Source organism: Robbsia andropogonis (assembly GCF_034047095.1).
Taxonomy (GTDB): domain Bacteria; phylum Pseudomonadota; class Gammaproteobacteria; order Burkholderiales; family Burkholderiaceae; genus Robbsia; species Robbsia andropogonis.
Window position 1 is genome coordinate 634,386 of record NZ_CP139170.1, and the last position, 230,686, is coordinate 865,071.

196 protein-coding genes, 3 pseudogenes and 2 riboswitches (2 of these 201 only partly in view) are annotated in these 230,686 nt (G+C 57.6%); of the genes and pseudogenes, 101 read left to right on the forward strand and 98 right to left on the reverse strand.

Going from position 1 to position 230,686, the window contains the following annotated elements:
- Positions 1-506: the 3' portion of a VOC family protein gene (locus SJQ66_RS16375; protein WP_024904775.1), read on the forward strand. It extends 442 nt beyond the left edge of the window; only the last 506 of its 948 coding nucleotides appear in the window; its start codon lies off the left edge, out of view; the stop codon is at positions 504-506.
- Positions 496-1,968: an alginate export family protein gene (locus tag SJQ66_RS16380; RefSeq protein ID WP_052738326.1), complete on the forward strand. Its 1,473-nt coding sequence runs from the start codon at positions 496-498 to the stop codon at positions 1,966-1,968. The genes SJQ66_RS16375 and SJQ66_RS16380 overlap by 11 nt, the downstream gene beginning before the upstream one ends.
- A gap of 69 nt (positions 1,969-2,037) precedes the next feature.
- Here SJQ66_RS16380 and SJQ66_RS16385 read toward each other — a convergent pair whose 3' ends face one another.
- From SJQ66_RS16385 to SJQ66_RS16415, 7 genes are all read right to left on the reverse strand, one after another.
- Positions 2,038-2,988 (reverse strand): helix-turn-helix domain-containing protein, encoded by a 951-nt coding sequence (locus SJQ66_RS16385; protein WP_320535041.1) that lies wholly within the window; start codon positions 2,986-2,988, stop codon positions 2,038-2,040.
- A gap of 451 nt (positions 2,989-3,439) precedes the next feature.
- A complete protein-coding gene (locus tag SJQ66_RS16390) occupies positions 3,440-4,060 on the reverse strand; it encodes a plasmid pRiA4b ORF-3 family protein (protein ID WP_320535042.1) in 621 nt (206 codons plus the stop codon).
- Positions 4,061-4,153: 93 nt separating this feature from the next.
- Positions 4,154-5,155, reverse strand: a complete 1,002-nt coding sequence (locus tag SJQ66_RS16395; protein WP_320535043.1) for a transketolase family protein — start codon at positions 5,153-5,155, stop codon at positions 4,154-4,156.
- Entirely contained in the window at positions 5,152-6,003 is an 852-nt protein-coding gene (locus SJQ66_RS16400; protein ID WP_024904771.1) for a transketolase, read from the reverse strand. The genes SJQ66_RS16395 and SJQ66_RS16400 overlap by 4 nt, the downstream gene beginning before the upstream one ends.
- Before the next feature lie 26 nt (positions 6,004-6,029).
- Positions 6,030-7,358: an MFS transporter gene (locus tag SJQ66_RS16405; protein ID WP_024904770.1), complete on the reverse strand. Its 1,329-nt coding sequence runs from the start codon at positions 7,356-7,358 to the stop codon at positions 6,030-6,032.
- Positions 7,359-7,498: 140 nt separating this feature from the next.
- Positions 7,499-8,248, reverse strand: coding sequence for an SDR family NAD(P)-dependent oxidoreductase (locus SJQ66_RS16410; RefSeq protein WP_320535044.1), 750 nt, complete (start codon positions 8,246-8,248; stop codon positions 7,499-7,501).
- 109 nt (positions 8,249-8,357) lie between these two features.
- A complete protein-coding gene (locus tag SJQ66_RS16415) occupies positions 8,358-9,260 on the reverse strand; it encodes a LysR substrate-binding domain-containing protein (RefSeq protein ID WP_024904768.1) in 903 nt (300 codons plus the stop codon).
- 401 nt (positions 9,261-9,661) lie between these two features.
- Between SJQ66_RS16415 and SJQ66_RS16420 the strand changes: the two genes are divergently transcribed.
- The 4 genes from SJQ66_RS16420 to SJQ66_RS16435 all read left to right on the forward strand — a co-directional run bounded on the left by SJQ66_RS16420 (position 9,662) and on the right by SJQ66_RS16435 (position 14,259).
- A complete protein-coding gene (locus SJQ66_RS16420; protein WP_024904767.1) occupies positions 9,662-11,194 on the forward strand; it encodes a sugar ABC transporter ATP-binding protein in 1,533 nt (510 codons plus the stop codon).
- 45 nt (positions 11,195-11,239) lie between these two features.
- Positions 11,240-12,235 (forward strand): ABC transporter permease, encoded by a 996-nt coding sequence (locus SJQ66_RS16425; RefSeq protein WP_024904766.1) that lies wholly within the window; start codon positions 11,240-11,242, stop codon positions 12,233-12,235.
- A 30-nt stretch (positions 12,236-12,265) separates the two neighbouring features.
- A complete protein-coding gene (locus tag SJQ66_RS16430; RefSeq protein WP_320535045.1) occupies positions 12,266-13,285 on the forward strand; it encodes a substrate-binding domain-containing protein in 1,020 nt (339 codons plus the stop codon).
- 77 nt (positions 13,286-13,362) lie between these two features.
- Positions 13,363-14,259, forward strand: coding sequence for an amidohydrolase family protein (locus tag SJQ66_RS16435; protein WP_253465475.1), 897 nt, complete (start codon positions 13,363-13,365; stop codon positions 14,257-14,259).
- 368 nt (positions 14,260-14,627) lie between these two features.
- Here the strand turns inward: SJQ66_RS16435 and SJQ66_RS16440 are convergent, their stop codons facing one another.
- Entirely contained in the window at positions 14,628-16,574 is a 1,947-nt protein-coding gene (locus SJQ66_RS16440) for an ATP-binding cassette domain-containing protein (RefSeq protein ID WP_320535046.1), read from the reverse strand.
- A gap of 143 nt (positions 16,575-16,717) precedes the next feature.
- Entirely contained in the window at positions 16,718-17,833 is a 1,116-nt protein-coding gene (locus SJQ66_RS16445; RefSeq protein WP_320535047.1) for a glycosyltransferase, read from the reverse strand.
- A gap of 379 nt (positions 17,834-18,212) precedes the next feature.
- Here SJQ66_RS16445 and SJQ66_RS16450 point away from each other — a divergent pair, with 379 nt between their 5' ends.
- Complete coding sequence (locus tag SJQ66_RS16450; protein WP_320535048.1) at positions 18,213-19,487, forward strand: glycosyltransferase family 4 protein; 1,275 nt, start codon at positions 18,213-18,215, stop codon at positions 19,485-19,487.
- Here SJQ66_RS16450 and SJQ66_RS16455 read toward each other — a convergent pair.
- The 7 genes from SJQ66_RS16455 to SJQ66_RS16480 form a co-directional block, all read right to left on the reverse strand.
- Positions 19,446-20,336: a TlyA family RNA methyltransferase gene (locus SJQ66_RS16455; RefSeq protein WP_320535049.1), complete on the reverse strand. Its 891-nt coding sequence runs from the start codon at positions 20,334-20,336 to the stop codon at positions 19,446-19,448. The genes SJQ66_RS16450 and SJQ66_RS16455 overlap by 42 nt on opposite strands.
- A complete protein-coding gene (locus SJQ66_RS16460; RefSeq protein WP_320535050.1) occupies positions 20,317-21,708 on the reverse strand; it encodes a tetratricopeptide repeat protein in 1,392 nt (463 codons plus the stop codon). Before SJQ66_RS16460 ends, SJQ66_RS16455 begins: the two co-directional genes overlap by 20 nt.
- Positions 21,705-22,730 (reverse strand): phytanoyl-CoA dioxygenase family protein, encoded by a 1,026-nt coding sequence (locus tag SJQ66_RS16465; protein WP_320535051.1) that lies wholly within the window; start codon positions 22,728-22,730, stop codon positions 21,705-21,707. The genes SJQ66_RS16460 and SJQ66_RS16465 overlap by 4 nt, the downstream gene beginning before the upstream one ends.
- The gene (locus tag SJQ66_RS16470) at positions 22,727-23,776 is read right to left on the reverse strand and encodes an NAD-dependent epimerase/dehydratase family protein (RefSeq protein WP_320535052.1); all 1,050 of its coding nucleotides are present in this window, start codon (positions 23,774-23,776) and stop codon (positions 22,727-22,729) included. The genes SJQ66_RS16465 and SJQ66_RS16470 overlap by 4 nt, the downstream gene beginning before the upstream one ends.
- A 515-nt stretch (positions 23,777-24,291) precedes the next feature.
- On the reverse strand, positions 24,292-25,401 hold the full coding sequence (locus tag SJQ66_RS29735; protein WP_407691540.1) for a glycosyltransferase: 1,110 nt from the start codon (positions 25,399-25,401) through the stop codon (positions 24,292-24,294).
- On the reverse strand, positions 25,398-26,729 hold the full coding sequence (locus tag SJQ66_RS16475; RefSeq protein ID WP_046153174.1) for a glycosyltransferase: 1,332 nt from the start codon (positions 26,727-26,729) through the stop codon (positions 25,398-25,400). Before SJQ66_RS16475 ends, SJQ66_RS29735 begins: the two co-directional genes overlap by 4 nt.
- Complete coding sequence (locus SJQ66_RS16480; protein ID WP_320535053.1) at positions 26,726-27,637, reverse strand: radical SAM protein; 912 nt, start codon at positions 27,635-27,637, stop codon at positions 26,726-26,728. Before SJQ66_RS16480 ends, SJQ66_RS16475 begins: the two co-directional genes overlap by 4 nt.
- A gap of 524 nt (positions 27,638-28,161) precedes the next feature.
- Here SJQ66_RS16480 and SJQ66_RS16485 point away from each other — a divergent pair.
- Positions 28,162-28,434: an amidohydrolase family protein gene (locus SJQ66_RS16485; protein WP_051504621.1), complete on the forward strand. Its 273-nt coding sequence runs from the start codon at positions 28,162-28,164 to the stop codon at positions 28,432-28,434.
- A gap of 119 nt (positions 28,435-28,553) precedes the next feature.
- Here SJQ66_RS16485 and SJQ66_RS16490 read toward each other — a convergent pair whose 3' ends face one another.
- From SJQ66_RS16490 to SJQ66_RS16500, 3 genes are all read right to left on the reverse strand, one after another.
- A complete protein-coding gene (locus tag SJQ66_RS16490) occupies positions 28,554-29,873 on the reverse strand; it encodes a DHA2 family efflux MFS transporter permease subunit (protein WP_320535338.1) in 1,320 nt (439 codons plus the stop codon).
- A 98-nt stretch (positions 29,874-29,971) separates the two neighbouring features.
- The gene (locus SJQ66_RS16495) at positions 29,972-30,535 is read right to left on the reverse strand and encodes an isochorismatase family protein (protein WP_320535054.1); all 564 of its coding nucleotides are present in this window, start codon (positions 30,533-30,535) and stop codon (positions 29,972-29,974) included.
- Positions 30,536-30,553: 18 nt separating this feature from the next.
- Positions 30,554-30,985 (reverse strand): MarR family winged helix-turn-helix transcriptional regulator, encoded by a 432-nt coding sequence (locus SJQ66_RS16500; protein ID WP_320535055.1) that lies wholly within the window; start codon positions 30,983-30,985, stop codon positions 30,554-30,556.
- A 292-nt stretch (positions 30,986-31,277) separates the two neighbouring features.
- Here SJQ66_RS16500 and SJQ66_RS16505 point away from each other — a divergent pair, with 292 nt between their 5' ends.
- The 3 genes from SJQ66_RS16505 to SJQ66_RS16515 are packed head-to-tail and all read left to right on the forward strand — an operon-like array spanning position 31,278 to position 32,479.
- A complete protein-coding gene (locus SJQ66_RS16505; RefSeq protein WP_320535056.1) occupies positions 31,278-31,859 on the forward strand; it encodes an RNA polymerase sigma factor in 582 nt (193 codons plus the stop codon).
- 12 nt (positions 31,860-31,871) lie between these two features.
- Complete coding sequence (locus tag SJQ66_RS16510) at positions 31,872-32,186, forward strand: hypothetical protein (protein WP_024904748.1); 315 nt, start codon at positions 31,872-31,874, stop codon at positions 32,184-32,186.
- Positions 32,183-32,479 carry a 4Fe-4S dicluster domain-containing protein gene (locus tag SJQ66_RS16515; RefSeq protein WP_320535057.1) on the forward strand — a complete coding sequence of 99 codons (297 nt, stop codon included), beginning with the start codon at positions 32,183-32,185 and terminating at the stop codon, positions 32,477-32,479. Before SJQ66_RS16510 ends, SJQ66_RS16515 begins: the two co-directional genes overlap by 4 nt.
- A gap of 33 nt (positions 32,480-32,512) precedes the next feature.
- Here the strand turns inward: SJQ66_RS16515 and SJQ66_RS16520 are convergent, their stop codons facing one another.
- Both SJQ66_RS16520 and SJQ66_RS16530 read right to left on the reverse strand, forming a co-directional pair.
- Entirely contained in the window at positions 32,513-32,794 is a 282-nt protein-coding gene (locus SJQ66_RS16520; RefSeq protein WP_320535408.1) for a hypothetical protein, read from the reverse strand.
- A 256-nt stretch (positions 32,795-33,050) separates the two neighbouring features.
- A pseudogene (locus SJQ66_RS16530) lies at positions 33,051-33,516 on the reverse strand (LysR family transcriptional regulator); the annotation flags it as partial.
- Positions 33,517-33,995: 479 nt separating this feature from the next.
- Between SJQ66_RS16530 and mqo the strand changes: the two are divergent.
- Positions 33,996-35,711 carry a malate dehydrogenase (quinone) gene (mqo, locus tag SJQ66_RS16535; protein ID WP_052738330.1) on the forward strand — a complete coding sequence of 572 codons (1,716 nt, stop codon included), beginning with the start codon at positions 33,996-33,998 and terminating at the stop codon, positions 35,709-35,711.
- Between the two features lie 165 nt (positions 35,712-35,876).
- Here mqo and uca read toward each other — a convergent pair whose 3' ends face one another.
- From uca to SJQ66_RS16565, 6 genes are all read right to left on the reverse strand, one after another.
- Entirely contained in the window at positions 35,877-39,491 is a 3,615-nt protein-coding gene (gene uca / locus SJQ66_RS16540) for an urea carboxylase (protein ID WP_046153176.1), read from the reverse strand.
- Between the two features lie 174 nt (positions 39,492-39,665).
- On the reverse strand, positions 39,666-40,313 hold the full coding sequence (locus tag SJQ66_RS16545; protein WP_320535339.1) for an urea amidolyase associated protein UAAP2: 648 nt from the start codon (positions 40,311-40,313) through the stop codon (positions 39,666-39,668).
- Between the two features lie 8 nt (positions 40,314-40,321).
- Positions 40,322-41,026: an urea amidolyase associated protein UAAP1 gene (locus SJQ66_RS16550; RefSeq protein WP_320535058.1), complete on the reverse strand. Its 705-nt coding sequence runs from the start codon at positions 41,024-41,026 to the stop codon at positions 40,322-40,324.
- Positions 41,027-41,035: 9 nt separating this feature from the next.
- On the reverse strand, positions 41,036-41,827 hold the full coding sequence (locus SJQ66_RS16555; protein WP_320535059.1) for an ABC transporter ATP-binding protein: 792 nt from the start codon (positions 41,825-41,827) through the stop codon (positions 41,036-41,038).
- Positions 41,824-42,639 carry an ABC transporter permease gene (locus SJQ66_RS16560; RefSeq protein ID WP_320535060.1) on the reverse strand — a complete coding sequence of 272 codons (816 nt, stop codon included), beginning with the start codon at positions 42,637-42,639 and terminating at the stop codon, positions 41,824-41,826. Before SJQ66_RS16560 ends, SJQ66_RS16555 begins: the two co-directional genes overlap by 4 nt.
- A gap of 26 nt (positions 42,640-42,665) precedes the next feature.
- Positions 42,666-43,742: a putative urea ABC transporter substrate-binding protein gene (locus SJQ66_RS16565; RefSeq protein ID WP_024904737.1), complete on the reverse strand. Its 1,077-nt coding sequence runs from the start codon at positions 43,740-43,742 to the stop codon at positions 42,666-42,668.
- Positions 43,743-43,806: 64 nt separating this feature from the next.
- A riboswitch (guanidine-I (ykkC/yxkD leader) is annotated at positions 43,807-43,930 on the reverse strand.
- A gap of 767 nt (positions 43,931-44,697) precedes the next feature.
- On the opposite strand from SJQ66_RS16565, the gene SJQ66_RS16570 reads away from it, so the two are divergent.
- Positions 44,698-45,570, forward strand: a complete 873-nt coding sequence (locus tag SJQ66_RS16570) for an AraC family transcriptional regulator (protein ID WP_320535061.1) — start codon at positions 44,698-44,700, stop codon at positions 45,568-45,570.
- A gap of 125 nt (positions 45,571-45,695) precedes the next feature.
- Here SJQ66_RS16570 and SJQ66_RS16575 read toward each other — a convergent pair whose 3' ends face one another.
- The gene (locus SJQ66_RS16575) at positions 45,696-46,595 is read right to left on the reverse strand and encodes a LysR family transcriptional regulator (RefSeq protein ID WP_024904734.1); all 900 of its coding nucleotides are present in this window, start codon (positions 46,593-46,595) and stop codon (positions 45,696-45,698) included.
- Positions 46,596-46,695: 100 nt separating this feature from the next.
- On the opposite strand from SJQ66_RS16575, the gene SJQ66_RS16580 reads away from it, so the two are divergent.
- The 11 genes from SJQ66_RS16580 to SJQ66_RS16630 all read left to right on the forward strand — a co-directional run bounded on the left by SJQ66_RS16580 (position 46,696) and on the right by SJQ66_RS16630 (position 59,212).
- Positions 46,696-48,000, forward strand: coding sequence for a CitMHS family transporter (locus tag SJQ66_RS16580; protein ID WP_046153178.1), 1,305 nt, complete (start codon positions 46,696-46,698; stop codon positions 47,998-48,000).
- Between the two features lie 27 nt (positions 48,001-48,027).
- A complete protein-coding gene (locus SJQ66_RS16585; RefSeq protein ID WP_046153179.1) occupies positions 48,028-49,413 on the forward strand; it encodes an acyclic terpene utilization AtuA family protein in 1,386 nt (461 codons plus the stop codon).
- Positions 49,388-49,690 (forward strand): AtuA-related protein, encoded by a 303-nt coding sequence (locus tag SJQ66_RS16590; RefSeq protein WP_024904731.1) that lies wholly within the window; start codon positions 49,388-49,390, stop codon positions 49,688-49,690. Before SJQ66_RS16585 ends, SJQ66_RS16590 begins: the two co-directional genes overlap by 26 nt.
- 290 nt (positions 49,691-49,980) lie before the next feature.
- Positions 49,981-51,870, forward strand: a complete 1,890-nt coding sequence (atzF, locus tag SJQ66_RS16595) for an allophanate hydrolase (protein ID WP_081765076.1) — start codon at positions 49,981-49,983, stop codon at positions 51,868-51,870.
- Positions 51,871-51,922: 52 nt separating this feature from the next.
- A complete protein-coding gene (locus SJQ66_RS16600) occupies positions 51,923-53,032 on the forward strand; it encodes a BMP family ABC transporter substrate-binding protein (RefSeq protein WP_024904729.1) in 1,110 nt (369 codons plus the stop codon).
- A gap of 123 nt (positions 53,033-53,155) precedes the next feature.
- On the forward strand, positions 53,156-54,241 hold the full coding sequence (locus SJQ66_RS16605; RefSeq protein ID WP_081765075.1) for an ABC transporter permease: 1,086 nt from the start codon (positions 53,156-53,158) through the stop codon (positions 54,239-54,241).
- Positions 54,234-55,160 carry an ABC transporter permease gene (locus SJQ66_RS16610; protein ID WP_320535062.1) on the forward strand — a complete coding sequence of 309 codons (927 nt, stop codon included), beginning with the start codon at positions 54,234-54,236 and terminating at the stop codon, positions 55,158-55,160. The genes SJQ66_RS16605 and SJQ66_RS16610 overlap by 8 nt, the downstream gene beginning before the upstream one ends.
- A 29-nt stretch (positions 55,161-55,189) precedes the next feature.
- Positions 55,190-55,885, forward strand: coding sequence for a biuret amidohydrolase (gene biuH, locus SJQ66_RS16615; protein WP_024904726.1), 696 nt, complete (start codon positions 55,190-55,192; stop codon positions 55,883-55,885).
- A complete protein-coding gene (locus SJQ66_RS16620) occupies positions 55,882-57,591 on the forward strand; it encodes an ABC transporter ATP-binding protein (protein ID WP_407691541.1) in 1,710 nt (569 codons plus the stop codon). Before biuH ends, SJQ66_RS16620 begins: the two co-directional genes overlap by 4 nt.
- 166 nt (positions 57,592-57,757) lie before the next feature.
- Positions 57,758-58,423 (forward strand): cysteine hydrolase family protein, encoded by a 666-nt coding sequence (locus SJQ66_RS16625; RefSeq protein ID WP_024904724.1) that lies wholly within the window; start codon positions 57,758-57,760, stop codon positions 58,421-58,423.
- Positions 58,424-58,471: 48 nt separating this feature from the next.
- The gene (locus SJQ66_RS16630) at positions 58,472-59,212 is read left to right on the forward strand and encodes a GntR family transcriptional regulator (protein WP_253465443.1); all 741 of its coding nucleotides are present in this window, start codon (positions 58,472-58,474) and stop codon (positions 59,210-59,212) included.
- A 315-nt stretch (positions 59,213-59,527) separates the two neighbouring features.
- Here the strand turns inward: SJQ66_RS16630 and yfcF are convergent, their stop codons facing one another.
- The 9 genes from yfcF to SJQ66_RS16675 all read right to left on the reverse strand — a co-directional run bounded on the left by yfcF (position 59,528) and on the right by SJQ66_RS16675 (position 69,096).
- Positions 59,528-60,160, reverse strand: coding sequence for a glutathione transferase (gene yfcF / locus SJQ66_RS16635; protein ID WP_024904721.1), 633 nt, complete (start codon positions 60,158-60,160; stop codon positions 59,528-59,530).
- A gap of 473 nt (positions 60,161-60,633) precedes the next feature.
- A complete protein-coding gene (locus SJQ66_RS16640) occupies positions 60,634-62,166 on the reverse strand; it encodes a sodium:solute symporter family protein (protein ID WP_024904720.1) in 1,533 nt (510 codons plus the stop codon).
- Positions 62,163-62,420: a hypothetical protein gene (locus SJQ66_RS16645; protein ID WP_024904719.1), complete on the reverse strand. Its 258-nt coding sequence runs from the start codon at positions 62,418-62,420 to the stop codon at positions 62,163-62,165. The genes SJQ66_RS16640 and SJQ66_RS16645 overlap by 4 nt, the downstream gene beginning before the upstream one ends.
- Positions 62,421-62,637: 217 nt before the next feature.
- The gene (locus SJQ66_RS16650) at positions 62,638-63,654 is read right to left on the reverse strand and encodes a choline kinase family protein (protein ID WP_236693521.1); all 1,017 of its coding nucleotides are present in this window, start codon (positions 63,652-63,654) and stop codon (positions 62,638-62,640) included.
- Positions 63,570-64,526 (reverse strand): phosphotransferase family protein, encoded by a 957-nt coding sequence (locus SJQ66_RS16655; RefSeq protein ID WP_024904717.1) that lies wholly within the window; start codon positions 64,524-64,526, stop codon positions 63,570-63,572. The genes SJQ66_RS16650 and SJQ66_RS16655 overlap by 85 nt, the downstream gene beginning before the upstream one ends.
- Positions 64,527-64,535: 9 nt before the next feature.
- On the reverse strand, positions 64,536-65,816 hold the full coding sequence (locus tag SJQ66_RS16660; RefSeq protein ID WP_024904716.1) for a Zn-dependent hydrolase: 1,281 nt from the start codon (positions 65,814-65,816) through the stop codon (positions 64,536-64,538).
- Entirely contained in the window at positions 65,794-66,552 is a 759-nt protein-coding gene (locus SJQ66_RS16665; RefSeq protein ID WP_024904715.1) for a DeoR/GlpR family DNA-binding transcription regulator, read from the reverse strand. The genes SJQ66_RS16660 and SJQ66_RS16665 overlap by 23 nt, the downstream gene beginning before the upstream one ends.
- 66 nt (positions 66,553-66,618) lie before the next feature.
- Complete coding sequence (locus SJQ66_RS16670) at positions 66,619-68,049, reverse strand: amidase (protein ID WP_320535063.1); 1,431 nt, start codon at positions 68,047-68,049, stop codon at positions 66,619-66,621.
- 420 nt (positions 68,050-68,469) lie between these two features.
- Entirely contained in the window at positions 68,470-69,096 is a 627-nt protein-coding gene (locus SJQ66_RS16675; protein WP_024904712.1) for a glutathione S-transferase family protein, read from the reverse strand.
- An 84-nt stretch (positions 69,097-69,180) separates the two neighbouring features.
- On the opposite strand from SJQ66_RS16675, the gene SJQ66_RS16680 reads away from it, so the two are divergent.
- On the forward strand, positions 69,181-69,345 hold the full coding sequence (locus SJQ66_RS16680; RefSeq protein WP_320535064.1) for a hypothetical protein: 165 nt from the start codon (positions 69,181-69,183) through the stop codon (positions 69,343-69,345).
- Positions 69,346-69,519: 174 nt separating this feature from the next.
- On the opposite strand, the gene SJQ66_RS16685 is transcribed toward SJQ66_RS16680, so the two are convergent.
- Positions 69,520-70,650: a DSD1 family PLP-dependent enzyme gene (locus SJQ66_RS16685; protein ID WP_320535065.1), complete on the reverse strand. Its 1,131-nt coding sequence runs from the start codon at positions 70,648-70,650 to the stop codon at positions 69,520-69,522.
- A gap of 197 nt (positions 70,651-70,847) precedes the next feature.
- Positions 70,848-71,768, reverse strand: a complete 921-nt coding sequence (locus SJQ66_RS16690; RefSeq protein ID WP_046153188.1) for a LysR family transcriptional regulator — start codon at positions 71,766-71,768, stop codon at positions 70,848-70,850.
- A gap of 244 nt (positions 71,769-72,012) precedes the next feature.
- Here SJQ66_RS16690 and SJQ66_RS16695 point away from each other — a divergent pair, with 244 nt between their 5' ends.
- The 7 genes and pseudogenes from SJQ66_RS16695 to SJQ66_RS16725 all read left to right on the forward strand — a co-directional run bounded on the left by SJQ66_RS16695 (position 72,013) and on the right by SJQ66_RS16725 (position 79,990).
- A complete protein-coding gene (locus SJQ66_RS16695) occupies positions 72,013-72,894 on the forward strand; it encodes a GNAT family N-acetyltransferase (protein ID WP_320535066.1) in 882 nt (293 codons plus the stop codon).
- Between the two features lie 261 nt (positions 72,895-73,155).
- Positions 73,156-73,977: pseudogene (locus SJQ66_RS16700) on the forward strand (NAD(P)/FAD-dependent oxidoreductase); the annotation flags it as partial.
- Positions 73,978-74,259: 282 nt separating this feature from the next.
- Complete coding sequence (locus SJQ66_RS16705; protein WP_320533730.1) at positions 74,260-74,460, forward strand: hypothetical protein; 201 nt, start codon at positions 74,260-74,262, stop codon at positions 74,458-74,460.
- Positions 74,450-76,528 carry a recombinase family protein gene (locus SJQ66_RS16710; RefSeq protein ID WP_320533729.1) on the forward strand — a complete coding sequence of 693 codons (2,079 nt, stop codon included), beginning with the start codon at positions 74,450-74,452 and terminating at the stop codon, positions 76,526-76,528. The genes SJQ66_RS16705 and SJQ66_RS16710 overlap by 11 nt, the downstream gene beginning before the upstream one ends.
- A gap of 42 nt (positions 76,529-76,570) precedes the next feature.
- The gene (locus SJQ66_RS16715) at positions 76,571-77,077 is read left to right on the forward strand and encodes an NAD(P)/FAD-dependent oxidoreductase (RefSeq protein WP_407691543.1); all 507 of its coding nucleotides are present in this window, start codon (positions 76,571-76,573) and stop codon (positions 77,075-77,077) included.
- Positions 77,078-77,243: 166 nt separating this feature from the next.
- Complete coding sequence (locus SJQ66_RS16720; RefSeq protein ID WP_024904707.1) at positions 77,244-78,521, forward strand: NAD(P)/FAD-dependent oxidoreductase; 1,278 nt, start codon at positions 77,244-77,246, stop codon at positions 78,519-78,521.
- Positions 78,518-79,990 carry an aldehyde dehydrogenase family protein gene (locus SJQ66_RS16725; RefSeq protein WP_024904706.1) on the forward strand — a complete coding sequence of 491 codons (1,473 nt, stop codon included), beginning with the start codon at positions 78,518-78,520 and terminating at the stop codon, positions 79,988-79,990. The genes SJQ66_RS16720 and SJQ66_RS16725 overlap by 4 nt, the downstream gene beginning before the upstream one ends.
- 33 nt (positions 79,991-80,023) lie before the next feature.
- Here the strand turns inward: SJQ66_RS16725 and gloA2 are convergent, their stop codons facing one another.
- A complete protein-coding gene (gene gloA2 / locus SJQ66_RS16730; protein WP_201779138.1) occupies positions 80,024-80,410 on the reverse strand; it encodes an SMU1112c/YaeR family gloxylase I-like metalloprotein in 387 nt (128 codons plus the stop codon).
- A 140-nt stretch (positions 80,411-80,550) separates the two neighbouring features.
- Positions 80,551-80,724, forward strand: a riboswitch (yybP-ykoY riboswitch).
- 7 nt (positions 80,725-80,731) lie between these two features.
- Between gloA2 and mntP the strand changes: the two genes are divergently transcribed.
- From mntP to SJQ66_RS16750, 4 genes are all read left to right on the forward strand, one after another.
- Complete coding sequence (mntP, locus tag SJQ66_RS16735) at positions 80,732-81,295, forward strand: manganese efflux pump MntP (RefSeq protein ID WP_024904704.1); 564 nt, start codon at positions 80,732-80,734, stop codon at positions 81,293-81,295.
- A gap of 430 nt (positions 81,296-81,725) precedes the next feature.
- A complete protein-coding gene (locus SJQ66_RS16740; RefSeq protein ID WP_320535067.1) occupies positions 81,726-82,904 on the forward strand; it encodes a porin in 1,179 nt (392 codons plus the stop codon).
- A gap of 184 nt (positions 82,905-83,088) precedes the next feature.
- Positions 83,089-85,668 carry a type VI secretion system Vgr family protein gene (locus SJQ66_RS16745; RefSeq protein WP_320535068.1) on the forward strand — a complete coding sequence of 860 codons (2,580 nt, stop codon included), beginning with the start codon at positions 83,089-83,091 and terminating at the stop codon, positions 85,666-85,668.
- A gap of 37 nt (positions 85,669-85,705) precedes the next feature.
- Complete coding sequence (locus tag SJQ66_RS16750) at positions 85,706-88,024, forward strand: M23 family metallopeptidase (protein ID WP_320535069.1); 2,319 nt, start codon at positions 85,706-85,708, stop codon at positions 88,022-88,024.
- Between the two features lie 653 nt (positions 88,025-88,677).
- Here the strand turns inward: SJQ66_RS16750 and SJQ66_RS16755 are convergent.
- From SJQ66_RS16755 to SJQ66_RS16765, 3 genes are all read right to left on the reverse strand, one after another.
- Complete coding sequence (locus SJQ66_RS16755) at positions 88,678-90,084, reverse strand: NAD-dependent succinate-semialdehyde dehydrogenase (protein ID WP_024904699.1); 1,407 nt, start codon at positions 90,082-90,084, stop codon at positions 88,678-88,680.
- A gap of 98 nt (positions 90,085-90,182) precedes the next feature.
- Positions 90,183-90,992 carry a helix-turn-helix transcriptional regulator gene (locus SJQ66_RS16760; RefSeq protein WP_024904698.1) on the reverse strand — a complete coding sequence of 270 codons (810 nt, stop codon included), beginning with the start codon at positions 90,990-90,992 and terminating at the stop codon, positions 90,183-90,185.
- A 31-nt stretch (positions 90,993-91,023) separates the two neighbouring features.
- Positions 91,024-91,872 carry a LysR family transcriptional regulator gene (locus tag SJQ66_RS16765; protein ID WP_253463291.1) on the reverse strand — a complete coding sequence of 283 codons (849 nt, stop codon included), beginning with the start codon at positions 91,870-91,872 and terminating at the stop codon, positions 91,024-91,026.
- A 195-nt stretch (positions 91,873-92,067) separates the two neighbouring features.
- Here SJQ66_RS16765 and mdcA point away from each other — a divergent pair, with 195 nt between their 5' ends.
- The 7 genes from mdcA to SJQ66_RS16800 are packed head-to-tail and all read left to right on the forward strand — an operon-like array spanning position 92,068 to position 98,145.
- Positions 92,068-93,714: a malonate decarboxylase subunit alpha gene (gene mdcA / locus SJQ66_RS16770; protein ID WP_046153193.1), complete on the forward strand. Its 1,647-nt coding sequence runs from the start codon at positions 92,068-92,070 to the stop codon at positions 93,712-93,714.
- A gap of 13 nt (positions 93,715-93,727) precedes the next feature.
- Entirely contained in the window at positions 93,728-94,045 is a 318-nt protein-coding gene (gene mdcC, locus SJQ66_RS16775; protein ID WP_024904695.1) for a malonate decarboxylase acyl carrier protein, read from the forward strand.
- Positions 94,042-94,971, forward strand: a complete 930-nt coding sequence (locus SJQ66_RS16780; RefSeq protein ID WP_320535070.1) for a biotin-independent malonate decarboxylase subunit beta — start codon at positions 94,042-94,044, stop codon at positions 94,969-94,971. The genes mdcC and SJQ66_RS16780 overlap by 4 nt, the downstream gene beginning before the upstream one ends.
- Entirely contained in the window at positions 94,958-95,674 is a 717-nt protein-coding gene (gene mdcE / locus SJQ66_RS16785) for a biotin-independent malonate decarboxylase subunit gamma (protein ID WP_024904693.1), read from the forward strand. The genes SJQ66_RS16780 and mdcE overlap by 14 nt, the downstream gene beginning before the upstream one ends.
- Complete coding sequence (mdcG, locus tag SJQ66_RS16790; protein WP_024904692.1) at positions 95,661-96,344, forward strand: malonate decarboxylase holo-[acyl-carrier-protein] synthase; 684 nt, start codon at positions 95,661-95,663, stop codon at positions 96,342-96,344. The genes mdcE and mdcG overlap by 14 nt, the downstream gene beginning before the upstream one ends.
- On the forward strand, positions 96,341-97,216 hold the full coding sequence (gene mdcB / locus SJQ66_RS16795; protein WP_320535071.1) for a triphosphoribosyl-dephospho-CoA synthase MdcB: 876 nt from the start codon (positions 96,341-96,343) through the stop codon (positions 97,214-97,216). Before mdcG ends, mdcB begins: the two co-directional genes overlap by 4 nt.
- Positions 97,213-98,145, forward strand: a complete 933-nt coding sequence (locus SJQ66_RS16800) for an acyltransferase domain-containing protein (protein WP_253463287.1) — start codon at positions 97,213-97,215, stop codon at positions 98,143-98,145. Before mdcB ends, SJQ66_RS16800 begins: the two co-directional genes overlap by 4 nt.
- Before the next feature lie 40 nt (positions 98,146-98,185).
- Here the strand turns inward: SJQ66_RS16800 and SJQ66_RS16805 are convergent, their stop codons facing one another.
- Positions 98,186-98,641 (reverse strand): type III secretion system chaperone, encoded by a 456-nt coding sequence (locus SJQ66_RS16805; protein WP_253463284.1) that lies wholly within the window; start codon positions 98,639-98,641, stop codon positions 98,186-98,188.
- A 212-nt stretch (positions 98,642-98,853) separates the two neighbouring features.
- Positions 98,854-99,576: an IclR family transcriptional regulator gene (locus SJQ66_RS16810; protein ID WP_024904688.1), complete on the reverse strand. Its 723-nt coding sequence runs from the start codon at positions 99,574-99,576 to the stop codon at positions 98,854-98,856.
- A 151-nt stretch (positions 99,577-99,727) separates the two neighbouring features.
- On the opposite strand from SJQ66_RS16810, the gene SJQ66_RS16815 reads away from it, so the two are divergent.
- The 7 genes from SJQ66_RS16815 to SJQ66_RS16845 all read left to right on the forward strand — a co-directional run bounded on the left by SJQ66_RS16815 (position 99,728) and on the right by SJQ66_RS16845 (position 106,489).
- On the forward strand, positions 99,728-100,930 hold the full coding sequence (locus SJQ66_RS16815; RefSeq protein ID WP_024904687.1) for an aminotransferase class I/II-fold pyridoxal phosphate-dependent enzyme: 1,203 nt from the start codon (positions 99,728-99,730) through the stop codon (positions 100,928-100,930).
- Positions 100,931-101,044: 114 nt separating this feature from the next.
- Positions 101,045-101,875 (forward strand): ABC transporter substrate-binding protein, encoded by an 831-nt coding sequence (locus SJQ66_RS16820; protein WP_024904686.1) that lies wholly within the window; start codon positions 101,045-101,047, stop codon positions 101,873-101,875.
- 36 nt (positions 101,876-101,911) lie between these two features.
- Positions 101,912-102,607, forward strand: coding sequence for an amino acid ABC transporter permease (locus SJQ66_RS16825; protein WP_024904685.1), 696 nt, complete (start codon positions 101,912-101,914; stop codon positions 102,605-102,607).
- A 5-nt stretch (positions 102,608-102,612) separates the two neighbouring features.
- Positions 102,613-103,317 (forward strand): amino acid ABC transporter permease, encoded by a 705-nt coding sequence (locus SJQ66_RS16830; RefSeq protein ID WP_046153229.1) that lies wholly within the window; start codon positions 102,613-102,615, stop codon positions 103,315-103,317.
- A gap of 3 nt (positions 103,318-103,320) precedes the next feature.
- Positions 103,321-104,019 carry an RraA family protein gene (locus SJQ66_RS16835; RefSeq protein ID WP_046153202.1) on the forward strand — a complete coding sequence of 233 codons (699 nt, stop codon included), beginning with the start codon at positions 103,321-103,323 and terminating at the stop codon, positions 104,017-104,019.
- Between the two features lie 37 nt (positions 104,020-104,056).
- Positions 104,057-105,142, forward strand: a complete 1,086-nt coding sequence (locus tag SJQ66_RS16840; protein ID WP_253463283.1) for an amidohydrolase family protein — start codon at positions 104,057-104,059, stop codon at positions 105,140-105,142.
- Positions 105,143-105,463: 321 nt separating this feature from the next.
- Positions 105,464-106,489, forward strand: a complete 1,026-nt coding sequence (locus SJQ66_RS16845; protein WP_253463281.1) for a 2-hydroxyacid dehydrogenase — start codon at positions 105,464-105,466, stop codon at positions 106,487-106,489.
- 23 nt (positions 106,490-106,512) lie between these two features.
- Here SJQ66_RS16845 and ppnP read toward each other — a convergent pair whose 3' ends face one another.
- From ppnP to SJQ66_RS16860, 3 genes are all read right to left on the reverse strand, one after another.
- Positions 106,513-106,833 (reverse strand): pyrimidine/purine nucleoside phosphorylase, encoded by a 321-nt coding sequence (ppnP, locus tag SJQ66_RS16850; protein WP_024904681.1) that lies wholly within the window; start codon positions 106,831-106,833, stop codon positions 106,513-106,515.
- Between the two features lie 310 nt (positions 106,834-107,143).
- On the reverse strand, positions 107,144-107,410 hold the full coding sequence (locus tag SJQ66_RS16855; RefSeq protein WP_253463279.1) for a hypothetical protein: 267 nt from the start codon (positions 107,408-107,410) through the stop codon (positions 107,144-107,146).
- Positions 107,411-107,630: 220 nt separating this feature from the next.
- A complete protein-coding gene (locus SJQ66_RS16860) occupies positions 107,631-108,413 on the reverse strand; it encodes an SDR family NAD(P)-dependent oxidoreductase (protein ID WP_024904678.1) in 783 nt (260 codons plus the stop codon).
- A gap of 182 nt (positions 108,414-108,595) precedes the next feature.
- Here SJQ66_RS16860 and SJQ66_RS16865 point away from each other — a divergent pair, with 182 nt between their 5' ends.
- Positions 108,596-109,504: a cation diffusion facilitator family transporter gene (locus SJQ66_RS16865; RefSeq protein ID WP_024904677.1), complete on the forward strand. Its 909-nt coding sequence runs from the start codon at positions 108,596-108,598 to the stop codon at positions 109,502-109,504.
- Positions 109,505-109,588: 84 nt separating this feature from the next.
- On the opposite strand, the gene SJQ66_RS16870 is transcribed toward SJQ66_RS16865, so the two are convergent.
- The 3 genes from SJQ66_RS16870 to SJQ66_RS16880 form a co-directional block, all read right to left on the reverse strand.
- A complete protein-coding gene (locus SJQ66_RS16870; RefSeq protein WP_253463277.1) occupies positions 109,589-110,728 on the reverse strand; it encodes an acyltransferase family protein in 1,140 nt (379 codons plus the stop codon).
- A gap of 216 nt (positions 110,729-110,944) precedes the next feature.
- Positions 110,945-111,916, reverse strand: a complete 972-nt coding sequence (locus SJQ66_RS16875) for a DUF6492 family protein (RefSeq protein WP_253463275.1) — start codon at positions 111,914-111,916, stop codon at positions 110,945-110,947.
- Between the two features lie 25 nt (positions 111,917-111,941).
- Positions 111,942-114,095, reverse strand: coding sequence for a GumC family protein (locus SJQ66_RS16880; protein ID WP_253463273.1), 2,154 nt, complete (start codon positions 114,093-114,095; stop codon positions 111,942-111,944).
- A 134-nt stretch (positions 114,096-114,229) separates the two neighbouring features.
- On the opposite strand from SJQ66_RS16880, the gene SJQ66_RS16885 reads away from it, so the two are divergent.
- The 4 genes from SJQ66_RS16885 (at position 114,230) to SJQ66_RS16900 (ending at position 119,526) form a co-directional block, all read left to right on the forward strand.
- Positions 114,230-115,012: a polysaccharide biosynthesis/export family protein gene (locus SJQ66_RS16885; protein WP_024904673.1), complete on the forward strand. Its 783-nt coding sequence runs from the start codon at positions 114,230-114,232 to the stop codon at positions 115,010-115,012.
- 133 nt (positions 115,013-115,145) lie between these two features.
- Positions 115,146-116,465 carry a hypothetical protein gene (locus SJQ66_RS16890; protein ID WP_320535072.1) on the forward strand — a complete coding sequence of 440 codons (1,320 nt, stop codon included), beginning with the start codon at positions 115,146-115,148 and terminating at the stop codon, positions 116,463-116,465.
- Complete coding sequence (locus SJQ66_RS16895; RefSeq protein ID WP_046153232.1) at positions 116,443-118,119, forward strand: glycoside hydrolase family 44 protein; 1,677 nt, start codon at positions 116,443-116,445, stop codon at positions 118,117-118,119. Before SJQ66_RS16890 ends, SJQ66_RS16895 begins: the two co-directional genes overlap by 23 nt.
- 21 nt (positions 118,120-118,140) lie before the next feature.
- Positions 118,141-119,526 (forward strand): lipopolysaccharide biosynthesis protein, encoded by a 1,386-nt coding sequence (locus SJQ66_RS16900; protein ID WP_253463271.1) that lies wholly within the window; start codon positions 118,141-118,143, stop codon positions 119,524-119,526.
- Between the two features lie 74 nt (positions 119,527-119,600).
- Here SJQ66_RS16900 and SJQ66_RS16905 read toward each other — a convergent pair whose 3' ends face one another.
- Both SJQ66_RS16905 and SJQ66_RS16910 read right to left on the reverse strand, forming a co-directional pair.
- A complete protein-coding gene (locus SJQ66_RS16905; RefSeq protein WP_320535073.1) occupies positions 119,601-120,551 on the reverse strand; it encodes an NAD-dependent epimerase/dehydratase family protein in 951 nt (316 codons plus the stop codon).
- Entirely contained in the window at positions 120,548-122,272 is a 1,725-nt protein-coding gene (locus SJQ66_RS16910) for an FAD-dependent oxidoreductase (RefSeq protein WP_046151949.1), read from the reverse strand. Before SJQ66_RS16910 ends, SJQ66_RS16905 begins: the two co-directional genes overlap by 4 nt.
- Before the next feature lie 338 nt (positions 122,273-122,610).
- On the opposite strand from SJQ66_RS16910, the gene SJQ66_RS16915 reads away from it, so the two are divergent.
- Positions 122,611-123,426 (forward strand): WecB/TagA/CpsF family glycosyltransferase, encoded by an 816-nt coding sequence (locus SJQ66_RS16915; RefSeq protein ID WP_024904667.1) that lies wholly within the window; start codon positions 122,611-122,613, stop codon positions 123,424-123,426.
- Positions 123,427-123,606: 180 nt separating this feature from the next.
- Here the strand turns inward: SJQ66_RS16915 and SJQ66_RS16920 are convergent, their stop codons facing one another.
- Positions 123,607-125,019, reverse strand: coding sequence for an undecaprenyl-phosphate glucose phosphotransferase (locus SJQ66_RS16920; RefSeq protein ID WP_236693339.1), 1,413 nt, complete (start codon positions 125,017-125,019; stop codon positions 123,607-123,609).
- 1,473 nt (positions 125,020-126,492) lie between these two features.
- On the opposite strand from SJQ66_RS16920, the gene SJQ66_RS16925 reads away from it, so the two are divergent.
- Positions 126,493-127,470 carry a porin gene (locus tag SJQ66_RS16925; protein ID WP_046152042.1) on the forward strand — a complete coding sequence of 326 codons (978 nt, stop codon included), beginning with the start codon at positions 126,493-126,495 and terminating at the stop codon, positions 127,468-127,470.
- Between the two features lie 81 nt (positions 127,471-127,551).
- On the opposite strand, the gene SJQ66_RS16930 is transcribed toward SJQ66_RS16925, so the two are convergent.
- Positions 127,552-129,069 (reverse strand): NAD(P)/FAD-dependent oxidoreductase, encoded by a 1,518-nt coding sequence (locus tag SJQ66_RS16930; protein ID WP_024904663.1) that lies wholly within the window; start codon positions 129,067-129,069, stop codon positions 127,552-127,554.
- Positions 129,056-131,116, reverse strand: coding sequence for a hypothetical protein (locus tag SJQ66_RS16935; RefSeq protein WP_320535074.1), 2,061 nt, complete (start codon positions 131,114-131,116; stop codon positions 129,056-129,058). The genes SJQ66_RS16930 and SJQ66_RS16935 overlap by 14 nt, the downstream gene beginning before the upstream one ends.
- 453 nt (positions 131,117-131,569) lie before the next feature.
- Between SJQ66_RS16935 and SJQ66_RS16940 the strand changes: the two genes are divergently transcribed.
- The 3 genes from SJQ66_RS16940 to SJQ66_RS16950 all read left to right on the forward strand — a co-directional run bounded on the left by SJQ66_RS16940 (position 131,570) and on the right by SJQ66_RS16950 (position 136,591).
- Positions 131,570-133,891: a TonB-dependent receptor gene (locus SJQ66_RS16940; protein ID WP_082102376.1), complete on the forward strand. Its 2,322-nt coding sequence runs from the start codon at positions 131,570-131,572 to the stop codon at positions 133,889-133,891.
- A gap of 288 nt (positions 133,892-134,179) precedes the next feature.
- The gene (locus SJQ66_RS16945; protein ID WP_222102744.1) at positions 134,180-135,358 is read left to right on the forward strand and encodes a GGDEF domain-containing protein; all 1,179 of its coding nucleotides are present in this window, start codon (positions 134,180-134,182) and stop codon (positions 135,356-135,358) included.
- Between the two features lie 57 nt (positions 135,359-135,415).
- Complete coding sequence (locus tag SJQ66_RS16950) at positions 135,416-136,591, forward strand: oxidoreductase (protein ID WP_046151947.1); 1,176 nt, start codon at positions 135,416-135,418, stop codon at positions 136,589-136,591.
- An 11-nt stretch (positions 136,592-136,602) separates the two neighbouring features.
- Here SJQ66_RS16950 and SJQ66_RS16955 read toward each other — a convergent pair whose 3' ends face one another.
- On the reverse strand, positions 136,603-137,247 hold the full coding sequence (locus SJQ66_RS16955) for a hypothetical protein (protein WP_024904658.1): 645 nt from the start codon (positions 137,245-137,247) through the stop codon (positions 136,603-136,605).
- A gap of 89 nt (positions 137,248-137,336) precedes the next feature.
- On the reverse strand, positions 137,337-138,596 hold the full coding sequence (locus tag SJQ66_RS16960) for an EAL and HDOD domain-containing protein (protein WP_024904657.1): 1,260 nt from the start codon (positions 138,594-138,596) through the stop codon (positions 137,337-137,339).
- 702 nt (positions 138,597-139,298) lie between these two features.
- On the opposite strand from SJQ66_RS16960, the gene SJQ66_RS16965 reads away from it, so the two are divergent.
- Positions 139,299-139,472 (forward strand): hypothetical protein, encoded by a 174-nt coding sequence (locus SJQ66_RS16965; RefSeq protein WP_390174020.1) that lies wholly within the window; start codon positions 139,299-139,301, stop codon positions 139,470-139,472.
- A gap of 310 nt (positions 139,473-139,782) precedes the next feature.
- Here the strand turns inward: SJQ66_RS16965 and SJQ66_RS16970 are convergent, their stop codons facing one another.
- Positions 139,783-140,685, reverse strand: coding sequence for a LysR family transcriptional regulator (locus SJQ66_RS16970; RefSeq protein WP_024904654.1), 903 nt, complete (start codon positions 140,683-140,685; stop codon positions 139,783-139,785).
- Between the two features lie 179 nt (positions 140,686-140,864).
- Here SJQ66_RS16970 and SJQ66_RS16975 point away from each other — a divergent pair, with 179 nt between their 5' ends.
- Together SJQ66_RS16975 and SJQ66_RS16980 are read left to right on the forward strand one after the other, a co-directional pair.
- Positions 140,865-142,286, forward strand: coding sequence for a serine hydrolase (locus SJQ66_RS16975; RefSeq protein WP_320535075.1), 1,422 nt, complete (start codon positions 140,865-140,867; stop codon positions 142,284-142,286).
- Between the two features lie 65 nt (positions 142,287-142,351).
- Entirely contained in the window at positions 142,352-142,684 is a 333-nt protein-coding gene (locus SJQ66_RS16980) for a YnfA family protein (RefSeq protein ID WP_024904652.1), read from the forward strand.
- 138 nt (positions 142,685-142,822) lie between these two features.
- Here SJQ66_RS16980 and SJQ66_RS16985 read toward each other — a convergent pair whose 3' ends face one another.
- Positions 142,823-144,076 carry an AGE family epimerase/isomerase gene (locus tag SJQ66_RS16985; protein WP_024904651.1) on the reverse strand — a complete coding sequence of 418 codons (1,254 nt, stop codon included), beginning with the start codon at positions 144,074-144,076 and terminating at the stop codon, positions 142,823-142,825.
- A gap of 392 nt (positions 144,077-144,468) precedes the next feature.
- On the opposite strand from SJQ66_RS16985, the gene SJQ66_RS16990 reads away from it, so the two are divergent.
- A complete protein-coding gene (locus tag SJQ66_RS16990; protein ID WP_320535076.1) occupies positions 144,469-145,539 on the forward strand; it encodes an OmpA family protein in 1,071 nt (356 codons plus the stop codon).
- A 31-nt stretch (positions 145,540-145,570) separates the two neighbouring features.
- Here the strand turns inward: SJQ66_RS16990 and SJQ66_RS16995 are convergent, their stop codons facing one another.
- The 3 genes from SJQ66_RS16995 to SJQ66_RS17005 all read right to left on the reverse strand — a co-directional run bounded on the left by SJQ66_RS16995 (position 145,571) and on the right by SJQ66_RS17005 (position 148,496).
- Complete coding sequence (locus SJQ66_RS16995; RefSeq protein WP_046151944.1) at positions 145,571-146,809, reverse strand: MFS transporter; 1,239 nt, start codon at positions 146,807-146,809, stop codon at positions 145,571-145,573.
- A gap of 131 nt (positions 146,810-146,940) precedes the next feature.
- Positions 146,941-147,405, reverse strand: a complete 465-nt coding sequence (locus SJQ66_RS17000; protein ID WP_024904648.1) for a hypothetical protein — start codon at positions 147,403-147,405, stop codon at positions 146,941-146,943.
- A 398-nt stretch (positions 147,406-147,803) separates the two neighbouring features.
- The gene (locus SJQ66_RS17005) at positions 147,804-148,496 is read right to left on the reverse strand and encodes an aspartate/glutamate racemase family protein (RefSeq protein ID WP_320535077.1); all 693 of its coding nucleotides are present in this window, start codon (positions 148,494-148,496) and stop codon (positions 147,804-147,806) included.
- A 187-nt stretch (positions 148,497-148,683) separates the two neighbouring features.
- On the opposite strand from SJQ66_RS17005, the gene zwf reads away from it, so the two are divergent.
- Complete coding sequence (gene zwf / locus SJQ66_RS17010; RefSeq protein ID WP_320535078.1) at positions 148,684-150,243, forward strand: glucose-6-phosphate dehydrogenase; 1,560 nt, start codon at positions 148,684-148,686, stop codon at positions 150,241-150,243.
- An 80-nt stretch (positions 150,244-150,323) separates the two neighbouring features.
- On the opposite strand, the gene treF is transcribed toward zwf, so the two are convergent.
- Positions 150,324-152,042, reverse strand: a complete 1,719-nt coding sequence (gene treF, locus SJQ66_RS17015) for an alpha,alpha-trehalase TreF (protein ID WP_320535079.1) — start codon at positions 152,040-152,042, stop codon at positions 150,324-150,326.
- 440 nt (positions 152,043-152,482) lie between these two features.
- Between treF and SJQ66_RS17020 the strand changes: the two genes are divergently transcribed.
- Positions 152,483-152,998 (forward strand): GNAT family N-acetyltransferase, encoded by a 516-nt coding sequence (locus SJQ66_RS17020; RefSeq protein ID WP_024905569.1) that lies wholly within the window; start codon positions 152,483-152,485, stop codon positions 152,996-152,998.
- A gap of 139 nt (positions 152,999-153,137) precedes the next feature.
- Here the strand turns inward: SJQ66_RS17020 and acpA are convergent, their stop codons facing one another.
- From acpA to tssJ, 8 genes and pseudogenes are all read right to left on the reverse strand, one after another.
- Complete coding sequence (acpA, locus tag SJQ66_RS17025) at positions 153,138-154,937, reverse strand: acid phosphatase (RefSeq protein WP_024905568.1); 1,800 nt, start codon at positions 154,935-154,937, stop codon at positions 153,138-153,140.
- Positions 154,938-155,165: 228 nt separating this feature from the next.
- Positions 155,166-156,377, reverse strand: coding sequence for a LacI family DNA-binding transcriptional regulator (locus SJQ66_RS17030; RefSeq protein ID WP_036012840.1), 1,212 nt, complete (start codon positions 156,375-156,377; stop codon positions 155,166-155,168).
- A gap of 22 nt (positions 156,378-156,399) precedes the next feature.
- Positions 156,400-157,299 carry a dihydrodipicolinate synthase family protein gene (locus SJQ66_RS17035; RefSeq protein WP_046152034.1) on the reverse strand — a complete coding sequence of 300 codons (900 nt, stop codon included), beginning with the start codon at positions 157,297-157,299 and terminating at the stop codon, positions 156,400-156,402.
- Positions 157,300-157,422: 123 nt separating this feature from the next.
- Positions 157,423-158,694: pseudogene (locus SJQ66_RS17040) on the reverse strand (MFS transporter).
- Positions 158,695-158,980: 286 nt separating this feature from the next.
- Complete coding sequence (gene rbsK / locus SJQ66_RS17045) at positions 158,981-159,898, reverse strand: ribokinase (protein ID WP_320535341.1); 918 nt, start codon at positions 159,896-159,898, stop codon at positions 158,981-158,983.
- A gap of 351 nt (positions 159,899-160,249) precedes the next feature.
- The gene (locus SJQ66_RS17050) at positions 160,250-161,032 is read right to left on the reverse strand and encodes a DotU family type IV/VI secretion system protein (RefSeq protein ID WP_024905565.1); all 783 of its coding nucleotides are present in this window, start codon (positions 161,030-161,032) and stop codon (positions 160,250-160,252) included.
- The gene (gene tssK, locus SJQ66_RS17055; RefSeq protein ID WP_320535080.1) at positions 161,029-162,375 is read right to left on the reverse strand and encodes a type VI secretion system baseplate subunit TssK; all 1,347 of its coding nucleotides are present in this window, start codon (positions 162,373-162,375) and stop codon (positions 161,029-161,031) included. The genes SJQ66_RS17050 and tssK overlap by 4 nt, the downstream gene beginning before the upstream one ends.
- 173 nt (positions 162,376-162,548) lie before the next feature.
- Complete coding sequence (gene tssJ / locus SJQ66_RS17060; protein WP_024905563.1) at positions 162,549-163,175, reverse strand: type VI secretion system lipoprotein TssJ; 627 nt, start codon at positions 163,173-163,175, stop codon at positions 162,549-162,551.
- Between the two features lie 589 nt (positions 163,176-163,764).
- Here tssJ and SJQ66_RS17065 point away from each other — a divergent pair.
- The 9 genes from SJQ66_RS17065 to tssA all read left to right on the forward strand — a co-directional run bounded on the left by SJQ66_RS17065 (position 163,765) and on the right by tssA (position 174,816).
- Positions 163,765-164,400, forward strand: coding sequence for a tetratricopeptide repeat protein (locus tag SJQ66_RS17065; protein WP_024905562.1), 636 nt, complete (start codon positions 163,765-163,767; stop codon positions 164,398-164,400).
- A 105-nt stretch (positions 164,401-164,505) separates the two neighbouring features.
- The gene (gene tssB / locus SJQ66_RS17070) at positions 164,506-165,042 is read left to right on the forward strand and encodes a type VI secretion system contractile sheath small subunit (RefSeq protein WP_024905561.1); all 537 of its coding nucleotides are present in this window, start codon (positions 164,506-164,508) and stop codon (positions 165,040-165,042) included.
- 94 nt (positions 165,043-165,136) lie between these two features.
- Positions 165,137-166,633, forward strand: a complete 1,497-nt coding sequence (gene tssC / locus SJQ66_RS17075) for a type VI secretion system contractile sheath large subunit (RefSeq protein ID WP_024905560.1) — start codon at positions 165,137-165,139, stop codon at positions 166,631-166,633.
- Between the two features lie 46 nt (positions 166,634-166,679).
- Complete coding sequence (locus tag SJQ66_RS17080) at positions 166,680-167,225, forward strand: Hcp family type VI secretion system effector (protein ID WP_024905559.1); 546 nt, start codon at positions 166,680-166,682, stop codon at positions 167,223-167,225.
- Positions 167,226-167,240: 15 nt separating this feature from the next.
- Positions 167,241-167,735: a type VI secretion system baseplate subunit TssE gene (gene tssE / locus SJQ66_RS17085; protein WP_024905558.1), complete on the forward strand. Its 495-nt coding sequence runs from the start codon at positions 167,241-167,243 to the stop codon at positions 167,733-167,735.
- A 63-nt stretch (positions 167,736-167,798) separates the two neighbouring features.
- On the forward strand, positions 167,799-169,640 hold the full coding sequence (gene tssF / locus SJQ66_RS17090; protein WP_320535081.1) for a type VI secretion system baseplate subunit TssF: 1,842 nt from the start codon (positions 167,799-167,801) through the stop codon (positions 169,638-169,640).
- Positions 169,604-170,875, forward strand: coding sequence for a type VI secretion system baseplate subunit TssG (gene tssG / locus SJQ66_RS17095; protein ID WP_320535082.1), 1,272 nt, complete (start codon positions 169,604-169,606; stop codon positions 170,873-170,875). Before tssF ends, tssG begins: the two co-directional genes overlap by 37 nt.
- A gap of 40 nt (positions 170,876-170,915) precedes the next feature.
- A complete protein-coding gene (gene tssH / locus SJQ66_RS17100; protein ID WP_024905555.1) occupies positions 170,916-173,576 on the forward strand; it encodes a type VI secretion system ATPase TssH in 2,661 nt (886 codons plus the stop codon).
- Between the two features lie 43 nt (positions 173,577-173,619).
- Entirely contained in the window at positions 173,620-174,816 is a 1,197-nt protein-coding gene (gene tssA / locus SJQ66_RS17105) for a type VI secretion system protein TssA (RefSeq protein ID WP_024905554.1), read from the forward strand.
- Between the two features lie 117 nt (positions 174,817-174,933).
- Here the strand turns inward: tssA and SJQ66_RS17110 are convergent, their stop codons facing one another.
- The 6 genes from SJQ66_RS17110 to SJQ66_RS17135 form a co-directional block, all read right to left on the reverse strand.
- A complete protein-coding gene (locus SJQ66_RS17110) occupies positions 174,934-175,530 on the reverse strand; it encodes a thiamine phosphate synthase (protein ID WP_320535083.1) in 597 nt (198 codons plus the stop codon).
- 82 nt (positions 175,531-175,612) lie between these two features.
- On the reverse strand, positions 175,613-176,560 hold the full coding sequence (locus SJQ66_RS17115) for an OmpA family protein (protein ID WP_046152031.1): 948 nt from the start codon (positions 176,558-176,560) through the stop codon (positions 175,613-175,615).
- A 63-nt stretch (positions 176,561-176,623) separates the two neighbouring features.
- On the reverse strand, positions 176,624-177,619 hold the full coding sequence (gene tagF / locus SJQ66_RS17120; protein WP_253463247.1) for a type VI secretion system-associated protein TagF: 996 nt from the start codon (positions 177,617-177,619) through the stop codon (positions 176,624-176,626).
- Complete coding sequence (tssM, locus tag SJQ66_RS17125; protein WP_320535084.1) at positions 177,616-181,515, reverse strand: type VI secretion system membrane subunit TssM; 3,900 nt, start codon at positions 181,513-181,515, stop codon at positions 177,616-177,618. Before tssM ends, tagF begins: the two co-directional genes overlap by 4 nt.
- Positions 181,516-181,608: 93 nt before the next feature.
- Positions 181,609-183,321, reverse strand: coding sequence for a hypothetical protein (locus tag SJQ66_RS17130; protein WP_320535085.1), 1,713 nt, complete (start codon positions 183,319-183,321; stop codon positions 181,609-181,611).
- A gap of 253 nt (positions 183,322-183,574) precedes the next feature.
- Positions 183,575-184,441 carry a M15 family metallopeptidase gene (locus SJQ66_RS17135; RefSeq protein ID WP_320535086.1) on the reverse strand — a complete coding sequence of 289 codons (867 nt, stop codon included), beginning with the start codon at positions 184,439-184,441 and terminating at the stop codon, positions 183,575-183,577.
- Positions 184,442-184,843: 402 nt separating this feature from the next.
- On the opposite strand from SJQ66_RS17135, the gene SJQ66_RS17140 reads away from it, so the two are divergent.
- Together SJQ66_RS17140 and SJQ66_RS17145 are read left to right on the forward strand one after the other, a co-directional pair.
- Positions 184,844-185,839 carry a hypothetical protein gene (locus SJQ66_RS17140; RefSeq protein WP_024905547.1) on the forward strand — a complete coding sequence of 332 codons (996 nt, stop codon included), beginning with the start codon at positions 184,844-184,846 and terminating at the stop codon, positions 185,837-185,839.
- Between the two features lie 302 nt (positions 185,840-186,141).
- Positions 186,142-186,918 (forward strand): EAL domain-containing protein, encoded by a 777-nt coding sequence (locus SJQ66_RS17145; RefSeq protein WP_320535342.1) that lies wholly within the window; start codon positions 186,142-186,144, stop codon positions 186,916-186,918.
- A 154-nt stretch (positions 186,919-187,072) separates the two neighbouring features.
- Here the strand turns inward: SJQ66_RS17145 and SJQ66_RS17150 are convergent, their stop codons facing one another.
- Positions 187,073-187,621 carry a TetR/AcrR family transcriptional regulator gene (locus SJQ66_RS17150; RefSeq protein ID WP_201779107.1) on the reverse strand — a complete coding sequence of 183 codons (549 nt, stop codon included), beginning with the start codon at positions 187,619-187,621 and terminating at the stop codon, positions 187,073-187,075.
- A gap of 534 nt (positions 187,622-188,155) precedes the next feature.
- Between SJQ66_RS17150 and SJQ66_RS17155 the strand changes: the two genes are divergently transcribed.
- Entirely contained in the window at positions 188,156-189,145 is a 990-nt protein-coding gene (locus SJQ66_RS17155) for an inositol monophosphatase family protein (protein WP_046151935.1), read from the forward strand.
- Here the strand turns inward: SJQ66_RS17155 and SJQ66_RS17160 are convergent.
- The gene (locus SJQ66_RS17160) at positions 189,093-190,424 is read right to left on the reverse strand and encodes a mechanosensitive ion channel family protein (RefSeq protein ID WP_024905543.1); all 1,332 of its coding nucleotides are present in this window, start codon (positions 190,422-190,424) and stop codon (positions 189,093-189,095) included. The two genes, SJQ66_RS17155 and SJQ66_RS17160, sit on opposite strands and share 53 nt — an antisense overlap.
- A 208-nt stretch (positions 190,425-190,632) precedes the next feature.
- Between SJQ66_RS17160 and SJQ66_RS17165 the strand changes: the two genes are divergently transcribed.
- The 3 genes from SJQ66_RS17165 (at position 190,633) to SJQ66_RS17175 (ending at position 194,030) form a co-directional block, all read left to right on the forward strand.
- Positions 190,633-191,334 (forward strand): FadR/GntR family transcriptional regulator, encoded by a 702-nt coding sequence (locus SJQ66_RS17165; protein WP_036012851.1) that lies wholly within the window; start codon positions 190,633-190,635, stop codon positions 191,332-191,334.
- 130 nt (positions 191,335-191,464) lie between these two features.
- Positions 191,465-192,400, forward strand: a complete 936-nt coding sequence (locus SJQ66_RS17170) for a dihydrodipicolinate synthase family protein (RefSeq protein WP_024905541.1) — start codon at positions 191,465-191,467, stop codon at positions 192,398-192,400.
- A gap of 487 nt (positions 192,401-192,887) precedes the next feature.
- Entirely contained in the window at positions 192,888-194,030 is a 1,143-nt protein-coding gene (locus SJQ66_RS17175) for an alpha/beta hydrolase (protein ID WP_320535343.1), read from the forward strand.
- Here the strand turns inward: SJQ66_RS17175 and SJQ66_RS17180 are convergent.
- The 6 genes from SJQ66_RS17180 to SJQ66_RS17205 all read right to left on the reverse strand — a co-directional run bounded on the left by SJQ66_RS17180 (position 194,027) and on the right by SJQ66_RS17205 (position 199,316).
- The gene (locus SJQ66_RS17180; RefSeq protein ID WP_024905538.1) at positions 194,027-194,389 is read right to left on the reverse strand and encodes a DUF4286 family protein; all 363 of its coding nucleotides are present in this window, start codon (positions 194,387-194,389) and stop codon (positions 194,027-194,029) included. The two genes, SJQ66_RS17175 and SJQ66_RS17180, sit on opposite strands and share 4 nt — an antisense overlap.
- Complete coding sequence (locus tag SJQ66_RS17185; RefSeq protein ID WP_320535087.1) at positions 194,386-194,835, reverse strand: MaoC/PaaZ C-terminal domain-containing protein; 450 nt, start codon at positions 194,833-194,835, stop codon at positions 194,386-194,388. The genes SJQ66_RS17180 and SJQ66_RS17185 overlap by 4 nt, the downstream gene beginning before the upstream one ends.
- Positions 194,836-194,848: 13 nt before the next feature.
- Positions 194,849-195,226 carry a MaoC family dehydratase gene (locus tag SJQ66_RS17190; RefSeq protein WP_320535088.1) on the reverse strand — a complete coding sequence of 126 codons (378 nt, stop codon included), beginning with the start codon at positions 195,224-195,226 and terminating at the stop codon, positions 194,849-194,851.
- A 128-nt stretch (positions 195,227-195,354) separates the two neighbouring features.
- On the reverse strand, positions 195,355-196,518 hold the full coding sequence (locus SJQ66_RS17195; protein WP_036012837.1) for an acyl-CoA dehydrogenase family protein: 1,164 nt from the start codon (positions 196,516-196,518) through the stop codon (positions 195,355-195,357).
- A gap of 23 nt (positions 196,519-196,541) precedes the next feature.
- Positions 196,542-197,741 (reverse strand): CaiB/BaiF CoA transferase family protein, encoded by a 1,200-nt coding sequence (locus SJQ66_RS17200; RefSeq protein WP_320535089.1) that lies wholly within the window; start codon positions 197,739-197,741, stop codon positions 196,542-196,544.
- Between the two features lie 342 nt (positions 197,742-198,083).
- Positions 198,084-199,316, reverse strand: a complete 1,233-nt coding sequence (locus tag SJQ66_RS17205) for a LysR family transcriptional regulator (protein WP_157685197.1) — start codon at positions 199,314-199,316, stop codon at positions 198,084-198,086.
- Positions 199,317-199,592: 276 nt separating this feature from the next.
- Here SJQ66_RS17205 and SJQ66_RS17210 point away from each other — a divergent pair, with 276 nt between their 5' ends.
- The 11 genes from SJQ66_RS17210 to arsH all read left to right on the forward strand — a co-directional run bounded on the left by SJQ66_RS17210 (position 199,593) and on the right by arsH (position 209,312).
- Entirely contained in the window at positions 199,593-200,384 is a 792-nt protein-coding gene (locus tag SJQ66_RS17210) for a transporter substrate-binding domain-containing protein (protein WP_046152027.1), read from the forward strand.
- Entirely contained in the window at positions 200,381-200,563 is a 183-nt protein-coding gene (locus tag SJQ66_RS17215; protein ID WP_046151931.1) for a hypothetical protein, read from the forward strand. Before SJQ66_RS17210 ends, SJQ66_RS17215 begins: the two co-directional genes overlap by 4 nt.
- 9 nt (positions 200,564-200,572) lie before the next feature.
- A complete protein-coding gene (locus SJQ66_RS17220; RefSeq protein WP_320535090.1) occupies positions 200,573-201,568 on the forward strand; it encodes a dihydrodipicolinate synthase family protein in 996 nt (331 codons plus the stop codon).
- A gap of 315 nt (positions 201,569-201,883) precedes the next feature.
- Entirely contained in the window at positions 201,884-203,584 is a 1,701-nt protein-coding gene (locus SJQ66_RS17225) for an electron transfer flavoprotein-ubiquinone oxidoreductase (protein ID WP_046151930.1), read from the forward strand.
- Between the two features lie 351 nt (positions 203,585-203,935).
- Positions 203,936-204,349: a PAAR domain-containing protein gene (locus SJQ66_RS29740; protein ID WP_407691558.1), complete on the forward strand. Its 414-nt coding sequence runs from the start codon at positions 203,936-203,938 to the stop codon at positions 204,347-204,349.
- Between the two features lie 146 nt (positions 204,350-204,495).
- Positions 204,496-205,074 carry a hypothetical protein gene (locus SJQ66_RS17230; RefSeq protein ID WP_253463235.1) on the forward strand — a complete coding sequence of 193 codons (579 nt, stop codon included), beginning with the start codon at positions 204,496-204,498 and terminating at the stop codon, positions 205,072-205,074.
- Positions 205,075-205,706: 632 nt separating this feature from the next.
- Positions 205,707-206,510, forward strand: a complete 804-nt coding sequence (locus SJQ66_RS17235; protein ID WP_320535091.1) for a hypothetical protein — start codon at positions 205,707-205,709, stop codon at positions 206,508-206,510.
- 131 nt (positions 206,511-206,641) lie between these two features.
- Entirely contained in the window at positions 206,642-206,965 is a 324-nt protein-coding gene (locus SJQ66_RS17240; protein ID WP_024905525.1) for an ArsR/SmtB family transcription factor, read from the forward strand.
- Positions 206,966-207,072: 107 nt separating this feature from the next.
- On the forward strand, positions 207,073-208,143 hold the full coding sequence (gene arsB / locus SJQ66_RS17245; protein ID WP_024905524.1) for an ACR3 family arsenite efflux transporter: 1,071 nt from the start codon (positions 207,073-207,075) through the stop codon (positions 208,141-208,143).
- A gap of 19 nt (positions 208,144-208,162) precedes the next feature.
- Positions 208,163-208,597 carry an arsenate reductase (glutaredoxin) gene (gene arsC / locus SJQ66_RS17250; RefSeq protein ID WP_024905523.1) on the forward strand — a complete coding sequence of 145 codons (435 nt, stop codon included), beginning with the start codon at positions 208,163-208,165 and terminating at the stop codon, positions 208,595-208,597.
- 31 nt (positions 208,598-208,628) lie between these two features.
- Positions 208,629-209,312, forward strand: coding sequence for an arsenical resistance protein ArsH (gene arsH, locus SJQ66_RS17255; RefSeq protein ID WP_320535344.1), 684 nt, complete (start codon positions 208,629-208,631; stop codon positions 209,310-209,312).
- Between the two features lie 89 nt (positions 209,313-209,401).
- On the opposite strand, the gene SJQ66_RS17260 is transcribed toward arsH, so the two are convergent.
- Complete coding sequence (locus SJQ66_RS17260) at positions 209,402-210,526, reverse strand: VIT1/CCC1 transporter family protein (RefSeq protein ID WP_320535092.1); 1,125 nt, start codon at positions 210,524-210,526, stop codon at positions 209,402-209,404.
- A 150-nt stretch (positions 210,527-210,676) separates the two neighbouring features.
- Entirely contained in the window at positions 210,677-211,210 is a 534-nt protein-coding gene (locus SJQ66_RS17265) for a cytochrome b (protein ID WP_320535093.1), read from the reverse strand.
- A gap of 140 nt (positions 211,211-211,350) precedes the next feature.
- Between SJQ66_RS17265 and SJQ66_RS17270 the strand changes: the two genes are divergently transcribed.
- Both SJQ66_RS17270 and SJQ66_RS17275 read left to right on the forward strand, forming a co-directional pair.
- Positions 211,351-212,010, forward strand: a complete 660-nt coding sequence (locus SJQ66_RS17270) for a response regulator (protein ID WP_024905519.1) — start codon at positions 211,351-211,353, stop codon at positions 212,008-212,010.
- Positions 212,007-213,392, forward strand: a complete 1,386-nt coding sequence (locus SJQ66_RS17275) for an ATP-binding protein (RefSeq protein ID WP_036012833.1) — start codon at positions 212,007-212,009, stop codon at positions 213,390-213,392. The genes SJQ66_RS17270 and SJQ66_RS17275 overlap by 4 nt, the downstream gene beginning before the upstream one ends.
- A gap of 458 nt (positions 213,393-213,850) precedes the next feature.
- Here SJQ66_RS17275 and SJQ66_RS17280 read toward each other — a convergent pair whose 3' ends face one another.
- Positions 213,851-214,267, reverse strand: coding sequence for a helix-turn-helix transcriptional regulator (locus SJQ66_RS17280; protein ID WP_052738117.1), 417 nt, complete (start codon positions 214,265-214,267; stop codon positions 213,851-213,853).
- On the opposite strand from SJQ66_RS17280, the gene SJQ66_RS17285 reads away from it, so the two are divergent.
- A complete protein-coding gene (locus SJQ66_RS17285) occupies positions 214,248-214,922 on the forward strand; it encodes an aldo/keto reductase (protein ID WP_253463231.1) in 675 nt (224 codons plus the stop codon). The genes SJQ66_RS17280 and SJQ66_RS17285 overlap by 20 nt on opposite strands.
- A gap of 427 nt (positions 214,923-215,349) precedes the next feature.
- Here the strand turns inward: SJQ66_RS17285 and SJQ66_RS17290 are convergent, their stop codons facing one another.
- A complete protein-coding gene (locus tag SJQ66_RS17290) occupies positions 215,350-215,802 on the reverse strand; it encodes an Lrp/AsnC family transcriptional regulator (protein ID WP_024905804.1) in 453 nt (150 codons plus the stop codon).
- A gap of 114 nt (positions 215,803-215,916) precedes the next feature.
- On the opposite strand from SJQ66_RS17290, the gene SJQ66_RS17295 reads away from it, so the two are divergent.
- Complete coding sequence (locus SJQ66_RS17295; RefSeq protein WP_320535094.1) at positions 215,917-216,558, forward strand: LysE family translocator; 642 nt, start codon at positions 215,917-215,919, stop codon at positions 216,556-216,558.
- Positions 216,559-217,080: 522 nt separating this feature from the next.
- Positions 217,081-217,515 carry a nuclear transport factor 2 family protein gene (locus SJQ66_RS17300; protein ID WP_024905806.1) on the forward strand — a complete coding sequence of 145 codons (435 nt, stop codon included), beginning with the start codon at positions 217,081-217,083 and terminating at the stop codon, positions 217,513-217,515.
- A 53-nt stretch (positions 217,516-217,568) separates the two neighbouring features.
- Here the strand turns inward: SJQ66_RS17300 and SJQ66_RS17305 are convergent, their stop codons facing one another.
- On the reverse strand, positions 217,569-219,251 hold the full coding sequence (locus SJQ66_RS17305) for an ABC transporter substrate-binding protein (protein ID WP_236693335.1): 1,683 nt from the start codon (positions 219,249-219,251) through the stop codon (positions 217,569-217,571).
- Positions 219,252-219,684: 433 nt separating this feature from the next.
- On the opposite strand from SJQ66_RS17305, the gene hemB reads away from it, so the two are divergent.
- Positions 219,685-220,668, forward strand: a complete 984-nt coding sequence (hemB, locus tag SJQ66_RS17310) for a porphobilinogen synthase (protein ID WP_024905808.1) — start codon at positions 219,685-219,687, stop codon at positions 220,666-220,668.
- Here hemB and SJQ66_RS17315 read toward each other — a convergent pair.
- From SJQ66_RS17315 to SJQ66_RS17325, 3 genes are all read right to left on the reverse strand, one after another.
- Entirely contained in the window at positions 220,601-221,152 is a 552-nt protein-coding gene (locus SJQ66_RS17315; RefSeq protein ID WP_157685663.1) for a hypothetical protein, read from the reverse strand. The genes hemB and SJQ66_RS17315 overlap by 68 nt on opposite strands.
- 136 nt (positions 221,153-221,288) lie before the next feature.
- A complete protein-coding gene (locus SJQ66_RS17320; protein ID WP_320535095.1) occupies positions 221,289-222,473 on the reverse strand; it encodes a YeeE/YedE family protein in 1,185 nt (394 codons plus the stop codon).
- 105 nt (positions 222,474-222,578) lie between these two features.
- Entirely contained in the window at positions 222,579-224,999 is a 2,421-nt protein-coding gene (locus tag SJQ66_RS17325) for a xanthine dehydrogenase family protein molybdopterin-binding subunit (RefSeq protein ID WP_320535096.1), read from the reverse strand.
- A 352-nt stretch (positions 225,000-225,351) separates the two neighbouring features.
- Between SJQ66_RS17325 and nadC the strand changes: the two genes are divergently transcribed.
- Positions 225,352-226,101 carry a carboxylating nicotinate-nucleotide diphosphorylase gene (gene nadC, locus SJQ66_RS17330; RefSeq protein ID WP_244141666.1) on the forward strand — a complete coding sequence of 250 codons (750 nt, stop codon included), beginning with the start codon at positions 225,352-225,354 and terminating at the stop codon, positions 226,099-226,101.
- Positions 226,102-226,116: 15 nt separating this feature from the next.
- A complete protein-coding gene (locus tag SJQ66_RS17335; protein WP_024905812.1) occupies positions 226,117-226,887 on the forward strand; it encodes an L-threonylcarbamoyladenylate synthase type 1 TsaC in 771 nt (256 codons plus the stop codon).
- Positions 226,888-226,963: 76 nt separating this feature from the next.
- Here the strand turns inward: SJQ66_RS17335 and SJQ66_RS17340 are convergent, their stop codons facing one another.
- The 4 genes from SJQ66_RS17340 to SJQ66_RS17355 all read right to left on the reverse strand — a co-directional run bounded on the left by SJQ66_RS17340 (position 226,964) and on the right by SJQ66_RS17355 (position 229,741).
- Positions 226,964-227,128 carry a hypothetical protein gene (locus tag SJQ66_RS17340; protein WP_320535097.1) on the reverse strand — a complete coding sequence of 55 codons (165 nt, stop codon included), beginning with the start codon at positions 227,126-227,128 and terminating at the stop codon, positions 226,964-226,966.
- Between the two features lie 240 nt (positions 227,129-227,368).
- Complete coding sequence (locus SJQ66_RS17345) at positions 227,369-228,661, reverse strand: IS110 family RNA-guided transposase (RefSeq protein ID WP_046154612.1); 1,293 nt, start codon at positions 228,659-228,661, stop codon at positions 227,369-227,371.
- 30 nt (positions 228,662-228,691) lie between these two features.
- Positions 228,692-229,348: a TetR/AcrR family transcriptional regulator gene (locus SJQ66_RS17350; protein ID WP_320535098.1), complete on the reverse strand. Its 657-nt coding sequence runs from the start codon at positions 229,346-229,348 to the stop codon at positions 228,692-228,694.
- A 168-nt stretch (positions 229,349-229,516) separates the two neighbouring features.
- Positions 229,517-229,741: a hypothetical protein gene (locus SJQ66_RS17355; protein WP_157685230.1), complete on the reverse strand. Its 225-nt coding sequence runs from the start codon at positions 229,739-229,741 to the stop codon at positions 229,517-229,519.
- On the opposite strand from SJQ66_RS17355, the gene SJQ66_RS17360 reads away from it, so the two are divergent.
- Positions 229,719-230,686: the 5' portion of a DMT family transporter gene (locus tag SJQ66_RS17360; RefSeq protein WP_024905814.1), read on the forward strand. It continues 73 nt past the right edge of the window; the window shows 968 of its 1,041 coding nt (coding positions 1-968); its start codon is at positions 229,719-229,721; its stop codon lies off the right edge, out of view. The genes SJQ66_RS17355 and SJQ66_RS17360 overlap by 23 nt on opposite strands.

A 230,686-nucleotide genomic window follows, 5' to 3' on the forward strand; every position in this document is an offset into this window, starting at 1 on the left:
ACATCGTCGTTGATTCGTTCGATGATCCTATTGGAAAGGATGCGGTGATTCAATGGCCGGGTGGCCTGACGATGCAGCTTTACTGGCATACGAAAGCGCCGAATTATGCGCCCTTGCAGAACGTTCCAGACAACCGTGTATATGTTTCGCGTTATGAAGCGGAGAACTTTCTGCAACGCTGGTTGCGTTTCTCGCACGGTAAAGTCATATCCGACAATGCCCATGTGGACGCAGGCGTGATCGGACGTCCTGGAGAAACCGTTCGCGAGATCAAAGTCAGCTCAGGATTTGGCAATATGGTCGTGTTTGTGACTGACGGCAAACTCCCGTTTCCATTTGGTCGCGAAACATCCGGTTACCGCGTTGCCAATGTAAAACAGACTATCGAGAAAGCACAAGCCGCTGGCGTCAAAGTGTTATATCCGCCATATAGCAACGGCCCGAGTACGACGGCAATGCTTGAATTTCCTGGGGGATATATTGCTGAAGTGCACGATGGCGAATGATCGCGTCGTGCCTTCCTGCCGTAGGCGTTGCCGCGACGCGTCCTGGACGCTACGCGCCTTGGTCCTCGGCGCCGGACTGGGCGCGTCATCGGTCTCGTCGTTCGCCGATAACAGCGCTAAGGTTTCAGTCAGCGAGGCAACAAGCACTTGCTCTCGCCCAGCGATCGCATTCAATCGATGGCAGGAGAACTGGTCGGTGTTGCAAAATGGATGTGTCCCCAAAAAGCCATTCGACTCCTTAAAGTATATTCCGCTCTTTGGTAATCGAGATGCCTATATTTCACTGGGAACGGTGTTGCGGGAACGCTTGGAAGTCAACGATGCGCCGTTGTATGGGCTGGGTTCGGGGCATAGCGATACTTACTTAATACAACGAGTGGAGGTGCATGCCGATGTGCATTTGGGCGAACGAATCCAGCTATTTACGCAAATAGAAAGCGCACTGCCTTACGGCAAGGATCGCGTCTCGGTCGTCGACAGAAATCCGTTGGATCTGCGGCAGGCATTTGTCACATTCACGCAAAACACAAGGTTTGGTGTCGTCAAAGCGCGCGTTGGTCGACAAGAGATGGCATTTGACCTGCAACGGTTTGTCGCAGTGCGCGATGGTCCCAACGTGCGGCAGGCGTTCGATGGTGTCTGGGCAGATTTCGAGACGGGACGCTGGCGTTGGATAGCGTATGCGACACAGCCGGTCCAATATCGCGACGCATCAGATTTTGATGACGTATCGAATCGTGATCTGACGTTCAGCGGTGTGCGTGTGGAACGCCAATCTGTCGGGCCCGGCGATGTATCGGCTTATTATTCCCGTTATAACCGGCGCCGCGCGAATTTTATCGATGGCAGCGGCGACGAGCATCGTGATGTGTTCGATGTGCGATATACGGGGAAAACTGGCAATATCGATTGGGACGCCGAGGCAATGTATCAAAGCGGGCACGTCGGCAGCAACACCATCGGTGCATGGGCGGTAGGCTCGCTTGCCGGGTATACCTTTAACAACGTAACGTGGGCGCCTCGCCTGGGCCTGCAAATCGATGCGGCTTCGGGCGATCGGCATCCGCACGATGGAAGGATCGGAACTTTTAATCCGCTGTTCCCGAATGGCTATTACTTTGCGCTTGCAGGTTATACCGGGTATTCGAATCTCATCCATATCAAGCCTTCGCTGACGTTGAAGCCTTCTAGTAAATGGACCTTGCTTCTTGCCACTGGTTTGCAATGGCGCGAAACCACGTCCGATGCTGTCTATCAACAAGGTTCTGCGTCGGTGCCTGGTACGGCCGGATTCGGTTCTTTATGGACCGGCTTTTACACGCAGTTTCGCGCAGACTATGCCGTCAACGCGAACATTACTGCCGCCCTAGAGGCCGTGCATTTTCAAATTGGAAAGTCATTGCGCGAAGTCGGTGCGAAAAATGCTGACTATATAGGTGCCGAGTTGAAATTTGCCTGGTAGATCCAGACTGATCGTTGTCAAGCCGCTGACAAGAGGTAGGGATCAACGCGCTCGGTGAGCGCAGCTTCATCACTTTGTACTCGTGACGTAGCGTCGCCAAGCGCCCGGGGCCATCCTCGTCGCTTTCGAGAAAACGCGTGTGAAATGCGTTTGATCGGAAAAGCCGCATTGATCGGCAATTTCTACCAACGACGTCGTAGTGTTCTTGAGGAGGTGACGAGCACGCTCGACACGTTGCTGCAATTGCCATTGATAAGGCGTTTGTCCAGTAGAACCATGGAACGCACGTATGAAATAGCTTTCAGACAGGCGACATTCCGCTGCGATATTGGCAATCGATACACTTGCATTCGATGGTGCCATCAGCATCTCTTTTGCAAAGGATGCTTGCCAAGCAGATAGTGTTGCCCGCTTTCGGGTGTGCATTGGCACCACGCTACGGCCAAGGCCGGCGTACTGTGAAATGAGATGAAGACCGATTGAAATGCTGAGTTGTTCGAGGAATAGCGACTGCGCAGCGTTGGGATAGGAAATTGCCGGCAGCATGGCACGCGCAAGATGGCTCAATGTGTCGTCGCGTTCCGCGATCTTGGTACTTAGACCGACGCTACCGAGCCTTGGAATATCAGTACCCAGTCGTTCGAGCCAAAAAGGATTCGCTTCGAAAAGAAGGAAATCAAATGCTCCCGATAATTCGGCATGGTACTTATCTGAAAAATCGCGGATATAAATCGCATTTTCAGTGAAAGCATAAGCTTTGCGACTTGGTCCACGCAATAACCGCCGTTGGTGACCGGGGAGTAACGATACACCAACCAGGAACCCACGATCATCTGCGTCCGTCTCGACGTTCGATATGACGTTCCTTGGCGCCTGCTTTCGGTGTACGCGCAGCGCGCCAATATCGAGTTGCGTACTTACGTCGAGCCGGTCGAGTTTGCAGCCAAGGCCATCGGTGACAGCAGCCGTATTGATGACAGGGTGCGGTGTCGGGTGGAAGGAGCGCATATCGCCTGGCATGAATTCCCCCTATGACGTGCTCGACAACTGGCGAGCGGATTGCGCGATTGTAACTTAATTATTCTTACCGATGATCGGTGTGGGTTTGAGTCTGTGCGGTCGGAAAATCGGTGCGCAGGTCCGCAATTCTGACATGGTCGATTTTCTTGGAATGCTTTTATTTAAGATGATTTTTATTTAACAATAATTCATACGATCTTAGTGGTCGTATGCATTAGGAACGAAGAGGGTATGAATCAATCGGGTAATCGTTATTCAAAGCGAAAGATGACAAAGGACTTGGCTATTTTTGACGCGTGGCAGGACGCCGTGAAAATGCTCGACTGTCAAGATAGTGCTGAGTGTGACACTTCTGCTACCGTTGCTGGCGCGGCCTGGCCAACGCGGGCGGAGAAGGGGGGATATGACGGACTACTGGAAGTGTAAGCATCATTACAGACGGTCTTGACGATTAGAGCACAACTTCGCAGAGCCGCTGATTGACCAGGACAAGGTCGAATGCCTTGGGATCGAAGCTGCCACCATACCAGTCCTTTAAATGCTGGTGTTCTTCATGCGAGGAATCGCTGATCGCGTCTACGAAGTCAGCATACCCAGGAGCCCCGCCCACGTCTTCCGGCGGACACGCGTTTTCGCCATCGATATAGAGTGGGTGTCGTAGCTTCGGGTCTGGGGTCAATGCCTTCTCAACCTTGATGCGGTGCTGCCAGTTGTCACCATAGTCATAGACGTACGTAAATGTGCGAAGCCCTCCCAGGGCTTTGGCTAAGGTCACGCGTGCCTCATTTGATATCGGTGGGTCATCCGCGAATCCCGCGTCCTCAGGTATGCCATAGTGGGTGTCGCCAAAGATGAATTCATGTATATGCCCTCCGTCCCAGCCCATGGCGAGCAACAACACGAGATGTAGTTTTCCCAGCCGGATCGTGCCGGGCATCACGATTCTGCGCCAAATTGCCGGTTTGATATCGCGCAACTCTACGCGTAGCACATTGGGTAGATTCAACCGGTCGTCGCAACACCTTAAGCCACGAAGCGTTTCATAGGCTGTCCACGGAAATAGATACGACATTTTACATCGCCAGCAGCGATGCACCTTCTGGTGCGCCGTCGCTGCGGCAAAATGTCGAGCGTGAATTTCAGGAGCCCGCCACACCGCTTAAGCTTACGCCAGCCATCGCTTAATATTGGCCGCCATGACATTTGTCGAAATACCATATCGATCGTGGAGTGTGGGCAGTGCACCTGCGTCGAGAAACGCGTCTGGCAGGGCGACCTGTTTGAACGTACACGAAACGCCGGCGCTCAAGAGCGTGGTTGCGACAGACTCCCCCAAACCGCCGATAATCGTATGGTTCTCGGCAACGACGACCATACGCCCCGTTCGCTTTGCCTCGCGGATGATGGTCTCCGTGTCGAGCGGCTTGATGGTTGGAACGTGCAGCACTGCGACGTCTACTTTGTCCGACTCTAGTGCCTTTGCGGTTTCCAGCGCCCGCATTGTCATAATGCCGGACGAGATGATCAGCACGTCGCTCCCGTCACGCAGCATTTTTGCTTTGCCGAGTTCGAACTGGTAATTGTATTCATCAAGAACAGCGGGTACGCTACCGCGCAGGAGACGCGCATACACAGGGCCTTTATGCGCTGAAATGGCCGGTACCAGCTGTTCAATTTCAAGCGCATCGCATGGGTCAATCACTGTCATGTTTGGCATTGCCCGCATGAGCGCCAGGTCTTCGGCGGCCTGGTGGCTCGGCCCATACCCGGTCGTCAGGCCGGGCAGCGCGCAGACAATTTTGACATCGAGGTTGTCCTCGGCAATGGTCTGATGAATAAAGTCATATGCGCGGCGCGTTGCGAACACCGCGTAAGTCGTGACGAAAGGCTGCGCACCTTCGTGGGCGAAGCCGGCGGCAGCGCCCATCAGAAGTTGTTCCGCCATGCCCATCTGGTAATACCGGTCCGGGAACGCTTTCGCGAAGATATGGAGGTCGGTGTACTTTCCCAGGTCAGCCGTCATGCCGATGACGTTTGGCTTCGAAGAAGCGAGCGCGACCAGCGCGTGACCGAACGGAGCAGACCGAGTGACCTGGTCGTCGCCGGCGATGGATGCAATCATCGCCGACGTCTTCAAACGAGGTTTTTTATCGATAACCGAGTTCATGCCTTGCTCCCTGCAAAAGTGTTGTCGAGTGCATCCAGCGCCAGCTTCCATTCATGAGCATCCACGCGGATGAAGTGGTTCTTCTCCCGTTGCTCGAGGAAAGGCACGCCGCAGCCCATCTTCGTGTCGCACACGATGATCCGCGGTTTCGCCTCTTTCAGGTTTCGCGCGTTGTCGAAGGCCGCCTTCACGGCATTGATATCGTTTCCGTTCACGCGTTGCACGTACCAGCCAAACGCTTCCAGCTTCGGAACTAGCGGCTCGAAAGCCATGATGTGCGTCGAGGGACCATCCGCCTGTTGATTGTTGACGTCGACCATCGCTATCAAGTTATCCAGCTTCCAATGCGCCGCCGAGAGAAGACCTTCCCAGATGGCGCCTTCGTCCAGCTCGCCGTCGGAGAAGAGCGTGTACACAAGGGATTTCGAACCTTTGTTCTTGAGTCCGAGACACCGGCCCACTGCAATCGTAAGTCCTTGACCGAGTGACCCGCCGGACATTTCCATGCCGGGTGTGTAGCTCGCCATGCCGGACATCGGCAGCCGGCTGTCATCGCTACCATACGTCTCCAGCTCTTCCTCGGGAAGGATGCCGGCTTCGAACAGTGCGGCGTAGAGCGCGATGGCGTAGTGACCGTTCGACAACAGGAAGCGGTCCCGGTGCTCCCAGTCTGGCTCCGCTGCGCGGTAACGCATTGCGCCGAAATAGGAAACAGCCAGAACATCGGCGATGTCGAGAGCCTGGCCGATATAGCCCTGGCCCTGTACTTCGCCCATCAGCAGGGCGTTGCGGCGGATGCGGTATGCGCGCTCTGCAAGCGATACATCCTCGATGACGGTTGTACTCATTTACTCGTCTCCTTGAAACAGCTTGTTCAGCGATTGACGGTCTTCGCGGGCACGAAGAACACCAGGATCGCGCCCAGCACGACGGCTGTGGAAATGAAGATGAGGCCTGCGGTCGCCTTGCCGGTGAAGTCATTGAGCCATCCGACAATGGCAGGCGAAAAAAAGCCGGCCAGATTGGCGAAACAGTTGACCGCTGCAATTCCAGCGGCGGCGGACACCCCGCTGAGAACCGCGGTGGGAAGCGCCCAAAACAACGACGATGAGGCGAGAATGCCCGCAGCAGCGACGCTCATGCAAATAATCGATGGGCCCACGCTTCCCAGCATCGGTAGTACGGCGAACGCGGCAGCTGAAACCAGCATCGGAATCGCCAGATGCAAACGTCGTTCGCGACGCCTATCGGCACTATTTCCGAGTAGTGGCAATGTAATGATGGCGCACATGTACGGAATCGCGGTCAGGACACCAACCCACAGCGGGTCGGCGACACCTGTGCGACGAATGATTGTCGGTAGCCAGAAGGTCAGACCGTATTGACCAAGAACGACACAGAAGTAGATGCCAGCCATTAGCCAGAGACGACGGTCGCGGACGAACGCGCGGATGGACACGTGCTCGGTAGCCGCCTGGCGATCGCTTTCCACATTGCGTTTGAGGAGCGCCTTTTCGTCCTCGGACAACCATTTCGCGCTGGCGATTCCGTTGTCGAGATACAGAAAAATCGCAACCCCAAGAAGCAGCGAAGGCAATGCTTCCAGCATGAACAGCCATTTCCATCCCGCGAGGCCTTGCACGCCCTGGAATGTATGCATGATCCAGCCGGAGAGGGGGCCCCCGAGGATGCCGGCCATTGGTATCGCCATGAAAAACATCGAAAGCGCTTTTGCGCGCCGTGCGGCGGGAAACCAGTAGGTCAGATACAAAATGACGCCCGGAGCAAATCCGGCTTCGGCGACGCCCAGCAGAAAGCGCAGGGCATAAAACGTGGTTGGCGTTTTCACAAACACAAAGCTTGCGGAAATCACCGCCCAGGTCAGCATGATGCGCGCGAGCCAGTTGCGTGCACCGACTTTGTGGAGAATAAGGTTGCTAGGAATCTCGAAAAGGAAGTAGCCCAAGAAGAAGATGCCCGCGCCGATGCCGTAGATGGTTTCAGAGAAGCGGAGGTCATTGAGCATCTGCAACTTTGCAAAGCCAACGTTTACCCGGTCGAGGTATGCGCCGAGATAGCAAAGCATGAGAAACGGAATCAGATGACGCGCAACCTTTGCATAGGTCCTTACTTCGAAGTTCGAGGCATTGCTGGAAGCGGATAAGTCTGCTCCGATTCCCGGGCTGGCCAGTCTGGATTTCATCGGTGGTCTCCTGTCCTCTCGGCCCGTCGCCGCGACGGGACCGGTGCCATGCTTTAGTGCCGCTTGAGCGGCTTGACGCCTTGGTCAATACACGTGCGTCGTACGCGCCTCCTGCTGTCAAGGAGCGAATGAAGGCAACGTCAGTGAATGAGCATGCCGCCGTTGACGTCGAGCGTGACGCCGGTCAGATAGGTAGAAAGGTCGCTTGCTAGAAAGAGGCAGGCATTGGCGACGTCGTTTGCCTCTCCGAGACGCCCAAGCGGAATGCCCTTGATGATGTCCGCGCGCATCTCAGGGGTCAGCTTGTCGCCCGTGATATCCGTCTGAATAAGGCCCGGCGTAATGGCATTGACGCGGATATGGTCGCTACCGAATTCCCGGGCCATCGCCTTGGCAAGCCCGAGGACACCGGCCTTCGCCGCGCTGTAGTGAGGGCCGCCGAAAATGCCGCCGCCGCGTTGCGCGGAGACGGAAGACATGCAGACGATGCTGCCACGCTGCCGCTGCTTCATGTGCGGGATGACGGCTTGCGACATGTACAGCGTTCCTAGCAGGCTCACGCCGACAACGGCATCGAAGTTGTTCTTGGAGATATCGAGTGTCTTGATGGGCTGCGTAATGCCCGCGTTGTTTATCAATGCGTCGATGCGACCATATTGTGAGACAACCGCATCTGCTGCGGCAACGCAGGCTTTCTTATCGGTGACGTCGCACGCCAGACCGAGATGGCCATCCCCGAGGTCGCGCGCGGCGCTTTCCGCGTCCGCCATGTTCAGGTCCAGAATCGCGATGCGCGCGCCTTGCGCAGCCATCGCTTTTGCCGTCGCTTTACCGATGCCGCGTGCCGATGCGGCGCCCGTGATGATAACGACTTGATTCTCGAGCAACATGTGGGTGTCTCCGTTGATGAGCTAGGGGTAGGCGAAGTTTGTCCGCCAGCGAACCTCGCATCAACACAGTTCCCTTCAACCATAGCTGAGAAATTTTCAGCCTCCAGGGTTATCCCTGTGCATCTGCCTTGCAGCGTTCGAATTCCGTTTCAATCCAGGTCAAAAATTTTGCGACTCGCGGCAACTCGGCATTTTGACTGGGGTAAACGAGATGATGTGCACCTACCTCTACGGAATGGCTATCGTCGAAGACCTGCACGAGAGCGCCGTCCTTTATTTTTTGGGAAGCCATCATGACGCTTTCCAGAGCAATGCCGAGCCCGAGTGACGCCGTTTCAATCGACATGTAGGAACGGTCGAACGAAAAGTCGAACGTTTTGTTTGCGCCAGCAACGCCGGCTCGGCCAAACCATTGCCGCCACTGAACGAGCGGCGTCTCGGAATAGACGAGGCGCTCGGCCAGCAGGTCATCTGGCGTCTTCACCGGATGCCGCTCAAGGTAGGCCGGTGATGCGAGTGGGGCGATGAATTCGCCCCGGACCGTACGCACTTCGAGGTTGCTCCATTCTCCATAGCCATGACGAATGTCTATGTCGTAATATCCGTTCGAAAACGATATGTTCTCGTATGAACAGGCGACGTTCAGTTGTACGTCGCCATTTGCTTCCTGAAACGAGGATAGCCGCGGCAATAGCCACATCAAGCCAAAACTCGGGCTCGAATGCACACGCAGGATGTCGACTTCCTTCGTGCTCGAGGCACGCTCGGTCGCCCGGCTGAGGTCTGCTAGCGACCCCGTTACGTCCGCGAGATAGCGCTCCCCGGTGGGTGTCAGGACAAGACCACGTCCTGTTCGTTGAAACAGGGATTGCCCGATCATTGACTCCAGATTGCTAAGCTGATGACTGACGGCCGACGCCGTAAGGTCAAGCTCTTCTGCTGCTCGATTCACGCTCTTCGTACGTGCAATGCTCTCGAACGCGATGATGGCCTTCAACGGCGGAATTCGCATGATAAAATTTTTTTCAGTCACGATTGAACAAAACTGCATTGCCTTCTGACGGTAGTCGCTGCCATCCTCGACATCAAACGATACGGACACGAAAACACGTGAAATGTTACCCCGTGTCAGGCCGCCAGTGGCCTAAAGTCGTGCCTCATATAAATATGGCGCGGTGCAGCAGCCGCACAGGAGACATAGATGAATACCCTGAATTCTTTTTCAGGCAAGTACGTTGCCCGTGGTGACATGATCACCATCGCCCACGGCTAAGCAAAGCCCCGGCACGGAGTCCGGCTTGCTGCATTCCCAGCTACTCAGTCAAGCCTTCAGAATCTGTCACGCATTGCAGGCCGCTCTCGCGACTTGCGATCGGAGACGCTCGCTCGCGGTTTTCGCGACGGAGACGTGCAATGGTCGAACAACCCACGTTGTTGCTCGCAAAATCAATCATCAAAAGCTTTGGGCCTACCAGTGTCCTTAAGGGCTTCGACTTGTCTGTTCGTCCGGGAGAGGTTCACGCGTTCCTTGGTGGAAACGGCGCGGGGAAGTCGACTTTCATCAAAATCATTTCCGGCCAGCATCAACGGGACGGGGGCACGCTTCAGTTTTCGGGGCGCGACATTGGCGACGCCTCAACCTCTCCAGCGAGTACCGGGGAGATTGCCGTCGTCAATCAGGAGCTGGCATTGCTTCCACATCTGTCGGTCGCGGAAAATATCGCCATGCCCCGAATGCATCGGGCGTTCGGAACATACAGTGAGCGAACCTCACGCGCGCTTGCGACTGAAGCCCTTTCGCTAATTGACCCGCAGTTCGCAAGGGAATCGGTTCATCGCTTGGTGGGCGAGCTATCGCTTCACGAGCGGCAACTGGTGGAAATAGCCCGTGCGCTGCGCTCCGGTGCGAAGCTGCTATTGCTCGACGAGCCGACAGCAAATCTGACCGCTGCCGAGACCGGGCGTCTCTTTGCCGTCATTCGAAGGCTGATAGTCGAAACGAATCTTGCCGTTCTCTTTGTTTCTCATCGCATGCGGGAGATACGTCAGATTGCCGATGTCTGCACCATCATTCGTGATGGCAAGACCGCCGTCGACCGTGCGCCGCTCGACACGATCACGGACCGTGAAATCATCGACCACATGGGGCAATCGGTCGAGCCGGACCCGCAAATCGAGGTCAACCTGGAAGCTGCATCGGAATTGCGAGACGGATACGACGAAAGCTATGACGGCCATAGCACCGCTGAAGCCCCCGTCATCGTTTGCCAGGATGATATCGAATTCGAAATACGTCCGGGAGCCATCATCGGACTGGCAGGCGCGCCAACCGGCCCTCTGGAATTGATCGAGGCACTAACGGGAATCGCGCCTAAACCTCGCTGGCGTATCGAGCGAGCGGGTGTATCGGTCAATCATCGCGGACCATCTGATGCGGCCCGCGCTGGCGTAGGCTACATATCCGGCGACCGAGCAAACAAAGGCATGCTTGCAACGTTGCCCATCATCGACAACCTGATGGTGGCGCAGCGCGTCGTCCAACGAAAAAAAATCGTTCGTCACGAGGAGCTTCAAGAAGGGCAGAACCTTCTCGATGCACTCAAGATACGCGCCGGCTCCCTATGGCACGCTCCCGCCACCTTGAGCGGCGGTACGCAGCAAAAAGTGCTGGTTGCGCGCTGGCTGAATCTGAAGCCGCAACTGCTGGTGCTGGAAGAACCTACGCGCGGCGTTGACATTCGGACAAAGCGCGAAATCTACGCGCTCATTCGCAAACTCGCCAAGCAGGGTACGGCAGTTGTCTGGTGGTCAACGGAATACGTGGAACTGGTCGAGTTGTGTGACACGGTGCTCGCGTTTGACCTTTCAGGTAGGCCGACCGGGATGCTCCGCCATCCTGGCCTTAATGAAACAAGCCTTGCTAGCGCTACAGGAATGGCAGCCTGAAACGTAAAAGGTTTCGACGACAGAATATAAGACAGGAGACACAGCATGAAAGCAGTAACGCAAGCAATGCGCAGCAGCGCGAAAGAGCCAGGCGGAGGCATCCGGCACATATTGTCGACGTATCGGACCGAGATTGCCATCGCGATTGCCATTGTCGTCATCGAATTTGCTGTTGGTATGGTCGTTCCGGCCGCGTTGTCGATGGGAAATCTAGCGAACGTTACCCAAGCCGCGGCGCCGCTCGTCATCATGGCGTTCGGTGTACTTCTCGTGATCATCACGGGTGGTATCGATCTATCGGTAGGCTCTGTTTTCTCCCTTACAGGCATGGTCACCGGTCTGGCGATGTCGCATGGTCATGGCGCCATCGTCAGCAGCATCGCCGGCTTGGCCGTGGGTTTCATCATCGGTTTGATGAATGGTGCGCTTGTGACTTTCGTAGGTCTCGCGCCATTCGTCGTCACGCTTAGTACGTATGCCATCGCCGGAAGTCTGTCGTTCATCGTAACCGACGGTCACTCGCTTCCTATCAATGACCCGAATTACTGGCTGCTCAATTCTGGTGCGATGATTCCCGGGGTCATCAATTACGTGCTGTGGTGCGCGCTGCTGCTGGTTGTTATCGAGTTCTGTCTGCGCAAGGTTGTAGCGGGGAGGTGGCTGTATGCCGTAGGTAGCAGCAGCGCTTCCGCTCGCGTCATTGGTATCCCTGTGAATCGCGTTCGTTTGTGCGCTTATGTAATTTCCGGATTGCTTGCCTCATTTTCAGGCATTGTAAGCGTCTCGTATATCAGTAATGCGGAAGCGACAGCGGGATCCAGCTTGATGCTTCAGGCAATCGCTGCGGTGGTTATTGGCGGCGCAAGCCTCTTCGGAGGCACCGGGTCCGCTATTGGTGCGCTGCTCGGCGCGTTGATGATAACGATCATCCAGAACGGTGCGAATCTTATTGGCGTGAACAGTTTCTGGCAAGGCACGGTGACAGGTATCGTGATACTCATCGCGGTATTGGTCGATCGCATCACCAAAGCACGGCGATAAGCCGGCGGCATAATACCAAGCAAGGAGACCATGATGAACGTTTTTCGACTCACCCCATTTCGCCAACTTGAAAAGCCTTTGACCGCGATGGTTGTCTGTAGCGCGCTGGCTTGCCTCGCGATGGCATCACAGTCGGCGCTGGCACAGGCCAAGCAAACGGTTGCCTATATCGCGCCATCGTTGGATATTTCGTACTGGCAGTGGGTTGCGTACGGCGTCAAGGAACGCGCGAAGGAACTGGGCATGAACTACGTGGAATTTACCTCCGAGAACTCTCCCGCGAAGCAGATGGACAACGTGAAGACGGCGCTGACACGAGGCGTATCCGCCATCGTGATGGGTCCCGTCAGTTCAACCAGCACGCCTCCCGTATTGAGGCTGCTGAAAGAGAAGTCCGTCCCTATCGCGTTTGCGGGCATCGGTCCCCAAGCGGGACAGACAGACTACACATCAGCAGTCACTGCCAATAATTTTGACACCGGCAAGGCACAAGGCGCCTATGTCTGCAAACTGGCGAAGGAGCGCGGTGGCAACAAGATAGCGATGCTCTCGCTGCCGCAAGACCGCGAGAACGCGCAAAAATATATGAAGGGCGCAAAGGAGTCGTTTGCCGCGGACGGCTGCGATCTGGTTCAGGTTCTTGAAACCCATGGCTTGACTGTCAACGAGGCTGTTTCGCAGGCGAACGACATCCTGACCGCCCATCCCGACGTCAAGGCCATTTACGGAATGTACGATGAAGCGGCGACCGGCGCCGCCAAAGCGCTACAGACGCGGGGGCTCACAGGCAAGGTTGCTGTTGTAACTGCAGATGGCAGTCCGACCACCATCAAGCTATTGCGTGATGGCGCCATCCAGGGCATTTTCCTGCAGGAAGCAGTGGGCCAAGGTATCGACGCCACCACGCAGGTGAACAACGTCTTGAACAAGAATCCAACGACTCAGGAACTGGCGCTCAAAGAGCCGCTTGTTACGAAGGAAACAATCGACCAGCCTGCCGCGCAGGCTACCGTGAAGCGGGTCTATCCGCCGTCGGCCGGTAGCTACTGAGCGCACGTGCTTGCGCGACGCCGCTGGTGGAAAAGCGGGCAGCCGCCTTACTTGATTCGAACGTATTCGGAGGCATTGTGGACAATTTCCCCATCATTGACCCGCATCATCATCTTTACGACCTGAAGAACGGCAATTATCCGTGGCTTCAGGGGCCCATGCTTGAGCGCGTTTTCGGTGATTATTCGGCGATTCGTGAAGACTATCTGATTGAAAACTTTTTGGCAGACATCAGGAATCAGAATGTCGTCAAGACGGTGCACCTTCAGGTCGAATATGATCATAACGACCCGGTAGCGGAAACGCGGTGGCTCCAGGGCGTGGCGGACAAGCACGGTTATCCGCACGGAATCGTCGCCTTCGCAGACCTGTCATCACCGAAAGTCCAGGAGGTAATCGAGTCACATCTCGAATATCCGAACGTGCGCGGAATTCGCCAGTGCCTTAACTTCCATCGTGACCCGGTCAAGACGTTCATTGATAATCCGCACCTCATGAGTGAACCGCAATGGCGGGCTGGCTATTCACTCTTGCAACGCTACAACCTGTCATTCGATTTGCAGCTGTACTGCACGCAAATGGAAGAGGCGATGGCATTGGCCTACGCTTACCCGGATATTCCGGTCGTTCTCAACCATACTGGCATGCCCGTGGACCGTAAGCCTGCCGAAATCGAAAACTGGAAAAAAGGAATGAAGCTGCTGGCTTCAGCGCCAAACGTGTCGTGCAAGATTTCCGGACTCGGGATGGCCGATTGGAAGTGGACAGTCGACAGCATTCGGCCATTCGTTCTCGATGCCATCGATGCATTTGGCGTCGAGCGATGCATGTTTGCGAGTAATTTTCCGGTAGACAAGCTTTTCAGCAGCTATGATGCCGTCTTTGATGCCTTCAAGAAGATCACGAAGGACTTTGCTGAGTCCGAGCGTCGCGCGCTGTTCCACGACAATGCGGAGCGCATATATAGACTTTGAAGGGCAGGATTGCGAGGCGTGATGTAGCGTGTATCCAGCGTTTGCCTAGACCGCCGCGCTTACTACCTTGTTCTCGTCCGCTCGATCGAGCATCGTCGAAGCGCAACGTCACGTTTTGCTTGAGTGGGGCAACGCCAGCGTGGTCATTGCCATGATCGCGTGGAGCATCGCGAGTGCGTCAACACTTCGCAAAGGCTTTTATACTCATGGTCTACGCACGAAGGCTGACAGAGCGTGGTCAGGCTTGGCCGTCGTGGGGGCGACGTCCGCGAGACGGTCGTTGGGCGCCGATTAACGCCCAACGTGAATGCGGAGCATCGATGCAATACGCCTGATCCGATGCGAAGGACCCGACAGCGAAATGCTGATTAGGGTGTCCACGTCGCGTAATCGCGCTTCCCTTCTTTCCACAACGATTGATAGTCTTGGCTACTCTCTAACAGCGCGATATGTGTGCCGTCCGCGACGATGCGTCCGTCCACGACAACCAGGATGCGGGGCATCGCTGACGCTCGTTCAATGCGATGCGAAACGAACAACACCGTCGTATCGCTTCGAACGGTGGTCCTATTCATCTCGATGTCACTTGGTAAATCATTTGATCCTGGGGCGCCAACTTTTGCCGCTAACCATTGCGCACACACGGCGGATTCCGTAACGGGATCGAGATTTGCCGTAGCCTCATCTAGGACCATTACCGCTGCGTCGCGTGCAAAGGCTCTAGCCAGTAAAAGACGCTGAACTTCCCCACCTGACAATGTGGTGCCATTGGGCCCGATCAGGGTGTCGTCGCCTCCGGGCAAAGCTGAGACAAATGAACGCGCCTGCGCGCGCGCCAGTGCAGAGTGATAGACAGCGTTCGGGGCATAAGAAATGTCCTTATCCTTGCCGGTATCGGCAGCTAAGAACGAAGGTTGTGCCCCGCATAGGGATTGTGTTGCATTAGACGTTTGTCGCAGCGTGGGTACGGCGTATAAGACGTTTTCAATAATGGACCGATTGAATAAGCACGCCTGCTGTGGGACAGCCGCGAGATAGTTACGCCAGCATGGCGGTGAGACGGTCCGCAAATCGCGGCCAGCCACTAAAATACGTCCTTCGGTCGGTTCTATGACGCCGAGGACCAGCCTTAGCAAAGTACTTTTTCCTGCACCAGAAGGCCCGACGATGGCAATACGATCGCCAAGTCGAATTGTTAGATCAATGCGGTTCAGAATACGCCGATCTCCTAAGTCATAACAGACCGCTTCGAATACGATGTCCAGTGCTTTGCCGTTCGGCCAGTCCTCGCTTAAAAGGGGGAACGCGGACTTCCCAGGGTTCAGGGCAGATGCAATAGGCATCTGAGCGGCATGGATAGATCTTTCTGGTGCATCGTACGTCGCGGCGACTGTCGACACCGTTGGTGCACCCGCCGCGACTTGTGAGCACTCAGTGGCAGTCGCAGTGTGCGTGTCTGCGTCAATTGGGCCTGAAGGCAGTAAATGTGTGACGCCGTCCACGATCTTGCCCCAATAGCCGAAGTAATCGATCAATCGTTGGCTGAGGTTATGGGTGTAATTGACGACGTGAAGCACGATTCCGACGGACATTGTGAAAAGGGCGAGATCAATGTCGCCCTTGATGAAAAGCCAACTAGCGACGCAGGAAATACTGACGCAGAAGATGGCCATGAAAGCAAATTGCCCCCATCGCAAACGCTCAAAGAATCGATTCGACCGATTGATCGCTTTGCGTTCTATTAACTGGTAACGCGAGAGGTGACGGCGCTCGGTGTGAAGGCCGTTGTTTAAGATCACGCTCATCTGATTCGTCAGACTATCTGTGATCTGAGCATTCGTCTGCGCCTCGCACGCCGCGGCATCGACAATCAGCGATTCCGCCTTTCGGGCAATACGATACGAGACAATGCCATAAACGCAGACCCAAGCAATCATAAAGCAGCCCAAGTACGGCGAGGCCAGGCATAAAGTAAACGCGGCAAGCGTTAGCGCGATCGCCGTGGGCCAGAAATCGAAAAAGACGCTGCCAAGCAGTTGGTTGATCGCGACAGCGGTTTCCGTTACACGCTGAGAGATCAGTCCAGGGTGATAGCATGTATGAAAGTCCTGCTTGCGTGAAAGGGCCGTCATATGCAGGCGCATAGCGATAGAATGACGCTGAGGTGCCAGCGAGTGGATGAACAAGGCACCGGACCCGCGTGAGCAGGTCATGTCGACGGTAAGCGTGGAAATGAAGAACAGCAGTGGCCAGCCGATGGTGAATAGGGTTTTTGGATGGGTTGATATCGCATCATTGTTGACGATTTCCGTCATCCGTTGCACAAGCATGCCCAATGCGAGCGGTGCAAGCATGCCTGCAGTCGCCTGTATCGCCTCGAATCCGCCAATCGCTGCATATCTGATGCCGAAGGGGCGAAGCGAGGAATGAATGAAGCACCTCATCCTGGAATGCATGATTAGGTATCCAAAGTAGATGTATCACGTAGTACATCGAGATGCCATCGCATCGATCGATGATCCGCGATCACCGCGAGCGCATCCAATGTGTCAATATGCGTCATGTTGGTAGCTTGCAGAAACACCTGATGCAATGCAGAAATGTGGGTCGCGAGGCTATATCGCGAGAGATAGGTCGAACGCGTCGCAGCTCGGTGCAGGTAATGCAAGTGATGGATGTCGCCGCAGGTCGACGTCGCATGCGACGCCATGCGGTTCTTGCCAGCCGACGCGACGGCATCCTGGGAAAAATCGCTATTGTTCAAGATGTTCTGATTCGACAGCGTGGCGATCTGCGCACTTAAGGCATTCATGTCGCCGCGTGGGTATAGAAAGCCATTTTGGCCGTGAACGATGGTGTCGCCGATTCCGGCAATGTCAGGCATAAGCGGTACCACCCCAGCCGACATTGCTTCAAGCATCGCGAGCGGTGTGCCTTCTGTATCAGAAACCAAAATGAGTGCGTCGATTTGCGCATAGACGCCAGCCATATCCATTCTGTGACGCGGGCCGGTCCAGGTCAGCGATATCGCTGTTTTTCGCAGCGCTGTATAAAGCGCGTCGTGTTCTTCGCCGTCGCCGCAGACGAGCAAGGACACGGGTAGCTTTGCGCGTACGATATTCTCCGCTAGCAGTAAGAGTCGGGATACCTTCTTCTGACGCTCGCATAATCGTCCGACATAGCCGATCGTAAAAAGAGGGGAGCATTTGATGCGTTGGTCGCTCGGTGCGGCGAAGTCAGGCACGCCGTATGGCACATGTATTGCCCTTATGCCATAGCCCGCCAAGCGATGTTGGCTTTGCGTGCAAACGGCGATCACCGCAGACAATATTCGTGCGTATTTACGCTGCAGATGGAGATAATACGACTCGTCGGTGTGGCAAACGCCGATGACGCGTAATCGAGGGTGAGACGATAATAAATAAGCACCTAGCTTAAATCCATACTCATATTGGTTCGGGACAAGAATATCGATGCGCTGGCCGATCAGGCGGGCATGGACTGGAAGCCAGTCAATGCCGTCTACATCGCACTGCAAAGACCAGTGATCCTCGCTGCCGTGGGGAAAGGGCAATACGATAACCTCATCGAAAGCGCGGAATGCCTCGTTTAAAGGTGTTACGTCTTTTTCATATGCGCCATTGCTTGCGGTTGCTACGTTGCATGGGCTGTGTGCCTTTTCTTCAGCAGTGAGGCAGTTGCCAACGCTTTCACTCGTATCGGGCGCCGGGCTAATGTCTGGTTCGAATTGCGCATGCTGGCTTTCCAACAGAACGGCGACGACGTCGAAGCTTCTAGAGCGATATAGTGCGAGGTCTTGACACCATGATGCGACTCCACCGATTTCGGCGGGACTTTGTAATACCAATCCAACGCGCATGCGCCGTGGTCGTATATGAGGGGAGCTTGACTGTTCGGCACCAGCGGCACATGCGACAACGGGAGGGGAAGCAATGAAGCGTTTAGTTTTCATACCAAGCCTGGGATATGGCGGATGCGAAGAATTTGCTGCACAACTATTAGCGTTGCTGGATGCGGCGAGTGAGCCCGCTATGTCGTGTATGCCAGCGATGCCAGAAACAGCGGAATTTCGCCAGCGCATTGCCCGGATTGGAAAGTATCCGTCGGAGCCGTTTGATTGGCACTGCGGCTGTTCCGCCGCGCCGAATTGGCCAAGCAATGCCGACCAATATAGCGAGGCGATGTCGCTATTGGGGCGCCTTTCCCCTAAGCAAGCCATCGTCGTCTTACCGGATCCGACTGCAGCGTTCGGATTTTTGGCGGCGTGCATTGATCGCGGCATTCCTAGCGTCGTAATTTTCCAATTGTGCGACGCGCCTTTTCGCGCGCCAGCTGCATTACGGCGTCGTGCCGCGGCGTTAAAGCTGGTTAGTGTCTCGGCGGCCGCTCGTAAATGGATTGCCAGCGCGTTCGGTGTAGCGTCGGAATGCGTCAAGATTCTGCCAAACGTTTCCAGACGCGGTGCGGTATATGGCACTCGCCAATTGCCCCGCGCTGGAGTGCCCCTCCTTGATGTAGATGCCGGGTCGGGAGCGGTTGTACCACCACCGAAAGATCCTCCGATGCCTGTTGCTGAAAAGCAGGCCGACGCCAGATCCGCGAGCCATTGCGTGCTCACCGTCGCGCGTATCACTCGGCAAAACGGTTGGGCCTTATATCCCAGAATCGTGATGTGGGTCAAAGAACGCACACCTGACGTCCAGTTTGTCTGGGTTGGCGATGGGGAGGACAAGAATGCATGGCGGGCAGCATTGGTCCGTAGTGGACTGGCCGCGTGTGTAACGTTAGCTGGCCAGCAATCCCACGTTGGGGATTGGTACCGTTGCGCCGATCTATTGCTACTGCCTTCGATTTGGGAAGGGACACCACTAAGTCTATCTGAAGCGATGCAATGCGGATGCCCGATCGTAACTACCCGAGTGGGAGGCATCCCGGAGATGCTCGACGACACGCAAGCTTGGTTAGTGTCGACAGACTGTACGGGCGACTTGCGCTCGGATAGCGTCAGGGGGAGCGTTGAGCGACTTGGAGCGGCAATTGTGGACGCTTTGAACGATCCAGCGGAGAGGGCACTGCGCGCAAATGCTGCACGCGCGCGATGGAGCACGGCCCACGAAAACGGCCTGGCTTCGTTCGCGTCTTTACTTGACATCCCAATCTCCACGCTATGCGTTGCGGACGAACTGCTCAACAGGCAAGACAGGTAACGCAATAGCGTCTGCGATGGCTGCATCGGTTAGCACGGAAGCAGACATTTTTGGCGATGGTGCTGCGTCCCGCGTCGGTTGGCTACACGCATACGCGAGAAACTCCATCGCACCTCGACCGCCTAGAATCGGCGATGCGCAGCTATTCTCAATCACGAAGCCTTCTTCCGAAAGACTCTCGAATAGCTTGCATAACACAGGACGCATCGCCTCTGTATTCGACTTATCGTGTTCATTGAGTCCTTCATATAGCGGTTTTATAAGAAAGACGATACGGTAAGCATCTGTTGAAAATAAACTGCGGATTTGCGGTAAAGCGGAAGACATGCTGAGATACGACAAATCAGCGCAGGCAAAGTCGATGGCCGGTTGAAAACTCGCGCTTGTCACCGAACCAATATTGGTTCGTTCCATTGATCGTACGCGTTGATCCAATGCAAGGCTGCCGCGTAGCTGTCCATATCCCACATCAACGGCATAAACAAAGGCGGCGCCTGCTTGCAAGAGACAGTCGGTAAACCCACCGGTGGATGCGCCAGCGTCCAAGCATTGCAAGCCGGAGACGTCAAGCTCGAATTTCTGTAGCGCGCGCTCGAGTTTATAGCCGCCTTTACTCGCATATTTCAGGCGCATACCGCGTAAGGAGATAGCGGCATTGACCTTGACACGATAGCCTGTTTGCGTAATGGTTTTCCCGTCCACCACGACACGTCCCGCCATTATCCACCCACGAGCTGTCTGTAATGAGTCGAAGTAGCCTTCATCAAAGAGCTTTTCATCAAGACGTTTATTTTCCATTAAATTTGTATAACTAAGTAAAAAATATAAATCAAATAAACAGGCCGTCAATAGACAGTGAATCGAGTAAGTACTCGCATAAATTTTCCAAGTAGACTGTATGGATCGCTTGGGCAGTATCGAAATGGAATGTATCTTGGTTTATCCATGCGTTTTTAGGCACTGTTTTTTTTACCCATACGAAACGTGCATTAGGGTAGAGGCGCGATCTGAATGCCGCGGATCGCCACATTGGCGCAGGATTATCGACCAGTAAAATCGTCATGCTCTTTCCCATCGCGCCGGCAAGATGCGCGACCGCAGTGTCTACCGTGATGACGTGACGGACCGAAGCAATCTGCCGGGCGGTGTCTAAGAAATCCTGCAATTTCGGTCGGTAGACGGGTAAGCATGCGCTGTCCAAATCGCCTATTTCCGACAGCATGACATCTTTCTGTAACGCAACCAAGTCGATGTGTTTCGCGAGCGGGAGGACATCTGTTAAGGCTAGGCTTCGTTCTTCGGCATACCCGCTGGCACGCCAGTACAGGCCGACGCGAGGACGCGCATCGGTGCGGTGGCCCTCGTCATGTTTTGAGATAACGGACCGACAGACCTGCTCCCGAATCGGAATCTTCCGACTACTATCGTCAAATCGGATGTTAATATAAGGAGCGCTTGGGATGTCGCTATGCGGTGTCCCGCTATACCCAGGCAGCGCTAGCAATGAAATATAGCAGTCGTAAATCCTGGGTAAAGGTTCTGTGAATCGGACGCATGGCAGCGATGGAAAGGTAGCGCTGAACAGTGGATAAAGCAGTTCTGGACAGTCTAGGGTGATGTCCTGTTGTAAATCCAATTCACGCAAGAATCGGAGATTTAATAGACTATCCCCATAGCCGTCTGCACAATGAACAAGTAAGGCGCGGCCGCGTAGCGGCGTACCATCCCAACGCGGGGTTAAGTAGCCCCTGGGGTAATACTGTAACGCGGACGAGGTATTCCAAAAATGGTGATCGGTGAGGCGGGCCGCATCGCGGTGACGACCTATTGCGCGCAGCAGGTATTCGAGATTCGTATATTCATACCGTGCGCTTGGGTGGCGACGAGCCCTGGTATGCCAAGCGTACGCCGTTGCGGATTGATCTTTTAATAAACAGGCGTCGGCATAAGCGAGACAGGCGGCGTCATTTGTGTCTCTGACATTGACTGCTTTGAAAAAAGCCTCCCGGGCTGCTTCGGATCGGCCTTCCAGGGCTAGGGAATAGCCCAAATAAGTCCAAAGCGTAGCGTTGTGTGGTGCGAGGTCCAGTTTCGCTCTTGCGTAGTCATGGAGCGCCTTGAATCTGCTGGTTGCTAAATGCGCGGCACACAGGGCGGTGTCTATTGCGGTTGATGGCAAGTCTCGCTGCGTCGTTGGCTCGCATTTGGCGTGGTTTTTCATAAAAACCGCTCGTCACATTCGCGCAGTCGGTAAATGCGATCATGGTTGATACGCCATCTCCGCTGCATGGTCTCCGTAGTGGGTGTGTCATTCCATAATGACCCTTTCTCGAACGGAAAGTCCCAATACGGTGTCACCGCGCGATCGTAAGAGACGCCCGCCATATCGTCCGCAAGCTTTAGTGCCGGACATCTATTGCGGATGAGTGCAGCATAAGCTAAGTAGCCGAGACGCGCGTACGCCCATTCCACCGACCATGGGCTGTCCGACAATACGGCAGCCAACGAACGAAATTCAAAGTATAGGGTGCGGCGCGCATAGGGTGAGGCGTTGCTTGGCGAGCGATGAACCACCTTGACATTGTGAATTACGATATCGCCGGCATGGGCAAGGATTGGATGAAACGAGTCGACACGCTCACGACACAGCTTGTCCAATGACGGCTTGTCGAGTGGCCCTAGACGGTGTGTTCCTGGTATGCATTCGAAAGGGGAGGAAAATGAATCATCCAAATAGATTCCAGCGCTAAATACGCGATGCTGATTACTTTGGTATTTCAGATCTTGATGCGCCGGGACTGGAATGCCGCAATACGGTACTTTTATGATCATGTCCTCCCACGTCAAAAGAAAGGGCGACTGCAATACATGAGCCGCGAAGTTTAGTAGCGTAGGGTGCCCTAGTAGTCGTCTGAATTCTGGACCTTTATCGAGCATGTATTCGATCCGGCATAATGTGTTTCCGTCGACATATTCGTTGTCGACAACAGCGCAGTATTTGACATCCTCACGCAGAAATTTGCTAGCTTCGTTTGAGTTTGCGCTATTCTCTGGTAGCGAACCATGTTGTCCTGCCGGTGGGTGATCGCTTAGTATCCTTGAGCGTGTGATTACCGCGTCAGTTGCATGCCGTAATGCATCCAGTTCGACCGTACTTATAACACCCGGCAGGTGCACGAACCCATCGCGATCAAGAGTGGCAACCGCATCGGTGAATGGTTGGTGGTGTGGGATCGCGTTCATGCCTTTGCGTCCACTGCGTGAGGCTTTGCCGGTGGAATCAGGCTCGGGTCTGCTTTATCGACATGTCGAAAGCCCTTGACAGGATGTCCGTATGAAGTGTTTGGATCGGATGCGTTTGTTAGCGTTCGGCGCCATTCCGCGATCATTCGGCTAAGTCCTTTTTCGAGTGAGTGCTCTGCTCTCCAGCGTAATAGTGACGCCGCATAGCGCGGGTCGCCGACAAAATGCGCAACGTCAAACGTGCGTGGCGGTGCCGACAGCAATGTCGAGTCCGACGCAGTCAACGAAATCGTTAGAGTCGCGAGTTCGCCGAGTGTGGTTGGTCGACCCGTCACAAAATGGATAGGAGTCGGTGCGTATTCCTGGGAATCCATATGATCGGCCAAGCGTGTGATTCCCTCGGCTACATCGTCGATATAGGTAAAGTCGAAGGTATGATTCGCCCCTTCTATGTGAAGCGGTGCGTTGACGAGGGCTTGTGCGACGAACGCCGGAACCACGCGGGTTGCATGATCCTGCACCGCGCCATATACGTTTGAGAAACGCATGATTGCTGCATGGAGCCCCTTTTGACATGCGGCCTGAACCAACCCCTCGGCAATCCATTTTGATTTAGCATAGGTGTTCATCGGTTTAGCATCTGCATTTTCTGAAACGGGCATGGCTGATTGCTGCCCGTATATTTCTCGACTGCTCGCATACAGAAACCATGGTCGCCGAGGCGCTGCCGTGACACTTTCCAGCAGGCGTCGGGTGCCTTCGACGTTGACCTCGGCGCAATGCAAAGGATCGCGTTCGGCGTCGATCACGCGCGATACAGCTGCGAGGTGAATGATTCCAGCTATGTCCCTGAGATAATCCGCCGCTGGATCCAAGTCTAGGATGTCTGTCGTTACCGTGGCGAGCCCTTTGCGCACGTCGACGCCGATGACGCTGCGCCCTTGCCGGATAAGGCGTGCTATTACCGCGGTGCCAATCAGACCAGCACTCCCGGTGATGAGGATAGGACGTCTCGCGACAGCCGTTACGGTGCGGTGGGGGCACATGATGATATTCCTAGTAGGCGGAGGGGGAAGCCGTGCACTGCTTTTCCAGTGGTACGCGCACGGGTGAAAAGGACGTCAAGCAAGTCCGCGACGACAGGTAGATCCGTGTCAATATTCGACGCAAGAACAACACGATCTAGATAAAGAACGTCAGGATTTAACGCGCGAACTCGCGCGACGGCTAGAAGACGTGTGCGATACAAGACGAGGCAACAGATATCATCGCCTCCCAAATTGTCGAATAACACGGCGAGCAGAAACCGGTGGTGGCTGTGCTTTACTGAATCGACAATGACGTATTTCGGAGCGATAGGCCCATTCAATGTCGCATCGGCGGAGACCGAGATCGGCGCTGTGACGGAACGTGGGGGATGTATGTCGGTGGACGGTGCGAAGCGTAGCGACGTAGTGCGTCCGTTCCGGCGACGTGATAAAGATTGAATTCTGTCGAGAAGCGACTCGACAGGACGTGTTTGATGAAGCCATTGCCGTGCCATGGCATATCCGGTGGCCGCCTACCGTTCTCGTCTGTCGACGTCGTGGAGTAAGTCACCGACCAGCGTTGCGAAAGCGCTATCCGAGTCAGCAATGATTACGCCACCGGGTATGGCGAGGGCATCGGCTCCTGCCTTTGTGCTGACCACACATCGGCGATGCATCATTCCTTCAAGCAGTTTTACGTTAATGCCAGAAGCGGCAGGCACAAGGTTAAGAACGATGGTCGCTTGACAATAATGGGGGGGCAGATCGCTTACGATGCCGTGGAGGAAAATGGCAGGATGTACACGCGTATTGGATACACTGTGTCGTGCAAAGGCGTCGCACACGCTTCCGATGACATCAAGCCTCAGCTGCGGGTAACGTGCGACTAGAACCGGCAAAACATGACGGCAAAAACCCAAGATCCCATTGGTGTTTGCAGGATTGTCTGCGCCGACGAAAAGTAATCGCGTACCGACAGAAGGGGATTGCGGTGCGTCGCGAAGCAACGGCGGAATCGTTAAGACAACCGCACCGGGTGTAGCGCGTCGTACCACGCCGGCGTCTGCCGGTTGAACCGTTAATATCACCTGGGCACGCTGCCAACATCGTAGCTCGTCGCGTCGCGTTATACGAATCCAATCTTCTTCGAGCCCGCACGCATGAAACGCTGCAGTACGTTGATGCAGAATATTGTCGACGTCTAGCACTCTTAGCGTGTCACTCGGCATGCCTGGCAATGTAAGGCAGCGAGATAGATAACTAAACTGGGCTATGAGCGCATGCGGTTTGATGCGCGCGAGGTCTCGCGCGCACAAGGACAAATACGCGTCAGGGCAATGATCGTCTGCGGGTGCGTTCGGGTCTACCCGTTCATGAGATAGCGGCGTATAGACCGACAAACCGTCACAGCGCATGCGCAGCGCGTCGTAATCGGCGATACGTGGCTGCGTCGCATCATGAAGGATTGCCAGGTGCACCTGGATCCCGTGCGCGCGCATAGCGTCTATCAACGACATGACCCTCACCGCATCGCCTTGTACAGGTGGCCAACATCCGCCATGCGTGCAATAGAGAACGCGTGTCGTCGTTGCCGTGTTTACATCGGATTGATGTTTCATCGCCGCTTCCCTGTCTTGACTCATTCGCGCTGTCCTGCAGATGACTGGTAGACCCGGACGAGTGCCTTTGCCTCGTCTTCACTGGTCAATGGATATCGGCAGTTGCCGGCACGGTCTTTTATCCGGTCACGGTGTTCGATGCAATGTGCCATTGCCTTAGCCCACGCTATCGGATCACCTGGGGCAACGAGCCAGCCATTGATTGTGTCGCGAACCCACTCGGGAATACCGCCTATGCGTGAAGCCATTACAGGCACACCGTAGCGTAGTGCGAGCAGCATCACGAGCGGCGCATTCTCGGACCATAGCGAAGGAAGGAGAACGATATCGACGTCGGCTAGAATTTGCGCAATATTATCGGGGTCGTAGGCACCACATAACGCGATGTTGGGATGTTGCGCCGCTGATCGGTGGAGACTGTGATGATAGGGACTATCTGCCCATTCTCCATAGATCTTTAACGTCCAGTTGCGGGTGTCCGGGCTCATTCGCGCCGCGGCATCGACAAGTAAGTGCACTCCCTTGTGTGGATGTATATGGCCAATGTAAGCAAATACGAGGCGTTGATCTGGAGGGTTACTGTTTAGCGGGTATGCGCCGATTGCCACTTCTGCCGTAAGACGCTGGGGCACGCCAAGACGATGAACGTGGATTTTCAAGGTTTTCTCGTGCTTGTTAGTGGTGCGGAGGTAGCGCGCTGCAAGATCTTGGCTAGGCGACAAAAGGACGTTAGCAAGCCCGAGGCTCTTGCGGGTGGCTTCCCGCATCGTTGCCAATTCGTGGAGTGAAACCCCTGAGGCATCATGGTCTTCCATCCAGTCTTCAAACCAATCCTGAGTAAGTGTTGATCTATGGGTTATGCATGTTGCACATTGCGACGCGTCGACGATCCCAGTGCATCGATTCCCGCTCGACTCAATCAGATTCACGGTCGGGCAAATGAAGTAGTAGTCATGCAACGTTAAAATTATAGGAATGCTTGATTTATAGGCGGCGAAAAGCGGAGCAGGCGTTATCCTGAATCCGCCTTGTACGTGAACCGCTACAGGGTGATGGTTTTTCAATATGCTGGTGACAGCATCAAAAACAGCTTCATTAAAGAAATGCGTTCGTGGCTGTGCCATATACAGCGCGTCAATTTGGAGCCAGTAATAGGTAACGCCTTTCTGCAAAGTCGAAGTCAGTTTCTGTCTTTTAGGTATAGGATTCGTGAAGTCGATGATGGAGAGAACGATAAGGTCCTTTGAAAGCGCCCCCAATGCTTCTATTAGCCACTGAGAGTACACCTCTACGCCACCGCGAAAACGTGGCGGCAGGTGTGGGCAAACCAGTAGCAACGGCCCCGTAATCATGCAAATCCAGACGGTTGATGCACCCATAAGCAGGAGCAGCAGTGGCAGACGCTGTCGCACGCCTGGCCCTTCTGTGGTGCAAGTAGATTGAGGTCGTAACCGGTGTAGAGATTGCCGATCTCCACTTCCTCTCGGCAGACTGCGGTGATCGATCCGTCTAGACGCACGTTCAATGCAAGAAATGGCTGACGCACATCCCAACGGTCTTCGAAGAATGCGGGCGCTGCCCATCCCTCCGATGAGGCTGCGGCGATGTCGTTTCTATAAGCCTTAAAAAAGCGTGAGTCGAATTGAAATAACCGACGCATCGCCGTCCGATGACCGGCATTTCGATATTGTTTGGCAAGCGCAAGCATCGCCGTGATGTTGTTCGGTGAGCACATCAGTTGAAATAGAACAGGAATACGATGCGCATTCGCGATTGTTGTCGTTTCGATAATGTTGCGCCGTCGTTCTGAGGTCGCGTGGCTTTCGTCGTGCACCGATATAGCAAGCCAGTCGTTTTTCGAAAATGAGGGTGCTAACGTTTTCATCGAACGTGGCAGGCTAGCATTGGTTTGTATCGCTTTCGGGACGTCAGGAAATCGAAGAAAAAGCTGTTGTAGTAAGTCGCGCTCGATAAGCGGCTCGCCGCCTGTAAAGATTAGAGCGTAACCGGTTTCTACTTGGAGGCTGGACAGGGCGGTGACGAAGTTCGTCGCGTGCGCAGCACGAGCTGATTGGCAGTTACGTCCGTCAAGGCAGTAGTCACAGGTGAAATTACAACGGCCGTTTAAGTAAACCCAGATAATGCCTTTATGGCTGGACGACGCGGATCGTTGTTCGTCTGTTAAAGAGATTACCTTTCTTAGTAAAGCGTTTTCCTGCCGCGAGGTAATGGAGCAGGCCGTGATCATAGATGAAGACATCGTGTGCCTTTGGGTGCGGCGCACGTGTGACGACAGGCAGTTGATGTGTGCGCGATCGACCTCATTGTGTCGCTCAACAGAGAAAACACAACTGAGGGTATGCCTCGATATGCGTTGCCGTTTGGATTTGCGCTTCATCCGAAGAGAGGCGTTAATGCAATGACGGACGGTGCGAAAGCGTCTTTCCTACTGGGCACGTCGGCAAACCGACGAGGCAAATTCGACAAGCAATCTTGCAGTGTGTGGCACTTCGTATGCAAAAACGTAAGCGATCACAGACTTCTCGTTTCCCAGAATATGACTTGATTTATGTCACTAAATGACTAACTAAAATTCATTGTCATGAGCGACCCGCAATGGCGGGCGGGCTATTCACTCTTACCACGCTGAAACCTGTCATTCGATTTGCAACTATGCTGTACGCAAATGGAAGAGCCGACGACGTTGGCTCACGCTTATCCGGATACTCCACTCGTTCTCAACCATACTGGCATGCCCGTGGACATCGCAACCTGTAAAAAAAGATGAAACTGCTGGCCTCCTCGCCAAACGTTTCGTGCAAGATTTCGGGACTCGGGATGGCGAATTGGAAGTGGGCAGTGGACAGCATTCGGCCATTCGTTCTCGATGCCATCGATGCATTCGGCGTCGAGCGATGCATGTTTGTAAGTAACTTTCCGGTTGACAAGCGTTTCAGCAGCTATGATGCCGTTTTTGGTGCCTTCAAGGAGATTACGAAGGACTTTGCTAAATCCGAGAGCGTCGCGCGCTGTTCCACGACAATGCGGAGCGCATAGATAAACTTTGAAGGGCAAGCTGGTGAGGGATGATGTAGCGAGTATCCAGCGTTTGGGTAGACTGTTGCTCTTACAGAATTGTTTCCGTCGGAACGACCGAGCATCGTTGAAGCGCAACATCACGTTCTGCTTGAGTGGGGCAGCGCCAGCGTGGTCATTGCCATGATCGCGTGGAGCGCCGCGAGTGCGCCTAACGTTTCGCTCCATGCATTCAAGCCAAGCCAGCCAGCGTGCCCTTGCAATTCCCAGGACAACAGCAAGGCGCAAAGGGTAGTCAATATCGGTCCGCCAATCCGTTGCACGATGTTGAGCGTCGTGGTGGCCATCGGCAGGTCTTCGTTCCCAATGGAAGCGTAAGCCAGCGAGACCACCGGGAGGCCGATTGCACCCAATCCCACGCCGCGAAAGAACAACGCCGCCGCCAACACTGGCCTGTCAAGACCGTGTGTGGCCAGCCAGGCAAGCAGGAGCGTCGAGGCGCAGGCGGAGAAAGCGCCGGCAATAGCTGTACGCCTCTCGCCGAGACGGCTCGTCACGAATCCAAGTAAAGGCACGATGAGCATCATGCCCAACCCGAGCGGCGCCAGCATCCAGCCCATCATCGCTGGCGATTCCCCGCACTGCTGAATCAGAAACAGCGGGACAAGCATTTGACCGGCAAACATGACACCGTTCCATAGAAACTGGACCAATGCAGCAACCGAGAACGCCCGGCTGCGAAACAGCGTCAGGTCGATGAGTGCGGCATCACCCTTGCCGCGCTGCACCACCAGAAACGCGACAAACATCAGGACGCCTACGACGGTCGCGATGATCCCCGCTGGTTGGGAGAGGCGGTCGATCCCGAATAGCACGAATACCAGGCTCGGTGAAAGCAGCGCCAGGCCGATCCAATCCAGGGGAGCCACTGTCCGCTCGTCGACGTCCTTTGGAAGGAACGCCTTGGCAAGCGCAATCGCCAACACGCCGACAGGAAGGTTGACGAGGAACAGCCAGCGCCAAGACGCGGCGTGCAGGATCGCACCTGCGATCACCGGTCCAAGTGCAGGCCCGAGCAGGACCGGGATCGCCGCGTAGCCTGCAATGCGCGTGAATTGGTGACCCGCTGCGCGCTTCATCAACAATTGCGCCATGGGTGCCATCAAACCGCCGCTGGCCCCTTGCAGAAGCCGAAATCCAATGAGAGAGCTTGCAGACCATGCAAGCCCGCAGAGCATCGAACTGATCGTAAAGATCGAAAAGCACCACAGATAAAGCGACTTCGCGCCGATGCGCTGGATGAGCCAGCCGTTGATCGGCAGTGCGAACGCGAGCGCCAGCAAGTAGCCACTGGTGACCCATTGGATGGTTTTCAGCGACGCTTGAAGTTCCGAGGCAAGGGGCGCAAGCGAGACGTTGACCACGGTCGCATCCAACTGGGCCAGCAATGATCCAAGCATTGCCACTGCGACGATCTTCCACACCGAGGCATCGACGGCCTGATCGACCACCGTAGCCTCGCCATGTGGCAGGGCGTCCCTGTGTTTTGGCTGCCGGCTCACGAACACCGGTCGTCCAGTAGCGCAACGATGCTGGCGACCTCCGCCGTTTCACCGAGGTTGGGAAAGATCCGCGTCACGCTATTCGAGTGCGTATCCGCGTTGAGGTCGGTCATGGCGTCGACAGCGAGGGCGACATTGAAACCCATCGAGAATGCCTCGCGGGCAGTCGATTCTACTCCCATGCTGGTGACAATGCCGGCGAGGACGACTTGCGTGATGCCTGCTGATTTCAGTGAATGCCCAAGCGTCGTTTCTGAGAACGCGCCCCAGCTTGGTTTCGTGACGATGATATCCGAGGACTGGGCGCGCAGTTCCGGAATCGGTTCCACCCAGTGATCCGGAAAGGTGAAATCCGGGCGCGGGGCCTCGGTGCGACCGTGAGGCATACTCGAGCAGTTCACAAGCACCACCGTCTGACCGGCTCTGCGGAAGGCATCGATCAATTTCTGCGTGCGCGCAACAACCTCCTTAATGGGATGTGCGAAGGGGAAATCCATCAGACCTTTCTGCAGGTCAATTACGATCAACGCGGCTTTGGAATCGACAGTCGTTACAGGCATGGTGAGGGAGTGTTGTTGTCAATCCTGCAATAGGCGGCTTAGAACAGTCGTTGCCGCGAGCAGGTGTGCCCGGTCTTCATGCGATAGGCGCTCGATCTTATCCACGAGCCAATCCTGATGCGCCGCGCGCCCCTTGGAAAGCCGATCAAGGCACAGCGGTGTCATGGAAATCAATGTCTGCCGTTTGTCGTCTGGATCGGGAGCACCGCTTACCAAACCTTCACTTTCCAGGCCGCCGACGATCGTGCCCATGGATTGCGCGCGCATGCCACATGCGCGCGCCAGCTGCGACACGGTGGCCGGCCCATGGCGGTCCAATTGACGGAGTACATCCACTTGCGAGGGCGTCAGATCGCCCACACTTCCGCGCTCGCGCAAGCGTCGTTTGAGCGCGCTAAGCGTGGCGCGCAGTTCCGACGCTAGCACAGGGATGTCGATGTTTGATTTCATGGGTGCTACTCTAGCATGTGAACAGAAAACTGCAAAGTTAACTGTATATGTGGAGCGCAACGCCTTCCTCCGGTGGGTATATCCAAGCCAAGGCGTCATCTCGCTGCCGAAGCGGAATCGATGTACGCGTGGTGCCTCCTCCGCAATGCAAGCCACCGGTTCATGGCCGCGGCGCTATAGTGGCAATGCCGTTCCCCCTGCTTTGTCGCATCCGGTTGCGCTGGACGAGAAGCAGTCCCACGATTTTCAAAGCCCGCCCCAATATTTGGGGTTCTGAAACGTCTTCAGGCGTATGGAACCACCGTTCACCGCGCACACGATGACCGACCGAAATAACGACATCACCGCAACAGTTGTGCGTGAGCGCGCGAGGCTTGCCAATTTTATTCGGCGTCGAATAAGCAATCCAGATGATGCCGAGGACATCCTGCAAGATGTATTGCATGAATTCGTGCAGGCATATCGTCTTCCGGCGCCGATAGAGCAAGCGAGCGCGTGGTTGTTCCGTGCCGCACGCAATCGGATCATCGATCGCTTTCGCAAGAAAAAAGAGGAGCCGTTGCCAGGGTCGTCCAACGAGGAGGATGACGCAGGCAGTGAGTATCGCTTGGACCTGGTTCTACCTGCCCGGGACGGCGGTCCGGAAGCCGCCTATGCCCGCGTGCTGTTGCTCGAGGCGTTGCAGGATGCGCTTGACGAGCTGCCACCGAATCAACGTGAGGTATTCATCGCGCATGAGCTGGAGGGGCGGTCCTTCAAGGATATGGTGATGGAAACCGGTGTCACGCTCAACACGCTGCTTGGGCGCAAACGCTACGCGGTCTTGCATTTGCGTACCCGATTGCAAGCCATTTATGACGAACTGGGAATGTAAAGGAGTCGACGGATGAGATTTGGAGTCAGATGTCTGGGCAAGGTGTTACTGGTACTGCTGGCCATCGCGGTGCTCGGATGGGTGGTCATGACCTTATGGAATTGGGTAATTCCTTCGGTATTCATCGGAGCCCGTGTGATCGACTTTCCCCATGCATTGGGCTTACTGGTGCTAAGTCGAATCCTAATTGGTGGATTCCGCGGACACGGCGGCTGGCGCGGACGACGACACTGGCGCAAGTGGGAAGCGATGACGCCTGAAGAGCGAGCGCATTTCCAGGCAGCTTTGCGATCGGGCAGACGTCGGGACGCGGGAGATGGCATATGAGCGATAAATCAACAGCCAACTGCAAACAGAAGCCGGGCGTGATCGTGCCGGTCGTCGATCTAAAACGCTGTGAAGGTAAGGGCGATTGTCTTGAGGTCTGTCCCGAGAATGTATTCGAGATTCGCCGCATTGACGAGGTCGACTACAATAGCCTCGGCTTGATGCACCGCCTTAAGCTACGCGTACATGGGATGAAGGTCGCGTACACGCCTAACGCGGACGCCTGCAGGTCATGTGGGCTGTGCGTGACGGCATGTCCCGAACACGCGATCAAACTCGCCAGAAATGTGTAAGGTTACATATGTATTTACAAACGAGATGGATTGTCATTTCGTCGTCGTGGGGGCGAAAAAGTAGGGTGGTCTAATTTGATTGGATGCCTCGATAGGAGGACAATCCACCAATTCTTCAATCCAATCGATCACATCGAATCTCGCCTGCGCCCGCGTTTCATACCGACACCGCAGCGTCCGTTCGACTTTCAAGGTGTTGGAGAAGCACGCCGTCGGCGCGTTATCCCACGTATTTGCCCACCGACGCATCGACGTGACCATGCCGTATTGTGCCCGCCAAGTCCATGACGCCAATGTACTGCTTTCGCTGCTCATGGCATCTGCTGTCGCGTACGGATTCACAGTGCTGCTGATGCGACGCTCGATCCTGACCGAGAAAATCGCACGCCAACATCAATCTATTCAACTTAGGCGAAGTCTATTTCTTTGGCTGGACGCACGAATGCATTGCACTTTCCCGCGCTAAGCGATGTTCCCTGCCAGACGGGTGCAGACTTCGGCTTACGCTTTGCCTTACCGCACTACCTCGTCGATCTCTACAAGAATCTGAAGAACGACTCGCCAATACCCATATCGCCAAACCGGCGCGAATGCCCTCGGCAGCGCTCACACTCACGCGTCCCGATACGAGCACTGCTGTTTCCTCGCCATTCTGGCTGAACGACCAGGACTCGCCCCCGCGATGAAGGGAATGGACGATTGCCTGGTGTTGGCTTAATATGCAATCGCGCGAAGGTCACCGAGGCGCTTACACGCAACGTTCCCGATAAACTCGACTAGGCAGCCCGGACCACATGCTCGGCAAGCGCCACCTCTTCTATGGCCCGCTTTGCATGCTCATAGAATCGCAAACCTGCATCCGTGACCGTGAGGCCGCGGGTGGATCGCAACAGCAAACGCACGCCGAGACGCTCCTCCATCTGCGCAATCGATTTCGATCCGGCCGGTTGCCCTGACTTGAGTCGTTTGGCCGCTGCCGAAAACGATCCCGCTTCCACGACACTGACATACGTTTCCATTGCGGCCATACGGTCCATGCGAGGGTGTCTTTCAAGGGGCGCTGCGGTTAAGCCTGCGGCGGAAAGTCTAAATCAGGATGACCACTTGCGTCCGCGCGGACATCTTAAAACCCTCCTGCGTTGCGGGATCGCCTGGCGTGCGTGCAAGACGCCGAAAAGCGATTTTTTCACGCAATCCCTGTAGCGCGAAGGCTTCCGGTAGCCAGCAACGAGAAGATACGGTCGCTGACCAGGTGCCTCACAGGCAGCGGCCGATTATTTCGCCAAATGCAAAAATTGCTCCTATATCAGGGTTTTTACCCATTCCTTATCCAGCGTCGCTTACAATTCGCCTTCCAGATCCTCCGGCGGGAACCTTGGATTTCGAACAAAAAATTGCAAAAGCAATGATGTTCGCCCCACAGAACCGTCGCCGTTGATCCCACTTTAAACGTGCGGGTGCCTGATTTGTCCGGGACCGCAACGTAATAAGAAATTATTGAAGGTAATTGATTTTCATGGCTAAAACGGAAAACGCGACGCCGCCTGAGGGTGGCCGCACGCAATTCTCCAGACGTAAATTCATCGCTGCCGCCGTTGGGTCAGCGGCCGTATTGGGCGGATATTCCTACTTTTTCGGCAGCCAATATCGCGCCGCGAAGGCGGATCGCAAAGTAGATGTGCTTCTCATCGGTGGCGGCATCATGAGCGCAACGCTGGGCGTCTATCTTTCCGAATTAGAGCCGAATTGGACATATGAGGTTTTTGAGCGCTTGGACAAAGTCGCGGAAGAGAGCTCGAACGGCTGGAACAATGCCGGTACCGGGCACTCGGCACTTTGTGAGCTGAATTACACGCCGATGGATGATAAGGGCACGGTCCATATCAACCAGGCCATCAACATCAACGAAAATTTTCAAATCTCCAGGCAATTCTGGGCCCATCAGGTGCGAAGAGGCGTTCTGGGCAACCCGCGCGAGTTCATCAATTCGACACCGCACATGAACCTTGTCTTCGGACAGGAAAATCGGGATTTCATCCGCAAGCGTGTCGAGGCGTTGAAGGCATCACCGCTATTCGCCGGGATGGATATGACGACGGACCCGTCGAAGATTGCCGAGTGGATTCCCATCATGATGGAAGGCCGTAAGCCGGAGGAGGTCGTCACCGCGACGCGCTCGCCGCTTGGTACGGACGTGAATCTGGGCGAAATCACGCGGCAGTTCTACAAGCATCTGACGGACAAATCGGGTGTCAAGGTCTCGACCGGGTATGAGGTTCGTTCGATTACGCGAAACGAAGACGGCACCTGGCGCGTATCCGCGTTCGACTTGAACGATCCTTCAAAAGTCCAGACGGTGGATGCGCGCAATGTGTTTATTGGCGCGGGTGGCGCTGCATTGCCGCTGCTTCAACTGTCGGGCATTCCTGAGGCGAAGCAATACGGTGGTTTCCCAGTGGGGGGCGAGTTCCTCGTCACGGACAAGCTTGAGATTACCTCGCGCCATTTGGCGAAGGTCTATGGCCTTGCGGATACCGGATCGCCTCCCATGTCCGTTCCTCACCTCGACACTCGCGTACTCGATGGAAAGAAGGTGCTCCTGTTTGGACCGTTTGCCACGTGGTCCAGCAAGTTTCTCAAGAACGGCTCGTATTTCGATCTTGCCAAAGCGTCGACACCGTCCAACATCATTCCGCAGTTGCAAGTAGGCATGCACGAATTTGCGCTCGTGAAATATCTTGCGCAGCAATTGGCACTGTCTCGTGAGGAAAAGATGGCGGCATTGCGTCGCTACATGCCCGAAGCCAAGGATGAGGACTGGCGTTTGTGGGAGGCTGGGCAGCGGGTACAGATCATCAAGAACGACCCGGAAAAGGGGGGGGTACTAAAGTTGGGTACCGAAGTCGTGGTTTCCGGCGACCGATCGGTGTCTGCGCTGTTAGGGGCCTCCCCGGGCGGCTCGACGTCGCCGGCTATCATGCTTTCGTTGCTGGAGCGCGTTTTCCCGGATCAAATGAAAACGCCGGCCTGGCAGCAGAAAATCCGTGAAATGGTGCCCAGTTACGGTACGAAGCTCAACGATAATCCGAAGCTCCTGGCAACGGAATGGGCAACCACGGCTGATACGCTGCAACTGGCCATTGCCTCGCCCAGCCTGGAGGGGTTCGTTCCCGCCACAGCCCCGACGGCGAACCCGGGCGCGGTGAAGCCGGTGCATGACATGGCATTGTAGGGACGACGTGACGTGACGTGCCGTGACGTGCCGGCCTGGCCTTCAGTGCGTCACGAACAACATCCGTTATGAATGGATGCGGATGCGGCCGCATCCATTCAATGACGACGTCGCGGAATAAAAACCTGAGCGGATGTCCGGCGTCAGGTGATCACGACGATTTTTCTAGATGCCGGTAATGACGGCAAGTCGTTGTCCTGCTCGTACCGATGAGCCCGGCACAACGTGCACTTCACGGACTGTCCCTGGGCAAGGCGCGCAAACCGGTATTTCCATCTTCATCGATTCGATGATCATGAGCACATCACCTTCCGCTACTTTATCGCCCGTCACCATTTTGACTTGCCACACATTGCCAGCGATTTCGCTTTCCACGCCGATTTCTCCGTCGGCCAGTAAAACCTCCTCGACTGCTTCAGGCATGGTCGATTCGATCCGCTCCTCGGCCGTACCTGAAACGCGCCAACGTTCACGTTCCGCTTCAAAGGCCGTCTGTTGACGCGCGCGGAATGCGTCAATGCCGGAACTCTCGCGTGACAGGAAATCTTGGTAATCCGCCAGGGACAGCTCGGTTTCTTCAATTTTAAGGGGATAGCGACCAAGAGGAAAATCGGCTCGAATCCTCGGCAATGCGTTCGCGTCCACTTCGTAAAAGCGGATCTGATCGAAGAAACGCAGCAAATAGGGCCGGTCCGCAAATTCAGCGGTTTTCCGATAGCGATTCCACATCTGCAAGGTGCGGCCAACGAATTGGTAGCCCCCTGGCCCTTCCATCCCATACACACATAGATAAGCACCGCCTATACCGACTGAATTCTCTGCTGTCCAAGTACGGGCGGGGTTGTATTTTGTAGTGACAAGGCGATGGCGGGGATCCAGTGGCGTCGCGACGGGGGCGCCCAGGTAGACGTCACCCAGCCCCATCACCAGATAGCTCGCGTCGAACACGATCTGTTTGACGGCATCGATCGACTCCAGGCCGTTGATACGGCGAATGAATTCGAGATTGCTCGGACACCAGGGTGCATCGGGGCGAACAGTCGTCATGTATTTGTCGATCGCAAGCTGGCAGGCGGGATCATCCCACGACAACGGTAAATGGACTACCCGCGACGGCACACGAAGGTCTTTCTGCATGAGCACCTGCTGCCAGGTACGTTCGATAATGGCGAGCAAGCTCGCCAATGCCAGTCGCCGCGGCTGATAATGTACCTGTAACGATCGTATCCCAGGGGTCAGATCAATCACGCCAGGAATGGCTAATGCCTCCAGAGACTGCATCAGTGCGTGCCCCCGGAATCGCAAGACAAGATCCAGCTCGGCCGCACCGATCTCCAGCAACAAATGTGTATCGCCGGACAACCTGGCCACTAATCTTTCCTGGGCCTCACCCAAGGTAAGAACGATGGGCGTGGCTAGCGGCGAAAAGGTTGTCTTTAACCCGCTCGGTCGGCTTACCGAAGGTTGGGGGGTAAGCGTTTCTATCTCCCGCTCGCGTTGGGCCTGCGCCTCACGCGCCTCGTCAATGCTGACAGGCTTGAACGTGACCTTGTCGCCAGCCTTCAACTGTCCAATGTGCCACAAATCAGCTTCGATAATCGTGACCGGGCAAACGAAGCCGCCGAGACTGGGTCCATCAGGACCTAGGATCACCGGCATGTCACCCGTAAAGTCGACTGCGCCCACGGCATAGGGATTATCGTGGATATTTGAAGGGTGAAGACCGGCTTCGCCGCCATCTTCGCGAGCCCATTCAGGATGCGGGCCGATCAGACGGACGCCGGTTCGACTCGAATTGAAGTGGATTTCCCATTCGGTCGCGAAGAATTGCTGGATATAGTCTTCGCTGAAATATTCTGGAGCGCCATGCGGCCCGTAAATAACACGCAAGGTCCGCACCGTGTCCAGCGTCGGCACAACACCAAGCGTCATGCCGGCGCTTACGTCAACCAACGGCTGGATGTGCAGCACATCTCCGGCTCGCAAGGCGCGGCCGCCGTGGCCACCGAACTGACCCAGGGTAAAGGTGCTCCTGCTGCCGAGATACACTGCTACATCAAAACCGCCGCGCAGGCATAGATACGCACGCGCTCCTGCTCCTCTTATCGCGCCTAGCGATAGAACGGCACCCGCCTTCACCATCAGAGCGGTATTCATCGGCTGGTCAATGCCGTCAATGGAAACAGGCAGGATAGCTCCTGTCACGGTGATGACCGCGTCGGCATTGAAGCGCAACGTCGGCCCACTCATCGTGATTTCAAGCGCTGCCGCGTTCGCGGGATTGCCTAGCAACCGGTTTCCGAGTCGCAGTGCGCGGTCGTCCATCGGACCTGATGGCGGAATGCCGACGGCCCAATAGCCAAGTCGACCAGGGTGGTCTTGCACCGTCGTCTGCGTGCCGCCGCTCAAGATCTCTACCGTGTTGGCCCGATAGTGCAGACCCTCCAGGCACCGCGTCCACGGCTCGCCTGACGCAAACGGCGCATCAACGATGATCTGGTGCAGGTAATCACGATTTGTTTCGACACCGTAAAGGCGTATCTCTTTCAATGCGGCGGCGAGCGATTCGCGTGCCTGGTCCCGCGTAGGCGACCAGGCAATCACTTTGGCAAGCATGGGATCGAAGTAGGGCGGCACTTCGCACCCCGCTTCAATCCACGTGTCGATTCGAAGACGATGGCCATCTGCATGAGGGAAGGTGACCTCGGTAATCAGCCCTGGACTAGGTTTGAAGTCGCGGCCAGGATCTTCGGCGTATAAACGTGCTTGAATGGCGTGGCCACGCGGCGCCAACTGAGCCGCAAGCTGATCGAGTGGGGCCAGGTTTCCCGCCGCAAGCTCGATCATCCAGCGCACGAGATCTACACCCCAGACTTGCTCGGTAACCCCATGCTCGACCTGAAGGCGGGTGTTTACTTCAAGAAAATAAAATTGCCGTGCAGCGCTGTCGAAAACAAATTCCACGGTGCCAGCGGAACGGTAGTTAACGGCTTTTGCGAGCTTGATCGCTGCTTGGCATAATGCGGTCGATGTGCCTTCCGGTAAACAGGGCGCGGGAGTTTCTTCCAAAACTTTTTGATTACGTCGCTGCACGGAACAGTCACGCACCCCCAATGCGATCACCGCACCGTTGCCGTCCCCAAATATCTGCACCTCCAAGTGACGCGCACGCTCGATATACTTTTCAAGGAAGACGCCGGCATCGCTGAAGTTATTCTGACCAAGGCGTTTGACTGCATCAAAATGGGTACGTAGTTCATCGGTGTTCCAACACACGCGCATGCCGATTCCGCCGCCCCCGGCGGTACTCTTCAGCATGACGGGATAGCCAATGCGTCCGGCGGATTCCAAAGCGACGCTTACGCTCTCCAGCAGGCCCGTGCCCTCGAGCATTGGTACGCCTTGCTCTGCCGCGATCGCGCGGGCAGTGTGCTTGAGTCCGAAGGCTCTCAATTGCGCAGGGGTCGGGCCAATGAACGCAATACCCGCCGCTTCGCAAGCTTCGCCGAACGCGGCATTTTCCGACAGGAATCCATAGCCGGGATGGATCGCACGTACGCCGGCGCTTTTTGCAATCGCAAGGATTTTTGCAACATCGAGATAGGTTGTTGCGGCGGAGCCATCGCCCAAACAGTGCGCAACACTCGCTTCACTGACATGACGGCTTGCGCGATCGGCTTCCGCGAAAACGGCCACGCCTTCGACGCCTATTTCGTGCAAGGTGCGAAGGATGCGGCATGCAATCGCACCGCGATTTGCAATCAGAACTTTTTCAAACATGGGATGCTCTACAAGCGTGGATGGGTCGTCCCGTCCCGTGGAAATCCGCATACCGAGGTCGTCCTCGGCTGAAACGGTGGCTTCAGTTTCTTGAAGCCGACGCTTTGCTTCTCAATTCGTGGGCACGCCCTGCGCGGACAAGGAGTATCGAATAGATCCAGCGTCGGAGGCCGGTCAGTCCCATACAAGTACCTCCGCCGGGGTCGGGTTATACGCATTGCACGGGTTATTGAGCTGGGGGCAGTTGGAGATCAGCACGATCACATCCATCTCAGCACGTAGTTCCACATACTTCCCCGGTGCCGAAATACCGTCTTCGAAGGTCAATCCACCATCCGGGGTCACTGGCACATTCATGAAGAAGTTTACATTTGCGCCGATGTCTTTCTTGGTCAGACGTGTGTCATGCGCACATGCTCGAAGATAATTATCGCGACAGCTATGCATATAACGCTTATCCAAAGCATAGCGCACCGTGTTACTTTCCTGAGCGCACGCGCCCCCGAGCGTATCGTGTCGTCCGCAGGTATCCGCCACGATGGTGAGCAACGGATTGCCCAGGTTCGAATAAAGTACCGTGCCGGTAGTAAGGTACAAGTTATTCTGGCGCCGAAGGGTACGTTGCGGGTCGAAACGTTCGCGAGGATCGGCCAGATTGTAAAACAGCGTATCGATGGCTTGATTGCCTTCGAGATCCAGGATGCGCAGCGTCTGCCCGGACTTCACCTCGCCTAACCAAGGTTCGCCCGCGAAAATTGTTTCGCGTAGGACGGCATCACTCACCCTTTTATTGCTTTCGATCAGCGTAGCGCTTAAGTTCATGTCGATGCTCACAAAAAGAAACGATCTGTGTTAATGAAGCCGCGCACATTTTCATCGCAAGACGTGCGGCACAAATCGGCAACGTCAGGTTCGGCATTGCGCAACGTCAACTGAGCGGGTCGCGGCGCGTACTTCGTATCCGGATCTAGCGGATGTTGGATCGCCGTGAGCACAACCAACGTGTTCATCGGTGCATACAATTCCACGTATTGACCGGCTGTTCCGTTTCCCGGTATGAAATGCAGCCTTCCCTCGCGGCTTACTTCTACACGACTGAACAGATTGAGCGTCATTAACAGATCCGATATGCCGAGCCCCCACTTTCCCAATTCGACAAGCAGATTGTCCGTACCATTTCGGTAAAAGGCATTTCGCAAGTCCTGATAGCGCCCTACGCCATATTTTTCTTGCGCTTCCTCCGCATTTGACACTCCGCCAATCGCGTCGTGCCACCCACATGTGTCGGCGACTATGGCTGCCAAAACCCGTCCCATATCAGAATAAAGGCAATGCCCTGCGGTGAATTTTGCAGTGTGCTGACATTTCAAGGAGTCGGGCAGATTCAGGCGTTCGCTTTTCTCGTCTGCGTTAAACATCAACAGGCTTACGTTGGCATTGCCAAGCAGGTCCGTGATCCGTAACAATTTGTCGCGCTTCACGACTAACGATGTATGACCGCCGCCGGGGACGGTTTCATTTAGCAGGAATGCCATCTCCGTTCCTTAATTCAGTGTTGTTTCGACGCGTGAGGCACGGTCCGCCATGGCGCGTGCCGCATGAAGAGAGGGCGCGATATCGCGGCTATGATCAAGCGGGATGTTGTAGGTAATGCGGGCGCCATAGGCGCCAGGCGCATGGGGATCAACCCGGACCTTGTCAAAGACAAGCACACGATTTCCGAGGGTGAAACCTTCTTTTAAATCATGTGTGACCATGAATATGGTCAACCCGCTTTCACGCCACAGTGTTAAAAGCAAGGCGTGCATATCACGTCGAATGCCCGGATCAAGCGCGCCGAATGGTTCATCTAGAAGCAAGATTCGCGGCTTCATCACAAGTGCCTGGGCAATTGCCAATCGTTGCTGCATGCCCCCTGACAGTTGATGGGGAAATTTGTCGAGCGACGGACCAAGCCCCACGCGCTCCAGCATGGACACCGCCTCGGCAATCGCTTCCTTGCGTTTTTTGCCGAAAAGACGACCGGTAAGTCGTGCATGTGTCAATTCAAGACCGATCAGCACGTTGCGCATGACACTGAGATGCTCGAATACCGAATAACGCTGGAATACGACGCCACGGCGTGCATCGGGCTCACCAGGAAGCGGTATGCCATCGAGCAGGATCTGTCCGCGTGTCGTCTGCTCCTGTCCAAGCAGCAAACGCAGGAAGGTCGACTTGCCGCAACCCGAGGCGCCAACCATCGAACAGAACTCACCCTCTTGGATAAAGAGATTGAGATTTTCAAGTACGACTTGACTACCGTAAGATTTCCATAGGTTCCTGATCTCGATCATTGCGCACCTCGGCCATGCCAGGGAAACGCCCATGTGGTCAGACGGCGCAGCCCTTCATCCATCAACCAGGCAAGCAGGGTGATCCACATTACGTAAGGCAGGATGACATCCATCGCCAAATATCGGCGCACAAGAAAGATGCGATATCCAAGACCGTCGGTGGCGGCAATCGCTTCCGCCGCAATCAGGAAAAGCCAGGCGGATCCTAAAGAGAGGCGTAATGCGACAAGTAACCTTGGTACGAGTTGGGGAACGACCAGGCGTAAAATAAGCGTCCAGCTTGTCGCTCCCAAGGTCTGTGCCTTCACCCATAGCTCATTTGGAATTTCACGGGTACGCTGGTGCAGATCCCGAATCATCATTGGCGTAATGCCGATCACGATCAGTACGACCTTGGAAAGTTCGTCGAGCCCAAATACGATGAATAGTATTGGTAGTACCGCGAATGGCGGAATCATCGACAACACTTTGATAAAAGGTGATAACGTCGCCGTTACCAGTGGGATGCTGCCCGTGATGATGCCTGCCGTCAGTGCAATCACGGCACTTATCGCCAGTCCTGTCGCGAGTCGCCGCAGGCTTGATGCGGTATCCTCCCAAAGCAGATATTCACCGGTACGCTTGTCCTGCGTGAAGGCGAACTCCTTTACGGCATCACGCATTTGGGTTGCGCTTGGAAGCAGCTTGTCGTCGGGGTTGGCTGCAAGACGTACTGACGAACTTGTGAAATATACCGCGATGAGAACGATGAAAGGCATCAAGAGCAGCATGAGCGCGCCGCTCCGGCTTGGATATCGATTTATGAGTCGCATGAAGCGGCTTCCTAAAAGTAAGCGCTTTAAAGCTTGCCGTCGGCAGCCATTCGGACATAGGTCGGATCAAACCGCAATTTGACGTTGTTCTTGTTGCCCACAACGAGATTGTGATCAAAGCTCATACCCACGGCGTCGGCATTTTGCGCAGTCGGGCCGAGCAAGCCATGATCAAATGAGAACTTTGCAACGCGAGCCATGGTTTGCGGAAGTGCGGGACTGGTGACGAAATCGAGAGCCGCTTTGGGCGTTGCGAAGAGTGCGGTGGTAGACAATTGGCTTTTGAATCCCGCCAGATTGGTACCGGATGCTTTCGCCATTGACGTCAGGGCTGCATTGCTTTTGGCATTGTTCGCGTTCATGAGCGCAACCATTTCGAACCATGCGCCGGTCAACGCACGGCCCAATGCCGGATTTTCCTGGAGCGTCTTGGTGTTCACCACCATCATGTCGAGGATTTCGCCGGGAATCCGGCTGGAGTCGAACACCTCCGTGACATTGGGCTGCGCTTTTAAGTCCGCAAGCATGGGATTCCAGGTGACCACCTCCTTCACCGAGGGCGTAGCGAAGGCCGCGGATATGTCCGCGTCTGACGTATTCACTACTTTCAGGTCGCGTTCCGATAGCTTGGCCGTCTCCAGTGCACGCGCGAGCAGATAGTGCGAAACGGAAAATTGAACCAGGTTAATCGGCTGGCCTTTTAAATCAGCGAGTGTCTTTCCCTGACCTTTAACAAGGATGCCGTCGTTGCCATTTGAGTAATCGCTGACAATGATCGCGGATGTATCAACCCCGCCACTTGCGGGAATGGTCAGTGCGTCCATATTCGTCATGGCACAGCCGTCAAACTTGCCAGCGGTGTACTGGTTTATGGACTCGACATAGTCGTTGAGCTGCACGACATCGATATTGATGCCATATTTCCTGGCCCATTTCGAGATAATTCCTTGGGTCTTTGCTTCGCCCCACGGCATCCATCCCGCGTAAATGGTCCAGCAGACCTTGAAATCGGTTTTCCCGGCAGCACATGCCGTGGTTGAAGACAACGCGACGACAGCAAGGGATATGGCAGCGATACTAAGCAGGCGGGGAAGCTTGATCATTGAGACCTCTATTGGCGTGGTGTACGGGCAAGCAATAGGAGCGGCGCGACATCTCGATCGCGTTCTCTCCCGGGCTTTTATCCCGCCGTGTAACCTCGCCAGAGGTCGACAACTCTTGGACCAGCATTTCGCGTGACGTGTAAGCCATGGCGGCCATCACGGAAATCGGAACCCTAGTCGTCCATTGCAAATTGTGACTACCAAACCGGATATGGCACCGGCTCCTGTGCCATCCCGAGCGAGAAGTATGCCAAGCGCAAACGACGTAAAATAGGACCTTCGTTGAGATTTTGCACCCCATTGAAGCGGATGCGCCCCAAAATGAGGAATGCAATCCCAAATTGAAGACCGATTTTGGCGCATGCTGTGATCGACTTGAATGACAACGCTTCAACGGCTTGGGATCGCTCGATCTGCAGACGATAACCATGTCCGCGAGCAGTTTCCGCCGCTGCCTACATTCTCCATAGCACAATGTTCGAACGTCTAGTCTCACGAGCGACATCGCGCTCGGCGACGAGCTTTTCGTTCGGGGACTCGGGACCACCTTTGATGGTGTATGGCACCATAACAGCCTCCGTGCGAGTCATAATGGTGGTGCCGTCCCCCTCGCGCGGCCTAGCTGCGCATTGATATCCATCAGGTCGCTGATGCCGATCTGATGCGTTTTTTATCCTGCAAAATAACGCTACATCCCACGTGTTGCATGCGATACAGCCAATGTGTCATAAGCCACGCTATTGGTAGCATTTATCAGGTAAAGGAATAAATGTATTTCAATTACGTCGCTGAAATAATGAGTGAAATAAAGCGCCTCTCGTTCCTATTGGACAACACGCCGCCTCGCAGCAGGGGTTTGCATGGGGGCCGTCTGCATATTAGCAAGTGCGGCTAGGTGCAATGATGCGACGGCCGACGATAATAGCGCCAGACTTAGGAGATACCTATCCAGACCATGTCAGACCGTTTCGACAGCATGGGCGCTTACAAAAAGCGTTTCGATGCCGTACTCGCATACATAGAAACACATCTCGAAGGCGACCTGTCAGTGGAAGCCTTGAGCGGCGTTACCAACTTCTCGAGATTTCATTTTCATCGGCAATTTGCTGCCTATGTGGGTGTACCTGTCGCACGCTACGTTCAGTCGCTGAGGCTGCGTCGCGCCGCGCGTCGCTTGGCGTCGCGTGAGTTTTGTTCCGTGCTCGATGCCGCGCTAGACGCGGGTTTCGACAGCCTTGAAGCGTTCAGTCGCGCATTCAAGCGCGCGTTTGGCGCGACGCCGAGCGCATTTCGACAACGTCCGAGCTGGCGAACATGGAGTGTGACTTCTGTTGTCCCCTATCTTTCGAGGAGTTTCACCATGCAGGTACGAATTGTCGATTTTTCTGAAGTTCGCGTTGCCGCGCTTGAACATTGTGGTCCGACTGAGCTTGTCAACGAAAGCGTGCGCAAGTTCGTCGAATGGCGTAAGCAAAGTGGGCAATCTCCGGTGGCAGCCAGCAGAACGTTTGGCATCCCACGAAATAATCCGGACATGACTCCGGACGTGGCATTTCGCTTCGACATCTGCGGAGAAATCGCGGAACCCGTGGCGTCAAATCTTTACGGTATCCACGAACTTGTCATCCCGGGAGGCCGATGTGCCGTGGTACGGCATGGCGGTTCCCCCGATCATATTAGCGAGACAATCTATCCGATCTATCGCGACTGGCTTCCGACAAGCGGCGAGGAACTCCGGGATCATCCATTGTTCTTCCACTATCTGAGCGTTTTTCCAGAAACTCCCCACGACCAATGGGAGACGGATATCTATATTCCGCTCTTGTGACGGAAAATATCGGATTTCGTAACGTTTGCTCCTGCTGGAGGAGCGTCGTCGAATGTTCGCTGACAAGTGGTGCGCTAGCTGACGATTCAAAAGAGGGCGGTACGTGGTCGCCTGAGCAGCATCCGTCAGGATGTGCGCCGTTCAAGTGACTTTTTCATCAGGTCGACAAATGCTTGTGTGATAGCCGGCAACGTCCGCCCTTTCTGTTTAACGATGGCGATGGGCCGAACAAATGCCGGATGATCGATCGGTTTAACCACCAGTCCCGGTTCTGCGTGTACTTCCCTCGCCGATGAGGGGAGAATGGTCACGCCAAGGCCGCCGCGTACCATTGCCACCGCGGTCATCATATAGGTCGGCTCGCACGCGACTTCCACAGGTCGTGAGGACTTGATAAGCGCAGCGTCCACCACCGCACGAACGCTGGTGTTGGGCGCTGTTAGCACAAGCGGCGAGCTGGCAACGTCCTCTAGCGTTATGCGACGCTTTTTCGAGAGCGGGTGATGCTTCGGACACACAAGCACCAATCGATCGAATCCCGTGTGCAGTACTTCCAGCGTGGGATCCATGAGGTCGCCACCGGTTAAGCCAATATCGGCATCGCCACCCCGAACGAGCGCGTTCACTGTTTCGGCCACGCCATCAAAGATCTGGAACGTGGCATGTGGTGTATCGCGGCGCGACGCCACCAATAGATCCGGCAAGGCGCTGGCGGCAAATGTGGGCAAACACGCGATACGGACGGTGCCGCTTCGACCCTCGGCAACCGACCGCGCGTCCCGCAACACGTTTTCCATGTCTTGCAGTGACTTACGCAGCATGGGTAGAAGGTCTCGGCCTGTTGGCGTCAGCGAGACATTTCGGCTGTTCCGATCAAAGAGACGTGCGCCCGTCGCCGCTTCCAAGCGACGGATTTGCACCGTCAAAGCCGGCTGCGACAAATGCAGCTTTTCTGCAGCGCGTGTGAAGCTGCCCGAGTCAGCCACGGACACAAAAGCGCGTAGATCGCGAAGAGTCAGATCCATTACGTTATCTAATTGCTGCGATCAAATCATTTCAATTGTGTAATCGACCTGCCCAACTTACGCTGGAACGCATTAAAAAACAAGATTCGGAGACAAGATAATGCTGCCTTTATTGGGGCTTACCACTATTGTCGTTTTATTGGCGGCCATCCTTTCCAAGAAAATGTCACCGTTGGTCGCGTTGATCATCGTACCGATCGTTGCTGCGTTGATCGGTGGATTTGGTTGGCAAACGAGCAAGTTCATCATCGATGGTATGAAAGGCCTTGCGCCCGTCGTCGGTATGTTCGTCTTCGCCATTCTCTACTTCGGCGTTATTACGGACGCGGGCACGCTCGATCCCATCATCGACGGCATTTTGCGAGCGGTTGGCACCAGGCCGACGCGCATTGTCGTGGGCAGCACGCTGTTAGCGCTGTTGGTACATCTGGATGGATCGGGGGCAGTCTGTTTCCTCGTCACCATTCCGGCCATGTTACCGCTGTACGAACGTCTCAATATGGATAAACGGGTCCTCGCGGCGGCGGTGTCGATGGCGGCGGGCATCAACTTTCTTCCATGGACCGGGCCGATGATTCGCGCATCGGCTTCTTTGCACATTCCGATTTCGGCGTTGTTCAATCCACTGATACCGGTTCAGGCAGTCGGTCTTATCTTCGTTTTTTCGATGGCTTGGTTGTTGGGGCGGCGTGAAGAGCGACGTCTTGGGTACACAAATGCGAGTGGCGACATACCCGCGCCCAGGCGGGAGTTGACTGCCGAGCAGCAGGCGCTGCGTCGACCAAAGAATTTCTGGTTCAATATCGCTTTGACGATCGCCGTCCTCGGCACCATGGTGATTTTAGGAGAAAAGATCCCGCCAGCCGTCATGTTCATGGTCGGACTGTGCCTGGCGTTGTTGGTGAATTATCCCGACGTCGATATGCAACGGACGCGGATTGATGCACATTCGCGTGCGGCGCTGATGATGGCGGGCATTCTGCTGGCCGCCGGCGTATTCACCGGCATCATGCAAGGCAGCGGGATGTTGAAGGCCATGGCGCAAGGCGCGGTTGGTTTTGTACCACCATCATTGGCAGGGCATATTCCCGTCGCATTGGGTCTGCTTTCAATGCCGCTCTCGATGCTCTTCGATCCCGACTCATTTTATTTCGGCGTACTGCCCGTGATCGCGGAGGTTTCATCGCAACTGGGTGTTCCACCGGTGCATGTTGGACAAGCGGCGCTATTGGGGCAAATGACCACGGGCTTTCCGGTCAGCCCGCTTACTCCGGCGACGTTCCTCGTTGTCGGTCTGTGCGGTATCGATCTCGCGGATCATCAAAAGTTTACGTTCCCATTGCTGTTTGCGGCATCGATCACGATGACGATCGCATGCATCGTCCTGGGCGTGTTCCCGTTGTAATCAAGAACCTGACAGAAAGGTCCCTTCATGAAACGTTCCTCTTTAGATAGGCCTGTCAGGCTGGGGGCAGGTGCCGGATATTCCGGAGATCGCATCGAGCCTGCCGTCGAACTCGCCGAACACGGCAAGCTCGACTATCTCATTTTTGAGTGCCTGGCTGAACGGACTATTGCCATTGCACAACAGGCACGGCGTGATGATCCGGCGCTAGGCTATGATCCCTTGCTCGATGCGCGCATGCGTGCGGTGCTGCCGATTGCCGTGAGGAACGGCATACGCATTATCTCGAATATGGGAGCGGCGAATCCGCTTTCCGCAGCAAGACAGACCGCACGTATCGCGAGGCAACTCGGATTGCGAAATCTTAAAATCGCCGCCGTGACCGGGGATGATGTACTTGAACTCGTCATGGGCTCGACGCTTTGCTTTGAAGAAAGCGGTGACGATGTCGACCGATACAAAGACCGCATGGTTTCGGCGAATGCGTATCTTGGCGCGGCGCCGATTGTGGCCGCGCTTGCAGCGGGTGCCGACGTCGTATTAACCGGGCGCGTGGCTGATCCGTCGTTATTCACCGCACCGCTGATTCACGAATTCGGCTGGGACATAGAGGACTGGGATCTGCTCGGACAGGCCACGGTCGCGGGACATTTGCTCGAGTGCGCCGGCCAAATTACCGGCGGCTATTTTGCTGATCCTGGATGCAAAGAGATACCCAACCTTGCACGCCTGGGATTTCCGATCGGAGAGGTCAGTCCTGATGGCGCGATTGTCATCACGAAAGTACCGCACGCAGGCGGGTGTGTGACCGAGGCCACGTGCAAGGAACAGTTGCTGTACGAAATTCACGATCCTGGTTGCTACCTCCAACCCGATGTCGTCGCGGACTTCAGCAATGTGCGCGTCACGCAAAATGGGCCGGACCGGGTACGCGTAACAGGTGGCCGAGGAACCGCGCGAACAGGCATGCTCAAAACCTCGGTTGCATACGTGGATGGATTCATTGGGGAGGGACAGATTTCCTACGGCGGACCTGGCGCCCTCGCACGTGGACGACTCGCGATCGAGATCGTCAGGGAGCGACTGGTGATGACGGGTGTCGCAACAACCGAGATGCGCCTTGATCTGATTGGCGTGAACGCGCTGTATGGCGATTCACTCGCCGCGCAAACCGCGGCACCGTACGAGGTCCGCGTTCGTGTTGCAGGCCGAACATCCTGCGCCAAAGAAGCGGCCCGCATAGGAAACGAAGTTGAAACGCTCTATACCAACGGACCGGCCGGAGGGGGAGGCGTCACCAAGAGCACGCGTGAAGTCCTTGCCGTGCAGTCGGTGCTTTTACCCGCCGAACAGGTCAATCCGTGTTTTTGCTTCGTGGAGGTCGATGATGAAACTGCGGGACATCGCGCATAGTCGTACCGGCGATAAGGGTAATACGTTAAACGTCTCTGTTATTTGCCATGACGCAAAGCATTATGCGTTTCTCGATCAAACACTTACCATCGCACGCGTCAAACACCATCTGAGTGACATCGTAAAGGGTGATGTCATACGCTACGCGCTACCGAACTTGGCGGCGTTCAACTTCGTCTTGCATAACGCCCTTGGCGGTGGGGTGACCCGGTCACTTGCGCTTGATGCGCACGGAAAGTCGGTCAGCGCGGCACTTCTGGATATGACGCTTGAATAGCAGGGATTATCAACGGAACCACTGACCCTTCACCCACCGAAAGGATGTACCCGCGGTTGGTTTTTTGCCGCCACCATGCCTTAACCGCGAGTTATCATCACGACCCTTCGCAACACATGTCGCATAGGCGATAACGGTCTTCTGAAACAATAACGGTGGTTCGGAAAGGTGGTCTTCATCTCAAATAAACAATAAATAGAAATGTCTGCTCAATCGTAAAAAATTGTCGACACGGCTTTTTTGACACGCGATCCTTTCGTCTATGCCAACTTGTATGCAAGATGGAATCCATGACGAAACACCCTGATTCCCATGCCTCCTCGGCGCCGACATCACCATCGGACAACCTGTTCACGGTGACCGGTTTGTTGGGCGCGTACGGCGCGGGCCACCTTACGCCGACCCAGATGCTGCAAGAGTGCTTGGCTCGGATCGACGCATTCGATCGGCCGGAGGTCTGGATTGCGCGGTGTTCGCCCGAAGTGCTGGTCGAGCGTTGCACTGCCCTGGACGCCTTGCAACAGCAGCATGGCGCCGACGTCCTCGATCATTTCCCCTTGTTTGGTATTCCGTTTGCCGTAAAAGATAATATCGATGTGGCCGGCCTACCCACTACGGCCGGTTGTCCGTCCTTTTCCTTTCTGCCCGCGCACTCTGCTTTTGCCGTGCAGCGTCTGCTGGATGCCGGGGCGATCGTGATTGGCAAGACCAATCTCGACCAGTTCGCCACAGGGCTGGTCGGAACCCGTTCGCCCTATGGTGCGGTTCGACATACGACTCAACCGGACCGCGTATCGGGTGGGTCGAGTTCGGGCTCGGCTGTCGCGGTCGCGTCACATTGCGTGGCGTTCTCGCTGGGGACGGATACGGCAGGATCAGGCAGGGTGCCGGCGGGTTTCAATGGCGTGGTCGGTTTGAAACCGTCACTAGGCATGATCAGCAAGCAGGGCGTGGTGCCGGCATGCAGGACATTGGATACGATTTCCATTTTCACGCATCACGTTGAAGACGCCTGGCGTGTGCTCATGCAGTTGGCAAAGTTTGATCCGGTTGATGCGTACTCCCGGAAAGTCGTTCCATTAGGCCTGTTGCCTTCCAGTCCGCGCATCGGTGTCCCGGACGCGTTGGAATTCTATGGCGACGTGCTGGCCGAGCAAGCTTTCAGCGCCAGTTGCAGCGTGATTAACGAGCGTTTGTCACTGACGCCCGAGGTCATTCCCTTTGCGCCGCTGAGTGATGTGTCGGCGCTTCTGTACGACGGACCTTGGGTGGCCGAACGGCGTGCCGCCATCGGTTTGTTTTTTGATAAATTTACCGGCGAAATAGATCCGGTAGTCACCAAGGTCATTGGCAAAGCGGATTATTTCAGCGCCGTCGACGCGTTTAATGCGCAATATGCGCTAGCCGATCTTCGACGCTTTGCGGAGTCTTTGTTTGAGCGCATTGATGTACTAATGGTGCCTACCACGCCTACGCATCCGTTGATTACGGATGTGCAGGACAAGCCGGTGGAATTAAACAGCCAACTCGGCATTTATACCAACTTTGTCAATCTGCTGGATCTCTGTGCTCTGGCAATCCCGTGCCAGCCGCGCGGCGATGCCCTGCCTGCCGGCGTCACATTGATCGCGCCAAGTGGTGCCGATCGCCGCCTGGCGGTATTGGGAGCAGCCATTCAACGCTTGTTCGCGGCGGTACCCCCGGCGTATACGCCACAGAATGTGCCTTTGCCGTTTCAGGAGCCGACTGTTCTCCTTGCGGTGGTAGGCGCACATCTACAAGGTCAGCCGCTGAACTGGCAACTGTGCCAGGCTGGCGCACGCTTTATAAAAGCCACGCGTACCGCCCCTGTCTATCGTCTCTACGCGCTGCGGGAATCAATGCCGATCAAGCCGGGATTGATTCGCGTCGACGCCGCCGCTGGACAAGCGGTCGAGGTCGAAGTGTGGGAAGTACCGCTACGATTGTTCGGCAAGTTCGTCATGGATATTCCCGCACCGCTAGGTATTGGCACCGTGCACTTGGCGGAGGCGGTGGAGACGAGCACGGGGCTGGTCACGCAGAGCGTGAAGGGCTTCATTTGCGAGCCGGCGGCGATCACTGCCGACGCGCCCGACATCACGCATTTCGGCGGCTGGCGCCCCTATCTGCAAAGTCTATCTTCGACATCATCTGAGTAGCACCGGTTTTCAGCTTCCCTCTCGACCATTTATTTAACGGGATATCATCGACATGACCAGCCGTCGCAATTTCATTCGAACTGCCGGGGCGTTGACATTGGCCAACATCCTGCCAATTGAAGCCGCATTGGCCGCCACCGCAGCATCGGGCAAGCTGACTGTCGGTGTAATCTACGTTGGTGCGCGCGGGGATTATGGCTATAACCAGGCGCAAGCCGTTGCCGCAAATGTCATCAAGAAGCTTCCCGGCGTCAAGGTGGTCGAAGAAGAAAATGTGCCCGAGACCATCGCGGTACAGCAAACCATTCAGGCAATGATCGAACAGGATGGGGCGACGTTGATCTTTGCTACGTCGTACGGGTATTTTGATCCGTACGTTTTGAAGATGGCCGCGAAGTATCCCAATATTCGGTTTGCGCATTGTGGTGGATTGTGGAAGGCGGGCAGCCCCACCAATATATCAAGCTATTTCGGGTATATCGACGAGTGCATGTATCTTAGCGGTGTGGTCGCGGGGCATGCATCGAAAACAAAAAAAATGGGATTCGTGGCGGCAAAACCGATTCCGCAGGTACTTCGCAATATCAATGCGTTCACGTTGGGCGCGCAATCGGTCGATCCCGCCATCACGACGCACGTGATCTTCACCGGTGATTGGTCGATGCCGGTCAAAGAGGCCGAATCGACGAATAGTCTTGTTGATCAGGGGTGCGACGTGGTCACCTGCCATGTGGACGGTCCAAAGGTGGTGATCGAAACCGCCGAAAAGCGCGGCATCATGTGCTGCGGTTACCACGCCAATCAATCCGTGCTGGCGCCAAAGGGCTATCTCACTGGCGCGGAATGGGATTGGGCCACGCCCTACAAAGCACTCGTGGGCGACGCCCAGGCTGGCAAGCCCGCACCGAATCTACTGCGCGGCGGCTTGAAAGAGGGTTATGTGAAAATGTCTCCGTACGGCCCGAAAGTAGATGCCTCGGCGAAGCAAAATGCCGATGCGATCAAGGCCACCATGATGAGCGGCCAATTCGTTATTTTCAAGGGACCGATCAAGGATAACAAAGGTGGCGTCGTCATCCCATCCGGAGTCAGTCATGTTCAGACGGACTACTCGCTGGAAAGCATGAACTATCTGGTGGCTGGCATCGTCGGCCAAATTTGATAAGAGCTTATCGTGCTTCCAAACCGGCCTTTTCGTCCGTCGGGATTTGCCGCCGCCGCCGCAGGCAAGGCTGCCGTGGTGGCAGCAAGGCTGACGCTGCGTGTCTTGCCCGCGTTGCCCAGTATGCTTGCGCTAATAGGGACGATGGTGCTTTTCTCACTGTTCCTGGCCGTGCAAGGGCAGCCGCCGCTTGATGCCATTGGCTTGATCTTTGAGGGGGCATTCGGTTCCGCGTTTTCATGGCAGAACACCTTAATGCGTGCTTCGCCCCTCATGTTGACTGCCTTGTGCGTAGCGCTACCGGCCCGCGTTGGATTGGTTGTCATCGGCGGCGAGGGCGCGCTTGCGCTCGGTGGATTGAGCGCTGCCGTGATTCCCATGCTTCTCCCCGCGAGCACGTCCTGGCTCATCGCAACGCCATTGATGGCCGTTGCCGGCATGGTGACCGGGGCCGTGTGGGTTGGGGGCGTGGGGGCATTGAAGCAATGGCGTGGGGTGAACGAGACCATCAGCAGTCTGTTGCTGTCGTATATCGCCATCGCGGTGTTCAAGTTTTTGGTCGAGGGACCATTGCGCGATGCTGCAAGCCTTAACAAGCCTTCGACAATTGCAGTGCCTGCTGCATGGATGATCGGCTCCATGCCTGGAATGCAAATGCATTGGGGGTTGTTTTGGAGTGTGCTGGTGTGCCTGGGAGTCTCGATATTCACCACGTTCAGCACCAAAGGTTTTGCGATGCAGGTGGTAGGGGGGAGCCCGCGCGCCGCGAGGCTTGTCGGCTTGCCGGTCGATCTATTGACGTTGAGTGCTTGTGCGATGGGCGGCGCGGCAGCCGGGCTCGCGGGAATGTTCGAAGTCAGTGCAGTGCAGGGCAGTGCTAATGCCTCTTTGCTCGCGGGATATGGTTATGCAGGGATCCTGGTGGCCTTTGCGGCTCGCCAGGCACCATTCGCGATCATTTTTTGTGCGCTGTTGGTGGGCGGCATCGAGGCGAGCGGCAGCCTGCTGCAAAGGCGTCTGGGTTTTCCCGATGCAACCACGCTCGTGCTGCAAGGTTTGTTGTTCGCGAATCTATTGGCATGGGAAGGGCTTGGGAAGTGGATGACTGCTTGGCGCGTGACATTGGAAAGCATGGCCTTCACGGAGAGCGCGTCACCACCAGCGACGCCAAAGATACCGTCCTCCTCGTTGGAGCAGCCTCATGCCTGATATGCACTCCCCTATCGTGGTGCTGGTGTTGTCGCTGTTTGCCGGCGCGATTCGCGTGAGCACACCCTACCTTTTCGTAAGCCTGGGTGAATGCATCACGGAGAAAGCCGGCCGGGTAAATTTGGGACTGGAGGGTATCCTGGTCTGTGGTGCGATGAGTGCCTACGGCGGTTCCTTTCTAACTGGGTCACCTTGGCCGGGCGTATTGGCGGCAGCGCTGTTCGGTATGTTGTTGGGCACGCTGCATGGCATGATCTGTTCCTTGCCGCGTGTGTCGGATATCGCATTCGGTATTGCCTTGATGTTGTTCGGAACGGGGCTGGCGTATTACCTGGGCAAGCCTTTGATCGAACCGCAGGCGGCCATGCTGCCCTCGATTGATCTAGGTGCGTGGAGCAGATCCGCGCAGGTGCGCGACGCACTGCATATCAATCTGCTGTTTGTGATCGGTGTCGTTCTTTCTTTCTTATTGCAATGGGGTCTGCGATCCACGCGATGGGGCCTGGTATTGCGCTTGGTCGGGGATCACGCTGAAACAGCCAGGGCAATGGGTTATCCGCTAGTCCGCATCCGCATCATTGCGACGGCTTTTGGTGGTGCATGTGCTGGCATCGGTGGCGCCTATTTGTCACTGGTGTATCCGGGAAGCTGGAACGAGGGGCTATCCAGCGGACAAGGGCTGATGGCTGTCGCCTTGGTGATCTTTGCCAAGTGGCAACCCGTGCGCTGCTTGTGGGCTGCCCTGCTATTTGGCGCGGCAGGCGCCTTAGGACCGGCGTTGCAAGCCATTGGCGTTACGAGTGGCTATTACTTGTATAACGCAGCGCCGTATGTGCTGACGCTGGTAATCATGATTATCAATTGTCGCCCGGATCGGACCCTTGCAGGTGCGCCAGGTGAATTGAGTCTTACGCGTTGAAGCAACGCATTGGGTGATAGAGGTTCGTCATGAGTTTGTTCATCGAAGCCAAACCATATCGCTGGCCCTATAACGGCGATCTGCGCGCGGATAATACTGCATTGATCATCATCGACATGCAAACGGACTTCTGCGGGCCAGGAGGGTATGTCGATAAGATGGGGTATGACTTGAGCCTCACCCGGGCACCGATCGCCCCGTTGTCCGCCGTGTTGGATATGATGCGAGCCCAGGGTTACACAATCATTCACACACGGGAAGGACATCGCGCCGACCTGTCGGATTTGCCGGCCAATAAGCGTTGGAGAAGTCGGCAAGCGGGCAGCAACGGCGTGGGTATCGGTGACGACGGCCCATGCGGCAAAATTTTGGTAAGAGGCGAGGATGGTTGGCAGATCATCGAGGAACTCGCGCCGCAACCGGGAGAAATCGTCATTGATAAACCCGGTAAGGGGTCGTTTTATGCGACTGACCTCGAATTGATCCTGCGTACGCGGGGTATCCGCAACCTGGTCCTTACCGGGATTACGACGGATGTGTGTGTGCATACGACCTTGCGCGAGGCCAACGACCGTGGTTTTGAATGTACGGTTCTGGCGGATTGTTGTGGTGCCACGGATGTCGGCAATCATCATGCGGCCCTGGCCATGATTCAGATGCAAGGTGGCGTCTTCGGCACCGTATCGGATTCGAAGTCATTGCTGAGCGCTTTGCGCAATTCATGATGAATCGACCACAACAAGGTCTTGGGCTGGCGATCGAGCTTGTAGGCGCGGGGAAGTCATTTGGTGCCTTCCGCGCCCTGGATGACGTTTCAATGAAAGTACGGTCGGGAACGATTCACGCACTCCTCGGAGAAAACGGCGCCGGCAAAAGTACGCTTGTAAAAGGGTTGGTAGGGTACGGTTTGCTGGATCAGGGACAGATGATCGCGGACACCCGAGAGGTCTCGATTGCATCGCCGCGCGACGCACAAGCCCTCGGCATAGGCATGGTGTACCAGCATTTCACGCTGGCGACGGGTCTTTCCGTCGAGGAAAATTTGTTATTGGCACGCGGTGCGCTGCCATGGCAGATCGACTGGAAACGCGAGCGCGCCGCGCTGACAGCGTTTATGCAAAGCATGCCGTTTCAACTTCCGTTGTCCGTGCCTGTCGCATCGCTAGCAGCGGGCGAAAAACAGAAGTTGGAAATATTGAAGCAACTCTATCTGCAGCAGCGTCTATTGATTCTCGACGAGCCGACTTCCGTGCTGACGCCACAGGAAGCGGATGATGTGTTGGGATTAATGCGCACACTGACGTTGTCTGGTCGCTTGACCGTGCTGATGATCACGCATAAGTTCCGAGAGGTCATGGCGTATGCGGACGACGTAACGGTGTTGCGCCGAGGAAAGCGCGTGGCCAGTTGCCCGGTATCAGACACGAACCCCGATGAACTTGCCCGCTGGATGATCGGGGCGGGGACACATTCGAATGCCAACGACCAGAGCGGCGGCGACCTTTCCGCGATGGCAGAAGCGCTGCAAGACGCAACGCCAACGCCAACGCCAACGCCAACGCCAACGCCAACGCCAACGCCAACGCCAACGCCAACGCCAACGCCAACCGCCGGCACCATTCGACTTGAGCTGACCGAACTCTGTGTGCAGGACGATCGAGGGCATATGGCGGTGAAAGACGTCTCTTTGCAAGTGAGGGCTGGGGAGATCGTCGGCGTAGCGGGTGTTTCCGGTAACGGTCAAAAAGAATTACTGGATGCCCTGACGGGGCAACGACATATCCGGCATGGCCTCATGCGCGTAGCAGGCATGCCATATCGTGCCACGCGCAAGCAAATGACGACGCTGCGTGTTTTCGCGATTCCAGAGGAGCCGTTGCGCAACGCTTGCGTGGCCGGCATGAGCGTTGCACAAAATCTGGCGTTGCGGGACTTTGACAGAGCGCCATTGCGCCGAGCCGGATGGTGGCTGAATCGTCGTGCGATGCGGGAGCGCGCCGCCCATTTGATCCAGGAGTTCAATGTTCGTCCTCCTGTCCCTGAGCGGACCATGGGCACCTTGTCTGGTGGTAATGTTCAGCGTGCCGTGCTCGCGCGGGAATTGGGGCAGGCGGTGGATGTATTGATTGTCGCCAACCCTGTTTTCGGTCTTGACTTTGCTTCCGTTGCCGACATTCATGCACGAATCGTCGCGGCAAAACGTAATGGCGCTGCCGTATTGTTGATCAGTGAAGATGTAGACGAACTATTGGCGCTGGCGGACCGTATCGTTGTAATGACAGCCGGAGAATTTGTTTTTGAGACTGATGCGACCCATGCCGATCGTAGTGTACTCGGACGGTATATGGCAGGGTCTGACACAAGCGGTCGACCACATGGTGTTGCTGACGATCATAACAGGGCGACCGCTCCCAACGAGGAAATCGTATGAGCTATTGCGAGCCCTCATAAAATATCACCGCATTACTTATAGTGCTTTTCGTGAATCAGCATTGCGCGGCGTGTCGAAGAATATCGATGACACTATCATGCTTCCCTGTATCGTAATGTTTATATGAGGGCGAGCAGAACACAACAACGCAATCCCTCAATTTGCCATGACGAAACTCCGCATCGCCGCACAACCAGGGCCTTTCGATTTTGACACCGCCACCACCGCGTTGTTGATTATCGATATGCAGCGTGATTTTATCGAACCAGGCGGGTTTGGCGCATCGCTGGGAAACGATGTCACGCAACTAAAAAAGATTGTGCCAACGGTGGTTACTTTACTGGCGTGGGCGCGTGAGCACCAGATGCTTGTCGTGCATACCCGTGAATCCCACGCACCGGACTTGGCGGACTGCCCGCGTGCCAAGCGGGAGCGTGGCGTGCCGAACAGCAGGATAGGGGATATGGGTCCGATGGGGCGGATCTTGGTTCGCGGCGAGTTCGGCAATGCTATCATCCCCGAGCTGGCGCCAGCAAACAATGAATGGGTGATCGATAAACCCGGTAAGGGGGCCTTTTATGAGACGAGGCTGGCTGAAAGGCTGAGCGCACGAAAAATAACGCATCTTCTGTTTGCCGGCGTTACCACTGAAGTGTGCGTGCAGACGTCGATGCGCGAAGCAAATGACCGTGGCTACGACAGTTTGTTGGTGACGGACGCTACGGCAAGTTATTTTCCTGTTTTTTGGCAAGCGACAATTGAGATGGTGCATTCACAAGGTGGCATCGTGGGATGGACGGCGCCTTTTGCCGCGCTGAACAACCCGATTTAGCAGGAAGAAAATTGCATGATGAATGACCGTACCGAGACGTCGGATGCGTTGACCGGGCGTGACGCATCGCCCTTAGTACCCGCGAGTGACTCACTTGCAAAGAATGCTGCGAATCCACTTGCCGAACAGGTTTATCAAAAGCTCAAGCAAGACATTTTCAGCTTCCGGCTTTTTCCGGGTGATCGTTTTTCTGAAAGCGATATTGCCCAATACTATGGCGTATCGCGTACGCCCATGCGTGATGGCTTGTTTCGCTTGCAGCGCGAAGGCTATCTGGAAGTAGGATTTCGTCGTGGTTGGAAAGTTGCACCAATCAATTTCGATCAACTCGACCAGTTATACGACTTGCGTATCGTGCTGGAATCGGCGGCTTTGGAGCGTATGTCGTCCGCAAGCTCGGCCGCGCGCGACATATTGGACGAATTGGAACGTATCTGGTGTGTGTCGCTCGAAGCGCAACAGGACGATCCGATAGAGATGTTTGGAATGGATGAACACTTTCATAGGCGTCTGGTCGAGTCGGCTGGAAATGCGGAGATGGTGCGAGTGCACAATGACATTACCGAACGTATTCGGATTGTGCGGCGATTAGACTTCTTAAAGCGACACCGTACGGCAGCAACCTACGACGAACACGCGAAGATGCTGAGCTTGATTAAGCGTAACCGACTGACCGAGGCTGCTATTTTGCTACGAGCACATATCACGCAGAGCAAACTCGAGGTACGAAAAATTACCCTGTCCATGTTGTCCGACGCGCGCACCAGTAAACAGCCATTTGTTAGTTAAATTGATTAACGTGGGGTGGGATTTTTCTCATTTTTGAAAGCACGTATTCGACCGGCCACATCGTTTATGATGTGTGGTTTTTGATAGGTGCGGATGGAGGTGCGCCGTCTAATCAACGGCGTTTGCTACAGGAACTTGGCAATCCAGCGCCTTTTCCGGACGATGTTGTTACTTTTGCCGGTGACGGTCACTTTCTGGTAATCGACGGCACTCGGCAGAAATCCACAGTGATTCATTCATTGACGAACGATTGGGTTGCGCGACGTCGCCTGACCGCCTCGTCCGAAACACATCGCGACGACTAACGTTGAAAGTTCAAAGCGGCGGGCGTGACAGGGCAAGCCAATTTCTTAACGAAGGGCGATTCCATTGGTATGCGGCGTAGTCCTTCAAGCGGGCAGGCACGGGATCGCCATTCAAAATTAGACGATTTAGCATGAGCGCGAGATCAGTATCGGCGATGCACCACTCTCCAAAAAGATTCTGTCTATTCACGGGAACGAGTGCTTCCGCCGCTGCGTACAATTTCTGGACTGCGGATTCAGCAGTCGATGTAAGAGGGCCGCTCTTCGAACCATAGAAAATCACCTCCGTTGAACGCTCTTGGCGAATGGGCATAAGGTCACTGCGCAACCATGCCTGAATTTGACGTGCTCTCGCCCGAAGGTATCGGTCTTTGGGGTAGACGTGTGTTTCCAAAAACGTGTCGTCGAGATATTCTGTAATGGCCGATGACTCGGAGAGCGTAAAGTCTCCGTGCTTCAACATTGGAATACGTCGCGTCATCGATGCCGTCGCGTAATATGGCTCAAGGTTCGCGCTAGCGTCCAGGTCCACTGTCGAAAGCGTAAAGGGCAATTGCTTCTCATGCAAGGTCACAAAGACCGACATGGCATACGGGCTGGCAAATTGCGCGTCAGCATAGAGGTGAAGTGGGTATTGCTTCAAAACCGGTCCTTGTTATTTTTTGCAACGCTTATGGGGTCGGATGCGTTCTGGTCACGATCTCGATGCGTACAGCGTGACATATCTTGCCATATGACTGACCGTGGAGGCGGAACGTTGCTTGATGGCGAGATACGAGCATCGATCCTTGAAAGAAGACAACTTGTCATTTAAAGCTGATATGCCGTGGGACGCTGGCAGGTGTGCGAGTGCTAACGAAGCAGCATCACATGGCGACGATCAACAATAAGAACAGAATCTGTCCTGACGCCAAAAGGATGCTGCTAATAGGGTGCCGCGCGGTCTCTCCAGTGCATGCATCGCTATCGATGACGAGGTCAATTAAAAGTATATCGTCAATGCCCAAGCGCACCACCATGGCACGGAGCCAATCAGAATCCGTTTATACCCACGGCGTACTCGACACGGCTATCGCTATAAACCTGTCATGCGCTGGACAGAGACGATGCGACACATTACGCCACTACGGAGTCGGTAGCATGATGCACCGATGCCCTGGTCCTTACCGATTCAAACAGAGCGGCAACTCGCGCCTGTTCGGCGGGAGAAGGTTTGATAGCGAATGCGCAGATCACGAATACCGTTAAATTGGCAACCAATCCGACGATACCGCTTGTCAGGGAACCAAGCCATGGAATGTCATCCGGATACATCGCGGTCAAAACGACCGCGCAGGCAATCCCGACCGCCATCCCGGCGATGGCGCCTTGCTTGTTGCCGCGACGGGAAAATATCCCAAAAAAGAGGGGCACGGCGAGTTGTATGATTCCCTGATATGAAATTTGCGCCAGAAGCTGAAGCCGGCTGTAGTCAAACGTCAAATACGCAAGAATAGCTGCCGCCAGGATAAAAACAGCCATTCCTGTTTTCGAAAGAATGGTCAGTTCACGGTCCGTGCGCTTCGTATTCCATGTGGCCAAGTCATTGGCAAATTGTGTCCCGCAGACCTGAACGCAGCCGTCCACGTGACCGATACTTGCAGCCAGAACAATGACAATTGCGATCGCCAGCATCCACGGACCGCCAGCGTCCATCAAGGCAAGGAACCAGCCGTGCTGCGGATTTGCCGCAACGTTTGGATCATTACTCGCAGCCGCGGCGAATAGCATCAAAACGCAGTAGAAGCCACCAACCAACAAAATGGTCAGGAGTGTTCCCTTCTTCACCGCACGGACGCCACTGGCCGTGTAAATACGTTGGAAGCTCATCGGCCAGCACATCGCTCCGATTACCCCGGTGAATATCAAGCTGAACATGTACCATGGACCATATGTCGAATGCGCGTCGCCCGGGATTTGCAGCAATTTCGGGGGAAGATGGGACAAATGCGAGAATGGCGTATGCGTTCCCATCAACAATGCGATACACAATGCAGCACACAACACGTAGGCGATCAGGCCCTGAAACATATCGGTCATGATCAAGCCGCGCATACCCATGCTGACGGTCCAGTATTGTCGGATCAAAACAGTGGCGACGCCTGCAACGAGACATTGCGTCACGGTCCAGTTACCGAAGCTCGCGAACTGGAAGAGCGTTGCGAGGGCTTGAATGCCCATGACGACCCACGGAAAAACCGAGACAATGCCGATGATGGATGCCAAGCGCTTGACGGTGGCGCTGTTATATCGCATGCCAAGTAGATCTGGCTGGGTGGTCAAGTCAAAGCGCTTACCCCAGGTCCATGCGCGTCTTGCCATCAGATACATCGCGGTCACGCCTAAAACCGCATACACCATGCCGTAGAACCCGAGTACCCCGCCGACCGACAAAGCGAAGAACGCGGTGAAGGTTGAACCCGGCCACCAGGAGTTGGTGTAGCTCATGGCGATAAACCAAGGACCATATGAACGGCCGCCAACGGCGTAGTCCGAGAAAGTCGTGCTTTTGCGATTCGTCGCATATAGGACGGCAATCATGAGCACAAGGAATACGCCAATCATCCCAAATGTGATATAGGAATCGTTGATGTTTCCCGATGTGATCATGGTATTTGCCCCTCTTCCGGTAACGCGTCCTGCACGTTTTCGATGATATAAAGCGCCCAGACGCCAAGCCCTACCAATATGGCGTTGCCGATCCAGTACAGAATTGGAAGCGGAATCCCAGCAACAACGATTGCTGATCCGCTAACGCTTAGATAGAACGGTGGGAAGAGTGCCATCGCAAGCAACAATGCGAAGTACACACCAAAAAAATAGTTGCGAAGTTTCTTAGGTTTGACCTGATCAACTTGGTTCATTGAAGTGCTCCTTCATTGAAGCGGATGTCGACGAGTAAACTACTAACCATTTCTTGAATGAATACATTGCAATATCCACAAATAAATTAAGACGTATATTAACTATGCATAACGGGACATCATTCATTTTGGTAATCATCAACGACGGAAGCGATCACATCGACTAACAACCCGGCACGGAGCAAGTATCGAAGGCAAGAATGCGGTTCAATTTTTTTTAAACCTCCTTCAGCCAACTTTCCCAACGCGAATCGTGCATTACCGCGCGCGCGCGCATATGTTTCCATGCCCCGTACTTATAGAAATCGAAATCGATGCAGGAGATCGCGCGCTGCACCATCGCCCATGTTGCCCATTTCAGATCAGCGAGCGCTTTGTTGACGGCAATGCGTGCAAGGGTTTGCGACGTCACGCTACCGAAATATTCTTCGACAAGGGCGAGTTCCATGTCGGGCGTGAAGAACATTTCGCCGAACCAAAGCGCCAATTCGTAATGGGGATCATTATTGGATGCGTATTCAAAGTCGACCAAAAGAATGTCGCGTGCCTGGTTCAACATGAAGTTCCCCGCAAGTGTGTCGTTCATGCAGGGTCGCAGATCAATTCCTGATGCTGTCAATGCAGCGCGTGCGCGCTCAAACTGCCTGCACAACCACTCGTGGTCGGGCGGAGTACGCGCGCCAAGCGTTTCAACCTGAGCCTGATGTTCGTCGATCATATCGAGAACTGTTTTTGTCTCCGATAAAAGCGGCTGGTTATTGAAGGCCTTTAGCGCACGCAATGCTTTGTGACGTACCTGGGCATCGGCGAAGTCGAGATTTGTTGAGGCCTTCCAGCCTTCCATGAACTCGAATATTTCTACGCCACACGCCTGCAGGAAAGTTAAAACGGGTGCGCCATATCCGGTTTCTGCTGCTTTCACACTGGCTTCGTGGGCGGTATGACGATTGATGAACATCTCGGTGCCCGGGCCAGGTACCTTGAAAAAATATGCGTTGGGTGCCCCTTCGATTTGGACACGCCAATTCATGTTTGAAATACCGCCCCCGACGGGGGAATAATGAATGGAAGCACCATGCCATGCGTCTATCTGAGCGATGGCCGTCTCTAGTTGACGTTCTTGACTTGTACTGGCTTCTCCGAATCTCTTCATGACGCTGCCTTTTTCAGTTGGCGAAGCCAGCTCTCGAAACGGGCATCCTGGATGGTTTGGCGGCACCGTAATAGGGTCCATTGCCCTAGCTTCGTGAACTCGAGTTGTCGTGACGAGGTGGCGCCAGACCAGGTAGCGGAAAGCGTCCACAGCCAGTCATCTAGCAGCGCATACAAGCGGCAGCGTGCATAGTCCACCTCGGCGCAATGCCCTGCCCATGCCGCAATCCCGGTACGCCATTCGTCTTCGAACTGATAAAGTTCATTGAGTGTGGTGGCGACGTCATACCATTCGTCAAATACGCCGGCCGTGTCGAAGTCGATAAGCCTTAGTTCATCGTTTGGGCCGATCATGACGTTGCTCGCGACACCATCGCCATGAATCGGCACGCTTCTACCTGGTGCCATTTTCAACGCCGCAGTCGCCAGGTCGACGCACTCATCAATCCAGGCGGCGTCAATGGGTAGACTCACTCTTGCGGTATTGCATAGGTCGCGGATACGATGAAGGTCGTCGAAGGGCGAGCGCACGAAATCCGGCGTTGGCCCCTGATGTACTTTCCGCTTCAGATTCCACAAAGCGTCCAGTCGATCGCGGCTGTTCAAATCATCGACGCGCGCTGAATGCCATTCGGGCGCGGGAAGTGCATCGAACAAAAGCACAGATCGTCTTGCGTCAATCAATTTGACGTCGGGCGTCGCGCCGGTGCGTGCGGCACATTCGGTTGCTCTCGCGGTTTTGTCGGCGCTGACAACAGGCATCATATCTTCGTACAGTACCTTCGCGTAGTAATGGCGTGATTCCGACGTGACCCAAAATCCCGCCCACTCTGTCGCCACGCGCATGGGGGAGGCAATGCCCGCCGTACCGGCGCGCACGGTAACCGCGCTTGAGATGCCCGCTGCGAGGAGCGCGTCCAGTAATCTTTTCGACTCGACGGTTTGGCTTTCCACGGTAAGTCCTCAAAGGCTTTCAGCCGGGTGTTCGCAGATTTGATGCAGAAGAGCCGTCAGCATGCGCAGGCCATTGTGCATATCCTGCTCTGAGGTGCACTCTCCTTCGTTGTGGGAGAGGCCGTTTTTGCTTGGGACAAACAACAGACAGGTGGGGTAGAGACGATTCATGCTAATCGCATCGTGCCCCGCCACGGTTACACTGTTTTCAACGGCGAGATCCAGTCGCTCACTGACGGTATATGCTAAATCGGATAAGGCGCGATGCAGTTGGACCGGATCTCGCAACGATTTGTCTTCGATGCTGACCAACGTCCCGGTAGTCCGCGCAATCGTTTCTATCGTCTTTTGAAAACGAGTGGCGACGTCCGCCAATAGCGCCGTGGATTCTGAGCGGAACTCGACCAAAAGCGTTGCTCTCGAAGGCACGACGTTCGGAGAATTCGGGTATATCTGAAGTCTTCCGACGGAGCTGTGCATGGCAAGTCCGTGTTTATCCGCCTCCGCCCGGACAGCGACAATAGCGTGCGCTGCGGCAAGTAATGCATCTTTTCGTGATGCCATTGGCGTGGGACCGGTGTGGTTCTGCTCGCCGTCGAAACGAACGCGCCACTTTAGTGCCGCCCAGGTCTTACGAACAACGCCAATACTGCACTTCCCTTTTTCGAGTGCGGTGCCTTGTTCAACGTGCATTTCCACATACGCCGCCACACGTATGTCTGGTGCACTGCTGCCGCGATAACCAATCGATTTAAGTGCGGTGCCTAGCGAAATATGATTCTCGTCTGTACATGCCAGCGCTTGCTCAATGGACATCGCGCCGGTAAAGGCACTGCTGCCCGTCAGGCTTGGTTGAAAACGTGCTCCCTCTTCGTTCGTCCAGTTCACGACGCACAGATTGCGACGTGGTATTGTTCCGCTCTGTTTTACATGACGCGCGATGCTGGCGATTGCGCAGGCACCGGCGATAACACCATATACGCCGTCGAAGCGGCCTGCGTTAGGTTGACTGTCTAGATGCGATCCACACAAAACGTATGGTGCGTTTTGATCAAACGTCACCAGACCGAAGATGTTGCCCACTTGGTCGACGTGGACGATGAAGTCCTGTGCGTTGAGCCAGGCGCAAAACATATCCCGGACACGACCATCCTCGGGCGATGCCGCAAGCCGATGCAGCCCGCCGCCTTGTGTCGCGCCAATTGTTGATGTTTCCGCGAAAAACCGCGAAAACTCAGCAAAATCATCGTCGCTTGGTATAAGGAGTTCAGGGGTGTACAACATCAACATGATCCTTTTCCATCCGGGCAGCGAAGTGTATAGATAACGGTCGGTTGGTAACCAGTGTGTCTATAGCGTCAAAGGGAAGCGTATTGACAAAGGCGCGATGTCCGAACTTGCCATCATCCGCTACCACGACACTGCGAACGCAATGCCGCACAAGGGTTCGCCTGATCAACGCTTCAGACTCTTCGTAATCCATGAAACCCAGTTCGAGATCTATCCCACCTATTCCCATGAAAGCGATGTCGTAGTGAAACTGACGCGCGAATTCCATGGTGTGCGAGCCAATCAAGGCATTATCGTTTCGCCGAACATCGCCTGGTGTGGTCATCACATGATTACTACTCTGGTGGGTGAGAAGCAGCGCAATGTCCAGGGAGTTCGTCACCACACGTAATTTCGAGAATTCGGTAAGTCTTTGCGCTAGAGCAAGCGTCGTTGTTCCAGTATCCAGGAACAGCGACATGCCTTCCTGCACAAGTGCTGCTGCCTTGCCTGCCAGTGCTACTTTTGCCTGTGTCTTGATGCGATTCCGGACCTGCAGCGGCTGCTCCTCGTTCAGCTTGGGTAAGACGGCCCCGCCATGTAATCTCCGTATCTTCCCCTGGCCTTCAAGTAGCTTGAAATCACGTCGAATCGTTTCTTCCGACACACCTAATAACCGCGCCAAATCCATGGACTTGACGCGATGCTGCTGGTTGAGTAACCGCAAGATTTCGTCCAGTCGCGGTTGGTTGAGCATGGTGCACATTCCTCGGGGCGCCTTGTGCGCAAAGTAAGATGAGAACCTGACTCCCCGATCCAGCTATCAGGAGATAATCGCAGGCGCCTTATCGTCCCACGGACAAAGCGCCTCGAAAGCCGCACTGAACTGCAGTACGTCCGCATCGGCAAATCGCCGCCCCACTACTTGTAACCCGATTGGCAGGCCGTCCGGACTCCAACCGCAAGGAATATTCGCCGCCGGGTTGCCGGACAAGTTGAAAGGATAGGTGAATGGCGTCCAGCGAGCCCACGGGACCATGCTATCTCTGTGGTTTGCGAAGTCCTCGGGCGCAGTCCTGTCGGCGTCGAAAGGCAGGATAGGCACTGTAGGGGTAATCAACAAATCATAGTCATCGAAGAATGCGTGCACTTGATTAGCAAACTTTGCGCGACCTTGCGTCGCGGCCAGATAGCTTTCGAGTCTGATGGTCCGCGCACGTTCGATTAAGTCAACAAATCCCGGATCGAGTTGTTCGAGTTCGTTTGCACGGGTCTTGCCATAGGCCACACCGCGACCACCCGCCCATAACGTCTCAAAAATCGGTAAGGGATCTTGCCATGGCGGCTGTGTTTCCTCGATGGTGACGGGAAGTTTGTCAGCGATTTTCGCTACGGCTGTCTCAACCGCTTTCGCGATGACGGGGTCGACATCAACGTTGAAGAGTGAGGGGCAAAACGCAATACGGAGCGAAGGAAGTGGCTCGTCGCAGCGCGTCAGGTATGATTCTGTTGGTGCTGGAAGTGCTTGATGGTCCAGCACATCAGGGCCTGAAAAGATATCGAATAGCAAGGCGCTGTCGCGAACCGTGCGTGTTAAAGGCGCCGCATGACTTAGCATTTCCGTCGCGGACCAAGGCCAGGTCGGAATGCGTCCAAGCGTCCCTTTAAGTGCGAATAGACCGCAGAACGCACCCGGAATCCGGACCGAACCTCCCCCGTCGGATCCCAGCGCAGCCGGGACCATTCGTGCTGCCACGGCGATGGCGGATCCTGAGCTCGAGCCCCCGCTGGTGAGTTTGGCATTCCATGGATTTCGCCCGTTCCCGAACACGCGTGAGATACTGGTACCCGTCCAACCGAATTCCGTGGTCGCCGTTTTGCCCACGATGATCGCGCCGGCTTTCTTCAATCGACTGATAATCGGCGCGTCCTGATCTGGAACGAAATCGCAAGCGGTCAGCGAACCGCGGGTCGTACGTAGGCCTTTTGTGTAGAAAAGATCTTTCACGCCAAACGGTACGCCGTGAAGTGGGCCGCGGATATTTCCCGCGGCGGCTTCGCGCGTCAGCGTTTCCGCGTAAGCGCCTGCCTCGACGGGATACAGGTCGCCGAAAGCGCGTAATGTGGAATTGTGGGTTTCAATTACCGCAAATACCCGCTCAAGCAACGCGGTCGGCGTCAGGCTGCCGTCTCGAATCTGGCGCGACGCAGCCAACACGTCTGGCATTCCCTGGGTACAGTGTTGATCAAGCATCCGAATCTCCGCATCGCTGCGTGTATCGTTATGGATGACATTACCTCCATACAAAATTCGGTAGTCAAGGGAAATGTTGGAAGTGAGGGAAATGTGGAATTCGCCAGCGTGAGTACGTCGAATAGAAACCTTCAGCGGGTGTGGCGCCGCGCCGCAACAGAAAACTGCTACGGCGGCGCCGATTGTCATGACGACCTTGCTGGGGCCTGCGGGTGCGAGGGTGCGGGGATGGGCGGCCTTCTTGGAAATCGACCAACGCGGCTAACGGATAACCGCTTTCATGGCGTTACGGAATCAAACAGTCCCGATGCAATATGGGAAAATTTTGTATCACTGACTTTGACAAGCGTTTTCTTTTGTCAAAAGAGTGGCAAAGCATTTTCCTCTTTATGTCTTCTTACCTTGCCACGATCAGTTGCCTTATGGTTTCCCGTTATTGCCGAATGCGCGGAATCCCTTTCTTTCTTCGAGTCGCGCATAGTAAGTTCGGACGGCATCGAAGGCGGGATGATCAATCGGCGTGGCGTACCAGCGATGGACGGATAATCCAATAACGATATCCGCGAGGGAAAATTCCGCGCCAAGTAAAAACGCCTGGGTTTTGCGCAGTTGCGAATCGATCAACGCCATGTGATCCGTCCACTTTTCGATACTTCGTGCAACGATGTCCGGGTAGGCGAAGTCCGGGTGAGCGCGCACTAAATGCATGAACGGGTAGCGCCATGCGTTATTCAGCTCGGTCGCTTGCCAGTCCATCCATCTCTCGATTTGCGCGCGGTTCACGCCCGTCTGCGGGAGCAATCGGCGCGATGGGTCGTACTTGGAGGCCAGGTAACGAATGATCGAATTCGACTCTGAGGTGATCAGTTCTCCGTCGATCAAGACCGGTACCTGAGCCATGGGATTAAGTGCCAGGAATTCCGGCGACGTTACGGGTTTATGTCCTTCGCCCCATTCTTCATGATCGTAAGGAATATCTAGTTCGGTGCATGTCCACAGGACTTTACGCACGTTGATTGATGACGATTTTCCTAGAATCTTGATCATGATGTAGAACTCGCTTTCTTTTATTACTGCATTCAGAACTGAGGAGTCGTATGTGAGCGCGTGCAGGCGCGATGGTGTCGGGTAATGGATAATCGAGCCAGCGCGCGTGCCGTGTGCGGTTACCACCTGAGACGCTATCAGATATGCGCCGCGTTGTCATCGATGCGTCAGGCACCCGATCCTGGCTTCCTTCAGGTGAAACTTTACCTTGCCGAGATTGTATGGGCGGACCTTCACGGCGAGATCTAAAAAACGAAAAAGTCTACGTAGTCTGCTTTAGTTCCGGTGGCCAGGCCGAGCGTATCCGCAGCCGAAACGATTTCTAACCCGACTCATGTGGCTGCTTTTCTGGAGAGCCCAATGCGGCGATGGGCATTTTTTGTACAGGCTTCCTCATGCTCGTGCCGGGACAACGAGGAGGGCTTACCAGCCGTAGAAACGTGGCCACGCATGTAGCGAGCCGTCTTCCTGCAGTGCGTAATACGTCGGATGCTGCGCGCCTGTTGCACAAGCGTGATTCGGTAGAATCCGGAGCATGGAGCCAATTGGGAAGCGTTCGACGATATTCTTGTCGTCCCCGCCCATCCGCTCTACGATGCCATGTTCTTGATTGGTGCCGACGATGCGGTAGCCGGCCAGTGCTTCGCCATCCACATTGCAGACTGCGCCATAGCCGAAATCCCGTTTCTGACGTTTCGTGCCTGTGTCGCGGCTCATCGCCATCCAGCCGGCGTCGACGATGATCCAGCCCTTTTCTTCCTGGTGTCCGATGACCGTTGTCAGAACGCTGAGTGCTATCTCGTCTATCGTAGTGACGCCGATGTTATGCATGACCAGATCAAAAGTCACGTATACCCCTGCTCGCACTTCCGTGACCCCTTCCAGATTGGTGGCAACAAGGGCAGTGGGCGTCGAGCCGATACTGACGACAGCGCAAGGGAGGCCGACGGTGCGTAACCGGGTCGCCGCCCTTACCGTGCCGGCTCTTTCCTGTTCGGCTATTTTCGATAGGTCTTCATCATTATCGAAATCGTAACTGGAACCCGCATGTGCCAGTACGCCGCCAAGGCGCATTCCTCCGTCGGTCAAGGTGCGTCCAATCGCGATGAGCGTATCGTCCTCTGGTTTGATGCCGGAGCGATGGCCATCTACATCGATTTCAATCCAAACCTCGAAGACCTCTCCATGCGCTTTGCCGAAACGTACGATGGCTTCCGCGCATGCAACGCTGTCCGCCAGAATTTTTAAATCACACCCTTTTTGCCGCAGGGCATGCGCCTGTCCAAGTTTGGACGGGGCCATGCCAACCGCATACACGATATCTCGAATGCCGGCTGCGAAGAATTGTTCCGCTTCTTTCAACGTGGACACCGTGATGCCCTTGGCGCCCGCGTCGATTTGCTCGGAAACAACCTGCAAGCATTTTGTGGTCTTCACATGGGGTCGAAAGCGAACGCCGAGCGCGTTCATCCGCTGTTGCATGCGATGGATGTTGCATCTCATTCGAGAGACATCGATCAAGGCGGCTGGCGTGGAGATTTCGTGGAAAGCCATCGTTGTGTTCAGCGTTAAAATATGACGGAAATGCCCGGACGTATCATCGCCGAAGCACTAGGACGAATTCAGCAATTGTAGGCGAGCGCTTTTATAAAAGGATTTAGCGACTGTAAAGTGAGCATTATCCGGGCATAAATGATAATGAGGCGGAGCGGCGCGCTTTTGAAATCGTAAAAGCCGCGCCTGGAAGGGAGTTATTTGCGCCACGGGGCCGAACCAAGTCGCTCTTTGGCGATGTCGAGAAATGCCTTTTGCCTTGGGGTCAAGCCGGTGCGAGTGGGCGTCAAGGCCATGATGGGCGCCGATTCGAGTCGCCAGTCCGATAAAACGCGGACTAATTTCCCGGAAGAGATAAATTGCGCACTTTCCCATTCGGAGCGTGCAAAGATGCCGAGACCCTTTATGCCCCAGTCGCATATTACGGTGCCATCGTTGGAGGACAAGCGCCCTGTGAGTCGTATATTCACCGGTTTTTCAGCTTGCCTTCCGTCACGACCGCCGCGGGACAATCGAAGACGGGTGACGTCTTCGTCGTTTTCGCGCAGGGCAAGGAAGTCGTAGTGGACCAGGTCTGAAGGGTGTTCAAGCCGAGACAGACGTTGGGCATATTTGGGACTGGCACAAAGAAAGCGCTCGTTGGGTGCCAGGTAATGGCCAACCCAGGATGAGGGTTTCGTATTGCCGATGGAAATCACGATGTCGGCGCCCGCGGCCGCGGCAAGCGGGCTTTCGGAAAGGATGAGAGACACGCTCAAGTTCGGATGCGAGCGATTCATTTCCTGCATGACGGGTGCGATATGCATGCGGCCGAAGCCAAATGGTGCAACCACCCGCAAATTGCCCGAAACACTATTGGATCTTCCCGAGACGACGGCGCCGATCGCATCGATTCTTTCAAGGATATCAACCGCCTCTTGCCGCAGCCGCTGTCCCTCGTTAGTCAGTGAAAACCCTCGCGCTTCGCGGGTTCCGAGTCGTACGCCAAGGCGCTCCTCAATGCGCTGGAGACGGGTTGTCACCGCGGGCGGGGTCAAGTTAAGCAGCCTTGCGGCTTCGGCCAAGGATTTCGCCGACCCCAATGCGCGAAACAGTCGCATATCTTCAAGTTCCAGCATTAACGTCTCCTTAATGCCCAATTTTGTAGATATTAAACCCGACAAAACGTTTCTTTTCTATAGTCGCGTTAACACGGATCGCTCAAGAGCGAATGTTCGCTAAGGCGTGAGCGTATACGCAACACGTCGTGCCGTCGGCGCATAGGGCGGGGCCCTAAGCGTTGCAAAGCTTGTTCTAATAAGCGTCTGCGTATGGGGTGTCGAAAGTGCTATTTCCGCGGGCTGGGCTGCCAGGGTTTCTAATATGAAAGATGACAATGCTACCGGCTGTTCCTATCGTCCATTCACACCTGGGGATGTAGCGGCGGCGCATGCTTTGTCCGTCGCTGTGCATTGGCCGCATCGTCCGGAAGATTGGCACTTTGCACTTGAAGTCGGGAACGGCTTTGTAGCCGTATCGGACGGTGCGATCGTCGGCACCGCTTTATGCTGGAAATATGGGACCGGGCATGCCTCGTTAGGCTTGGTTATCGTGTCGCCGAATCATCAGGGGCGCGGGGTAGGTCGTACACTGATGAAACGACTTCTTGACGAAGTTGGTGCAAGAGTGACATTTCTCCACGCCACTCCCGAAGGTCAACCACTTTATGAGAAATTGGGCTTCTCAGTATGCGGACAGCTCGATCAACACCAGGGAAACGTAGCGGACATCTTGCCGGTTGCGTTACCCGACGACGTGTGCGTGCGTGCAGCCACGCTCGAAGATGAGGCAACCGTCATGAGGCTTGCATCTCGTGCCTCGCGTTGTGACCGTCAGCCCGTGATGCGTGCCTTGTTGCAGATTGGTGATTGCGCGGTGTTGGCGCAAGCGGGGAAGATCGTCGGTTTCTCGATGTTCAGGCGTTTCGGACGCGGTTACATGGTTGGCCCGATAGTCGCACCACGTTCAACGAAAGACGTACTAGCAAAATTGCTTATCGCGCATTGGCTCAAGGGACGAACCGACGAATACATTCGCCTCGATGCACCGAAGGGTGCTGTGTTGAACGACTGGCTAATAGAACAGGGTCTGAAACGCGTCGACACGGTAAATAAAATGGTAGTTAACGCGCCTGCGGAGGCTTATCCCGATGCCGCTGATCCGGACTGCCAGCTTTATGGGCTGGTAACACAGGCCATGTTTTGAATATCGATGTTTGACCGGATAGTCGCTGGATCAATATCGAGAATGGATGTCGAGGAATGGGACCTGATCGGAAACGCGGTGACCTGCTGTCTGCCTGTGGCGCGGCTGGCATTGCGCAATCCGCGGCGCCGTCGACCATCGATTCCGGCGATTTCAGCATGAAGCTTGGCTTAACGTTACGTTAAAAAGCGCTTTATCAACGCCGAGCAGCTGCATTCGATAATCGTCGACATGAACCTACCGTAACGGAAGAGTATTTATATGCGAGTACCTTTGACACCAGTTGTATCGAGTCCAACGCTGCCAGGAAGCGTGGATGTGGTGATAATCGGTGCGGGCATCATAGGCGCGTTCACGGCCTGGTTTCTTGCAAAGCGCGGGATGAAAGTGGCGCTGCTTGAAAAGGGCTTCGTTGGTGGGGAACAATCAAGCCGTAATTGGGGATGGTGTCGGCAGCAGAATCGCGATGCGCGCGAACTCCCTATGGCGACACATAGTTTGCGCCTTTGGGAAGAATTCGAAGCAACATCAGGTGAATCAACTGGATTTCGTCGGAGCGGCTTGCTATATCTTAGCAATAGTGATGAGGAGCTGTCTGGCTGGGCGCGATGGTGCGATTTCGCCAAAACGGCCGGCGTTCGAACGGAAGTGCTGGGAAGCCAAGCGGCTAGCGCCAAGGCGCGTTTTACAGAGAAACAGTGGAAAGGCGGGATCTTTGCTCCGACCGATGGGACCGCAGATCCTGGTAACGCTGCACCTGCCGTGGCTCGCGCTATTTTGAAGCTAGGCGGAACGGTCCATCAGAACTGCGCGGCACGCGGTATTGAAACAGAAGCTGGGCGGGTGTCGGGGGTGGTGACAGAGCACGGTACCATTCGCACAAAAACGGCCGTGCTGTCCGGGGGAGCGTGGGCGTCTACCTTTTGTCGGCAACTCGGCATTCGTATGCCGCAAGCAACCATCCGTTCTTCAATCATGGAGCTTGCGGTAGCGCGCGGTGTACTCCCCGACGCAGTGCATACCAAGGATGTCTCTATTACCCGGCGTAGCAATTTCCCGTTCATTCTGCCCATATCGGGCAGGAAGTCGAGATTCATTATCGTTGGCATCCGCTGTATGGGCGTCGCGTCAAGGTTAAAGACATCGAGCGTCGCGGCGGAGGTCAGGTCGTCCATGTGGAGGCGGACCCCGGTGTAATCAGGATGATCGCGGGATGGATGCTCGATGCCGCGATTTGTTCAGCGATGGTTCTCGGCGAACCGAGAGTTACCGTAGCGACACTGCATAATCTGCATCAATTGCTGGTCGATCTGCATTTGCGGGGAAACTCTCCGGACGGTTCCACCAACGTCCGGGAGAAACGCAATGGGCAATCTGCCAAACGTCGTTCCAGCAGGTCAACAGTTATCGCGGTCGATGCCGCCCCAGATGAACCTGATGTTCGACGCGGTCGAGCTTCAGGGGATGAACGCGGTGCAACGGGCAAACACGCTCAGGCATCTCGCATGCCTGTTGATGCAGGCGGCGGGCATCCCGACTGCGAAGGGGCGTAACGATGACGAATGATGATCGTTTGCCCGCAGATCTTCTTAAACGCAAGGCGGTAGTTTATGTCCGACAGTCCAGCCGAACGCAGGTCCAACTGAACCTCGAGAGCCGGCGCCGGCAGTATGACCTCGTGCAGGAAGCAAAGCGACATGGATTTCGCGACGTCGAAGTCATCGACGACGACCAGGGACGCTCGGCGAGCGGCACAGTTGCGAGACCGGGCTTTGATCGTCTGGTCGCGTTATTGTGTGCAGGCGATGTCGGCGCAGTGCTTTGCCTGGACGCCTCACGCCTTGCCCGCAATGGACGCGACTGGCATCATCTGCTCGAGCTCTGTGGTCTCGTTCAAGCGCGGGTAATCGACCTTGACGGTGTGTACGATCCTTGCCGGGCAAATGACCGGCTATTACTTGGCATGAAGGGCAGCATCAGCGAATTCGAACTCAACGTGCTTCGAACGCGCATGCACGACGCCAAACGAGAGAAGGCACACCGTGGTGAATTACGTATCAGCGTGCCGGTCGGCTATATCTGGCATCGTGATGTTGGTCTGGGTTTCGATCCAGACGCACGGTTGCAGGAAGTCATACGCCTGATTTTTACTCGTTTCCGGCAACTGGGCAGCGCGCGGCAGGTTCTGCTGTCGATGAACGCTGAACAGGTCCACTTCCCGCGCCCCTCTGACGGCCGGACGCTGACGCGGGTCGACTGGACTCCAATACGCTACCGTAACGTGATTTCGGTGCTCAAGAATCCGTTCTATGCTGGTGTCTACGCGTATGGCAAGAGCGGCAAGCAGATGACGATCGTCGAAGGCCGGGCACGCAAGAGCTACAAGCACCGCAAGCCGTTTGAGAACTGGGACGTCATGCTCCGGGAACACCACGAAGGCTACATCGACTGGGCGGAGTTTGAACGCAACCAGAAGAAGCTCGCGACAAATGCTTACGGCAAGGCGGGCGACGTAAAATCCGGTCGTGGTGGCCGCGCGCTGCTCGCTGGCCTGCTTGCCTGCGCACGCTGTGGACGTCGCCTGTCGGTGGCCTACGCTGGACGTATCCCGCAGGCCGTGTACCGGTGTGACCGCTTCGACACGTCAGCGCGATGTATGAGGTTCGGTGGTTCCCGTATCGATGCGACTGTCAGCAAGGAGCTTCTGCGCGTCGTGGAGCCATTGGCGATCGAAGCGGCACAACAGGCTGAGCAAATGCACATGGATACCCTGAACGAGCAGCAACAGATCGTGGAACTCGAACTGCAGCAGGCCCAGTACGAGGCCACGCTGGCTGAGCGGCGCTACGCCGCCTGTGATCCCGAGAACCGCCTGATTGCCGCGCAGCTGGAGAAGAACTGGGAAGCGGCATTACGTCGTGTACAGGCCTGCCAGACGCGCGTGGAGACGGTGACTGCACCAAAGGCGCAGGCTCCCCTGCCTGACTTTACGAAGCTCGCCGAAGATCTTCATGCTGCGTGGAATGCACCGAGCGTCGCCATGCGCACACGTCAACAGCTTGTTCGCGCGCTCATCGTCGATATCGTTGCCGACGTCGACGAGGCTACACGCGAAATCATTCTGACGATCCACTGGCAAGGCGGTCAACATTCCCGGCTACGGATTCGCAGGCCGCGAACTGGCGAGCATGGCTGCAGTACGTCAGACGAAGCGCTCGCGGTTATTCGCAGCATGGTAACCCGATGGTCCGACGAGGACATTGCTGCATCACTGAACCGCATGGGAATACGCACAGGACAGGGCAAGACCTGGACCGCACATCGTGTCAGCTCTGTACGGCATGTCCGCGATATCCACGCCTACAAGTCGGCAGATAAGGATGGCGACTGGCTGACGATGTCTGAGGCAGCGAAGGAGCTTGGTGTCACTCACTACATGATCCGGCGTTTGATCAACGATCGGATTCTGCCTGCCGAGCAGGTCGTGCCTGATGCCCCATGGCAGATTCGGACGATCGATCTGCACAGCGAAGCGGTTACCGCAGCACTGGCGCGCAAGTATCGCCCGTGTCGCAACGATGTCGAAGGCCAGATCCCAATGTTTATCCAGGTTTCAGAAGGAGGTGCACAATGAACGCCCCGTTGCGATAACACGTACACACTGGCCATCAGCGGTATGGCACGGTTTGACCCGACGCAACAGAAATTCCGTTACGCCAAAGATTTTTTCCCATTATTCCGGCGTCGCTGGCGCAGCATCAGCGTTGGTACGCTCGAAGGCGTTCGTTCTGGGCATGAAAGTCTCAAGCGCTGGCGACTCGATGAAGTAACACCGATGGAACGGATGCGTGTGTTGGATCCTACGCCGGACCAGACCGCGCTGCGCCTTATGCACAGTCGAGCCATTGCGCTATGCCCGGCTCTTGGGAAAAGTCACACGACGGCATCCTGGGCTGGATATATCGACATGACTCCGGACGGGGTGCCGTGTATAGGGGAAGTGAATGAGGTCGCTGGTCTGGTACTCGCTGCCGGCTTCAGCGGTCATGGATTTGGAATAGGACCCGGTGCGGGCCATCTTATTGCGGATCTTGTAATGGGTTCGACACCTATTGTCGACCCGAGGCCCTTTGACCCAAAACGTTTCGCCACCGTCATGCCTAAGGATATAGCCGATTTTTAAGATTCGTATTTATCCAGCGGATTGGCATATCGATGGTATAACGGCTTTGCCAAGCGTTATTGATTTCTGTCTGGTCAAGGGGCGGTAACGGAGAGGGGGGCGGTATCCGTGGTTTGACGCCGCGGGTGCGGCGAAGCGCAAAGTGTCATCTTGATATGCATCTGATATGAAACTGACTTCCTATTGGCTTGATACCGCGCCGCGCTTTACTAAAGGGGCGCATGGCGTGGTACACGGAAGCGCGGATGTCGTGGTGATTGGTGCAGGCTTTACGGGCTTGTCAGCCGCGCTCGCCTTGGCAAAGAAAGGCGCAAAAGTCACGGTGCTGGAGGCAGGCCTGGTTGGTAACGCGGCATCGGGCCGGAACGGCGGCATGTGTAATAACGGCTTCGCGCAAGACTATGCGACGCTGTCGGCGCAGCTAGGTCGCGATACCGCAAATATGCTTTATAGAAGTTTCGATGCAGGTGTAGCCAAGGTCGAATCCATCATTCAAGAGGAGGGGATCGACTGCAGTTTCAGGCGGGTAGGAAAACTCAAACTTGCCGCCAAGCCTGAGCATTACGATAAGCTTGCAAGGTCCCAAGAGATACTGGCGCGCGAAGTCGATCCCGATACACGCATGGTCAGCGCAAGCGATATACGTAACGAAATGGGTTGTGATCGCTACTTTGGAGGCCTGCTTTATGAGAAAAGTGCGGGCATGCACGTCGGCCGTTTTGCGCATGGGCTTGCGGAGGCGGCAGTCAGGAAGGGCGTCCGGATTTATGAGAATTCGCCGATGATTGGGCTTCAACGGATCAATGGTCAACGTCACGTGGTGAAGACCGCCGATGGGTCAATCGAGGCGTCTCAGGTATTGCTCGCTAGTGGTACATCGCGTTTTGGTCCACTGGGTTGGTTCCGTCGTAGGATCATCCCTGTCGGTGCATTCCTGATTGTCACAGAACCGTTGCGTACGACGTTGCTGGACCAGCTCATTCCTAACCGGCGGATGTACGTTGATACGAAGAACTTTGTGAACTACTTTCGTGTTACACCAGACAACCGACTGTTGTTCGGCGGCCGCGCACGCTTCGCGGAATCAAATCCGGCTTCCGACGCGAAAAGTGGCATGATCTTGACGCAAGCGTTGGGCGAAACGTTCCCGGAACTTGCCAATGCGCAAATCGATTATTGCTGGGGCGGCATGGTGGACATGACCCGGGATCGCCTGCCTAGGGCTGGTGAACGTAATGGCGTCTTCTATTCAATGGGTTACAGCGGTCATGGTACACATATGTCCACGTATATGGGCGCTGTGATGGCCGACGTATTGGACGGCCGTACAGACCTCAATCCGTGGCGTGATTTCGAGTGGAAGGCGATACCCGGGCATTTTGGAAAACCGTGGTTTCTGCCTTTGATCGGTGCCTACTATCGCTTCCAGGATTTCCTTCGATGACTACTTTATTGCATCTTCCTTGTCTGGATGCCGAGAAATTGGCAGAAAGTGTGTATGTCGGCGGACAGTGGCGCGCACCGGAACACGGCGGTGGCCTTGCCGAGGTCATCAATCCCGCAACGGAGGCGTCCATCGGCGATGTGGCCCTGGGCACCGCGCATGACGTGGATATGGCCGTGTCGGCCGCATTGTCTGCGTTTCCGGACTGGTCCATGACGGAGCCTTCGTATCGTGCGGCTATCTTGGAAAAGGTCCATCGGTTGATTCTTGAGCGGAAAGAGGAGTTTGCCCGCGCTATCTCAATGGAGATGGGGGCACCCATTGACTTCGCGCGGATGTCGCAGGTTCCCCTGGCGGCGGAACATGTTCGCGTGGCGCGAGACGTGGTGCGGACTTATCCGTTTGTACAGACCAGCGGTTCAACCGCGATTGCTCGTGAGGCAATTGGTGTCTGCGCCTTGATTACGCCATGGAACTGGCCGCTATACCAGATTACCGCTAAAGTGGCACCAGCCCTGGCAGCAGGCTGCGCCGTCGTACTGAAACCAAGCGAACTGGCGCCGTTGAGCGCAATGCTTTTCGCGCAGGTTGTACACGATGCTGGCGTTCCGGCAGGCATTTTCAACATGGTGCTTGGAAGCGGCGCGGAGGTCGGGGAGGCGCTGGCGGCGCATCCGGATGTGGACATGGTTTCGATTACGGGCTCTAACCGCGCGGGTGCCTTGGTCGCCCAAGCCGCCGCTCCCACTTTCAAGAGAGTGACGCAGGAGCTTGGGGGGAAATCACCGAACGTTTTTCTGCCTGATGCGGACTTCGTGCACGCCGTGCCCAAGGGCGTGATGTCCGGATTCCGTAATGCAGGTCAGTCTTGTAGTGCTCCGACTAGAATGCTGGTGCCACGGAATCGTTTGGCGGAAGTGGAGGCTCTGGCATTGAAGACGGTGGAATCAATGACAGTCGGTGATCCAAGCGTCGAGGGCACGGTTCTGGGCCCGATCGCAAACGCAGCGCAGTATGGTCGTGTTCAGATGTTGATTGAAGAGGGCATGGCGTCAGGTGCGAGGCGTATTTGCGGCGGCCCTGGCCGACCTGACGGCATGCAGAAAGGGTTTTTCGCCAGGGCGACAATTTTTTCCGATGTCACGCCCTCGATGCGTATTGCACAAGAGGAAATATTCGGGCCGGTGCTTTGCATCATGCCCTACGATTCTGTCGATGAGGCGGTGGCGATTGCCAACAGCACGTCGTATGGGCTTGGCGCGCATGTACAAAGCCGTGACCTCATAGCGGCAAAGGCTGTTGCAGGACGAATCCGTTCCGGTCAGGTTCACATTAACTATCCCGCGTGGGACGCGTTTGCCCCGTTCGGTGGTTATAAGCGTTCCGGGAATGGCCGGGAATATGGGGTTTTTGGCTTGGAAGAATATTTGGAGACCAAGGCGATTCTGGGCTACGTCGAGTCGACCTAGAAAAAGCCAGAGACCCTCGCGTCGCGAAGCGCTTTAGATTTCATACAATTCCAGGGGGAGATCATCCGGGTCGGCGAAGAAAGTGAATCGTTTGCCTGTGTATTCGTCCACTCGTATGGGCTCTGGTTCAATTTCGTGTTCGCGCAAGGCCTCTACTGCAGTATCGAGATTTGTTACACGGAAAGCGAGATGCCGCATGCCGCATGCCTCAGGCCGGCTAGTACGCGGTGGCGGCGATGGAAAGGAAAACAGTTCAATCTGCGCGCCGTCTGGCATGCGCAAGTCGAGCTTGTAGGAATTGCGCTGCGCGCGATATACCTCGGCCACAATCTCCAGTCCCAGTATCTCGGTATAAAAGCGGCGCGAGCGTTGGTAGTCTGAGGCAATGATGGCCACGTGGTGGATGCCTGAAATTTTCACGGACATGTGTCTCTGCGGATGGCTGCTGGATCCATCGATTCTACTGTACGTACACACTCCCTATTTGGCCCGGGCGGTCCGTCGTTCCGATTGACGCTATATCATAAAATTTACGAATTCCTTTCGGTCATGATAAGCTACTGCTTGTCTTTGGGGAGTAGCCGGCTTCCATCCGGAAGCAGTTGCGTCAACATTCTCGGTCGGCCAGACCGTGGCGCAGCTACCCTGCTTTAGGTTGGCGAGACCATCGACACATCGCCGCAACCGGTCGGGTGCAGCGATGTGTCGTGGTTTATTGCCCGACCTAGAGCGCCCAAATAGATGAATCCTGTCGCGATACTGTTCCTGGCTTTTGCCATGTCCACAGATGCTTTTGCCGCTTCTATTGGCAAAGGTGCCACATTGCATCGTCCTAAATGGCGCGAAGCAATCAGAACCGGTTTAATTTTCGGTGTAATCGAAGCGTTGACACCTATCGCCGGGTGGCTCCTGGGTAAGGCTGCCGCCCAATACGTGTCAGCCTGGGATCACTGGATAGCCTTCGTATTGCTCGGTATTCTTGGCGGTCGCATGATCGTCAATAGCTTCAAAGTCGAGGAAGTGAACAATGAGAAGCCCGCGATGCATTCATTCTGGGTGTTGGCCCTCACGGGTTTTGCCACCAGCATTGATGCCATGGCGGTGGGTGCAGGCCTCGCATTCGTTGACGTGAATATCTATTCCACGGCCGCAGCCATCGGGTTGGCTACTGCGACCATGGTAACGATTGGCGTAATGATCGGACGTGTCGTGGGCAGCGTGGTGGGCCGCCGTGCGGAATGTGTTGGCGGGGTTGTCTTGATTGGCATCGGTGTGCTGATTCTCGTCGAACACCTCGGAGGCTAGTCGTTGGCTAATGGGCAGGTCCGATGTTTGTACGTCAAGACCGCAACTTCAAGCCGGTTGTGCGCACTGAAAATCGTCTGGTATCAGTCTTCGAAAGGCCGCGTGACCTCGCGAAACCATCCGACGTTCCCCCGCATCCTACCCAACCATGCCTCGTTTTCCGGCTGACCGCGCCAGGTGCCATCGGCAGCCGCATCGCCCTACAATCACGGCTTTTTCGATACGTCGATTTTCTGACCGGTATCGATAAACGGCTTCATCGTGCCGTCATTTACTTCTGAACCCTTCATGACGTCGTTATATTGATATGCCAAGCTTGCCGTTTGGCAGGTCGGAGCTGTGTATCTTTTCCCGGGCCACGTCACCAAAAACCGTTGTCGCTTGCAACGGAATGGGGAAGCAGGGATTGCCTACTTAAGGAGCAAAGGGCGTGAGAAAGAATGTAATAGCAGCGGTGGTTTCCTTCTCGGCAGCAGTATTTTCAGCTTCAACGCATGCACAGAGCAGCGTGACGCTATACGGTTTGCTTGACGTGGGTGTCGATTACGCAAGCAATCAGCGAGCCTCCACGGGCGGATCTGGCGGCCGATCCCTTTCGCTGCAGAGCGGCAATGTAAATGCCAGCCGATGGGGCTTGCGTGGCAGCGAGGACCTTGGCGGCGGCTTGTCGGCAATCTTTACGTTGGAAAATGGCTTCAATATCGCGTCAGGTCAGTCGTCCAATGGTAATGATGAATTTGGGCGACAGGCATTTGTAGGCTTGCGCAGCGCTCGCTTTGGCCGAGTCACGCTCGGCCGACAATACGATTCGGTTGCAACTTTCGTCGCACCGTTGTCGGCTGCTGGCAGTTTTGGTGGCAATCTGGCGTCGCATCCCTTTGACAGTGACAACATGGCAGGCAGCATGCGGATGAACAATTCCGTGATGCTGCGTAGCGCGGATTTTCATGGATTCGAGTTTGGCGGTGGTTACGCATTCAGCAACACCGCGTCCGGTTTCCGGGAGAACAACGCATTCACGTTCGGCGGAAAGTATGCTTACGGCGGCCTTTCGCTTGCCGCCGCTTTCTTCCAAGCAAATCAGCCGGGCGGCTCACGTTCTGGAAATGTCTCCGGGGCCATCAGCAGTAGCGACGGCAATGCACAGTTTCTGGGGCAGCGACAGCGCGTCTATGCGGGGGGTGTTCAATACGCTTTCTCCAACGCACAGATCGGCTTTGTTGCAAGTCGAACATCGATCGATGCGCCAACGGCAGTGGATTCAGGTGGCAGCTATGCCGCATTCACTGGCGATTTCATGACGCTCTACAATTATGAGTTAAACGGAAAGTATGCGCTGACGCCGGCATTATCGCTTGGCGGCGCTGTTACTTATACGCAAGGCCATTATGTGCGGCCAGGTACGTCGGAACATCCGAAGTGGATGCAAGGAACAGTGCAGATCGACTATGCGCTGAGCCAACGTACCGATGTCTATCTGGAGGGTACGTATCAGCACGTGAGCGGTGCGAATATCGCCGTGCTTGATGAGGCATCCATCTATCACTTCACACCATCAAGCTCGAATCGCCAGGCGATTGTCGCTATAGGTATGCGGACGCGATTCTGATGCGGAAGGTGGTGCAGTGAATGACATGTTTACGCGTTGAGACGGTCGATGGTGAAGATGGGAACGTGTTCATTGCTGGAATTTAAATAAAATCCTAGTGCAGGTCGCCCTTGTTCTTTCGGGCTGTAAGTCCGCAGAATGATGCTCGTTGCCCTGTCAGGGGCGTTTGAGCACGATGCACATCATGGCTTTACAGGGCGACATGCACGTTTCCACGTGCAATCCAAACACGCTATCGCAGTCGCCACGACTGCTCCGACTCGACACGCCGCTTGGACGGAATGCGCTTATTCCTGTGCGTGCCGTGGGCGAGAGTGTTATCGGCCGGCAATTTTCCTTTACGGTGGAAGCGGTATCAACATCAAGACTCGCGCTGAAAACGCTGATTGCTCAGCCGGTGACGCTGTGGATTCAACAGATTGATCATTCATATCGGCCGTTTCATGGCTACGTGAATACCGCCCGACTGCTTGGTTCTGACGGTACGCTGACAACGTATCAATTATCGTTTGCCAGTTGGCTACATTTCCTGAAGTTCCGCAAAGACGCGCGTATATGGCAGGAAAAAAGCGCCGACCAGATCATTGCAGATGTTTTTGATCAACATCCCCAAGGCCGCGGTGCGTATAAGTTTGTGTTGTCGTCTGGGCTTCCGAAGCGTTCTTTTTGCATGGAGTACGAAGATGACTGGAATTTTGTCCATCGCCTGATGGAGCACGAGGGCCTTTTTGGCTTCTTCACGCAGGCGGACGATGGAAAATCACACATGCTGACCATCACGGACAACCTGTTTACCTTTTCTCAGAATGCCGGTAAATCAGTCGATTTCTATCGTGCCGGGATCAGTAGTGAAGCTGACTCGCTGACCCATTGGTCTTGCACGCGCGCGTTGCAGAGCACGCAGCTCACCACGCGCACGTTCGACTACAAGTCCCCGTTTTCCGCGCCAGGCAAAGGCACCCATACGCCGACGCTACCCAGTCAGGGAACGATACCCTTACAAGCCGAAGTGTACGAATACACGGGTGCTTATACGTATAACCGGCAAGTGCGCGGTGACACACTTTCAAAGATTCGGATGGAGGAGTGGGAGTCTCGCGCGAAGCGATTCTTTGGTAGTGGAAGTATCCGGAGTATCGATGCAGGCCAGTGGTTCACCCTTCAGAACCACAGTGTACATAGGAAGGAGCACCCGCAAGACCGCGAATTTGCAGTGCTATCGGTACGGTGGGCGATGGAAAGCAATATCGCGACATCATCCGAGGCTACAGATTATTTATTCAGCATAAAACCGCTAATCGATGACGCGCGAAAACGCAGCGGATTGCGAGCGCGAGTGGAGGATGGGCACTACGGCGCGCCAGCGGGGTCGGCAAACGAAAGGTGCGCATATGCATGTGATGGATCCGACGATGGCTATTTCTTCGTTGAGATCGAAGCGCAGCGCCGCCATGTACCATTTAGAAGCCCACCGGAACATGCCAAGCCGAATATACAGATGCAGACCGCGACGGTAGCGGGCCCCGATGGGGATGAGGTCCATACGGACAGCCTGAATCGTGTCAAGGTAAAAATGCACTGGGATCGGCTGAACTCGGGAGATCAGAATGCATCTTGCTGGGTCCGGGTCGTGCAGGCCAGCAGCGGCCGCCAGTATGGGAGTACACACGTTCCGCGTATTGGCGAAGAGGTGATAATTTCGTGGCTAGACGACGATTGCGACCGTCCGATCTGTACCGGACGACTTTTCAATGCCGAGAAAAAGCCGCCTTGGCATTCAAACGGCCTGCTTTCTGGCTTCAAATCTAAAGAGTATGGCGGTGCCGGCTATAACCAGCTGGTGATGGACGACGCAACAGGGCAGAGGCGACTGCAACTTTATAGCAGCACCGCGCAGTCGTCTTTGCACCTTGGCTACATGATCGATCATGGCGGCAATACGCGTGGCACCTATAAAGGTACCGGCTTCGATCTTATGACAAGCGAATGCGGCGCGGTACGTGCTGCGCAAGGGCTGCATATATCGACCTATCCTGCTGTAGGCGAGCCAATGGCGGTGGGTAGTGCTTCCGCACCACTGGCCAATGGCGTGACACTTACTGAGGATTTGTCGGCATGCGCGATGCAAGCGCAGGCGGAAGGCTTGGAGAGCGCCGCTATCGCATTGAGGAAATTCAATGACACTTTGCAAGGTGAGGCGCCAAGCGTTGCCGTATCAGGAGGGAATACGGCTGGCGGTGGAACGGGCCGCGCCAAGCAGTTCATGGAGCCGGTGATGCTGATTGCGAGCCCGAGCGGCATTGGACTGTCTACACAAGGATCAGCGAATGTCGCCGTGTCCCAAAATGTGACTTCGATAAGCGGTGGAAGCATGCATAGTGTTTCCGATAAATCCCTTATTGCTTCAGTCACAGAAAAGATCAGCATGTTTGTAAAAAATGGGGGTATCAAGCTTCTTGCGCAGAAAGGGCAGGTGATGGTCCAGGCGCAATCCGATAGCGTCGAGTTGGATGCGCAAAAGCGCCTGACCGTAGCATCGATATCCGATGATGTTTTGGTGGTCGCAGAGAAAGGTATTCTTCTGACCTCAGGTGGCGCATATATTCGAATTGCGGACGGGAAAATCGAGCTACATTCTCCTGGGGATATCGATGTCAAAGGTGCGAATTATGCTTTCGATGGGCCGACGCAAAAGGACCATGTATTGCCCCAATTGCCTCGATCTGACTTGGCGGCACCCGGGAAATTTTTCTTTTCGCAATGACGCTGTGAGAAATAAATAGATAAAATATTTTAAAATTATGATAATTAGCTATCCTGTTTTATTTAAAGATGCTGACATCGGTGATGCAGAGCGCGACATGGCATTTTCGGAAGCGATGTTTCCTGATTCCCCTTTCGGATCGGGAACCTACCCTTTAAGTGCAAATTTAAGGTGGCATGGGGGCGTACATTTATTGTACGGAACATCGCCAATTGCGTGTGTTGCTGACGGCAAGGTGGTGTATGTCCGTGCCCCGACCGAAAAAAGTGATGATCCGTCGCATCCTTTGAATTACGCCATGAGTACTGGTTCCAATGCGAGTTGGACGGACGACGGGTGCGTGGTAATTGAGCACGAGGCAGAGTTAGGAAAGGATACGACGATACGGTTTTGGTCCGTCTACATGCACCTTTCTTCCGTAACGGTATCTAGCGGTACGGAAATCACTCGTAAAGAAATCGTCGGTAGCGGCGGCGTGATCGCTGGTGCGCGCGCCATTCATTTCGAAATTTTTACCGATCAGGGAGGACTCGACAAACTAATCAAGCGAGGAGACAAAGCGTACAGGGTTTTTCGCACTGGCGATAACTCCGGTGACCCCGATCTATGGGGCGATATGCATTTCCTGTTGCCCGCCGGAACGGCATTATTCGACAAGACACAGGCTCAAGCGTCAGTAAAGTACAAACAGTGGCGTAAGAGGAAGGCTGCATTTGAAAAAGGGGAGGATATTCGCATTCGCGGTGTAGCGCGTGGTAGCGTGACTTCAGATGCGGCAACGCGGAGACGACGAGCGTTTCCCGAACCAGAACCGGAAGGGCAGAATCAGGTGGGAACGCTTGATAAGTCGCTATGGTTGACGGTGCACTTTGCGAAAGGAAACTGTCACACCTATACTTACTCGGAAGACGGGGTCCTCCTTGGCAGTGCGGTTTTTCCTGGAAAACCCTATGAATTCGAGATGCCGAAGATTGCGAATCTGCTTGCACCGAATAACCAATCGCCTACGTATGAACTGCTGCGATATGGGCGGATCGTTGGCGAGGATTCCCTTCCTGCAGGTGTCGGGAACTGGCAGTGTATTGCGTCTCCGAGTGATGGGATTGCATACGTTGATCTGAATGTGCCATCGGTGGTCAAGCTGTCCGACGCGGATTTTCCACGGTTTCTTGGTTGGCAGCGTATTCATGATGGAGAGGCCGGTACACGTTTGACCAGCGATGGTCGATGTTGTGCGAAAGCCGTTTTGAATTTGCTTGATGTGAATCAACCCTCCGATATAACAGAGGATGATGCGCTCAGCCGGCTACGCAATCCCGCATTGCGGAAGAAGATGCGCCGACTTGTCTGCGAATTCCGCACCGAATGGGATGCCGCCCATTTCGATTCGACCTATCAATTTTTATTGCGGGACAGTGCTTCAGGTGAGAGCCCGTCGCGTGCTGCCATGACGCATGAGCAATACGTTGCGTTCAAAGCCCACGCGAATGCCCTGCAGTGGTGGTTCGATGCGGCCTTGGATATAGCACCTACATTGTGGCACTTTCATCCAATCGAATTTATCAACTGGATGCGGAAGTGCGGCTGGATTGACAAGTCCACGTTGGCTCGCATTTATAAAGTTACACCGGAGGCGACCAGGGAACGCTATCGGACGGCACTCAATCAAGTAATGCAGAAGTATGTGATTACAAACCCCATACGGCAATCGCATTTTCTCGGGCAAGGGGCGGTGGAATCATTGTCATTGAAGGTAATGCAAGAAGCTAGCAATAAGTTTGCATCCAGAAGATCTGAAGCTGAGTTAGGCCACTGGTATGGATCAACTACGGATGAAAGCGACCGCTATTATTGTTCTGAAAAATTTAATGGTCTTGGAAAGCGTATTAAGATCTCCTATAGCTGGATTGGCGGTAATGTGGGAGACATTGATGCACAAAAATTCCGAGGGCGTGGGTTTAAGCAACTAACAGGAAGAGCTAATTACGCCGACTATTGGGTTTACAGAGGATGGCTACGGAGATCCGAATTCGATGCTCGTTGGTGGGACGACGATGGCTATAGGAAGCGCGATGTAGCGCAGATGAGGCGTCGCCCGGCATCGATAAATTATCCGGAACGACTTATTGCAACGCCCTACAATTGCATAGATAGCGGAGGGTTTTACATTGCATTTAAGCGAAGCAAAGTAAAAGCGGAAATAGATCGTGGAAGTGGTGTTCATCCAAATGCCAAAAGTGATGTGAATATTGGCATGTCTATTTCGCGGAGAGTTACGTATGCGATAAATGGTGGCTACAACGATGATGAAAAGCGTTACACCTTAACAGTTCATGCTTTGGGGTTGATCAATTGAATGTGTTGAAATTTTTTTTTGCAATACCATGTCTTTTTTGCACTTTTGTAAATGCAGGGAAATTAAGTTATATTGAATATGGAAATGGAAGTGGATTGATCGAAATGGACTCCGATGGGCCATCCACACGGCAATGCAAAATTACAGGTGTGCAGGGGACTATTGATCCCTTTTTTAATTGGGATAAGTCACTAATAATACTCGATGAAATATCTTTCGTTTCAGTGCAGGATGTTATCGAGTGTCGGCGAGGTCGAGTTCAGGCTTCACATATTCCCGTCAGGGCAGGGTTTGTGGTCGACGTTAATTTGAAAAAGGGTATTTACCTTTCATACGATCTCGTTGGAGTGTCCCCCCCTGGTTACATAGCGCGCGTTGCTCAATTAAAGGGAACCCGACCGTTAGCGTCCTTTCGAGGCATGTACAGTGAAAGAAAGTCGATGGAAAGAATGCGTAGAGAGGCTTTGGCGTACGATCGGGATAGCCTAGGCAGGATATCCCCGGATGGACGTTATGTCTCTGCCGATGGTGACATGCAATGTGGCAAATTCAGTTACCCCGGCGTATGGGACTTAAAAACAAAGAAACTTGTCAAAGACCGAACAGACTGTGCACCATTGTTCGGTCTCCCGGCTCGCTAACGCCTTGGGCTATCAGTCGACATGCTTTGCCCAGACGGCTTGCGCATTCGTGAATTCGCGCAAGCCGAAATGCGACAGTTCGCGTCCGTATCCGCTTTTCTTCACGCCGCCCACCGGAATGCGCGCATTCGACGCCGAGAAGCCATTGATGAACACGCCACCTGTCTCCAGCCGGCGCGCGATACGCTGTGCTCGCGCGACATCAGCCGTCCACAACGCCCCTGCCAATCCGTAATCGCTTGTGTTTGCGAGCTGAATGGCATGCTCTGCATTGTCTGCCACGACGATTGCCGCAACAGGGCCGAATGTCTCCTCGTCAAAAGCGGCCATGCCTGGCAAGACATCGGTCAATACCGTGGGTTCATAAAAATTGCCTACCCCTGCTACTTGATTGCCGCCGAGCACGAGCGTGGCACCGGCGGCGATGCTGCGGTTCACTTGACTGTGCAATTCGTCGCGCAGGTCGTGTCGCGCCATTGGCCCCATTGCGTTTTCTGGGTCTAGCGGGTCGCCAACTTTCAATTGCTTCGCCGCCGCGACAAACTTGTGTGTGAAGGCTTCCGCGATCGGCTTTTCCAGGATAAAGCGCTTGGCGGCTAGGCAAACCTGGCCGGCATTTTGGTAACGCGCTTCAATGCCAGCCTGCACCGCCAAATCGATATTGGCATCCGCCAACACGATAAAGGCGTCGGAACCGCCAAGCTCCAGCAAGCTCTTTTTCAACGCACGTCCTGCCGCGGCGGCAACCGCGGCACCGGCGCGCATGCTGCCCGTCAACGTTACTGCTGCCACACGATCATCCTCGATGACGCGGGCAACGGTGTCGTTATCGGTATTGAGAAGCGCAAACACCCCCTTCGGAAACCCGGCTGCATCGTAGATATCCTGCAGCGCATACGCGGCACCCATCACGTTGGGCGCGTGCTTCAAGATGAAGCCATTGCCCGATAGCATGATCGGGGCCGACGCGCGGATCACCTGCCACAGCGGAAAATTCCACGGCATGACGGCGAGGATGGTGCCGATCGGTAGATACGACACGTGGACGCTATCGTCGCCATCGACCGTGACTGGCTCGTCGGCAATGATCGCCGGGCCATGCTCAGCAATCCAATCGATCGTCGCCGCGCATTTTTCCACTTCGGCGCGTGCCGCGTTGATCGTCTTGCCCATTTCCATTGTGATCAGCGCAGCCAAGGTATCGGCGCGAGAGCGCAAGATCGAAGCAAGACGATGATAGGCTGCAACCCGCTCGCGCATGGGGGTTGCCCGCCAGAGCCGGGAGGCCGATGCGTTTTCGTCGAGGAGGCGTTCTACCTCATCGGCGTTTTGAAAAGGATAAGTCGCGATCAATTCGCCTGTGGCGGGATTCCGCGATGTCGCAACATTCGCGGTCGACGCTGTATCTGCGTTTGACATGGTGATTACCTCCAAGACGATGGGCAATAGCGCATGATGCACCGCGCTTGACGTCACTGTAGGCAAGCGCCGCGCCGCGCGCTAGGCGTCTGCTGATCCTATGACTGCGAGTCATAGGCTGGGGGTTTGGGTATATACGTTACCAACGAGAGATCAGGCCGCCCCTCCGGTGTCAACGCGACGTACGTAAACGATACACGTCCCAACGTAGGGTGCTGCAGGTGTTTGCTGCCTTCGGCGAAGCCCTTCACATCGGTGTCTTGCCACCAGGCTTGGAATTCGCCACTCTCCTCGGACAGTTCCGCAATGAGCAGATCGAAAGGTGTTTTGTCCGGCGCGAGTGCGCGGGCTGCGCGAAATGTAGAAATCATCCCTCGCGCCATTTGCTCCCAATCGCGGATCAACGTGCGATACGGCTGATACAGGAACAGCAGACGTAGCGTATTACGTTCGTGTGGCTGCAACGCTCCGTAATCGACGAAAAGGTCCGCAATGGCATCGTTCCAGGCCAGGATATCCAGCCGGGTATTGCGCACGTAGGCTGGAATGGGATTAATGGCACGGACCAGCCTCTCAAGGCCATCGGTGACGCCACCGCCGGTGACGATAGCCGGGGCGTCGCGTGCGGACAGCGCGAAGAGGTGCGATGACTCCACCTGATCGAGTTGGAGGACCTTTGCGATTCGTTGCAGCGTTTCGGCTGAAGGTTGAATGTCTCGCCCTTGCTCGAGCCAGGTGTACCAACTGACACTGACGCCTGCAAGCACGGCCACTTCCTCGCGTCGCAGCCCAGGCGTACGGCGTGATGTCTCTGGCAAGCCAAATGCTTTTGGCGATAAACGAGCACGTCGGCTCGAGAGGAAGGTACCCAACTCGCGACGTTGCTCTGGCGACGTTTTCTTGACCATGTGACGCTAGACGTGTATTGATTCGCAACAGCTACAGATCGGACGCGGCGGCAACGAGTGTCGCTTCGAGCGCGAGTGTCGCCCGTGACACGGACGAGTGGCGTTCAACCGTGTAATCAAGATTGCCGAGCGGCGGAAGGTCGGACGCTAATGCTATAAGGCCGTCAGGGATGACGTACCCGCAAAACGCCGCAATACCGATTCCTGCCGCGGTAGCCGCGCGTAGCGCCGCAACACTGCTGCTCGTTACCGCGATGCGATAGGGGCGCCCTGCGTTTTCCAACGCTTCGAGCACACGCTGTCGTGATACGCTCGGTTCCGGGTGCAATGCAAGAGACAGTGTCGGTTCTCGCCCGGTGAAGGGCGACCCCGGTCCGGTACACCAGAGAAGCGGCTCGGAACGCACTACGCGCCCACGGCGACTTCCGGCAATCCGTTTGGCGAATACCAAATCGTGCTTGCCTTCGTCGAAAGCGTCAAAAAGCTCGCCTGACAATCCGGTCACAATGGCTAATTCGACTTCGGGATTGCGCTTCATGAATTGGGCGAGTGTGTCGGTCAGACGTGTCGAGGCGAAATCTTCAGACAATCCCAACCGGACCGTCCCCGCCAATGGCGGACCGCAGACGGACATCACGGCTTCGTCCATCAATTCGAGAATGCGACTGGCGTACCGACGAAGTGCTTCGCCACTTTCGGTTAGCCTGACTTTGCGCGTGTCCCGCTCGAACAGCGCGCGATCCAATAGTTCTTCCAGTCGGCGAATATGCTGGCTGACGGTGGACTGTGAAAGATTGACGAGTTCCGATGCCGCGGTAAAGCTGCCTGTCTGGGCAACGACCAAGAAACTACGCAGCAACTCGGGCGGTAACGGACGCATCGCGATTTTCTTTCAAGAACATTTCTGGTACCGGAAGCGGCGGCGCTGCGGGCCTTCCGGAGCATATCGGAGTCTACTCTTATTCGCGCGCGATCTAACGATCTTGCCTCTAGGCGCATTCGATAACGTCATGAATCCGCTTGCAGAGATACCCTACAATGATCCTAACTCGTCCCGTTTCGCAGGAGAAACGCAATGGCTCAATGGAATCAAGCACGGCAGGCGCGTGATGCCCGGCTTGCCGCAGGTGCGCACGTGGCCCGAGGAAAGCGGGTCGCGGCGAAAGATGTCACCGCATTGCTGGAGGCCGTGCTGCGACCCGGCGACCGCGTATGCCTTGAAGGCGATAACCAGAAGCAAGCGGATTTACTCGCGACTGCGCTTGCGGGGGTAGACAACAAGAAGATCCATGACTTGCATATGGTGCAGTCCGGCATCGTGCTGCCCGAACATCTTGACGTGTTCGAACGCGGTATCGCAAAAAAACTGGACTTCGCGTACTCGGGACCGCAGTCACAGCGAATCGCGAAGTTGCTGTTTGGCGGACGCATCGAACTTGGTGCAGTGCATACCTACCTGGAGCTATTTGCACGCTACTTTATCGATCTGACGCCAAACGTCGCGCTCATCGCGGCGGTCAGCGCCGATGTCGACGGCAATCTGTACACCGGACCGAACACGGAAGATACGCCTACCGTGGTCGAAGCGACGGCATTCAAGGACGGCGTTGTCATTGCCCAGGTTGACCGGATAGTTGATAAGGTGCCCCGCGTCGACATCCCGGGCGATCGCGTGCATTTCGTCGTGGAGGCGGGCCACCCGTTTTTCGTCGAGCCCCTGTTTACGCGCGACCCTGGGGCAATTACCGAGACGCAAATCCTGACCGCGATGCTCGCGATCAAGGGCATCTATCAGCCATATGGCATCAAGCGGCTCAATCACGGCATCGGTTTCAACACGGCGGCGATCGAGCTTTTGCTGCCCACCTACGGAGAGCGGCTTGGCCTGAAAGGGAAAATATGCACGCAGTGGGCGCTCAACCCGCATCCCACGCTGATTCCCGCGATCGAATCCGGATGGGTCGAACAAGTCCACTGTTTCGGGTCGGAAGTCGGTATGGACGACTATATCCGTGCACGCTCCGATGTGTTCTTCACCGGCGCCGATGGTTCACTGCGATCCAACCGGGCGTTCTGTCAAACGGCCGGGCTGTATGCCTGTGACATGTTCATCGGCTCAACGCTGCAAATCGACTTGTCAGGTCATTCGTCTACCGTGACCGCTGAACGTATCGCGGGTTTCGGGGGCGCGCCGAATATGGGCAGTGATGCGCGAGGCCGGCGGCACCCAAGCGAGCCATGGCTGAAGGCAGGCGCCGAGGCCGATCCGAAGACCCCTGCCGCGCTGCGGCGTGGGCGCAAGCTGGTTGTGCAAATTGGCGAGACGTTCGGTGACAAAAACGTACCGATGTTCGTCGAAAAGCTCGATGCCTTGCGGCTCGCGGACAAGTTGTCATTGGACCTCGCGCCGGTGATGGTGTACGGCGACGATGTAACGCACGTCGTCACCGAGGAAGGCATTGCCAATCTGCTGTTATGTCGCGATGCGGATGAGCGCGAGCAGGCCATTCGTGGCGTTGCAGGCTACACCGAGGTGGGGCGAGGGCGTGACCGCCGGTTCGTCGAGCGATTGCGGGAGCGCGGGGTGATTCGGCGACCAGAGGATCTGGGGGTCGACCCTCTCGATGCGGATCGACGCCTTCTGGCCGCGCGCTCGGTGAAAGATCTGGTGCATTGGTCCGGTGGTTTATACGCGCCGCCATCGCGGTTTCGCAATTGGTAACGAGAGGTAGGCAATGGAACGGCTAAGTTATCGTTATACCGCGCGCGAGCGCGTGACGGGCGAATCGACATCAGCGCTGGTCGGCGTTGTGGCTTCCGGTAATCTCGAAGTGCTCGCCGAGCGTGTGCTCCCCGGCAGTGCCTGCGAAATCGAGATACAGACGGCGGCGATCGGCTTTGGAGAGGTGTGGCAGGCCGTTGTCGACGATTTCGTCGAGCGCCGGTCGCCGGGTGGGTTGCGATTGTCCATCAACGACGGAGGGGCACGCCCCGATACCGTCGCGCTACGTCTTGCTCAAGCGGTTCGCGCAATCGAACGAGGTGAACAATGAACGTTCGCGTAGATCAACCGATAGAGAATGCCAGCTGGTATGAAGCATCTGCCCGTCAACGCATTCATGGCCTGGTGGATGCGGGGAGTTTTGTCGAATTCGTCAGCCCGTCCGAGCGTGAATGGAGTCCGCACTTGCCACTCTTCGATCTGCCGCGTCAATTCGACGACGGCATGATCGTCGGGCAGGCAAGCCTGGACGGTCGTCCTGTGTTTGTCGCGGCGCAAGAAGGGCGATTCATGGGAGGGGCTGTCGGCGAAGTGCATGGTGCAAAGCTGACCGGTCTGCTACGTGCCGCCCGGGATGCGCGCACGGTGCCCGTCCTTATTTTGTTCGATACGGGCGGCGTGCGTTTGCAGGAAGCCAACGCAGGCGAGGTCGCCATTGCTGAAATCATGCGTGCGGTGGTCGACGCGCGGTTTGCCGGCGTGCCGGTGCTCGGCCTTATCGGAGGCCGCGCCGGATGCTACGGCGGCGGCGGACTGCTGGCGGCATGTTGTTCGGCACTCGCTGTTTCCGAGCAAGGGCGCATCAGTGTGTCGGGTCCGGAAGTCATCGAGACCAATCGTGGCGCTGATGAATTCGACTCAAAAGACCGCGCGCTTGTCTGGCGGACAATGGGGGGCAAGCATCGAAGACTCATCGGTGCTGTTGAGCGTTTTGTCGACGATACCGTAACCGCATTTCGCGATGCCGCCCTGGCATTGCTTGCCGAGCACGCCCCATTCGAACTGGCGGCACTTGAAGCGGAGCAGCGCCGACTGGACGAACGTGTCGCCACTTTTGGCGATTGCAAGGACGCCCGGGATGTGTGGCGTGCATTGGGTGCGACAGGCAGCGAGGTCCAGGACATTCCGGCGATGCCTTGCGACACTTTTTCCACATTGGCGGAACGCTTACAGGAGACGCGACATGACGCTCGATGAGATTCTCGGCGCGCTGAATCATACGATCTCCGTGCGCGACGATGGGCTTCTTTCCGGAACGGCGACCATTGAAGGACAGACGGTCGATGTCATCGGCATGTCGAACCACCAGTTCATCGGTGTTGACGAAGCGCTATGGCTTTCGCAACGCGTGCTCGAGACAATTCGCCGGGGAGACGATACGCCGATCCTCGTCTTGATTGATAGCGCAAGTCAGAGAATGAGCAAGCGGGACGAGTTGCTCGGCTTGAACGAATGTCTGTCTCACCTTGCAAAATGCCTGTTGCTTGCCAGTCTTCATGGTCATCAAACGGTAGGCCTGCTTTATGGACAGACGGCGGCCGGTGCCTTTATTGCTACCGCACTGGCGACGCGTGTGCTCGTTGCGTTACCGGGTGCCGAGCCTGCCGTGATGGATTTACCGTCCATGTCGCGCGTGACGAAATTGTCGATCGAGGCATTGCAGGAGAAGGCCAAATCGACGGCTGTGTTTGCGCCGGGGCTCGATAACTTGGCAAAAACAGGGGCGGTGGATGAAGTGCTCGACCCCGCGCAACCGTTGGCAAGACAGCTTGCGCGATGGCTCGAAGCGCCGGCTGAGCGCGCCGACGGGCGCGGCCTCCTGGGGCAGTCGAGAGGCGGACGCCAGGCTGCCGCGCGGATTGCAGAACGCGTATATGCACTCGCGCATGACGCTATCTGACGCTGTTATCGCCCGGCATACGGTCGTGCGTGTTTCGCACGCCGCGTGGGAGGCGTGTCTTGCGACCCAGCCGGCGCTTGCGAACGAACCTCTCATTCGAGACTGGGTGAAAGCGGGAAGACCGTTGATGGCGCGTCGTGCGAACGCATGCGATGCTGCAATAGGAGCGGGCGTCCCACTCGGCCTGCCCCTGCCGCCTTCAGCAGGCAAGCGCCGAATCAGTGTAGTCGTCCCGCGGGATCGGATCGTGTCGGTCGCAGCACCGCCCACACTCGCCTCGTTGGTGGATGTTGCGCCTGATCCCTGGCGTGCGACGATCCATGCACTCTGTGCGCTTTCCAGTCGACATCGGGTGGAATGCCGTGCGTTCGGCAGTCTTGCATGGCAAGGGCTGACGAGTCTGCCCTATCTGAGCGCGGCTTCCGATCTGGATCTTTTGTTCGATTTGCCGCAAGGAGACGACGTGACGCGCACGCTCGATACGCTACTATCCGACATCGCGCGCTGTGCTGCCGTTGCACCGATGAGAATCGACGGTGAGATTATTCGCGCGGATGGGGCCGGGGTAAATTGGCGAGAATTGCATGAGGCGAAGGGCGATGTCGTTGTGAAACGGGCGACAGACGTCGTGTTGTTACCGGCACGCGAATTTGTCGAGGTGAAGACATGATCGGCCTGAACGTCCGTGCGAACGATGAGGTCGCGAGCGATGCTGACGCCATCGCTTATACAGCGGCGCAATGCTTGCGACTTGAGATCGACACCTGGCCGAAGCCAGGGCTGGTCAGTTGGGTGGACACGGGTAGTCACGACGACATGGACGCGCAGACCTTTGCGTCCAGCACCGCCGCTATCGAACCCTATTTTTCCGAACTGGCGCGATCAGGAGCGGCGCAGTCCGGTATGTCGACGTTGCGTCGCATCGGCATACGGGCGGAGCACGCCATGCTTGCCGCGACGCGGGGCGTGAATACGCACCGCGGCGCGATCTTCGGTGTCGGCTTGCTCTGCGCGGCGGCGGGTCGTCGTGCTGCGGATGACGTGTTCGCGCACGCCCTTCCCATGCCGACATTAGGTGAGTGCGTTCGCCGTTATTGGGGAGAGGACATTCTCGGCGGGCCGCGCGCGTCGAATAGCCATGGCGAAGTTGCCGGGCGGCGATACGGTGCCGGCGGGGCGCGTCAGGAAGCGGCAAATGGCTTCGAAAGCGTATACCGCGTCGGCGTCCCGGCGCTTCGCGAAGGCGCGTTGCTTTGTCCGGGGAACGCGGCTGCCGCCCGCGTGCATGCTTGCTTCGCCCTCATTGCCTCGGTCATCGACACGAATCTGCTGCATCGCGGCGGCGAGGCGGGTCTTGCCTTTGCCCAGCAGACTGCGCGAGCATTTCTCGACAGGGGCGGCGTTGGTGCGCCCGATTGGTTGAGGCATGCGTGCGCCGCGCATGACGCATTTGTCGCGCGCCGCCTGAGTCCCGGCGGTGCCGCAGATCTGCTTGCGATGAGTTTGTTCGCGGCCGCGTTTGACCAGGAGACACCATCATGACCGTCGCGATCCTATGCTCTGGTCAAGGGCATCAGCGTCCCGGGATGTTTGACCTTGTTGCCGACGAATCGCGGGCCGCGCCGCTATTTTCACATGCCGCGCACTTTCTGGGAGAGGACCCGTGTGATTGGGTACGCAATGCAAGTGCCGACGCCTTGCAGGGCAATCGCGCGGCGCAGTTGCTATGTACGCTGCATGCCATCATCGCGTTCGCGCGTATCGGCCCTGCGCTACCGGCGCGCATCATCGTTGCCGGCTATAGTGTGGGCGAGGTTGCCGCCTGGCATGTCGCGGGATGTCTTGGTGCCATCGATACGCTCGATCTCATCGTCGCACGCGCAGACGCAATGGATGCGGCGAGCCACGGTAACGAAGGCCTGTTGTTCGTACGGGGCTTGCATCGGGAAAGCCTTGATGCGCTCTGCGCCGAACACGATGCCGATATCGCCATCATCAATCCTGGGGACGCGTATGTCCTGGCCGGCGCAACCGACGCGTTGGCAACACTTGCCGGTTGCGCGCGCGAAGCAGGTGCGACGAGAGTCGTGACGGTGCCGGTACGCGTCGCATCTCATAGCCATCGGCTCGCCGCCGCCGTGCCTGTGTTTCGTGCGGCGCTCGGCAAGGTCGCGATAGGGAGAGGCAAGGCGGGCACGCGGCTTTTCAGCGGTATCGACGGATCAGTCGTTCTTGATACGAACGACGGTCTGGACAAGCTTGCGCGCCAAATTGGCGAGCCCGTCGACTGGGCCGCCTGCATGGCGGCTTGCGTCGAAGCAGGTGCAACTGCTTTTCTTGAGCTAGGCCCTGGCCGTGCATTGGCGGAGATCGCCGCTGGCGCCTATCCGTCGATTCCCGCGCGCAGTGTCGATGACTTCCGGTCGACGGAAGGCTTGTCGACTTGGCTTGCCCGCGTGTCGCCTGCCTGAGGCGCTTCGCCGCAATCCCGAGGTGTGACCTGCATGGTGGTCACACCGATTGCAGCGTCGTCAAGCCGGAGCGACCTGATGCATTGCCGTGCTCTGCGATGTTTGGCAAGAAATGGCGCCAATGCAGACATTGATTGACGAAACTCTCCAACGCGTTAATGGCTTCTTGTCGGGTTTGATTTTCGAGCATCATGGTCTTGAAAAAGATGATGCGCTCCAATTTTGGGTCATACCCAAAATGCGACTGCGCAGTCGCGAGGCCGAACAGATGAATTTGAAGAAGGTGGGCAAAAATGGTTTCCCGATTCGACATCGGTACATTGCCGATGGTCGCGTGAATTTGCACGACGGTTTGCGCATCGTCCTGGCCCTCCGCTTCCAGAGTGACTTCCAACGACTCGTCGAATTGAATCGTGCAACTGCCCGTTTTTGCCGCCTCTTTCAGATCCAATCGCGCTTCCAGACCTAAAGCAGCCAATAATTCAGCGAAGTTCATCTCGACCTCGTGCAGGCTGTGTTCATACGCCGATGGGTGGCCAGACATCACCGAGCGCATGGTGGGCGCGCGGCCGCAACGCAAGACTCGGCGTGTCTTCGCGCCATAGGTCGTAGGTGACCTGCTTGCCAAAGTGGTTCCCCTCTTGCCTGAGAGGGACGCGCCTGCGGCGTGATTTCAGTGCGGACCGCACGGTGAGATGATCCGTGGCGTCACGTGTTGCTCATTGCTTGCTTGAAGAGGTGATCGCAAAACGCCGTCGATGCGCCCAGTTTTCGAGACAGGGATGCGGCCGTGGCGAGCAAAAGTGCGTCGTAACGATTCTCGGCGCGGGCAGCTTCCATTCTGGCCACGGGTCCGGAAAGGGTCATCGCGGCCATGAATGCATTATTTTCGCCAAATATCGGGACAGCGAACGCCGCCGTATATTCATCGCGCTCACGCGATGTGAACCATGGCAACGGCCTTGGCAATGCCGCCGTGCCGTCCTGAGTCCAATGTCTGATTACCAGTGAGCCGCACGTATTGTCTAGCGGCAATGACGTGCCTGGCAGTCGCGTTTCCCTCAAACCCACCGGGGGTTCCACCCGAAATAAACAAAGCCGCTCGCCATTTTCAAGCACGTTGTAGGAGGCGCTTTCTCCGGTTTCCTGAGATAGGGCCAGCAAGGCCGGTTTGACCAGATTCGCCAATTGGAAAGATGCTTCATACAAGTTTCCAAGATAAAGCAGTCGCGGACCAAGAGAATAATCGCCGGATTCCGAACGGATAACGTAGTTCATCCTTTCGAGAGAATTCATCAACCGATAGATCGTCGTACGGTGCATTGCCGCATGTTTCGCCAGGGCCGCAAGCGTCCACGTCTGGTGTGCGGGCGTAAAGCAATCCAATAACGCCAGCGCCTTCTCCACGGCTGCGACACCTTCGTTACTCATATTCGTTCCTTGAATGAAATCGTGTACAGGGTAATCGTGGGGTGTAGTGAATGCACATAAATCTTGCCCGACCATTTTTTCTGTCTTATATTTGTTCACATAATACACTGTACGTGTACAGTGTACACACTCAAGGAGTGGGAAAGTGGCATTGTCGATCGAGGCCGGGCGCATCAAGCGAATCAAGCCATCGGCCAGCGTCGCGGCGAAGGCGCTGGCAAACGAACTCATTGCAGCCGGACACGATATCGTCGATTTCACCGCCGGCGAGCCGGACTTCGATACCCCAGCGCATATCACGGAGGCGGCCTACCACGCAGCGCAACGCGGCGAGACGCGCTATACCGCGACAAGCGGGACCGTTGCGCTTCGTGATGCGATCTGCGCGAAATTCTTGCGTGAAAACATGTTGCAATACGCGCGTAACGAGGTGCTTGTCGCTAATGGCGCGAAGCACGTCATTTTCAATGCGCTGACGGCAACCGTTGAAGAGGGGGATGAAGTAATCGTTCCTGCGCCGTATTGGGTTTCTTATCCGGACATCGTGCTGCTGAATGGCGGCACGCCTGTTATCGTGCCTTGCACGCAGGCGGATAATTTCAAGCTGACGCCGCACGCACTTGAAGCCGCGATCACGCCGAAGACAAAGTGGTTGATCCTGAACAGCCCGAATAATCCCACCGGCGCATTGTATTCCGCTGCGGAATTGCAATTGCTCGGGGCGGTTCTTGAGCGTCATCCGCATGTGTGGGTGATGACAGATGAAATTTACGAACATTTGACGTATGACGGCGCGACGTTCGTCAGCTTTGCCGCTGCGGTCCCGTCACTATGGAACCGTACGCTGACCATCAACGGCGTATCTAAAGCCTATGCGATGACCGGCTGGCGGATTGGATATGCCGGTGGTCCGCGCCCGCTGATTGCCGCCATGGACAAGCTAATGTCGCAAAGCACCGGTGGCGCCAGCGCGGTCAGTCAGGCGGCGGCGGTGGCTGCACTGACGGGTTCGCAGTCGTTCGTTGCCTCGTCGCTGGAGGCATTCACCGCGCGCCGCGATTTGATGGTGTCCTTGCTGAACGAAGTGGACGGCCTCGATTGTCTGACGCCGGGCGGCGCGTTTTACGTCTATCCGGCTTGCGGCGCCTGCATTGGCAAAATCACGCCGCACGGCAAGACCTTGCACACCGATAAAGAGGTGGCGATGTATTTGCTTGAGGCGGCTCAGGTCGCCGTGTTGGACGGCGGCGCCTACGGCCTTTCAGCCCATCTTCGCTTGTCGTTCGCTACATCGTCTGAGCGTATCCGCGAAGGCTGCAATCGTATCGCACTTGCGCTAGGTGCGTTGCATTGAACCGCATTGTGACTTTTTACGATCGGATTCGGCATGCCTCTCATGGCGTTGCGATTTTAAAAGGTGTCCCTATCGTTCGTCGCATTCCAACATTCGCTGATTAAGGGTTCGAGTATGAAATACAAGACAATTTTCAAGACGAGCTTCCTGACCGCTTGTCTGGTAAGCGCGAGTGCGATGCACCTGGCCCGCGCCGATCAGTTGCAAGACATCAAGACGAAAAAGACGCTGGTGTGTGGCGTATTGGGAGATAGCGTACCGCTCGGTTATCAGGACCCGGCCACGCGTAAGACCGTTGGTCTGGACGTCGATGTCTGCACGGACATTGCCAAGGACCTCGGCGTTTCGGTAGAGATTGTCCCCGTGTCTGTCGATGCGCGTATTCCTGCGCTCCAAACGGGGCGTGTAGACATCGTCGCGGCGGCGTTGGGTTACACCAAGGAGCGGGCGAAACAGATCGATTTCTCGTCGGCCTACTATCAGACGCCTATCACGGTTCTGGTCCAGAATAACAGTGGTATCGAAAAATTCGCTCAGTTCGCCGGCAAACAGGTGAGCGCGATTCGCGGCTCGACACCGGAGCTGTATGCGCGTCAACAGCTCATCGGTGCCAACGTAGTGACGTTTGACGATGCACCGTCTGCTTTCATGGCGCTGATGCAGAACAAGGCGCAGGGTATGGCGATGTCCGAACCTGCAGCGGTCCGCTTCCGCAATCGCTCGAAGGGTAAAACACACTTCCTGGAAGAAACCTTGCATTACGAGCCAGAATGCATTGGCGTGAAGAAGGGCGAGACGGCATTGCTGGATGCGGTCAACAAGACGCTGGATAAAATGGAGCGGAATGGCCGTATGCAGGCTATTTGGGATAAATGGTATGGCCCGTCGACGGAGTACAACATGGTGCGTGCCAAAAAAGTGACACCGATAGCTGACTTCCAGTAACCGTTTTTCAGGTCATGCCATTTGACGAGTGCAGCCATGTTTTCTTCGCTACCGGATTTGCTCACGGGTAACTTTCGGCTTCAATTCCTGCACGGTTTGCTGGTGTCGGTCGAGCTCTTCGGTATCGCGTGGGTGTCTGCCATGGTGCTCGGTATTCTGCTTACCGTTATTCGTGCCGCAAGTACTTTGGTGGGGGCGACGCTCGTCAAGGTGTTTGTCAGCTATCACCGGTCCGTTCCGGCTATTGTGCAATTGCTGGTGTGGTACTTCGGCATTCCACAGGTATTGCCGGACAGTTGGCAAGGCTACGTCAACGCGCACAATGCGCAGTTCCTGTTCGCATCCATTGGCTTGGCGCTGAACGCCTCGGCCTATATTTCCGAAGACCTGCGCACCGGCTTTCGCACATTACCGCATACCCAGCAGGAAGCGGCACGTGCACTCGGGCTTTCGTATCTGCAGACCATGCGTCTCATATTGATTCCGCAAGCGGTGCGCGCCGCGCTCCCTGCCTTGATCGGGCAGACGTTGAGCTTGTTCAAGGCGACGGCATTGACGATGGCCATCGGCGTGGGGGAATTGATGTATGTTACGCGGCAGATTGAAGGCGAGACCTATGCAACCTTTGGTTGCTATCTCATTGCCACCTTTGTATACCTGGCGGGAACATCGATGATCGCGGCATCCGGCGGCATATTGCAGCGTAGCTTGCAAAAGTCGACGCAAAGGTGAGTGCGATGCTAGACATACTGCATAACTACGGCCTGCTGCTGCTGATTGGTCAATACCCCCACGGGCCGTTGGGCGGTATCGCGGCCACGTTACTCATGGCGAGCGCGGCATTGTTGATCGCTTTCCCGGTGGCGATCCTGGTCGCGCTCGCACGCCAGTCTCCTTATTCCGTGATCCGCCGGGTTGCGAGCGCCTATGTGTTTTGCGTACGCGGCATTCCGGTCATGCTGATCATCTTCTGGGCCTATTTCGTCTTGCCGTTGTTGACCGGCGTCCGCGTTCCCGGGGCCGTCACGGTTGTTTTGGCATTGGTGGTCTATGAAGGCGCGTATCTTGCAGAAGCAATTCGCGGCGCCATAGGCGCCTTGCCGAAGGGACAGGGAGAGGCATCGCGCGCGCTGGGTCTCGGCTATTGGCGCACGCAGTGGTTGATCATCCTGCCGCAGGCATTGGTCAATGCCATTCCCAGTATCTTGAATCAATTCGTGCTGATCGTGAAGAACACGGCGCTGGCCTATTTGATTGGTACGCAGGAGGTGACTTTTTCGGCCAATGCGATCAATGCCGATTTGCTGACCGAGCCGTTTCAGGTGTATGCGGTTCTGGCGGCAGTCTATTACGTGATCTGCTTCTCCTTGACGCGAGCGGCAACTGCCTTGGAAAAAAACATTTTGAAACGGCGCGCCGGTACCGCCGCGCTCTCGGGATAAATAATGACTGCAGTAACGAATGGACTTGATGCAATCGTTCGGAATGTCGAACGTGTATCCGCCGAACTGGTGGCACGTGCCAGCCAGTTCCAGGCCGCGATCCTGGCGGATGTCGCCGGACGGCGCGGCACGTTGTACGGTCGTGTGAAGCCGATGTCGCCGCATATGAAAGTTGCAGGGCCAGCCATTACCGTTGAGGTCCGTCCTGGGGACAACCTTGCCATTCACGCGGCGCTCGCCATTGCGCAGCGGGGTGACGTTATTATCGTCGATGGCAAAGGCGACCTGGGCTGTGCACTGATCGGCGAGATCATGTCGACACAGGCTGTGGCAACCGGCGTGGCGGGTTTTGTCATCGATGCGGCGGTGCGAGACTCCCAGGAACTGGCTGGCGGATCTTTTCCGATTTTCTGCGCAGGGTTGAATCCTTGTGGCCCGACGAAGAGCGTTGCCGGACGCGTCAACCAGCCGATTTCCATCGCAGGCGCTTCCGTCCATGCGGGAGATCTGGTCGTAGGTGATTCGGACGGTGTCGTGGTGATTCCGCGCTCCGATGTTGTTCATATTCTCGAACTCGCGGAACATAAAGTGGCTGCGGAAACAGCGAGGATTGCCGCGATTCGCGCAGGCGATGTGCGCGCCGCATGGCTGCCGGATGCGCTGCGTGCCGTTGGAATGATTGGAAAAGACGAACTGCTTTGATTCGATCGATACCCTGCGTTCGACAAGGATTCGCATAGTGAAAAACGTCAACACACCGCATTTGCCGATTCGCGCCGAGTGGCTGGCATTACGGGATGAGGCGGTGATCGATCCCGATCTCCCGATTGTCGATGCGCATCATCATTTATGGGATCGCGCCGGGAATCGCTATCTCGCCGACGAGATGCTGTCCGATACGGAATCGGGGCACAGGATCATTGCCACCGTGTACGTGCAATGCCGTTCGATGCTGCGCGCAGATGGTCCGGATGCGATGAAGCCGGTTGGTGAGGTCGAGTTCGCGAATGGCGTTGCGGCGATGACGCGAAGTGGCCTCTATGGGCACACGCGCTTATGCGACGCGATAGTTGGCGGCGCGGATCTGACGTTGGCGGGGCTTGATGCCACCACGGCCGACGGCCGCTTGCAAAGGGTGCTGGAAACGATGCTGGCCGTGTCGGGGGGGCGGTTGCGCGGCATCCGCAATCCTGTTGCTTGGCATGGCGACAGCGCGGTTCGTTCGAGCCCGGCCACGCCGCCACGCGACTTGATGCAGCACCCGGCATTTGTGCGCGGTGTGCAAACGTTGGCGCGTCATGACTTGTCGCTTGATGTGTGGGCCTACCATACGCAACTTGATGAGGTCTATGCGTTGGCGCGACAGGCATCGGACGTCAAGGTGATCATCGATCATTTCGGCGGCCCGGTGGGCGTGGGTCCTTATATGAATCAACGCGCCAACGTTCTGACCGCTTGGCGTGACAGTTTGTCGAAACTTGCCCGCTTGCCCAACACATGCCTCAAGCTTGGTGGTGCGGGCATGCCAGTTTTCGGATTCAACTTCGCACAGGGTGCCCTGCCGCCGTCTTCCGAGGACCTGGCGAATGCGTGGCGCCCGTACTTTCGGACAGCTCTTGAATTATTCGGTGCGGAGCGTTGCTTGTTTGAAAGCAATTTTCCCGTGGACAAAGGCATGTTCAGTTACAAAACACTGTGGAATGCTTTCAAGCGGCTCGCGACGGAGGCCAGCCGGGACGAGCGGACGGCGCTCTTTAGCGGCACGGCGCAACGACTGTATCGGCTCGACACCGTTGCTGCTTCGATGGAGGATGAGACCAACTGATGCGCTTCGCGAGCATCGAGGAAGAGGCCCGAGCCCCTCGCGAACGCAATGTCATCAGCGTAGAAGCAGAAGGAGGAACGCGCCTGGGCGGAAAATCGACAGATATACGCCCATTAGTGCGTTGTATGGCTCGTACAACTGGCCGTTTTCTCCTAAAGTCCCTTATTTCGCTAAAAATTCGGACTTCGCCGCCTTTTCCAGTGATATCTCGATAAGATTGTGTGCTTGCAAGCAAGCGGAACGTGTATATCGCGGCGCCTGCCTTTGTTTTTTATTGCACGCTATCAAGCTGCTCCTCCCAGCGTTTGCGGATTCCAGAATATGAAGATCGTCATGATCGGGGAGGCGGCCAGCCACCAGCAAGAAATTGCCGCTGCGCTGGATACGCCCGCCGAGTTCATTGCGTTACCTACCGCCGCTGCCCACGATGCTCGCTATGACAGTCAAATAGGTGGTGCCGACGTGTTGGTTGCGATGCGTTTCCAACGTGCACCCGGCGCGGCGCCCGATGTCCCCCTGCTGCATGTACCCGGGGCGGGACTCGATCGTATTGTTTTCGACGCGTTGCGAGCCGGAACCGTTGTGTGTAATGCGTTTGAGCACGAAATCCCGATTGCCGAATATACGTTGCTGGCCATGCTGCAGCACGAGATTCAACTCGACGCCATCCGTGCCGCGTTCGATAACGCGCGTTGGTCCGACAGTTACCGCGCGCGGGTGCCGCATGGTGAGCTCTACCGTAAGACGCTCGGTATTATCGGTTTCGGACGCATCGGGCAGGCTATCGCAACGCGGGCACGTGCGTTCGGGATGAAGGTGGTGGCCTTGAGCAGCCGCACAGGCAGCGGTGCGACTGCGCTGCCCGCTGATCGCTTGATGCCACGTGATGACGTGACGGCGCTCTATCAGATGTCGGACTATCTGGTGATCGCGTGTCCGCTGGATGATGCCACGCGGGGCATGATTGATCGGAACGCGTTTGCGCAAATGAAACAGGGGTCGGTGCTTATCAATGTATCGCGGGCAATGATCGTTGACGAAGATGCCCTGTACGAGGCACTAGTGTCACATCACCTTGGTGCGGCCTTTCTTGACGTCTGGTATCAGTATCCGGTAGGCGCCGATGATATCGTGCCGCCGTCCAGGCATCGGTTCGATACATTGCCGAATGCGATATGCACACCGCATTCGGCAGCCTGGACTGAAGGTCTTTTCGTACGCCGTTACGGCTTTATCGGTGAGAATATCAATCGGCTTGCGCGCGGCGAGCCGCTGCTGAACGTGGTGCATGGAGATGCAGCCGCACTGCAGGGTGTGATGCGCGCCCGGGCAGGTAAGGAGGGCTAGCGGAGGTTTCTGCCGGCGCTTACTCAAAGATAGCTGCAGATGTAGTCCAGGGTTTCGCTTACCTCGATATCGAATCGGCTGTTGCCTGGTACGGAAAAGGATTGCCCTTCGCCGTAAGTATTCCACTCGTCGCTACCGGCCAGGCGGATGCGACAACGGCCTGCTTGTACTTCCATCAATTCGGGCGCCTCGGTTCCGAAGTTCAAGGTGGCTGGCAGGATGACGCCCAACGTTTTTCTTGAACCATCGGGGAAAATTACCGTGTGCGACACACACTTTCCCTCGAAATACACATTAGCCCGCTTCACAACGCGGACGTTCTCGAATTCTGCATTTGTCGCCATGACATCAGGTCCTAAACGGGTAGAGGATAAGATTTTAAAAGGCCGAGGTTCGCCAGCATCGCAAAATAACATGAAGACGCGGTCAATGGGAAATGCCGACGTGACGGGTGTCCGTCACGAATTGTTCAATCAGCTTGTTCGTGCACGATTGCTGCATGTTGGGCAGACGGATAATGCGTACGCATGCCGGGACGGAATGTTGTCCGCGATAGATAGAAGTGAACACATGTCTGTGTGGGCCATCGGGTGCGGTCGAAACCGCCGTCATCGCATTCAGATCTTCCTGTTCGACATCGAAGATTCATTGTGCTTAGGAGGGAGAGATTGCACGATCGTAATGCGTTGTCTCCACGACTGCCAGGCGCAGGATATGGGTTGGCTTAATCTGGACCACTGCTTGCCCTACACCATTGCATAAGTCGGTCGAGTTTGACTCGACGATCTTGACGGCGATCCCGTGCTGTGCGAATTGATTCTGAATGGCATCTTCCAAGGTGTGGATGTAAGCCATGCCCGATAATTGCGCGAACAGGTTTGCGTAAACCTCATTGTTTACCACGACCACCACGCGTTGCATTGGCCTGACTGTCCTGGGCAATTGTGTGGTCTGTGATATCAACGTGTGTCCGCGGGATACAACATGCTGGTATTGCCGGGAGTATGTTGCCGCGATGGGTAGACGCGCGGATGGCACGGTTCTTGAGGTCGCGATGTAATACATGACTGCCGGGGGCCGTCTCCCGGACGCAGGCTGTTCTAACGCGCGCTTTATCCGTGTGTTTCAATAAGGCAATCGATCAGCGCTGGCTGTGATTGCTGAGGCGATAGGCAACCTTTGCCACAATCGATCGCGGGAGAAATTTCACCGCGATAGCGGATAGTCGGTTAAGACCGCCAACGACAATGCTTGGTTTCCCTGCAAATAGTGCTTTGATCCCTTCTTCCGCGACGGTTGCCGCCGGTAGCATCCCCCGGCGAAGCGCGGCGCCAGGGTGAAAATTTGCAACGTCGAAAAATTCGGTTTGCATCAGCCCGGGGGACACCACGGTAATCCGCACCGTAGGCGCGAGTTCGACGTGCAGCGCTTCGCCGAACGACAGCACGAAACTCTTTGCCGCACCATAGGCCGCCAATAACGGGTCTGGCTGGTATGCTGCCAGACTGCCGACCAGTAAGATATGTCCACCATTGCGCGAAACCATGTCGCGAGCGAAGACGTGAGTCAGTTCAACAAGACTGATAATATCGAGTTCGAGCATTTGCCGGATGCGCACCGGGTCCTGATCCACGAAACGACCGGCAAGGCCGAACGCGGCATTGTTTATCAGGATATTGGGGGTAAGCCCGCGATCGGCGAGCCATTGTCGCAATGCCGTCGCACTGCCTGTGACACCAAGGTCCAACGAATGCAAATGGATATCAATATCGTGTAGCTGTCGCAGTTCGTCGGCCAGTTGCTGCATCGGCTCTTCTCGACGTGCCACCAGAACAAGATCGATATCACGCCGCGCCAGTGCGCGCGCAAACTCCGCACCCAGGCCACTCGACGCCCCCGTCACCAATGCTAACCGTTTTGACATTGCGCATCTCATCGTAGTCACTGTGTAATCCTATACTAATCGATTGTCAGCAAGGTGATATGCGACAGCCCCCGGTCGGCCACACGCCCTCCACGCGATGATGTAGTGCGGTGAGGCTGCAATTACCCTAAAATGGCGTCGCCCAGCCGGTACTACGATTCCGCAAAAAAGGAGCCCGACCGATGTTTGAACGTATGTCCGATGCAGCGCTGCGTCGCATGGCTTCCTTCGTGGCTTTGGGGGTTGCCGTGGGCTTGATCGTGATAAAGGTCTGGGCGTGGCGCGAGACGGGGTCGATTTCATTGTTAACGTCGGCCGCCGATGGCTTTGTCGACGTCATTGCCTCTTCGGCGACGTTCATTGGAGTCCGTTACGCCGCGCAGCCCGTTGACCGTGGACATCGGTATGGTCACGGTAAGGCGGAGGCAGTTGCCGCGTTCGTTCAAGCGATGTTGCTGGCAGCCGCCTCCATCGGTCTCGCGATCGAGTCCGCCGGACGCATCGTTTTTCCGGAACCACTGAACCAGACCGGTTTGGGGATAGGCGTCATCGTGGTGAGCGCCGTCGTTGCCGTAGGGCTGGTGGGAATGCAAACGCTTGTTGTTCATCGAACGGGTTCGACCGCGATTGCCGCCGACCGCGCGCACTATGTGACGGATGTGGCCGTGAACGGGGCGGTGTTGATCGCTTTGCTGTTGCAGCACTATCTGGGATGGAATCGCGCCGATGCGATTGGCGCCTTCGCGATTTCGCTGTATATGCTCTGGAGTGCGCGTGGTATGGCGTCGGACGCGTTGGTGCAACTGCTGGATCGCGAGCTCGACGCAGTTGAACGTGTGCGCATAGAAGAGACCGTGCGCGCATGCGCAGGCGTGAGTGCGGTACATGATCTTCGGACGCGCCATGGTGGCGATCGTGTGTTCGTCGATTTCCATCTGGAGGTTGATGGCTCGCTGACCGTACGAGAAGGGCATGATATCTGCGATGACGCCGAAAAGGCGGTGCAAAGCCTATACCCCGCTGCCGATGTGACAGCGCATCTCGAACCAGCGGGTATCGAGGATGAGCGCCTCGATGACCTCGTGAGATAGATTCGGCGGCCGCCGAGTGGATTGCGCAATCGCGGCGCGCCATACGGAACGATCACGTCACGCGGATCAATCTCGTCGTAAGCGCTACGGAAGACGCTGCTTATCGTGTGTCGATGGTACATCTGGTCGCGATCCCAGTGCGCGACGAAGCGTGCGCTGCGCCGGTCTCTCGAATCCGATGAAAACCAGGTGCGCCAGACTGAAGACAACCGCTAGATAGATGACGAGGAAGGCCGGATTGTGCGCGATGGTCGCGCTATCCAAACCGCATAGATGTAACAGGAGTACGGTCGTCAACTGGATGGGGAAATGAATCAGGTAGCTTGCGTACGTCGTGTCGCCAAGCGACATGATCACTCCTGCGCTTCGCCTTGGAATATACGGTTCGATAACGAGCAGCAGGAAGATCGAGACCGGTGCGCCAACGGTGGCAACGAGATACTTGGTCGCGCCAAACGTGCTGCAAAATGCGATCAACGCAAGGTAGATCAGCATGCATATCGTGATCCATTCCTTGCGTCGCCGGGCTATCAGGCCGCGCATCCGTTGAACCAGCAGATGCACCGCGCCGCCCAGGAAAAAGTAAAAGGCGCAGAAAAACACATTCGACTCGGGACCTTTTACCCGATGAAGCACCATGACGATACTCACGGCAGCCGATATCACGATCAGAAACAGGGTGCCGGTCATTTCAATGCGCAGATAGCGCGCCGCCAGGAAAAAGACCAGATAGATGACCAGTTCGGTGGAGACACTCCAGACAGGGCCATTGAACGAATCGGTGTAGGGTGTGAGCCATCCTGAAGCAAAGATGACATTGACGAAGAAATCGTAGAGGGAGTTGTACGCGTATACGAAATAATGGCTTTCTTCGTGGAAGTAAACGTACTGTAAAGCTGCCACAATAAGCAGCGTGACAATATGTAGCGGATAGAGTCGCGAGAAGCGTCGAATGATGAAAGCGCGGCCGGATACTTCCCGCGTCGACACCTTTGTCAGGTATTGGCTGTAAAAAACGAATCCCGAAATTGTCCAGAAGAAATTAACACCCAACCAGCCAAAATCATATAGAGGACGCAACAAGTGCGAGAATGGCTCTTCGCTTGGCGTAGCCATGATCTCGTCTGACGGCAGCACGAAATAGAAGTGCTGGTAGTGCCATATCAGGACCGCGAATGCGGATAGAAATCGCAAGATCTCTATGCCGACCAATTTCTGCTTCATAGTCAGGTCGCTCTAGGACGTCGGGTAAACCGCGCAACGGAAATGACACCCTCTAATCACACTTGGCGAACGTGTGAATTCACCGACAGCGGCATCCGCCTTGGCAATAAACGCGAAACCGTAAGAAAGGCCGGACCACGCGAAAGTCAGGTCTTTCTTCTATCCCCTACAACAACCTTGCGCGATTGAATGCTTGGGTAAAAACAATGGACGCGATCAAGCCCGCCATTTTTTCAGGAATTTCAATCCACGACGCACTACTGCCGAATACAGTTCCGCACGTTTTAGCGCGGGATCGATGTGGCGTTCGTAAGGTTGGATCGTAATGGGGAAAAACGGAGACAACTTTTCCTGAACGCGTTGTGGCGAAATGTGCGTGTTGCTCTGGACCACCGCGAACATGCCATTGCTATCCGCGGCGAAGTGGTGTCCACCATCCCATTCTTCCATCTTGTCGGCAAACCATACGCTCTCGTCGGCATGCAAAGCACGCTGTCCCGGCATCGGAGTCGTGTGATATTGGTCCAACAGGCCTTCTCGCTCAGCATTCAACCAATACAACGTGTACTCCGTCCAATCCACCGCATAGTTGGCAAGCAGTACGCGACGCCAGTCGGTGCCATGTATCGCTTCCAGGCGTGCCTGCATTTTGAGGCAAAGCGTCCTCGATAAAATGGTAGGCGTCCACCAGACGCCGGTACGATCGAGGTGCGGATCGACGTCGAGCAGTTTCGCTGACGCTTCCCAATAGTACGGTTCCACGTTGCGCGGCTGCAAATGGGTCAATGCCTTGCCGTCGATGATCAATGCATCGATGTCGAAATGATGGGTGGCAAAGCAGTCCGGATCAAAGACAACGAAGTATTCCGTTTCGATCAATGCCGGTGCGTATAGCTTGATAATCTGCTGGCGATGCCAGTTCCGGATTTGATGGCGTTGGGAGAATTCGCCGAAGATCTGCATGTGCAGCGATTCATCAACCACTTCGATCGGAAAATCCGACCATGCTTTTGCATAGCCTTTGACCTCTTCGACCTCTTCATGGGGCACGACCAACACGAAACGATGAAACGTTCCCGGCGCCGCAAAATGGCGCAATGACGAAAACAGAATATCGCAGCGACCGATATTGTCCGCGTAGTGTCTACCACGGGTCTTGATTGGCAAAATTGCGCTGATCTGAGGCATGTTGCATCAACCCTGGTTCGACACGTTAGAAGAAGCGATATACGAAGTTCGGAATGTAGCCACGACGATGCGTTAGCGCTACGCCAATCAGCCGGCCTCCTGAATCCTGGATCTGTTCCTTCAGGCTCAATATCACTGGCTTGCGAGTGTACTCGGCGCGCAGCACCAGGACGGACGCGTCTGCAAGCGAGGCATTTTCGATACCGCTGAAGGACTGATTCGCCGGTGGTGCGTGCACGATGATGTAGTCGTAGGTGTGACGCAGAGAATCGAATAGCGCCCGGGTCTTTTCCCACGAGGATGGGAAGTCACCGTCATTCGGTCGTGCAACGACAATATTGTGTCGATCCACCTGCGCAATGGCCATGCCGTTGGTATCTACATTCGGCGGGGGCACGTGCGCTTGGTCGGGGCCGTTCTGGTGCAGGGGCGTATTGCCTTGCAAATCGCTTTCGGCCCACGTCAACATTCCTTGCGCACTCGGTTTGCCATACAGCGGGGCTTCCGCGCTGGAGGCCAGATCGAGAATCAGGATCGGTTTCGTGGAGCGAGGCTCGAGTTCAATCGCAAGACCACGGATGACGGACAGCAAGCCGTCGGTGGGCCCGAACGACAATGCCATGATGATTTTCGTCGGATTGTCGGTGCTGCCGTTGATGGCGGCAATCATGCGACCATACGCTTTGAGTAACGGCCTGAATGTCGTGCCATGATGCTCGGCGACGCCATTCGTGCCGACCTGAACCTGGGCATTCAAAACGGGCAGCGCCAAGGCGCGTTCGACTTGCTCAGGACTCAGGAACGTTTCCCGGAGGCTGGCCGCGATCAGCACGGCGAGCGCTGACAGCGCCAGCCCGGCAAGGATGCTCGCGCCGATGATCAGGCCGCGCGACACGCTGCGTTGCGACGGGGGGAACGGCGCTTGCACAACCCGTACGTTTGTACTGTTTACCTGACTGACCTGGCCTTGTTGGGCCGCCGCCATTTCCGCTTGTCGTGCGCGATCCTTGTAGCTGTCCGATAAAATGTCGCGGTTAGCCTGAAGCTGGCGGATCTGACTTGATACATCGCTTAACTGCTGCAAACGTGCACGCGCGCCTTTGATCTGCTCCTGCAACTCCTGTCCAAGCGCGGTCTCCCCGGCAATGCTGGAGCTGAGGGCGGATAGACGTGCCTGAACCGTGTCATAGTAGGTGTTGTGACCAAAGCGCGTCGAGTTCGGCAGTTGTGACTTTTGCTTGGCCATGCTGGCGCGCGTGTCTGCAATCTGCTGGTCGAGTTGCGCGACAAAAGGCGATGTTGACATGTAGCGCGACGCCATATCGGCTCGTCGCGTTTCCAATTGCATCAACGAGACCTGCATCGTCGCCATCGCGCGCGATGCCTCGGTATCGTCGGTAAAGATGGGTATCGTCTCTTTGACGTTTTGCGAAGTAGCGAGCAGCGATTTAAGCTCGGCCCGGTCTTGCGCTAATTTCGAGTCATTATCAAGTTTTCTGGAAACGAGATTACTTTCAAGTTGAACGGCGCGCGTGATTTGATCATCAATATTTACAATGCCGTATTTTTTCTGAAAAGTAAGGAGGTCGGCATTGGCATTTTTTAATGCATTCCCGGCTTGATCCCTTTGTTCATTGAGAAGACCGACTCGACCGGAGGTAAATATTGCCGCTCGGCGTTTGAAATATTGATCTAGGAGACGCGAGAGCGTATTCGCCGCGACATTCGGATCGGCATCGGAATACGACAATTTGATCGTGTTGGCGAGGTCATTTTGTTCGATATGAAACCGGCTCTCGAAATGTTGCAGCTGCTTGTTGATCTCGGCTTCGGTTGCGGATGGTCCCAGCTTGGCGACAATCACGTCGCGATGAAGTTCTGGGCTGCCCAGAATCTGGGCTTCGACGCTATTTAGCTGCCCTACGGCAGGTTGAATCGGCACATTGCCATTCGGGCTGTTCGATTGATCGTAATAGCCGGCAAGAAGTACGAGCAATGTTGCCTGTGCTCGATAAGGCATGGGAACGGCTAGCGCGACGATTACCCCGATCGTCACGATACCCATAAAAACGGTGGCTGCAATCTTCCGGTAATAGAAGAAAGTATTGAAATAGTCGCGGATAGACACTTCGACGTCAGCAGCCTTGCGATCGGGCCTTGTTCTAGTCGTAATAGCCATACCTGTTCTTTTTTAGGCCAACATTTGAGATCCCAGCCGCATATAATACGTGCGAAAAGATATAAATGGTCATGGTAGACTGAGTTTCCTAAAATTTAGCGTTGGGCCCACGGTGCCGCGGCAAGTTTTCAACCATGCCGGACACTTTTCAGGAGTGGGAACCATTGCTCTTTGCCTCGCGCATGATGAAAACATTCCGTCCGCTGGTTCCTGTCTTCGCTTTGGTGATGACGGCACTGAGTGCGTGTTCGCACACGTGGGTACACTCGGAGTACCAGCAGCCGCAAGGGTTCGCGACATGGTCGGATGCGCCGGCGACTGCCTATCAGATCCAGCCTGGCGACGAACTGGCGATCAACTTGCCTTTCAATTCCGAATTGAATTACCGCGGACCGGTTGCACCGGACGGGACATTGGCCATGCCGTTCGCGGGCACGATCCACGCTGGCGGATTAACAACGGCGCAGCTCGCGGACAATATCAATAAAGCGCTTATGACCGCCGGTGTTACGGCAAATGCGCACGCTTCCGTGGGAATCGCGCAAACGGCCGCGAGGGTCTATGTCGGCGGACAGGTGAAGCAACCGGGGCAGATCACGCTGGAGGCGGGTATGAGCGTGATGCAGGCGATCATGGCGGCGCAAGGATTGCTGGATACGGCGCGGACGCACGAAGTGGTCGTGATTCGTCGGAGCCCGGATGGCCGGCCGATGATGCGCACAGTCGACCTGGATGCGCTGACGCATCGTGGTGATCCGAGGCAGGATATCGTATTGCGGCCAACCGACACGATTTTTGTGCCGAAGTCATCCATTGCCGAGGTTGATCAATGGGTCGACCAGAATCTGAACCAGGCAATCCCCTTTACAAAGGGTTTCAGTTACTCGATTACAAACAACCCTGGCGTGGTCCGATGATTCCGGCGGCAGTCGCGCGCTAGGCATCCATGGCGAGCAGGGTGCGAGAGACCGGACGTCTTCTTTCATAGGTAGCGTGATGCTTTCGCGGAAGACGTCGCGCTTCCGTCGTCAGGCAGGGACATTAAACGAGATGGAAATCGCTTCATCGACGGAAGGCCATGCCGCCGTTTTCTCGGTCGCGGCCGTCAGAACCAAGGTCAAATGGTGGCTGATCGCGTTATTGCCCATGTTCGGCCAGACGTTCCATTACATCAATGCGCTGTATCCGCTGTGGGCGTTATCCAAGGCATTTCCCGTGCTGTCCCTGCCATTGGTGCTGCTGTTGCGTGGCCATGTTCGTCTTCCGGTGACACGGCAGATCCTGATCAGTTTGGCGTGGCTGGTATTGTTTCCCAGCTTTGCCGCGATTTTCTATTTCAACGAAAGTTTTTTCACCAGCATCACCGCGCAGGTGAAACTGCTGCCCGTCTTATATTTCTTTTCCTTTGCCGCCGTGCTGTTCTTACTGAAGCCGACGCTGGCCGAGGTGGAAAAGGGGTTTTTGACGTGCGGCGTCATCGTAGTGGGCGCATTGATCGCAATGTACCTGTTCGTGCCAAACAGTTGGTACAACACGAAGTACGTCCTTGGGCAATCGGACTTCTTTTCCGCTGACAGTCGCGGGCACCGGATTCGAATGTCGATGTACTTCCCGATGGTATTGTTTTTCTTTTGCTACAGGCGAGCCTATTTCGAACGCAGCATGCGCTATCTGCTCGGTGCTGCCGTTGTATTTGCCGTCGCGTTACTGATTGTCAAGGCACGCTCGGGCATCATTGCCATCTCCGCGGTGATTCTCTTCAATACTTTCCGGTGGTCCAAGGTGCCGGCACGTATTGGCCTGGTCCTCTGTGCCCCCATAGTGCTGGTCGGCATGTTCTCGACCGGCTATCTTGCGACGGCTTTTAGTACCGACGCCAACAGTGGCTTCGATACGCGTCGCATCACGATCGATCTCGCCAGTCAGTTCCTTGGCGGGGATCCGATAAGGTGGATTTTCGGCGTTGGCACGATCAGTCCGACCAGCTCGGAAACCCTGATCGACTATTTCCACCATTTTTTCTTTCTTGCCGACATCACGTGGCTTGGTATCGTTTTCGAATATGGGCTCATTGGCGCATTTATCATCTTACTTTTCCAGGTTCGCGGTTTGCTGCTCTATCGGCAATTGCAGGCGAAAGTCGAAGATGATTTCCTTGGAGCGCTATGCGACTACCTGATTTATATTCTATTCATCTCATTTTTTTACCCGCCTACCTTGGTGCCGGGCGAGACCGCCGTCATTCTTGCTATTTTTGTCTACATATGGCGCGTCGGCGAGCTGGGAACATTAGAAGCAAGAACAAGCCCGACCAGGGGAGCCGATCAAAAGAATGTCGGGAGCGTTCATGCGCGGCTTGAAGCGTCGTAGATGTGCGACGGTAGGCATAAAAGTAGTGCTGTCGATTCTGGCCGGGTGCTCCGGTGGTTCCTCTTCACGGATCTCGGCCGCGGCGGCGACAGCGGGTCCGGCTGCAACGGCGGCGATCACCGTTGATGCGGCGGTCAATCGCCACGCCATTAATCCGATGATTTACGGCATCAATTTCGGCAGCGCGCAGACGTTGCTTGATCTTCGTGTTCCGCTCGACCGTTCTGGCGGTGACAGTGCTTCGCTGTATAACTGGCAACTGGATGCCAGAAACGCGGGACGTGATTGGTATTTCGAGAGCCTTCCTGTTGACGTGAATGATCCGAACGACCAGTACGGTGCGCGTTTTGTAACCGCTGCGCAAGCTGCGGGTGCCGCGCCTATCTTGACGATCCCGATGATTGGGCGGATCGCGAAGTTGGGCGCAAATAACGCCAAGCTCGCCAGTTTTTCGATTGCAAAATACGGCGCGCAGGTCAGCAATGACGTCGATGGTTTTCCTGACGCCGGGAACGGTATCTTGATCGGCGGTACTCAAATAACGGGTAACGACCCAGACGATGCAACCATGACCGACAGCACGGCGAATGAACAAGCGCGTGTGGCGGCATTGGTTCAGCAGTTCGGCACGGGAAGCGCGGGTGGCGTGCGCTATTACGCAATGGATAACGAGCCCAGCGTCTGGCAGTTAATCCATTTTGATGTTCAGCCAACCGGCGCGCATGCGAGTGATATGGCAGCCAGGGTCATCTCATATTCACAGGCGGTAAAGGCAGCGGATTCGAGCGCCCAGATACTGGCACCCGAAGAGTGGGGCTGGAATGGCTATCTCTATAGCGGCTACGATCAGCAGTATTCGATCACCCACGGTTACGCGAACGCACCTGATAAGACGAGCCAGACGGGGGGGATGGACTACGTGCCGTGGCTGCTCTCGCAGTGGAAGGCCGCTGGTCATCCGATTGATGTGTTCAGTCTGCATTTCTATCCGCAGAGCAACGAGTACCAGGATACGACCGGTTCGGAAGACATCATGCTGAAACGCAATGTGTCTACCCGGGACTTGTGGGATCAGAGCTACATCGATCCTACCTACATTAACAGCGTGATAGCGTTGATCCCGAGAATGCGCAACTGGGTGAATACGTACTATTACTCCGGCACGCCAATTGCGATCACTGAATACAATTGGGGTGGCGATACGTTGATGAACGGCGCCACCGCGCAGGCCGACATCCTTGGCATTTTCGGCCGTGAAGGTTTGGACATGGCCACGCGGTGGGGCACGATCGATTCGACAATGCCGGTGTACAAGGCGATCAAGTTATACCGGAATTACGATGGTGCGGGCTCTGCGTTCGGCGCGACGAGTATTTCCACCACAGTCGCGAACCCGGACAACGTGTCCGCGTTCGCGGCGATTCGCGTGGATAATGCAGTAACGCTGATGGTGGTGAACAAACAACTCAGTCTGCCGTCGACGGTAACTGCCTCGCTCAATAACATCACATCGAGCGGCACAGCGGAAGTGTGGCAACTCGCGAACAATGCGATCACCCGTCTGTCCGATCTGGCTTATTCCAGCGGGCAACTCAGCGCCACCCTGCCACAGCAAAGCGTGACATTATTTGTCGTGCATAACGCAGTTCAGTAAGGCTTGACTCTGGGGACAGGCGTGATCGAAAGCAAGACCGCGGGAAGCACCGAGGGACCGCCGGATGCCAGTACGGCCAGCGGTGTCGGGACAAGTCCGCGTGGCAGTTCGATGATCCGGGGCGCGTTGGTCAGCCTGGGGGTACGTCTGCTCGATTTGCCCAGCCGCTATGGTTTTCACCTGCTCATCGCCGCGGCGCTCGGCGTCGTTGAGATGGGGAACTTCTACATTGTTTTCAGCACCTTGGTGGTGTTGGCCGGTTTCGGCCGTCTTGGCATGGATCAGGCACTGACACGCCAGATCGCCATTGACGTGGCGGCGGGGCGAATGGCGGCCGTGCGCCCCGCGATCCGTCGCGCCTTGGTGCTTGTCGCGCTGGCGTCGACGATTGTCTCGATCTTGCTGGTCGTGTGTGCCTTCTCTTTTGCAGACAGCATCTTGAAAAAGCCCGGGCTGGCCTGGCCGCTCGTTTTTGGCGCACTGTCGCTGATCCCCCAGAATCTGGGCACTGCGATTGCAGGCGCACTGTCCGGGCTACAGCGTGTCGGCTATAGTCAGATGGTCTATTCCTGGCTCTGGCCGGCCGTTTTCTGCGTGGCCGCCATTCCGATGCTGCTCACTCATACACTGACGGTAAGTAGCGCCTTGTTGTTGATGGCCAGCAGCTTCGTTGTAGCTGCGGTGGTCGGTCTGTTTCTGTTGCGGCATTTCATGGCTGCGCTGCCGCATACGGATACTGCGCCGGTTATAAAACCGAAACTTCTCAAAACGGGATTGTCTCTTTTTACGCTGGAACTCACAAAACTGTTGATTACGTCGTTGCCCGCCATCGCGCTTGGCATGGTGGCATCGTCGCGAGAAACAGGCTTGTTCGCGTTGGCATGGCGTGCGGCGTTGGTCGTGAATTTGCTCATCTCCGGTGTGACGGCCATGGCTGCCCCGAAGTTCGCAAGCTTGTATGCGCATCGAGACCTCGACGGGTTGCGCAAGAGCGCCGCGCAAGCTATTGGTCTGGTGTTGTGCATGGCGGTCCCATTGACCGCCTGCATGTTGATCTTCCCGGAACGTCTGCTCGCATTATTCGGCGCCGGCTTCGGTGACGGTGCAACCTCGTTGCGCATTCTCGCCCTGGGGCAACTCGCCGCCGCATGCTTTACCGCGATGCCGGAGCTTCTCGGTATGACGGTGCATGAACGGGTGTTGTATCGGATCAATATCTGCTCGGTTATTGTTTTGATTGTCGGACTTGCCGCGTTGGCGCCATGGAGCGGCAGCGCGGGTGCCGCGGCCGCAACAACGTTGTCGATTGGCGTGAATGGTGCGATGGCGGCATGGGCTGCTCATCGCTTGCTGGGCGTGTCGCCGCTGGTGGCTTTGTGGCGCAAGCTTTTACGTCAATCCGCATGATCATGCAGGCTATCTGGACAGGCCGCCTGCAGGGGGATGCACGACGTCCGGGTTGCGACCACGCATACGCCCCGTCATGCGGGTCCAGTCTTTCCAGCTTCTTCCTGTAAAGCCGTTTGCAGAGAAGTCCAGGAGAGGCCGAGTTCTTCTTCGGCGCGTTGTACATCCAGGCGAATGTCCTGCTGCCACAATCTGGCCAATGAGGGTGGCAGCGCTGGTGGCAAGTGATGGATGCCCGCCTTGCGCCCGGCGATCTCGGCGAGCTTCAATGCCGGCGCCAACAGTTTTGTCTCGAACTTCATCCGCCGTGCGCCAATCCGTCGTATCGGTGTTGCACCCAGTGCTCGTCCATAAGTGACGAAGTACTCGTTCCAACGCGGCGCGTTCGCCATTGCCAGGTTGTACGCACGGCCCGGGGCCCGGGGGGAGCGCAGCGCCAGCAAGGCGGCTTGCACGACATCATCCACATGCACGAGATTGCTGTTGCCGTCTCCGGCCGCGCCAAGGTCGCCAATGCGCCGCGCGCGTAATAGATCGGCGATACGCTTCGACCACTGCGGGCTGCCGCGACCATAGATGCAGCCCGGACGCAGAAACGTGACCGAAGGCAGTACACCGAGCAGCCGTTCCGCCTCCACCTTGGCCAGCCCATAGGCACTGCTGGCGGCCAGGGGGGCATCTTCGTCGATTCGGCCTTCCGCGTTGCCATACACCGCCATCGAGCTGAAATAGACAACGGGTATCGGCCGGGCTCGCGTGGGAAGGTGCGTGTCGAGCGCCGTGCGCAACGCGCGTGCGTTGGCGACGATCGCGTCCGGCGCGCCAGCGAGGCAGTTGATCACCCCATCCACTTTGGCAATGGCGGCACCTAGCGACACGGCGTCGGTGCCGTCCACCTGTTCGACGCCATCACCGGCGCGGCGTGATGCCGCGACGGGCTCTGCCCAATCGGTTGCCGCGAGTGCCGTGACAACCTGCTTGCCAACGAAGCCTGTGGCGCCTAGAACGAGGATACGAGTCTTCATTGCGCGGGTTCGAAGTGCGTGTGGTCCAGGGAGGATGAAGTGCTCGTCGATATCGGCGTCGCCTCCACGGTGGAGGTGTCGGCAAGATGGTCCGCGAGACGCAACGCCAGCGCGACAATGCTCAACGTGGGGTTGGCCTGTCCGGAGGTCGGGAAAACGGCGGCCCCGGCAATATAGACATTGTCCACTTCATGCAGACGGCAGTTCGTATCGACAACACTGCTGATGGGGTCCGTGCCCATTCGCGCCGTGCCGATATGATGGCCGCCGTATGCGCCATAGCGCGTCATTTCCGCTTCTACCTGTTCCGAATCGTAAGAAAACGTCCCTACGCCACTGCGCGTGATTTCACTGGCCAGCGCATCGAGTGCGCGGCTGATGGTTGCCACATCTTGCGCGGTGTAGCGCCAGTCGATATGTATGCGACGCATGCCGATGGCATCGCGCTCGTCGCTCAATGTAATGCGGCTGTCCGGATTCGGTTCCTGCTCACCATGGAAATCCAGGCTGAAGCGGAGATTATCGGGCCGAACGATCACCGAAGGGAACTTACGTTCCGCGAATGTCCGGTGCGTCAACCAGTTCGCGAGGAAACGGGCGGTGGCTGGTGCACCCGTAATCACATTTTTAAGATGTGCGAACATGGAGCCATCGCGCCCTTCCGGTGCCTCGCCGTATAAACGCTTCGCGTATTCGTAAGGCACGATCGGGCGTGCAAGATACAACGCTGACAGGATGCCGTTGCCGTGTCCCGCATCGGGAATCCGCGGGTGATGCAATCGTGCGACAAAATTGCCGGCGCGCAATGCGTGCTGCGCATGTTCCCGCAGTGCCAACCGTCGTCGACAGTAGATGCCTTCAGCCGACATGTCGTAGTCGTGCCATACCGATGATGCGGACGATAGGTCGATTGTGCCGATCGTGCCAGCGAGATGACTCATGTAATAGCGGCCGACCACGTCGTAGGCGTTCCCCAGCCCGCGGCCGCTTGGTCCTGGGCTGCTCAGAAGCAGGCGCGGTACCTCCAGTCCGCCGGCGGCAAGTACATACTTGCGGGCGGAGACAGTGAAACTCGTTCCGCTTACCGTGCGGATTTCAGCATTTCCAACATGGCGTGACGTATCGTCCTGCATCGGCAGTTGATACAGATTGGCGTGTTGCAGCACGCGCACGTTGCTTTTGGCCAGACGGGTGCGATAACGCGTGCCGAAATTGGTCGGGCAACTGAAACGTTCTATCGTATTGGTCTGAAAAACGTCACTGACGAAACCGCCAATCATCGGTTGAAGCGGTTTGTCAAAAGCCGTCTCTGCGGTGTAGGCAAAGTCGCCTGCTTCGCAAATCGCATTTGCCATTGGGTAATACGGTAGAAGATCTGCCAGCGTTATTGGCCAGCCACTGTGTGCGATATATTCCCGCGCCTCGAAATCGATCGGATCCAGCGGCATGCAACGCCCGCCCCAGAGTGTCGTCGATCCACCGAACGTGCGAACGCGATAACTGTCGGCGGGTGGGTGCAGTCGGGTATCCGCGACGCTGCCCTCATAAAGCGCCTGATTCACCGGCTCTTGCGTGTCGCCACCGCTTTCCAACAAGGTGATGTCGAGCCCGGTGTCTTTCAACGCGAGCGCAAGCGCAATGCCGGCGGCACCTGCGCCGACGATGCATATATCGGTTTGAAGCAACGTGCCGCTGGGCATCTCACGAGCATCGAGAATCATCGTATGTGACCGGCAGCCACGCTGCTAGGAAAGGAAAGAAAGAGGTCGCTGCGATGTTAGCTGATCTGTAAGCGAACGGCGCGGCATTGCAACATCTGTTCGATTTTGACATGTGGACGCGCACTTTTAACGCTTTCTCATATCGCTATCTTTAAAAAAACATTATGATCAAACGACTGTACTGATGAAATGTAATCGTCAGTCAAGCGCATCCTGGCCTGTCGCCAGGAGTCAAAATAACAACACGTTCGACACGTGACGAGACACGCATTCGCCGATGCTTCGGGCGGATGCATGTGGCGCGCATCTTGCCGAGACGTCGGGGCTACTAAAAGAAAATGAGCAGCGTGTCTTGCTTGTCCACGGACTCGGACCCGAACGCCGAAATGACCGCCGAGCCAACGGTCACGCTTTTTGGGCTGGATATCACCGCCGTTTCGTTCGTCACCGCGTTGGATGTGCTTGCCGATGCTGCCATGCAGCGCGATGGCCGCGCACGAGTAGCCGTCACGCCCAACGTCGATCATTTGGTTCGGCTTGATGCACAGCCTGCATTCCAAAGCCTTTATCGCACCGCGGACTATGTATTCGCGGACGGGATGCCCGTCGTGTGGGCGAGCCGCGTCTTTGGCACGCCGTTGCCCGAGCGCGTGACAGGGGCAGATCTGGCGCCGGCATTATGTGAGCGCGCGCGTGAAGCGGGACTGCGTGTCATGGTGATTGGTGGTTTACCCGGTCATGAAGCCACTTTGATCGAAGGGATTGCCGCTCATTATCCAGGCTTGGATTTCGAAGTCATCACACCGTCCATGTCCTTCGATCCGCTTGGTGCGGAAGGTGAAGCGGCGGCGGCCCGTGTGCGCGAAGTCGCTCCGGATATCGTGTTCGTCTGTTTGGGCATGCCAAAGCAAGAGCGTTGGGCGTTTCATTTTGCGAATTCACTCCCGGGTGGTCTGATCCTGTGCGCCGGCGCCGCAATGGAATTTGCCGCAGGCCTGCGGCAGCGCGCGCCAAAGTGGATGCAAAGATCCGGGCTGGAGTGGAGTTGGCGGTTGATGCAAGATCCAGCGCGACTCTGGCGGCGGTATTTGCTCGAGGACACGCGTTTCCTTGCAATCTGCTGGCGTTACTGGCGTGACTCGCGTCCTGCATAAGCTGGTGGCGCGCACTGAACGTGAGCGACTTGCGCGGTGCATATGGCGGAAAGCTATTGTGATCCGCCTTCCGCTTTTTTATCCATGTGGGTAGCGCTAGGACAGAAAGAAAAAAGCCGGGCGCAGGCATCGGGCTTTGAAGCCGAGAATGCAAACTCGACGTTATTATTTCAGCGTATTTTAAATTGCGTTGCGTCCCAGGATAATTGACGGAATCGTCTTTAAGAGGATCTGCAGGTCGAGCCATAACGACCAGTTCTTGATGTAGTAGTGGTCATACTCGACACGGCGTTGCATCTTGTCCGGCGTGTCGGTCAGGCCGCGCAATCCATTGATCTGTGCCCACCCGGTAATGCCTGGCTTGACACTATGCCGGAGCATATATCCTGGAATCATGCGGCGATACACTTCGTTATGTTCCGCGGCGTGCGGACGTGGTCCAACCAGACTCATGCCACCAGCCAATACGTCAAAGAACTGCGGAAGTTCATCAAGCGACGTGCGGCGTAGAAAACCGCCCACCGGTGTAATGCGGCGGTCGCCGGCAAAGGCTTGTTGCAAACCAATCTCCGACTTTTCCTCCTGCGCTGGCATGGCCACGTACATTGAGCGAAACTTATGCACGTAGATGGTTTCACCGCGTTCGCCGTAACGGACCTGACGGAATAATATCGGCCCTGGTGAATCGAGGCGAACGGCGATGGCACAGGCCAGCATGACCGGCGACAACAATATCAACATCAGGCCGGCGCCAGCAATATCGACAACCCGTTTTGCCATCCGCGACAGGCCCAGGATGGGTACGTCGTGTACGGCAAGCAACGGTATGCCCGCGAGATCAGCGCTGTTGATCGCACGGTTTTCCATCACACGCAACTCCGGCACGAGATAGATAGAGGCCGTCGAATCGTATAGCTGGTCCAAAAGATCATTGCGGATGTCACTCGTGCGTACCGGACTCATGCCAATGAATACGATCTCGAAATCGTTGGCATGGATGCGGGTGCCAGCCTCTTCATACTTGCCGAGATACGGTGGCAATGGTTCGCCGGGATCGGCATCGACCGGTTCGTCGTTGTAATAGCCAATGACCTTGATGCCTAAGATAGGGGAACGAGCCAAGCGCAGGTTGAGCGTGCGCGCCTCGCTGCCAAGACCAAAGAACACGGCTTGCCGCTGGCTTCCGGGGGCATTATTAATACTATGGGCCGCGGCGCGCAACACGGCGAGGCCGGCGAGTTGAAGGGGCAGTGCGAGAGCGGTCCACTGGGCCAGCAGGATACGCATATCGCCATTGCCGCGGTGTGTGATGAACAGTAGAACAACCAGGATCATCACCAGCCTGCACCAGTGCAGTGCGCCTCGCCCCAGCATCCATCGCATATTTCGGGCGCTTGCGACTAAATGAAAGCGCGCGAAAATGACAAACGCTGCTACGGCCAGTGAACCCGTCAATGCACGCGCGTACGGCGTATCGTCAACCTCGCCGCCCAAAGACTCGATTGCGATAAACGCACCTGTATTAATCGCGGCGCTGACAAAGCCGACCAGCGCCATAAACAGGCGGTGATGGTGGATCGACTGTGGGTGCATGAAAGGTTCCGCTGGTAAGTTAGGACAACAAACTCTACGGCAATCATAAAATCGCGAAATCTACGACATGGGCCAGGTTCCGCTCAAGGCAATAAGAGAACCCGCCACGGTTGTCACAAGGACGCAGGCAGCAGTGGACGAGTCGTTGGCAAATCGCGCTGTGCAACAATGACGCCGCGCACATCGACCGGCCCCATATCGCACACTATTTTAAGAATCGGGCGCGATATATGGCGGGCGCAGGCACATAATGCCGTTCCCCAAAGGCCTGACGGCGACGCTGTTCATTCGGTGACGTGAGCGGCTTAGCGCCGCATCAATCATGCATTGAAACAACTGCCATCCCTTAATTCAAACGTATGTTACCACCACAGTATTTGGTAAAGCGTGTTTGTTCTAAATTTAACGATCATCATGCAACACTTGAAACTTATTTCTTTTTTGGCCAAATTGAAATGTTTTGTAATGTGCTGTCTTGGAACTTTTTCTTAATAAAGTTCACAACGCGCGTTCTAAATTACGCTTGTCGACAACATGAAGGGAGGCAGCAAGAATACTGATGGTGATGTCCATGCATCACGTCTCGATGACGCGTCTTTATTGCCAGGATGCTGGCAAAAATGATCGATAGCGACCCGCAAGCCGCCGGGCGAGACCGAGGGCAGTGCGGCGATACACGGATTGACAAAACGATTTCTATCAAGCCTTGCGGCTTTAATTTTGTACGATATGGTACATTACGCCCACGCAACGGCACCGACGGATGTGTCGGATGTGTCGGATGTGTCGGATGTGGTGTTGCCCGTATTGTGATGAAGAAACTGGTATCGATCCGGCCCGGCATTGCCTTCCCGTCGTAAACCACGCTTAAGATCACCGTATTAAAAACGTCGTCAATCGCGTCGGCTGCGGGCCGCTTGCACGAAGCGCGTGCATCTATCGGCATCGTGGTGCTGATCTCGTTCAGAAATTGATAGCGAAAGCCGGCTTTCCGTCCAAGTGCCACATATTGCTATTGTTGAGACGAAAATGGAAAAAGATCGTTGTGCATGTTAGTGACGCATTCATTCGCATTGCTACTTAATAGCGATTATTTAATTTGCAGCACTGTCCGGTCGATGATCTGTCGGGCGACGATCCTGCATTTATGTTCATACGGGCGCTATCGATATACTGCGCTATGTCCGCGGTGCATGTCAGTCACCTAAGCGCTGCGATGATATCAACGCCTGGGGATGACCGAATGGAACGCTTCAGCTGAAACGGTGATTGGCGCCGTGCATATCTGGTAATAGCGCGAGGAGCTGATCACGGTTTCGCGCTACCATGCCATGCGTGCCCGCCTTTTCGGGTGCGTGAGCTTGTTGTTTTTATCCGATACATTTCATGACTGCAGTCTCGAACCGGCAGCGCGCCACGCGCCGCACAAACTCGCCTCGACCGATTCTTGCACTATCCGCACTGTCGGCAATCATGGTGTTGGTCATCTCGACGGCGCATGCACAAGCTTCGGTCTCGTTGTATGGCGTGATCGACACCAGCATCGAAGTCACGAACCCGGGGTCGTCCTGGACGCCACGAATGGATTCGGGTGCCTACCGTGGATCACGTTTTGGTATTCGCGGTGTGGAAGATATCGGTGGTGGCAACCGCATCCTGTTCACCTTGGAAAACGGCTTCGGTTCGACGGACGGCACATTCGCCACCGCGGGAACGATGTTCAATCGCCAGGCCTGGATTGGTGCAAGCGGTGGCTGGGGGCAGGTCCGCATGGGCCGTCAATACTCGCCGATTTATATCCCGTTCAAAGGACAGTTGGATGCGTTCGGTGCGGGTACGATCGCGTCCGGCTTGAACAACTTGTCGAAAATCACGCCGTATTCGAATAATGCGTTTACTTATATCTCGCCAGATGTGTATGGCTTTACCGGAACGATCATGCTCGCTTTGCGAGATGCCGATTCAGCTAATGGTCTGGGCGGCAATTACGAAACGGTCACGTACAAGCGTGGTGCATTGAAGCTGCTGTATGCACATCAGCAGACCACTGGAATAAGCGGCTTGCGGTCTAACCTGGGCGGCGTGTCCTACGTTATCGGCAATACCACCGCGTTTCTGTCATTCTTCAATGGCGATGGTGGCACACCGCGCTATCACCACGAAGGCGTGTCCGTGTCGGCGCGCTACGCGTTTTCACATCACTGGCGCGCGTCGCTCGGCTATGCCTATATGCGAGATCAATCCGGACAAGGCAATAACGCGGATCAATTCAGTCTGGCCAGCGAATATGATCTTTCCAAGCATGTGACGTGCTACGCAAGCGCCGGCTGGCTGCGTAATCGCGGCAACGCAACCTTGACACTCCGTGGCGTCAATGTGACGGGCTTAACGCCCGCCTATGCAGGTGCGGCGGTGCGTGGCGTGCAAATCGGGATGATTGATCGGTTTTAAATTGCCGTCCAGATGATCCAGTTGGACACGGACGGATCGCAAGCCCAGGCGACGAGCAGTGTCCGAATGAGGATCTTTCCGTCATGTCTGGTGCAGTCGCGCGACCCGTGAGGGCACTTCACGTAGCCCTGTGGTGCCACTTCCCGGTGTACTGTCGGCTTCGTGATATTCGGCATCCTCGTTGACGGACCAGACATCATAGAGCGGCTCTTCCGCGATGATATTTTTTACCGCGAGCATTGCTGTCATCATCGCGTGATCCTGGTTGTTGTACTTATGCATGCCATTGCGTCCGACAAGATGCAAATTGGGGTAGTGTGCATCGATATCGGACCGGATCGCATCGACGATGTCGCGATATCGGTCGTCGTAGACCGGATAGGCTTTTGGTTGCCGGACGACGCGCGCGCCCTTTACCTGATCGCGGCTGACGAGGCCGATCTTTTCGACCTCCGTAATAGCAAAATTCACCAGTGTCTCATCGCTGCTTTTCCAAAGCGCGTCGTCGTCGAAGCAGAAATACTCCAGCCCCAGACATCCTGCTTGCTCGGCATTCGGCACCATGTCCGGCGACCAGGAAGCAAAGTTCTGGATGCGGCCGACCTTGACGGACGGGTCGTGTATATAAATCCAGTTGTCCGCGAACGATGCCGGACGATCGACCATCAGCGCGACAGTAATGAAGTCGCGGTATTGCAGGTCGCGTGCGCGCGGTGCCGAACGCGGGACAGGGCGCATCATGCCCAACGTTTCTCGCATGGGTGCTGTACAGACAACGTGGCGGGCGGTAAAGCAGGTAACCGAACCATCGGAGGACGTCGATTCGATGGTCCAGCGTGCTGTCGCCTTATCGTAGTTAATGGCACTTGCCGCGCGGTCCATCAACAACGTCCCACCTTGCTTTTGGAATTTTTTGGCCGCGGCCTCCCACAGCATGCCCGGACCGCGTCGCGGATAATGGAATGATTCGATCAAGCTCTTGACGGTTTTGCCAGGCGCACTAGACGCCGGCCGAATTCCGACAGATTGCTTGATTGCCCGGATGATCGCGGTTGACAGGCTCAGGCCTTTGATCCGTTGCGCGGCCCAATCGGCGGAGATGTCGTCGCAGGACATCCCCCATACCTTTTCCGTGTATGTCTTGAAAAAAATCGAGAACAGCCGTTCGCCGAACTGGTTCGCCACCCATTGGTGAAAGGTTGTGGGATGTTTATGCGGCTGGATGCGAGCACGTAGATAGGACAAGACGCAGTGAACGCTTTCAACGATCCCGAGATTTTTCAGAGCCTCCACGCCGTCGAGCGGATAGCGGAAATATTTGCCCTGGTAATAAATACGGGAACTGCGTGGGCGCTCGATGAAATCGTCCGGCAGCAGTTCGCGCCATAACGCAACAACCTCGGCTGACTTCGAGAAAAAGCGATGGCCGCCGATATCGAAGTAATGACCTTCGAATGTTTCGGTACGGCTGATACCGCCAACATAGCGCTGATCTTTTTCAATCAGCGCCACCGACAATTCGGATTGCTTCGTGAGCAGGTAGCCGGCCGTCAACCCCGCCGGACCAGCGCCAATGATCAATACATCAACCGATTGCATTTTCTCCCCCACGCAGCTGGCGTTTATTTCGAGACATGCCGCGCGCATCGGCCGCGAGCGGTGAAGTTAATGTGCTGCGGATACGTTTGCAATCATAGAGCCAGTATCGTTTTGCGGGGGATGCCTCCCATTGTGCGTCGGTTCCGAGCGTCGTATCGTTTTCCGGTGACACGACAAAGTTCACCGCGTCGTGCCCCACGCCCACATCCGCGCAAACGCGGCGAATCCCTTCCGGATCCAGCGGCGTGTAGAGGGCCATGCGACGAAACAACAAGGTATTTTCGCCTGGTATCGTATGGGTATTGGCAGGCAAGGCAATCGTACCCGCGCGTCGCATTATTTCTTTTGCAGCCTGTGCGTCGCCGTCCGGACCACCGATGACGCTCGCCCGCCGTAGTGCCTCGAACGTCGTATCACGTTGGAACACCATTCCGCTTGCCTGCGCTGGCGAGAAATAGCTGGCGGTGCGCATCAGGAGCCAGGGGTAGACCAATTCGTGCCACGGGCCATCCCAATACACGAGACTGCCCGGCGCGACCTTGCCGGCAAAGGGTGCGCGTGCCGGATCGTCGAGGCGCGCCTCCATGATCTTTATCGTCGTAGCGCGCTGGTCGAAATTGGCGGCACCATATACCAGCAGGCCGAACAAGGCCACGTAGAAGGCCACCAGCGCTTTTTTGTCGCCAAGTAAGCAGCACGCGCACATTGCACCAACCGTCACCGCCATGAAACGGGAATGGATAATGATGTCAAGCAACGGGAACGCCATTGCTAGCAATGGTTCGTGCGCATCCGCCTGACTCATTCCGAATGCCATTTGGGCGATGGCCCAAGTGGCAAACGCTGGCAACGTCAGTGCAATGAGCCAGCCCTTATAGCGTGCGTCAATAACGTCGAGGCAGGCAAGTAGCTGGCTTGCCGTAGCATGTGTCCGCAGTAACGGACGCGCGTTACAGAGTGCTGCGATTACCAGCGCGGCCACGCCTCCCCCCACTTCCAACGTCATCCAGCAAAGGGCGAGCCACCAAATCAGTGCGGGACGGGCGCACCAGTATTGCAAGAGCAGCGCTGGCAGCGCGAGCCATTGCATGACCGTCAACAACCAGAGGACGCGCCAGAACTGCAACGCGATCCACAGCGCGTCATGTCCGCCGATGTCCGCGAGCGTGGCACACACCATCCCGGAAATGCCGATCAATGCCAGCCCCCCCCATAAACGGCGTTGCGCCTGCGCTTCGTCGGCATGGAGAATCAGCGGGAGCGCGATAACCCAGCATGCCTTGCTCCATGCAAACAGCGACCACAATGAAGGGAACAGGTAGTCGATCTCGGTGCGTAATACCCCGCGCCAGATGCTGTCGAGCGGATGAATCGCAAACCAGGAAGGCGTACCGTATTGCAAAGCGCTGAAAAGCAGCAGCAAGACGGCAAAGATTCGCCACCAGGGCAGGCGCGACGTCGCGACCATCACAACGGCCGCAAAGCCCACAGCGCCGTTGAGCGGGTGCAAGGTCATGGCGGCAAGCGTAAGTGCGATCGCAATCCAGTGCTTGCGGTCGATCGCGAATGCAAGCGCCCATAGGCACAGGCCTTCAGCCGGCAGGCGTGCCGTCAGCCAAGGCTCGGCATAGAAAAACGCGAAATTGTTGCCATAGTCCGACGGCATGGCAACCACGAAGAGTACGGCGATCCAGTGCCATGGCGCGGGCAACACACGCCGTGCCACCTGCCCGACACCGGTCCACCATAGCAAGTGGGCCAGTACGAGCCCGGTCAGGTTGCCAGCTCGAATGCCGATCAGCGCGATCAGTTTCTCGTAAAGCTTGCCGTACAGCGTCCATTGATCCTGTGAGCCGAATGCAAAAAATAGATCATGGCGGAAGTTTTCGGGATGGGCATTATGCAGCGCCTGCACCGTGTACAAGATGGCGTCATGCCGAATCCCCTGGTACGGGCGCACCAACATGAAAAGCGTCGCAAATAACAGGCTCATCGATACCGCACCCAGAACGGGGTGGTTGAAGAACCGCTCGGACAGGCGTGCCATGGGTGGCGTTACGGTCTCTGCCTCGACAGGGGAAGGCGGCGCGCAAGAAACTGCGAGCAGCGGCACAAGCGGAGGGCGAGATTGTGTATCCACCATGGGGACGACTTGCGAGGCTCGCATGCCGGGTCGTTCGAGAACGTCGATGATAGTGCGGAAAGGACCGACGTCATATCTCAAATTGCCGTCGGGAAACCGTGCAATTCCACGGATTGGGAGTAATGGGAGGTGCCGGAGAACGGAATTGCAGGCCTGTTCTTCAAACAATAGTTAAAGATTGCAGTTGTAATATTTGGTCAGAATCGGTGACAATGCCGGTCGGCACGCTGAATTTTGGGATAGCCATAGGGCAAATCGATAATGATTCTCATTTATGCCTCCATTTCGATTCGGTGTTCCGCAGCGTGGCGGTCGCGTCATTTCAACAGACGAGTTCAATAAAATAACGAGGATGTCATGAAGCATTCAAGCGTGCTGCCAGCGCGTCTTTCCACGTTGTCCGCGGCGTTGCTGCTGGCATTTGCCGGAACGTCCGCGTATGCGCAATCGGCACAGCAAGGAGCGGAAAGCACCAATGCAAATGCCGGCACGAACAAAAAAAGCGTGAATGACGGCAGCGGGCAGGCAGGCGTTACCTTATCTGCCACGGCGGCATCAGGGGTGACGGCGGAACAGGCGCTTGCGCCCGTGTCGGTCTCGGGCTCCACGGAGAGCGTGCTGCAGACAAAGACGTTGCCATCCTATAAATTCACGGCGCCGCTACGGGATACGCCGCGTTCGGTCACCGTTATCACCGATGAGCTGCTCAAGGAAACAGGGGCGACGTCGTTCAGCGATGCATTGCGCACGGTGCCAGGGATCACGTTCCTCGGCGGCGATGCGGCGGCAAACCCGTCCGCGGACAGGCCGGTGATTCGCGGTTTCGAGTCGCGCAACAGCATTTTCGTCGATGGCATGCGCGATGACGGGGTGCAGAATCGCGAGACTTTTGACGTTGAAAATATCAGCGTGATCAAGGGGCCGGACTCGGTGTACGCCGGTCGTGGCGCAGTGGGCGGCAGTGTCGACATCACGACTAAGGTTGCAAAAGCCGACAACTTCGACAACGGCTCCGTTGGCGTCGGTACCGACGGCTACAAGCGGATGACGATCGACACCAACCATATGGTTGGTGACAACGCGGCATTCCGCTTGAACCTGATGGGACATGATGCAAACCAGGCCGGGCGAACGGATATTTACAGCAAACGGTGGGGCGTGGCGCCATCGGTTGTTTTCGGACTGCACAGTCCGACGACGGTGACGGTCAGTTACTACCATCTCAGTACGTACGACATGCCGGACTTCAGCGTGCCGTTCCGTAGTACGGGCGGTACGCCGATTAATGCGAGCCGGGGCCAGTTCTTTGGCTTGAATTCGAGAGATTACCGCCGCGGCACGACCGATACCGGTGAGATCCGCGTTGATCATACGTTCGACGACAACTGGAAACTGCGAAATACGACGGTCATCGGGCGCTCTACACTCGACTACATCGCCACTAACCCGCAACTGTCGTCGGCTACTGGAAACACGCTGTGGCTGGAGGCAAAGAGTGGCAAATACGCGCTGAACAATATCGCAAACCAGACCGAGCTCACCGGCACCTTCTCGCTGTTCGGTGTGCGCAATACTATTACCGGCGGCGTGGAATTCACGCATCAGAACAGCGTGTATGAAGGCTATCTGGTCAGCGACAGCGCTGGCGCAAATCTGCGCAACGCCACTAGCTGTACGGTGGCTGGAGATTGCGTCAGTTATCTGGGCGGTTGGGACCCGAATCGTGCCTGGACCGGTTCCATTCAGTTGAACGCCGATAGCTTCCCGGGCAAAGCGCTGCATACCCAGACGAACATCGCCTCGGCCTATCTTTTTGACACTGCTAAGTTGACCGACCGCTGGCAGGTCAACCTGGGGGCACGCTTTGACCGCTATAACGCGAATGTTACGCAGCAGAACGTCGCATCGCTGAACAGCACGTCCAACCTGTTCAGCTATCAGGGCGCGCTGGTTTTCAAGCCCGTGGAGACGATGAGCCTGTACACGTCCTATGGCACCTCGTCCAACCCACCGGGTTCGAACGCGGGTCTGGGGGGCGGTAACGACCAGTTGCTGACCACAAACCAGAACCTGTCGCCGGAACGCAGCCGCAACATTGAAGTAGGTGCGAAGTGGGACGTCTTGCGGCAACGCTTGTCACTGACCGGCGCGTTATTCCAGATGGACAAGACCAATGCGCGGGTCAGCGATGGTCTGGGCAATCTGATCAACGCCGGGCACCAACGTGTACGCGGTACCGAATTGGGCGTGGTGGGGAATGTTACTGAAAAATGGCTCGTGCAAGCAGGGTATTCGTACTTGAATGCGGTGACGGTGGATGCTGGCAAGGCGCAGTCCAGTGCGTCGGGGTTGCCGATGGTGATGGTGCCGCGGCACAACTTCACGCTGTGGACGACTTACCAGGCAACGACGAAGTTAACGGTCGGCGGCGGTGCCACGTTCTCGTCGTTGACGTATGCCAGCGTGGCGCGCACCGGTTCCGCCCCTGCGGTTGAAAAATGGATACCGGGTTACGCGAAGTTCGATGCGATGTTGTCGTACAAGATCAACAAGTACACGGACGTGCAACTGAACGTCTTGAATATCTTCGATCGCAAGTACTTCAGCAGTGCCTACCCGATCTACGCGACCTGGGCCCCGGGCCGCAGCGCGATGGTGACGATGCACTTCTATCACTGATCGACGGGCACCAAACGAACGCCGTCAAGAGAGGGTGTTCTCCGCAAATCACCTTGCCGGACGCGTCCGGCATCGGCATTTTTTCCCTCTCAAAAAAGCATCGCGGACGAACTGCGGCGAATCGTTGTTTCGGCCCCACCAGAAGGGCAGGGTGATCCCTCTGGAAGCATATCCCACAGCCGAAAAACGGCACTCTGAATGATAGAATGCGCATGCTTTTCGCCGGGCCGCTCCCCACCTCTGTGACGACCAGCACTCCTTTTCGCTCTATCTTCCTCGGCATCTTTCATGGGCAGCGCACTGCTTTCCACCGTGGTCACGTCGACTAGCATTGTCGTCATCTGCCTGCTTTTCAGCGTTGCACTGTTGGTCGCATGGTGGCAGTTCGATATGCAACGCCATGCGGCGGCTTGGGCGCTGTCCTTTCTCGCGGCGTCGATTGGTCACGGTTTGCGCATCTCGACCATGCTTTTTCCGAACGATGCGGCGCCGCTGTCCATGTTGGCCTTCCATGCCTCGGTCGCCAGTTTTGCCCTTCTTGCCTTGGGATTTCGACAGCGGGCGGAACGCAGTCTCCGGGCGGTATGGATCGCCTGGCTGGTGGCAACGCTGGTGTTGTCTGTTTCGTGGTCTGTTCGTGACGACGAATGGCGAACCTGGTCGCGTATCACTACGTCCTGCGCTGATTTCGTCATGCTCTCCATCATGGTTGTGACGCTGCGCCGCGCACGCGGTGCCGGGGCGTTTGCACGTTGGGCGTTAGGTGCCTATGCGCTGTACATGCTGACCGTCGGACTGGCGGCGTGGCTTGCGAGGGCAGGTGGGCCATGGTCGGATCGGATGTTCGTCGTTGTCATGTCAGTAGGTACGCCGGCAGGGATGATCGGAACCGGCGTGTTGACGATGCTGATCGTGGCCGCTGATCTCGCGCGGACGCTTCGTAACCAGGCCCGCACGGATCCGTTGACAGGCTTGTACAATCGCCGCGCCATCGACGAGGAAGCGGAGGCGCTGTTGTCTCGTGAATTCGCCGGACAACAGCAACATGCGGTGTCGATCGTCATTGCCGACCTGGATCATTTCAAAAGCATCAATGACCGCTTTGGTCATGCCGTGGGGGATAAGGTGCTTCGCCGATTTTCAACGCATTTGCGCAAGCACCTGGGCACCGCCGATCTTGCGGGTCGCATGGGGGGCGAGGAATTCGTCTTCCTGATGCCCGGCCTCACGGCGTCGGAAGCGGTGCAGCGGGTGGAACGTATCCGGCAAGGCGTGCCCGCCGCAATTGGTAGTATCGTCGGCAATGAACGGGTGACCGCCAGTTTCGGCATGGCGCGCGTACGCATCCACGAGCCTTTCGCGGATGCGCTGGCACGCGCTGACGAAGCGCTTTACGCGGCAAAGGCGGCAGGGCGGAACCGGCTGGTGAGCGAAGTGTCATCGGCGTCGGCGTTATCATCGGCATAAGAGTGCACCTCATGTCTCGTCGAGGGCACCCGGATTTTCACGCCCTGGGAGCATGTCATGGCAACAGCAATTCGAGTGGGCGTCGTCAGCTACGGCGCCGCGAGCAAGGTATTCCATATTCCCCTGATCCGCACGACACCCGGCTTGGTGTTGGCGGCAGTATCGAGCAGTGACGCGTCAAAGGTACGTGCGGATTATCCGTCGAGTGAGGTGCGTGTCTTCGAGGATCATCAACATCTGATTGCCAGCGACGACGTGGATCTCGTCGTGTTGCCGACACCCAATACGACGCATTACCCCTTGGCGCTTGCCGCGCTGCGAGCCGGCAAGCATGTGGTTGTCGACAAGCCGTTCACCACGAGTTTGCAGGAAGCGCAGGACCTGGCGCGGACCGCGCGTGAAATGGGACGGCTGTTGACGGTGTTTCATAACCGGCGTTGGGACGCGGACTTTCTCGCGGTACGGGCATTGCTCGATGCCGGCACCTTGGGGCGTGTCATCGATTTTCAATCGACGATGCATTATTTCCGGCCCACCGTGCGTGACCGGTGGCGCGAGCAGGCGGGCGCCGGCGGCGGATTATGGAACGACCTGGGCCCGCATATGGTCGACCAGGCATTGCTGCTGTTTGGCGCGCCCCTGGGCATTTATCTCGATAGTGCGGCGTTCCGCGAGGGCGCGCAGACCGATGACTACTTTCGTGCGACGTTGCGTTATGCGGATAAACGTGTCCTCTTGCAGGCCAATGCGAGTGCCGGATTGGCGGTCCCGCGCTTCCTCGTTCAGGGAAGCGCGGGCAGCTACTGCAAATTCGGTATCGACGGGCAAGAGGATGCGTTGAAGGCGGGACAATTGCCGGATGCCAAGACATCGTATTGGGGTGTTGATCGAGACGACGGTACCGTGCACGTGCACGCCGATGGCAGCAAGCGACCCTATCCAACACCGCCGGGCAACTACCCTGCTTTCTATATCGCGGTGCGCGATGCCCTGGTGCTGCATCGGCAAGTGGGAGACGGGGCGGCCGCCGCGTTAGTGGCATTAGCGCGTGCTGTTGACGGATCATCCGCCGCCAGCGGCGTGGCGAATGGATCCGCCGTGCCGGGCGCTCCCGTACCGTTTGCCGGTGTCGTGTCGTTGGACGAAGCGCTGCGGGTAATGGCGGTGCTGGATCTCGGACGTGAAAGCGTCTCACGACGTGCGGAGATGCTGTACGAGGCGCCGCACGCCTGAGGCTGGGGTCATTACATCGGCGGTGGCACGCCGTTTTTTTCAACCAGGATGCGTTGCGCGCTGTAGTGACCGTCACTGGCGGCCGTGGCGGTCACGACCACTTTTTTGCCGGGCTGCAGATCCTCGCGTGTCGCATTGATGAAACCGACAACCGGGACGTTTGCCGGGACCGTGATCGTATTTGTCCCGCCTTTGTAAGACAGTTCAAGCGTATTGCCATTCTTTGATTTCACGACCGAATCGACGTTCGCGTTGGTCATCGTGCTTTGCGGTCCGAGATCGTAAGGTCGATGGCCTTCGCCCGTGCCGCGCGCGGACTCGTCGAAGACATGCACTTCCGTCGCCGTCATCTTGCCGTCCACGCCTGTCATGGCCGCGGTCCCGATAAAGGAACCAGGTTTGATATCGGCCAGTGACATCTTCTTTACCGCGCCGATGCGAACGTCGGGCGGCACGTCGACCGTGACGGTGTCGCCGCTGTTGCGGTGCACGGTGATGCCATTGGGGGAAACGGCGGTGATGTCTCCACGCAGCCGCGCCGTCTTTGCGGGTGTCTGCGCGTAGGCGCTGAAGGTGGTCGTCAGGATGACCGCGCCGGTCAGGGCAGCATTAAGACCGCGCGTGAGCAGCGGCGCACGCGCAAATAACGCGCGCATATCGTGAGGGATTGGCAAGGACTGAGGCATGAAGGCTCCGATAGCGGATGATGCAAGTGACAGGCCCGCCCGGAATCGTATAGCCGGTGTCAGGCCTGCAGGCTTTCGTTCGAATAAGCGATGGCGCTGGCGTAAAGCGATGTGATGGTCGTATCCGGCAACAGCACACGAAGCGGATTGTCTTCGATGTCGCTGCCTGGAATCCCTTCCAGCGCCTCGGCCAGACGTAGCAGATCGCCAAGCTGGCCCTTGTCGTGCAGGATGGCTTCCTGCACTGGCCGGGCCAATGACAATTGTGCCATCAGTTGGGCGCAGGTCTGTCCGGTCACGATATGCATCAGCGAGAACAGACCTACCTGATAGGCATTGTCGGAAAACACGTCGTCGAACGGATCCAGTTCTTGCGCGGCCAATTCCATGAAGCGAGCGCGTGCGCTGACGGTCTGCACCAGCGGATTATCTTGCGGTGACATGTTGCTGGCTTCGCCATACAACAGAAGCTGCGCCCACCGTGCCAACCGCCGTGTTCCCACGCGCATGATTGCTTGCCGCACCGTGCCTGGGGTATGCCCGCGCGTGGCGGCGGAGCTGGCCAGTGTCATCAATTGCTTCAATAACAGCGGGCTCCGTTTGACTGCCGCCTCGAGTTCCGCCGCGCTTGGCTCGCCGGCAAGCGTGTTCAGCAGCCGCAACAACGCGGATTGCGAGGCCGATGCACATCGCTGTTTCAGCACTTGGGGGCGCGCGAAGAAATAGCCCTGGAACAGGTCTACGCCCAGTGCCAGCATTTCCTCGAATGACTCGCGGGTCTCCACTTTTTCGGCGAGTATCTTGCATCGTGCTCGCTTGGCTGCGGCGACCAGCCCCGGGAGCGCGGCCGGGCGGGTATGCAGCATGTCGATTTTCAACACATCGACAAACTGCAGTCCGTCCGCCGGCAGTTGCGATAGATCGGTGATGTCGTCGAGTGCGATCTGGAAGCCGGCGTGTCGCAACGTGCGCACGCGCTGTACTATTTCGGCATCGAAATGGACTGTTTCAAGTATCTCGAGGGTAAATCGTTGCGGGTCCAGCATTTGCAAGGCATCGTTTGTCAGCGATTCGCGACCGACATTGATGAAGCCGCGATGCTTTCCCATTACTTCATTGACGCCGAACTCACTGACGACATTGAGAATCACGCGTTGCGTCGCCACGGCGTCATCGACGATGACAGCATGATTGCCTTCTCCGCCACGGAACAGCAATTCGTATCCAGCGATGGCACCATCCCGACCAACGATCGGCTGGCGGCCGAGTAACGCCGAGGTTCTGGTGTCTTGCGGGAGGGTTACGGTGTCAGGGGACATGGTGAAACAAATAGGGAATCTTTTTTTACGATATGCGCCATTGCCACACCTGTTTCATCAGACGTATGGTCTAGTGAAGACCGTTAATCCCGATGTTCGGTTACAGCGTTGCCCTTCTCGGGGGAATTGGCATGCCACCGCCATATAGTCCGTGGTCTCCACGGAAGTGGGCTGTGTTCAGGAAAGACCGTACATTACTCTTTCCGATGAATTTTTTCGTTGATCTTTCTGTTTGAACCTTGAAACAGGCAGTGATACTGCAGTCGCAGCGTAATCCATCTCCACATATTCGTACTTACCACTGCGTACGGAATATCCCGCTTCGAACTTGATGGTCAAGGTGGTCATTTTTCAAAAATAATTGCGTTGCATCGGTGACGTTTCGCATATCTCAGAAAAATCCATGCCTGTTTATAAGGGAAATGCGGGGAAATCCTAATCTATTTTCTTTTCAGATTGCTCGGAAAGATTTTTGGTGTGGCGACGTCACGTCGACAGGTTCCACACGGGAAATACTCTCACGAATCACGCGCCATGGCGTGTGATTTCGTTGCAAGTTTGTGAACACTGTTACTTACGCGCGTCAACGGTGCGAGGTAATAGAGCGTTAGAGTAAAGGCCAACAACATGAAGAGGAGGCGCACCACCATGCAGACAGCCCGCATCCGTAGACCTTTTGTTATCGCCGCCACGGCAGTCCTGATGACGTCTTCCCTGGCCGCTTGCATCGTCGCGCCGCCTCGGCCACCTGAACCCGCACCTCGGGTCGAGGTGGTCCCGGTCGCGCCGGCGCCGGCTTATCACTGGGTACGCGGACATTACCGTTGGGCCCGCGGTGAGTGGGTATGGGTCCCTGGTCACTGGCAGCCGAATTAAACCGCCGTCGGGTTATGTCGTATTGCGCTGGCCGCCATGGCCAGCGTTGCCTGAATAGCGACGTCAAGCGGAAGCGTTGGTGAGAGTTTCCTCTGGTATGCATATATTGTCATGGCAACGTGACGTGCGTCGTTTTCCATCGAGGCCCGTTCGAGATCGCGCGATGTCCGCCAGCACGGCCAGCCTGTAATAGATTGTGGCAAGGAATAACCGAATGCGGGCATGCCATTTGCGACGCGGTACGCAGCGTAACATCGTATGGAGGAACGCGTTGATGCGTAGACGCCCGCTGGAAATTCTCTCAGGTGCTTCACCCGCCTGTCGCAGACTGCGCAATGATCCAGTCTTGAAAAAACTGCACCGCTGTCGCTTCGCCGCGCTCTCCACGCGTTTTCGGACGGGTGAGCCAATAGCCGCCGGCATCGATTTCGGTATCGAATGGGCGAACCAGCGCGCCGGACTGCAACTCCCGCGCGAACATCGACGGCGGCGCCAGCGCCACGCCGGCCCCCTGCATCGCCGCTTCCACCATCAACCTTGAAGAGTCGAACATCGGTCCCGTGATGGTCCAGGTTCGAAGGCCGGCGGCCTCCAGCCATTGTGCCCATTCGTCGGTGCGATAGGAGCGCAACAGCGTCTGGTAGCGAAGGTTGTCCGGTCGAACCAGTCTCGACGCCAGTTCCGGCGTACACAATACGGTCAATGGCGCGTTGCACAGCAACACGTTATCGAACCCTGACCAGAGCCCGTCGCCGAACCGGATCGCGCAATCCAGGCCTTCCGCGGCCACGTCGACCTGGTTGTTGTGCGTCATCACGCGTAATTCGATGAATGGGTGCATGTCTCGGAATTGCTTCAGCCTCGGCATCAACCAACCCACCGCGAACGTACCCACTACCCCGACTGTGAGAACGTCATGTAGCGCGCCACCGCGTGCGTGCATGCCGTCGAACTGCTTCAGCACATTCTCGATGCGCATGAAGGCGTCGCTCAACACCAGCAATAAGGCGCGCCCTTCATCCGTTACCCCCAAGCCGCGCGGCAAACGCTTGAACAGCGAGACGCCCAGGCGCCCCTCCAAAGCCCGCACGTGCTGGCTCACCGCAGCTTGCGTAACGCTCAGCTCGGCCGCGGCGCGGGTGAAGCTCTCATGCCTCGCGGAGGACTCGAAGGCGCGCAAGGCATTCAATGGCAAGCGAGGGCGAATGGTCATCGAGATAAAAGTTTTTGTTGTGATTCGTCGTAGTTATCGTTGCTTGGCGTTGGCCCGTTGATTGATGATAATCGCTGGATGTGACAGATCGAATAGTACATGAATGGTGCTTTTATTTGCTTGTGCAAAGCAACGCGCCGGGTGCGATATTACGTCCAATGATGGTGGAGGCAAGGAGCATGACGAACAAAGGTTCACATGGGAGGCGGTTTTTAGTACGATATTTTCTTGTGTGTGGTGTGGTGTTCCATGGTGCGGTGTCGCCATGGCAGCAGGCAATGGCCGCGGTCGATGCGGCGGGAGATCCTGCTTACGCATCGGAGATGCCGGTGACGCCTTCGGTCATGGCCGATCGCCATCGTGCAGCTGACGCGACCGGTCGCACCGGCCCATCACCCGCATTGCGATCAACCGTGGATGAGGCGATTGCCTCGATTCGTCAGCAGTATCAGGTAGCCGGGGTAGTGGTGGGGGTGAGTATTGATGGTACGCATCAATTCTTCGACTATGGCGTGGCATCGCGGGATACGAAGCGTCCCGTAAGCCAGCGCACCTTGTTCGAGGTTGGTTCGGTCAGCAAGACGTTTGCCGCGGCCGTGGCTGAGCGTGCCCAGGCGCAGGGTGGTTTTCAGTGGAACGACCCGGTCAGTAAGGTGGTGCCAGCATTGCGTGGCAGCGCTTTCGATCGCATCAGAATGTGGCAATTGGGAACGCACACGACGGGATTGCCGTTGCAGGTGCCTGACGAAGTGACAAACGACGCACAGTTGATCGACTATCTGCAGCACTGGACGCCACCGCGGGGCCAGTCGGTTGGCGAAGTGTCGGACCTGCATCGGCTGTATTCAAATGTTGGCACTGGCTTGCTTGGGCGGTCGGCGGCCGACAGCATGGGGCGTGACTATGCGACGATTGTCGAGCACGACATGCTCCCAGCGTTGGGCATGCGCGGTACCTACCTGACGGTCCCCCCGGATCGAATGGCGGACTATGCGCAAGGCTATACAGGCGATGATCGACCAATCCGCGTGCAGCGGGGTGTGCTGGGAGACGAGGCTTATGGCGTGAAGTCGAGCGCGGAAGATCTCCTGCACTATCTCGATCTGCAGATTGCCGCGACGCAGGCCGTACGCGACACGAAACGCGGGCCGCACGTATCTGATACGATCACCGATCGACCCGCGACGAATGGGGCGTTACCCGAGACCATCGGCCGACGTGCCGCTTGGCTGGCGGCACTCGCGGGTACCCAACGGCCATGGGTGCGTGCGGGCGTCATTACACAGGACCTGATGTGGGAGCAGTATCCCTATCCCGTGACGGTGGCGACGCTGCAGGAAGGCTGCGGCGCGCCACTGGCCTCGGCGCTTCCGGCGAGGGTCTTGCCGCAGGCTACATCCGTTACTGTCAGTACGCGCGAGGCGTCGGCGGTCTGGATCAACAAGACGGGTTCCACGAATGGCTTTGGCGCCTATCTTGTTTTTATCCCGCAGCGCCGAATCGGTCTTGTGATGTTGTTCAACAAGAATGTGCCGATTGCGGCGCGCGTCGCCGCGGCGGCGAAAATCGTTTCAGCGATCGACTCGAACGGCGTTAAGTAATAATCGATGATGGCCGATGTCACCGCATCGGCGTCATTGTCATCGCAAGGGTTGTCGGCTTGTAAATGAAACAGATCGGATTCATCGCGCTTTTCGCGATCACCGCATTGGCCGAGCTTGTCGGTTGCTATCTTCCCTGGCTGGTTCTTAAACAGGGGCGCAGCACGGCATTGCTGGTGCCGGCCGCCGTCTCGCTGGTGGCCTTTGCCTGGCTGTTGACGCTCCATCCGAGCGCCTCTGGTCGCATCTATGCTGCGTATGGCGGGATGTATATCGCCATGGCATTGGTGTGGCTGCGGTACGTCGATGGCGTCGCGCTGACGCGTTTCGACCTGCTTGGCGCCGTGCTCAGCCTGGCTGGCATGGCGGTCATCGCGTTCCAGCCGGTCGCGCGATAACGGCCACTGTCCCGGCAGGCGACAGGTGCAACGACCTTGTCCCCGATTTATCGGCGCATCTTGCCTCGCCGCTGCCCGCATGGCCGGGGTGGCTGCGCTGACACGAAACAAGCGCCTTTTTCATACCGGTCGACCTACTCACCCGTTACGGGCCTGGACACTCACCTCGTCCAGCGCGGCGAGCACATCGTGGCAAGCCCCCATCGTGTGATAGTCGGTCTTGCCCGGCGGGCTTTTTTCGTCGCTGTATTTTGTGTTGTCACGTCGCAAGATGCGATACCACGCACCATAGGTGTGATCGATGAAATGCTCCCAGCAGTACGCCCAGAGGCGGTCATAATCATCCCAATAACGCTGCTCGCCGGTGCGGCGTGCCAGACGTGCCGCTGCCGCGAATGCCTCGGCCTGGACCCAGAAGTATTTATCGTTGTCGCAGATCGTCCCATCAGGTGCCATGCCGAACAGGATGCCACCGTGTTGCGTATCCCAGCCGGGGACCATGGCAGCGTCATACAGTTCACGTGCCCGTGGCAGCATCCACATGGTTTGCGGTGTCAACTCGGGTATCGCATTAACGCGACGTTCCAGTTGTAACAATATCTTCGTCCATTCGACCTGATGCCCTAACTGGAAACCCCACGGACGGAAAAGGTTCGCCGGATCGTTCTTGTTGTATTCCCAGTCGACATGCCAGTCACTATCGAAATGTTCCCAGATCAGATCATTCGTTAACGCGGCTTGGCGAATGCAAATATTTTCCGCAAGTAACAGGGCGCGGATCAGATAGTGCCGTTCCTTCGTGGCATCGTAGGCGGCCATCAGCGCTTCGGTCATATGCATGTTCGCGTTCTGGCCGCGATAGGGCTGCAGATGCCAATCACCGTCGGCCTCGTCGGCATAGAGCTGGTGCGTGGAATCCCAGAAATGGGTATTGACCAGTGCGTACGTTTCAGCAATCAACGGCGTGGCTTCTTGAATGCCGGCGAGTGAAGCATGGGCGTATGCAAGCAAAACAAACGCATGCCCATATGCATGACGGGTCGCATCGACCTCCGTTTTCATCGGTTGCGCGCCGCTTGTTCCCGGGCGCCACTTCATCGTCCAATCATACCCGCCACGCACGGGGTCCCGGTGTACATCGCGGACGAAGCGCATTGCATGTAGTGCACGGGCCTGATCCGCTTTGTCGCCAAATGCGCGATATGCGGTCGCGTAATTGAAGACGAACCGGCAACTGCTCACGAGATGCCGTGTCTCCGCGTCGAAAACGGTCCGGTCGTCTCGAAACGCATGGTGGAAACCGCCGGAAGCGTCGTATCCGTGCGGTGCATAGAACCCTAACGTATCTCTGATGTGGGCACGTAGAAAGGGCGGGGCGCGAAAATCCGGCATGGTATGTCGTCTCCTGATTGGGCGGTGAGCCCATTGTTTTCCGAAACATTATTGCATGACCCGAAATTGGAGGGTGCTGACAACCAACATTGCCAGTTTCCAGGTGCACCATGCACAGTAGTAATAGCACACCATCCGCCGTCCGGTGTTTGCAGTAACAACCCTGCAACATTGCAATGGCTGGGACGTCAATCGCCAAACATGCAATGCGTGGCGACGCAATATTATTGAGAGCAACTTTTTGCTATCGCGATTTCAATATATATAAGGAATACGAAATGCATACTGATATGACGCCATGCCGTAAAGTTGATACGCCTTTTTCGAGAATGCTTCGTGATCCAGCGCATGGGTGCGGGGCGGCACGGACTGTCTTGGGTCCCGTGTGGCCGATGATGGTTTGCATTGTCTTTGGTCTGACGGCATGCGGTGAGAAGCAGGCAACCGGTCCCGCATCTTCCGCCAGTCCGGCATCGAATGCCAGTGCCGCCGACGGGAAAGGGTCGGCTGACCATAAGGCCTCTGCTCCCGCGAGCGGAGCAGACCCGCTCGGGATGCAGGCGATGGGCGATCGTGGCACCGAGGTACTCGACAAGGCGGCAAAAGGGGTCGCATCGCTGACGGACGGGGGGGCTGCCATGCTTGGCCGCATTGCTATCAAGCTGCGTGACGAAGATGCACGGGCCAGTGGTGGCAAATCGGGCGAGATGGCGCAACAACAAGGTGCCGCCACCGCATCGGATGCCGCTGCGCGCGCCCAGGATGCGGCCACCACCGCACGAGATGCGGCCACGCGTGCCGCTGCCGCGTCGTCTGCTGTCGGGGCGCACGTGGCCGGGGCCTCTTCAGATGCCGCGGCCCGCGTGACTGGCGGCGCGTCGGATGTTGCGGCGCATGTGGCCGGTGCGCCGCACGCGGCAACGCATATGAGCGGAGCGTCCTCGGATGCCACGGCGCGCGTTCCTGGTGTCGCGTCAGACACGCAGGCGCGTGTCACCCGCACCCCGTCTGATGCGGCGGCGCATGCGGCCCAGGTCGCTAGCGCGCCTCGCGATTCGCGTGGCGAGGATCCGCGCGGGGAGCGTGCGCCAGACACGTCGTCGGCAACGCGCAATGGCGCGGAACAACGTACGCCGGAAACGATATCAATCCCGTTCCTGCATGGCAAAAGCACGCTATCACCGGAAACAGCACCGCTTATCGATGTCATTGTCAATGCATTGAAGAACAAGCAGGCGGCACATGCGGTGTTGTGCGGTCATGCGGACAATAGTGGCACGGCCGAGTATAACCGCGCCCTGACGTTGGAGCGGGCTCGGGCGGTTCGTGATCGGTTGGTGGCGCGCGGTATCGATCCCGCGAAGTTGAGCATTCGTAGCCGGTTTGATACGACGGAAGCCATCGGGCGCGATGCGTTCTCGGAGCGACGTGTTGACGTCATCCTGACGGTTCAAGACGCGTGACGGTGTGCGGAATTGCCACCTCAGGCATGCATCACTGCAATGACTGGCCCTTCATTTCTGGCACGAGAAACCAAGTTGCCAACATGTCGAGCACATAAATGGCGGCCAGCATGGCAATGGCCGTCTGAAAGGAGTAGGCGCTGGCAATGGCACCGATGACCAGCGGTCCAAAGCCGCCTACCGCACGTCCGGCATTCCACAGGACGTTTTGCGCAGTCGCGCGTGCGATTGTCGGATAGCCTTCCGACATCAGCGCGCCGTAGCCGCCAAGCATGCCATTTACAAAGGCGCCCATGACGATGCCGGCGCACAGGATGGCGCCGGGCGCACTCAGGGTCGCGTAGACGCAGACCATGATCGCCGCGCCTGCCTGGAACAGCAAAAAGCTCGGGCGGCGACCGATGCGATCGGCCAATTGTCCGAAGACCCAGATGCCGGCCATCATGCCAACGACGGTAGCCGAGGTCCACAATCCTGACTTCATCAGCGACAGGCCAAGCGTTTTCGACAAATAGCTGGGCAGCCAGATCGATATCCCGTAATAGCCGAAATTCTGGACCGAGCACAGTATCAGGCAACCGACGCTCAGTTTTGTGGTGCGGGCATCGGCGAATAACAGTCCGAAGGTCGCGCCCCATGCGAGTGGGGCACCGGGGCTTCGTCTGGCGTCGACAAATGCCTCCGGCTCGTGCAACGTTTTACGCATGAGCCATGCCGCTAATGCCGGCAGGACGCCGACGACGAACATGCCACGCCAGCCGATCAGCGGTAGCAGCAACGGGGTCAGCAGCGCCGCGGCGAGCACGCCCCCCTGCCAGCCCAGCCCGACGTAAGCCGATGCGCGGGCGCGCTTGCTGGCGGGCCAACATTCGGCGACCAGCGCCATTCCTATCCCGAATTCCCCTCCCAGGCCCAGTCCGGCGATGGTTCGGTAGACCAGCAACTCGCCGTAGCTGTGCGCAAACGCACACAAGCCTGTGAAGATCGCGAACAGGAAGATAGTCCATGTCAGCACGCGCGCCCGGCCGAAGCGGTCGCTCAGCGCGCCGAAAAGCATGCCGCCGATGACCGAACCGATCAGCGTCCAGGTTACGATCGCACCTGTTTGGCCTGCGGTCAGGTGCAAAGCCGAACCGATGGCGGGCAACATGAATCCCAAAATGAGAAGGTCGAAGCCATCCATCGCATAACCGGCGGCGGCGCCAAATAACGCGCGACGTGCGTAAGGAGTCACCTCGTCATGGGAAAGTGTTACAGAGGAGCGGATCATCAGGGCAAAAATCGACAGTAGGCTGAGACGAGCGGAAAGATACGCGTCTCATAATTTACTGTCGAGCCTGACATGCCGTACGTGGCGCACGGCACACGCACGGCAGTCGCGGGCGCTGCGCCCGCGTGAGATCACATCAACGCGTGGTCGATGCGATCGACATCGAGGAAATGGCTGTTCGTGTGATTGCGCGCGGCGGATGCAGCATGCGCGACAAGATGCTTTTCATCGCATGCCAGGGGCACGGCGCCAGGCGTGGGTGTGCCAGGCATCACGTCCTCGATACGATCAGTATCCGTTGCCGCGGCAGCGGACATGGCATCTATCAGCGCCTGGTCGCCCAGGGTACTTCCATCGCGCATCGATGTTGCATCACGCAGCAATGATGTGGCGAATGCGTCGACCACCGTATCAGAGGCGGGAATGCCGGAATAGCGATCTGTGAATGTCTCAGCTTTCGCAGCCAGCAACAACAGCGCCGCGGACTCGCGTCCCGCGTCGCGCGCGCCAATCCGGCAGCGTGCCGCGAATTCATGGATATCGGTAAAACGGACCTTCGTGTATTGCAGCCACGCACTTGCCAATTGCAGGTTCATCTCGCATTCCACCACACGACTAAAAAAGTAGACTACCGCCAAGAAGATTGATTCGCAACAGAAAATCGTCCATGAGTGGCGTGTATTTACAACTGCTGCCGATCACCATCAAACGGTTTTCGCCACACCGTCCATCACTACGTGCACGCGTCGTATGTACCGTTGGATTTTAGGGGTTAACCCTTAAAATGTTGACATTGTGAACCACTACGCATCTTGGCCTGCTGAACTATTCAACTGATATCAAAACAGCGCAACGGCATGCAAAAACGGGACAATGCCTACCGATACCACATGCCCGATGCATCTCAAAAAAATATGCCGCCCGCACTTCAAAATGCCGGCGGCGTGGCGCGCGTCGATCTACCCCAGCCATTGCCGAATGAGTAGTTGCCTATTCAGCGCGGCGGCATTCCGCCCAGCGTGGATAGCATCAGCAAGTTTGCCAGATCAATCAGGTCGAACACTGGGCATCCGCATACCTTCTCGATACGATCCCGGTAAGGTCCCATATTCGTACATTCGAGCAGGATCGCGCCAATATGCGGCGCTTTTTCCATCAGTGCTTGCGCCCCCGCCACCACATCGCGGGCGACGTCGTCCATATTTCCCGTCGCTTGATTACCGATGATGACACGGGCGAATTCGCTATCCGGTGCAATGCCTTGCATGGGGGTGGTTGGATCGACGCCGACGGCGCGCAGATGATCCACACTCAATGATGTGGCGGACGCTGTCAAGATGCCTACCGACACATGCGCGCCAAGCAGCGTTCGCAGCATCGGCACCAGCAGCAATGCCGACGTGCCCATGGGAATGCTTACCGCGTCCGCCAGCCGTTGTTGATGCAGCGCCAGGAATCCGCAGCTCGTAATGATCGCGCGGCATCCTGCGTCTTGAAGGGCGCGCGCGGCGCTGCAAAAATGATCGACGAGGCCGACGGCACGGTCATGAACAACCCGCGCGGGCGTGGCGTGTTCCACGCGCCGCAGTATCACGGGATAGCGATAACTTGCGGGATTGCCCACATCGCCCAGTGGGCGAGGGAACTGCGTGTCCAGCATCAGGATGCCAAGCGGCTTGGGCGACATGGTTCGAACAGGAGTGGAATAAGAACGCAGGATGATGGCACGCGCAGGCAGGCGCGTGGTGTACGGTGACGATGCTACCGGCTTTCCCTACAGTCCGCCAACATCCATTGGCTGCAGTATGCTGAAAAGTGCATTGATATTGCTGCGCCGTCCTGGCAAGCAGGTTTTCAAAGAAGGAGTGTCTTTGATGGGTTCAATCAATAACGTCACATCTCCGCGGCGCGACGCCGGCACGTCCGCTCCACCCGCGCCGGCAGTATTGGAACCGGCGCCACCCTGCACGCTCGTCATCTTTGGCGCTCACGGCGACCTGACGAAGCGGTTGTTGACGCCCGCGCTGTACAACCTGATTGGCAGCAATGCGCTGGACAAAGGGTTCAAGGTGATCGGCGTGGATCGCGTGCCTGGGAGCGATGCGTCATGGCGCGAAGAACTTGGCCAGACGATGCAAACCTTCACGAAAGACCCGAACGCCGAGTTCTACACGCCGCGGATCGATGCTGCGCTGTGGGGAGATCTGTCGAACCGCCTGCACTATCTGCAGGCCGATTTCACGGATCTGGACGCATTGCGGAAACTGGGTGAGCAGATAGACGGCAACGCTGTGTTCTACCTCGCCGTGGCCTCACGCTTTTTCTCGACGGTCGTGGAAAACCTTGGCAAGGTTGGACTGACCCGGGAAAGCGCGGGCGCGTTCCGTCGCGTTGTGATCGAAAAGCCGTTTGGTTCGGACTTGGCCAGCGCCCGCGAGTTGAATACGAAGATCCTCGGCGTACTTGATGAGCATCAGGTTTATCGAATCGACCATTTTCTCGGTAAAGAGACGGTACAGAACATCCTCGCGCTCCGTTTTGCGAACGGTATGTTCGAGCCGCTGTGGCGTGGTCAGTATATTGATCATGTTCAGATCACCGCCGCGGAAACGGTGGGTGTGGAGGGGCGTGGTGCATTCTACGAACCCACCGGCGCGCTGCGCGACATGGTGCCGAACCATCTGTTCCAATTGTTGGCGATGGTAGCCATGGAGCCGCCGAATTCGTTCTCGGCGGAGACCGTGCGTAACGCAAAGGAGCAACTGTTCGAGGCGATTCGTCCGGTGACACCGGAAAATGCGGTGCGAGGACAGTATGCCTCTGGCACCGTCGATGGCCGTCCCGTGAAGGCTTATCGTGAAAGTCAGGGCGTCGCACCAGACAGCAATACCGAGACCTACGTTGCGTTGAAACTGGAGATCGATAACTGGCGTTGGTCCGGCGTGCCGTTTTACATGCGTACCGGGAAGTCGATGCTGGGTCGGCGCACGGAGGTCGTCGTGCGCTTCAAGTCCGCTCCCTACGCGATGTTCCAGGATGAGCCGGTAGAGGCGTTGACGCCGAATGACCTCGTCCTGAACATTCAGCCGGTGCAGGGGTTGACATTGAACATCAGTGCAAAGGTACCCGGCCAGAAAATGGATCTCGCGGGTGTGGAAATGAAGTTCCGCTACGAAGACGCATTCAGCGAAACACCAAACGTGGGCTACGAGACATTGCTATATGACTGCCTGTGCGGGGACGCCACGCTGTTCCAGCGCGCCGACAATATCGAGGCGGCATGGCGGGTCGTGGATCCGGCCATCAAAGCGTGGGCGACCGACAAGAGCGGTCCGCAATTGTACGCCGCCGGGTCCGAGGGGCCGAGTGCGTCTGACGAACTGCTTGCCCGCGATGGACGTCAATGGGCGTCAATGACGCGGCCGGCGAAGTGAGTGAAAAGGTCATGCACGGCATCGTCGTGCCTGGCCGGCAAGATGCACCTCATGGGCCCGCAGTGATCACCGTCATCGGGTCACTGCGAAGGCGGGTGTCCGTGTCGATGTTCCCCGGCGCATGCCTGGTGGGTACGATGCGAAGGATGCTCCGCGAGCAGCTTGCGGGTGACGCCGTTGGTCCATCCAAACCCATCCTGCAATGGATATTCGCCCCCTCCGCCCCCTCCAACGACATCATGCGGATCACTAACGTTATCTGCATGCAGCGCGTACTTTTCCACCAATTTGCTTTCCCGTCGATAGAGTGCGCCCACCGTATCCAGCCAGCGATGGGCGATATCCTGCGCGAGTTCACGCTGGTTGTAGCGGCGTAATCCTTTTATCGCAAGCCATTGCAGCGGCGCCCAGCCGTTGGCACGATCCCATTGTTGCGGGCTGTCGCGCTCGGTGGTCATCAGTCCACCGGGCGCCAACAGCTTGACGGACATGGCTTGCGCTACTTGATGTGCTTGCTGCTGCGTCGCTAGGCCCACGTACAGCGGGGTAGCGGCGGCGGCCGTCAATTCTTCGCGCGGCTTCCCGAGTTTCCAGTCGTAGTCCACGTAAGCGCTCGTCAAGTCGCTCCACAGGTAACGGTCTACGGCAACGCGGCGTGCCTCCGCCAAACCACGAAAACGTTTCTGGCCTGCTTCGTCACCACTTGCCCCGCTAAGACGCGATATCTGTGTTTCCAGCTTGTATAGGAAACTGTTGAGGTCCACCGGCAGAATAGCGGTCGTGCGGATCGTCGAAAGATCGTCAGGGTCGGCCAGCCAACGCGAACTGAAATCCCAGCCGGACGCGGCGCCGGCGCGCAGGTCGCGAAACAATTCCGATTTGAACGTCTCTGGTGTCACGACGGCGCCACTTGCCTCGGTCCGCACCGTGCCGTGGGCGCTGATATCCTTGATCACACCGGCTAGGCGTCCTGCTTCGATATCCTCGAGAAACCCCTCATCCCGCGGCGTGTCGCGTTCATCCCAATATCGATTCAGCAATGCCCCGTCTTCCATTCGCACGACGTGGCGATAGGCATTGCCCGGTAGCGTGTCCTCGGCGCCTTCCATCCAGAAGGCGTGTTCGCGCAATAACTGGGGCAGGAAATGCACGGCGCGTTTCAGGCCGTGCTCCTCGAAAAGATCCACCATTAACGCGAACACCGGCGGTTGCGAACGGCTTAGGTAGTAGCTGCGGTTGCCATTGGGTATATGGCCATAGGCATCAATTAGGAAAGCGAAATTATCGGCCATGTTGCGTAACAATCCGTGCCGCCCGCTTTCCGCCATGCCAAGCATCGTGAAGTAAGAATCCCAATAGTACATTTCACCGAAACGACCACCTGGCACGACATAGTCGAAGGGCACCGGCAGCAACGAGCCATTCGCGGGGTGGGAGTCCGGGGTGCGGGTCAGGACATCCCACAGCGCATCGATATGCGCCCCGATGGGTTGAGCGGGGTCCGAGACGTAATGACTGTTGTGTACCGGTTCCGTGATGAAATGGTCGGCAACGAAAGCGCGCAGGTCGAAGCCCGGCAACGCGTGATTCTCCCGGTACCGTGCGACGATCGATTGCGGATCACGTAACGGCTGGCAATCGACGAACGTCTTGCTGTCGGGAAAGACGCGCGACTGCTGTATGGCGACAAACATTTCCTGGTAGCGATCGGCGGGCGTTCGTCCGTCCGCCGCCACGACATGTTCGACGCCGGGAGCTTTCCCTCCTTGCGCAAGTACTTTTGTGGAGCGATGCGTCATCTTCCTGCCTCCTTATTGCGTCTAAAGCACGTCGCTTCACTCTAGCAGAGATGCGCCGCCGCCGGGACCGCGTGCGGGGGTAGACCTTGCGGCCAGATGGATTTCATTGGTAAGCGCAATGAAGGGTCACTGACAGTACGATGAAACATCACGCTGTTTCCACCGTGACGCAGGAAGCATCGGCTGGTGCGACCGTTGCGGCATTGTTCAGGCCGGCATGATCAACGCGTGATCTGCAATGCAATGGAAGAATGCACATCCACGTTGGCGCTTTCGAAAAATCGTTGGGTGAGGGCGCCCAGTGGCGTGTCAGGCGCATGGTCGTATGGCGCCGGTTGTTTTTTGGGTCAGCGTTGGCATGGACACTACGCCATGTATCGGCGGATACTGTCACTGCTCGACGCTTTTTTTCTTTTTTCAGCACGCTTTTCCTGTTCTTTATGCAAGCCTCTTCCCTGGTACGTATCCGTCCCTTCAAGCCTTCCGATGAACAGGCGGTCCTTCATGTCATTTTGCGGATTCAACGCGAGGAGTTCGGCGTTCCGATCACGGTGGACGAGCAGCCCGACCTGCGCGCCATTCCAACGTTCTACCAGCAGGGATGCGGTAACTTCTGGGTGGCGGAGGTCGAAGACGACGTGCGTGGCGCGATGGTGGTCGGCACGATCGGCCTGAAGGACATTGGCGCGGGGCAGGCGGCGTTACGCAAGATGTTCGTTTCAGCGCCGTATCGTGGGCGCACGTTCGGTGTGGCCCATGCCCTGTTGGCGCATCTGCTGCAAAGCGCGCGTGAGCGGGGCGTGGCGGAAATATTCCTCGGCACCACCGCCATGTTTCTGGCCGCGCATCGTTTTTACGAGAAACACGGCTTTGTCCAGACGGACGCCGATGCGTTGCCAGACCGTTTTCCGCGGATGGCCGTGGATTCGCGTTTTTATCGTCTGCAACTGGATTGACCCCTGCTTGCCGCCAGGGTGCAGGGTGTGCCATTGAAAGCGGTACGCGATCCAACGGCGTCGAACGCTTCGGAATGGACTACGCGGCAGTGATCAATTCGCCCCCCGCCGTGCGGCGAGGGGGATCGTCATAACGGATCTAGCGTTTCGCCAGATCCAGTGCATTGGTCATATCGCCCATGGCGGGGAAACCATTCGCGCGCAGCGCATCGTCCCTTTCCTTCAGGCCATCGAGTACGTCGAGGCCGAACGTGCGGGTGATCAGACGCAGGATCGAGCCCGTGTCGTATTGCGTGTGATCGACAAAGCCGCGTTTTGCCAGCGGCGAGATCACCAAGGCCGGGATGCGCGTGCCAGGACCCCAGCGGTCCCCCTTCGGCGGGGCGACATGATCCCACCACCCGCCGTTTTCGTCGACGGTGATGACGATGACCATGTCCTTCCATTGCGGACTATTGCGCAGCACATTGACGATGTGCGAGATATGCCGGTCGCCGGACGACACGTCGGCATAGCCGGCGTGCAGGTTCAGATTGCCTTGCGGCTTGTAGAACGTCACGGCGGGTAACGTGCCTGCCTGCGCGTCGGCGAGGAAATGATTCGTCGACGTTGCATCGCCCAGCCCGCCATCACGCAGATGTTCGCGACGTGAAGCGGTATTCGGGCCGAGGTTCTCGAAATAGTTCAACGGTTGGTGGTGCCATTGGAAATTCGGGATGACCGGCGTGCCGTTGGTGATGTTCTTGCCCTGCGCATCGATGGCTTGCTGAAAGGCGCCGGAATACCACGCCCATGACACGCCTTTCTTGTCGAGCTTGTCGCCAATGTGTTCATGATGCTGCGGCGGACACACCTTGGCATTGGCCGGATTGGTCATGTCCGCTATCCCGTTCGCGTCGAGCTTGACATCCGGCGGGGTGGGGATATAGGGCGGCAACATCGTGTTGACGCCATAGCTGAGTTTCGATCCGTCAGCCAGCGTTTCTTCCGGCGTCAGCGCGCTCGGACCAAATTTCGGGATGCCATTCATTGCGCTGGCGGGCGATTCAGGCAACGGCTTGAGATTCGGGTCGCGCGGATCACCGCTGACAGTGGTGGCAATCGTGGACTTGCCGATGCGCGACGCCGCATTCGGATAGCGTGGCGGCGTGGCGGCCACCAGATACTGGTGATTCAGAAAGGACCCGCCGAATGCGCCCTGGAAGAAGTTGTCGCACAGCACGAACTCGGTCGCCAGGTTCCACAACTGCAGGCTATAGCTGGTGTTGGTGTAATAGCCCATTGGAAAGCCGCCAGAATCGGCCCAGGCCACGAACATATTGTTCTTGCCGCCATTGATCTGCATCTGATTCTGGTAGAACACATGCCACAGGTCGTGCGTGACGATAGACAACGGCAGCGCTTCGCCTTGCGGTCCTTGTAGTGGGAATGGCGCATTGGGCAGGTCGGTTTGATATTGTTCGCCGGCCTTGTAGGTGATGCCGTCCGCGACCTGGTCTTTCGGCGCCCAGCCATCGGGGACGACGGGCAGCTTTGGCAGCACCGTCACGCCGTCGCGATCCAACTGCCGATATGCCGATGGTGGCACCGCCGACAATGGCGATTGCAGACCAGGAAAATCCGCGAACAGGTTGTTGAAGCTGCGATTTTCCGCGTAGATCACCACGACGTGCTTGACACGTTCACGCAGCAGCTTGTCGACCGTATGCGCCGGCAGCGGCGCGGACCGATGCGTGTCTCCATGCTGCGCGGCGACGGACTCCCCATTGGCCAGCACGCCGCCGAGCCCCATCGCTGTCAGACCACCCAAAAAACGCCGGCGCCCTTCTTTCTGGATGCTTCCTTCGGCGTTGCCTGTCGAGGCAGATGCGGTGTCCGCGGTGGTGGAGGACAGCGTAGGGTCTTGCGGGGTTTGCGACGGCGGCACAGGCTTCGACATGAGACGATTCCTTCTCGGATGGATTGAGGGGGCTTGGGGGGCGTGCTCAAGACTTCGCGAAGGCACGCGGAGCACCGGGACGCCCGATCGCGGGCGATACGACACGTCGATATGCTTACACAATCGCGCGTATCATCGGATCGTAATATGACAGTGTGATGACGTCATAAACCGGACACACGGGGTCGTCGGACGTTGCGCGCGCGTTCGGTGCTAGCCGATGCGCATTCAACGCGGCGGTGCCGGCGCGGTGGAGCCGCGTTCGAGCCATTCGGGTTCGATATCATGACCCGGCAAAACGTTGTCCTTGCTGTTGGCCGCGCTCCCCCCGCCGCCCGTCGCGGCGGCCTGCATCATGGCCAGCAAGCGCTCGGCTGCAAGACGGCCGATGCGGTGCGTGTCGACCCGCATCGTCGTCAGCGGGGGGTGTGCCTCTGCCGCAAGTGCGAGGTCATCGAAGCCGGTTACCGACAGGTCCTCGGGTACAACGAGGCCGTTCGCGGCCGCCTCGCGCAAGACTCCCAGCGCAAGCATGTCATTGCCGCAGACGATCGCGGTCGGACGGCGGACCGATGGCGCCGCTTTGTGGGCTCGGCGTGCCCCGGAGGTCGTGGCAGGCGAACGCGTGGACCGTTCGAGCAAGGGCTGATCGAGGCCCATGATCGCGCGCAGGCTGTCGCGGCCGAACGCGAGGGTGGCCGGGCCTTCCCGTCGATGTTCCGGCGCGATGAGCAGGCCATGCCGCTGCAAAGCGGCCTGTAATCCCCGCTGCCGGGCTTGTACCCGGTCGTTATCATCGGCGGGCTGGAACACCGTGCCAAAGGTCCGATGGCCTAATCCCACCAGCTTGTCGACAATCCGCTCATACGCGGCGGCATTGTCGAAGCCGACGCATACATGAGGGCTGTCGCGCCGATAAGCGTACGTGACGACATAGGGCACGCGATAGCGCCGCAGGGCCTCGAACACCTCGGGCGGATGGGCTTCACCAACCAGCGCCATCGCTTCCACGCCGCGTGCAAGCATCGCTTGGACCTGTGTCAGTGCCTGGGCGGGGTCGTAGTTCGAGCAGCCGAGGAAGAGCGTGATACCGTGCTCGGCGAACGCGGCTTGCATGCCGCTCACTTGCGAGGCGAACACGTGATCGTCCAGCGTCGGGATGATGATGCCGGCGATATGCGTGCGGGTGGAGGCCAGCGCACGTCCGGCCGCATGCGGAATCCAGTTCAACGCTTTGGCGGCAGCTTCGACACGTATGCGGACTGCTGCCGAGACTTTGCCTGGATCGTTATAGACGCGCGAGACCGTCGCCGTGGATACGCCGGCATGCCGTGCAACATCTTCCAGCACACTGCGCCCATTGCCTCGCCGCGTACGCGCGGTCTTGCCGGTTTTCGGCGTAGAGACGGGAGGCTGGTCGGCAGGGTCGGAAACGGGCATCGATGCGGCGATAGGTAAGGGGTCAAGCGCGCTTGGCAATGCGGGCGCGGAAATGTTCGGTTCCGTCGACAATCTTGTCGAGGATCGCATCCAACGCCCAGAATCGTTCGCGCACATCGAAGTCGATCACGCGGCACCGGATGGAGGAGAACGTGCCGATACGTTGATGGTACATCTTTGCGAGCGCCGGATAGCCGAGCGATTCCGAGACCGCGCATAGCACCAGGAACGTCGAGAGTTCATCGGCTAGCGCGGGGTCTTCGTCACCGTGGTTTCGAAGCCAGTTGTAGAGGTCCGGGTGGAAATTCGTGAACACGCCGTTGAAGCCGCCCGAGCCGGCGCGCATCGCATCCCGTGCGATCGCCGCGTTGGCGTTCAAGATCTGCAGCGTCGAGCCTTCCGCCAGTTTCACGCGGCGCTTCACGGTGTCCAGGTCGCAGCTCACATCCTTCAGCATGATGAAGCGGCCGGTGTCGATGCAGAAACGCAGTTCTTCATCCGTCAGCAGACGGCGGTAGGGGGCCGGGCATTCGTACAGGCCCAGCGGCATGTCGGCCGGCAACCGATCCAGCAGGTATTGCAGATTCGACAGAAATGCATCCGTACCTTTTTGTTCCGGATCGAGGCGGTTCGTCACGAGGACGATGCCGTCCGCTCCCGTCTTGGCCGCGACCAGCAGTTCCTCGACCTGTTTTTCCAGATCGTTGCTGATATGCCCGGATACCACCACCGGCACCCTGCCGGCAACCTTGTCAACGACATGCTTGCCCAGCGCGCCACGTTCTTCCAATGTCAGCTTCAGCATTTCGCTGGATTGACAGACCGCGAACAGCGCGTCGGAACCGTTCGCCAGGTACCACTCGACCAGGCGGTCCAGCCCCTGATAATCGATCGTGCCGTCTTCATGGAACGGCGTCAGCATCAGGGGCACGATACCCTTGACGACAGTGGAAATTCCCGTGGATGCGGTGGAAGCAGAGGACATCGATAGCACCTTGTCTTGAACGTGAAACAAAAACGGTATGAGAAATGGGAGCGTTGCTGATCAGCCTTCGACGATCGGCTTGCGCACCAGGATCAGATAGCTCATGGCGCCAACGAAAGCGATACCGGCGGCGGTCAACAGCGCTGGAACGAACGACCAGTGTCCGGCGATGACGCCCGTCAGGATCGGGGCCAGCGCTCCGCCCAAAAAGCCGCCGAAGTTCTGCAATGACCCGAGCGATGCGATCCTGCTTGGCGGGGCCGCTGCCGTCGCCAGCGCCCACGAACTCGCCGACGCTGCGTTCGCGAGGAAAATCACGACGGAGATGCAGGCGAGCGCGACGGTATTGCTTTGCACCAGGGCCGCCGGGATCGTGAATGCCACCATGCCCAGCATGGCTAAGACCACCGCATTGCGGCGGGCAATGACCGGTTGTGCGGTCTTGCTGGTGACCAGATCGGAAAACCATCCCGCGCACAATGATCCCAGAAAGCCGCAAAAAAACGGCACCGACGCGGCAATACCCGTGCGGGCCAGGCTCATATGGCGCTCGGACGTCAGGTAGGCCGGCAACCAGGTCAGGTAGACCCAGTTCAAATAGACGGAGCCGAAATAGCCAATCAGCATTCCCCAGGTAGTGGCGTGACGGAACAGGCCGAGTCAGTCATCCAACGACATCGCCGGACGTGCCGTCGTGGCGGATTGATCCGCGTCCTGTTCGAGGTAGGCCAATTCGTCGGCGTTCATCCGGGACCTGTCCGGATTCCGGTAGATCGCCAGCCAGACAATGGCGGCGACGAGTCCCGCCGCACCGGTGATGATGAATGCCCAACGCCAGTGGAACGATGTCAGCAGAACCGACAGACATAACGGCGCCAGGGCCGAGCCCAGTGGCGAGGCCGAATTGAAGATACCGGTGGGTTTGCCGCGGGCGCGCAGCGGGAACCAGTCGCTGACCACGCGTGCGGCGGAAGGGAATTGCGGGGCTTCCCCGATCCCCAGGACGATACGCGCGACGATGAACCAGCCGAATGTGCCGACGATGCCGCCTGCCGCTTGTGCAAGCGACCAGACGATCAAGCCCAGGCCCAGCAATGTGCGCGCGCCGATGCGGTCGACAAGCCAACCTACCGGTAATTGGAAGATGGCATACGTCCACGAGAAAGCGGAAAGCAAAAAGCCCATCTGCGTCAGCGACAGTCCCATGTCGTCGCGAATCAGCGAGTTCGCGACCGACAGCACGCCCCGATCGAGGTAATTGATGATGCCGCTGATCATCAGCAGTGTCAGCGCGATGACCTGCGTGCGGCGGATACGTGCCGGAGCCGGCAACCCACCATTCCGTGCGGACTGTGATGCATAAGCGGACGGACTGACCTTTGTGACTTCCGGGGCGGTCGACGACGGTGTGGTGGCGCCATGGGCCAGGCTGGCCGCGCTCGGTTTTGATTGCATTGAACCCTCTCTGTATCAGTAATCCGTCGGGCGGCCTGTCCGCCTTCGCCTTACGCCATGAAATCGAATCAATCGAGACCGATCGTTGCAGGGCGCCGTCGCGTGAAGCCGCCGCGCCTCCGTGAGGCGCATCTTTGTCCCAAAAATCGTCACGGCACGCGGGTCAGTCCGCTTGGGCGAGCACTTCGGCGCGCGTGGGAATGGACGTCTGCGCGCCGTGACGCGTGACGCTGATTGCCGCCGCGCGTTGGCCGAACGCGATCGCGTCGGCAATTTCCTGTCCTGCCGCAAGGGCCGCGGCAAAGCCGCCGGCGAAGGTGTCGCCTGCGGCAGTCGAGTCGACAGCCTTTACTTTGTGTGCCGGTACGTACCCGCGCGACGCATCGTCGGCGCGGCCGTTGCCGTCACCTGCACCCGGATGTCTTCTTGTTTGCCAGTAGACGCCATTTGCGCCCAACGTCACGATCACGCAGCGCGCGCCCTGTTCGAGCAACGCGGCGGCGGCGCGCTCGGCATCTTGCGTCGTACGTACCGGAACGCCGGACAGCAGTTCGGCCTCGGTCTCGTTGACCACCAGGTAGTCCACCTGCGCGAGCAGTGCTCCCGGCAGCGGCCGCGCTGGCGCCGGGTTCAGCAACACCGGTGTGTGCTGGCGGACCGCACTCGCAATGGCGTGCGTGACCGTATCGAGCGGCGTTTCCAACTGGCAGATCAGCATGTCCGCTGCCGCGATTGTTGCCGCCGCACGGTCGACATCGGCGCGCGTGAGCGCGTCGTTGGCGCCGCCGACGATGACGATGCTGTTGGCACCGTCCTCCGCGACGCTGATGACGGCGATCCCGCTGCTGCCGGGAACGGTGCGAACAAGGCGGGTATCGATGCCATCGGCTTGCAGGCCGTCGCGCAATGTCGTGCCGAATGCATCTTCACCCACGCAGCCGATCATCGCCACCGCCGCGCCAAGTCGCGCCGCGGCCACGGCCTGGTTCGCGCCCTTGCCGCCCGGAACGGTTTCGAAGCCGGTGCCGGCCAACGTTTCACCGGGTACGGGCAGCCGTGGGGCACGGACCACCAGATCCATGTTGGCGCTGCCTACCACGACGATCGACGGGTTCTTCGGGAAAACGGCGGGGGTGACCGGGCTCAAGACGCATGCTCCTTCGTCAAGACACCTTCTTGGTGTCGGTATGTTAGCGCTTACATCGTTGCTTGCATTTCTGCTCTGCAACAGTGTTAGCGCTTACATTTTCCGCTGAAAGCGATTGCAAACGCAAGTAGTGGAAGCGAGAAAGGGGTAAACCCTTGAGCGTTCAAGGTATGACGGTCTCCCGTCGATAGCGTTTCTCTGCGCGCCGCGCGGAAGGCGTGCGCGGCAATGCCATGTCGACGAAGACCTTTCTGCTATTTGCCGTGGCGTGGCAATCTGTCAAGCCTAGGGCAGTGTGATCGTGAGGCTGGCTTGCTGTGGGCCGACCTTGACCAAATCCGAATACGGCGCCAACGCCTGCAGTGTTGCATTTCGCAAATAGCTCTGCAGACCAAGCAATGCGACGATACCAATCAGCAGGAAAACCGCCGCGAAGCTCCATAGCGGCGCTTCCCGCTTCAGGGTGTGTTCGATTTGATCGGGCAACGCCCAGTGCGGCGCGAATGCCGCACGCTTGCCTTTCATGTTCGCAATCTCGTCACCAATCCGAGCGGTCAGGTACGCGAGCTTTTCCGGGCCTTCCAGCAGATACTTTCCTTGGAAGCCCAGCAAGAGGCACATATGGAACACTTCCAGGCTTTGCAGGCGCGCGATGCCTTGCGCGCGGCAGTCCTCCAGATAACGGAAGAAGTTCTCCCCCGCCAGTTGCTCGCCGAACAGGAGGAGTTGTAGCGGCCGTCGTTCCCATTCGTCGCGGATAGAGAAAGTGGATGCGAGCACGGACTCATCGATGGCCGCGCAGAAAGCGAACTTGGACATGAAGATATCCTCGGCCGCCACATTCATCTTCTTTGCGCCACGCTCGAAATCGTTGAGGAACTGCTGGATGCGATCCAGGAAGTTCGCGACGTTTTCTGGCTCCCGGCCGCGCTTGAGCAGGAAGAGCATGAAGAATCCGTCGTACAACAGATCCAGAAGTGACTTGACTTCATAGGCCGGCGGCGCGGCATTCGTCGGATGCACGGGGTTGGGGGCGTGGTCGCCAAACAGCGAAGGGGCTTGACTCATGATGTGACCGCGATTAATTCGATACGGAGGTTATTGATGCCCGCTGGCGCGTAGATCATCAGTGACTGCGCTTGCAGCATGCGCTCGAACAGCATGCCGCGCGTATCCAGCGAGAAATAGCAGACGCCCGGACGCACCGGGATGGCCGGTGGAACCTGCGGGGTATAGCTCAGGCGCAGACCCGGCATGGCGGACTGCACGAGCTTGTCGACATCGTCCGGCGCGCCAAGCTTGAAACGTGCCGGTACCGCTTCGACCAATTCGACGTTCGGCATGTCCGCCGAGACCGCCAGAAAGAACGTGGTCTTCTCGTCGATCTTGCCGGAGTCGATGCGGCCCAGGTGAAACGACGGTCGAACCTGTTCCAGCGGAATGATGAAGTACCGCTCCGAGATAACGGTGTCGAGCAATTCACGCAGCATCGCGTCAAGTCGCGCGAAGCCTGTACCAGGCTCGTCATGCTTATACGGAGGCAGATCCGCCAGCGTATAGTTTTTCGAGAACGTCATCAGTTGACCGGTGACGCGCAATAATTCCTGGAAGAGCCGCTCCGGATGCATCGCCGGATGCTGATGCAGGTGCGCGAGCGTCGCGAACGCTGCGTTGGCGGTATGCAGCAGCCAGAACGAGGCGATGTCGCCCGAGCGAAATTCGATGATGTTCTTGCTCGGTTCGCGGTGAAAACCATACAGCGCATTAACCTTGGCCTGCAGCGCATCGATCAGGCGGCGCAAGCGATTCATCAACAACGGCGAGGCCTCGATGGTGAGACTGGGCGGCACGAAATTTTCGTCCAATTCCCAGCCTGATGTCGCGGTGCGCCGCACCCGTACCAAGGGCACCGCCAGGAACTGGTCGCGCGGCTCGTGTTGCGCCACCAGCCGCACGGCCTTTTTCAGGACGGTCACATCAGCCTCCACCGCATCGGTGTAGAGGTCCGCCGCCATCTGCGTTTCGGCCACGAAACGGGCAGTGAATCCTTGTTCGTCGGCATCGGCGCTATTACGACCGGCATCACGCATCGGATGCATGGCGAGATAGAAGACGACCTCGTCCGTGCCTTCCGCCATCGTGTCGAGCGCGACTGACGGCGGTAGCGCGTCGGCCTGGGGCGCCGCATACAATTCGCCGTCGGGGAAGACCAGTGACAGTTGGGAGAGACGCAGCACATTGCTGCCCAGCGCATCCAGGTCGACGCGCAATGTCCGAACGCCCCAGTTGTAAGGCTGGAGCGCCTGGGTGGCCTCGAACAGCCGCGCTTCATGATACGCATCCTGTTTCTGGAAGTGCTGGGGGCGGAGGAACAATCCTTCACCCCATAAAACTTTGTCTGAATAACTCATTTGATTCCCCGCTACGCCACGTCAATGTTTTTACCCGTTTGCAATCCGGAGATTCTCGGTGGGGTAGTGAATGAGGCGGACATTTTTACGTGAATCCGCATCGTACATGATTAAAATCGGTCGATATTTCCGTTCATTACTATTCACTTTTCCTATTTGGAAATGAATGATTGCTATTGGCAATTCACCATGGAAAGCATATTAAGCGATTGCTGGGCTGCGCTATCCGATGCGACAATTGGTGTCCCCGCCGTGACAGTCATTGCACAGGCATGCATGCCAATCAAAATGCCGGATTTTTCAGATTTCTTTGGATCGAACACTAATCGCCACCGTTGTGTCGCCGGTTGGCGAAATAGTGCAACCACACCAAAAGCGCCGGCTTCGTACGGTACCTTCTCAGTTGATGTATAGCGCTGCCCCGGAATAAGGGTTACTTCACGCACTTGTATCAGGTCTTGACCGAGAACCTGCTTTTCTTTATCGGGATCGAGAAACGTATCGAATGGCGCTTGCTGGAAACTGGTAGGGTCTTTCAGCGCGTATAACCGCACTACAAGCGCAACCCCACGCTTCGATGTGCCGGCATTCAGATTCGTACCGGCATCCAATGTCAATGTGATCTGCCGGGGCGGCTTCTGTGAGTCAGGTACCGGCGGCTTGCCGATGCCTACCGCCTGCAGGGCCGCCGATCCAGCCGTGCCAATTAAGCCAACGCCGGCCGCACAGCCGCCAAGCGCGATAGCACAGGCTACGCCAAGCGTTATGCGTAGCCACCGCTTTTCCCCCCAGTGCGCCATGTTTCGACGTACCGTTTTCTCTCTTGCCATCATTCTTTTCGCTTTTCTTTGCACGCTCATCGGTCACGGAGACCCGCGCGTGATGTCATAACCAGATCGATCGGCGATATATCCGCTACGGTTCGGTATCGCGCCGTCCGCAACGCTACTTATTGCTGGCGACGTCCAACAACGATTGCTTGTGCCATATCCCGGAATTTATTCTTTCGATAACCTTTCAATGTAGAGTTGTCTAGTCACTTTCTTCTCGATTTTTCATGTTTCGACATCAAAGATTCATCGTCGGATAAAGAAGGCCTCAGGCGCCGTGCATTCGTTTTGCGTATGATGATGCTAGTCACTAAAAATACACCAAAAACAACGAAATGCGGTGGGGGATGAGTCTGTCCACCTCCTGTCGGCCCGTTGTCAGTCATCAGAATGGCCTGTACTATAACAGCCGTTATTTTACAAAGTGCGCTTTAAAACTGTCGAACGAATGTGTGCCAGACGGCTTTACTCAGTCTGATGGCTTTCGGGGTATGAAAAGACAGGGATATAGCGTGCAACGAGACAAGTTGTACGGGACAAACTTCTTTTTCGGCGGAACATGACCATCCAACGTTATATACAAAAAGCCGCATTTGCCATGGCCGTCTGTGCCGTGATGGCAGGTTGCGCATCGACCCAGAAGACGCAACCTCTGACGGGCGATGCCTATAACAAGAAGCTGAGTGACGCGGATGCGCTCTGGAAGTCCGGCGACACCGACAAGGCGATTCCGTTGTATCAGGAGTTGGCGAAGAACGACCCGACCCGTGAAGAGCCGTGGTCGCGCATCGCGCAGATCCAGTTCTCGCAAGCGCATTACGGTCAGGCGATCGTTGCGGCGCAGGAAGCGCTGCAACGGGACGACAGTGATCGACAGGCGCGCAGCGTCCTCGCGGTCAGCGGTTTGCGTGTTGCCACGCAGTCGCTAGAGGAATTGCGCAAGGACAGCGCGCTGGTCGGCGATGCCACCACCGACGCGCGCATTCTCGCGCAGCAATTGCGGGACACGCTTGGCGAAGCCACGCTGTTCCCGGATGAGGTCAAGGATGACAAGCCGAAGTCGAAGAAGGTCGTGCGCCGCCGTACCCCCGCGCGCAAGGCAACGACCCCGGCCGACAACGCCGCGCCCGCTGCCAATGCGGCAGGCGATTCGTCGGGCGGTGGATCCAGCAACCCGTTCGGCGCGCTGAAGTAAGGCATCACGTGCGGCACCCCGCGGTGAAGCGCCGGTCTGCGTGCGCTTCACTACGCCGTTCGGCGCGAACCCTTCGGGGCAACACGCAGACCAGGAGAACAGACGATGGCGAAGAAAGAAAGTGTGCAGAAGCGGCTGCAGAAAGTCCGTCCTCCGCGCGTGCAACTGTCATATGAAGTCGAGCGCGGTGACGCGATCGAGATCAAGGAGCTACCGTTCGTCGTCGGCGTGGTGGCGGATTTGGCGGGGCAATCCGAAGTCGAGCAGCCGAAGCTGCGTGATCGGAAGTTCGTCAACATCGATCGCGACAACTTCGACGACGTCATGAAGGCGGTGGAACCGCGCGCGGCTTTCCAGGTCGAGAACCGCCTCAGCGACGCGGGAGGGAAGTTCGGCGTGGACTTGAAGTTCAAATCGATCGACGACTTTTCGCCGGATGCGGTCGTGCAGCAGATCGAGCCATTGCGCAAGTTGATCGAGGCACGATCGAAGCTTGCCGACCTGCGCAACAAGATGGCGGGCAACGACAAGTTGGAAGACCTGTTGAGCGACGTGTTGCACAACACCGAGCAATTGCAGGCGTTGGGTCGTCAACCATCGACTGATGTCACCGGCAGGAAGGGCGAGGACGACGCGTCCTGAGCCTCACGTTGCGGCTACGCGCGGTCACATGGCGCGTACTACCCCTCGACCGCATCACGTCGACGAACTTTAAAGCGATCAACAGAGCGATCCGATGAATCAACCTTCCGCAGCGGCCTTGCAGGCCGCAGACAACCAGACCGAGGCGGCCGAAAGTTCGCTGCTCGACCAGATCGTCGCGCAAAGCAAAGTCGCGAAATCGGATACCGAGCACGCGCGGGCGAAGGACCTGATCGGTGAACTCGTGAACCAGGTGCTGGACGGTACCGTGGTCGTGTCGGACAACCTGTCGGCAACGATCGACGCGCGGGTTGCCGAACTTGACAGCCTGATTTCCGCCCAGCTCAGTTCCGTGATGCATTCCCCCGAATTCCAGAAGCTCGAGAGCACCTGGCGCGGACTGCATTACCTGGTCCACGAGAGCAATACCGGATCGACAATCAAGATCAAGGCCTTGTCCGCGACCAAGCGCGAACTGGTCCGCGATTTCAAGGCCGCGATCGAGTTTGACCAGAGTGCCTTGTTCAAGAAAGTCTACGAAGAGGAGTTCGGCACGTTCGGGGGCGCCCCGTTCGGCGCGCTGATCGGGGATTTCGAGATTTCGCGCCAGCCGGAGGACATGTTCTTCATCGACCAGATGTCGCATATCGCTGCCGCGGCGCATGCACCGTTCATCGGATCGGCGGCGCCGGAATTACTGGGTCTGGAGACGTTCTCCGATTTGGGAAAGCCGCGCGATCTCGGCAAGGTATTCGATACCGTCGAATACACGAAGTGGAAGTCGTTCCGGGATTCCGAAGACTCGCGCTATGTTGGCCTGACGCTGCCACGCTTTCTCGGGCGCCTGCCGTTCAATCCAAAGGATGGGGACGTTGCGGAGACATTCAACTTTGTCGAGGAAGTGGACGGCACCGACCATAGCCGTTACCTCTGGTGCAATGCGGCATGGGCGTTTGGCGCGCGTCTGACGTCGGCATTCGACGACTTTGGCTGGTGCGCCGCCATCCGCGGTGTAGAGGGAGGCGGGCTGGTGGAGGATTTGCCAACCCACACATTCAAGACCGACGATGGTGAAGTGGCGCTGAAGTGCCCGACCGAGATCGCGATCACGGACCGGCGAGAAAAGGAACTCAGCGACCTGGGTTTCATCCCCCTCGTGCATTGCAAGAACACGGACTATGCCGCATTTTTCGCGGCCCAGTCCGTGCAGAAAGCAAAAAAATACAACACGGACAGTGCGAATGCCAACGCGGTGCTTTCCGCGCAGTTGCAATACATCTTCTCCGTATCGCGGATCGCGCATTACCTGAAGGCGATGATGCGGGACAAGATCGGCAGCTTTGCATCCGCACAGAATGTAGAACAATTTCTGAACCGCTGGATTTCGCAATACGTGCTGCTCGACGACAACGCGTCGCAAGAGCAGAAGGCGCAATTCCCGCTGCGTGAAGCGTCGATCCAGGTTTCGGAAATTCCCGGCAAGCCCGGTTCATACCGGTCGGTTGCGTTCCTGCGCCCGCACTTCCAGCTTGACGAGTTGTCGATCTCGTTACGGCTGGTTGCTGACCTGCCGAAGCCGTCGAATGGCTAGCGATGGTGACCTTTTACATTTTTAAACTATCCGAGGACGATCACAGATGAAGGACATTTACCTGAAATTCGGCAGCCCGGCGCTCAAGGGTGAGTCGCAAGACAAGGACCATGCAAACTGGATCGAGATCAGCTCGTGGAGCCAATCGATCACGCAACCGCGTTCGGCCGTTGCGTCGACGGCGGGCGGTCATACGTCCGAGCGTTGCGAGCACGGCGATATGGTCTTTACGAAGGATATCGACGTTGTCAGCCCGTTGATGTACCAACACGCTTCGGGCGGCACGACGTTCGACGAAGTCACGGTCGACTTCATGCGGGCGGACGGTGACGGCGCACGCGTCAAGTACCTGGAAGTGAAGCTGAAATATGTGATCATCTCGAGCATCGCGTCTTCTGTTCAAAGTGCGTCGTCGTCAACGGCGACCACCAGCGCCAGCACTGCCGATACGACGCTGCCGAGCGAAACCTTCACACTGAAGTACGCCGCGGCACAATGGAAGTACACGCAGCAGAAGATTGGCGGTAGCCAGGGCGGTAACGCGCAGGGTGCGTGGAGCTTGACGAAGAACGACAAGACCTACGCAGCGTAAGCGAGCGGGAGTGGCATGAAGCGTTTCGAACCCAGTCTGCTCGACAAGCTGTTCGATGATGACGTACGGCGCAGTGCCGCGTCATCGGCCTTACGAACACTTTCTGTCGAGGAATTGAAAGCCACGGTAGCACGCGATGTGGAGGCGTTGCTGAACACGCGTACGCCGTTGTCCGAGGCGGATCTCGAAACGCTTCCCGAATGCAAGCAGTCGGTCTTGACCTATGGCTTGCAGGATTTTTCGGGTTTGAGCCTCGCGAGCTATTACGATCGCACGTTCATCTGCGAGGCGATCCAGCAGGCGATTGCATGGCACGAACCGCGTTTGCAAGAAGTCAAAGTATCGTTGGAACTCAAGGAACAAGCCACCAGCGCGCTGTATTTCGCCATTCAGGCGTTGCTGGTGGTACACCCGGCCGAAGAGCCGGTCAGCTTCGACGCCATGCTGCACCCGTCCACGCTGCGTTATTCGGTTAGCCGCGCACGCGGTGCCGATGGCCGACAACGGTAAAAGTATCGGCAGGCGGACGCGCGGCGATGCACAACCACACATGGGACGCAGATAAGGGGCCTCATGGAAGATCTGCTTCCGTATTACGAGCGGGAACTCTCGTATCTACGACGCTATTCGCGGGACTTCGCACAACGCTATCCGAAGATCGCGGCACGGCTCGCGATGTCCGGCGAGCACAGCGAGGACCCGCACGTCGAGCGAATGATCCAATCGTTCGCGCTGCTGGGCGCACGGATCAACAAGAAGCTCGACGACGACTATCCCGAATTCACCGAAGCGCTGCTTGAGGTGATGCATCCGCATTACCTGCGGCCGTTTCCGTCGTGCTCGATCGCGCAATTGGACGCGGGAGAGGCGTTGCTGCAATTGACCGCGCCGGTCACGATCCCGCGTGGCACGTCGTTGCAGACGCGCCCGGTGCGCAGCGCGCCCTGCACGTTCCGTACCGCGTACGATGTCACGCTCGCGCCGGTGACGATTAGCAATGTTCGGTATTCGCCGATTGCCAGCGCCCCGTCCTCGGTCGTGCTGCCGGCCAATGCCACCGGCCTGATATCGATCACGCTACGATCCACGTCCGTCCCGTTCCGCCTTGGGGATATGCCGTTGCCGAGATTGCGCGCCCATATCCAGGGTGAGCAATCGCTGGTCTCCGCATTGGCCGATGCGATGTTGCTGAACGTGACGGCCGCGTATGTCGAGGCCGACGGCAATTTTCGCTGGAAGAAGCTGCCCCGGACGCCATTGTCTCAGGTCGGGCACGGCGAGGATGAATCACTGATTGAGACGCCACCGCGTTCGCATCCGGCCTATCGGCTGTTGACCGAGTACTTCGCGTTCCCGGAGAAATTCGACTATATCGATATCGACATGCGTGCGCTGACGCAAACGGGTGGGCGGGCGCAGCAACTGACCTTGCATCTGGTATTGAAGGACTTGCGCGGGGACTCTCACGCTGCGCGGTTGTTGGAGTCCGTGACGCGCGACCATCTGCAACTGTTCTGCACGCCGGTGGTCAACTTGTTTCCCTTGCATGGTGAACCTATCCGGATCAATCACACGGCGCTGAGTTATCCCGTGGTGCCCGATTCGCGGCGTGCAGCAGGCACCGATGTGTATTCGATCGACACGGTCAACCTGGTGCGCCAGACCGCGAACGGCGAATCGATTGTCGAATACCGGCCGTTTTATTCGTTGCGTCACGGCGAGTCGAACGATCAATCGGGCCATTATTGGTTCGCCCGTCGGGATGACTGGGTGGCGAGCAAGAACCCGGGCTATGAAACCGAAATCTCGATCGTTGATATCGACTTCGATCCCGCCGTGCCGGCGACCGATACCTTGAGCCTGGAGTTGACCTGCACGAATCGCGACTTGCCCTCGATGCTCGCGTTCGGCTTGAGCGAGGGGGATCTGTTCCTGGAAGGAACATCGATCATCCAGCGTATCGTCATGCTGCGACGGGCCACGCCGAGCCGGCGTTTCGAGCGGGGCCGCGCCGCACACTGGCGTCTGATTTCACACCTGGCGATGAACCAGGTGTCGTTGACGCAGACCGGCCCAGGCCCACTGCGCGAGATGCTGCGCCTATACGACTTGCCGCGTACTGCCGTATCGGCACGACATATCGATGGCATTGCCGATGTGACGCAACAGGCAGTCGTGCATTGGATGCCCGGTAAGCCCTTTGCCACGTTCGTTCGCGGAATCGAGATCACGTTGACGATCGACGAGGATTTTTTCGTCGGTGCGAGTCTGCATACTTTTGTTGGCGTCATGGACGCGTTTTTCGCGACCTATGTGCACTTGAACAGCTTCACCTTGCTGGTGGTGAAATCGAAACGGACCGGCGAGGAGATTGCGCGATGTCAGCCCCGAAGCGGCGAATCAGTCCTGGTGTAGTCGAGCAACTGCTCGAAGCACCGCATCGCTTTGGGTTTTTCCAGGCGGTGCGTGTGCTCGAGCGTTGGTTCCTGCGCCGGGCAGAGCAGGACCTTATCGCCGGCCGTACGGCCCGCGCCGCCGCCAGCCCTTCATTGCGTGATCATCCCGATGGCGTCGCGGTCCGTGGCGGCGCATTGCAAGCAGACATCCCGCCCTCCGGCGCTGCCATGGTGAACGTGCACGATGACCGGAAGGAGCATGAAAATCGTGAGATGCGGCGCCGTGCGCTGACAGCACAGATGTCGTTTCGCACAACGTTGTCGCTCAGGTTCCCGCCTAGTGAGATCGAGCAGCTTCAGGCCTACGACATCGATGGCAACCTGTTGCATGACCCCGCGTCTCAACGCGCGGCGATCGCTACTGGCCGCCTTGATCATGTCGCGCTGACACCGGCCTTCTTTGGCCTGCTTGGTGTACAAGGCGCGTTGCCGCTGCACTATACCGAACAGATCGCCGAGCGCGAGACGCTGGGGCGTGACCGCGCCGCACGTGAATACCTGAACATCTTCTCGAACCGCGCGACCGCGCTGTTCTACGGGGCATGGAAGAAATACCGCCTGGCGCTGCACTACGAAGTGGATCGCGATGAGCGGTACAAGCCTTATCTGCTGGCCCTGGGTGGCGTGGCGCCGCGCATGCAGCGCACACTGCGCGACACGGTTGCGGCAGAAGATCCGTTGACCCCTCACTTCGATGAGGCCGTCGCGGGCTACGCCGCAGCCGTACGGCAGCGGCCGATGTCGGCGGCCTATCTGCAGCGGGTGCTTGGCGATTACTTCGGCGTGGCGATCAACGTCGTGCAGTTCGTCGGCAAGTGGTATTCGGTGCCCCCTGAGCAATGGACGCGGCTCGGCATGCACAACGCAACCCTGGGCGCTACGGCCTTGTCAGGTGAACGTGTATGGCAGCGTGATATGTGCGCGCGGCTCGTGATTGGACCGATGACTTTGGCGCAATACCGAACATTCCTTCGTGGCCGGCCCAGTGCGCTGGCATTGACGCGACTGCTGCAACTGACGGTGGGCGTGCTGTTCGAGTTCGAAGTGCAGTTGGTGCTGCACAAGGACGCGGTACGGCCGGGTTGCCTGGGGAGCGCGGGTAGCTTGGGGCAAGATGCTTTCATGATGTCGCGTCCGGCCCGGGACCATCGTCATGATGCGCGATATGCGCTCCAGGTCATTGACCACGCGTGATTTTTTTTTGACGATATTAAGAAGAAGCAGGCTCACGACTATGCGCACACCGTTGAAGGTCTTGATCGGAAAACTCGATGCCACTACTCGCGCGGCGGCCGAGAAAGCCGCCAGTGAATGTCTGGCGCGCGGACACTTCGAGGTGGATCTCGAACATTTGTTTATCGCATTGCTCGACGATCCGCGCTCCGATGTCAGCGTCATCATGAAAGCATGCGGCGTCGCGCCGGACGCGCTGCGAGCCGACTTCGAGCGTAGCCTTGAGGAACTGCGCACCGGCAATACACGCACGCCGGTTTTCTCCGAGCAGTTGCCCAGGCTGTTCGAACAAGGCTGGCTGATTGCCTCGCTTGATGGTCATAGCGCGCGCATCCGGTCCGGCCACTTGCTGTTGGCGTTACTGACCGCCACGGATCTGCTTCAGATCGCGCAGCGTATGTCGCCGCGTTTCGGCAAGGTGCGATTGGAGGATTTGAAGCATCGCTTCGATGACATCACGGCTGGCTCGTCGGAAGTGCCTGTCAATGCGGCAGAGCAAGAGACGGAAGGTGAGGCCGGCCCGGTGGCGAGCGCATCGCCTGGCGCACCCGGGGCGGCAAAGTCGAAGACACCGGCGTTGGATACCTATACCAACGACCTTACCGCGCAAGCGCGGGCCGGTAAGATCGATCCGGTGATTGGTCGCGATGCCGAGATCCGGCAGGTCATCGACATCTTGATGCGGCGGCGGCAGAACAATCCGATTCTGACTGGCGAAGCGGGCGTGGGGAAAACCGCGGTGGTCGAGGGACTGGCATTGCGTATCGTGAGCGAGGACGTGCCGCAACCACTGAAGGGCGTGGCGCTACGCGTGCTGGATATGGGGCTGCTGCAGGCCGGTGCCAGCGTGAAGGGCGAGTTTGAAAATCGTTTGAAGCAGGTTATCGACGAAATCAAGAAGAGCCTGCAACCGATCATCTTGTTCATCGACGAGGCGCATACGATCATCGGGGCCGGCGGTCAGGCGGGGCAGAACGATGCCGCCAACTTGCTGAAGCCGGCGCTTGCGCGAGGGGAGCTACGCACGGTGGCGGCCACCACCTGGAGCGAGTACAAGAAGTATTTCGAGAAAGATGCGGCGCTGGCGCGGCGTTTTCAGGTGGTGAAGGTCGAGGAGCCGGACGAAACCCTGGCCGCGGCAATGCTGCGCGGCATGGCGCCATTGATGGAAAAGCATTTCAACGTTCGCGTGCTGGATGAAGCCATCGTCGAAGCGGTGCGCCTGTCGCATCGCTATATCACGTCGCGACAGTTGCCGGACAAGGCGGTGAGCGTGCTCGATACCGCGTGCGCCAAAGTCGCACTCGCGCAGAACGCGACGCCGGCACCCATCGAGGACACGCGCAAACGTATCGAGCGAACCGACACCGCGATTGCCGTGCTGGAACGTGAGCAGCGCGACGAACCGGTGAATGTCGAGCGGGACGGACGGCTGACGACGTTGCGCGCGCAACGCGATGAGGATGCTGCGGCATTGGACGTCCTGGACGCACAATATGCGCAGGAAAAGGCACTCGTTGCCCGCGTCGCCGCCTTGCGCCAGGCGCTGGCCGAGGCGCAGGAGCCGGCGGCATTGCAAGCGGAGCTGGCGAGGGTGATCACAGAGCTTGAACAGGCGCAGCAACATCAGCCGATGCTGCCGTTGCAGGTGGATGCGCATGTGGTGGCCGGTATCGTTGCGGCCTGGACGGGCATTCCGTTGGGCCGCATGGTGCGCGATGAGATTGATACGATCTTGCAACTGCAGGACCTGCTGGGCGCTCGCGTGATCGGACAGGACCACGCGCTTGGTGCGGTGGCTCAGCGCGTGAAAACGGCCAGTGCGAGTCTGGAAGACCCGAACAAGCCACGGGGCGTCTTCCTTTTCGTCGGACCGTCGGGCGTGGGCAAGACGGAGACCGCGCTGGCGTTGGCCGACATCCTCTATGGCGGCGAGCGCAAGATGATTACGATCAATATGAGTGAGTATCAGGAGGCGCATAGCGTGTCCGGCCTGAAGGGATCGCCGCCCGGTTATGTCGGTTATGGTGAGGGAGGCGTACTGACCGAGGCTGTGCGACGCAATCCGTATTCAGTCGTGCTGCTCGATGAAATCGAGAAAGCGCATCCGGACGTGCTGGAAATGTTCTTCCAGGTTTTCGACAAAGGTTTCATGGACGATGCGGAAGGACGTGAAATCGACTTCCGCAATACGATCATCATCCTGACATCGAACGTGGGCTCATCGACGGTGATGCAACAGTGCCTAAACCAGCCGCCGGAAGCGCTACCTGATCCGGACGAATTGGCCGAGGCTTTACGCGGTGCGCTCCACAAGGCGTTCAAACCGGCTTTCCTGGGGCGAATGAAGGTGATTCCGTATTATCCGATTTCGGATACGGTGCTTGGCGAGATCATCGAATTGAAGCTGGCCCGCATCCAGGCGCGTGTGCAAGCGAACCACCATGCGGTGTTCGAATGGGACGAAGCGCTCGTCGACGCGGTGTTGGCGCGGTGTACGGAAGTGGACTCGGGTGCGCGGAACGTCGATCACATCTTGAACGGCACCCTGTTGCCTGAGATCGCGCAGCAGGTGCTGGAGCGCGTCGCGGATGGCACGCCGATCCGCCGGATCGCCGTGAGCGCGGGCGAAGGCGATGTCTTTGCCTACACCGTCGAGTAAGCCGAACGAAGAGAACGCGTTGAGTGAGCCGAACCAAGTGGAAATGATACCGCCCGAAGCCGTCCAGGCCTTGCTGCAACCCATTGCCGAGGGCATGCCCGCAGGCGAGGACCTGCTGTTTTCCAACGATTTCGACGTGATACAGGAGGCGCGCCGTTTCGAAGACCCGTCACTGGATCAGGGTGAATGGGTGACCGATGTCAAGGAGGCCAACTGGGATCTCGTCATCGCGCGTGGCACCGCCTTGCTGTCCACGCAGACGAAGGACCTGCGTCTCGCGGTCTGGCTGACGGAGGCATGGGGCATCAAGGAAGGTCTACCGGGCCTGACGAAAGGATATGCGCTGCTCAACGGCCTTTGCACGGAATTCTGGGACACGTTTTATCCGTTGCCGGAGGACGGGGATCAGGATTACCGGCTGGGCAATGTCGGCTGGCTGTCTGGCCGGACCGCTGAGTTGCTGCGGGGCGTACCGTTGACGCAGGGTGGTGGCGGATATGGCGCATTGGATTGGGAGGTGGCGGCCAATCTGATCCAGGCAGTGAAGCGGGACCCGGACAACGCCGACGACATCTTGCGCGGCAAGATTACGATCGACATATTCGACGCCGCGCGCCGGACGACGAAGCCGTCGTTCTACACGCAAGTGTTACGTGAGCTGGCGGCGTTCGAGCAGGCGTTCAAGGCGCTGGAGGCGACGCTGGATGCAAAGGCGGGCGACGATGCACCCAGTTTCCGGCAGGTAAAAGAGGCGTATGACACGGTGCGCCGTCTGGCCGAGCGTTTCGCGAAGGATGCGGGCATTGACCCCGCTGGTGCCTTGGAAGGCGCGACAGCGGCGGCCGGTACGGCGCATCAGCCACCACAAACGGGCATGCCGCCACCAACGGGCGGCGCTTATGAACGGATCGAGCCACAGTTCGACCAATCGGAGGCGGACATCATGGGGCAACTCAGTGTTGTGTCGGGCGGCAGCGCCGGGAACGGTATGTCGAATGGCGGTACGTCCAGCGGCATGGCCGGGCCGATCGCCACGCGTGCGCAGGCGATTACCCGTTTGCGCGAGGTGGCGGCGTTTTTCCGGCGCACGGAGCCGCATAGTCCGGCGGCGTATATGGCGGAAAAGGCCGCGATATGGGCCGACATGCCGTTGCATGAATGGCTCAATGCCGTGGTGAAGGACGGCGCGTCGTTGGAACAACTGAATGACTTGCTAGGGGTGAAGCGCATCGACGAGTGAAGGCACCGCGCGCATCGTTCGGCGGCCGGACATGCTAAACGCGCATTCCCTCCCGTTGTCTCAATGCGCTGCATCCGCATGCTGGCGTGGGTGGTAGAGAGGTGACCGCCGTATGCTTCAAGACCGTACGTCTTCACCCCAGAAGTCCCGGATGGCGGCAATTCCATGAGCGCCGGCGGCAAGCGCCTCGTCGAGCGACGCGATACGCATGCCGCCCAGCGCGTACACCGGAATGGACGTCAGCGCCGCGATTTCCCGGAAGCGGGGCCAGCCCAATGGTTCCGCATCGACATGTGTTTTTGTGGCCAAGACCGGTGAAATGGTTAGCAGGTCGGCGCCGAGCGTGTTCGCATGTATTACTTGATGCGTGTCATGGCACGCCGCTGAAACAAGAAAATCGGATGGCAGCGGTCTGCTCGCGCAATGCATCAAGCGCGCGCTCGTCAGATGTACCCCGTCGGCGTGCACTGAACGCGCCAGCTCGGGCGGAGCATTCAATAGTAGACGAGCACCATGACGACGACAGCATATCCGCGCTTCCCGGGCGAGCCAGGCATATTGCGCTGGTGTCACCGTCTTCGCGCGTAATTGCACCAAGGTAATCCCACCGGCAAGCGCCGTTTCCAGATGATCGATGAAAGTCGACAGGGGCGCGTCAGGTGCGGGCTCCGGGGTAATAAGGTAACGCCGTGGCAATGGGGCGGACAATGTCATGGGATAAAATTGGCGCGATACCGTTACCTTACACATTTTCTATCGAGGAGGGCGCGCGTGGCGACCCTTCCGGCACGGCGCCTTACGTTCCCGCGCGGAACTCTATGCGACGATTCCGCGCGCGCCCCTCCGCGGTATCATTTGGCGCAATCGGTTGATCCGGGCCAACGCCGCTGCTGTCCATCTGCTGCGCGGGGATGCCCCGTCCCACCAGATACCCCTTCACGGCATCGGCTCGCGCTTGTGACAGCGCGATATTCGAGCGCCGATCACCGGTGTTGTCGGTATGGCCGATAATCGCCACACGCGTGCCCTGCATCGTCGACAGGGCAGTCGCCATCTGATCCAGGATCGCCTTGCCTTCCGGCGCCAGCACGGAACTACCGATCTCGAATTCGATCGTACGATTCGCCAGTGTCCGGTCTAGCAGGTTCTGCTGCTGTTGCGGCGCGGCCACCCGCAGTCCGTTGCGGATAGTGAACGTCGGATTCAACGCGACGGCCATTTCGCTGGCAACTTGCTGGCGCTGCGCTTCGTTGCCTACCTCTCCGCGGATATCGATCTGCGTGCCGTCGATCTTCAACTGCCCGCGATGCACGGTCTTCAGGTTCGGCGCCAATAACTTCTGTACATTGCCTGACCAGTTCGCAGGCGTGGATACATTGCCCACGGTGATCTGATCCTGTACGTTATCGGCGCCGTACAAGGCCTGTACGCGTGCCAGCACGGCCGCCTTTGTCGCGTCATCGGGAACGATACCACCCACCACGACCTGCCCTGGCCGCGTGGCGCCGCCGGGGCCCGATGCGGCACCATTCACCGTCGTCGTAACGGGTGCGGTCGATGTGACGGCTGCCGCACCGCGACCGTTGTTTCGGCTGATGGACCCGGCGCCGCCGTTGCCACCGTCGAGCACGGTGGCTTGCGCGTTGTCACCGCCGATCCGATTCACCACGACATTGCCACTGCTATCGTCGGCGAGTGCGGGTGTGCCAATGATCGTCGTGCCCAGTAGTATTCCGCTCGACATCGTCAGCGCCAATAACGTGTTACGCGTCTTTGGCGGTGTGTGTAAACGCTTCGAACCCATCCACTATTCCCCGGTAAAGACTTCGCGGAACGTATCCACGGCGACGCGCAACGACAGTTGCGGTTGGTCCAGATAACTGACGAGTTTGGTCAGTGACGAATCGGCTCGCGCCTGATCGTCCACCCATTCCGGATCGTCGATGTCGATGTTCTGCGTCATGTAGGCTTGCGGATCGAACACGCTGTGCAAGGTGCGTGCGGAGCCGCCATCCAGACCGATGATCAGACGGTCGCGGCCCTGAATCCTCGTCATGACGATGGCCACCTCGAAGTCCGCGCGGGACACGAACGGCGCGCATAATTCCAGCCACAGTACCGCCACCAGACTCCGATACAACGGGTCCGTCGGCAGTGGCAGGGACAAGCCCTTTTCCACGCGTGGCGTGGTATTGCCAATCAACGGCTTCAGCAGGATGCCAAGCGCCAGCAGCGTGCGGCGCGGATTGACCGCCGCGCCACCGGAAGCCGCTTTCAGCATGGTCGTCAGTCCTTCGAGCGTCTGGTGATCGAGGAAATCGTCGAACGTGCCATCGTGCGGACTGCCCGGTCCCGTCACGTCGACGGTGACCAACGTATCGGCCAGGTTCTGCAGCGCACCCGCGGGATCTTGCGGGCCTAGCAACGGCGTCATGTGGGCCTCGGCGCGTGCCCAGAGCCGGGCGAGGGCCAGCGGACTGCGCGTCTGGAAGTGCATCGGATGTTGCACTTCGAACGCCGCGGCGACGATAAATGGAAAACGTCGCTGCGATGCGTCGCCGCTGGCGGCCAGATGCCCCGCGACCGCGATCTTGCTATGTGAGCCCAGGAACGCGAAGTGCAGTGGCGCGATGGTGTCGTAGACCAGCTTCCAGCGTGGATCCTCGGCCATCATCTCCATGGTTCGCGACAGCCACTGGTCCAGCGTGTTCAGCAGTTGCGGGTTTCGCGCGCTGCGTACGAAATCGCCACGCGACGGCAACTTGCCGAAGTACTCCAGGTGTTGCTGGATCGCTTTGCTCATGGGTTACCTCCCGCGGATGCACCGTTGCCCGGCGCCGCCAGCGCCCCTGAACCGCTCGCTGTCGATACGACGCCGCTGCCAGGGTTTGCCGGTGCGCCGATCCGTGCGCCTGGCACCGGCATCGTCACGATACTGGCCGGGAGCGTCAGGCCGAGCAAGCTCTGACCTCCCGCGCCTGATTTACCCCCGGCGCTGTCGCCTCTTTGCGCACTGCTGATGATGCGCATCCGGGCGGTCACCGTCACATTGCCCTGAGTCCATGCCAGATCGAACGTGCCGTCGGCTTTTCGTTTCGGATGACCGGCATCCAGCAGTTTCTCGAGCCCATAGTTGCCCGGTTGGTTAAACAGTTCGATGGTCCGGCCGTCATACGAGGTCGCCGTCAACTGCGCGCCCGGCTGACCATTCGGATTCGGCCAGACGAAGTTCGTCCATTGCGGCGGCGTATTCCGATAACGCAATACCTGACTGTCGATCGTGATGGCGTATTCGGTCGTGCCCGGGCTCGGCTCCGGCAGGATCTGGAATACCGTCTGGGGTTGCTGCGCGGCTGCACCGCCGGATGCCGCGCCACCGGCGAGCGGCGCCACCCAGCGACCGAACCCGGCGATGAAATCAGGCGCCAACTGCAGCCCCATGTCACCCCAGGTGCGCGGGCTCAAGACATCACCGCGCCGGACTACCAGCGGTCCCAACGTGCCGGAGACGAAGGTCGAGATCGTGCCGTTCGGACCGAACACCTGACCGATCTCGGCCGGGGCGGCTTCTACCTTGCCGTTCGCGTCGAACGGATATTTGGTGGCCAGGCTGGTCTGGAACGGCTGGTAGATCTGCGCCGCCCAGATCTTGTTGATCTCGCCACTGGTTGCACGCGTAATCACCGCATACCCTTCCTGCAGCGGGCGTACCAACAGCGGCCGCAGTGCATTGCGCTGGTCCTCGCCGAGCCCGTTCAGCATCTGCTCGTCGACGTACGTCAGGGCGTCCGAGAGTTCCGAACCATTGCCATCCAGGGTCTGCTGCATCAAGAGCTTCGCGCCCGGTCCGGGCTCCCCCTGGTTCTTCAACGTATTGAAGCGTGAACGCACCTTGCTCAGGCGATCCATATACGTGCGCAGCATCGAGCCTTCCTGCCGTTGCATCACGATACGGCCTAGGCCGGTGAATGCCGTGCCCACGGGACCGATCGGCATGGCCACCGGCTTGCCGTTGATGTCGATGTTCGCCGTATTCGGCACGTTGCTGCTGTTGAACAGGTTCTTGAACCAGTTGATGACGCCGGTCTTCGCTCGCGTGATGCCGGTGTTTAGCAGCGACGGGTTGTCCCACGACGTCTGTTCATATGCAGTCTCCAGCAGCTTGCGGATCGGGGAGTCCTGCGGATCACCAAGGCGGTCGAGTGCATTCGTCGCTTGCACGAAGGTGCCGAACTCCCGCACCGAGATGCCGTTCATGAACTGCTGCCATTGCCTTGCGTACTCGGCCTTGTACATGCCGACCAGCGCCTTCTGGATCTGTTCGGGACTGCCATCCAGCGTCAGGTCATTGCTGTCGGTGCTGTCCAATACCCAGTCCTTCGCCTGCAATTCCTTTGTCGCCGCGTCGCGGATGGCCGGTTGTACATAATCGAACCAGGCTTCGCGTGTGAACGTGCCGGGAATCGCATAGCTGCCCGCCACCAGCTTGCCATCGTCGGGCCCAAGGATACGGGCGACCGTCATTGGCGCATAACGGGTGGATGCACGCGCCTTGATCTCCTCATACACACGCTCGCGTGCCGGCATGCCGCTGACCACGCGTCGCAGATCGGCGCGCGTCTGGTCGACCAGCGCGAGGTTCTCCTCGATCATCGGCCAGTCGTCGTCATTGACCCGCGACAGGTAGAACGTGATCATGCGTTCCGCGCTGCGGATCATCTGGTCGCGTGGCATCGCCCCGCGATTGGTTTCCAGCCAGCCCCGCCAGAAACGGGCCAATTGATCCGTCAGATGCGCGATTTCCACATGACGCTTGTCGCCGAGCATCAGATACGTCTTGAGCGCGTTATAGGCATCCTGCACGTTCGTCGGCGATGCATCGGCATAGAGGCCGTTGCTCGGTGGCGCGCCATTGGGCGTGATCGCATTTCTGCGCGTGGCCTGCAGCGCCGAGGGCGCGTTGGCCTGCGCATTGACTTCGCCGGGTGCGTGATTCAATGGCGATAAATCGCTCGCATGCGCGTTGACATCGCTCAGGAAGGCCGCGAGGTTCGCGGAGACCGGTGACAGCAACAACTGCTTGATACCGTAGTAGTACTCGTCAAGGAGCCGTTGTTCCAGACGATCGCCTTGGTAAAGCCCGAATGACAGCGACAGCGGCCGATTCTGGCGGAACTGTTCCAACTGCTGGATACGGTCTTCGAGGATGTCCATGCCCTCGAGTCGAGATTGCAGGTCCGTATGTTCACTCTGCAGACGTGCGACCTTGTCGAGATCCGCTTGCACGTTGCGGGTCAGTTGCTGGTTATTGAGCGTCGACCAGGTCCAGACGCCCAGCATCAACGCCAGCGCCGTCACCAGGCTGAAGAACGTCAGGTAGCGTGCCCGTGTTTTCAACGGGCTGGCATATTGCCGTACGGTCTTGCGATCGGCAAACACCACTTTCGAGAAAAAATCGCGCAGGAAGAAGCCGTGCTTGCTCAGGGTCGTCGACGCGTTCGGCAACGGGTTGCCGCCTAGCGCGAAGCGCCGCGCGATTCGTTCCGACGCCGCGCTGTTGGCCACGCCTTCCTGCAATGCGCTACTGAAGTAGAACCCGCGGAACACGGGTTGGTACTGAAAGGGATTCGTTTCGAACAACGTTGCCAGGAAGGACCGCAGCGACGCCTTGATTGCCGAGAATTCCAACGGGAAGCTCAATTGGCCAGGTGCCAGCGTGCCGTTACGACTCAACGCGATCTGCGCGATGCTGATGTCCTTCAAGCCGTCGTGCAGTTCGTCGAAACGCTTGTCGAATTGCGCCACGGCGTCCACTTTCTCGCTCGGCTCGTACGGGAAGCTCGAGCCCCATACCCGTTCGAATTCAGTGCGGTCGCCACCGCCGAAGAATTCGGTGAAACCGGTGATCAGGTCCGCCTTCGTGAACATCACGTAGACGGGTGCGAAAACTTCCAGTTTTTCTGTCAGTTCCTGGACGCGTTGGCGCAGGTTCTTTGCCAATTCAATGGCGAACTCCGGTTTGCTGCCGGTCAGTTCGGCGATACTCGCGGTGACAATGATGCCGTTGATCGGCGCCCGTGGCCGGTACTTCTTCAACAGGCCGAGGAAACCGAGCCATTCGCTGCGATCTTCTTCATGCACGGCATAGCGGCCGGCGGTGTCCAGCAGGATGCCCTCGGTCGTGAAGAACCAGTCGCAGTTTCGCGTACCCCCTACGCCGTGAATCGCGGCACTGTTTTCACCGGCGAGCGGGAATTGCAGGCCGGAGTTCAGGATAGCCGAGCTTTTGCCTGCCGATGGATTGCCGATGACGATGTACCAGGGCAATTCGTACAGTGCGCGGCTACCGCTCATCTGCCCGATTTTTGACGTCTTGATCGTCCGGACCGCTTGCGCGAGACGGCTACGCAGACCGTCGAGTTCCGCCTGGCGTGCCGGATCGGCGCCGGGTGCTGGTTGCGCCGTTTCCACCTGCTGCTCCAGCGCTTTATTGAGCCGTGCACCCGAGCGGTGCGCCTTCAGATACTTGAAGATCCGGATCAGCAGCCACAGGAGCAAGAGCATGCCGAAGACGGCGACCGCCCAGACAAGGCGTATGCGTAAGGCGGTCGCGCCCAGGAACAGGAAGCCGACCAGCGCCAGCGCACCAATGATCGACAACGTACGGGTATGGGTCAGTATGCGAAGCAAGCGTTGCATGAAAAGAGGCGATCCTGTTCTTGGATGTCTTACGGGCCAATAGAGGCGGAAGGTGTCGCACCATTCGCATCGGGGTACGGCACTTTCGGCGGATCAGGCGGCTAAGGGTTGCACATGCGTTTGTGAATCGGCTGGTATGTTGGGGTGGGTCGGCGTGCCGCTGGAAGCGGACTGTTCGGATGTGTCCGGGGGCGATGCAATGCGCCGGTCGGTGGGGGGGACACCAGCACGCGTCACGAGCATCGCCAGGGCTTGCCGCTCGGAAAGCGTCATTGCGAGCGCTGGATGACCATGCTCGGCGGTGTCGGCGGCGGCCAGCGCGACACTCAGCAATGCGCCGGCCGCACCGGTCTCGCCGCACGCGCCACGGATGGCGAAGCAGTCGCGCCGTGCCGCCAGATGCGCGACTGCCTGCGCCCAGAACTGGGACATCTTTATCGATTCGGGCCCAGTAGCGCCGACATCGGAAAACAGCGCGCCCATCGTCTCGGCGGACGTGGCCGATGCACGCAATGTCTCGTGCGTCAGCGCTTCCCAACTTGGTGGCGGGCGGTTGCCATCGTGATTATCGTTGCCTTCGGTCTCGGCATCGCGCGTGGGAAGGACATCATGCTCGGCAAACCCGGGCGCGCTGATGATCACGTCGGGCTCGTTGAGATACGGGTGCGCAGTGCCTGATGGCCTGCTTGCTCCCGGCTCGCGCGACGGCATTTCCCCAGGCAAGCGATCCGGCCCGGCCGATGCCGCATGTACCTCCGGCATCGCGCCTAGAACGATCGCAACGGCCGCTTCGCCTGCCGTCGCCGTCTCGCTTCCGGGGGCATCGTATATCGACGAATGCGTCGCGGCGATGATGACCACGGCCGGCGGCATGGTGTGTCCGATGCCATGCGATGCGGCGTCGTGAACCGGAGGCGGTGTGCGGTGCAGCCGGTCGATCGCATCCGCGACGACGCGATAGGCATCGTCGCTGCTGGTAGCGGTGCTGGCGTGGATCTGCATCGCGACCGTCGAGGCAACACCATGCTGGGCGGCGACCTCTTCGTGCATCTGCTGGAGTGCCCGGATGGTCTGCTGCGTCAGCGCGGATGACCAATCCGCTGGCGCGATGGCGATAAGTTCGAATGCGAACGACCGGACCGGACGCACTGTATCGGAATGCGAGGTTGCCGCAAGGCTATCGGCACATGCTTGATGCAGTTGCAGGAACGCGTCCCGGCAGACGTCGAGCAGCAAGGTGACCGCGCGCAGCGTACCGTCCGCCAGGGAGGGCGGCAGGCCGCCAAGGGAAGCGCCACCGGCTTCCAGGCGCAGGCGCGTATCGGCCAGCGCCGTCGACGGCAGATCCGATATACGAGCGACACGGCGCGGATACCCGGCCTGGTTTAGCAGCGTGGGATCGAGCGGCGCCGTTTTGCCCTGCTTCAACTGGGCCTTGATCAGTCCTGCCTTGGTCCCGAGCGGGCTACGCATGATGGCATGGCGGAACGCCGCGGATGGCGCCGGTCGTGGCGTGACCTTGTTGCCGGAGGTCTCGGGTTGGGGTGCCGTATCGATGCTGCCTCCCTGCGGCGCCGCGCCGGGTGTTTGCAACGTGTGCTTGATGCTGCCGATCATGCGGCCCAGGAGCGTGTAGGCAATGACGATGACCGACGGCATGAGCACGAGGTAGTCGGTGATGTCGCGCGTCGATGGCACGCGATTGCCATGCTTCCACCACGCGATCACGGCCATCCAGACCAGCGCGAAAACCGCGAAGATCGACAGCAACGTTTTGAGGATCTGTTTGATGGGGAGCGTCTGCATGGCGCTTAACCCCGCAGGCGCGCGACGCGGCTGATGACACGGCACGACACGCCGACGGCGAAGCGCCGTGTCGTGCCTTGATGCGTTCTCCATCCCCGCCTGCGAACGGCGCCGCGTGCGCCGCTACGGTCTGGCCGGTCCCCGAGGGCGATGCGTGGCCGTATCATGCTTTGTTATTCTCTACAGTCGTCTACAAAATGGCAACACTGGCAGTGCGGGGGCGTGACGTCCGTCGATGCCCCGGCCGACCGGCCTACTCCAACGGATTCAAAGGTTTTGATACCCCCATCTTGAATCCTGGTTTGTGATACTCGACGTGTCCGTAATCATGGAACGACCAGTCCCCGCCCCAGACCAGTCCCACCTCCGCGGCAGTCTTGCCGTACAACGCATACCCCCGCATGGCCCACGGATCTTTTTCCGAGATCACGACCTTGCCATCGCGCAAGAAGGCGTTATCCGCTGCTAACCCATATTGGTGATAACTGCGATTCGCCCCTGCCTGTGTCACCTGATTCCCCGATGACGCCAGGCTGGCTTGTCGATCAGGGCTGCGATAGCCCTCCAGCAACACCATCTGATAGCCATATCGCTCCGCCATCAACTTGTAGACCAGTAACAACCGCGTCCGGAAGTCCGCATCCAGCAGGCTCCAATCGCGGCTGGCATTGCGAATTTGCGGCCGGATCTGCTCTACTTCCCGCGTCGTGAAGACTTCCGGCGGCGGCGCCGGCGGCGGTACCAATTGTTCTCCGTGCAACAAGGCATCAATCTTCGCATCGGACACGTCTGTCGTGTCCGAAAACTGGAATATCTGCTGTTTGCCACGGAGGAATAATGCAATTAATGGCGGCGTGGCGAGTGTTCCTATCGAAATGAGTAGTAACAAACGACGGCGAACTAGCATATCCCGGAATCGAGCCGATGTCGATGCAGCCGCACGCGCCGAATGCGTTAAGCCTTTTTCCCCATGGGACGCAACAGTACCAAATGTGCCGGTAATACGTCGAAATGCCCGCGCGGTATGTTCTACCGCCTGCGCACGTGCATCGGGAAGAAATACCAGAATAGCAATGCCCACCGCGGCAAGAAAATAACCCGACAAAGCGAAAAAAATCACGATCTTAGATGCTTTCGAAAGGAGGTGTTACACATGGTGTGGCGAAGCATTTCTAATCCTGAGCGATGTGCATTAAAATCCTCCGACATGTTCGCATGCCGCCGTGCCTTATGAAAAGATTGCCAGACGTCTTAGCGACCGCATGCATGCTATTTGTCGTATTTTTTATGAAAGCGTGAACGGAGCGATGATCGACGTTCCATGGTTCTTGGTAAATGGATAGGCAAATGCGCGGTGAGGGTTAGAAGGCTGTCGTAAAATATGGATTAGAAAGGTCGGTCTGCATTACGCGTATACGCTCATATGATTGCTTAGACATATGACGTGAAAATTGGATTGATCGGTTGTGCATGCGTCGCCATTGCGCCGGTATTGATGAACGAAAAGAATCGAAGAGAGAGGATGAGCGACGGAAACGGAGTAACGCCGCCCAAGCAGCCGCCGAGTCTGGTTGGCGGAGCCGCATCATCGTCCACCGCACCGAAGCCGGCTGGCGCGGAGCCCCGTATTCTGGCGGGTCTGGACGGGAAAGGGGCGAAGGCGGTCAAAGGCGGGGCCAAGGCCGCGCCGGTAGGGCCACGTGGCGCGCGTAAGGGGACCTGGATCGGCGTCGTCGCGTTACTGGCATTGGTCGTGGTGGCGGGCGGTGTGTGGCGCTCGCAGCAGCGTGTGAATCGTGACGAACCGCTCACCGATGCACGCGTGTCTTCCGGTACAGCGGATGGCTCGGCCGTGCGGGCGCAGCAGGGCGAGGAGCATCCGCCCCCTTCAGGCACCGCACGGATGCAAGGGACCAATAACGCAGCGGGGGGGAGTCCGCCGCCGACTCAGTCGGCAACGATCGTCAATGACACGTCGGGACAACCTGCAACTGATTCGAGAGTGACGCCGCCTGCATTGGCGGCACAGCAGGAAGATCCCGTAAAGGCGCTGGCCGAGAAAAACGATACGCCTGATAAGCGGCGTGAAACGACAGCCCCTTCGGGTGCGGCCGATGCCAAGGCAAAGCGCGCCGAAAAGAAAATGACGCGGCATGAGCGCTTGCTCGCGGAGCGGGAGGAGCGGGCGCGGGAACGGGCGAACGATCGCACGCAAGCGGCGCCAGCCGCAAAGAGTGAGGACCCGGATGCCGATATTCTCGCGGCGCTCTTCAAGCACACGAATGCGACCGATGCGAAGGGCTCGCCTGTTGCGACATCGAAAGGCGCGGTGTCGGCCAAGTCGCACGGGTCGGCAAAACCTGTCGCGGGCAGCCTTGCCGCGAAGGTGGAGGCGTGCCGCAGCAAGGGTTTCTTTAACGGTGAGGTGTGTCGCTGGCAGGTCTGTAACGGTCACTGGGGGAGCGATCCGGCTTGTCCTGGTAATCCGCAACCATCGGCTGCCACGTCCGCGCATTGATTCGGTGAGACGACGCCCACGGGCTCCGGCGAGGGCCGGATGCGCGGGCATCTTTAACCGGTACAGGCCTGTGCCTGATCGCGAAAATGCCATTGCGCGTATCGTGCATGTACTTTGGCATCGAAACGCCTGGCGATGCCCATCGTCAGGTTGGTCCGGGGATATGTCATGAAGTCTGGCAACAGGGTAAAGTGACTGACAGCGTGCCTTTGCGGGACGAGATTGCTGGTCGATCGTCATTCCTCGCGGACGCCATCACGCGTTTCCGGCCTACCTGTTTGATCGCTACCGAATTGCTGCTCATGATTGAAATCCGTGACGAAACGCCCGTATACGGGCCGCCGGACCGTTGTGAAGGGTGTCATTCACCCGAGGCCGTACCCATCGAGATGGCCTTTGCCTTCCAGCCGATCGTCGATCTGACGACGGGGACGGCCTATGCGCATGAGGCGCTGGTCCGAGGGCCTCACGGAGAGCCGGCGGAATCCGTTCTGTTGCAGATACGCGACGAGAATCGCTACCAGTTCGACCAGCAGTGCCGCACGAACGCCATTGCGCAGGCGGCGGCCTTGGGCATGCAAAGTTTCCTGTCGATCAATTTCATGCCGAACGCGGTCTATCAACCGGCGGCGTGCATTCGCAGCACGTTCGAGGCGGCTAAGAAGCATGGTTTTCCACTGGAGCGGGTTATTTTTGAGACGGTGGAGGCCGAGAACGTCATCAGCCGTCGTCATCTCGTCGAGATCTTCCGTGCGTATCAATCGTTTGGTTTTCAAACAGCCATCGATGATTTTGGTGCCGGTTATTCGGGGCTGACCCTGCTCGCCGATTTTCAGCCGGATCTCATCAAGCTCGACATGGCGCTCGTGCGGCATATCGATCAGGATACTGTCAGGCAACGGATTGTTTGCGGGGTGCTGCAAATATGCCGCGACCTGGGGGTTCGGGTCATTGCCGAAGGTATCGAAACGGCGGGCGAGCGGGACTTCCTGGCGCGTCACGGCGTGACCCTGATGCAGGGCTTCCTGTTCGCGAAGCCGGCGTTCAATGCCATTCCGGAAATCGCGAATGTGTCGTAGTACACCGATCTCCTGAAACCGAACTGTCACGCGCCGTTATCCCCTTTCGTGCCGGGAAACGACGGGGCAGCAGGTGACCGATCTTGTTCGAATCCGACAGGATCGGTGCCGTTTCAGACTCGGCCTCTTCTGGCGCCGATACGCGGAAAGCCCGCTACCACGAACGCTCTACCGCATGGATACCGGCCAGCTCACAGGCCGCCTCCCAGACATCGCAACGCGCGCGAGCGGCTCCGAATACCTGTACGCCCAGCGTGGCGCCGTCCAGCAGCATCACGAGAATGGGCGCCACGTCCTGCGCTTTTTGCGGGTCGATGATATCGGAGAGGATATCGGCGATAAAGCAGGTCAAATGCGACTTCTGTTCGACATTGATTCGATGGATCTGCGTTCCCTTGTCGGAGAACTCGTACGCCGCGTGGGCGAACATCGATCCGGTGAATCCCTCACTGTTGAACCAGTCACGGTGCCAGTCGAATACGCGCTTCAGGCGTTCCACCGGCTCCTGGACAGCCGTTACATAGCGTTCGAGCGATTCGGCATCGCGGTATTGGCAGGTTTTCAAGACGGCCACCACCAGATCGCCCTTGGACGGGAAATGGCGATACATCGTCATCTTCGACACTTTGGATTCAGCGATGATCCAGTCGATGCCGACTGCATGATAGCCATGCTTGCCGAACAGCGTCGTCGCTGCTCGCAATATCTGTTCTCGTTTTTCTGGCACGGAGAACCTACTTGGTCAGGACGGTTGGAAGGAAAATGTCGATCATGCACGGGTACGGCATGAACCAGGCCGGAACCCTGAGGCGCCGGCACGGCGTGGCGTGTGGAAGTCTTGTTATAGGCTACATTGTCGAACGGCGTTACAGCCCGTTCCTTGTTTTAACCGGCGAAATTTAAGAAAATTCATTGCCCGGTATTTCGATTATAGGGAAAGTTTTGGCATTCGGCAGGAGGCATCTAAAAAAGCGGTCGTGGCATGGCGAGACGCATTGGTCGGCTGCCGGATAAGAAGAGTCGTGGACGGTTGTGGAACGGTGCCTGCACGGTGTAAAGGCCGATCGATGCAGGCGTCGTGAAGTGCCAGGGCACCTGTGCGCCAAATCCTGTCGTGGGTGTGGCAAACGCGGTGTTTTGTGGGAGCGTGATGGATAATCGAGGCGGTGTGATCCACGCCACCCATCGCCTTCGTTGTTTTTTTTAATCGTGAAAGCGATAACGGGATTCCTGCCTGATGACTGACGTATCGCGGCACTTGCCTACTTCCGATCCTACCGGTGCGTCTGTCACGACACCGGACATCGTGGCACGCCACGCGCTTGCATGTACGCTGGCGCGTTCGGCGGGACGCCTCGCGCTGGCCTTCTTCCGGGAGCGTGACACATTGCAGATAGAGCACAAGGGTCTGCAAGACGTGGTCAGTCGCGCCGATCGTGATGTGGAGCAATTCATCCGCGCCGGTATTGCGAACGCCTTCCCCGACGATGCATTCCTGGGTGAGGAAAGTGCGTCCGAACAGAGAGCGGCCGTTTCCTCCTTGGGCCATGTCGCGGGCGGTCAGGCTGACAAAGCCGCACCCGATGCCGGCGCGGGTGTCGAGATGGGACAGGACGGCCTGACTGGCGCCAGCCAAAGCGCGCTCTGGGTAGTCGATCCGATCGACGGAACGACCTGTTTCTTGCAGGGCATGCCGGTCTGGTGCATCTCGATCGGCGTGGTCATCGATGGCGTGCCGCGCATCGGCGCGGTCTACGATCCCAACACTGATGAGCTCTTCCACGCGATGGACGGTGCGGGTGCCTGGCTTTCGACAACCGGCCCGAACGGCGTGCCCGTCGAGAAACGTTTACTGGCGCATCACGCGGCGTCGTTTCGCGACGGGCCGCTCGGCCTGGGCTATTCGCACAAAGTGCCGGCCTCGACAGTCGTGCCGTTTCTGGACACGTTGTTGGCTGAAGGCGGCATGTTCATTCGTAACGGGTCCGGGGCGCTGATGATCGCTTATGTTGCGGCGGGCCGGTTGATCGGCTATTACGAGCCTTTCATGCATCCCTGGGACTGCATGGCGGGCCTTGTGCTTGTACGGGAAGCCGGGGGTATCGCGGAGGATTTCCTTGCCGGTGACGGCTTGCGTCGCGGCAATCGGGTGATCGTCGCGGGCCCACGGTTGTTCACATCGCTGTGGCAGGCAGTTGATCGGACGTCGGGGATCGTGGCACGTTGATGGCCGCATCGACCATCCGTATCTCGCGTATCGGTTGTGCGAATGCAATGCCGAACGCCGCGAGCCCATCGACGATGGCGAGGTTCAGCGCCTGTTGGCAATCCATGTAGGTCGCATAGTCGGGGCGCGTCACGTAGTAGACGACTTCGAATTCCAGGCCGCGCTCGGCAAAGGCGGCGAAATGGACACGATCACAGCGCGTGTGCGGAATCTGTGCAAATGCCTGCTCCACCATGGCGGGTACCGCGCGCAGACCTGTGGCGGGTGTCGCGTAGGCCAGACCGAAGCGGAAAACGATGCGTCGTGTCTGCATGCGCTGGAAGTTGTGGATTTGCTGGCGGAGCAACTCGGTATTGCCGCAAATGATTTCTTCACCGCGCAAGCTGCGGATGCGCGTGGTCTTCATGCCCACCTGTTCGATGGTGCCACTGACATCGCCGAACGCGATGAAGTCCCCAATGCGAAACGGCTTGTCCAGGCCGATCGCGAGCGAAGCGAACAGGTCGCTCAGCACACCATGCACGGCAAAGCCGATCGCGGCCGCGCCAATGCTCAGGCTTGCGACAAAGGCGGTGATGTTCACGCCACCCTGTGCCATCAGGGAAAGCAGGAAAAGCGCCCACATCACGGTGCGCACGGACCAGGCAAGCACGCGGACGATGACGGGGTTGATGCCGTCGTCGCTGTCGAGGCCGATCGATGGTTGTGGCGTGACGGGTGCGGTCCGCGCGCCGTCAGGTCCAAGGGTCCGTGAATCGGTTGCCCTCGCCGCCGCCTGCGCCGCGGCGAGGGCAAGTGCGGCGCGCTGCGTTCGATGCCGTTCGAGGTAGCGATGGCTTAAAAGACCCACCGCGCGACTGGCCCATAGCGCGCATTGCAACAGCATAACGGTCTGCCATCCGCGCTGCGCCCAGGTCAGCACCCCGTTGGCGATGTCGCCCTGTGATGTGGCCACGGCGCTCAGCCCGGTCAGCACGGCAACCGCCATCATCATCGGTCTCCGCGTATCGTCCAGCAAGGCGACGACGATGTCCGTCAGTGACAACCGCGCCTTTGGTTCGCTCGTGGCGGCTATCGGCGCCACATCTGTTTCATGTGGCCCGTCTTCCCGTGCCGTCCTTGACGCCGCGGCAGACAATTTGCACATGGCCCAGCGTCGCAAGCCGTCGAGCACGGGATAAGTAACGGCGGCAATGATTACCGCACTGGTCCATTGAAGCGGCGTGAGGCCGCAGAACGTGACGGTGGTAAGCCAGGAGGGAGGTGTCAGGGTTGACATGTGCCGATAAAGACGCGAACGTGAGGTGCGTTGCCGGGCAAGGCAATGGCATTGCCCGGCAGTTGCGGAACGTCAGTGTAAGGGCTGTGGCATCTCTAAAAAACCGGTGGATTTGTCGGATGCCGATGGCTTGATGAAAGGACAGTGAAACAACGTGATGGATAAAGAATACGACGCGCTCACCTTGCTGAAGGCGGAAGCACCGCCGATGCCACGGGGGCCTGCGGACGTGCGCCCAAGCGGGATGCCGGACCGTATCTACGGTGCATTGCTCGGTCAGATTCTAGATGGCATCTACCCGCAGGGCAGCCGTCTTCCCTCGGAACACCAACTGGCGGACGCATTCCAGACGTCGCGGCCGACAGTGCGCGAAGCGCTGGCGCGGTTGCGCGCCGATGGCATCATTCAGACGCGTCACGGTTCCGGCACAACAGTGGCGCATCGTCCGGACCCGGATGTGCGCCGTTTCGCGCCGCTGGAGACGTTGTCGGATATTCGCCGTTGCTACGACTTCCGGATCGTCGCCGAAGCAGGGGCTGCGGCCCTGGCGGCAACTGATGCCGGCGAGATGGAGCGTGAGGGAGTGCATCAGGCGAATCACGCATTGATGCGGGTGATCGAGACTGGCGGAATCGGCGCCGACGAGGATTTCGCTTTTCATGCCGCCATTGCACGAGCATCGATGAATCCCTATTTCGTCACCGTGTTGGGCTTTTTGCACGAGCAAGTGCTGTTCAGCATGAACCTGTCGCGTAACCTGTCGTTGATCAAGACGGCGGCGCGGCGTCGCGAAGTGCAGGCGGAGCATGCGGAAATCGTGGCCGCAATCGATGCACGAGATGCCGAGGCTGCGTCTGTTGCAATGCGCCATCACCTTGAACACGCCGTTGTCCGCATGTTCGGCACCTAGACGGCCTTTGCCGGCACCAGGCAAAATGCGCTACAGTGCGGATAGGTAAAGTTGTTTGACAACTTGGTCGTCACGTCTGATACCGCCCGCGCGGTGCCGGTGCGACGTCCTTGGCCCGCCTGGAGTGACGATGCGAACCGATGCGTTTCTTCCCGAGGAATTGGGCGCGACCGTGATGGCGGTGCCCCCGCTGGCGCGTCGCGCGGATTTCTCCCTGGACCCGGTGCAGAACCGGCGCTTGATGGCGCACATCGCGCAGGGCGGTGTGCGCACCTTGCTGTATGGCGGCAACGCCAACCTCTACCACGTGCCCATCAGCGAATACGGGACGCTGCTTGATATGCTGGCGGAGCAGTCCGATGCGGGGATGCGTGTGATTCCGGCCATCGGCGCCGATTACGGCAAGATGCGCGATCAGGCGCGAATGCTCCGGGAACGGGACTATCGCACCGCGATGGTACTGCCGATGGCGGGTTTTACCACTCCGTCGGGGGTCTACGACGGGTTGTCGCATATTGCCGAGCTGGCAGGTTTCCCGCTGACGTTGTATATCAAGCACGAAGCGTATCTGGACCTGGATACGCTGGCGCGGCTCGTCGAGCAAGGTGTGCTGGCGGCGGTGAAATACGCGATTGTCCGCGAGCAGCCGGAAAACGACCCGTATTTGCGCGCCTTGATCGATCGCCTTGCCGGATCGGCGGGCCTCGAAAAGCTGGTCAGCGGCATGGGCGAGCGTCCGGCGATTACTCATGTCAACGCGTATGGCCTGGCGGCGTGGACGACCGGTTCCGGCTGTATCGCGCCGCGTGCCGTGATGCGTCTGTTCGACGCGGTCAAGGCGAACAGGCTCGACGAGGCCTACGCACTGCATGCCCGTTTCATGCCGCTGGAGACGTTGCGTGACCGGATATCGCTGATCCGGGTGCTGCACGACGCGGTCACGGTCAGCGGCATCGCCGACATGGGGCCGATGCTGCCGCTGCTCTCCAACACCGACGCGGCGGACATGCCGGCTGTCCGTGAGGCGACGCGGACGCTGCTCGAATTCGAGCAGTCTCTCACCTGAGCACGCTCGGTTCGCGGCTTCCTTGGACGCGCATCGCCTGCCCGACTTTGACGACGTGATCGATGTCACTGCCTTGGTGACCGCACACAACGCCGCCGCATGGCCGTTGCGCCCGCGCTTCGGCAGCGCGGCGATACAGCTGCATGACTTGTTCGTTTGCCACAGGCTGTCACAATGGCGATTTTTGCTTGGTGTAAGGTAATCGAAACTACAGCACCGGGTATCGCCATTGGATCGGCCGGTACAAACTGAAAGCACCGGGGGCGAACCTCTGGGAACAAGCGTCTTGATGGGCGTGTGACAAGTCAATGCAATGCAGGAGAGCAGGTTGAGGCAGCCGGTAGACGACTCGCGGCATGATCGCCACGAGGACGAAGAGGATCATGCAGGGCAACCCGAGGGAGCGGCGGCGTCGCGAGCAGGCGGTAATGGCGTATCGCCGCTCGTTGAACACGCGTCCGGCGCGCTATCGCAAGAAGGGATTGCGATAACGCCACTCGAAAAGCAACCGGACGCGACCCGCCGGTCTTTGGTTGGGCGTGCGGTGTTCGGTGTACCGCTCACACTTGCTGGCGCGGGATGGACCGCGCGTGCGGCTGCGGACGCGATAGAGGCGGGCGATACGTCCGCCAGGCAGTCCCGGTCGGGATCGGCCGACGCCACGCCGGGCGAGGCAAGTGTCGTGGCGCTATGGCCGGCAGGACGCATCCCCGGTGTACGAGATGCCGCGCGGTTGGCCGCGATGGGTGCGGAGCGCGTCAGTGCAAGCGGCGCGGTGCGTAACGTCTCGCAACCGCGGTTGCGTGTCTATCTGGCCGATCCGGCGCGGCGCACTGGCATGGCGGTCCTGGTAATTGCCGGAGGCGGCTATGCCCAGATCGAATGCGGCCATGAGAGTACCCCCGCGTGCCGTTGGTTGCAGTCGATCGGTATCACCGCGTGTGAGCTGATCTATCGACTGCCGCGGCCGGGCTGGGATCGCCTGGCGCCGTTGCAGGATGGGCAACGGGCCATGCGCGTCATTCGCGCCAACGCCCAGGCCTGGCATGTCGATCCAAGCCGTGTCGGAGTGATGGGGTTTTCAGCCGGCGGCCATTTGGCGGGGACGACCGCCGTCACACCCGGCATCGCGCGCTATGCGCCGATGGATGCGGTGGACGCGCTGCCATCCGGGGCGATGTTTGCAGCCCTGATATACCCGGTATTGACGCTGATGCCGCCGTTCGATCGTACCCGCACGCGACGATCGCTGCTCGGTCGCGACGACGGGGGTGACGTCCCGGCCTTACCCGCGCATGCCGACGGGCATGCCAACCGACGCGGCCATCCAAGCGTGGCAAACAGCGACATCCCCGATGCGGCGCAGAGCGAGGCAGCCGCGGCGTTGTCGGTCGATCGGCATGTGGATGCCAACACGCCGCCGATCTTTCTCGCGCAGGCGACCGACGATCCGATTGCGCCGGTGGACAACAGTCTGCTGATGTACGCCGCAATGCGCGCGGCCGGTCGCCCCGTGGATATGCATCTGTTCCAGTCGGGTGGCCATGGCTGGAGCCTGGGGCGACCCGGCACCGAACAGACGCTATGGCCGGCGTTGTTCGAGCGCTGGCTTGCGCTGATCAAGGTTTAGGCCGGCCCATTGGTCGACTCAGGCGGCGCGCCGGTCGGCGCCAATGGCGCCAGGCGCAGCCGTGTGAAATGCGAGACGAAAGGCGTGAATGCCATGAATCCCTTCACGGCCTCGAATTCCGGCGTGTCATAGACCCAGTCGCCTGCGATCGTATAGACCGCCGCGTAGGCCGGGCCGTCGTCGATGGCCTTGTAGCGGCTGCCCGTCAACCAGCCTGGGCACGACAGGATCGCGGGCAGATGCACTTCGTCATACCAGCGATTGAACGCCGCTTCCTGTTCAGGCGCGATATCGACGCGGACGATATGGATGTACGGACCCGCGGCATTGGCGGGCAGGCGATCGACGGGAAACTTCACTGTGTCTGCTCCACTGGTTTTGGCTTGACCCGCGGAAACTTCAGCGTGGCTTCGGCCTTCAGGACTTCCGTGCCTTCCTCGTTTGTCGCGCTGGCGTGCCACACGGCGGTCCGTGTCTCCGATTGCATCGCTGCGATCCAGACGCGAAAGCGTAGCGTATCGCCGTAGAACACCGGTCCGGTAAACCAGAAACGATCCTCGATCGATACCCCCAAGGTGCCAACCAACTCTGCCGTCAACACGCTGGTACAGATACCGGCCACCAGAATGCCCGGTGCCAGACGCCGGCCGAATCGGGTCTTGCCGGCATACCCGTCATCGATATGCACCGGCCCGAAATCACCGGTGGCCGCTTCATACAAGGCACCATCGGCTTCGGTGATGGTCTTGCACAGGGAGACCTCGTCGCCCACGTGCAGCGTGTCGAATGGTTTGATGTCGTACATCGCGTTCCCCTGATCAACCGACCAGCGGCAGCATGGTTGCCGTGCCGCCAATCGCTTGCCTGCCGCCGTCTTCGGTGTCGATCACGCAACGCACGTCGAACGTCAGCGCGGTTGCGGCGACCCCGGTCACCGTGGCAATGGCCTCGATCGTGCTGCCCACGACCACCGGCGCGTCGAATGCCAGGTCGAGCTTGCCAAGGCGCCAGGCCTTGCCGGCTATTCGGTTCAGGCACGTCGATGCCAGGGCCAGCACAGCCATCTCGAAACTCAGCATATTTGTAAAGCCTGCTTCACGCGCGGCGGCGGCATCGACGTGCAGCGGTGCGAGGTTACCGCTTATCCCCGTGAAGAACGCTTGTTCGGCCACGGTCATCGTCTTGCGGAACGACATCGTCGCTCCGGCTTTCAGGGTCGTTTCGTTTTGCATCGCAGGAAGGCATGTGTCAGTGAATGAGGCGCGACAAGTCAGGCATGCCGAACGGGCACGGACCGGCTTGCGCACAATGGCGCCGCGCGTGCCTACAACGTCAGGCCGCGCTTGATCACGCTGCGCGCGATCAGCATGCGATGGATTTCCGATGTGCCGTCGTAGATACGCGTTACGCGGCTGTCGCGATAAATGCGCTCCAGCGGCATTTCCTTTGTGAAGCCCATGCCGCCGAATACCTGGATGCCGCGATCCGCCACGCGACCGATCATCTCCGAGGAATACAGCTTCACCATGGATACCTTGTCGCGCACGTCACGGCCTTGGTCCAATTCCCACGCGGTGTTCATCACCATCATCCGCGTGGCGAAAATTTCCGTGGCGGAGTCCGCGATCATCTGCTGCACCATCTGAAAGTCGCCGATGGGCTGGCCGAACTGCTTGCGCTCGGCGGCATGGTTGCGCATCAGCTCCAGCACGCGCTGCGCCATGCCGCAGGCGCGCGCGCCGATGTGGCCAAGGCGGATGCCGGCCACGCTATCCATGATCAACTTGAAGCCGCTGCCCAGCGTGCCGAGGATCTTGTCCTTCGGGATGCGGCAGTTTTCAAATACCAGTTCCGCATGACCATAGCCACGATGGCCCATCATCGGCTGCTTGCCGGTCACGTGGAAGCCGGGCGTGCCCTTGTCCACCAGGAACAGCGTGATGCCGCCGCGGGCCCGCTTTTCCTTATCCGTCAGCGCCATAACGATAACGTAATCGGCAATGTCGCCGTCGCTGATGAAATGCTTGCGGCCATTGATGATGAAGTCGTCACCGTCCTCGGTGGCAACCGTCGAGATCGACGCCGCATCGGAACCGGCGCCGGGCTCCGTGATCGCCATCGCGCAGATCTTCTCGCCACGCACGGTGGGCAACAGGTATGCGTCGCGTTGCGCGCCGTCGCAGGCCAGCAGCATCGGATACACCTGACCGAAGATACGGCGGATCAGTGCGTCGGACGTCTTGCCCAGTTCTTCCTCCACAAAGCACATGTCGACATGCGACAAGCCGCCGCCGCCTACGTCCTCCGGCATGTTCATGGCGAACAGACCCAGCGACATCGCCTTGTCGCGGACGACCCGCAAGGTGTCCGCCGGGATCACGCCGGTATGTTCGGTTTCCGCTTCCAGCGGCTGCACTTCGTTGGTCACGAACTTGCGGACCGTATCCACCAGCATCTGGGTTTCGGAGGAAAGGGAAAAATCGATCATGTCAGTCTTCGTGGTAAGCAGGTTCAGGCAGGCGCGGCGGCGCGGATCACGCCGCGTGCGATCAGGTCGTCGATGTCGTTTTGCGCGTAGCCCAGTTCGGTCAGAATCTCCATCGATTGCGCGCCCAGCGGCTGCGGCGCGCGCGCGACACCGGGCGCTTGCCCGTCGAAACGCGCCGGATGCATGACAAAGGTCACCGGCTTGCCTTCCACGCCTTCCACGGTCTGGAATGTTTCCAAGTGCGTCAACTGCGGATCGGCCTGCAGGTCGTCGTAGTCCTGCACGGGGCCGTGCCACACGTCGGAATCGGCCAGCTGCGCGAGCCACTGCGCGGTGGTCCTGGTCTTCAATCGCGCGCTGACGAGGCGGACAATCTCTTCACGGCGCGTGTAGCCGGCATCATCGGGAATATGGGCGAGAGCGGGTTCTTCCAATGCGCTTGCCAGCGCTTGTGGCGTCGCCATCGAAACGGCGAGGTGACCGTCAGCCGTGGCGTGAATGCCGTACGCGCCGCCGCTGAACCAGCTTGCCAGGCCCGCCGGTCCGCGCGGCGAATCACTGCGTGCGCCATTCAGCCAGGCCGTCAACGATTCGGCTTGCAGATCGATCGCCGCTTGCAGGAGGCTCACTTCCACCAGGCGGCCTTCCCCGGTGCGCTCGCGGTTGAACAGTGCCGCCAGAATGCTCATCACGTAGATCACGGCGGCATGCTGATCCACCACTACCGGGCCGACCGCGGTGGGGGGACCATCAGCGCGGCCCGTGCGCGCGGCCAGGCCGGAAAGCGCCTGCAACAGCAGATCCTGGCCAGGCTTGGCCGCGTAGGGGCCCGAGCCGCCATAACCGCTGGCGCTGGCGTAGATCAGGCGTGGGTTGATCGCCTTCAGCGCGTCATGGCCGAGGCCCAGACGGCCCATGGCGCCAGGCCGGAAGTTTTCCATCAGCACGTCGGCGTCCTTGACCAGCCGTTGCGTCAGCGCACGGCCTTCGGCGCTCTTCATGTCGACCGACAGGCTGCGCTTGTTGCGGCCGGTGGTCAGCAAGTTGACGCTCTGCGTGCCGACGAAGTGATCCGCCACCGCCCAGTTGCGATGAAACGCCCCATCGATGGGCTCGACGGCGATCACGTCCGCGCCCAGATCCGCGAGCATTTGCGCGGCCATCGGGCCGGCATGGAAGTGGTTGAAGCTGATGACACGGACGCCGTCGAGGAGTTTCAGCATGATGTTCCGATTGGTTTGCATACGTCTGACATGGCCCGTCTGCGGCATGGCGGCGTTTGATGCCGGCAGCGCTGGCAGACGGGTTGTTGACGCTATTCAGCATAGCAATCGGAAAAAGCGCGGCGGGCGTATCGCACTATTAAATGCATGGCGCCGACTATAAGCGAGCCTCATGATTGCCCCCCGCGCGAGAGGGGAGGGTGTACGCGACAGGAAACGTTGCGTACACCGCCGCGCGTTGCAGGGGGATGCGCGGCACTGTGTGTTGCCGCACCCTCAATGGCCGCCGCCGATTGCCCGTCGGCGTCGGCCAGCCAGTGAGGTGGCGCCGATAAAGGGTGGTTAGTCCGGCAGATGCGATTGCGCGCGTAGCGTGCCGACGACTTCGCGCGCGTGTTTGACGAAGCTTTCGGTCAAGCGCTGGCGGGGTCGATCTTTCGGCAACAGCGCGCACAGCGAGATGGGCATGCCTGAACGGAACGGACGAACGACGATGCTGCCTGGTGGCTGACTCAGTGCCGACAGTTCATCGGTCAGCGACACGCCCAGTCCCTCCGCCACCAGGCGACAGGCCACATTGGAGAAACGCACTTCGATATCCGGTACGAAATAATCGCCGTCGGCCTCGAACGCTCGCTCCACCAGCAAGCCCAGGGGACTGCGGGCCGGCGCGCCGATCAACCGGCGGCCGCGCAGCGCGGCGGGCGTGACGATGTCGCATTTCTCCAACGGGTCGCCCGGCGGTGCTGCGCAGACGATCCGTAATTCGCCGAGCGATTCGTTGATCAAGCCCGGCCGCGTGGGTGGCATCATTGACAGGCCGAGATCGGCCATGCCGGAATCGAGACTCTCCAATATCGCATCCACGCGCATGGTTTCCAGATGGACCTTGACCTTCGGATGATCGACGGCAAACCGGGCGAGTGTCTTTGGCACGAGCCATTCCGACAACTCCGCGGTGGCAAACACGCGAATCACGCCCGCGCGGCCGGTTCGCAGGTCCCAGGCCTTTTGTTGGATAGCTTGATGCACGAGGAACAACGGCTCGGCGTCGTCGAACAGCATCTTCGCTTCCGAGGTGGGAATCAGGCGGTTACTGATGCGGTCGAACAGCGGAAAGCCGAGCTTGGCCTCCGCCAGGCGGATCGCATTGCTGACGGCAGGCTGCGACATGCCGAGTTCGGTGGCGGCTCCCGTGGTTGTCCGGTAGCGCATGACCGCGCGCAGTACCTCGAGTTGTCGCAGATTGATCAGGACACGTGCGCTGGGTGGATTGCCGCCCGCGTCATCCTGCCTTGACTGACCATTACCCCTGCCACTTTGTGCATTGGACCGGTATTCCGTTGCCATCCTTTCCCTTAGTTCAATTTTCCACGGCGTTGCAAATCCGGCACAGCCCCATCCGGGCCAATGCGGTGCCCGCTTGCATGCCGTCAGCGCGATTCCACGCTTGCCTCGCGCGCGACCGCCAATGAAGCAGTGCCACATCGGCCCATGCAATACGCTCGATTGCCGTTCGCGCGTAGGGTTGCCAGTCTCTTCCCGGCAATGCGCGCGGACATGCCATTCTGACAAGATCCCCTGTCGAAGCTATAACTATCGATTATAGTCGGCCGTTTTTTTTTTCACTGGCGCGTCGGGATGGCGCGCCGCTAATGTCTCAATACCGCAGCCGCCTAGTCATTTACACGCCTGGCGACACACCGTTGGCGACGGCTGGCCGGTATCCCGTGTTCGCTTGCGGCATAAGCGGTCACCACACCGCATCCTGGAGAGACCATGTTTTCACGCCGCCATATTGCGCCCACCGTCGCGACCATGCTCGCGACCGCTTTGACTTCGTGCGTCGCCATGGCGGTGCTGGCCACATCCGCGCAGGCCGCGTGCATCGCGGTTCCCGCCGGTGACCTGGTGAGCAGCGGCCATCTGCAACTGTCGATCAATCCGACATTGCCACCGCTGCAGTTCGTCGACGAGACAGGCAAGATGAAGGGCATGAACGTCGATCTGGCCGAGGAGATCGGCAAGCGGCTGTGCCTGAAGGTCGACCTGCTGCGCATGGATTTCCCGGCGATGGTGCCAGCGTTGAATGCGGGCCGTTTCGATGGGATCAACACCGGTATGTTCTGGACCGAAGCCCGTTCCAAGTCGATGTACACGGTGCCGTATGCAATGTCGACGATCGACGTGATCGCCGATCCGTCGCAGAAAGCGACGCTGAACGACGTCAAGGGCCTGGCGGGCCACTCGGTGGGCGTCGAGGCCGATTCCTACCAGGAAAAGTGGCTGCGTGAGCGCGCGAAGGAAATTACCGACGCGGGCGGCAAGCCCTTGGACATCCACGCATTCCCGACGGCAAGCGACATGCTGGCGGCATTGCGCGCGGGCCAGTTTGATTTCGCGGCACTGCCCAGCTACACCGGCGCGGCCGTGGTGAAGTCCAAGCGGGCGAAACTTGTGCTCGGCGGTCAAGGTGGCACGCCTACGACGATGGCATTCCGCAAGAAGGCCGTGGCCGAAGCGGTGGCGAAGGCGATGGACGACATGATGCAGGACGGCTCGTATGCGAAGCTGATGGACCGCTATGGCATGACGAAGATCAACACACCGCATATCACGCTGGTGGGTTCCGGTCCGGCGTGAGTGTCGCCCTCGTGGCCGCCGCCCGGCGAATGCAGGCCAGGTTCGAGGTTCCCGAGGCGTTCGGCGCGGCGGCCATTTTCTATCTGTTATCGACAACCTACCGCCCGGTGCTTTGTGCAACGCTGGTTGTAAGCCTACCTTCGGGGCCGAGCATTCGGCCGCCGGTGATCGAGAAATAAGGAATGACGATGACGACGCTTTCCCTGACGGGTGTGGTGGTCGCGACCGTACTGCCGTTTGACGCGGGCCAGGAAATCGATTGGGCATCCTATGCGCGCGTGGTCCGTTATTGCGTGATGGCCGACGGCATCTCCGCCGTGCTGGTCAATGGTCATGCCGGTGAGGGTGGCGCGCTGACGCCCGACGAACGCGACGCAGTGATCCGCGCCACGCGCAAGACGATGCACGACGGCGGCCAACAGGCCAAGCCGTTGATTGCAGGCATCATCGCGCAGAGTACCCGCGAGGCGGTGCTGGAGGCGCGGCTTGCGAAGGCGGCCGGCGCGGATGCATTGACGATTTTCCCGCCGGCATCGTTTGGCGGAGCACGTACCGAGATGGTCGTGTCGTATGTGCGCGCCATCATCGCCGCGGCCGACCTGCCGGTGGCGATTTTCCAATATCCGCTCGCGTCCGGTTATGGCTATTCGACGCAGACCCTGATCGAACTGGCCAAGTTGCCGCGCGTGATCGCGATCAAGGAGGGCAGCGACACGATGCGCGCGTATGAAGAGAACCGTGCGGCCATCAAGGCCGAACGGACCGATCTAAGTGTGTTGGCATCCAACTTCGATTGGTTCCTCGCGCAACTGGCCGTGGGCGCGGATGGCATCCTGTCCGGATTGGCGGCATTGGTGCCCGATGATCTGGTGGCGTTATGGCGCGCGGGTGCGGCGAACGACCTGCCCGCGATGCGTGCCGCCAGCAACAAGATGCTGCCGCTGGTGCGCGCGATCTACGCATTGCCGCGCAATGAAATGTATGCCCGCATCAAGGTCGCATTGGCGATGATGCACGTGATAGCGTCCCAGATGGCGCGCGAGCCCTTTGTGCCGGTGCCTGACGTGGTCTGCGCCCGCATTCGCGCGGCGTTGATCCAGATGGGGCTGTTGGATGCCGAGGGTCGACCGGTGGTATCGCTGATCACGTCGCTCGATGACGGGGCAACATTGCCCGCCGAATAATGCGCATGGCGTGATACAGCGGTGACCGCATTTTCCGCCGCTAGCGCCGCGCTTTACGCAGCCTTGAGGCGAACGCGCATGGACCTTTTCTGAAACGCGCCAACCGATCCAAAAAAGCATCTCCTTCTGGCTGCGCCTGTAGACCGGAACCGCCGTCCGAAAGGGCGACTGCGCGGGACCGTCTCGGATCGTTTTTGAATGAACGCACCAATCCTGTGCGATCATCCCCAGGTATAGTGTAAAAAATCGAAAGCGCGCCGCGGGTCAGACCTGCGGTGCGCCGTCCCTCTTTACTGTCCAGTGTGTCAATTCAGCATGCAAAATCCGGCGCTTGTCGAGCAATATGGTCCGCGCGAATCGATGGAATACGACGTGGTGGTGGTAGGCGGTGGTCCCGCCGGCTTGTCCACGGCGATTCGTCTGAAACAACGCGCCGCGGAAAAAGGCACCGACATCAGCGTCTGCGTGCTTGAGAAGGGTTCCGAACCCGGCGCGCATATCCTGTCGGGCGCGGTGATGGACCCGCGTGGGTTGGACGAGCTGATACCCGACTGGAAGGCGCAGGGCGCGCCGTTGAACGTGCCGGTCACCGAGGATACATTCCTGTTCCTGACCAAGGACGGGGCGCGATCGGTGCCGGCATGGCTGCTGCCGGACAATTTCAAGAATCACGGCAACTATGTTGTCAGCCTTGCCAATGTCACGCGCTGGCTGGCGCAGCAGGCCGAAACGCTGGGGGTTGAAGTGTTCGCCGGCTTTCCGGCTGCCGAGGTCCTGTATGACGCCAATGGCGCGGTGCGTGGCGTGGCGACTGGCAATATGGGCGTCGGCAAGGACGGGCAGCCCACCGCGAATTTCCAGCTTGGCATGGAATTGCTGGCCAAGTACACGGTGTTTGCCGAAGGCTCGCGCGGCAATCTCGGGCGTGAACTGATTGCGCATTTCGATCTGGCGAAAGATGCGGATCCTCAGGTGCATGGCCTTGGTATCAAGGAAGTCTGGGAAATCGATCCGTCCAGGCACAAGGCGGGACGGGTGATGCATACGGCCGGCTGGCCGCTCGACACCGATACTTACGGCGGCTCCTTCTTGTACCACCTGGATAATAACCAGGTGGTCGTCGGTTTTGTCGTGGGATTGGGATATAGCAATCCCTATCTGTCGCCGTTCGAAGAATTCCAGCGCTACAAGACCCATCCGGCGATCCGTCAGATCCTGGAAGGGGGTAAGCGCTTGTCGTATGGCGCGCGGGCGATTACGGCGGGCGGCCTGATGTCGTTGCCGAAGTTGGTCTTCCCGGGAGGCGCCCTGGTTGGCTGCGATGCGGGTTTCCTGAACGCATCGCGGATCAAGGGCAGCCATGCGGCGATCAAGTCGGGCATGATGGCAGCCGACGCGATCTACGACGCGGTTACCGCGGGCACGGTGCCGGATGGCGTCAACGCACCACGTCGCGCGGCTGAACTGGCGGCCTACCCGGCTGCGTTCGATGCGTCGTGGTTGAAGCAGGAACTGCATCGCGCCAGGAATTTCAAGCAGTGGATGAGCAAGGGGCTGTATCTGGGCACGCTGATGGTGGGCATCGAGCAGAAGCTGCTCGGCGGCAACGTGCCATGGACACTGCATCACAAGCATGCCGATCACGAGACGCTGAAGCCGGCTTCGGAATGCACGCCGATCACCTATCCTAAGCCGGATGGCGTGTTGACGTTCGATCGATTATCGTCGGTCTTCCTGTCGAATACGAACCACGAGGAAAACCAGCCGGCGCATTTGACGTTAAAGGACCCAAGCGTGCCAGTGAAGGTGAATCTGGCGCAGTATGCGGGGCCGGAATCGCGCTTCTGTCCGGCGGGCGTCTATGAGTTTGCCAAGGACGAGGGCGGGGCGGAACGATTGGTGATCAATGCACAGAACTGCGTGCACTGCAAAACCTGCGACATTAAAGACCCGACACAGAATATCGTCTGGGTCACCCCGGAAGGTGGGGGCGGGCCGAATTACGGCGCGATGTGATCGATCGTGGGGCCTGGTGGAAAGCTGGCCTTTGTCGTTACCCGTATGCGCGGTACGTCGCGCAGTATCAACGAGATAACGACCTGATACCGCATGAGGTAGTCGACGCAGCCCTGCGAAATGAAGTACCAACGGTGCACGCCCTTTTTACGTCCATACCGTAAATAAATACAATAAAATTTTCTATGTACAGAAAAGGGTTGCATAAGACATTCTTTACTGCGGCATAACGAATCATGCATGAGTTGCTAACTAAATTAGCGCCGGATGTGATTTGGTAGAGCAAAAAAGTAAAGGAGCCGAATGCGTTGAAACTATTTGCTTCAGGGGGATCAGTCATCGGCGGGTGGCGTGATAACTGAGGGTATCCCTGACGCGTTGAACGGTGGTGTGCCAGTTGCATTCATCGGCGCTGCCGTCTATTGCCCTGTCTGTAAAGCCGTTGGGCACATTGCTCCGATAGGGCCGCGCTGGCAGGGTAAGATGATGGGAAAGCAGGTCGGACTTCATGGCGATCTATGCATTTGCAAATGCTCGCCCTCACCGACAATGATTGCACCCAATCCAAGCATGTCCCAATCGATCGATGCGGCCCAACTGGCCTCATTGGGCTATAACGCGGATGGTTCACCAACTGCTGCGCCGACTGCTATCAATTCTCAGACACCATTAGGCGGTTCGCAGGCTTTCGAATACCCATCACCATCGATTAATAGTGACGGTGTTCTAGTGGCAGGCGCAGAAGGTACACCAGGGAATAACTAAGCCCAGAACAAACAGTTCAATGCCGTTGTAGAGCAATAGGGACTAGACAAGAGGCAAGCCCGCTTACTACATGAACACATAACGGGTGAAAACCTCGGATATCACGAAATAATGGAACGAGCACAAGATATGTTTGGAGGGGGCGAATGAAAAATGCGAAGATTTTGATTAACCGGCGCCTTGCAGTGCTTCTTGGGATGGGAATAAGCGCTATCCATTGTGCTGCTGGCATGCTGACTCTCCAGTTCGGTCAACTTAAGCAAATAACTAGCTATAGAGGCACCGTCAAACAGATTGGTGAATGGGCACTGCACGTTCAGTGCATGTGGCAAGTTGAACAATCGGGCAACATCCTTGTGAACCAAGAAGGCCTTCATACAGACGAAGACACCCATCGCACGATGGGAATTTTGAACGGTTTGTTTATCGACTCTGTTCGTGCGATCGTTGAACGAGTGCAAACGGAAGATTTTGGCCGTATCAAAATAAGTCTGACCGATGGTTTAACGTTGGTTGTTACACCAAACTCTGACGGTCAGGACGAAGATTGGCGATTCTTTGCACCTGGCAAAGAGGAAGCACACTTTGTGATTGAGGCCGGTAAGATCGATCCGGATTCGCTACCAAGTGCGGATGCACCGAATGAAAAAAGACCTTGGTGGAAATGGTGGTCTATAAACAGACGAAATCCAAGGGCATTGTTACGTCAGCGAAGCGATGGGTAAGCTAGCTGGATGAAATCCCCCAGTCCCAAGCGTCCGGTACCGGCGCAACGCCACGTCAAGGCACACTTCGCAAAAACGCGCGTACGTTCCGATTCATGCGCCGGTTCGCGTCTCAATGACGATACTTTAGATGCCCACTGCTCCGGTTTTTCGCTACGGAACGATGCCCTGCGGTTATCCACGGTGTAGCGTTTTCAGTCAGCCGCCGCCAGATCGCCGCGTAACCAGGCGTTGCGGGCAAGCGTATTAAGCGGTCCGCCCGCGTTTATATATGAATACGTGATGCCTTAGCGCTACAGAACGAGATTATACCGATGGATAATAGTCACTACGGCGATTTTCGAGCAACGCATGCCTGGTCGAATGTTCCAGACCAATGGGCGCATGTCTCTGGTCAGGGAAACAATACGGCTAATCCTTCCCCTCCCGCAAACGGACAAAATCCGGTAGCCCGTTCGATCAATCCGAACTTGCAGGCGCTTCGGACAATGCAGCCGCTTGTTGCATCTTCTTCCCATCCTCTTTCCACCGCGCCACGCAGCCGTAGTCCGCGATTGATCTTCGAAGGATACATGGATGCAGTGCTGCGACACAGCTTTTCGACGCTCCGGAAAAGCGTTCCGTGGTTTCCCATGCAAGCGCGCGATGTTCGCATATCAACGCCCGCGTCGATCGAAGGCGGATCGGCGGGTATATGTGAATGGGACGATCAACACTACCGGCGCACCGGAACAGTCAAAATATCGATCCGCGTAAAAGTCGAGCCGGGTAAGCCGCTGACGCCCGAGTATCTGGCATCCGTTCTATACGTCTTTGCTCATGAATTGGGAGATCATGCGTTGGGTTACGCGGTATCGCTATCGCAAGGCAAACTGCCGCTTCCCGAAATGGTCGATCACAAAAAGGTATTTTCGCCGAGCGACGAAACGAACGCTTGGCATCAGGTTGTGAAATCCAACTTGAGACACATCGATGTCCCTCATACCGGGTTTCCTGATGCGCAGGCGAAGGCACGTTACGTACATGCGTTAAAAGTCGCTTTTCTAAAAGAGTATGCGACCGACGTGGAGAATCATTGCATCATGGATTACAACGGACGTGACGACGAAGATGACGATCGTTACATCTACGCCCGGGGCGATGACGACCTCTTCGATAAGGGAATGGCGTGGGCGCAAACCTTGAAAGCAAAAGCAGCTTATCCTGACGATCCATTCTGGACAACGGGTATCGCGACCGATACGCACGCCTCGCAGCATATCCAATCTGGTACGGAGCAGCATGCTCACCGCGCTTTTATGAATGCTCCTGGCTATTCGTCAGGCGAAGAAGCTGCGGCAGAAAGTAATCCGATGCGCACCACGGTTGATGATCTACATGAAGCGATTGACTACGTCGAGACGATGGACGATCGAGACAGAGACAGCCGCTATTAGATGGTGCGATGGCTTTCCGTGTACGCCCTGACGAGATGGGCGGTCATCCAGCACCAAACCGAAAATTTTTAAACCTCGAAGCTGAACATGTTTTCGTTGCACGCACCCATCATTTCGACTATATTGGAAATATGGAAGAGAAAGATGTCATCCGCGCTCTGGCAGCGCTAGCTCACGATTTACGATTGCGCGTGTTCCGCATGCTGATCGTGGCCGGGCCAGATGGGCTCACACCAGGCACCATGGCGGCGCAATGCGAGGTGCCAAACGCGACACTCTCCTTTCACCTAAGGGAACTGGTGCACGCGGGGCTGGTCACGCAGGAACGCCACGGGAGAAGCCTGATCTATCGTGCTGCGTATAACCAAATGAATTTGGTTCTCGGTTTCTTGACCGAGAATTGCTGCCAAGGGCAACCCTGCCTGGTGTCGGACGCAAATTCGTGCCTATGCTAAAGGAGCGCTGCCACGAGACGGTTCTAACGGCAAGGTGGTGATATCGCAGCTAGTACCGCGCTCTATTCGAAGCGATTTACCGCAGAGCGTTTTTCATCGATTTCGCAATGAATGCTCCACACACCACCGCTGCGCGCAGCACCTCGTCAAAGCCAGCTATCGGTTTCTTCGAGCGCTACCTCACCGTCTGGGTCGTGCTCTGTATCGTCGCGGGGATCCTATTTGGCCAGATGCGCCCTGACGTTTTTCAGGCAATCGGCCGCATGGAGTACGCCCAGGTCAATCTGCCGGTCGGCCTGCTGATCTGGGTGATGATCATACCCATGCTTTTGAGGGTTGACGTTCGCTCGTTGCATGAAGTGCGCCAACACATCAGGGGCATTGGCGTCACGCTCGTGATCAACTGGCTTGTCAAGCCGTTCACGATGGCGTTCCTTGCGTGGATCTTCATTAAGCAACTATTCGCGCCGATACTGCCCTCCGCACAGCTCGACAGCTATGTGGCCGGACTGATCTTGCTGGCCGCCGCGCCTTGTACGGCGATGGTGTTCGTCTGGAGCCGTCTGACGGGCGGTGATCCGCTTTTCACGCTCTCACAAGTTACGCTTAACGACAGCATCATGGTGTTCGCGTTCGCACCGCTCGTTGGTCTGTTGCTTGGCATCTCTTCCATCACGGTGCCTTGGGCAACGCTGCTTACTTCGGTCGCGCTCTACATCGTCATTCCCGTGATCCTCGCGCAGATCTTGCGCAAAACATTGCTCTCGCGCGGCGAGACTACCTTCGAAGCGGCAATGGCAAAGATCGGCCCATGGTCGATCACTGCGCTGCTCGCCACGCTGGTGCTGCTATTTGCTTTCCAAGGCGAGGCCATTCTCAAGCAGCCGCTTGTGATGGCGATGCTTGCCGTGCCCATCCTGATCCAGGTGCTCTTCAACTCGGCGCTGGCGTACTGGCTCAATCGCGCGGTCGGCGAGAAGCACAACATCGCGTGTCCGTCCGCACTGATTGGCGCATCGAACTTCTTCGAGCTGGCTGTCGCGACCGCAATCGGCTTGTTCGGTTTCAACTCCGGCGCAGCACTCGCGACGGTCGTTGGCGTGCTGATCGAAGTGCCGGTGATGCTGCTCTTGGTACGTGTCGCCAACCGGTCGAAGCGCTGGTATGAGTGCGCCTGAATGAAATGGAAACAACACAATGAACGAAGTCACCATCTATCACAACCCTGATTGCGGCACTTCGCGTAATACACTCGCGATGATTCGCAACGCCGGTATCGAACCCATTGTCGTGGAGTATCTGAAAACGCCACCTTCCCGCGACACGCTCGTCGAACTTATCCAGCAATCTGGGCTGGCCGTGCGCGACGTGCTCAGACAGAAAGGAACCCCGTACGCAGAAATGCATCTGGACAATCCGGCTCTGACCGATGAGCAGTTTCTCGACGCGATGATGGCGCACCCCATTCTTATCAACCGTCCCTTCGTAGTAACGTCGAAGGGCGTGCGCCTTTGCCGTCCGTCCGAACTGGTACTCGACATTTTGCAAGAGGCACAACGCGGCGCATTCACGAAGGAAGACGGAGAAGTGGTGATCGACGCGGAGGGAAAACGTGTCTACTTCGGTAACTGATCTCGCCACGGAGCTTCCGCAAGTCGATGCAATGCTGTTCCGCGTACCTGATATCCAGCGCCATCAGGTCGAGAAGGCTTCCCAGCACGCACCTCGCATCCTGGTGCTCTACGGTTCGCTGCGTGAGCGTTCGTTCAGTCGCCTGTTGAGCGAAGAAGCGACGCGCCTGCTCACGGCGATGGGTGCGGAAGTCCGAACGTTCAATCCGAGCGGTTTGCCACTACCCGACGACGCGCCCGACACGCATCCTAAGGTAGCCGAATTGCGTGAGCTGGTCCTATGGTCGGAGGGTATGGTCTGGTCCTCGCCCGAGCGCCACGGCGCTATGACAGGCATTATGAAATCGCAGATAGACTGGATCCCCCTTTCAGTGGGTGCAGTGCGGCCGACGCAGGGCAAGACGTTCGCGGTGATGCAGGTTAGTGGCGGGTCGCAGTCGTTCAACGCCGTCAACCAGATGCGCGTGCTTGGCCGGTGGATGCGCATGCTGACTATTCCGAACCAGTCGTCGGTGGCGAAGGCCTACATGGAATTTGATGAGACCGGCCGCATGAAGCCTTCGGCATATTTCGATCGTGTCGTGGACGTAATGGAGGAACTTGTGAAGTTCACCTTGTTGACGCGCGATATCGGGCCGTACTTGGTTGACCGTTACAGCGAGCGTAAGGAAAGCGCCGAAGCATTGATGAAACGCGTGAACCAGGCCATTATCTGACCGATACGTCCGTCTTCACCCTGCATAACGTCCTTTGCTGGGACATTCCACTCCCACGCTCGCTAACTGAGCAGGGCTATTACCTTCGATTATGAAACGGCAACGCCGAGCAAGCGTCCCACGCCAAATGTGAACGCGGCAGTGATAAGTCCAACCAGTATTTGGCGCATGGCGGAATAACTTGCGGAGCGACCATTGAAAAGCGACGTAAATACACCAATGCCAGCGAGTGCGACAACGCTGTAAGCGACGCATTGCGCAATTGCAGAAGCACCGCTACTCCACAAAAACGGCATCGCGGGAAAAAATGCACCTACAGCAAATAGCAAAAACGACACGCCTGCTGCAGACCATGGATTTCCGCCCAACTCAGCGGGGTCGAGTCCTAGCTCTTCGCGAACCAATACGTCGAGTGCCATCTTTTTGTCCCGCATGATTTGTCCCGCCACGCGCTTGGCTTCGTCGCTAGCCAAACCTTTTGCACGATAGATGAGTGCGAGCTCATTTTCTTCCGATTCAGGGTTGTGCTCCAACTCGTCCGCTTCTTTTGCAACTTGCGCTTGCGCGAGCTCTCGCGCGTTTGTAACAGATAGCCATTCACCAAGCGCCATCGAACAGGCACCCGCCACAAGGCCCGCGAATGCCGTCAACAAAATGATGCGAGAGCTGGCCTCGGCACCGGCTACGCCCATAATGAGGCAAAAGTTTGAAACGAGGCCGTCGTTCGCACCTAGTACGCCTGCGCGCAAATCGTTTCCTGATGATACGCCACGATGCCAAGATTCGGCCTGCGCGATATCTGGCCCGCCGACAGCCGTCGGCTTGCCAACGTTTGCCATTGCTTGCACGACATTCGCATGCTCATGTTCTTCCGCGGACATCCCGGCCGTTTCGGGACTGCCCGCATACTTATTTCTATCAGCGAACTCGGCAGCAGCCAAAGAAGGCAAAACATGCTTCGGCCCCAAAAGGTGAATGACGCCTTTCATGACGAGCGTCTTCGCATTAAACCGCGGTTTTGCGACAACCCCGTCGCTGGCCAATCGATTCAACCAAACCTGAGCATGCTGTCGCTCCGACTGCGCAAGCAGCAGAAACACGTTTCGGCGCTCAGGGTCTTTGTCGACTTTCGAAAGAGTCTCGTAAATTGCCGCACTATGCAACTCATCTGCAAGATGCGCACGATACTTTTGATGTTCTTTTTTGTTTGCCATTGTGATGATCAGCAATTAAACAGCAAGTCTAGGCTCGGTTACCAGCTATGCGAATGAGAAGAATCGAGCGGCGTCACCTTACCCTAGACGACAAGCGATAAATTGCCACCCACCAAAAACGATAATCATCCTCATTACGTATCGTCCCACTCACAGCATGCGATTTATCACCTCGTCGCGCAGAATAAATCTATGGAAAAGCGCCGCGAAAATATGAATGCCAATCAACCCCAAAAGCACCCACGCGAGCCATCCATGGACGTCGCCGAGCCAGTGGCCGAATGACGATCCAACAGCGGAAAGGGGGGGATACGGAATAAATCCGAACAACTTGACTACCCAACCTCGCGCAGACGCATTAGCCCATCCTGCCAGGGGAATAAGAACAAGAAGACAGTACAACGATAGATGCGTTATAGCGGAGGCGAGCTTCACGGCAGGCGTCAAGTCTGCCGGAGCTGGCCTATGGGTTGCTCGCCAGATAATTCGCATCGCCATGGCAAGCACGATAGCCGCGCCGACGCTCAGATGCCATGCGATAAGGCCTTCTGGGAGAGTGCCTCTTTTAACATCTGGCATCGTCCACCCTAGAAGAAACTGCGCAAGTACAAAAAGCGCTACCAGCCAATGCAACATGCGAGCCGTGGTCGAATACGCTTTTGGTTGTTCCATGTTTTCGTACATATGACTCAATCCGGGTCGAAGATACCGCCGATGAGAATAGCAAAGCGAGTTTAAAGATTACCTTAAGAGACGCTAGAATCATTCGAATTCTGCGATATCGTTAACACGACGGTTCCTTTTTCATCCCCGTATTAATAATCATGCGCATTCTCCTTGTCGAAGATGACGACCTCATTGGGAGTGGTCTTTCAGTCGCTCTGCAAAATCAAGGGTATGCCGTTGACTGGGCACGAGATGGCAGTCACGCGCGATTGTCGCTAGATACAACAGGCTATGAGCTGATTGTTCTCGACCTAGGGCTTCCTAAGCTTGCTGGCCTAGAGTTGCTCAAAGCCGTGCGAGCCGCCGGCAATCACACGCCAGTCCTTATCTTGACGGCAAAAGATACCCCGATTGACCGCGTTCACGGACTCAACGCGGGAGCCGATGACTACGTCGGAAAGCCATTCGACTTAGACGAAGTTATAGCGCGGTGTCGGGCGCTTATAAGGCGCGCTTATCGACGCGGCACCGAGGTAATCTCGTGGCGGAATTTGCGAGTGGACACGGCTGCGGTCACCGTTCATGTACAGGGAGAGCAAATTGACGTCACCGCGCGGGAATTCGCGATTCTTGTCTATCTTCTGTCAAACGCAGGAATCGCACAGAAAAAGTCGCGGATCGAGGAAAGCATATACGGATGGAGGGATGAAATCGAGAGCAATGCAATCGAAGTGCACATCCACGGGCTGCGAAAGAAAATCGGAATGGATGCTATTCGCACTATTCGCGGCGTAGGCTATCTGATGGAACAGCAATGAATATGGTCCGCGGTTCAATACGTCGCAGACTCATCACGTTACTATTGGGTAGCGTTGGCGTCGCCTGGCTAATGATATTTCTTTGGAGCTTCTATTCCGCCAAGCACGAAATGATGCGCTGGGATGAAACACGAATCATTCAGCTTGCGCCTCTGCTAATAAAGCTCGACGTGCGAGACCTCAACCGACTTTCCGTAACAGGAATCGATGCACGTAATGAGATCCCTCAGAACGGCTGGCATGTGCGGCATGACTCGGACGTTAGAAAGCGCTTTGTTCAATTTCGCGTTTCCGATGAAGATGGAAACATCGTGTCCATATCGGAACACTTCCCATCAAATTACATTGCTGAGCATCCGGAACAGTCCATCAGCTACGTTACATTTGCCGGTGCGGCCTGGCTGTCGCATGTCGCTTATGATGCGTCATCAAAACGGATACTGACACTGCTTGAGCCATTGAACCAACGAAGCGATTTGGTAACAGGCGTTGCTGCCCGTATCGCAAGACCCGCCTTGGTTGGACTGCCGTTGGCGATGGTTCTGGTTTGGTTCGTTATCGGCATTGGATTGAAACCGCTCAATACATTGACTGCTGCTGTGAGCGAGCGAGATAGCAGGAATCTAAGCCCTATCCGGTTGCCGAGCATTTCCTCAGAACTGGTACCGGTCGTGTCATCCATCAACGACTTACTCGAACGACTGAGACTATCATTGTCGAAAGAGCGCACGTTTACCGCGGACGCTGCGCATGAATTAAGAACGCCCCTAACAGCAATAAAAGTACAAGCTCAAGTCGCGCTAACTTCGAGTGACCTATACCAACAGCAAACGGCGCTCCGTCGGGTCATTCTAGGCGTTGACCGGAGTGCTCACCTAATTCAACAGTTACTGCTACTGGCGCGCATCGACCACCGCGCAAATACCGAAGCGGCCGTATTTTTGCTACAAGACGTCGCCATCGAAGCTATTGGCTATCGACGCGAGCAAGCAAAAGAAAAATCAATCTCATTACAAGTGACCGGAGACGCGCAGGTTTCCTTGCACGGCGACCCTATTTTATTCCGCGTGCTCATCGATAACTTGCTTGATAATAGTATCAAATATGGTACATCGGGAGGTTTTGTTCACGTTTCATTCGAGAGAGCGCGCGGCGTAATTAAATTTGTCGTATGTGATGATGGAAATGGTGTATCGGAAGAAGAGTTAGGGCGACTCACCGACCGTTTTTTTCGCAGCACGTCCGCAGCTGCACCAGGAAGTGGATTAGGACTGGCCATAGTTAAACGTATCGCAGAATACTACGATGCGTCGCTCAGCATAAGCCATGGTGAGAACAAAAAGGGGTTGTCTGTGACAGTAACCATCCCCCAAGTGGGCTAGGCTAGCAAATAGCCCACGAAATCCACTGGCATAGAACAGACGCGTTCCAGTTATCAATGCTGACACCATATTGCTCATCCATGCTCGTACCTGACAATCTGATATGGATGTCAGGCCAATCGAAGGTAAAGCGTAACCAGAAATCTTAACGGACAGTTCCCTTGAACGGTAGCACTCCCATATGCTCTGCCGTGTGTGAGCAAAGCTCTCCGATATGCCCATCTAGAAAACATTCTTATCGAAACAATTCTATTCTCGGTCATCGGCCGAGAGGATGCACTGGCCACGCCAACCGATTTCCGCCTGCCTGTTCGGCCGCAAGCTTGGCCTAAGCGGTCATTCGACACAGCGTCTTCTCATGACTGATATCGGGCAGGACCCGTCAGTCGCAATGCGTAGGCCGAAGTCTGCGTACGGATCCCGGGTTGCCATTCACCGCCTCGACGTAGACATGCGGCTCAATCCTTGGGTTTGATCCAGTAGTGCCTCGGACTGCGTCCGAAAGTACGTTTGAACGCGCTGCTAAACGCACTATCTGACGCATAGCCGACTCTTGTCGCAATCGTTGCTATCGGGTCGTTGCCGTGCCTGAGAGCGAGGCTTGCCACCGACATGCGCCAGCGAGTCAAATAGTCGAGCGGCGGCATGCCCACCAACGCCTTGAACCGTATCGCAAAGTTGGTGCGTGACATGCCTACGGCCGCGGCCAGTTCCCGAACCGTCCACCCCTTGCCGATGTCGCCGTGCATTAAATGAAGCGCGGCGCCGATCTTCAGATCTCCGAGGGCGCTGAGCCAGCCTGGCACCGGCTGCACTTCATCGATGTACGCGCGGAGAATCTCAACGAGAACGATATTGGCAAGACTTGCCGCCATTGCGCTTCGGCCGGCACGAATGGACTTCGTTTCGATACATTCTTATTACTCGCTCGCGGGCCTCGACATCGAGCGCGAACTGCTTCCCGCAATCGAAGATCAGAAGCTGGGACTGCTCTGCTGGAGCCCGTTGGCAGGCGGATTGCTGTCAGGTAAATTTGATCGCAATGGTGTAGCCGAGGCGCATTCGCGCGGTGCTCTCATTCAGTTCCCACCGGTCGATAGCGAAAAGGCCTTCGATATTATTGACGTACTAACGGATATCGGTGCGCAGCATGGCGTAAGCGCGGCACAGGTGGCACTCGCGTGGATTCTCGCACGCCCTTTCGTTACGAGCGTCATTACTGGCGTCAAGCGGGTCGAGCAACTCACTGACAACCTCGCAGCGCTGGATCTGGTGCTCAGCGAAGACGACAAAAAGCGACTGGACGAAGTGAGTTGGCCCGCGATCTCCTATCCTGGCTGGATCCAAACCTATAACGCGGCCGGGAGGTTTCCGGCGGGACATCCGTTCGGGGGGGCGATCGTGGACCTTAGACCAAACGCCGCTTTAACGGATCGTGCCCGCGGCCACATCAACGAGTATGTATGGCTGCCGTCCTTGCGCTTTCACGACGCGAGCATCCGGGAAACCCACATATCACCCTGCCGCTAGAAGCAAGGCGGTGGATTCGCGTCGTCTAAGCACGCATCGTTCATCGAAAAAGATGAATGTCAGAAGTGGCCATTTGAACGGACCTTCGTAACTTCGGTCTGAACGGGTCGATAGCTGTCCCCCATGTCAGCATCTTTAGTCTGTAGTTGCCAATGTCCGCTGTGCGGCCAACTGTGACCATCGGCGACTGCCAAGGCCGTTGCAACGACCGGTTGAATCCAACCCGAGAATCCGCCATCTGACTGCCGTCTCTGTTTCGGCCTTAGCGGACATGCATCATCTTGCACCGAGTGCATGAAATGTACGGAAAAAACAGTCGTTGCCAAGTCTCGGAGTACTTTTACTACCAATTTGCCAGTGAAGCCCTGTTGGTACTTCGAACTCAAACCGTTCACTCTGCTGTTCTCAAAATGGAAAGAACAGTTTCTCAGACGTGACGCTTGGTGCGCGGCTGCCCTACACCCCGTGAAGCAAGAGGAGTAGACATTACGATTGACGTGCGGGTCTCGCCGTAAAGGTTAATGCGTTCGATGAGCTGTTCTAGATCAGTCATGTTCAAAGCGACCAACCGTATGACATATGAATCCGCGCCCGTTACATGATGGCATTCAAGGACTTCGGCAATGGACTCAAGCAACTTGAGAAATTTGGATTTCGCAGGTTGCGGCACCGTGATTCCGATCATTGCGCTAACGTTATAACCAGCTGCCACAGGATTGATCCGAGCACCGTAGCTCTCTATGACTCCGCCTTCTTCCAGGCGTTTAACCCGCTCGGTCACAGCGGGAACCGATAGATGCACTTGGCGGCCCAGGTCCGTATAGGTCATTCGGCCGTTGCGCTGCAGCAGCGAAAGCAACTTCCAATCCAGATCGTCCATAGCGCCTATTTTTTTAAAGTAGAAAACCGATTTTTACTTAAAAAATAACTTTTAGCTAGATCCGATAGTGCTTAATATGCATCTGCACATCGCCGCTTCTCCTCGGGAAGGAACATGCTTTTAATTAAATCAATGGCATTGGGTTTATGCATTGCTGCGCCGGTCGGACCAATTGGAATGCTGTGTATTCAGCGTTGTTTGAGCAGTGGTTTTCGTTATGGCTTTGCAACTGGGATCGGCGCCGCGTCCGCGGATGCGATCTATGGGTTGTTTGGGGCGCTGGGTGTGGCGGGCATAGCAAACGCGCAGCCCGCGCTAACCATAGGCTTGAAAATCTGCGGCGGCGCATTTCTCTTTTGGCTGGCATGGACCACAGCGCGCGAGACCCCCGTTACGCACAATGGTTACCAAGCGACGACGGGTGCGAACGTATCTCGTTACTTTTTGGCAACGTTTTTCCTGACCCTGTCCAACCCTATAACGATTCTGTCTTTTATCGCTATGTTTGCCGCGCTCGCATCAACCGCGGGCTTTCATGGTGACCGCGAATGGTCAACCGTAATGACAATGGTCAGTGGAGTGTTTGTTGGCTCGGCTGTCTGGTGGCTGTTCTTAACCATTTTAACCAGCACATTACGCAGAGCGATGCCCAGCTCGTGGATACGTAGGCTTTCACTAATGTCGGCCATCGGAATAGCTGCATTTGGAGCTTTCGAGATGGTCACCGGTACATCTAGTTTCATCGAGGTTTTCTGACACGCAATACATCGGTACCACATTCCGCGCCGCTTGGAGCCTGACAGCATTAAAGGGCACTAGCCGACCGAAAATCTGTGAGCGTGTGCAGCGCACGGATCGCGATTTCAGCGACTGTTGCCATCGGTGAAAAAGGTCATTTGCTGGTTTTCGCCCGACAGACTGTTAAGGCCGAACAACAGCCAATGCTTTTCAGGTTCTCCCGTCCTCGGACGTGTCTGCCGGTGGAATGCCCCTACCTTTTGATGCCGATTGTGACAATCAGAATCTAGATTCGCAGCAACGAAGTCCGGCCATTCGCGCAACTTTGTCACTTTTTGCAGTAACTAAGTCACCCTACGGTAATAACAGAAACAACGTTCTTTGCTTCGCATTATTGAAGCGTCTCATGCATCATATGCTGTCCGCAGGACGTCGCGGAATGTATTGGCATGCGAAAGCGACAGCACCAGCAAACGAACATCTGCAATCGCAGTAGCCTGCTGGATGCAGGGCCATGTTTTACTTTCGGGGAGCACACACATGAAGATAAACCCCATCCTTCGTCCCGAAGGCGTTGTTCCAGGCAGCACCGACGATTCAAGCGCATCATCCGAAACAACCTTTCCAGTACACAAGCAGCTTGAGGCGTATAACGCCAGAGACATTGAGGCGTTCATGCAATGGTGGGCCGAGGATTGCGAATATTACGCATTCCCTTCGACCTTGCTTGCCAAGGGGGCTGCGGAGGTACGAGCGCGCCACGTCAGCCGGTTCGATGAGCCGAATTTGTTCGGCAGGTTGATCGCCAGGAGCGTGGTCGATAATGTCGTTGTTGACCATGAGGTGGTAACTCGGACGTTTGCAGAAGGGGAGGGGGAGGTCGACGTGCTCGCGATCTACGAAGTACAGCACGGAAAGATCGTGAAGGCGTGGTTCAAAATGGGCACGCCGAGACTGACTTGTGAAGGTGACTGAAACACCGCGGATACACCACCGCCCCATTCCTCCTGGGCGATGGCCTCCACCTCTTACTTGATACTCACCCCCGAGAACCGCACGCTACCGAGCGGATCGATCATCATGCCGGACACGCGCTTGCTGACCGGCTGGTAGACGATCGAGTGTGCGATCGGCGAGAACGGCAGTTGATCGGCGAAGATCTTCTGCGCCTGCATATACAACTTGGTCCGTTCAGCCTGATCGGTCGTCGAGCGCGCCTTGACGATCAAATCATTGAACGGCTTGTCGCACCAGCGTGAGAAGTTGTTGCCATGGATGGCATCGCATCCCAGCAACGTCCCGAGCCAGTTGTCCGGATCGCCGTTGTCACCGGTCCAGCCGATCAGCATCGCATCCTGCGCGCCGGTATGGCCGCGCTTCATGTATTCGCCCCATTCAAAGGTGACGATATTGGCCTTGACGCCGATCTTGGCCCAATCCGCCTGAATCATCTGCGCCATCAACTGACCGTTCGGGTTGTACGGTCGTTGCACCGGCAGTGCCCACAGCGTGAGTGAGAAGCCATCGGCGAACCCGGCTTTTGCCAATAAGGCCTTCGCCTTGGCCGGATCGTATGGCTGGGCCTTGATGCTCTTGTCGTAGGACCATTCCGTCGGTGGCATGGCCGTCGAGGCTGGTGTGCCCATGCCTTGGTACACTGCCTTCAGGATCGCCGCCTTGTCGATGGCCATGTCCAATGCGCGTCGGACGTTGACATCTTTCAGGTAAGGCTTTTCAACGTTATACGCGAGATACCCTTCGTTGAATCCCGCCTGCGACGGCATGTCGATATTCGATGCCTGCTTCAGCGACGCGATTTCCGCTGGACGCGGATAGCTCATCACCTGGCATTCATCGGCCTTCAACTTCTGCGCGCGGACCGTTGCATCCGTCGTGATCGAAAAGATCAGGTTTTTCAGCTTCACCGCGCCGGGCTGCCAATAGTCGGGATTGCCTTCGTACCGAATGGTCGCGTCCTTCGTATAGCTGCGGAACGCGAACGGGCCGGTGCCTACCGGCCGCTGGTTCAGGTCCGGCGCCTTGTTTTCCTTCAACAGTTGCGCCGCGTACTCGGCCGATTGAATCGACGCGAATGGCATGGCGAGGTTCTGGATGAACGGCGCGTTTACTTCGCTGAGATGAAAGCGAACCGTATAAGGGTCGACCTTTTCGATACTGGTGATCAGCTTGTCCAGACCCATGTCCGTGAAGTATGGGAAGCTGGTGGGATAGGCCTTGCTGAACGGCAGGTTCGGGTCCAGCATCCGCTGGAACGAGAAAACCACGTCATCGGCATTGAAGGTGCGCGTCGGCTTGAACCATGTCGTGGTCTGGAAGGCAACGTCATGACGCAGGTGGAACGTGTAGGTCCGGCCGTCCGGCGAGACCTCCCACGATTCGGCCAGCCCTGGTACGACCTTCGTGCTGCCGGGTGCGAACTCGACCAACTGGTCGAATACCGTATAGGCGCTGGCGTTGAAATCGGTGCCAGTGGTGTACTGCGCCGGATCGAAGCCGGCGGGGCTACCTTCCGAGCAATAGACCAGCGAACCTTTCATCTGCTGCGCGGCGGCGGAGGCGGTATTGGCCACGCCGAATGATAATGCGGCAGCCAGAATCGATGCCGTGGTGACCCCCAGCCAGGTCGGCCGGCGCGGGATACCTTGCCGGCCAGCGTGCGCCTGCGCCAACGACAAATGCTTCCGCATCATGGACGCACCAGACAAATTGGCAGAAACAGTCGAGCCGGCCAGGCGCCGTGCGAGTGACGGCCTGGGCGTCGTTCCAGACGAAAATACGGTCTCCAAATGCATACTCCTTGCTTGCGGCTGTCGCGTGCGTTTGGGTGCCGGGTCGTGCGGCATGGCAAACGCCCCGCACAGGCGCGAATCGTTATTGGGAACTGTAGCGAGCGTAGCTTTCGCCCCCGCCAAAGTAAGCGCGAGCAAAAATCGTGTCAAGCGAGGGGTCTCCCGGCCGCCGGGGCCGGATTGCCTGAACAGGCGTATCATTGCCGGTCTGCCTGTTCGATTGCCCGGCCTGCGGCGTAGGCGCCTATCCCCGTTCCTGCCCGCACCGTGCGATTTGTTCAAGTGACGATATTCTTGCACGACTTCACGCCCGCCCGCAGGTGCGCCACACGCTATGACCCTACACGCTCCTTATCCGATTTATCGCCCACGGCGCCTGCGCCGTACTCCCGCCCTGCGCAAGATGTTCCAGGAAACCGAATGGAACCTGGACGACTTGATTCTGCCGATCTTCGTCGAAGAGGGGGCCACCGAATTCGCGCCGATCAACGCCATGCCCGGCGTGATGCGTATCCCGGAATCCCGTTTAGCCTATGAAATCGAACGGTATGCAAAAGCGGGCATCCGTGGCGTGATGACATTCGGCATTTCGCACCACAAGGACGACGTGGGCAGCGATACGTGGAATGAGGAAGGGCTGGTGGCGCGGATGGCACGCATCTGCAAACAGACCGCGCCCGAACTGATCGTGATGTCGGATACGTGCTTCTGCGAATACACCACGCATGGCCATTGCGGCGTGTTGCACGCGCACGGCGGCGTGGACAATGACGCGACGATCGCGAATATCGGTTTGCAGGCGGTGTCCGCCGCGCGGGCGGGTGCCGATATGATCGCCCCTTCCGCGGCGATGGATGGCCAGGTCAAGGCGATCCGCTCAGCGCTCGACGGTGCCGGTTTCCACGACACCGGCATCATGGCGTATTCGACGAAGTTCGCGTCCGGCCTGTATGGACCGTTCCGCGATGCGGCCGGCACCGAACTGAAGGGGGACCGCAACGCCTACCAGATGAATCCGATGAATCGCCGGGAAGCCGTGCGTGAGTCGCTGCTCGATGCGGCGGAAGGTGCGGATTCGCTGATGGTGAAGCCGGCTGGTGCCTACCTGGATATTATTCGTGACATCCGTGAGGCATCGGACTTGCCGCTGGCAGCCTATCAAGTCAGCGGCGAATACGCGATGATCAAATTCGCCGCGGCGGCCGGCGCAATCGATGAAGCCCGGGTGGTGCGTGAAACACTGGGGGCGATCAAGCGCGCGGGCGCGGACCTGATCCTGACGTATTTCGCGATGGATATTGCCCGCGATGGTGTGTGAGGACGCGCTGGACCCACTGCATGGCGGCACGGCACGGTCCCGGTTCTTGAATAATCCGCAGGTGCGCCGCATGTTGCCCCGTACCATGCACCACCACACAGCCCGACCCGGCGCATGCAAAGTGCTCGCCCTTCCGAAGGGCGACTGGCCGCGGGCCCTGTAGTTGTTCCGGCATCCAGTCCAGTGGCGTGGGCCGGCATTCGACATCGACGCTGCCGTCACAGACCAGCAAATGCGACCGCGCGGGCAATGGCAGCACGATACGCTGATGCAACGCCACCGCAATGCGCTGGTCGTCACCACATTGGGCAACATCCTCGGCGGTGATGTCGTCGCCGATAGCGCCAACCTTCCTGGCGCTATCGATATTCCCACGCGCGATCAACGCCGCTACGGCCGTCCGGAATGCGTGCATCCGCTCCCATGACGGCACGTGCGGCGTATGCTGACGCTGCTCGCGTAGGGACCAAGATAATCCAAACATGATGTCGCACCGGATGAGCGGGAAGCTGGAGCAACTAGCCTATCCGTTATGCCGCTGGTTTTGCGTGAAGGGGTGCGCTTGCTTGTTCGCGAGTTCGCGCATGGCGTCGTCGCCGGTGCGATTTTCGGATTTTGCTTCAGCAGCCGGTACGACGAATGCGCTCGACGGCGAGTCCGAAAGTGGGACGCAGCCGTGTACCTACTACGTTGCCGGAGAAGGCCGCCACCATCCAGAGCCAGCCGTGCAGGCTACCCGAGACGATGCCGCTGAAATACGCACCGATATTGCATCCGTAAGCGAGCCGTGCGCCATAGCCTAATAGCAGGCCACCGATGATGGCCGCCAATAGCGAACGCGGCGGAATACGCCAGACCGGTGCGTACCGTCCTGCCAGCGCCGAGGCGGCAAGCGCGCCGATGATGATGCCGATATCCATGACCGTGGTCACATCTTCACGTAATGGCGCCTGCAACGCGATGGCGTTGGCCGTCGTTTGCCAGAATGGCCAGGCGGCTATATCGATGCCCAATGCCTGAACGGCTTTCGCGCCCCACAGTGCAAAGGCCGAGGTCACGCCCCAAGGGCGGCCCGCCAACGCCATTGTTGCAAAATTCAACAGCACCAACAGGATCGCGCCCGTCCACAATGGCCAGGGACCACGCAGCCAGCGTAGCCCTGGTTGTTCGGCAATGCCATCGTTGCCCGGCAGCAGTCGACCGTGCCGCCGTTTTTCAATCAGGATGGTCGCGGCGACGATGCTGGCAAAGAGAAGCCAGTTCAACCCGAGCGCCGGCACGACACCCAGGGCGTGGACCAATGACACCTTGGGCAGGGCCGGCAGCGCCGACCAGAACGGTAGGTGAGCGGTGCCGACGACGGAGCCGACGACGAACGTGGCAAGCGTGACAATCATCCGTGTGCTGCCGCCTCCCACAGTGTAGAGCGTGCCGGAAGCACAGCCACCGCCCAGTTGCATGCCGATGCCAAACAGAAACGCGCCCACCAGGACCGATGTGCCGGCGGGTGCAACCAGGCCCGTGACGGGGCGGCCGAACAGCGAGCCGGCCGACAGCGCGGGAAAAAACAGCAGCGTGCCGATGGCGAGCATGATCATCTGCGCGCGCAAGCCTGCGCCGCGCCCGTCCGCTATGAACACGCGCCACGCCGATGTAAAGCCGAACGCGGCGTGATACAGCGTGGCGCCCAGCAGGATGCCGACCGCGTACAGTGCGGCCTGACGGGCGCTGACCATCGTATCGAGCCATGCGAGGCCAACGAGGCATAGCACCACGGCGATGATGAAGGGGGGCGGATTCCACATCGGTGCCGGTTTTAGGGGGCGGGGCGAGGTGGGAAGGGATGATGCAGGTTGAGCCATGATTCAGAAACGGTGCGGAAAAACCGGCATTGTCGCTCGATTATGGTTTCAACGTTGACCGGCCCCAAGCAGCGATGCGCCCGTCGCGCGACGAGCCGCGCCGTTTCCTTCGCGTGGCGCGGCATCGAGCCGCGCCAGCACCCGTTCCGGTGTGAAGGGGGGCGCGCGGAAACGTACGCCCGTGGCGTCGAACAGCGCATTGGCAAGGGCGGCAGGACCGGGAACCGATGCCGATTCGCCCGCGCCCAGCGGCGGCTCACCGGGCCGGTCCATCAAAACGACGTCGATCTCGGGCACCTGCTCGAATGTCAATAAGGGATAGCTGCCCCATTCCCGTGCGGCGGCCCGGCCATCGGCAAAGCGTACCTGTTCGAGCAGCGTCCGGCTCAGCGTCTGGATCACGTTGCCCTCCACTTGATGCCGCACCCCCTCCGGATTAATCATCAACCCGGCATCATGACCGACGACCACGCGCGAGATACGGATCTCGCCGGTGTCTGGCGACACATGTAAATCGACGTGCCAGGCCGCCCACGCCGCGCCGAAGCCCGGGAAGCGGCTATGGACGTAACGCGCGTAGGAAAGCCCGCGCCCATGCAGCCAGCGCACGGGCCGGGTCGAAGCTGAAGCCGATGTGGACGACGGGACCGATGTATCGCCACGATCTCGCGCCGCCATTTCCTGACCACCGGGACGCCAGCCAGCCTGCCATCCCGCGCGGGTTGCCACCGCACGCAACACATCCTGGGCGCGCGAATCCTGGTGGAGATGCCGCAGGCGGAAAGCAAGCGGATCCACCCCCGCATGCCATGCCAGTTCGTCGATCATTGCGTCGTGCGCAAACGCGTTGGGCAGCGCCGAGACGCCGCGCAACCAGGCCGAGCGCACCAGCGGCGCCAGATCCTCGCAGATGAAACGACGGTGTGGGCTCACATAGGGAGAGACGAGCGTACGATCTCCCATCTCGAATACCCGGGGGGTGGCGGCCACCACGCCGGTCAGCAGGGCCGGCAGCAATGGCGCGTCGTTCGATGGGTAGCGCGTGGTCAGACCGTAGGCCAGCAAGGTGCCGTCGGCGGCAACACTGCCGCGCGCCTGCATCGTTTGCGCGGCACCTTTGGGTTCCCAGAGATGCTCGTCGGCACGGGACCATTGGACGCGCACCGGCGCGTCGACCGCCCGCGACAGGAGCAGCGCATCGCCGGTGACGTCGTCGGCGCCGTTGCGTCCATAGCAACCTGACGCTTCCATTCGAATGACCTCGATGTCGGCCTCGGTCGCGCCGATCAATTGCGCGAGATCATGCCGCAAGGTCTGCGGATTCTGCGTCCCGGACCAGACTGTCGACCGGCCATCCGCGCGGTAGTGCGCCAGCGCGCACGATGGCCCGATGGACGCATGCAACTGAAACGGCCAACTGTACAGCCGATGCAGCGTGACGCCTCCCCGGGCGACGTTATCCGCTTCGGCGCGGTCGATATCGCCTTCGTCGAGCAGCAGTCGATGCCTTGCCGGGGCCGCGAGGATGGCGCGGGCAGCGCCTTCGGTGTCCTCCAATGCGTCGCCGCCGATGGCGTCATCGTGCGGCGCCTGCATCGGTTGCCATTCGACCCGAAGGTGCCGCGCCGCCAGGATCGCCTGCTCCTCGCGCTCGGCAACCACGCCGACGAAATCGCCGAGGACGACCACGGCGCGCAGTCCCGGCAAACCAGCAAGCGAGGCGTCGTCGACGTGCAACAGCGATGTCCCCACGAAGGCGCCACAATCGTGCCCTGAATAAGGCGGCCTGATCACGCGTCCGTGCAACATGCCGGGCACCCGCATGTCGTGGACGAACGTCAGTGCCCCACGCGCTTTTGCCGGCAAGTCGAGGCGTGGCTGTGCGGTCCCGACCACGCGGTAGTCGGCAACCGGCTTCAACGCCACCGTGTCGTCGAGGCGCAGCGTCAGATGCAGTCGCTGCCTTGCCAGCAACGTGCCATAGCCAACCACACGGCCATCGGGCGCAATCACCTGGCCGGCATCGGTACACCAGCCGTCGGGGCGGGTCGCGGGTTGCGTGACGGGGGGCGGCGGGTAGCCGAAATGCGCATGGGCCAGTGCGAGCAATGCGGCGCGGGCCTGTGCCGCGGCCATCCGTAGTGGCACCGCGCTGATCTGAATGGATGCGCTGGCGATCGTCGGTCCCTGGTTCGGCGTCTGATCGGCATCGCCGAGCACCATCGTCACCGCCGTCGTGCAGACGTCCAATTCTTCGGCGACGATCTGTGCAAGCGCGGTACGAATACCCGTGCCCAGGTCGACATGGCCGTTGAAGGCGTGGATCGATGCCTGCGCCTCGCCGGGCGTGGTTGTCACGGCGATAAAGAGTTCCGGCTCGTTCGGTACGAACTGCGAGCCACTGCCAGGCTGGCCGGGTGCGGGCCTTGCCGGTACCGCGGGCGCTCTGACGATGCACAGGGCACCCATGCGCGAGAGCAGGGCGGTCCTGGATGGTGGTGGAGACGCTGCGCCGATCCCATCTGCAGGCAGTGCGCTGTCGGGCTTACCATGTAAAGGCGTGGTCTGGCATGAAGCGCGCTTTGGCGACGCATGGGTGTCGGATGCGGACGAGGAAACGCGGGGCAATGCGGTCATCAGGGCCGTCCTCGGTTCGGATGCGCGAGAACGGCTATCATGGCAAAAAATTATTCCGGCCGCCCGCGCCGGCTTCATGGCTTTGCAACGGACGATTCGCATGTACGACGTTTTCCAGACCGAGCGCCTGATCGCGCTTTGGCTGACCGAGGATATCGGTCATGGTGACCTCACCGCGCAGTTGATGATCGAGCCCGACGAGACCGGTAGTTTCGTCATGAACGCGCGTGAGCCGCTCATCGTGGCGGGGATCGATATTGCCGCGCGCGTGTTCCGTAGTTATGACCCGGCGTTGACGTTGGCGGTGCGTGTGCGGGATGGCGAGAAGGTCCCCGCCGGCGCCGTGCTGATGACCGTCTCCGGCAACGCGCGCAGCGTGCTGACCGTCGAACGCACCGCGCTGAATGTGATTCAGCATTTGTCCGGGATCGCCAACACCACCGCCCAATATGTCGCGGCGTTGGCGGGCACGAACGCGCGTCTGATCGATACGCGCAAGACCACGCCGGGCTTGCGGATGTTGGAAAAGCACGCGGTGGTGTGTGGTGGCGGCCTGAATCATCGGCTGGGGCTCGATAACGGCGTCATGATCAAGGATAACCATATTGCTGTTTGCGGCAGCATTGCCGAAGCAGTCCGCCGGGCGCGACGCCAACTGCCGGTGCTGACGAAACTCGAAGTCGAATGCGACCGGCTGGAACAGGTGCGCGAGGCGCTGGCATCGGAGGTCGACTTGATCATGCTCGACAACATGTCGCTCGACGACATGCGCGCGGCTGTTGCATTGGTCGACGGGCGCACGAAGCTCGAGGCGTCGGGCGGCATCAACCTGACGACGATAGGTGACGTTGCCCGGACCGGTGTCGACTACATTTCCACGAGCAAACTCACCCAGGCCGCGTCGAGCGTCGATATCGGCCTGGATGAGGCCTGAACGCAGCGGGAGGCGATGATGACGGATCACCACATCCCGGGCGAATCGCGCGGGGGAGAGCATGCCGATTTACCCATCGACGCCGGACGTCCGGTGCGCTATGGTTGGGGCGGGGCAGGACGCCGCAAGGGTGACAGGGGCGTGGAGGCTGCCGCGGTGCCGGGACAGGATGTGCCGCCCGCCGCCGATGCTAATCTCGCAGGCAACGCCGTTGCGCCGCTGCGCTCACTGCGGGATGCGGGGCAGGCACTCCGCGACGGCGACGTTCTGGCGTATCCCACCGAGGGCGTTTTCGGCCTGGGCGCCGACCCGTTCAATGCCGCCGCGGTGGCGCGGATATTTACGCTTAAACAGCGACCACCCACGGTTGGGGTGCTGTTGATCGCATCGCGGATCGAGCAGGTGCTGCCGTTGATCGACCTGTCCGCGCTAGACGCGGCAACACGCGCGCGCGTCTGGGCGGAGGTAAATGATACGTGGCCGGGTCCGATGACGTGGGTCTTTCCGCGCGCGAGTGTGATTCCAGAGTGGGTGACAGGCGGGCACGCCGGCATTGCGCTGCGGGTAACCGCACATCCCCCGGCCGCTGCTTTATGCGATGCCTTTGGTGGTGCATTGGTCTCCACGAGCGCCAACCTCCACGGGCAGCCGCCGGCCCGGGACACGGCCACGCTGCTGGACTATTTCGGTACGCGTTTGGACGGTTTCGTCGACGCCCCCCTCGGGACGCAGGAAGGTGCCACGCCGATTCGCGACGCGCTGACCGGCGCTTGGCTGCGGCAATGATTCAGGGATTGGGACGATGGCGGTAGCGGCGGGCGACATTCCCCGTTTCACCCTCGCCATCGGGCGCCGTGTCTGCTCAGGTCCCCCAGCTAGGAAACGGGGACGGAGGCGACACGGGAGAGGCGGGCATCAAGACCATCCGCTCGCCAAGGATGGTCAGCGTGGGGGAGCCCTTCAAAATCGATAACGTATCTCGCGCCAGCCCGATCACCGTTTCCTCGCGCGCATCGTGATGCAGCACGCATTCGATAACGTACTAAATGCAATAGGCTCAGACAAAAAAGTTACAGCATCCCCTGGCGGCGAGATTTCGCTCGTCGCACATTTAAAAGAGCGCGTCCTGCAACATTCCTAGCGGTCTTCCGCTCTGTAACGGGCTCGCCCAGCTCACCATAGTAGAAACAAGATTCGAGATGCCCGCACCTCGATCTTCACGTTACTTAAAACAGCATAAGGGCCCAGCGGAAGGTCCAATCATTATCTACGAGGTCACTTGCTGCTGTGCCTCAACGGCCCTGCAGAGAGGGATCGATCCGCTGGGTAAGCTTTGTTCAAAGAACCGCTGATACGGACGGTTCGTTTTAATCATTCCGTGTGCGACTCGCGCCATCTTCGCGCAAACAGCAGTGAGGGCTTTGCGCTTTAAGTCGGCGTTGCCAGGATCGGACTTGATATATCGATCGTATTTATCTTTAAATGAATTCTCACGTAGGCGAACTGCGACAGTGCCTGCCATCCAAAATGCCAAGCGCAGTCTCGCGTTTCCACGTTTGGACAACTGCTCACGACCTCGTGCCGTTCCAGACTGATGCTTGGCCAGATCAAGGCCACAATATTTCAGGAATTGCCGATAATGGCGGAATCGGCGCAAATCACCCGCTTCCGCGAGAATGGTAAGTGCGATGATCGGACCAATACCTGGCAACGTTCGCAAACGTTCGTAGTCGGCATTGTTCAATAATGCCGCTTCGGCACGCTCCTCCAAACTCGTACGCGCTTCGTTGAAGTGCTGAAGTTGCCGAAGTGACAGTCGAAATGTTTCTACGGCTAGGCTGTCTGGGTGATGCGGCAGCGCAGCTGACTGTTGTGACATGTCCCAGATTTCACCTAGTTTTTGGGTCTTCTCGACCTTGCGACCGACAAGGTCCCACGCCGCTTTTACAAACTCTTCTCGCGTCAGCCGTTGCACATGAGCCGGCGTCGGAAATTCCAGCATGAATCGTATCCACCACTCACTGCGGCTGCTGCTCCAGTACTTGTACATCTCCGGAAAGTACAGAGGGACGTGGTGATTGATGATTGAATGCTGAACGCGTGTTCGCAACCTCGATATCTGGAAGTAAGTCTTGGACAGCTCTTGCAGATCATGGTTGCCAGCGATCATCGGGTCAACGTATTGCTGCACGATGCCGTGTTTCAGCATATCCAGAATCACTGAGGCGTCTTTGGGATCATTTTTATCCCATGAGTTGAATTTGGCCTCGCGGTAGCGAGCCTGTGCGACCGAAGACACACTGACAAGATCGACACCGGCCATCAAAAGTCGATGAGCTATTGGGCGGTGGTAATCGCCGGTCGGCTCCAGTGCACCTTTACACCGACCTCCAAGGCTTTGAATGAATTGGATAAGCCGGTCAAAATCCTGAGCGGAGTTTGCCATCTTGAAGCGATGCTTCATACCGGTCGCGGTTTCGATCAACACAGCGTTCCATTGCTTTGCAACATCGATTGCAAGGAAATGCACGTCAGTCGTAGTATTGGAAGTGTCAGCCATCACGGTGTCCTCCTGTGGTCCTCGAGAAACCTAAGGATGCCAGTCACTGGGATTGGCTGACCACCATTCTGCATTTACTACGGTGCCGAATTGCACCAGCATGTCCAGCGCCGTCACGTTCGGCGTTTTCATCAAGTCGATCAGCATGGTGACCAGATTCTGATTCGCAACGGTGCCGGGAAACGCGTTAAAAAAGATCCGTGCGCGCCAGACGGCATCGTCCGGCGGCATATGCCTTGCGCTGGCGGATAAAGCGGCATCCACTCTATCGCTGACATGATGGAACGCCGATTTCATCGCCTCACGGACGATCGTTGCCGGATCGGACGAAAAACGTAATACAAACGATAGTAGGTGGTCCGCCGCATTCGGCGTTGTCAGCATCATGAGCATCGGCAGTAAGACGGCACCGAGCACATGGGTGGGCCGGATCTGCGCGCCATATTGCGCTTCCACCATATCCAGCAACACCAGTCTGTCCTGATGCAATGGTGTGACGCGTCGTTTCAGCATCTCTGCGGTCAGTACTTCTTTTGTACCGAAATGGTAGTTGACCGATGCAAGGTTGACCGACGCCCGTTCCGTGATCGTGCGTAAAGTCAAGCCTTCAACGCCTTGTGTGGCATAGACCTGCTCACAGGCGTCCAGGATGCGGTTCCTTGTCGCCGTCGCGTCCCGCCCTTGCATATGGAATCTCCATAATCCGTACCGATCTGGGGGTTGGACACCAAGATGGCGATATGTGAGCGGATTTCACATCGCCATGGACGACATCTCGTTTTACGCGCCAACCAGGTTCTCTTAGAGTATCGCGCAACGACGATAAAGTAACGTGCAATTTCTGATAACGGCGATTCAGGACAAACGATCGACTAAAAACAAGGCGCATGCTAATCCGTTCGCAGGAAGGCCTTGTTGTGGTGTTGTCTTATCGCCCAAGCCTGTTTTTATAGTGGTTGGATTGGTCGCGATGCCCAACGTGGGGTATTGCCATACCCGCACATCCTCTTTTTGAAATACCGGGTTGCCACGCGCGACCCATTGGAATAGTGACGTAATGACAACGCGAATGTTTGGCATGCTGATTTTCCTGGCGGCGCTCTGGGGTGCTTCGTTCCTGTTTATCCGGATTGGAGCAGGGCCGTTTGGACCGGTGCCGCTGATGGCGATGCGCGTGACGATCGCAGCCGCTTGCCTGATCGCGTTCATGCTCGTGAAGCAGCGGACAAGGAGGGCTGCGGCGCCATCGATCGGCAGGTCCGACGGGCCGTTGGCGGAGTCGCAGGCGGCGCCCGTCTTACCGATCGTGCCGCCCATGCCACTCGGGTCCGCTGCCCGCCAGGCCGGTCCGAGCGGTTTTGCTGCAATGCGGGGCCACTGGCCGGCGTTGATCGTTGTCGGACTGTTGAATCAGGCGTTGCCATTCTGCCTGTTCGCGTATGCGGAATTGACGCTGTCCGCAGGCGTGACATCGGTCATTAACGCGACCACCCCCTTATGGGCGGCGTTAGTGGCGTTCGTCTGGCTCGGCGATCGACTCGGACGCCTGCGCGCGGTGGGGATGTTGCTCGGGCTCGCGGGCGTCGTCGTGCTTGTGTGGCCGGACCTGACGGGGGCGATGGGGCAGGCGTCGAACCCGTTGGCGCCGCTTGCCGTATTGGCCGCAACGCTGTGCTACGGCATTGCGGCGAACTTCACGAAGCGGCATCTCACCGGCGTCGACTCCTTGGCGGTCGCGAGTGGCAGCATGCTGGTGGCGGCCATTGCCTTGTTGCCGCTGGCATGGTTATGGTGGCCCCTGGCCCCGATCCCGCCGGAGGCCTGGATCGCGGTGGCGCTGCTGGGCCTTTTTTGCACGGCTTTCGCCTACGGGCTGTATTTCGCGCTGATCGCGAGCGCCGGACCGGCGCGCGCCGTATCGGTCACCTTCCTGATCCCGGTGTTCGGGTTGCTCTGGGGCGCGATATTCCTGAAGGAAGCGCTGACGTCTCTGACGCTGCTGGGCACGGGCATCGTGCTGGTCGG

Bases quoted from the DNA above. Each gene is read 5' to 3' on its own strand.
- SJQ66_RS16380 (WP_052738326.1), top strand. From the start codon at position 496: ATGGCGAATGATCGCGTCGTGCCTTCCTGCCGTAGGCGTTGCCGCGAC.
- SJQ66_RS16385 (WP_320535041.1), bottom strand. From the start codon at position 2,988: ATGCCAGGCGATATGCGCTCCTTCCACCCGACACCGCACCCTGTCATC.
- SJQ66_RS16390 (WP_320535042.1), bottom strand. From the start codon at position 4,060: ATGTCGTATCTATTTCCGTGGACAGCCTATGAAACGCTTCGTGGCTTA.
- SJQ66_RS16395 (WP_320535043.1), bottom strand. From the start codon at position 5,155: ATGAACTCGGTTATCGATAAAAAACCTCGTTTGAAGACGTCGGCGATG.
- SJQ66_RS16400 (WP_024904771.1), bottom strand. From the start codon at position 6,003: ATGAGTACAACCGTCATCGAGGATGTATCGCTTGCAGAGCGCGCATAC.
- SJQ66_RS16405 (WP_024904770.1), bottom strand. From the start codon at position 7,358: ATGAAATCCAGACTGGCCAGCCCGGGAATCGGAGCAGACTTATCCGCT.
- SJQ66_RS16410 (WP_320535044.1), bottom strand. From the start codon at position 8,248: ATGTTGCTCGAGAATCAAGTCGTTATCATCACGGGCGCCGCATCGGCA.
- SJQ66_RS16415 (WP_024904768.1), bottom strand. From the start codon at position 9,260: ATGCGAATTCCGCCGTTGAAGGCCATCATCGCGTTCGAGAGCATTGCA.
- SJQ66_RS16420 (WP_024904767.1), top strand. From the start codon at position 9,662: ATGGTCGAACAACCCACGTTGTTGCTCGCAAAATCAATCATCAAAAGC.
- SJQ66_RS16425 (WP_024904766.1), top strand. From the start codon at position 11,240: ATGAAAGCAGTAACGCAAGCAATGCGCAGCAGCGCGAAAGAGCCAGGC.
- SJQ66_RS16430 (WP_320535045.1), top strand. From the start codon at position 12,266: ATGATGAACGTTTTTCGACTCACCCCATTTCGCCAACTTGAAAAGCCT.
- SJQ66_RS16440 (WP_320535046.1), bottom strand. From the start codon at position 16,574: ATGACGGAAATCGTCAACAATGATGCGATATCAACCCATCCAAAAACC.
- SJQ66_RS16450 (WP_320535048.1), top strand. From the start codon at position 18,213: ATGAAGCGTTTAGTTTTCATACCAAGCCTGGGATATGGCGGATGCGAA.
- SJQ66_RS16460 (WP_320535050.1), bottom strand. From the start codon at position 21,708: ATGAAAAACCACGCCAAATGCGAGCCAACGACGCAGCGAGACTTGCCA.
- SJQ66_RS16465 (WP_320535051.1), bottom strand. From the start codon at position 22,730: ATGAACGCGATCCCACACCACCAACCATTCACCGATGCGGTTGCCACT.
- SJQ66_RS16470 (WP_320535052.1), bottom strand. From the start codon at position 23,776: ATGTGCCCCCACCGCACCGTAACGGCTGTCGCGAGACGTCCTATCCTC.
- SJQ66_RS29735 (WP_407691540.1), bottom strand. From the start codon at position 25,401: ATGAGTCAAGACAGGGAAGCGGCGATGAAACATCAATCCGATGTAAAC.
- SJQ66_RS16475 (WP_046153174.1), bottom strand. From the start codon at position 26,729: ATGATTACGGGGCCGTTGCTACTGGTTTGCCCACACCTGCCGCCACGT.
- SJQ66_RS16480 (WP_320535053.1), bottom strand. From the start codon at position 27,637: ATGTCTTCATCTATGATCACGGCCTGCTCCATTACCTCGCGGCAGGAA.
- SJQ66_RS16485 (WP_051504621.1), top strand. From the start codon at position 28,162: ATGAAACTGCTGGCCTCCTCGCCAAACGTTTCGTGCAAGATTTCGGGA.
- SJQ66_RS16490 (WP_320535338.1), bottom strand. From the start codon at position 29,873: ATGCTTGGATCATTGCTGGCCCAGTTGGATGCGACCGTGGTCAACGTC.
- SJQ66_RS16495 (WP_320535054.1), bottom strand. From the start codon at position 30,535: ATGCCTGTAACGACTGTCGATTCCAAAGCCGCGTTGATCGTAATTGAC.
- SJQ66_RS16500 (WP_320535055.1), bottom strand. From the start codon at position 30,985: ATGAAATCAAACATCGACATCCCTGTGCTAGCGTCGGAACTGCGCGCC.
- SJQ66_RS16505 (WP_320535056.1), top strand. From the start codon at position 31,278: ATGGAACCACCGTTCACCGCGCACACGATGACCGACCGAAATAACGAC.
- SJQ66_RS16510 (WP_024904748.1), top strand. From the start codon at position 31,872: ATGAGATTTGGAGTCAGATGTCTGGGCAAGGTGTTACTGGTACTGCTG.
- SJQ66_RS16515 (WP_320535057.1), top strand. From the start codon at position 32,183: ATGAGCGATAAATCAACAGCCAACTGCAAACAGAAGCCGGGCGTGATC.
- SJQ66_RS16520 (WP_320535408.1), bottom strand. From the start codon at position 32,794: ATGAGCAGCGAAAGCAGTACATTGGCGTCATGGACTTGGCGGGCACAA.
- mqo (WP_052738330.1), top strand. From the start codon at position 33,996: ATGGCTAAAACGGAAAACGCGACGCCGCCTGAGGGTGGCCGCACGCAA.
- uca (WP_046153176.1), bottom strand. From the start codon at position 39,491: ATGTTTGAAAAAGTTCTGATTGCAAATCGCGGTGCGATTGCATGCCGC.
- SJQ66_RS16545 (WP_320535339.1), bottom strand. From the start codon at position 40,313: ATGAACTTAAGCGCTACGCTGATCGAAAGCAATAAAAGGGTGAGTGAT.
- SJQ66_RS16550 (WP_320535058.1), bottom strand. From the start codon at position 41,026: ATGGCATTCCTGCTAAATGAAACCGTCCCCGGCGGCGGTCATACATCG.
- SJQ66_RS16555 (WP_320535059.1), bottom strand. From the start codon at position 41,827: ATGATCGAGATCAGGAACCTATGGAAATCTTACGGTAGTCAAGTCGTA.
- SJQ66_RS16560 (WP_320535060.1), bottom strand. From the start codon at position 42,639: ATGCGACTCATAAATCGATATCCAAGCCGGAGCGGCGCGCTCATGCTG.
- SJQ66_RS16565 (WP_024904737.1), bottom strand. From the start codon at position 43,742: ATGATCAAGCTTCCCCGCCTGCTTAGTATCGCTGCCATATCCCTTGCT.
- SJQ66_RS16570 (WP_320535061.1), top strand. From the start codon at position 44,698: ATGTCAGACCGTTTCGACAGCATGGGCGCTTACAAAAAGCGTTTCGAT.
- SJQ66_RS16575 (WP_024904734.1), bottom strand. From the start codon at position 46,595: ATGGATCTGACTCTTCGCGATCTACGCGCTTTTGTGTCCGTGGCTGAC.
- SJQ66_RS16580 (WP_046153178.1), top strand. From the start codon at position 46,696: ATGCTGCCTTTATTGGGGCTTACCACTATTGTCGTTTTATTGGCGGCC.
- SJQ66_RS16585 (WP_046153179.1), top strand. From the start codon at position 48,028: ATGAAACGTTCCTCTTTAGATAGGCCTGTCAGGCTGGGGGCAGGTGCC.
- SJQ66_RS16590 (WP_024904731.1), top strand. From the start codon at position 49,388: ATGAAACTGCGGGACATCGCGCATAGTCGTACCGGCGATAAGGGTAAT.
- atzF (WP_081765076.1), top strand. From the start codon at position 49,981: ATGACGAAACACCCTGATTCCCATGCCTCCTCGGCGCCGACATCACCA.
- SJQ66_RS16600 (WP_024904729.1), top strand. From the start codon at position 51,923: ATGACCAGCCGTCGCAATTTCATTCGAACTGCCGGGGCGTTGACATTG.
- SJQ66_RS16605 (WP_081765075.1), top strand. From the start codon at position 53,156: ATGCTTGCGCTAATAGGGACGATGGTGCTTTTCTCACTGTTCCTGGCC.
- SJQ66_RS16610 (WP_320535062.1), top strand. From the start codon at position 54,234: ATGCCTGATATGCACTCCCCTATCGTGGTGCTGGTGTTGTCGCTGTTT.
- biuH (WP_024904726.1), top strand. From the start codon at position 55,190: ATGAGTTTGTTCATCGAAGCCAAACCATATCGCTGGCCCTATAACGGC.
- SJQ66_RS16620 (WP_407691541.1), top strand. From the start codon at position 55,882: ATGATGAATCGACCACAACAAGGTCTTGGGCTGGCGATCGAGCTTGTA.
- SJQ66_RS16625 (WP_024904724.1), top strand. From the start codon at position 57,758: ATGACGAAACTCCGCATCGCCGCACAACCAGGGCCTTTCGATTTTGAC.
- SJQ66_RS16640 (WP_024904720.1), bottom strand. From the start codon at position 62,166: ATGATCACATCGGGAAACATCAACGATTCCTATATCACATTTGGGATG.
- SJQ66_RS16645 (WP_024904719.1), bottom strand. From the start codon at position 62,420: ATGAACCAAGTTGATCAGGTCAAACCTAAGAAACTTCGCAACTATTTT.
- SJQ66_RS16650 (WP_236693521.1), bottom strand. From the start codon at position 63,654: ATGGACCCTATTACGGTGCCGCCAAACCATCCAGGATGCCCGTTTCGA.
- SJQ66_RS16660 (WP_024904716.1), bottom strand. From the start codon at position 65,816: ATGTTGATGTTGTACACCCCTGAACTCCTTATACCAAGCGACGATGAT.
- SJQ66_RS16665 (WP_024904715.1), bottom strand. From the start codon at position 66,552: ATGCTCAACCAACCGCGACTGGACGAAATCTTGCGGTTACTCAACCAG.
- SJQ66_RS16670 (WP_320535063.1), bottom strand. From the start codon at position 68,049: ATGCTTGATCAACACTGTACCCAGGGAATGCCAGACGTGTTGGCTGCG.
- SJQ66_RS16675 (WP_024904712.1), bottom strand. From the start codon at position 69,096: ATGATCAAGATTCTAGGAAAATCGTCATCAATCAACGTGCGTAAAGTC.
- SJQ66_RS16680 (WP_320535064.1), top strand. From the start codon at position 69,181: ATGGATAATCGAGCCAGCGCGCGTGCCGTGTGCGGTTACCACCTGAGA.
- SJQ66_RS16685 (WP_320535065.1), bottom strand. From the start codon at position 70,650: ATGGCTTTCCACGAAATCTCCACGCCAGCCGCCTTGATCGATGTCTCT.
- SJQ66_RS16690 (WP_046153188.1), bottom strand. From the start codon at position 71,768: ATGCTGGAACTTGAAGATATGCGACTGTTTCGCGCATTGGGGTCGGCG.
- SJQ66_RS16695 (WP_320535066.1), top strand. From the start codon at position 72,013: ATGAAAGATGACAATGCTACCGGCTGTTCCTATCGTCCATTCACACCT.
- SJQ66_RS16705 (WP_320533730.1), top strand. From the start codon at position 74,260: ATGGGCAATCTGCCAAACGTCGTTCCAGCAGGTCAACAGTTATCGCGG.
- SJQ66_RS16710 (WP_320533729.1), top strand. From the start codon at position 74,450: ATGACGAATGATGATCGTTTGCCCGCAGATCTTCTTAAACGCAAGGCG.
- SJQ66_RS16715 (WP_407691543.1), top strand. From the start codon at position 76,571: ATGGCACGGTTTGACCCGACGCAACAGAAATTCCGTTACGCCAAAGAT.
- SJQ66_RS16720 (WP_024904707.1), top strand. From the start codon at position 77,244: ATGAAACTGACTTCCTATTGGCTTGATACCGCGCCGCGCTTTACTAAA.
- SJQ66_RS16725 (WP_024904706.1), top strand. From the start codon at position 78,518: ATGACTACTTTATTGCATCTTCCTTGTCTGGATGCCGAGAAATTGGCA.
- mntP (WP_024904704.1), top strand. From the start codon at position 80,732: ATGAATCCTGTCGCGATACTGTTCCTGGCTTTTGCCATGTCCACAGAT.
- SJQ66_RS16745 (WP_320535068.1), top strand. From the start codon at position 83,089: ATGGCTTTACAGGGCGACATGCACGTTTCCACGTGCAATCCAAACACG.
- SJQ66_RS16750 (WP_320535069.1), top strand. From the start codon at position 85,706: ATGATAATTAGCTATCCTGTTTTATTTAAAGATGCTGACATCGGTGAT.
- SJQ66_RS16755 (WP_024904699.1), bottom strand. From the start codon at position 90,084: ATGTCAAACGCAGATACAGCGTCGACCGCGAATGTTGCGACATCGCGG.
- SJQ66_RS16760 (WP_024904698.1), bottom strand. From the start codon at position 90,992: ATGGTCAAGAAAACGTCGCCAGAGCAACGTCGCGAGTTGGGTACCTTC.
- SJQ66_RS16765 (WP_253463291.1), bottom strand. From the start codon at position 91,872: ATGCGTCCGTTACCGCCCGAGTTGCTGCGTAGTTTCTTGGTCGTTGCC.
- mdcA (WP_046153193.1), top strand. From the start codon at position 92,068: ATGGCTCAATGGAATCAAGCACGGCAGGCGCGTGATGCCCGGCTTGCC.
- mdcC (WP_024904695.1), top strand. From the start codon at position 93,728: ATGGAACGGCTAAGTTATCGTTATACCGCGCGCGAGCGCGTGACGGGC.
- SJQ66_RS16780 (WP_320535070.1), top strand. From the start codon at position 94,042: ATGAACGTTCGCGTAGATCAACCGATAGAGAATGCCAGCTGGTATGAA.
- mdcE (WP_024904693.1), top strand. From the start codon at position 94,958: ATGACGCTCGATGAGATTCTCGGCGCGCTGAATCATACGATCTCCGTG.
- mdcG (WP_024904692.1), top strand. From the start codon at position 95,661: ATGACGCTATCTGACGCTGTTATCGCCCGGCATACGGTCGTGCGTGTT.
- mdcB (WP_320535071.1), top strand. From the start codon at position 96,341: ATGATCGGCCTGAACGTCCGTGCGAACGATGAGGTCGCGAGCGATGCT.
- SJQ66_RS16800 (WP_253463287.1), top strand. From the start codon at position 97,213: ATGACCGTCGCGATCCTATGCTCTGGTCAAGGGCATCAGCGTCCCGGG.
- SJQ66_RS16805 (WP_253463284.1), bottom strand. From the start codon at position 98,641: ATGAACTTCGCTGAATTATTGGCTGCTTTAGGTCTGGAAGCGCGATTG.
- SJQ66_RS16810 (WP_024904688.1), bottom strand. From the start codon at position 99,576: ATGAGTAACGAAGGTGTCGCAGCCGTGGAGAAGGCGCTGGCGTTATTG.
- SJQ66_RS16820 (WP_024904686.1), top strand. From the start codon at position 101,045: ATGAAATACAAGACAATTTTCAAGACGAGCTTCCTGACCGCTTGTCTG.
- SJQ66_RS16825 (WP_024904685.1), top strand. From the start codon at position 101,912: ATGTTTTCTTCGCTACCGGATTTGCTCACGGGTAACTTTCGGCTTCAA.
- SJQ66_RS16830 (WP_046153229.1), top strand. From the start codon at position 102,613: ATGCTAGACATACTGCATAACTACGGCCTGCTGCTGCTGATTGGTCAA.
- SJQ66_RS16835 (WP_046153202.1), top strand. From the start codon at position 103,321: ATGACTGCAGTAACGAATGGACTTGATGCAATCGTTCGGAATGTCGAA.
- SJQ66_RS16845 (WP_253463281.1), top strand. From the start codon at position 105,464: ATGAAGATCGTCATGATCGGGGAGGCGGCCAGCCACCAGCAAGAAATT.
- ppnP (WP_024904681.1), bottom strand. From the start codon at position 106,833: ATGGCGACAAATGCAGAATTCGAGAACGTCCGCGTTGTGAAGCGGGCT.
- SJQ66_RS16855 (WP_253463279.1), bottom strand. From the start codon at position 107,410: ATGCAACGCGTGGTGGTCGTGGTAAACAATGAGGTTTACGCAAACCTG.
- SJQ66_RS16860 (WP_024904678.1), bottom strand. From the start codon at position 108,413: ATGTCAAAACGGTTAGCATTGGTGACGGGGGCGTCGAGTGGCCTGGGT.
- SJQ66_RS16865 (WP_024904677.1), top strand. From the start codon at position 108,596: ATGTTTGAACGTATGTCCGATGCAGCGCTGCGTCGCATGGCTTCCTTC.
- SJQ66_RS16870 (WP_253463277.1), bottom strand. From the start codon at position 110,728: ATGAAGCAGAAATTGGTCGGCATAGAGATCTTGCGATTTCTATCCGCA.
- SJQ66_RS16875 (WP_253463275.1), bottom strand. From the start codon at position 111,916: ATGCCTCAGATCAGCGCAATTTTGCCAATCAAGACCCGTGGTAGACAC.
- SJQ66_RS16880 (WP_253463273.1), bottom strand. From the start codon at position 114,095: ATGGCTATTACGACTAGAACAAGGCCCGATCGCAAGGCTGCTGACGTC.
- SJQ66_RS16885 (WP_024904673.1), top strand. From the start codon at position 114,230: ATGCCGGACACTTTTCAGGAGTGGGAACCATTGCTCTTTGCCTCGCGC.
- SJQ66_RS16890 (WP_320535072.1), top strand. From the start codon at position 115,146: ATGGAAATCGCTTCATCGACGGAAGGCCATGCCGCCGTTTTCTCGGTC.
- SJQ66_RS16895 (WP_046153232.1), top strand. From the start codon at position 116,443: ATGCGCGGCTTGAAGCGTCGTAGATGTGCGACGGTAGGCATAAAAGTA.
- SJQ66_RS16905 (WP_320535073.1), bottom strand. From the start codon at position 120,551: ATGAAGACTCGTATCCTCGTTCTAGGCGCCACAGGCTTCGTTGGCAAG.
- SJQ66_RS16910 (WP_046151949.1), bottom strand. From the start codon at position 122,272: ATGATTCTCGATGCTCGTGAGATGCCCAGCGGCACGTTGCTTCAAACC.
- SJQ66_RS16915 (WP_024904667.1), top strand. From the start codon at position 122,611: ATGAGCAGCGTGTCTTGCTTGTCCACGGACTCGGACCCGAACGCCGAA.
- SJQ66_RS16920 (WP_236693339.1), bottom strand. From the start codon at position 125,019: ATGCACCCACAGTCGATCCACCATCACCGCCTGTTTATGGCGCTGGTC.
- SJQ66_RS16925 (WP_046152042.1), top strand. From the start codon at position 126,493: ATGGTGTTGGTCATCTCGACGGCGCATGCACAAGCTTCGGTCTCGTTG.
- SJQ66_RS16930 (WP_024904663.1), bottom strand. From the start codon at position 129,069: ATGCAATCGGTTGATGTATTGATCATTGGCGCTGGTCCGGCGGGGTTG.
- SJQ66_RS16935 (WP_320535074.1), bottom strand. From the start codon at position 131,116: ATGGCACGCCTGTCCGAGCGGTTCTTCAACCACCCCGTTCTGGGTGCG.
- SJQ66_RS16940 (WP_082102376.1), top strand. From the start codon at position 131,570: ATGAAGCATTCAAGCGTGCTGCCAGCGCGTCTTTCCACGTTGTCCGCG.
- SJQ66_RS16945 (WP_222102744.1), top strand. From the start codon at position 134,180: ATGGGCAGCGCACTGCTTTCCACCGTGGTCACGTCGACTAGCATTGTC.
- SJQ66_RS16950 (WP_046151947.1), top strand. From the start codon at position 135,416: ATGGCAACAGCAATTCGAGTGGGCGTCGTCAGCTACGGCGCCGCGAGC.
- SJQ66_RS16955 (WP_024904658.1), bottom strand. From the start codon at position 137,247: ATGCGCGCGTTATTTGCGCGTGCGCCGCTGCTCACGCGCGGTCTTAAT.
- SJQ66_RS16960 (WP_024904657.1), bottom strand. From the start codon at position 138,596: ATGTCCCCTGACACCGTAACCCTCCCGCAAGACACCAGAACCTCGGCG.
- SJQ66_RS16965 (WP_390174020.1), top strand. From the start codon at position 139,299: ATGACGTCTTCCCTGGCCGCTTGCATCGTCGCGCCGCCTCGGCCACCT.
- SJQ66_RS16970 (WP_024904654.1), bottom strand. From the start codon at position 140,685: ATGACCATTCGCCCTCGCTTGCCATTGAATGCCTTGCGCGCCTTCGAG.
- SJQ66_RS16975 (WP_320535075.1), top strand. From the start codon at position 140,865: ATGACGAACAAAGGTTCACATGGGAGGCGGTTTTTAGTACGATATTTT.
- SJQ66_RS16980 (WP_024904652.1), top strand. From the start codon at position 142,352: ATGAAACAGATCGGATTCATCGCGCTTTTCGCGATCACCGCATTGGCC.
- SJQ66_RS16985 (WP_024904651.1), bottom strand. From the start codon at position 144,076: ATGCCGGATTTTCGCGCCCCGCCCTTTCTACGTGCCCACATCAGAGAT.
- SJQ66_RS16990 (WP_320535076.1), top strand. From the start codon at position 144,469: ATGATGGTTTGCATTGTCTTTGGTCTGACGGCATGCGGTGAGAAGCAG.
- SJQ66_RS16995 (WP_046151944.1), bottom strand. From the start codon at position 146,809: ATGATCCGCTCCTCTGTAACACTTTCCCATGACGAGGTGACTCCTTAC.
- SJQ66_RS17000 (WP_024904648.1), bottom strand. From the start codon at position 147,405: ATGAACCTGCAATTGGCAAGTGCGTGGCTGCAATACACGAAGGTCCGT.
- SJQ66_RS17005 (WP_320535077.1), bottom strand. From the start codon at position 148,496: ATGTCGCCCAAGCCGCTTGGCATCCTGATGCTGGACACGCAGTTCCCT.
- zwf (WP_320535078.1), top strand. From the start codon at position 148,684: ATGGGTTCAATCAATAACGTCACATCTCCGCGGCGCGACGCCGGCACG.
- treF (WP_320535079.1), bottom strand. From the start codon at position 152,042: ATGACGCATCGCTCCACAAAAGTACTTGCGCAAGGAGGGAAAGCTCCC.
- SJQ66_RS17020 (WP_024905569.1), top strand. From the start codon at position 152,483: ATGCAAGCCTCTTCCCTGGTACGTATCCGTCCCTTCAAGCCTTCCGAT.
- acpA (WP_024905568.1), bottom strand. From the start codon at position 154,937: ATGTCGAAGCCTGTGCCGCCGTCGCAAACCCCGCAAGACCCTACGCTG.
- SJQ66_RS17030 (WP_036012840.1), bottom strand. From the start codon at position 156,377: ATGCCCGTTTCCGACCCTGCCGACCAGCCTCCCGTCTCTACGCCGAAA.
- SJQ66_RS17035 (WP_046152034.1), bottom strand. From the start codon at position 157,299: ATGCTGACGCCGTTCCATGAAGACGGCACGATCGATTATCAGGGGCTG.
- rbsK (WP_320535341.1), bottom strand. From the start codon at position 159,898: ATGGATCTGGTGGTCCGTGCCCCACGGCTGCCCGTACCCGGTGAAACG.
- SJQ66_RS17050 (WP_024905565.1), bottom strand. From the start codon at position 161,032: ATGAGTCAAGCCCCTTCGCTGTTTGGCGACCACGCCCCCAACCCCGTG.
- tssK (WP_320535080.1), bottom strand. From the start codon at position 162,375: ATGAGTTATTCAGACAAAGTTTTATGGGGTGAAGGATTGTTCCTCCGC.
- tssJ (WP_024905563.1), bottom strand. From the start codon at position 163,175: ATGGCGCACTGGGGGGAAAAGCGGTGGCTACGCATAACGCTTGGCGTA.
- SJQ66_RS17065 (WP_024905562.1), top strand. From the start codon at position 163,765: ATGACCATCCAACGTTATATACAAAAAGCCGCATTTGCCATGGCCGTC.
- tssB (WP_024905561.1), top strand. From the start codon at position 164,506: ATGGCGAAGAAAGAAAGTGTGCAGAAGCGGCTGCAGAAAGTCCGTCCT.
- tssC (WP_024905560.1), top strand. From the start codon at position 165,137: ATGAATCAACCTTCCGCAGCGGCCTTGCAGGCCGCAGACAACCAGACC.
- SJQ66_RS17080 (WP_024905559.1), top strand. From the start codon at position 166,680: ATGAAGGACATTTACCTGAAATTCGGCAGCCCGGCGCTCAAGGGTGAG.
- tssE (WP_024905558.1), top strand. From the start codon at position 167,241: ATGAAGCGTTTCGAACCCAGTCTGCTCGACAAGCTGTTCGATGATGAC.
- tssF (WP_320535081.1), top strand. From the start codon at position 167,799: ATGGAAGATCTGCTTCCGTATTACGAGCGGGAACTCTCGTATCTACGA.
- tssG (WP_320535082.1), top strand. From the start codon at position 169,604: ATGTCAGCCCCGAAGCGGCGAATCAGTCCTGGTGTAGTCGAGCAACTG.
- tssH (WP_024905555.1), top strand. From the start codon at position 170,916: ATGCGCACACCGTTGAAGGTCTTGATCGGAAAACTCGATGCCACTACT.
- tssA (WP_024905554.1), top strand. From the start codon at position 173,620: ATGATACCGCCCGAAGCCGTCCAGGCCTTGCTGCAACCCATTGCCGAG.
- SJQ66_RS17110 (WP_320535083.1), bottom strand. From the start codon at position 175,530: ATGACATTGTCCGCCCCATTGCCACGGCGTTACCTTATTACCCCGGAG.
- SJQ66_RS17115 (WP_046152031.1), bottom strand. From the start codon at position 176,560: ATGTCGAGCGGAATACTACTGGGCACGACGATCATTGGCACACCCGCA.
- tagF (WP_253463247.1), bottom strand. From the start codon at position 177,619: ATGAGCAAAGCGATCCAGCAACACCTGGAGTACTTCGGCAAGTTGCCG.
- tssM (WP_320535084.1), bottom strand. From the start codon at position 181,515: ATGCAACGCTTGCTTCGCATACTGACCCATACCCGTACGTTGTCGATC.
- SJQ66_RS17130 (WP_320535085.1), bottom strand. From the start codon at position 183,321: ATGCAGACGCTCCCCATCAAACAGATCCTCAAAACGTTGCTGTCGATC.
- SJQ66_RS17140 (WP_024905547.1), top strand. From the start codon at position 184,844: ATGAGCGACGGAAACGGAGTAACGCCGCCCAAGCAGCCGCCGAGTCTG.
- SJQ66_RS17145 (WP_320535342.1), top strand. From the start codon at position 186,142: ATGATTGAAATCCGTGACGAAACGCCCGTATACGGGCCGCCGGACCGT.
- SJQ66_RS17155 (WP_046151935.1), top strand. From the start codon at position 188,156: ATGACTGACGTATCGCGGCACTTGCCTACTTCCGATCCTACCGGTGCG.
- SJQ66_RS17160 (WP_024905543.1), bottom strand. From the start codon at position 190,424: ATGTCAACCCTGACACCTCCCTCCTGGCTTACCACCGTCACGTTCTGC.
- SJQ66_RS17165 (WP_036012851.1), top strand. From the start codon at position 190,633: ATGCCACGGGGGCCTGCGGACGTGCGCCCAAGCGGGATGCCGGACCGT.
- SJQ66_RS17170 (WP_024905541.1), top strand. From the start codon at position 191,465: ATGCGAACCGATGCGTTTCTTCCCGAGGAATTGGGCGCGACCGTGATG.
- SJQ66_RS17185 (WP_320535087.1), bottom strand. From the start codon at position 194,835: ATGTACGACATCAAACCATTCGACACGCTGCACGTGGGCGACGAGGTC.
- SJQ66_RS17190 (WP_320535088.1), bottom strand. From the start codon at position 195,226: ATGTCGTTCCGCAAGACGATGACCGTGGCCGAACAAGCGTTCTTCACG.
- SJQ66_RS17195 (WP_036012837.1), bottom strand. From the start codon at position 196,518: ATGATCGATTTTTCCCTTTCCTCCGAAACCCAGATGCTGGTGGATACG.
- SJQ66_RS17200 (WP_320535089.1), bottom strand. From the start codon at position 197,741: ATGCTGAAACTCCTCGACGGCGTCCGTGTCATCAGCTTCAACCACTTC.
- SJQ66_RS17210 (WP_046152027.1), top strand. From the start codon at position 199,593: ATGGCGGTGCTGGCCACATCCGCGCAGGCCGCGTGCATCGCGGTTCCC.
- SJQ66_RS17220 (WP_320535090.1), top strand. From the start codon at position 200,573: ATGACGACGCTTTCCCTGACGGGTGTGGTGGTCGCGACCGTACTGCCG.
- SJQ66_RS17225 (WP_046151930.1), top strand. From the start codon at position 201,884: ATGCAAAATCCGGCGCTTGTCGAGCAATATGGTCCGCGCGAATCGATG.
- SJQ66_RS17230 (WP_253463235.1), top strand. From the start codon at position 204,496: ATGAAAAATGCGAAGATTTTGATTAACCGGCGCCTTGCAGTGCTTCTT.
- SJQ66_RS17235 (WP_320535091.1), top strand. From the start codon at position 205,707: ATGCAAGCGCGCGATGTTCGCATATCAACGCCCGCGTCGATCGAAGGC.
- SJQ66_RS17240 (WP_024905525.1), top strand. From the start codon at position 206,642: ATGGAAGAGAAAGATGTCATCCGCGCTCTGGCAGCGCTAGCTCACGAT.
- arsB (WP_024905524.1), top strand. From the start codon at position 207,073: ATGAATGCTCCACACACCACCGCTGCGCGCAGCACCTCGTCAAAGCCA.
- arsC (WP_024905523.1), top strand. From the start codon at position 208,163: ATGAACGAAGTCACCATCTATCACAACCCTGATTGCGGCACTTCGCGT.
- arsH (WP_320535344.1), top strand. From the start codon at position 208,629: ATGCTGTTCCGCGTACCTGATATCCAGCGCCATCAGGTCGAGAAGGCT.
- SJQ66_RS17260 (WP_320535092.1), bottom strand. From the start codon at position 210,526: ATGGCAAACAAAAAAGAACATCAAAAGTATCGTGCGCATCTTGCAGAT.
- SJQ66_RS17265 (WP_320535093.1), bottom strand. From the start codon at position 211,210: ATGTACGAAAACATGGAACAACCAAAAGCGTATTCGACCACGGCTCGC.
- SJQ66_RS17270 (WP_024905519.1), top strand. From the start codon at position 211,351: ATGCGCATTCTCCTTGTCGAAGATGACGACCTCATTGGGAGTGGTCTT.
- SJQ66_RS17275 (WP_036012833.1), top strand. From the start codon at position 212,007: ATGAATATGGTCCGCGGTTCAATACGTCGCAGACTCATCACGTTACTA.
- SJQ66_RS17280 (WP_052738117.1), bottom strand. From the start codon at position 214,267: ATGGCGGCAAGTCTTGCCAATATCGTTCTCGTTGAGATTCTCCGCGCG.
- SJQ66_RS17290 (WP_024905804.1), bottom strand. From the start codon at position 215,802: ATGGACGATCTGGATTGGAAGTTGCTTTCGCTGCTGCAGCGCAACGGC.
- SJQ66_RS17295 (WP_320535094.1), top strand. From the start codon at position 215,917: ATGCTTTTAATTAAATCAATGGCATTGGGTTTATGCATTGCTGCGCCG.
- SJQ66_RS17300 (WP_024905806.1), top strand. From the start codon at position 217,081: ATGAAGATAAACCCCATCCTTCGTCCCGAAGGCGTTGTTCCAGGCAGC.
- SJQ66_RS17305 (WP_236693335.1), bottom strand. From the start codon at position 219,251: ATGATGCGGAAGCATTTGTCGTTGGCGCAGGCGCACGCTGGCCGGCAA.
- hemB (WP_024905808.1), top strand. From the start codon at position 219,685: ATGACCCTACACGCTCCTTATCCGATTTATCGCCCACGGCGCCTGCGC.
- SJQ66_RS17315 (WP_157685663.1), bottom strand. From the start codon at position 221,152: ATGTTTGGATTATCTTGGTCCCTACGCGAGCAGCGTCAGCATACGCCG.
- SJQ66_RS17320 (WP_320535095.1), bottom strand. From the start codon at position 222,473: ATGTGGAATCCGCCCCCCTTCATCATCGCCGTGGTGCTATGCCTCGTT.
- SJQ66_RS17325 (WP_320535096.1), bottom strand. From the start codon at position 224,999: ATGGGTGCCCTGTGCATCGTCAGAGCGCCCGCGGTACCGGCAAGGCCC.
- nadC (WP_244141666.1), top strand. From the start codon at position 225,352: ATGATCGAGCCCGACGAGACCGGTAGTTTCGTCATGAACGCGCGTGAG.
- SJQ66_RS17335 (WP_024905812.1), top strand. From the start codon at position 226,117: ATGATGACGGATCACCACATCCCGGGCGAATCGCGCGGGGGAGAGCAT.
- SJQ66_RS17345 (WP_046154612.1), bottom strand. From the start codon at position 228,661: ATGGCTGACACTTCCAATACTACGACTGACGTGCATTTCCTTGCAATC.
- SJQ66_RS17350 (WP_320535098.1), bottom strand. From the start codon at position 229,348: ATGCAAGGGCGGGACGCGACGGCGACAAGGAACCGCATCCTGGACGCC.
- SJQ66_RS17355 (WP_157685230.1), bottom strand. From the start codon at position 229,741: ATGCCAAACATTCGCGTTGTCATTACGTCACTATTCCAATGGGTCGCG.